General features: G+C 62.4%; 194 protein-coding genes, 2 tRNA genes, 3 rRNA genes and 1 riboswitch (2 of these 200 only partly in view). Of the genes, 87 read left to right on the forward strand and 112 right to left on the reverse strand.

Annotation, left to right across the window (positions count from 1 at the left end; genetic code table 11):
- The 5 genes from QMG46_RS06065 to QMG46_RS06085 form a co-directional block, all read left to right on the forward strand.
- Window positions 1-203, forward strand: partial view of a DUF2244 domain-containing protein gene (locus QMG46_RS06065; protein WP_345781787.1) — the 3' end only. The gene continues 283 nt to the left of window position 1, outside the view; the window shows 203 of its 486 coding nt (coding positions 284-486); its start codon lies off the left edge, out of view; its stop codon occupies window positions 201-203.
- A gap of 21 nt (window positions 204-224) precedes the next feature.
- Window positions 225-1,193, forward strand: coding sequence for a cytochrome c oxidase subunit II (coxB, locus tag QMG46_RS06070; protein WP_281851593.1), 969 nt, complete (start codon window positions 225-227; stop codon window positions 1,191-1,193).
- Between the two features lie 135 nt (window positions 1,194-1,328).
- Window positions 1,329-2,870, forward strand: coding sequence for a cytochrome c oxidase subunit I (gene ctaD / locus QMG46_RS06075; RefSeq protein WP_281852821.1), 1,542 nt, complete (start codon window positions 1,329-1,331; stop codon window positions 2,868-2,870).
- A gap of 21 nt (window positions 2,871-2,891) precedes the next feature.
- Complete coding sequence (locus QMG46_RS06080) at window positions 2,892-3,056, forward strand: hypothetical protein (RefSeq protein ID WP_281851594.1); 165 nt, start codon at window positions 2,892-2,894, stop codon at window positions 3,054-3,056.
- Window positions 3,057-3,175: 119 nt separating this feature from the next.
- Window positions 3,176-4,063, forward strand: coding sequence for a cytochrome c oxidase subunit 3 (locus QMG46_RS06085; protein ID WP_281851595.1), 888 nt, complete (start codon window positions 3,176-3,178; stop codon window positions 4,061-4,063).
- Window positions 4,064-4,183: 120 nt separating this feature from the next.
- On the opposite strand, the gene QMG46_RS06090 is transcribed toward QMG46_RS06085, so the two are convergent.
- Entirely contained in the window at window positions 4,184-4,399 is a 216-nt protein-coding gene (locus QMG46_RS06090) for a twin transmembrane helix small protein (protein ID WP_281851596.1), read from the reverse strand.
- 59 nt (window positions 4,400-4,458) lie between these two features.
- Between QMG46_RS06090 and QMG46_RS06095 the strand changes: the two genes are divergently transcribed.
- The 6 genes from QMG46_RS06095 (at window position 4,459) to mgtA (ending at window position 11,155) form a co-directional block, all read left to right on the forward strand.
- Window positions 4,459-5,199: an SURF1 family protein gene (locus tag QMG46_RS06095; protein ID WP_281851597.1), complete on the forward strand. Its 741-nt coding sequence runs from the start codon at window positions 4,459-4,461 to the stop codon at window positions 5,197-5,199.
- On the forward strand, window positions 5,196-5,780 hold the full coding sequence (locus QMG46_RS06100; RefSeq protein ID WP_281851598.1) for a redox-active disulfide-containing membrane protein: 585 nt from the start codon (window positions 5,196-5,198) through the stop codon (window positions 5,778-5,780). The genes QMG46_RS06095 and QMG46_RS06100 overlap by 4 nt, the downstream gene beginning before the upstream one ends.
- On the forward strand, window positions 5,780-6,946 hold the full coding sequence (locus tag QMG46_RS06105) for a COX15/CtaA family protein (RefSeq protein WP_281851599.1): 1,167 nt from the start codon (window positions 5,780-5,782) through the stop codon (window positions 6,944-6,946). Before QMG46_RS06100 ends, QMG46_RS06105 begins: the two co-directional genes overlap by 1 nt.
- Window positions 6,946-7,830 carry a heme o synthase gene (cyoE, locus tag QMG46_RS06110; protein ID WP_281851600.1) on the forward strand — a complete coding sequence of 295 codons (885 nt, stop codon included), beginning with the start codon at window positions 6,946-6,948 and terminating at the stop codon, window positions 7,828-7,830. The genes QMG46_RS06105 and cyoE overlap by 1 nt, the downstream gene beginning before the upstream one ends.
- 276 nt (window positions 7,831-8,106) lie before the next feature.
- Window positions 8,107-8,358, forward strand: coding sequence for a hypothetical protein (locus QMG46_RS06115; RefSeq protein ID WP_281851601.1), 252 nt, complete (start codon window positions 8,107-8,109; stop codon window positions 8,356-8,358).
- A gap of 133 nt (window positions 8,359-8,491) precedes the next feature.
- Window positions 8,492-11,155, forward strand: coding sequence for a magnesium-translocating P-type ATPase (mgtA, locus tag QMG46_RS06120; RefSeq protein ID WP_281851602.1), 2,664 nt, complete (start codon window positions 8,492-8,494; stop codon window positions 11,153-11,155).
- Window positions 11,156-11,708: 553 nt separating this feature from the next.
- On the opposite strand, the gene dgoD is transcribed toward mgtA, so the two are convergent.
- The 8 genes from dgoD to QMG46_RS06160 form a co-directional block, all read right to left on the reverse strand.
- On the reverse strand, window positions 11,709-12,857 hold the full coding sequence (gene dgoD / locus QMG46_RS06125) for a galactonate dehydratase (RefSeq protein ID WP_281851603.1): 1,149 nt from the start codon (window positions 12,855-12,857) through the stop codon (window positions 11,709-11,711).
- The gene (locus QMG46_RS06130; RefSeq protein WP_281851604.1) at window positions 12,854-13,471 is read right to left on the reverse strand and encodes a 2-dehydro-3-deoxy-6-phosphogalactonate aldolase; all 618 of its coding nucleotides are present in this window, start codon (window positions 13,469-13,471) and stop codon (window positions 12,854-12,856) included. The genes dgoD and QMG46_RS06130 overlap by 4 nt, the downstream gene beginning before the upstream one ends.
- Window positions 13,472-13,476: 5 nt before the next feature.
- The gene (locus tag QMG46_RS06135) at window positions 13,477-14,283 is read right to left on the reverse strand and encodes an SDR family oxidoreductase (protein WP_281851605.1); all 807 of its coding nucleotides are present in this window, start codon (window positions 14,281-14,283) and stop codon (window positions 13,477-13,479) included.
- 11 nt (window positions 14,284-14,294) lie between these two features.
- On the reverse strand, window positions 14,295-15,185 hold the full coding sequence (locus tag QMG46_RS06140; protein ID WP_281851606.1) for an SMP-30/gluconolactonase/LRE family protein: 891 nt from the start codon (window positions 15,183-15,185) through the stop codon (window positions 14,295-14,297).
- Window positions 15,185-16,177: an L-arabinose ABC transporter permease AraH gene (araH, locus tag QMG46_RS06145; RefSeq protein WP_281851607.1), complete on the reverse strand. Its 993-nt coding sequence runs from the start codon at window positions 16,175-16,177 to the stop codon at window positions 15,185-15,187. Before araH ends, QMG46_RS06140 begins: the two co-directional genes overlap by 1 nt.
- Window positions 16,178-16,182: 5 nt before the next feature.
- The gene (gene araG, locus QMG46_RS06150) at window positions 16,183-17,721 is read right to left on the reverse strand and encodes an L-arabinose ABC transporter ATP-binding protein AraG (protein WP_281851608.1); all 1,539 of its coding nucleotides are present in this window, start codon (window positions 17,719-17,721) and stop codon (window positions 16,183-16,185) included.
- 7 nt (window positions 17,722-17,728) lie between these two features.
- Window positions 17,729-18,718, reverse strand: a complete 990-nt coding sequence (locus QMG46_RS06155) for an arabinose ABC transporter substrate-binding protein (RefSeq protein ID WP_281851609.1) — start codon at window positions 18,716-18,718, stop codon at window positions 17,729-17,731.
- A gap of 65 nt (window positions 18,719-18,783) precedes the next feature.
- A complete protein-coding gene (locus tag QMG46_RS06160; protein WP_281851610.1) occupies window positions 18,784-19,803 on the reverse strand; it encodes a 2-dehydro-3-deoxygalactonokinase in 1,020 nt (339 codons plus the stop codon).
- 104 nt (window positions 19,804-19,907) lie between these two features.
- On the opposite strand from QMG46_RS06160, the gene QMG46_RS06165 reads away from it, so the two are divergent.
- Together QMG46_RS06165 and QMG46_RS06170 are read left to right on the forward strand one after the other, a co-directional pair.
- Window positions 19,908-20,813: a LysR substrate-binding domain-containing protein gene (locus QMG46_RS06165; protein ID WP_281851611.1), complete on the forward strand. Its 906-nt coding sequence runs from the start codon at window positions 19,908-19,910 to the stop codon at window positions 20,811-20,813.
- Window positions 20,814-20,972: 159 nt separating this feature from the next.
- A complete protein-coding gene (locus QMG46_RS06170) occupies window positions 20,973-21,428 on the forward strand; it encodes a hypothetical protein (protein ID WP_281852823.1) in 456 nt (151 codons plus the stop codon).
- Between the two features lie 4 nt (window positions 21,429-21,432).
- Here QMG46_RS06170 and QMG46_RS06175 read toward each other — a convergent pair whose 3' ends face one another.
- Together QMG46_RS06175 and dnaG are read right to left on the reverse strand one after the other, a co-directional pair.
- Complete coding sequence (locus tag QMG46_RS06175) at window positions 21,433-22,062, reverse strand: DedA family protein (protein ID WP_281851612.1); 630 nt, start codon at window positions 22,060-22,062, stop codon at window positions 21,433-21,435.
- A gap of 94 nt (window positions 22,063-22,156) precedes the next feature.
- The gene (gene dnaG / locus QMG46_RS06180; protein WP_281851613.1) at window positions 22,157-23,887 is read right to left on the reverse strand and encodes a DNA primase; all 1,731 of its coding nucleotides are present in this window, start codon (window positions 23,885-23,887) and stop codon (window positions 22,157-22,159) included.
- Window positions 23,888-23,967: 80 nt separating this feature from the next.
- Here dnaG and QMG46_RS06185 point away from each other — a divergent pair, with 80 nt between their 5' ends.
- Window positions 23,968-25,704 carry a S41 family peptidase gene (locus QMG46_RS06185; protein ID WP_281851614.1) on the forward strand — a complete coding sequence of 579 codons (1,737 nt, stop codon included), beginning with the start codon at window positions 23,968-23,970 and terminating at the stop codon, window positions 25,702-25,704.
- 49 nt (window positions 25,705-25,753) lie between these two features.
- Here QMG46_RS06185 and QMG46_RS06190 read toward each other — a convergent pair whose 3' ends face one another.
- From QMG46_RS06190 to rpsU, 3 genes are all read right to left on the reverse strand, one after another.
- Window positions 25,754-25,924: a DUF1328 domain-containing protein gene (locus QMG46_RS06190; protein ID WP_281851615.1), complete on the reverse strand. Its 171-nt coding sequence runs from the start codon at window positions 25,922-25,924 to the stop codon at window positions 25,754-25,756.
- Between the two features lie 146 nt (window positions 25,925-26,070).
- Window positions 26,071-26,517, reverse strand: coding sequence for a GatB/YqeY domain-containing protein (locus QMG46_RS06195; RefSeq protein WP_281851616.1), 447 nt, complete (start codon window positions 26,515-26,517; stop codon window positions 26,071-26,073).
- Window positions 26,518-26,705: 188 nt separating this feature from the next.
- Window positions 26,706-26,921, reverse strand: a complete 216-nt coding sequence (gene rpsU, locus QMG46_RS06200; protein WP_014404075.1) for a 30S ribosomal protein S21 — start codon at window positions 26,919-26,921, stop codon at window positions 26,706-26,708.
- 110 nt (window positions 26,922-27,031) lie between these two features.
- Here rpsU and tsaD point away from each other — a divergent pair, with 110 nt between their 5' ends.
- The 4 genes from tsaD to QMG46_RS06220 all read left to right on the forward strand — a co-directional run bounded on the left by tsaD (window position 27,032) and on the right by QMG46_RS06220 (window position 29,895).
- Window positions 27,032-28,075 carry a tRNA (adenosine(37)-N6)-threonylcarbamoyltransferase complex transferase subunit TsaD gene (gene tsaD / locus QMG46_RS06205; protein WP_281851617.1) on the forward strand — a complete coding sequence of 348 codons (1,044 nt, stop codon included), beginning with the start codon at window positions 27,032-27,034 and terminating at the stop codon, window positions 28,073-28,075.
- A gap of 46 nt (window positions 28,076-28,121) precedes the next feature.
- The gene (gene folB / locus QMG46_RS06210; RefSeq protein ID WP_281851618.1) at window positions 28,122-28,481 is read left to right on the forward strand and encodes a dihydroneopterin aldolase; all 360 of its coding nucleotides are present in this window, start codon (window positions 28,122-28,124) and stop codon (window positions 28,479-28,481) included.
- Window positions 28,482-28,485: 4 nt separating this feature from the next.
- Window positions 28,486-28,971, forward strand: coding sequence for a 2-amino-4-hydroxy-6-hydroxymethyldihydropteridine diphosphokinase (gene folK / locus QMG46_RS06215; protein ID WP_281851619.1), 486 nt, complete (start codon window positions 28,486-28,488; stop codon window positions 28,969-28,971).
- 66 nt (window positions 28,972-29,037) lie between these two features.
- Window positions 29,038-29,895: a DUF6159 family protein gene (locus tag QMG46_RS06220; RefSeq protein ID WP_281851621.1), complete on the forward strand. Its 858-nt coding sequence runs from the start codon at window positions 29,038-29,040 to the stop codon at window positions 29,893-29,895.
- Between the two features lie 261 nt (window positions 29,896-30,156).
- Here the strand turns inward: QMG46_RS06220 and QMG46_RS06225 are convergent, their stop codons facing one another.
- Both QMG46_RS06225 and QMG46_RS06230 read right to left on the reverse strand, forming a co-directional pair.
- Window positions 30,157-30,903, reverse strand: coding sequence for a pteridine reductase (locus QMG46_RS06225; protein WP_281851622.1), 747 nt, complete (start codon window positions 30,901-30,903; stop codon window positions 30,157-30,159).
- A gap of 70 nt (window positions 30,904-30,973) precedes the next feature.
- Window positions 30,974-31,804 carry a hypothetical protein gene (locus tag QMG46_RS06230; RefSeq protein WP_281851623.1) on the reverse strand — a complete coding sequence of 277 codons (831 nt, stop codon included), beginning with the start codon at window positions 31,802-31,804 and terminating at the stop codon, window positions 30,974-30,976.
- Window positions 31,805-32,033: 229 nt separating this feature from the next.
- Between QMG46_RS06230 and QMG46_RS06235 the strand changes: the two genes are divergently transcribed.
- Window positions 32,034-34,208, forward strand: coding sequence for a TonB-dependent receptor (locus tag QMG46_RS06235; protein WP_281851624.1), 2,175 nt, complete (start codon window positions 32,034-32,036; stop codon window positions 34,206-34,208).
- A gap of 105 nt (window positions 34,209-34,313) precedes the next feature.
- Window positions 34,314-35,519, forward strand: a complete 1,206-nt coding sequence (locus QMG46_RS06240) for a class I SAM-dependent methyltransferase (RefSeq protein ID WP_281851625.1) — start codon at window positions 34,314-34,316, stop codon at window positions 35,517-35,519.
- A gap of 9 nt (window positions 35,520-35,528) precedes the next feature.
- On the opposite strand, the gene QMG46_RS06245 is transcribed toward QMG46_RS06240, so the two are convergent.
- From QMG46_RS06245 to QMG46_RS06260, 4 genes are all read right to left on the reverse strand, one after another.
- Complete coding sequence (locus QMG46_RS06245) at window positions 35,529-37,745, reverse strand: YfhO family protein (protein ID WP_281851626.1); 2,217 nt, start codon at window positions 37,743-37,745, stop codon at window positions 35,529-35,531.
- 52 nt (window positions 37,746-37,797) lie between these two features.
- Entirely contained in the window at window positions 37,798-39,804 is a 2,007-nt protein-coding gene (locus QMG46_RS06250; RefSeq protein WP_281851627.1) for an LTA synthase family protein, read from the reverse strand.
- A gap of 100 nt (window positions 39,805-39,904) precedes the next feature.
- Window positions 39,905-41,137: a multifunctional CCA addition/repair protein gene (locus QMG46_RS06255; protein WP_281851628.1), complete on the reverse strand. Its 1,233-nt coding sequence runs from the start codon at window positions 41,135-41,137 to the stop codon at window positions 39,905-39,907.
- Window positions 41,138-41,161: 24 nt separating this feature from the next.
- Entirely contained in the window at window positions 41,162-43,255 is a 2,094-nt protein-coding gene (locus tag QMG46_RS06260) for a transglycosylase SLT domain-containing protein (protein WP_281851629.1), read from the reverse strand.
- Between the two features lie 453 nt (window positions 43,256-43,708).
- Here QMG46_RS06260 and QMG46_RS06265 point away from each other — a divergent pair, with 453 nt between their 5' ends.
- Window positions 43,709-45,334 carry a glycoside hydrolase family 17 protein gene (locus tag QMG46_RS06265; protein ID WP_281851630.1) on the forward strand — a complete coding sequence of 542 codons (1,626 nt, stop codon included), beginning with the start codon at window positions 43,709-43,711 and terminating at the stop codon, window positions 45,332-45,334.
- Here QMG46_RS06265 and QMG46_RS06270 read toward each other — a convergent pair.
- From QMG46_RS06270 to QMG46_RS06290, 5 genes are all read right to left on the reverse strand, one after another.
- Complete coding sequence (locus QMG46_RS06270) at window positions 45,233-45,646, reverse strand: hypothetical protein (protein ID WP_281851631.1); 414 nt, start codon at window positions 45,644-45,646, stop codon at window positions 45,233-45,235. The two genes, QMG46_RS06265 and QMG46_RS06270, sit on opposite strands and share 102 nt — an antisense overlap.
- Window positions 45,643-46,443 carry an endonuclease/exonuclease/phosphatase family protein gene (locus QMG46_RS06275; protein ID WP_281851632.1) on the reverse strand — a complete coding sequence of 267 codons (801 nt, stop codon included), beginning with the start codon at window positions 46,441-46,443 and terminating at the stop codon, window positions 45,643-45,645. The genes QMG46_RS06270 and QMG46_RS06275 overlap by 4 nt, the downstream gene beginning before the upstream one ends.
- Before the next feature lie 110 nt (window positions 46,444-46,553).
- Window positions 46,554-47,216, reverse strand: a complete 663-nt coding sequence (locus tag QMG46_RS06280) for a thiol:disulfide interchange protein DsbA/DsbL (RefSeq protein ID WP_281852824.1) — start codon at window positions 47,214-47,216, stop codon at window positions 46,554-46,556.
- A gap of 106 nt (window positions 47,217-47,322) precedes the next feature.
- A complete protein-coding gene (locus tag QMG46_RS06285; protein WP_281851633.1) occupies window positions 47,323-48,192 on the reverse strand; it encodes a thiol:disulfide interchange protein DsbA/DsbL in 870 nt (289 codons plus the stop codon).
- An 84-nt stretch (window positions 48,193-48,276) separates the two neighbouring features.
- Window positions 48,277-49,074 (reverse strand): c-type cytochrome, encoded by a 798-nt coding sequence (locus QMG46_RS06290; protein ID WP_281851634.1) that lies wholly within the window; start codon window positions 49,072-49,074, stop codon window positions 48,277-48,279.
- Between the two features lie 108 nt (window positions 49,075-49,182).
- Here QMG46_RS06290 and yihA point away from each other — a divergent pair, with 108 nt between their 5' ends.
- The gene (gene yihA / locus QMG46_RS06295; protein ID WP_281851635.1) at window positions 49,183-49,827 is read left to right on the forward strand and encodes a ribosome biogenesis GTP-binding protein YihA/YsxC; all 645 of its coding nucleotides are present in this window, start codon (window positions 49,183-49,185) and stop codon (window positions 49,825-49,827) included.
- A gap of 81 nt (window positions 49,828-49,908) precedes the next feature.
- Here the strand turns inward: yihA and QMG46_RS06300 are convergent, their stop codons facing one another.
- Window positions 49,909-50,406, reverse strand: coding sequence for a free L-methionine (R)-S-oxide reductase MsrC (locus tag QMG46_RS06300; protein WP_281851636.1), 498 nt, complete (start codon window positions 50,404-50,406; stop codon window positions 49,909-49,911).
- Window positions 50,407-50,681: 275 nt separating this feature from the next.
- Between QMG46_RS06300 and QMG46_RS06305 the strand changes: the two genes are divergently transcribed.
- The 5 genes from QMG46_RS06305 to QMG46_RS06325 all read left to right on the forward strand — a co-directional run bounded on the left by QMG46_RS06305 (window position 50,682) and on the right by QMG46_RS06325 (window position 57,126).
- A complete protein-coding gene (locus QMG46_RS06305) occupies window positions 50,682-51,389 on the forward strand; it encodes a TMEM175 family protein (protein ID WP_281851637.1) in 708 nt (235 codons plus the stop codon).
- Window positions 51,386-52,066, forward strand: a complete 681-nt coding sequence (gene bioD, locus QMG46_RS06310) for a dethiobiotin synthase (RefSeq protein WP_281851638.1) — start codon at window positions 51,386-51,388, stop codon at window positions 52,064-52,066. The genes QMG46_RS06305 and bioD overlap by 4 nt, the downstream gene beginning before the upstream one ends.
- A 55-nt stretch (window positions 52,067-52,121) precedes the next feature.
- Window positions 52,122-52,466: a hypothetical protein gene (locus tag QMG46_RS06315; RefSeq protein WP_281851639.1), complete on the forward strand. Its 345-nt coding sequence runs from the start codon at window positions 52,122-52,124 to the stop codon at window positions 52,464-52,466.
- Window positions 52,467-52,646: 180 nt separating this feature from the next.
- On the forward strand, window positions 52,647-54,833 hold the full coding sequence (gene dcp, locus QMG46_RS06320) for a peptidyl-dipeptidase Dcp (RefSeq protein ID WP_281851640.1): 2,187 nt from the start codon (window positions 52,647-52,649) through the stop codon (window positions 54,831-54,833).
- A gap of 247 nt (window positions 54,834-55,080) precedes the next feature.
- Complete coding sequence (locus tag QMG46_RS06325) at window positions 55,081-57,126, forward strand: AAA family ATPase (protein ID WP_281851641.1); 2,046 nt, start codon at window positions 55,081-55,083, stop codon at window positions 57,124-57,126.
- Between the two features lie 105 nt (window positions 57,127-57,231).
- On the opposite strand, the gene QMG46_RS06330 is transcribed toward QMG46_RS06325, so the two are convergent.
- Genes QMG46_RS06330 through QMG46_RS06345 form a run of 4 tightly spaced genes read right to left on the reverse strand, consistent with a single transcriptional unit; the run spans window position 57,232 to window position 60,758 of the window.
- Window positions 57,232-57,915: an HAD family hydrolase gene (locus QMG46_RS06330; RefSeq protein WP_281851642.1), complete on the reverse strand. Its 684-nt coding sequence runs from the start codon at window positions 57,913-57,915 to the stop codon at window positions 57,232-57,234.
- 36 nt (window positions 57,916-57,951) lie between these two features.
- A complete protein-coding gene (locus QMG46_RS06335; RefSeq protein WP_281851643.1) occupies window positions 57,952-58,326 on the reverse strand; it encodes a hypothetical protein in 375 nt (124 codons plus the stop codon).
- A 13-nt stretch (window positions 58,327-58,339) separates the two neighbouring features.
- Window positions 58,340-59,362, reverse strand: a complete 1,023-nt coding sequence (glk, locus tag QMG46_RS06340) for a glucokinase (protein WP_281851644.1) — start codon at window positions 59,360-59,362, stop codon at window positions 58,340-58,342.
- 46 nt (window positions 59,363-59,408) lie between these two features.
- On the reverse strand, window positions 59,409-60,758 hold the full coding sequence (locus QMG46_RS06345; RefSeq protein ID WP_281851645.1) for a GH1 family beta-glucosidase: 1,350 nt from the start codon (window positions 60,756-60,758) through the stop codon (window positions 59,409-59,411).
- Window positions 60,759-60,917: 159 nt separating this feature from the next.
- On the opposite strand from QMG46_RS06345, the gene ugpC reads away from it, so the two are divergent.
- The gene (gene ugpC / locus QMG46_RS06350; protein ID WP_281851646.1) at window positions 60,918-62,012 is read left to right on the forward strand and encodes an ABC transporter ATP-binding protein; all 1,095 of its coding nucleotides are present in this window, start codon (window positions 60,918-60,920) and stop codon (window positions 62,010-62,012) included.
- Window positions 62,013-62,138: 126 nt separating this feature from the next.
- Complete coding sequence (locus tag QMG46_RS06355) at window positions 62,139-62,480, forward strand: hypothetical protein (RefSeq protein WP_281851647.1); 342 nt, start codon at window positions 62,139-62,141, stop codon at window positions 62,478-62,480.
- Window positions 62,481-62,534: 54 nt separating this feature from the next.
- Here QMG46_RS06355 and QMG46_RS06360 read toward each other — a convergent pair whose 3' ends face one another.
- The gene (locus QMG46_RS06360; protein WP_281851648.1) at window positions 62,535-64,052 is read right to left on the reverse strand and encodes a S53 family peptidase; all 1,518 of its coding nucleotides are present in this window, start codon (window positions 64,050-64,052) and stop codon (window positions 62,535-62,537) included.
- A 191-nt stretch (window positions 64,053-64,243) separates the two neighbouring features.
- On the opposite strand from QMG46_RS06360, the gene hemB reads away from it, so the two are divergent.
- The gene (gene hemB, locus QMG46_RS06365; protein WP_281851649.1) at window positions 64,244-65,236 is read left to right on the forward strand and encodes a porphobilinogen synthase; all 993 of its coding nucleotides are present in this window, start codon (window positions 64,244-64,246) and stop codon (window positions 65,234-65,236) included.
- A 171-nt stretch (window positions 65,237-65,407) separates the two neighbouring features.
- On the opposite strand, the gene QMG46_RS06370 is transcribed toward hemB, so the two are convergent.
- Window positions 65,408-65,977 carry a DUF4865 family protein gene (locus QMG46_RS06370; RefSeq protein ID WP_281851650.1) on the reverse strand — a complete coding sequence of 190 codons (570 nt, stop codon included), beginning with the start codon at window positions 65,975-65,977 and terminating at the stop codon, window positions 65,408-65,410.
- On the reverse strand, window positions 65,974-66,372 hold the full coding sequence (locus QMG46_RS06375; protein ID WP_281851652.1) for a tautomerase family protein: 399 nt from the start codon (window positions 66,370-66,372) through the stop codon (window positions 65,974-65,976). Before QMG46_RS06375 ends, QMG46_RS06370 begins: the two co-directional genes overlap by 4 nt.
- A gap of 107 nt (window positions 66,373-66,479) precedes the next feature.
- Here QMG46_RS06375 and QMG46_RS06380 point away from each other — a divergent pair, with 107 nt between their 5' ends.
- Both QMG46_RS06380 and QMG46_RS06385 read left to right on the forward strand, forming a co-directional pair.
- Complete coding sequence (locus QMG46_RS06380; RefSeq protein ID WP_281851653.1) at window positions 66,480-67,364, forward strand: LysR substrate-binding domain-containing protein; 885 nt, start codon at window positions 66,480-66,482, stop codon at window positions 67,362-67,364.
- 49 nt (window positions 67,365-67,413) lie between these two features.
- The gene (locus tag QMG46_RS06385) at window positions 67,414-69,249 is read left to right on the forward strand and encodes a monovalent cation:proton antiporter-2 (CPA2) family protein (protein WP_281851654.1); all 1,836 of its coding nucleotides are present in this window, start codon (window positions 67,414-67,416) and stop codon (window positions 69,247-69,249) included.
- 291 nt (window positions 69,250-69,540) lie between these two features.
- On the opposite strand, the gene QMG46_RS06390 is transcribed toward QMG46_RS06385, so the two are convergent.
- Both QMG46_RS06390 and QMG46_RS06395 read right to left on the reverse strand, forming a co-directional pair.
- Window positions 69,541-73,014, reverse strand: a complete 3,474-nt coding sequence (locus QMG46_RS06390) for an ankyrin repeat domain-containing protein (RefSeq protein ID WP_281851655.1) — start codon at window positions 73,012-73,014, stop codon at window positions 69,541-69,543.
- Between the two features lie 68 nt (window positions 73,015-73,082).
- Window positions 73,083-73,379: a YcgL domain-containing protein gene (locus tag QMG46_RS06395; protein ID WP_281851656.1), complete on the reverse strand. Its 297-nt coding sequence runs from the start codon at window positions 73,377-73,379 to the stop codon at window positions 73,083-73,085.
- Between the two features lie 291 nt (window positions 73,380-73,670).
- Between QMG46_RS06395 and QMG46_RS06400 the strand changes: the two genes are divergently transcribed.
- A complete protein-coding gene (locus QMG46_RS06400; RefSeq protein WP_281851657.1) occupies window positions 73,671-75,107 on the forward strand; it encodes an OmpP1/FadL family transporter in 1,437 nt (478 codons plus the stop codon).
- 282 nt (window positions 75,108-75,389) lie between these two features.
- On the opposite strand, the gene QMG46_RS06405 is transcribed toward QMG46_RS06400, so the two are convergent.
- The 5 genes from QMG46_RS06405 to QMG46_RS06425 all read right to left on the reverse strand — a co-directional run bounded on the left by QMG46_RS06405 (window position 75,390) and on the right by QMG46_RS06425 (window position 82,930).
- A complete protein-coding gene (locus QMG46_RS06405) occupies window positions 75,390-76,802 on the reverse strand; it encodes a coniferyl aldehyde dehydrogenase (RefSeq protein ID WP_281851659.1) in 1,413 nt (470 codons plus the stop codon).
- A gap of 11 nt (window positions 76,803-76,813) precedes the next feature.
- Entirely contained in the window at window positions 76,814-79,273 is a 2,460-nt protein-coding gene (locus tag QMG46_RS06410; protein WP_281851660.1) for a TonB-dependent receptor, read from the reverse strand.
- A gap of 58 nt (window positions 79,274-79,331) precedes the next feature.
- The gene (locus QMG46_RS06415) at window positions 79,332-80,465 is read right to left on the reverse strand and encodes an SO2930 family diheme c-type cytochrome (RefSeq protein ID WP_281851661.1); all 1,134 of its coding nucleotides are present in this window, start codon (window positions 80,463-80,465) and stop codon (window positions 79,332-79,334) included.
- A gap of 10 nt (window positions 80,466-80,475) precedes the next feature.
- A complete protein-coding gene (locus QMG46_RS06420; protein WP_281851662.1) occupies window positions 80,476-81,714 on the reverse strand; it encodes a parallel beta-helix domain-containing protein in 1,239 nt (412 codons plus the stop codon).
- 145 nt (window positions 81,715-81,859) lie between these two features.
- Window positions 81,860-82,930: an AraC family transcriptional regulator gene (locus tag QMG46_RS06425; RefSeq protein ID WP_281851663.1), complete on the reverse strand. Its 1,071-nt coding sequence runs from the start codon at window positions 82,928-82,930 to the stop codon at window positions 81,860-81,862.
- 120 nt (window positions 82,931-83,050) lie between these two features.
- Here QMG46_RS06425 and QMG46_RS06430 point away from each other — a divergent pair, with 120 nt between their 5' ends.
- The gene (locus QMG46_RS06430) at window positions 83,051-83,866 is read left to right on the forward strand and encodes an acid phosphatase (protein WP_281851664.1); all 816 of its coding nucleotides are present in this window, start codon (window positions 83,051-83,053) and stop codon (window positions 83,864-83,866) included.
- Window positions 83,867-84,058: 192 nt separating this feature from the next.
- On the opposite strand, the gene QMG46_RS06435 is transcribed toward QMG46_RS06430, so the two are convergent.
- The 12 genes from QMG46_RS06435 to QMG46_RS06490 all read right to left on the reverse strand — a co-directional run bounded on the left by QMG46_RS06435 (window position 84,059) and on the right by QMG46_RS06490 (window position 98,431).
- Window positions 84,059-84,631 (reverse strand): HutD/Ves family protein, encoded by a 573-nt coding sequence (locus QMG46_RS06435; protein WP_281851665.1) that lies wholly within the window; start codon window positions 84,629-84,631, stop codon window positions 84,059-84,061.
- 2 nt (window positions 84,632-84,633) lie between these two features.
- The gene (gene dinG / locus QMG46_RS06440) at window positions 84,634-86,736 is read right to left on the reverse strand and encodes an ATP-dependent DNA helicase DinG (RefSeq protein WP_281851666.1); all 2,103 of its coding nucleotides are present in this window, start codon (window positions 86,734-86,736) and stop codon (window positions 84,634-84,636) included.
- 94 nt (window positions 86,737-86,830) lie between these two features.
- On the reverse strand, window positions 86,831-87,487 hold the full coding sequence (locus QMG46_RS06445; RefSeq protein WP_281851667.1) for a DsbA family oxidoreductase: 657 nt from the start codon (window positions 87,485-87,487) through the stop codon (window positions 86,831-86,833).
- A gap of 101 nt (window positions 87,488-87,588) precedes the next feature.
- A complete protein-coding gene (locus tag QMG46_RS06450; RefSeq protein WP_281851668.1) occupies window positions 87,589-90,501 on the reverse strand; it encodes a TonB-dependent receptor plug domain-containing protein in 2,913 nt (970 codons plus the stop codon).
- Window positions 90,502-90,778: 277 nt separating this feature from the next.
- Window positions 90,779-91,285: a DUF1993 domain-containing protein gene (locus QMG46_RS06455; protein ID WP_281851670.1), complete on the reverse strand. Its 507-nt coding sequence runs from the start codon at window positions 91,283-91,285 to the stop codon at window positions 90,779-90,781.
- The gene (locus QMG46_RS06460) at window positions 91,282-92,577 is read right to left on the reverse strand and encodes a TCR/Tet family MFS transporter (RefSeq protein ID WP_281852825.1); all 1,296 of its coding nucleotides are present in this window, start codon (window positions 92,575-92,577) and stop codon (window positions 91,282-91,284) included. The genes QMG46_RS06455 and QMG46_RS06460 overlap by 4 nt, the downstream gene beginning before the upstream one ends.
- Before the next feature lie 97 nt (window positions 92,578-92,674).
- The gene (locus tag QMG46_RS06465) at window positions 92,675-93,013 is read right to left on the reverse strand and encodes an EF-hand domain-containing protein (RefSeq protein ID WP_281851672.1); all 339 of its coding nucleotides are present in this window, start codon (window positions 93,011-93,013) and stop codon (window positions 92,675-92,677) included.
- Window positions 93,013-93,612 (reverse strand): GTP cyclohydrolase I FolE, encoded by a 600-nt coding sequence (gene folE, locus QMG46_RS06470; RefSeq protein WP_281851673.1) that lies wholly within the window; start codon window positions 93,610-93,612, stop codon window positions 93,013-93,015. The genes QMG46_RS06465 and folE overlap by 1 nt, the downstream gene beginning before the upstream one ends.
- Window positions 93,613-93,694: 82 nt before the next feature.
- Window positions 93,695-94,549 (reverse strand): hypothetical protein, encoded by an 855-nt coding sequence (locus tag QMG46_RS06475; protein WP_281851674.1) that lies wholly within the window; start codon window positions 94,547-94,549, stop codon window positions 93,695-93,697.
- Window positions 94,550-94,615: 66 nt separating this feature from the next.
- The gene (gene rmuC / locus QMG46_RS06480) at window positions 94,616-96,061 is read right to left on the reverse strand and encodes a DNA recombination protein RmuC (RefSeq protein ID WP_281851675.1); all 1,446 of its coding nucleotides are present in this window, start codon (window positions 96,059-96,061) and stop codon (window positions 94,616-94,618) included.
- A 75-nt stretch (window positions 96,062-96,136) separates the two neighbouring features.
- A complete protein-coding gene (locus QMG46_RS06485) occupies window positions 96,137-97,198 on the reverse strand; it encodes a DNA topoisomerase IB (RefSeq protein WP_281851676.1) in 1,062 nt (353 codons plus the stop codon).
- Between the two features lie 57 nt (window positions 97,199-97,255).
- Window positions 97,256-98,431: a class I SAM-dependent rRNA methyltransferase gene (locus tag QMG46_RS06490; protein WP_281851677.1), complete on the reverse strand. Its 1,176-nt coding sequence runs from the start codon at window positions 98,429-98,431 to the stop codon at window positions 97,256-97,258.
- Between the two features lie 209 nt (window positions 98,432-98,640).
- Here QMG46_RS06490 and QMG46_RS06495 point away from each other — a divergent pair, with 209 nt between their 5' ends.
- From QMG46_RS06495 to QMG46_RS06505, 3 genes are read left to right on the forward strand one after another with little or no spacing between them, the layout of a single operon-like run.
- On the forward strand, window positions 98,641-99,516 hold the full coding sequence (locus tag QMG46_RS06495; protein WP_281851678.1) for a hypothetical protein: 876 nt from the start codon (window positions 98,641-98,643) through the stop codon (window positions 99,514-99,516).
- Between the two features lie 37 nt (window positions 99,517-99,553).
- Window positions 99,554-101,371: a peptidoglycan-binding protein gene (locus QMG46_RS06500; RefSeq protein WP_281851679.1), complete on the forward strand. Its 1,818-nt coding sequence runs from the start codon at window positions 99,554-99,556 to the stop codon at window positions 101,369-101,371.
- The gene (locus QMG46_RS06505; protein ID WP_281851680.1) at window positions 101,371-101,958 is read left to right on the forward strand and encodes a relaxation protein; all 588 of its coding nucleotides are present in this window, start codon (window positions 101,371-101,373) and stop codon (window positions 101,956-101,958) included. The genes QMG46_RS06500 and QMG46_RS06505 overlap by 1 nt, the downstream gene beginning before the upstream one ends.
- Before the next feature lie 44 nt (window positions 101,959-102,002).
- Here QMG46_RS06505 and QMG46_RS06510 read toward each other — a convergent pair whose 3' ends face one another.
- The 5 genes from QMG46_RS06510 to QMG46_RS06530 all read right to left on the reverse strand — a co-directional run bounded on the left by QMG46_RS06510 (window position 102,003) and on the right by QMG46_RS06530 (window position 105,725).
- The gene (locus QMG46_RS06510) at window positions 102,003-102,440 is read right to left on the reverse strand and encodes a hypothetical protein (RefSeq protein WP_281851681.1); all 438 of its coding nucleotides are present in this window, start codon (window positions 102,438-102,440) and stop codon (window positions 102,003-102,005) included.
- Window positions 102,441-102,516: 76 nt separating this feature from the next.
- Window positions 102,517-103,713 carry a glutathionylspermidine synthase family protein gene (locus tag QMG46_RS06515; protein WP_281851682.1) on the reverse strand — a complete coding sequence of 399 codons (1,197 nt, stop codon included), beginning with the start codon at window positions 103,711-103,713 and terminating at the stop codon, window positions 102,517-102,519.
- Window positions 103,713-104,282 carry a DUF1190 domain-containing protein gene (locus QMG46_RS06520; RefSeq protein ID WP_281851683.1) on the reverse strand — a complete coding sequence of 190 codons (570 nt, stop codon included), beginning with the start codon at window positions 104,280-104,282 and terminating at the stop codon, window positions 103,713-103,715. The genes QMG46_RS06515 and QMG46_RS06520 overlap by 1 nt, the downstream gene beginning before the upstream one ends.
- Window positions 104,283-104,346: 64 nt before the next feature.
- On the reverse strand, window positions 104,347-105,291 hold the full coding sequence (locus QMG46_RS06525; protein ID WP_281852826.1) for a serine/threonine protein kinase: 945 nt from the start codon (window positions 105,289-105,291) through the stop codon (window positions 104,347-104,349).
- Window positions 105,288-105,725 carry a hotdog fold thioesterase gene (locus QMG46_RS06530; protein WP_281851684.1) on the reverse strand — a complete coding sequence of 146 codons (438 nt, stop codon included), beginning with the start codon at window positions 105,723-105,725 and terminating at the stop codon, window positions 105,288-105,290. Before QMG46_RS06530 ends, QMG46_RS06525 begins: the two co-directional genes overlap by 4 nt.
- Before the next feature lie 28 nt (window positions 105,726-105,753).
- On the opposite strand from QMG46_RS06530, the gene QMG46_RS06535 reads away from it, so the two are divergent.
- Window positions 105,754-106,842 carry a 2Fe-2S iron-sulfur cluster-binding protein gene (locus QMG46_RS06535; RefSeq protein WP_281851686.1) on the forward strand — a complete coding sequence of 363 codons (1,089 nt, stop codon included), beginning with the start codon at window positions 105,754-105,756 and terminating at the stop codon, window positions 106,840-106,842.
- 8 nt (window positions 106,843-106,850) lie between these two features.
- Here the strand turns inward: QMG46_RS06535 and QMG46_RS06540 are convergent, their stop codons facing one another.
- The 3 genes from QMG46_RS06540 to QMG46_RS06550 form a co-directional block, all read right to left on the reverse strand.
- On the reverse strand, window positions 106,851-107,297 hold the full coding sequence (locus QMG46_RS06540) for a rhodanese-like domain-containing protein (RefSeq protein ID WP_281851687.1): 447 nt from the start codon (window positions 107,295-107,297) through the stop codon (window positions 106,851-106,853).
- 88 nt (window positions 107,298-107,385) lie between these two features.
- On the reverse strand, window positions 107,386-107,799 hold the full coding sequence (locus tag QMG46_RS06545; RefSeq protein WP_281851688.1) for a hypothetical protein: 414 nt from the start codon (window positions 107,797-107,799) through the stop codon (window positions 107,386-107,388).
- Between the two features lie 62 nt (window positions 107,800-107,861).
- The gene (locus tag QMG46_RS06550; protein ID WP_281851689.1) at window positions 107,862-108,329 is read right to left on the reverse strand and encodes a YiiD C-terminal domain-containing protein; all 468 of its coding nucleotides are present in this window, start codon (window positions 108,327-108,329) and stop codon (window positions 107,862-107,864) included.
- A 63-nt stretch (window positions 108,330-108,392) separates the two neighbouring features.
- On the opposite strand from QMG46_RS06550, the gene QMG46_RS06555 reads away from it, so the two are divergent.
- From QMG46_RS06555 to QMG46_RS06565, 3 genes are read left to right on the forward strand one after another with little or no spacing between them, the layout of a single operon-like run.
- Window positions 108,393-109,175, forward strand: a complete 783-nt coding sequence (locus QMG46_RS06555; protein WP_281851690.1) for a uroporphyrinogen-III synthase — start codon at window positions 108,393-108,395, stop codon at window positions 109,173-109,175.
- A 60-nt stretch (window positions 109,176-109,235) separates the two neighbouring features.
- The gene (locus QMG46_RS06560) at window positions 109,236-110,351 is read left to right on the forward strand and encodes a uroporphyrinogen-III C-methyltransferase (RefSeq protein ID WP_281851691.1); all 1,116 of its coding nucleotides are present in this window, start codon (window positions 109,236-109,238) and stop codon (window positions 110,349-110,351) included.
- Entirely contained in the window at window positions 110,348-111,604 is a 1,257-nt protein-coding gene (locus QMG46_RS06565; protein WP_281851692.1) for a heme biosynthesis protein HemY, read from the forward strand. Before QMG46_RS06560 ends, QMG46_RS06565 begins: the two co-directional genes overlap by 4 nt.
- Window positions 111,605-111,606: 2 nt before the next feature.
- On the opposite strand, the gene QMG46_RS06570 is transcribed toward QMG46_RS06565, so the two are convergent.
- The 5 genes from QMG46_RS06570 to QMG46_RS06590 all read right to left on the reverse strand — a co-directional run bounded on the left by QMG46_RS06570 (window position 111,607) and on the right by QMG46_RS06590 (window position 118,719).
- On the reverse strand, window positions 111,607-112,809 hold the full coding sequence (locus QMG46_RS06570; protein WP_281851693.1) for a hypothetical protein: 1,203 nt from the start codon (window positions 112,807-112,809) through the stop codon (window positions 111,607-111,609).
- A gap of 111 nt (window positions 112,810-112,920) precedes the next feature.
- Window positions 112,921-114,114 carry an FAD-dependent oxidoreductase gene (locus tag QMG46_RS06575; protein ID WP_281851694.1) on the reverse strand — a complete coding sequence of 398 codons (1,194 nt, stop codon included), beginning with the start codon at window positions 114,112-114,114 and terminating at the stop codon, window positions 112,921-112,923.
- A 259-nt stretch (window positions 114,115-114,373) separates the two neighbouring features.
- Complete coding sequence (uvrD, locus tag QMG46_RS06580; protein WP_281851695.1) at window positions 114,374-116,581, reverse strand: DNA helicase II; 2,208 nt, start codon at window positions 116,579-116,581, stop codon at window positions 114,374-114,376.
- Between the two features lie 203 nt (window positions 116,582-116,784).
- Window positions 116,785-117,000: a hypothetical protein gene (locus tag QMG46_RS06585; protein WP_281851696.1), complete on the reverse strand. Its 216-nt coding sequence runs from the start codon at window positions 116,998-117,000 to the stop codon at window positions 116,785-116,787.
- Window positions 117,001-117,099: 99 nt separating this feature from the next.
- The gene (locus QMG46_RS06590) at window positions 117,100-118,719 is read right to left on the reverse strand and encodes an alpha-glucosidase family protein (protein WP_281851697.1); all 1,620 of its coding nucleotides are present in this window, start codon (window positions 118,717-118,719) and stop codon (window positions 117,100-117,102) included.
- A 396-nt stretch (window positions 118,720-119,115) separates the two neighbouring features.
- Here QMG46_RS06590 and QMG46_RS06595 point away from each other — a divergent pair, with 396 nt between their 5' ends.
- The 6 genes from QMG46_RS06595 to QMG46_RS06620 all read left to right on the forward strand — a co-directional run bounded on the left by QMG46_RS06595 (window position 119,116) and on the right by QMG46_RS06620 (window position 131,316).
- Window positions 119,116-122,022, forward strand: a complete 2,907-nt coding sequence (locus QMG46_RS06595) for a TonB-dependent receptor (protein WP_281851698.1) — start codon at window positions 119,116-119,118, stop codon at window positions 122,020-122,022.
- A 97-nt stretch (window positions 122,023-122,119) separates the two neighbouring features.
- Complete coding sequence (locus QMG46_RS06600; RefSeq protein ID WP_281851699.1) at window positions 122,120-123,694, forward strand: alpha-amylase family glycosyl hydrolase; 1,575 nt, start codon at window positions 122,120-122,122, stop codon at window positions 123,692-123,694.
- 146 nt (window positions 123,695-123,840) lie between these two features.
- Window positions 123,841-126,048, forward strand: coding sequence for a glycoside hydrolase family 31 protein (locus QMG46_RS06605; protein ID WP_281851700.1), 2,208 nt, complete (start codon window positions 123,841-123,843; stop codon window positions 126,046-126,048).
- Window positions 126,048-128,174 (forward strand): alpha-L-rhamnosidase-related protein, encoded by a 2,127-nt coding sequence (locus tag QMG46_RS06610; RefSeq protein ID WP_281851701.1) that lies wholly within the window; start codon window positions 126,048-126,050, stop codon window positions 128,172-128,174. Before QMG46_RS06605 ends, QMG46_RS06610 begins: the two co-directional genes overlap by 1 nt.
- Window positions 128,171-129,652 (forward strand): MFS transporter, encoded by a 1,482-nt coding sequence (locus QMG46_RS06615; RefSeq protein ID WP_281851702.1) that lies wholly within the window; start codon window positions 128,171-128,173, stop codon window positions 129,650-129,652. Before QMG46_RS06610 ends, QMG46_RS06615 begins: the two co-directional genes overlap by 4 nt.
- A complete protein-coding gene (locus QMG46_RS06620) occupies window positions 129,646-131,316 on the forward strand; it encodes an alpha-amylase family glycosyl hydrolase (protein WP_281852827.1) in 1,671 nt (556 codons plus the stop codon). The genes QMG46_RS06615 and QMG46_RS06620 overlap by 7 nt, the downstream gene beginning before the upstream one ends.
- Before the next feature lie 74 nt (window positions 131,317-131,390).
- On the opposite strand, the gene QMG46_RS06625 is transcribed toward QMG46_RS06620, so the two are convergent.
- Together QMG46_RS06625 and polA are read right to left on the reverse strand one after the other, a co-directional pair.
- Window positions 131,391-132,422 carry a LacI family DNA-binding transcriptional regulator gene (locus QMG46_RS06625; RefSeq protein WP_281851703.1) on the reverse strand — a complete coding sequence of 344 codons (1,032 nt, stop codon included), beginning with the start codon at window positions 132,420-132,422 and terminating at the stop codon, window positions 131,391-131,393.
- A gap of 419 nt (window positions 132,423-132,841) precedes the next feature.
- Complete coding sequence (polA, locus tag QMG46_RS06630; RefSeq protein ID WP_281851704.1) at window positions 132,842-135,574, reverse strand: DNA polymerase I; 2,733 nt, start codon at window positions 135,572-135,574, stop codon at window positions 132,842-132,844.
- 112 nt (window positions 135,575-135,686) lie between these two features.
- Between polA and QMG46_RS06635 the strand changes: the two genes are divergently transcribed.
- Both QMG46_RS06635 and QMG46_RS06640 read left to right on the forward strand, forming a co-directional pair.
- Window positions 135,687-136,220, forward strand: coding sequence for a DUF2782 domain-containing protein (locus QMG46_RS06635; protein ID WP_281851705.1), 534 nt, complete (start codon window positions 135,687-135,689; stop codon window positions 136,218-136,220).
- Between the two features lie 20 nt (window positions 136,221-136,240).
- On the forward strand, window positions 136,241-136,672 hold the full coding sequence (locus tag QMG46_RS06640; RefSeq protein ID WP_281851706.1) for an EamA family transporter: 432 nt from the start codon (window positions 136,241-136,243) through the stop codon (window positions 136,670-136,672).
- Window position 136,673: 1 nt separating this feature from the next.
- Here QMG46_RS06640 and QMG46_RS06645 read toward each other — a convergent pair whose 3' ends face one another.
- Both QMG46_RS06645 and QMG46_RS06650 read right to left on the reverse strand, forming a co-directional pair.
- Complete coding sequence (locus QMG46_RS06645; RefSeq protein ID WP_281851707.1) at window positions 136,674-137,381, reverse strand: glutathione S-transferase; 708 nt, start codon at window positions 137,379-137,381, stop codon at window positions 136,674-136,676.
- A gap of 64 nt (window positions 137,382-137,445) precedes the next feature.
- Window positions 137,446-138,342, reverse strand: a complete 897-nt coding sequence (locus QMG46_RS06650; protein ID WP_281851708.1) for a LysR family transcriptional regulator — start codon at window positions 138,340-138,342, stop codon at window positions 137,446-137,448.
- 88 nt (window positions 138,343-138,430) lie between these two features.
- Here QMG46_RS06650 and QMG46_RS06655 point away from each other — a divergent pair, with 88 nt between their 5' ends.
- Window positions 138,431-139,423, forward strand: a complete 993-nt coding sequence (locus QMG46_RS06655) for a bile acid:sodium symporter family protein (RefSeq protein WP_281851709.1) — start codon at window positions 138,431-138,433, stop codon at window positions 139,421-139,423.
- 161 nt (window positions 139,424-139,584) lie between these two features.
- On the opposite strand, the gene QMG46_RS06660 is transcribed toward QMG46_RS06655, so the two are convergent.
- The 15 genes from QMG46_RS06660 to QMG46_RS06730 all read right to left on the reverse strand — a co-directional run bounded on the left by QMG46_RS06660 (window position 139,585) and on the right by QMG46_RS06730 (window position 155,932).
- Window positions 139,585-140,652, reverse strand: coding sequence for a dienelactone hydrolase family protein (locus QMG46_RS06660; RefSeq protein ID WP_281851710.1), 1,068 nt, complete (start codon window positions 140,650-140,652; stop codon window positions 139,585-139,587).
- The gene (locus QMG46_RS06665; protein ID WP_281851711.1) at window positions 140,649-141,836 is read right to left on the reverse strand and encodes an SGNH/GDSL hydrolase family protein; all 1,188 of its coding nucleotides are present in this window, start codon (window positions 141,834-141,836) and stop codon (window positions 140,649-140,651) included. Before QMG46_RS06665 ends, QMG46_RS06660 begins: the two co-directional genes overlap by 4 nt.
- 3 nt (window positions 141,837-141,839) lie before the next feature.
- Window positions 141,840-143,255, reverse strand: coding sequence for an MBOAT family O-acyltransferase (locus QMG46_RS06670; RefSeq protein WP_281851712.1), 1,416 nt, complete (start codon window positions 143,253-143,255; stop codon window positions 141,840-141,842).
- Window positions 143,256-143,645: 390 nt separating this feature from the next.
- A complete protein-coding gene (gene purH, locus QMG46_RS06675) occupies window positions 143,646-145,256 on the reverse strand; it encodes a bifunctional phosphoribosylaminoimidazolecarboxamide formyltransferase/IMP cyclohydrolase (RefSeq protein WP_281851713.1) in 1,611 nt (536 codons plus the stop codon).
- Window positions 145,257-145,336: 80 nt separating this feature from the next.
- Window positions 145,337-145,624 carry a helix-turn-helix domain-containing protein gene (locus QMG46_RS06680; protein WP_281851714.1) on the reverse strand — a complete coding sequence of 96 codons (288 nt, stop codon included), beginning with the start codon at window positions 145,622-145,624 and terminating at the stop codon, window positions 145,337-145,339.
- 243 nt (window positions 145,625-145,867) lie between these two features.
- Complete coding sequence (locus QMG46_RS06685) at window positions 145,868-146,632, reverse strand: DUF3426 domain-containing protein (protein ID WP_281851715.1); 765 nt, start codon at window positions 146,630-146,632, stop codon at window positions 145,868-145,870.
- 225 nt (window positions 146,633-146,857) lie between these two features.
- The gene (gene prmA / locus QMG46_RS06690; protein ID WP_281851716.1) at window positions 146,858-147,754 is read right to left on the reverse strand and encodes a 50S ribosomal protein L11 methyltransferase; all 897 of its coding nucleotides are present in this window, start codon (window positions 147,752-147,754) and stop codon (window positions 146,858-146,860) included.
- Between the two features lie 63 nt (window positions 147,755-147,817).
- A complete protein-coding gene (locus tag QMG46_RS06695) occupies window positions 147,818-148,465 on the reverse strand; it encodes a DUF7716 domain-containing protein (RefSeq protein ID WP_281851717.1) in 648 nt (215 codons plus the stop codon).
- Window positions 148,466-148,533: 68 nt separating this feature from the next.
- Complete coding sequence (accC, locus tag QMG46_RS06700) at window positions 148,534-149,907, reverse strand: acetyl-CoA carboxylase biotin carboxylase subunit (RefSeq protein ID WP_281851718.1); 1,374 nt, start codon at window positions 149,905-149,907, stop codon at window positions 148,534-148,536.
- 1 nt (window position 149,908) lies between these two features.
- Window positions 149,909-150,364 carry an acetyl-CoA carboxylase biotin carboxyl carrier protein gene (accB, locus tag QMG46_RS06705; protein ID WP_281851719.1) on the reverse strand — a complete coding sequence of 152 codons (456 nt, stop codon included), beginning with the start codon at window positions 150,362-150,364 and terminating at the stop codon, window positions 149,909-149,911.
- A gap of 63 nt (window positions 150,365-150,427) precedes the next feature.
- Window positions 150,428-150,874 (reverse strand): type II 3-dehydroquinate dehydratase, encoded by a 447-nt coding sequence (aroQ, locus tag QMG46_RS06710; protein ID WP_281851720.1) that lies wholly within the window; start codon window positions 150,872-150,874, stop codon window positions 150,428-150,430.
- Window positions 150,875-151,029: 155 nt separating this feature from the next.
- Complete coding sequence (locus tag QMG46_RS06715; protein WP_281851721.1) at window positions 151,030-151,446, reverse strand: peroxiredoxin family protein; 417 nt, start codon at window positions 151,444-151,446, stop codon at window positions 151,030-151,032.
- Window positions 151,447-151,749: 303 nt separating this feature from the next.
- Window positions 151,750-153,936 carry a protein-disulfide reductase DsbD family protein gene (locus QMG46_RS06720; RefSeq protein WP_281851722.1) on the reverse strand — a complete coding sequence of 729 codons (2,187 nt, stop codon included), beginning with the start codon at window positions 153,934-153,936 and terminating at the stop codon, window positions 151,750-151,752.
- An 87-nt stretch (window positions 153,937-154,023) separates the two neighbouring features.
- Window positions 154,024-154,923 (reverse strand): DMT family transporter, encoded by a 900-nt coding sequence (locus QMG46_RS06725; RefSeq protein WP_281851723.1) that lies wholly within the window; start codon window positions 154,921-154,923, stop codon window positions 154,024-154,026.
- Window positions 154,924-155,236: 313 nt separating this feature from the next.
- Window positions 155,237-155,932: a glutathione binding-like protein gene (locus tag QMG46_RS06730; RefSeq protein ID WP_281851724.1), complete on the reverse strand. Its 696-nt coding sequence runs from the start codon at window positions 155,930-155,932 to the stop codon at window positions 155,237-155,239.
- A gap of 104 nt (window positions 155,933-156,036) precedes the next feature.
- Between QMG46_RS06730 and QMG46_RS06735 the strand changes: the two genes are divergently transcribed.
- Both QMG46_RS06735 and QMG46_RS06740 read left to right on the forward strand, forming a co-directional pair.
- On the forward strand, window positions 156,037-157,473 hold the full coding sequence (locus QMG46_RS06735) for a MocR-like pyridoxine biosynthesis transcription factor PdxR (protein ID WP_281851725.1): 1,437 nt from the start codon (window positions 156,037-156,039) through the stop codon (window positions 157,471-157,473).
- Between the two features lie 154 nt (window positions 157,474-157,627).
- Window positions 157,628-158,626 (forward strand): TlpA family protein disulfide reductase, encoded by a 999-nt coding sequence (locus QMG46_RS06740; RefSeq protein ID WP_281851726.1) that lies wholly within the window; start codon window positions 157,628-157,630, stop codon window positions 158,624-158,626.
- Window positions 158,627-158,638: 12 nt separating this feature from the next.
- On the opposite strand, the gene cutA is transcribed toward QMG46_RS06740, so the two are convergent.
- A complete protein-coding gene (gene cutA, locus QMG46_RS06745; protein ID WP_281851727.1) occupies window positions 158,639-158,956 on the reverse strand; it encodes a divalent-cation tolerance protein CutA in 318 nt (105 codons plus the stop codon).
- Between the two features lie 197 nt (window positions 158,957-159,153).
- Here cutA and groES point away from each other — a divergent pair, with 197 nt between their 5' ends.
- Together groES and groL are read left to right on the forward strand one after the other, a co-directional pair.
- Window positions 159,154-159,447: a co-chaperone GroES gene (gene groES, locus QMG46_RS06750; protein ID WP_281851728.1), complete on the forward strand. Its 294-nt coding sequence runs from the start codon at window positions 159,154-159,156 to the stop codon at window positions 159,445-159,447.
- Window positions 159,448-159,578: 131 nt separating this feature from the next.
- The gene (groL, locus tag QMG46_RS06755; protein ID WP_281851729.1) at window positions 159,579-161,225 is read left to right on the forward strand and encodes a chaperonin GroEL; all 1,647 of its coding nucleotides are present in this window, start codon (window positions 159,579-159,581) and stop codon (window positions 161,223-161,225) included.
- Window positions 161,226-161,842: 617 nt separating this feature from the next.
- On the opposite strand, the gene QMG46_RS06760 is transcribed toward groL, so the two are convergent.
- Window positions 161,843-163,261 carry an aldehyde dehydrogenase family protein gene (locus QMG46_RS06760; RefSeq protein ID WP_281851730.1) on the reverse strand — a complete coding sequence of 473 codons (1,419 nt, stop codon included), beginning with the start codon at window positions 163,259-163,261 and terminating at the stop codon, window positions 161,843-161,845.
- Window positions 163,262-163,357: 96 nt separating this feature from the next.
- Between QMG46_RS06760 and QMG46_RS06765 the strand changes: the two genes are divergently transcribed.
- Complete coding sequence (locus QMG46_RS06765) at window positions 163,358-164,257, forward strand: LysR family transcriptional regulator (protein ID WP_281851731.1); 900 nt, start codon at window positions 163,358-163,360, stop codon at window positions 164,255-164,257.
- Window positions 164,258-164,311: 54 nt separating this feature from the next.
- Here QMG46_RS06765 and QMG46_RS06770 read toward each other — a convergent pair whose 3' ends face one another.
- The 4 genes from QMG46_RS06770 to QMG46_RS06785 form a co-directional block, all read right to left on the reverse strand.
- A complete protein-coding gene (locus QMG46_RS06770; RefSeq protein ID WP_281851732.1) occupies window positions 164,312-164,596 on the reverse strand; it encodes a hypothetical protein in 285 nt (94 codons plus the stop codon).
- A gap of 202 nt (window positions 164,597-164,798) precedes the next feature.
- Window positions 164,799-165,992 carry an MFS transporter gene (locus QMG46_RS06775; protein WP_281851733.1) on the reverse strand — a complete coding sequence of 398 codons (1,194 nt, stop codon included), beginning with the start codon at window positions 165,990-165,992 and terminating at the stop codon, window positions 164,799-164,801.
- Window positions 165,989-167,080, reverse strand: coding sequence for a hypothetical protein (locus QMG46_RS06780; protein WP_281851734.1), 1,092 nt, complete (start codon window positions 167,078-167,080; stop codon window positions 165,989-165,991). The genes QMG46_RS06775 and QMG46_RS06780 overlap by 4 nt, the downstream gene beginning before the upstream one ends.
- A gap of 199 nt (window positions 167,081-167,279) precedes the next feature.
- Window positions 167,280-169,202, reverse strand: a complete 1,923-nt coding sequence (locus QMG46_RS06785; protein WP_281851735.1) for an LTA synthase family protein — start codon at window positions 169,200-169,202, stop codon at window positions 167,280-167,282.
- Window positions 169,203-169,392: 190 nt separating this feature from the next.
- Here QMG46_RS06785 and glnE point away from each other — a divergent pair, with 190 nt between their 5' ends.
- A complete protein-coding gene (gene glnE, locus QMG46_RS06790; RefSeq protein WP_281852828.1) occupies window positions 169,393-172,239 on the forward strand; it encodes a bifunctional [glutamate--ammonia ligase]-adenylyl-L-tyrosine phosphorylase/[glutamate--ammonia-ligase] adenylyltransferase in 2,847 nt (948 codons plus the stop codon).
- On the opposite strand, the gene QMG46_RS06795 is transcribed toward glnE, so the two are convergent.
- Window positions 172,236-173,228, reverse strand: a complete 993-nt coding sequence (locus QMG46_RS06795; RefSeq protein WP_281851736.1) for a mitochondrial fission ELM1 family protein — start codon at window positions 173,226-173,228, stop codon at window positions 172,236-172,238. The genes glnE and QMG46_RS06795 overlap by 4 nt on opposite strands.
- A 131-nt stretch (window positions 173,229-173,359) precedes the next feature.
- On the opposite strand from QMG46_RS06795, the gene QMG46_RS06800 reads away from it, so the two are divergent.
- Together QMG46_RS06800 and QMG46_RS06805 are read left to right on the forward strand one after the other, a co-directional pair.
- Window positions 173,360-173,953 (forward strand): malonic semialdehyde reductase, encoded by a 594-nt coding sequence (locus QMG46_RS06800; protein ID WP_281851737.1) that lies wholly within the window; start codon window positions 173,360-173,362, stop codon window positions 173,951-173,953.
- Between the two features lie 51 nt (window positions 173,954-174,004).
- Window positions 174,005-174,583 carry a YceI family protein gene (locus tag QMG46_RS06805; RefSeq protein WP_281851738.1) on the forward strand — a complete coding sequence of 193 codons (579 nt, stop codon included), beginning with the start codon at window positions 174,005-174,007 and terminating at the stop codon, window positions 174,581-174,583.
- Between the two features lie 66 nt (window positions 174,584-174,649).
- Here the strand turns inward: QMG46_RS06805 and QMG46_RS06810 are convergent, their stop codons facing one another.
- Window positions 174,650-175,273: a Yip1 family protein gene (locus QMG46_RS06810; protein ID WP_281851739.1), complete on the reverse strand. Its 624-nt coding sequence runs from the start codon at window positions 175,271-175,273 to the stop codon at window positions 174,650-174,652.
- A 189-nt stretch (window positions 175,274-175,462) separates the two neighbouring features.
- Between QMG46_RS06810 and QMG46_RS06815 the strand changes: the two genes are divergently transcribed.
- The 4 genes from QMG46_RS06815 to QMG46_RS06830 all read left to right on the forward strand — a co-directional run bounded on the left by QMG46_RS06815 (window position 175,463) and on the right by QMG46_RS06830 (window position 179,911).
- Complete coding sequence (locus QMG46_RS06815; protein WP_281851740.1) at window positions 175,463-175,666, forward strand: zinc-finger domain-containing protein; 204 nt, start codon at window positions 175,463-175,465, stop codon at window positions 175,664-175,666.
- A gap of 97 nt (window positions 175,667-175,763) precedes the next feature.
- Window positions 175,764-176,891 carry a glycosyltransferase gene (locus tag QMG46_RS06820; RefSeq protein WP_281851741.1) on the forward strand — a complete coding sequence of 376 codons (1,128 nt, stop codon included), beginning with the start codon at window positions 175,764-175,766 and terminating at the stop codon, window positions 176,889-176,891.
- Window positions 176,892-177,876: 985 nt separating this feature from the next.
- Window positions 177,877-179,148 (forward strand): O-antigen ligase family protein, encoded by a 1,272-nt coding sequence (locus QMG46_RS06825; RefSeq protein ID WP_281851742.1) that lies wholly within the window; start codon window positions 177,877-177,879, stop codon window positions 179,146-179,148.
- Window positions 179,138-179,911, forward strand: a complete 774-nt coding sequence (locus QMG46_RS06830) for a glycosyltransferase family 2 protein (protein WP_281851743.1) — start codon at window positions 179,138-179,140, stop codon at window positions 179,909-179,911. The genes QMG46_RS06825 and QMG46_RS06830 overlap by 11 nt, the downstream gene beginning before the upstream one ends.
- On the opposite strand, the gene QMG46_RS06835 is transcribed toward QMG46_RS06830, so the two are convergent.
- From QMG46_RS06835 to QMG46_RS06845, 3 genes are all read right to left on the reverse strand, one after another.
- A complete protein-coding gene (locus QMG46_RS06835; protein WP_281851744.1) occupies window positions 179,912-180,829 on the reverse strand; it encodes a VirK/YbjX family protein in 918 nt (305 codons plus the stop codon).
- A 101-nt stretch (window positions 180,830-180,930) separates the two neighbouring features.
- Window positions 180,931-181,857, reverse strand: coding sequence for an LpxL/LpxP family Kdo(2)-lipid IV(A) lauroyl/palmitoleoyl acyltransferase (gene lpxL / locus QMG46_RS06840; RefSeq protein ID WP_281851745.1), 927 nt, complete (start codon window positions 181,855-181,857; stop codon window positions 180,931-180,933).
- Window positions 181,858-181,912: 55 nt separating this feature from the next.
- The gene (locus tag QMG46_RS06845; RefSeq protein WP_281851746.1) at window positions 181,913-184,939 is read right to left on the reverse strand and encodes an autotransporter family protein; all 3,027 of its coding nucleotides are present in this window, start codon (window positions 184,937-184,939) and stop codon (window positions 181,913-181,915) included.
- A 292-nt stretch (window positions 184,940-185,231) separates the two neighbouring features.
- Here QMG46_RS06845 and waaA point away from each other — a divergent pair, with 292 nt between their 5' ends.
- Entirely contained in the window at window positions 185,232-186,497 is a 1,266-nt protein-coding gene (gene waaA, locus QMG46_RS06850; RefSeq protein ID WP_281851747.1) for a lipid IV(A) 3-deoxy-D-manno-octulosonic acid transferase, read from the forward strand.
- Window positions 186,498-186,549: 52 nt separating this feature from the next.
- On the opposite strand, the gene QMG46_RS06855 is transcribed toward waaA, so the two are convergent.
- The 3 genes from QMG46_RS06855 to QMG46_RS06865 form a co-directional block, all read right to left on the reverse strand.
- Complete coding sequence (locus QMG46_RS06855; RefSeq protein WP_281851748.1) at window positions 186,550-187,908, reverse strand: TolC family outer membrane protein; 1,359 nt, start codon at window positions 187,906-187,908, stop codon at window positions 186,550-186,552.
- Window positions 187,909-187,944: 36 nt separating this feature from the next.
- On the reverse strand, window positions 187,945-188,604 hold the full coding sequence (locus tag QMG46_RS06860) for a protein-L-isoaspartate O-methyltransferase family protein (RefSeq protein WP_281852829.1): 660 nt from the start codon (window positions 188,602-188,604) through the stop codon (window positions 187,945-187,947).
- 163 nt (window positions 188,605-188,767) lie between these two features.
- Entirely contained in the window at window positions 188,768-189,103 is a 336-nt protein-coding gene (locus tag QMG46_RS06865) for a hypothetical protein (protein WP_281851749.1), read from the reverse strand.
- 87 nt (window positions 189,104-189,190) lie between these two features.
- Here QMG46_RS06865 and QMG46_RS06870 point away from each other — a divergent pair, with 87 nt between their 5' ends.
- The 4 genes from QMG46_RS06870 (at window position 189,191) to QMG46_RS06885 (ending at window position 193,692) form a co-directional block, all read left to right on the forward strand.
- A complete protein-coding gene (locus QMG46_RS06870) occupies window positions 189,191-189,841 on the forward strand; it encodes a TetR/AcrR family transcriptional regulator (protein WP_281851750.1) in 651 nt (216 codons plus the stop codon).
- A 753-nt stretch (window positions 189,842-190,594) separates the two neighbouring features.
- Window positions 190,595-190,693, forward strand: a riboswitch (TPP riboswitch).
- A gap of 90 nt (window positions 190,694-190,783) precedes the next feature.
- A complete protein-coding gene (gene thiC, locus QMG46_RS06875; protein ID WP_281851751.1) occupies window positions 190,784-192,661 on the forward strand; it encodes a phosphomethylpyrimidine synthase ThiC in 1,878 nt (625 codons plus the stop codon).
- Between the two features lie 146 nt (window positions 192,662-192,807).
- Window positions 192,808-193,407: a ferritin-like domain-containing protein gene (locus QMG46_RS06880; RefSeq protein WP_281851752.1), complete on the forward strand. Its 600-nt coding sequence runs from the start codon at window positions 192,808-192,810 to the stop codon at window positions 193,405-193,407.
- 108 nt (window positions 193,408-193,515) lie between these two features.
- Window positions 193,516-193,692 (forward strand): hypothetical protein, encoded by a 177-nt coding sequence (locus QMG46_RS06885; protein ID WP_281851753.1) that lies wholly within the window; start codon window positions 193,516-193,518, stop codon window positions 193,690-193,692.
- Between the two features lie 65 nt (window positions 193,693-193,757).
- Here QMG46_RS06885 and ppa read toward each other — a convergent pair whose 3' ends face one another.
- The 9 genes from ppa to QMG46_RS06930 form a co-directional block, all read right to left on the reverse strand.
- A complete protein-coding gene (gene ppa, locus QMG46_RS06890; RefSeq protein WP_281851754.1) occupies window positions 193,758-194,294 on the reverse strand; it encodes an inorganic diphosphatase in 537 nt (178 codons plus the stop codon).
- Window positions 194,295-194,453: 159 nt separating this feature from the next.
- Entirely contained in the window at window positions 194,454-195,290 is an 837-nt protein-coding gene (locus QMG46_RS06895) for a 2OG-Fe(II) oxygenase (protein ID WP_281851755.1), read from the reverse strand.
- A gap of 64 nt (window positions 195,291-195,354) precedes the next feature.
- On the reverse strand, window positions 195,355-197,433 hold the full coding sequence (locus QMG46_RS06900) for a prolyl oligopeptidase family serine peptidase (protein WP_281852830.1): 2,079 nt from the start codon (window positions 197,431-197,433) through the stop codon (window positions 195,355-195,357).
- A 202-nt stretch (window positions 197,434-197,635) separates the two neighbouring features.
- Window positions 197,636-198,898 carry a cation:proton antiporter domain-containing protein gene (locus tag QMG46_RS06905; RefSeq protein WP_281851756.1) on the reverse strand — a complete coding sequence of 421 codons (1,263 nt, stop codon included), beginning with the start codon at window positions 198,896-198,898 and terminating at the stop codon, window positions 197,636-197,638.
- 342 nt (window positions 198,899-199,240) lie between these two features.
- A complete protein-coding gene (locus QMG46_RS06910) occupies window positions 199,241-200,800 on the reverse strand; it encodes a DUF389 domain-containing protein (protein ID WP_281851757.1) in 1,560 nt (519 codons plus the stop codon).
- Window positions 200,801-200,997: 197 nt separating this feature from the next.
- The gene (locus tag QMG46_RS06915; protein ID WP_281851758.1) at window positions 200,998-203,046 is read right to left on the reverse strand and encodes a sodium-translocating pyrophosphatase; all 2,049 of its coding nucleotides are present in this window, start codon (window positions 203,044-203,046) and stop codon (window positions 200,998-201,000) included.
- A 113-nt stretch (window positions 203,047-203,159) separates the two neighbouring features.
- Entirely contained in the window at window positions 203,160-205,397 is a 2,238-nt protein-coding gene (locus tag QMG46_RS06920; RefSeq protein ID WP_281851759.1) for a glycoside hydrolase, read from the reverse strand.
- A 114-nt stretch (window positions 205,398-205,511) separates the two neighbouring features.
- Complete coding sequence (locus QMG46_RS06925) at window positions 205,512-205,940, reverse strand: RcnB family protein (protein WP_281851760.1); 429 nt, start codon at window positions 205,938-205,940, stop codon at window positions 205,512-205,514.
- 186 nt (window positions 205,941-206,126) lie between these two features.
- Complete coding sequence (locus QMG46_RS06930) at window positions 206,127-207,398, reverse strand: 6-phosphofructokinase (protein WP_281851761.1); 1,272 nt, start codon at window positions 207,396-207,398, stop codon at window positions 206,127-206,129.
- A gap of 184 nt (window positions 207,399-207,582) precedes the next feature.
- Between QMG46_RS06930 and QMG46_RS06935 the strand changes: the two genes are divergently transcribed.
- From QMG46_RS06935 to QMG46_RS06960, 6 genes are all read left to right on the forward strand, one after another.
- Window positions 207,583-208,167, forward strand: a complete 585-nt coding sequence (locus tag QMG46_RS06935; RefSeq protein ID WP_281851762.1) for an adenylate kinase — start codon at window positions 207,583-207,585, stop codon at window positions 208,165-208,167.
- Between the two features lie 83 nt (window positions 208,168-208,250).
- Window positions 208,251-209,606: a UDP-N-acetylmuramate:L-alanyl-gamma-D-glutamyl-meso-diaminopimelate ligase gene (gene mpl, locus QMG46_RS06940; protein WP_281851763.1), complete on the forward strand. Its 1,356-nt coding sequence runs from the start codon at window positions 208,251-208,253 to the stop codon at window positions 209,604-209,606.
- A 29-nt stretch (window positions 209,607-209,635) separates the two neighbouring features.
- The gene (locus QMG46_RS06945) at window positions 209,636-210,226 is read left to right on the forward strand and encodes an LON peptidase substrate-binding domain-containing protein (RefSeq protein ID WP_281851764.1); all 591 of its coding nucleotides are present in this window, start codon (window positions 209,636-209,638) and stop codon (window positions 210,224-210,226) included.
- A gap of 32 nt (window positions 210,227-210,258) precedes the next feature.
- Window positions 210,259-211,080, forward strand: coding sequence for an SDR family oxidoreductase (locus QMG46_RS06950; RefSeq protein WP_281852831.1), 822 nt, complete (start codon window positions 210,259-210,261; stop codon window positions 211,078-211,080).
- A gap of 10 nt (window positions 211,081-211,090) precedes the next feature.
- Window positions 211,091-211,510 (forward strand): VOC family protein, encoded by a 420-nt coding sequence (locus QMG46_RS06955; protein ID WP_281851766.1) that lies wholly within the window; start codon window positions 211,091-211,093, stop codon window positions 211,508-211,510.
- A 274-nt stretch (window positions 211,511-211,784) separates the two neighbouring features.
- Window positions 211,785-213,125, forward strand: a complete 1,341-nt coding sequence (locus tag QMG46_RS06960; protein WP_281851767.1) for a sigma-54 dependent transcriptional regulator — start codon at window positions 211,785-211,787, stop codon at window positions 213,123-213,125.
- A gap of 127 nt (window positions 213,126-213,252) precedes the next feature.
- Here the strand turns inward: QMG46_RS06960 and QMG46_RS06965 are convergent, their stop codons facing one another.
- Window positions 213,253-213,462, reverse strand: coding sequence for a hypothetical protein (locus QMG46_RS06965; protein WP_281851768.1), 210 nt, complete (start codon window positions 213,460-213,462; stop codon window positions 213,253-213,255).
- Window positions 213,463-213,816: 354 nt separating this feature from the next.
- Here QMG46_RS06965 and QMG46_RS06970 point away from each other — a divergent pair, with 354 nt between their 5' ends.
- A complete protein-coding gene (locus QMG46_RS06970) occupies window positions 213,817-215,052 on the forward strand; it encodes an acetylornithine transaminase (protein WP_281851769.1) in 1,236 nt (411 codons plus the stop codon).
- 58 nt (window positions 215,053-215,110) lie between these two features.
- On the opposite strand, the gene QMG46_RS06975 is transcribed toward QMG46_RS06970, so the two are convergent.
- Genes QMG46_RS06975 through thiE form a run of 3 tightly spaced genes read right to left on the reverse strand, consistent with a single transcriptional unit; the run spans window position 215,111 to window position 217,918 of the window.
- Entirely contained in the window at window positions 215,111-215,968 is an 858-nt protein-coding gene (locus QMG46_RS06975; RefSeq protein ID WP_281851770.1) for an ion transporter, read from the reverse strand.
- 19 nt (window positions 215,969-215,987) lie between these two features.
- Window positions 215,988-217,274, reverse strand: a complete 1,287-nt coding sequence (gene hemL / locus QMG46_RS06980; RefSeq protein ID WP_281851771.1) for a glutamate-1-semialdehyde 2,1-aminomutase — start codon at window positions 217,272-217,274, stop codon at window positions 215,988-215,990.
- The gene (gene thiE, locus QMG46_RS06985; protein WP_281851772.1) at window positions 217,271-217,918 is read right to left on the reverse strand and encodes a thiamine phosphate synthase; all 648 of its coding nucleotides are present in this window, start codon (window positions 217,916-217,918) and stop codon (window positions 217,271-217,273) included. Before thiE ends, hemL begins: the two co-directional genes overlap by 4 nt.
- Before the next feature lie 105 nt (window positions 217,919-218,023).
- On the opposite strand from thiE, the gene QMG46_RS06990 reads away from it, so the two are divergent.
- Both QMG46_RS06990 and QMG46_RS06995 read left to right on the forward strand, forming a co-directional pair.
- Window positions 218,024-218,218, forward strand: coding sequence for a rubredoxin (locus QMG46_RS06990; RefSeq protein WP_281851773.1), 195 nt, complete (start codon window positions 218,024-218,026; stop codon window positions 218,216-218,218).
- Between the two features lie 158 nt (window positions 218,219-218,376).
- Window positions 218,377-218,553: a hypothetical protein gene (locus tag QMG46_RS06995; RefSeq protein WP_281851774.1), complete on the forward strand. Its 177-nt coding sequence runs from the start codon at window positions 218,377-218,379 to the stop codon at window positions 218,551-218,553.
- On the opposite strand, the gene QMG46_RS07000 is transcribed toward QMG46_RS06995, so the two are convergent.
- On the reverse strand, window positions 218,502-218,966 hold the full coding sequence (locus QMG46_RS07000; protein ID WP_281851775.1) for a DUF192 domain-containing protein: 465 nt from the start codon (window positions 218,964-218,966) through the stop codon (window positions 218,502-218,504). The two genes, QMG46_RS06995 and QMG46_RS07000, sit on opposite strands and share 52 nt — an antisense overlap.
- Window positions 218,967-219,413: 447 nt before the next feature.
- Here QMG46_RS07000 and QMG46_RS07005 point away from each other — a divergent pair.
- The 11 genes from QMG46_RS07005 to QMG46_RS07055 form a co-directional block, all read left to right on the forward strand.
- A 16S ribosomal RNA gene (locus tag QMG46_RS07005) occupies window positions 219,414-220,958 on the forward strand.
- 101 nt (window positions 220,959-221,059) lie between these two features.
- Window positions 221,060-221,136 (forward strand) — tRNA-Ile (locus QMG46_RS07010).
- A 25-nt stretch (window positions 221,137-221,161) separates the two neighbouring features.
- Window positions 221,162-221,237 (forward strand) — tRNA-Ala (locus QMG46_RS07015).
- A 205-nt stretch (window positions 221,238-221,442) separates the two neighbouring features.
- Window positions 221,443-224,322: ribosomal RNA gene (locus QMG46_RS07020) — 23S ribosomal RNA — on the forward strand.
- Between the two features lie 118 nt (window positions 224,323-224,440).
- A 5S ribosomal RNA gene (gene rrf, locus QMG46_RS07025) occupies window positions 224,441-224,555 on the forward strand.
- The 16S, 23S and 5S rRNA genes sit together here with 2 tRNA genes alongside, the layout of an rRNA operon.
- A gap of 614 nt (window positions 224,556-225,169) precedes the next feature.
- The gene (locus QMG46_RS07030; protein ID WP_281851776.1) at window positions 225,170-225,439 is read left to right on the forward strand and encodes a hypothetical protein; all 270 of its coding nucleotides are present in this window, start codon (window positions 225,170-225,172) and stop codon (window positions 225,437-225,439) included.
- A 73-nt stretch (window positions 225,440-225,512) separates the two neighbouring features.
- On the forward strand, window positions 225,513-226,718 hold the full coding sequence (fabV, locus tag QMG46_RS07035; RefSeq protein WP_281851777.1) for an enoyl-ACP reductase FabV: 1,206 nt from the start codon (window positions 225,513-225,515) through the stop codon (window positions 226,716-226,718).
- 72 nt (window positions 226,719-226,790) lie between these two features.
- Entirely contained in the window at window positions 226,791-227,384 is a 594-nt protein-coding gene (locus QMG46_RS07040; protein ID WP_281851778.1) for an HAD family hydrolase, read from the forward strand.
- Between the two features lie 56 nt (window positions 227,385-227,440).
- Complete coding sequence (locus QMG46_RS07045) at window positions 227,441-228,220, forward strand: DeoR family transcriptional regulator (protein ID WP_281851779.1); 780 nt, start codon at window positions 227,441-227,443, stop codon at window positions 228,218-228,220.
- Window positions 228,221-228,410: 190 nt separating this feature from the next.
- Entirely contained in the window at window positions 228,411-229,898 is a 1,488-nt protein-coding gene (gene glpD / locus QMG46_RS07050; protein ID WP_281852832.1) for a glycerol-3-phosphate dehydrogenase, read from the forward strand.
- 41 nt (window positions 229,899-229,939) lie between these two features.
- Window positions 229,940-230,686, forward strand: the 5' portion of a protein-coding gene (locus QMG46_RS07055; RefSeq protein ID WP_281852833.1) for an MIP/aquaporin family protein. Its footprint extends 84 nt past the window's final position; only the first 747 of its 831 coding nucleotides appear in the window; it begins with the start codon at window positions 229,940-229,942; its stop codon lies beyond the right edge, outside the window.

Consider the following 230,686-nt stretch of genomic DNA (forward strand, 5'->3'; position numbering starts at 1 on the left):
TGCCAGGCCGGCGCGGTATGCGTTTCCAGCCGTATTGGGTGCGCGTGCAGTTGAAGGCAAGTCGGGGAGGGCATCGTCTGCTGCTGACGTCGCATGGACGAGCGCTGGAAATCGGGGCTTTCCTGGCGGATGAGGAACGCATCGAGCTGTCGAAGAAACTCATGGTGCTGCTGGCGGATATCCACGGCCAGTCGCGCAGGTAGGTTCAACAAAGGTGCAAGTACATGACATCTGGCGGCATCAGGCCTGGGGTTTTCAAGCGAACGGTAACGGCATGGGCGACCCTCGCCCTGGCAGTGTTCTGCGGCATCGCCCAGGCCAACCCGAAACCCGGCCAGCTCAACATGACCCCCGGTTCCTCGGAGTGGTCCGGCGAGCCCTACTTCCTCAATAACGTCGCGCTCGGCGTCTGCGTCGTTATCGGCATCCTTGTTTTCGGCGCGATGTTCATCGCCATGTTCCGCTTCCGCAAGTCGCGCGGCGCGGTGGCCGAGAAGTGGTCGCACAACACCACGCTCGAAATCGTCTGGACCACGGTCCCGGTGATCATCCTGATCGTGCTTGCCTACCTGGCGACCAACGGTCTGAAGACCTTCGCCGACACCACCGGCTCGCAGATGACCGTCAAGGTCACCGGCTATCAGTGGAAGTGGCGCTACGACTACATCGATTACATGGGCAAGTCGATCGACAAGGTCGGCTTCATGTCCAAGCTCGATCGCGAGAGCGACGAGACCCGCCAGCTGCGCTCGGGCATGGACCCGAATGCGGTCAAGGTGGGCGACGAGAACACCTACCTGCTCAACGTGGACGAACCGCTGGTGGTCCCGGTGGGCACCAAGATCCGCTTCGTGATTACCGCCGGCGACGTGATCCACTCCTGGTGGGTGCCGGCGCTGGGTTGGAAGATGGACGCGATCCCGGGCATCGTCAACGCGGCCTGGACCAACATCAAGGAGCCTGGCGTGTACCGCGGCCAGTGCGCCGAGCTGTGCGGCCAGGACCATGGCTTCATGCCGATCGTGGTCAAGGCGCTACCGAAGGCGGAGTTCGAGCAGTGGCTGGCGCAGAAGCAGGCCGCCGCCACACCGCCGGCCCCGCCTGCCGCTCCGGCTGCGCCCGCTGCAGCGTCGACGGCCCCCGCGCCGAAGACCGCGCAGGTCGCTCCCGTCACCGGCAATTCCCAGGGCTAAGCGCTAGCGCGCTCGCTTCCATCATCAGATTCGATTCGTATTAGGTAGAGGTGCAAGGCCATGGCGCACGAAGCCACCCACGACCACCACGACGATCATCACGGCGCACCGAAGAACTTCTTCGTGCGCTGGTGCATGTCCACCAACCACAAGGACATCGGCACCCTGTACCTGGTGTTCTCGCTGCTGATGTTCTTCATCGGCGGCAGCTTCGCGATGGTGATCCGCGCGGAGCTGTTCAAGCCGGGCATGCAGCTGGTGCAGCCGTATTTCTTCAACGAAATGACCACGATGCATGCGCTGGTCATGATCTTCGGCGCGGTCATGCCGGCCTTCGTCGGCCTCGGCAACTGGATGATCCCGCTGATGGTCGGTGCGCCGGACATGGCGTTGCCGCGCATGAACAACCTGTCGTTCTGGATCCTGCCGTTCGCCTTCACGCTGCTGCTGTCCACCTTGTTCATGCCCGGCGGCGGTCCTGCCGGCGGCTGGACGATGTACCCGCCGCTGTCGCTGCAGGGTTCGTCGATCGCCTACGTGGTGTTCGCGGTGCACTTGATGGGTATCAGCTCGATCATGGGCGCGATCAACATCATCGCTACCATCCTCAACATGCGCGCGCCTGGCATGGATCTGCTCAAGATGCCGGTGTTCGTGTGGAGCTGGCTGATCACCGCCTTCCTGCTGATCGCCGTGATGCCGGTGCTCGCCGGTGCGGTGACGATGCTGCTGACCGACAAGTACTTCGGCACCAACTTCTTCAATGCCGCCGGCGGCGGTGACCCGGTCTTGTTCCAGCACATCTTCTGGTTCTTCGGTCACCCCGAGGTCTACATCATGATCCTGCCGGCCTTCGGCCTGGTCTCGGAGATCATCCCCACCTTCGCGCGCAAGCCGATCTTCGGCTACAAGGCGATGGTGTTCGCGATTGCCTCGATCGCCTTCCTGTCGTTCATCGTGTGGGCGCACCACATGTTCGCGGTGGGTCTGCCGCTGGGCGGCGAAATCTTCTTCATGTACGCCACGATGCTGATCGCTGTGCCCACCGGCGTGAAGGTGTTCAACTGGGTCAGCACCATGTGGGGCGGCTCGATGACCTTCGAAACGCCGATGCTGTTCGCGATCGCCTTCGTGATCCTGTTCACCATCGGCGGCTTCTCCGGCCTGATGCTGGCGCTGGCTCCGGCCGACTTCCAGTACCACGACACCTACTTCGTGGTGGCGCACTTCCACTACGTGCTGGTGACCGGTGCGATCTTCGCGATCATTGCTGGCGCGTACTACTGGCTGCCCAAGTGGACCGGCCACATGTACTCGGAAACCTGGGGCAAGATCCATTTCTGGAACTCGGTGATCTGGGTCAACGTGCTGTTCTTCCCACAGCACTTCCTGGGTCTGGCCGGCATGCCGCGCCGTATCCCGGATTACAACGTCGCGTTCGCCAACTTCAATATGATCAGCTCGATCGGCGGCTTCCTGTTCGGCGCCTCGCAGTTGATCTTCCTGGGCGTGCTGGTCCATGCGGTGTGGTTCTCCAAGAAGAAGGCCACCGACCGCGTATGGGAAGGCGCCAAGGGCCTGGAGTGGACGGTGCCGTCGCCGGCCCCGTATCACACCTTCGACGTGCCACCGATCGTGCACGACTCCGAGCTGGCACACGGTCACCTTGACGATTGATCGGCTATACACGCTGCGGCCATGGCGGTCGCAGCGTTGAAATCGGTGTTGGATAACTTGGAAACAGGCAAAGATCCGATGGAAGAAGCGCGTCGCAGAGGTGCCAAGCGCACCGCCCTGATTGTTGCAGTGATTGCGATCGCGATTTTCCTGTTGTCGATCCTGCAGATGGTGAAGTTCAAGTAAGACCGGTTTCGCAGGCAGTATCCCGAAACGATGCGCGGCATCGAATCGGATAGCAGTTCCTCGCCACGGTGTGTTACCGGGGTGACAAGCAACCTAAGAGATATCCACGGGGTTACACCATGGGTCAGCAGCAAGACGCTTATTTCGTACCGGCCAAGAGTTACTGGCCCTTCGTGGCCGCGATCGTGATGTTCGTGACCGTGTTCGGCGCTGCGCATTGGCTGAACGCGCCGCCCGGCGAAGCCGGCTTCGGCCGGACGGTGCTGACCGTCGGCGTCATCGGCATCCTGCTGATGTTCTTCGGCTGGTTCCGCTCGGTGATCCGCGAGTCGCTCGCCGGTAGCTACAACAACCAGGTGGACCGCTCGTTCCGCATGGGCATGATGTGGTTCATCTTCTCCGAAGTGATGTTCTTCGGCGCCTTCTTCGGCGCGCTGTTCTATGCCCGCGCAATCTCGGTGCCGTGGCTGGGCGGCGAAGGCCATGGCGTGCTGACCCACCAGTTCCTGTGGAGCAACTACTCCGCTGCCTGGGGTGCGGGCGGCGGTGGCGGTCCGGCAGGTGTCGGCGGTCGTTTCTCGACCATTGGCCCGTGGGGCCTGCCGTTGCTCAATACGCTGATCCTGCTGACCTCCAGCGTGACGATCACCATTGCTCACCACGCGCTCAATTCGGGCCACCGTGGTCGCATCCTGCTGTTCCTGGGCCTGACCGTGCTGCTTGGCGCCACGTTCCTGAACTTCCAGGCGCACGAGTACATGGAGGCCTATAAGGAGCTCAACCTGACCCTGCACAGCGGCGTCTACGGTTCGACCTTCTTCATGCTCACCGGCTTCCACGGCCTGCACGTGACCTTGGGCACGATCATGCTGGCGGTGATCTGGCTGCGCGTGCTCAAGGGCCACTTCAACAAGGAGCACCAGTTCGGCTTCGAGGCCGTGGCGTGGTACTGGCACTTCGTTGACGTGGTGTGGCTGGGCCTGTTTATGTTCGTCTACATTCTTTAATCCGCTTTTGCGGTGCACAAAAAACCCGCCGGAAGGCGGGTTTTTTTGTTGTTCCGATATGGCTGCGTCTGGCGTGCCAATTGTCGCGCCTCAGGCGTATCCGACGCCCAACCGTTACAATCACTGCCCCACGTCATGTGGATGGAGCCAGCCCATCCAGATGCCGAAAACGACCATCAAGATCAGCACGATGGACAGGCCGATGCGGCGCGTCAGCGCCCAGACGGTCCGCTTGCTGCCGTCCTTGTCGGTCATCATGAAAAACAGCGCCTGGCCGAGATTGAACAGAACCACTAACAACACGACCACCAGCGCAACTTTGTAGACGGTTTCCACGTGATTGTTCCGAACGATGTTGACATCGCGAGTATAGCCTTCACGCCCGGTGGGATCGCGTGAACTTGTGGCGTCGTCCGCGTTGGTGGGCCGTGCTGCTGACCGTGGCCGGATGTCTTGTTTTTCTGCGCCTTGGCGTATGGCAGCTGCATCGCGCCGACGAAAAGGACGAACTTCTGCGGCGGTATGCCGCATCGGCGCAGGCGTCGCTGAGCGACTTTGCCGCCGTGGCCGCCACACCGCCGCTGGATGCTTATCCGCGGGTGCGAGTGCAGGGCCATTATCTGGTCGATCGCGTCTATCTGCTCGACAACCCCAAGCACGATCAGCGTGGCGGGGTAGAGGTCTATGCGCCCTTCCAGGTGCGTGATGCGTCGTCGCTGCTGCTGGTGGACCAGGGGTTTCTGCCGGGCAATGGTACCGACCAGGCACCGCAGTTCCCGCCGCTGCCTTCGGGTGAACTGACCCTGCAAGGTCTCTATCAGCCGGCGCCCGGGGTAGGTTTCGAAATGGGTGGTAACGCGCTGGCTGCGCAGACGCACTGGCCCAAGACCACGATTTTCCTGGACCTCAAGCAGGTTCAACAGGACCTGGGTCAGTCGCTCTATCCGCGTGTGCTCGCGCTCGATGCCGATCCTGCGTCGATCTATGTGCGCGAACACACGCTCGACTTTTCATCGATGCCGCCCGCGCGGCATCGCGCCTACGCTTTTCAGTGGTTCACTTTCGCGGTCGTGGCGGTGGTGATGTTTATCGTCCTGCATCGTCGCCGCAAACCCAAGCCTTCGGACAACGCATGAATCAACCCTCCGCCTCGGGACAGACGCCGCCGAACCTGCGTGCCAGTCGCCTGAAACTGTTGCTGATCGTCGGCATTTTCATGGCGCCGATCCTGGCTGCCGGCGTACTGACCTTTTCCGGTTGGCAGCCCGAGGGCAAGGCCAACGGCGTGGCGATCACGCCGCAGCGCAACTTTGCCGACGAGCATTTGCGCGTCGCATTGAGCCAGGGTGGCGAGTGGGCCTGGCGCGCGAGCGAGCCGAAGCTCACGCTTATCGCGCTGGCCGGTCCCGGTTGTGCCGCGCAGTGTGTGGATACATTGACCAAGATGGCCGCCGCGCGCATCACGCTCAATCAAAACGCCGATCGTCTGCGGCTTCTGTATATCGGCACGCCGCCTGCAGGTGAAGCGGCTGTCGCCATGCAGCACTACTGGCAGCTCGGCAGCGATGCCGAGGACAAGCTCGCCGCATTTCGTCCGAGCACGCCCGATAGCGTGAGCGCGTTGCTGGTCGAGTCCAATGGCACGGCGCTGTCGCTGTATCCCGCCGGTTTCGATCCGACCGGTTTGCGCAAGGACCTGCAGAAGGTGATTCGCTGATGTCCAGCCGCTCCGTGAAAATCCTGCGCGGTCTGGCGTTGCTGGCCGCGGTCTTCGCGTTTGGCGTAGTGATGTTCGGTGCATTCGTGCGCCTGTCCAACGCGGGGCTGTCCTGCCCGGATTGGCCGACTTGCTATGGCCAGGTGGCATGGCCCGAGCACCAGCACGAGATTGCGCAGGCGAACCAGGCCTTTCCGGATCGCCCTTTTGAAACGCACAAGGCGTGGCGCGAGCAGGTGCATCGTTTTCTCGCCGGCTCGCTCGGCGTGCTGGTGCTGAGCATTGCGTTGATCGCCAGCTGGCGTACGCGTTGGGCGCGCATGGCGGTGATCGCTGGTGCGCTCTTCGCTGTGGTCGGCACGGTGCTGTATATTCGCGGCGAGCATGTCTGGTCGTCCGTGTTGTCGGCGTTTGCCATCGGGCTGCCCTTGATTGCCGCGATCGGTCTGCGCAGGCCGGGTGCCTGGCGCATCAGCGTGCTTGCGCTGGCGGTGATCATTTTCCAGGCGATGCTCGGCATGTGGACGGTTACCTTGCTGCTCAAGCCGATCGTCGTCATGGGGCATCTGCTGGGCGGCATCACGACGTTCGCCTTGCTCGCCTATGCCGCGCTGCGCTACGCCGGTGTGGGCGCGCGCGACGACAGTTATGCAGCGCTGCGCAAGCTGGTCGTGATCGGCATCGTGCTGCTGATTGGACAGATTGCTTTGGGCGGCTGGACCTCGGCGAACTATGCCGCACTGGCCTGTGGCACCGATTTTCCGACCTGTCTGGGCCAGTGGGCACCGCCGACCGATTTCAAGGAAGGTTTCGTGCTCTGGCGTGGCATTGGGGTGAATTACGAAGGCGGCGTGCTGGACATGGCGGCACGTAGCGCCATCCAGATCGCCCATCGCATCGGTGCGCTGATCGTGTTCTGCTATCTCGCATTTCTCGCGCACAAGGTGTCGCGCCGGGGCCTGCGCGGGCTCGGGCTGGCGATCGCCGTGGTGCTGGTGACCCAGGTGCTGCTGGGTATCAGCAATGTCCATTTCGGTTTACCGTTGCCGGTAGCCACGTTGCACAATGGTGTCGCCGCGTTGCTGCTGTTCGTACTCCTGGCCACGCTGGCACGGACACAGCAGCGGCATGACGACTCGATCTTTCTCAGTCTGGGCGCACGCTGATGAGCGGCAAGTTCGGTGAATATCTGCAATTGACCAAGCCGCGCGTCGTCGCGCTGCTGGTGTTTTGCGCGGTCATCGGCATGTTTCTCGCCGTGCCGGGCATGCCGCCGTGGCGTGCACTGGTATGGGGCACCCTGGGCATCTGGTTGGCATCGGCGTCGGCTGCGGCGTTCAATCATCTGATCGATCAACGGATCGACAAGCTGATGGCGCGCACCGCGCATCGGCCGCTGGCGACCGGGCATCTGGCGCCGACGCAGGTACTGACTTTCGCCTTGGCGCTGGGCGTGCTCTCGATGCTGGTGCTGGTATTACTGGTCAATCCGCTGACCGCACTGCTGACGTTTGGCGGCTTGATCGGCTATGCCGTGATCTACACCGCCTACCTCAAGCGCGCCACGCCGCAGAACATCGTGATCGGCGGCTTGGCCGGCGCGATTCCGCCGGTGTTGGGCTGGACGGCGGTGACCGGTTCGCTGCATCCGTTTGCGCTGCAGCTGTGCCTGATCATCTTCGTGTGGACGCCGCCGCATTTCTGGGCGCTGGCGATCTTCCGTCGCGACGACTACGCACGGGCGCAGGTGCCCATGCTGCCCGTGACGCATGGCGTGACCTACACGCGCTGGCACGTATTCTTCTACACCATCCTGCTGGTGCTGGTGACGCTGCTGCCGACGCTGACCGGCCACAGCGGCCTGGTCTACCTGGGTGGGGCCGTGGTGCTGGGCGCGGGTTTTCTCTACTACGCCGTGCGCCTGCTCAACCCGCCCGACGAGTTCTTTGCGATGAAGGTATTCAACTACTCCATCGTGTATCTGATGGCGCTGTTTGCGTTCCTGCTGGTGGACCACTATCTGTTCGAGCCGGCGGTCCTGGTCGGTTAGCCCCAGCCATGGCTTGACAGCTTCGCATCCCAGCGTCAGAATAGCCGCGCTGCCGTCGCGTGTTTACGCCCGGTAGCACTTTAGTCCTTACTAACCAAGGCATATGGACATTTACCCTAGTCGCAACGTCGACATCCGCGAGCATCGGGTGCCGGCATTGCATAACAAGCTGATCGTCTGCGGCGACCGCCAGCGGTCGGCCGGCGCTTTCCTCGACTAGGGAAGTCCGGCCCGACTCCTTCGGGCGCCACAGGCGCCACTACGAGGAGACGGGCTATGAAGCTCCTTCGCGATTTCTTTCGTCTGCGCACCGCAGGTCGGTTTTCCCTGGCCGGCCGCCGTGCGAACGCGCGCCGTACGTTTACCGTCACGGTTCCCGCGCCGCTGAACATGCCGACCACGACCCCATCGGCCGTCATCGACATGCACTGGAAGGCCGACCCCAAGCGTGGCCTGCTGGTCGCTCGCTGGCATGAACATGTACCTCCGCAAGCGCCTCGTCATCTGAATCTGGTACCTAGTCATTGACGAAGTAGTGCGCCCGTCGCCAGCGGCGGGCGCAGGCTGCCTAAGCCATCAGCGCAGGCGTTGAGCGTTAGCTGCGGGTTCTCCCGCGTATCTCGCTGATTCGCCCATATCAACGACATACCGGAAATGTGTCATGTTCAAACATTCCTCCCAGGCCGTCGCGGGCAAGACGGCAGGTAAGGGCGGGTCGACCGCCCCGGCGCGCGTCGCCGTGGCTGTCGAGGCGTTCCGTGACAACGAGGCCCTGTTCGCCGTACTCGATACCAGTGCGGCCGGTCTGGATGAAGAGCAGATCGCCGAGCGCCTGGAGCGCGACGGCATCAACGAGGTGTCCCACGAGAAGCCGCCGCACTGGTCGCGGCAACTGCTGCGTGCGTTCAAGAACCCCTTCATTGTCGTGCTGCTGGTGTTGGCCGGTGTGCAGTTGTTTACCGACGGCGACGATCTCACCGGCCCGATCATCATTGCGGTGATGGTAGGTATCAGCGTGCTGCTGAGCTTTTCGCAGGAATACCGTTCCTCGAAGGCAGCCGAAAATCTGAAGGCGATGGTGCGCAACACCGCGACGGTAACGCGCCGTGCTTCGGATGGGCATAGCGAGCGTCTGGAAGTGCCGGTCGGCGAGCTGGTAGCGGGCGATATCGTGCATCTGGCGGCCGGCGACATGGTGCCGGCGGACCTGCGCCTGTTCAGTGCGAAAGACCTGTTCATCAGCCAGGCCATCCTGACAGGCGAATCCCTGCCGGTGGAGAAGGCCGCGCCGACGCATGCGCAGATCAGCGAGGGTGACACGCAGTCCGATAGCCCGCTCGACCTGCCGTCCGTCTGCTACATGGGCACCAACGTCGTCAGCGGCACTGCCAGCGCGGTGGTCGTGGCGACCGGCTCGCGCAGCTACCTCGGTTCGCTTGCGCGCACCATCGTCGGCCAGCGCGTGCAGACCAGCTTCGATCGCGGCGTAAGCAGCGTCAGCTGGCTGCTGATCCGCTTCATGCTGGTGATGGTGCCGGTGGTCTTTGCGATCAACTGGATCGACAAGGGCAGTTTTCTGGAAGCGTTCCTGTTCGCGCTGTCGGTGGCGGTCGGCCTGACGCCGGAAATGCTGCCGCTGATCGTCACCGCCAACCTGGGCAAGGGCGCCATCGCCATGTCCAAGCGTAAGGTGGTGGTCAAGCGCCTCAACGCGATCCAGAACTTCGGCGCGATGGATGTGCTGTGCACGGACAAGACCGGCACGCTCACGCTGGACAAGATCGTCCTGGAGCGCCACCTGGATCTTTATGGCGAGGAATCGGACGAGGCGCTCGAGTACGGCTATCTCAACAGCCATTTCCAGACCGGTTTGAAGAACCTGATGGACAAGGCGGTGCTGGAGCATCGCGATCTCGAGCCGACCGCTGCGCGTTATCACGTCGTCGACGAGATTCCGTTCGACTTCCAGCGCCGCCGCATGTCGGTGGTGGTGAGTAACGGCGACGGTAACGAGCTGCTGGTGTGCAAGGGCGCGGTCGAGGAAATGCTGTCGATCTGTTCGTATGCCAAGGCGGGTGACGAGATCCTGCCGATGACGGACGAGCAACGCACTGACATCAAGGCGATGACACGTCGCTTGAATGAGGATGGCCTGCGCGTGCTGGTGGTGGCAGTCAAGCATCAAGTGCCGCTGGGCCGTACCTATGGTGTCGCCGACGAAAGCGCCCTGATTGCGGTGGGTTGCCTGGCTTTCCTCGACCCGCCCAAAGACACGGCGGCCACGGCCATTGCCGCGCTTCACCATCACGGTGTAGAGGTAAAGGTCATTACCGGCGACAACGAGGCGGTCACGCGCAAGATCTGCCGCGAGGTCGGCCTGGAAGTCGAGCATTCGACCCAAGGCAAGCATATCGAACCGCTGGACGATGCCGCTCTGGACGAGCTTGTCAAGCGCACGACTGTCTTTGCCAAGATGTCACCGCTGCAGAAGGCTCGCGTGGTGAAGTCACTGCAGCGCCAGGGCCACACGGTTGGCTTTCTCGGTGATGGCATCAATGATGCCCCGGCATTGCGCGAAGCGGACGTGGGCATCTCGGTGGACACCGCGACCGATATCGCCAAGGAATCGGCGGACATCATCCTGCTCGAAAAGAACCTGATGGTGCTCGAAGAAGGCGTGCTCGAAGGGCGCGTCACCTTCGGCAACATCATGAAGTACATCAAGATGACCGCCAGCTCGAACTTCGGCAACGTGTTCAGCGTGCTGATCGCCAGCGCGTTCCTGCCGTTCCTGCCGATGGCGCCGTTGCAGATCCTGGTGCAGAACCTGCTTTACGATCTGTCGCAGCTGTCGATTCCGTTCGATCGCATGGACGAGGAATACCTGCGCAAGCCGCGCAAATGGGACGCCAGCGATATCGGTCGTTTCATGGTGTGGATCGGCCCGGTCAGCTCAATCTTCGACATCACCACGTTCTATCTGATGTGGCACTACTTCGGTGCCAACAGCGCGGAGCATCAGTCGCTGTTCCAGTCGGGCTGGTTCATTGAAGGCTTGCTGTCGCAGACGCTGATCGTGCACATGATCCGCACACGCCGCATTCCGTTCCTGCAAAGCGTGGCCGCTGCACCGGTACTCGCACTGACCACGGCGATCATCATCATCGGCATGCTGATTCCGTTCTCGGGCATCGGCGCCAAGATCGGCATGGTGCCGCTGCCGCCGATCTACTTCGCATGGCTGGCGCTGACGCTGCTTTGCTACTGCGGTTTGACGCAGTTGATGAAGGTCATTTACATCCGACGCTATGGGCGTTGGCTGTAAGAGCGAGTTGCGAGTGATCAGGAGTGAGGAGAGAGTAAAAGCCCCCCTCACCCCAACCCTCTCCCCCGGCAAAGCCAGGGGAGAGGGAGCTAACTGAGTCAACTTCAGTATTTCGCACTTGCGTAACCTGCCCCCTCTCCCCTGGCTCTGCCGGGGGAGAGGGTTGGGGTGAGGGGGGCACGCTTTAAGTCCTCACCGCCACGACGCTTCGCGCACAGATCCGGCGTACCTCAGAAGCGCCAGAAGTGTCCCCTGACGATTCGAGTAGGCGGCACGAACGGTTTTATCTCTCAATGCTGCTCAGAGCCTTGGCTCCAAAGGCCATTCTCTCTTTGGTTACTTTCTCTTTGGGCCAGCAAAGAGAAAGTGACTCGGACGCCGGCAGGCGTTCGAAACGCCCGCTGCGTAAGCGGCCAGGTCGCCCGAACACTCAGGCAAGAACGAGACATTCATGTCAAAAGGCTTCCGGCCTACGCCGAAATGACGAAGTAGGAGGCGCCTATAGAAAGCGACAACCCCAAAAGTAAAGAGGCGGCCGAAGCCGCCTCTCAAATCACCACTCGGCAACACTTCCATCCCGATGCCGCCACAACGGATTACGCCAATCCGGCGCATCCTTGCTGCGTTCGATCACCAGAGCTTCGTCCACCTCGACACCCAACCCCGGCTTGTCGAACGGTTTGGCAAATCCGTTCTCGAGTGCGAAGGCGTCCTTATTGAGGACATAGTCGAGCAGCTCGCCACCCTTGTTGTAGTGAATGCCCATGCTCTGTTCCTGCAGCACCGCATTCCACGAAATGAAGTCGACATGCAGGCAGGCGGCCAGGGCGATCGGTCCCAGCGGGCAATGCGGCGCGAACGCCACATCGTAAGCTTCGGCCATCGCGGCGATCTTCATGCACTCGGTGATACCGCCGGCATGCGACAGGTCCGGTTGCAGGATCGAGATGCCGCCGCGCTCCAGCACGCGCTTGAATTCGAAGCGGGAGTACATGCGCTCGCCGGCGGCCAGCGGGATATGCGTGGAGGCTGCCAGGCGCGGGTAGTGCTCGGACTGCTCGGCCAGTACCGGCTCTTCGATGAACAGCGGACGGAACGGCTCCAGTTCCTTGATCAGCACCTTGGCCATCGGCGCAGCGACACGGCCATGGAAATCCAGGCCGAAGTCGATCGAGTTGCCGAAGGCTTCGCGAATCTCGGCGACATTGGCGACGGCCGCGTCGATGGCGCGCGCATTGTCGACGATAGCCAGTTCTTCGCAACCGTTGAGCTTGAAGGTGTCGAAGCCGAGTTCGAGGCGCTGGCGGATCTGCGCGATGATGTCGGCGGGTCGGTCGCCGCCGACCCAACAATAGGTCTTCATGCGATCGCGTACGCGGCCGCCGAGGAGATCATAGACCGGCACGCCGAGGGCCTTGCCCTTGATATCCCACAGCGCCTGGTCGATACCGGCGATCGCGCTCATGAAGACCGCGCCGCCGCGATAGAAGCCGCCGCGGTACATGGCCTGCCACAGGTCGTTGATACGTCCCGGGTCCTGTCCGATCAGGTATTCGCTCAGCTCGTGCACGGCCGCTTCCACCGTGCGTGCGCGGCCCTCGATGACGGGTTCGCCCCAGCCGACAACGCCCTCGTCGGTTTCGATTTTCAGGAACATCCAGCGCGGAGGAACCCGGTAGGTAGTGAGCTTGGTGATCTTCATGCGTGATGTTGACGATAGGCGTGGATAAAAGCGTCGGCTCGCTCGCGCGTCTGCGCGGGTGTCTGGCCGGGTTTGTACAGGTCGCTGCCCAGCCCGGCACCGGTACAGCCGGCGTCGAGGAAGGTCCCTAGATTATCTGGTGTAACACCACCGACGGCGAGCAAGGGCACATCCTTTGGTAGTACGGCACGGATCGCCTTGACGTAGGCCGGGCCAAACGTGGTGGACGGGAACAGCTTCAGCGACTGCGCGCCGGCACGCAGCGCGGCAAACGCCTCGCTGGGTGTGGCGAAGCCGATAGCAGTATAGAGGCCATGATCGCGGCTGCGGCGAATCACGGTCTCGTCCGTGTTGGGCGTCACGATCAGCTTGCCGCCAAGGCTGGCGACCTCGTCGACCAGACCCTCGCTCAATACGGTACCTGCGCCGATCAGGGCCTGCTTGCCGCAGGCGGCCACCGTATCGGCAATGCTGCGTTGCCAGTCGGGCGAATTGAGCGGAATCTCGATCGCGTCGAAGCCGGCGGCGACAAGTTCCTGCGTGTGCGCCACCGCTTCGTCGGGGCGAATGCCACGCAAGATGGCGACTAGTGGGAGTGCGGTGGGCCAGGTCATGCGGCTTACTCGTGATACAGCTGGGAACGGCCGCCATCGATCAGGATGTCGGTCGCATTGATGAAACGCGCCTCGTCGCTGGCCAGGAACAGGGCGGTGTAGGCCACCTCGTCCGGCTCGCCGATGCGCTTGGTCGGCAGGATCTCTGCCTGGCGGCGCTTCTCCGCCGCCGGGTCGGGTGCCGCGGCGAAGCCTGCCTCGGCAATGGCGGTAAGAATCAGGCCGGGGGAAATGGAGTTGACGCGGATGCGCTGCGCCGCGTACTGGATGCCCAGCGCGCGGGTGAGTCCGATCAGGCCATGCTTGGCCACCGGATAGGGGAAGCAGCCCGGGATGATCTTGTGGCCGTGCACGGAAGCGATATTGATGATCGAGCCATGGCCGATCTCGAGCATGTGCGGCAGCACGGCCTGCGCGCAATTCCAGGCGCCCTTGAGGTCGACCTCGAAGCAGCGCTGCCACTCATCGTCAGACAGCTTGAGCGGGTCGTTGAAGACGTTGATGCCTGCATTGTTGACCAGCACGTCCGGCGAGCCGAAGCGTTCGACGGTGGCGTCGACCATGCGATGGATAGAGGCCACATCGGTAACGTCGGCCTGGAACAGCATGGCGTTGTCTTCACCGATCTCCGCCAGCGTCTGGCGCGCCTGTGCGTTGTCTTCGAGCACATTGATCACCACGCGTGCGCCGTGCTCGGCAAACAGGCGTGCCGTCGCCGCGCCGATACCCTGGGCGGCGCCGGTCACGATGGCGACCTTGCCGGCCAGCCGGGGCAGGGGAGTGGTACGGGGATCGGGGCGGGCGGTGGTCATCGGGATATCCATCAATAAGCGAGGCCGTAGCGGCTTTCCGGTAGCCCGCGTCCACGGGGAGCGGCTACCGTAAAGACTGCGCCGTGCAAAGGTTGTTTAGCGATGTCGTCGGCGTTCAGATCGGCATAGGCGGTTGTTACCGCGAGACGATCGCGTTGCGTGCCCATGAAGCTGACGCAGCTGGGCTGGCTCACCGGCATCTCGATCACGCAATCGACGCGGCCATCCGGGGCGTAACGGACGACCCGCGAAGCGCCCCATTCGGCGTTCCACAGGAAGCCGTCGCTATCGATGGTCGATCCGTCGGGTGTGCCGAACGGTTCGGGTACTTCGGCGAATACATGGATACGGTCGACCTCGCCGGTCGCACCGTCGTAATCGCATGCCATGATCCGCCGCGTCGGCGTATCGCAGAAATACAGCGTGTCGCCGTCTGGGCTGAAGCAGATGCTGTTGGTGATCGTGGCCTTGGGCAGTGCGAGCGTCGTGAGCTGACCGCTTGCGCTATAGCGATAGAACGAGGCGATGGGTTCCTTGCCGCGTTCGTTGATCGTGCCGAAGACGAAGTTGCCGTGGCGGTCGCAACGGCCATCGTTGGAGCGCGTGCCCGCGAGTTCGGGCTCGATCGCTGCCAGCGGCTCGATCGCACTGTTGCGCAGATCGAAACGCACGAGCTGCTTCTCGAGCGCCATCAGCAATACATCGGAATCCTGCGTCAAGGCGAAGCATCCCAGGCGCGAGGGAAGATCCCAATGGCGTACATCACTGCTCACCGGGTCGTATTGCCAAAGTTTCGAGGCCAGGATATCGGTCCAGCGCAGCACGCCAAGCCGATCGTCCCACACCACGCCCTCACCCAGGGCATGCCGCGACGTGCTGATGGGTTCGATCGTATTCGTCATCAATGTGTCGCCCGGCGGTTCTTCAACTGGTCGACCAGCACTGCGGCGAGCAGGATCGCGCCACGCACGACGTACTGGTAGAAGGTATCGATATTCATCAGGTTCATCGCGTTTTGCACCGTGCCCATGATCAGCACGCCGACCAGCACGCCGCTGATCGTGGCGCGACCGCCGGCCAGCGACACGCCGCCCAGTACGCAGGCGGAAATCACGTCGAGCTCGAAGCCTTCGCCCGCATTGGGCTGGCCGCTGGTGATACGCGAGGAGAGAATCACGCCGGCGAATGCCGCGACCACGCCCTGGATCAGGAAGATCACGATACGCGTGCGATCCACCGCCACACCGGCCAGACGCACGGCTTCCGGATTGCCGCCGATAGCGAGCGTGTTACGGCCGTAGGCGGTCTTGTTGAGCATCACGCCAAACACGACGAAACAGGCGACGGTGATCCATACCGGAATCGGTAGCCCGAACAGCATGTTGGTGCCGATGACGTAGAACGCCTCATTGGATACGCCCACCGCCTGACCCTTGGAGACCAGGAAGGCGAGGCCACGCACGATTTCCATCATGGCCAGCGTGGTGATCAGGGCGTTGATCTTCAGCTTGGCGATGATCGCGCCGTTGATAAAACCGATCACCGCGCCGGCGACCAAGCTGGCGGCCATGCCCAGCATGACGCTGCCGGTAGCGTTGGCCACCATCGCGCAGGTGACACCGGCAAAGGCGACCGTCGAACCCACGGAGAGGTCGAAATCGCGCGAGGCCAGGCAGAACATCATTGTGCAGGCGACCATGCCGATCTGCGAGACCGACAAGGCCACGCTGACGATATTGTCCCAGGAGAAGAAGTACGGCACCGTGCCGCTCAGCACCGCGAACAACGCGATGAAGATAAGTGCCAGGCTGTAATCGTCGATCGCGCTGCGCAGCCACGAATGCTGCGGCGTGCTCGGGGTGGGTGAGGAAAGCGTGGGTGAAGTCTGGGACATGTCTCTCAATTCCTGCGCTGGTTCGCCTTCGGAGCGCCTTCGGGCAGCGCACAGGCAAGTACGTTTTCTTCGTTGGCCTGATCGCGTGCGAACTGGCCGGCGATACGGCCGTTGCACATCACGACGATGCGGTCGGACACGCCCAGCACCTCCGGCAGTTCGCTCGACACCATGACGATCGCGACACCGCGTTCGGCCAGGGCATACAGCACGTTGTAGATCTCGTTCTTCGCGCCGACGTCGATGCCGCGGGTGGGCTCATCGACGATCAGGACGCGCAAATCGCCCTCGGCGAGCCAGCGCGCGAGAATCGCTTTCTGCTGATTGCCGCCCGACAGCAGGCGGATTTCCTGGCGGCGGTTGGGCGTGCGGATCGAAAGGCGCTTGATGAAGTCATCGGCGGTTTTCGCTTCGATGGCGTCGTCGACGAACAAGCCGGCGCGCAGATGATTGCGCCGTGCACTGATATTGATGTTCTCCGATACCGAGCGGACGCCGACGATGCCGTCTTCCTTGCGGTCTTCCGGGCAGAACATCAGGCCGGCTCGGATAGCTGCGCGTACATCTGTGGCGGGCAGCGTCTTACCGTCGATCTCTACAGCACCACCCAGGCGCTTGTCCGCGCCATAGACGACACGCATGGTCTCGCTGCGTCCCGCGCCGACCAGGCCGAAGAACCCGACGATCTCGCCCGAGCGTACCTCGAAGTCCACTGGCGCTTTGACCTTGTGGCCGGTCACGCCGCGTACCGACATGCGTACATCTCCCAGCTCACGAGGCCGGTAACCGAAGATGTCGTTCAACTCGCGCCCGACCATGCGCTGTACCAGCGTCTCGCGCGTGACGCCTTCGAGCGTGTCGAAGTCGGCGATCTTGCGGCCGTCGCGAAACACCGTGGCAGCGTCACATAGTTCGAAGATTTCATCGAGGCGATGCGAGATATAGATCATCGCCTTGCCCTGCGCGCGCAAGTCGCGCACCAGCCGGAACAGCACTTCGGTTTCGCGATGCGAGAGCGAACTGGTCGGCTCGTCCAGCGCAAGAATCCTGGCATCGCGCAGAATCGCCTTGCAGATTTCCACCATCTGCCGCTGGCCGATGGAAATGTTGCGCATCTTGGCGCGCGGGTCGAGATCCACGCCCAGGGCATCGAGCTTTTCACGCGTCCACGCCAAGGCCTGCCGGCGCTGCACGAAACCCATGCGCGTGGGCAGACGCCCGAGCAGCAGGTTTTCCATCACTGAGAGTTCGGGGACGTACTGCAGCTCCTGGTGAATGATCGCGACACCGGCGGCGATCGCTTCGGCGCTGGAGCGAAACTGTCGCGGCTGGCCGCCGATGATCAGGCGGCCTTCGTCCGGCGTGTACTCGCCGCCGAGAATCTTCATCGTGGTCGACTTGCCGGCGCCGTTTTCGCCGAGCAGACCGTGCACGCTGCCAGCGTGCACGCCAAAGCTCACCTCGGCCAGCGCCCGTACGCCGGGGAACGATTTGCCGATCGACTCGAACTGCAGATAAGGCGTGGCGTCTTGCTGCGCGGCCATCGACATCTTACAGACCCATGGCCTTGCGCACGTCGGCGGCGTTGGTGCGGGTAATCAGGCGGCCATCGGTGAGGGTGATCATTGGCGGCGCCTTGTCGCTCTTGATCCAGTCGTACATCTGTATCGACGTGTCGTAGCCATGGCGCTTGGGACTGATCAGGATGGAGCCGTAGAAACCGGTCGCCTGGCTCTTGGCAAATTCGTTCGTTGCCGAATTGCTGCCACCGATCCCGACGCCGATCATGTTGGCGGCGTTGATGCCACGGCCTTCGGCGGCACGCACGGCGCCGAGCACGGCCTCGTCGTTCATGCCGAACGCGACCCAGTGCTTGAACTGCGGATGTTGCGTGATGGCGATGCTCGATGCGTTGAAGGCGTTTTCGGTATCGGATTTGGCTTGCGGCGCGTTGAAGATGTTCGCCTTCGGAAAGCCACTGGCGAGCAGCGCTTCCACCGCGCCGTCATCGCGGTCGCGCGCGGTCGGCAGTTGATCGAACGACACGCGAAGCGCACCGACTTCGGCTGGGTTCCAGCCGCGGGCCTTGATCTGTTCGGCGATCGCCTGGCCGACCTGCTTGCCGATATTGACCGCGGAGATACCGGTATAGGGCACGCCTTCGATCGGCTTGCCGCTGCCATCGACCAGGCGGTCGTCGACGGTGATCAATTTCAGGTGGTTGATACGCGCCTTGGCGACGATGGAAGGCCCAAGCTTCACATCGGGTGCGCAGATGATGAACCCCTGTGCATGCTGCACCTTGAGGTTATCGATCGCATTGAGGACCTTGTCGCCATTCTCGGCGCCGATCTTCACCAGCTCGAAGCCCTTTTCTTTCGCGGCTTGTTCGGCGAAGCGCCACTCGTCGCGGAACCAGGGTTCCTCGGGCTGCTTGACGACAAAGCCGATCTTGACCGGGTCGTCTGCAAAGGCGGGCGCGCTGGCCAGGGCCAGTGCAACGGCGATGCCGCGAAAGACGTGGGTGAGTTTGCGATTCATCATTCCCTCCTCAAAACTTATGACGAGCCAACTGCGATAGTGCGGTGCCTGACTGGGTGGATCGATCAGGCGCGTTTGCGTTCATTGCTGCCGAACAGGCCGCGTTCGCGCGCCACCGCGATGGCGCCGCGGCCGGCGAGATTCGCCTGCTGCTGGTCGTCCAGTACGGTGACTTCGCCGGAAAAGAAATCGTCGCCCTGCACCAGCAGCGCAATGGCTTCGCGCAGGATCGACTTGCCGCTGATCACGAAGCGCACGCCGGGCATGACCTCGATCGCGCTGGAGTTCTTCAGCGTGAGCAGGTCCGAGCCGAGCACGGCGCCGAGCAGGAAGTTGGCCCGCGCATTCGCGTCGTAGACGGTGAACTGGTCGAGGATGCGCACGCTGAAACAGGCGCGACCCAGGCCGATCTGTTTGGCCGAGCGTGCACCGGCCAGCAGCATCTCCGCGTCGATGCGTTTGGCGAAGCCTCCGTCGAGCGAGCTGGCCAGGATGGTTTCGTGCGAGATCACGTGCAGCAGCTCGCCGGCCAGGGTGGTGACGCAGCCGGTGATCTGTTGCTTGTCGTCGAGGCTGACAAATTTCGAGTGCGAACCCGGCAGGACGATCACCGCCGGTTCCTTCAGCTGCAGGCATTCGATCAGCGCGAAGGTTTCGGTCTCCTCGCCGCGCATCATGTCCATCGCCTCGCTGTTATGCAGACCGATATGGTCGACAGCGTTGCGTACGCCCGGCACGAACCAGATCGGTCGCGCCCAGACGTTTTCGATGCGGGCCTCGCGCATGGCGCCGGCCAGGGCGTGGATTGCCACCGGGGCGGCGACATGCGGGATCTCGCACAAGCCCATGTTCGAGGTGATCATGCCCGACGCTAGCACGTGGTCGACATCGTCCGCGCTCAACTCGGCGGCGCCGAGGGCTTCGTCCAGCGTTTCGCGCACGGCCGCTTCCAGGCGGGTGCGATTGCCGGTGATGGCCGTGTCGCGAACACCTACCTGTCGGGCGGCCTGCGCGATGGCGACGCCATCGCGCCAGAGACAGACGCGGGTGTTGGTGGTGCCGGTGTCGATCGTAAGAATGTTCATGCGCGATCTGGCGGTTAACTGACTTCGATTGTTGGTAGTACCGCCAGACGTGGCAAACTAGAAATTCACGGGGGTTCCCCCAAGTTTTTCTAAATGAGCTCGCAATGAAGCGCTCGCTACCCCTCAACGCACTACGTGTCTTTCAGGTTGCGGCGCAACATCTGAGCTTCACCAAGGCGTCCGAGGAGTTGTCGCTGACCGCCGCTGCCATCAGTCAGCAGGTGAAACAGCTCGAGCAATATCTCGGCACGACGTTGTTTGTGCGTAGCAACAATAAGCTGACGCTGACGCCGGCCGGTGAGCGCTATTTCCCGCGTGTTCGCGAAGCTTTTCGTGCACTGCAACATGCCACGGACCAGCTGCTCGACCAGAAACTGTCCTTGCGTGTCTCCGTGCCGGCCACCTTCGGCACCAAATGGCTGGTGCCGAGGCTGTTCCGTTTCTTCGATCGGCACCCCGATATCGATGTGGCCGTGCAGACCGAAACCCAGGTGGATGCCGGTCGCTGGGACATCGCCATCGAGGACCGCGCGATCGATGACCGGGCCAGCGAAGACCCTGCCTATAGCTTGTTGGCGACCACCGATTACACGCCCGTATGCAGCCCGTCGATCGCCACGCTCCTGACCGCTCCGGCGGCATTGAATGGCCAGACGCTGCTGCATGAGCGCGCCGGACGCCGGGCGGCGGTGGCGCCGGACTGGGAAGCCTGGTTTGCACAAGTCGGATTGAGCTTGAGCGATAACACGCGTGACATGGGTCTGGGCGACGGCACGATGATGTTGCAGGCGGCGATCGAAGGGCAGGGCATCGCGCTGGCGCAGCGCTTGCTGGTGGCCTACGACATCGCAGCGGGGCGTCTGGTCGAGCCTTTCGATCTACCGACACCATGGCGGCACTCGTATTACCTCGGCCTTGCCAACGAGGCGCGGGACCGACCCGAAACGCTGCTGTTCTGCGACTGGCTGCGCGAAGAAGTGGCGATCGGCATGAGCGCACGTCCCAGCTGAGTTCGGCGGACAGGCGCGAACGGTGCCGTCCGATCTGCCATGCGTTCACCGACGACGGCATTGGCTATGCCGTTAGCTCATCCTTGTCTTGTCTATCAGGGGCAGTCAGGGAGGGCAGTCGTGCAAGTACGCAATATCTGGATCGTCGCGTTGATCGTCATGCTGGCGATGGCTTTGTCGCCAGCGGCCTGGGCTGATGAGGAGAAATATGTCGATGCGATTCACTATCCCGACAACGAGGAGGGCTGGAGCCGCTTTTATGATTTGGCCGAGCGCCTGACGCGCGACTTTGACGCAGTCTGCGGCGATACCTTTTGTGAGAGCGATTACAGCAATATCCAGTCGCTGCGTCTTCGCTGTTCGGTCGAGCGTGCAACCGGCGTGATGGGCGAATGCATCTGGACATTTGCCGGCAGCTATGAAGATGTCGATCCGGTCAACGGCCGCGTGCAGGTGGACGCACGGGTCTGGAACTGCAAGGCGCCACTTGCGGCGGGAACATCGATCGAGCATTTCTATGCTGCGCTGGAGGGCAGTCATCTCATGGACGCCATCGATGCGCCATTGCCGGGCACCAAACTAAGCCTCTACGACGGGCTGACTGATTGCCTGTAATGGGTTAGTGCTGGTCCGTGGCGGCACGCGCCGCGCGTCGGCGATGCCGCCACCACAGCACCAGCAGAACAACGACAATAAGGCCGCCCAATACCCACAGGCTGCTCTGACCGCGGCGTATCCATTTCACCAGCCATTCGTGGTTGTCTGCGCCGAAATAGCCCAGATACACCCAGATAGGCACGCTGATCAGCGCAGCCAGGCCATCGAGCAGCAGGAAGCGTATGAACGACACGCGATGCGTGGTGCCGGCGGTGATGTAGACGGCCGTGCGCATACCCGGCAGGAAACGCGCGATAAACATCAGACGGTTGCCGTAGCGCTCGAATTTCTCTTGCACCTTGGCATAACGAGCGGGCGTCAGCAGGCGCGATACCACGCGCCATTGCAGGATATGCGCGCCGTAGTGGTGGCCCAGCAGGAACATGCCCGCATCGCCGACCAGCACGCCGATCATGGCGACGACGAACATGATATGCACGTTGGCATAACCCAGGCCGGCGATCACGCCGCCGGCTACCAGGGTGATGTCTTCGGGCAGCGGCGCGCCTGCGCCACATAGCAGCAGGGCAATGAAAACCGCGGCGTACCCGTTCTCGGCGAACAGTGTCACCAGTCGTTCGAGCAGATCCATCTACGTATTTGCCTTCATGCGCGGACCGGAATGGCTGGGCAAAAGGACATCATCCCACAGAACTATTGGCCAGGGGTTGCAGTGCAGCATCGGTTTACTCCGCTGTCGGTGCCGGCTGTACACGCAGGGCCAGCAGTTCGCGCAGCTCGGCTTTTTCTGCACTGTCGAGCGTACCTTGTCGATGCTTGGCAGTGAGTGCCTCGCGTCGGAGCACGATCGCCTGTTGCTCCATCCGCAGCAGAGCATCGAAAAACTCGATCCGCTGCATCTCCGGTTCGCCGACAACCGGTGCGGCCATGAGTTTCTGCAGGGCGGGATACTCCTCGCGTTCGGCGTAATGCTCGATCAGCATGGCCGGATTGATGCCTGGCCGTGAGCGCGCCGTATCGATCAGATCCGCGAGTAGCGAAATGCCGGGCTTGTCCAGGCGCAGGAAGCGGTAGGGACGTTCGACCTCATCGGCCATGCCCGGTTGCGCCAGCAGCAATGCGATCGCGCTGCGCACCAGGCTGCGTTGCACCGCGACCGGGCGTTGTGTCTGTCGGCGCACCGGCTCCGGTTCAAGCATGGCACGCGCGCCACTGCGCTTTTCCAGCTCCTGCGCCATCAGGTCGCGAAACGCACCATCGGGCAGGCGTGCGATCAGCGGCCGTGCACGTTCGGCCAGCCGGGCGCGACCGTCGAGGCTGGCCATGTCGACGTCGTGCGCGAGTTCGCCAAAGAAATATTCCGACAGCGGCGTGGCTTCTTTCAGCCGCTTCTCGAAACCTTCCTTGCCTTCCTTGCGGATCAAGGTATCGGGGTCTTCGCCATCGGGCAGGAACAGAAAATACGCCTGCCGCCCGTCGCGCAACCGCGGCAATGCCGATTCCAGTGCCTTCCACGCCGCCGCGCGCCCAGCGCGATCGCCGTCGAAACAGAACACGACATCCGGTGCGGCGCGAAACAGCACTTCGGTGTGGTCGGGCGTGGTTGCCGTGCCCAGCGTCGCCACCGCAATCGGCAGGCCGGCCTGATGCAGGGCGATCACATCCATGTAGCCCTCGACCACCACGATGCGCGCCAGGCTGCTATTGGCCTGCTTCACCTGCCATAGCGCGAACAGCTCACGGCCCTTGTGGAACAGCGGCGTTTCCGGCGAGTTGAGATACTTCGGGCCCTGATCGGCCTGCAGTACGCGTCCGCCAAAAGCGATCACGCGGCCGCGGCGGTCGAGGATGGGAAACATCAGCCGTTCGCGGAAACGGTCATATTTGCTGCCACGTTCGTTGCTGGCCACCATGCCTGCTTCGTTCAACAGCTGCATGCGCCGCTCACTGGTACCCAGTGACTTCATGATGCCGTCGTAGCCGGTCGGCGCCCAGCCGATGCGGAAGCGCTCGATCGTCTGCGCATCCAGCCCACGCTTCTTGCAGTAAGCCTTGGCGTCGGCGTTCTTGGGCAGCTCGCCCTGGTACCAGCGCGCGGCGCTGTCGAGCAGCGCGTAGAGATCGGTCTTGTCCTCGCGTGGCGCATCGTTGCCGCCCTCGCGTGGGACCTTCAGGCCGACGGCTTGGGCCAGTTCCTCGATGGCATCAGGAAACTCCAGCCGTTCGTAATCCATCAGGAACTTGATCGCCGTACCGTGCGCGCCGCAACCGAAGCAATGAAAGAACTGCTTGGCCGGGCTCACATAAAACGATGGACTGCGTTCGTTGTGGAACGGACAGCACGCGGTCCATTCTCGCCCGGCCTTCTTCAACGGCACGCGCCGCTCGATCACGTCGACGATATCGACGCGGGCAAGCAGTTCATCGATGAAGCTGTCGGGGATCCGGCCACGCATAGGACATTAGTTTAGTCGATGGGGGAGGTTTCCAGTGGATCGGCCGCGGTAAGCTCGGCCGATCAAAGGGGAGGGATGGTATGGGGCGAGGGCACGGGATGGTGGTGTTGGCAGGGCTGCTGGCGATCGGTATGACCAATGCGCTGGCGGCTGAGACGCAAAGCCCGGCGATGCAGGCCTACGACCGCCTGAGTGCGGCACGTGAACAGGCCGAGGCGGTGCGCAAGGATGGCAAGGACACGCCGGCGTCCAGGCAGCAAGCCGAAGCGATACTGCTCAAGGCGCTCGGCGATACCTATTCGCCGGAGATAACGTCACTTGCCGATGGTAGTGGCGCTCTGCGCTTTCGTAGTTACAACATTCGTGACGACTTGTTCCTGTTGTATGTCGACGAGGGCGAGAAAGCCAAGGCGCTCGACATGATGGCAGCCAATGTCGCGCAGGCACCGATTCCTGCCGACAACATTTTTCGTAGTGACAAGGCCAAGGCGCTGCTGAAGGATGAGTCGCGCTACAAAGACATGCTGTCGCACATGGACGCGACGGGGCGGCTATGGCACGCAAAGACGATCGCCGTGCCGTACAAGCCACAGTTGAGCGAAGCGGAGCGTATCGCCGGATTGTCATTGTTCTGGTCGGAGGCCAAGTACAACTTCGCACACTTCAACAATGTGCCGCAGCTCGATTGGGATCAGGCGTATCTGGATTTCCTGCCGCAGGTGATCGCGGCCAGCGATACGCGGTCGTACTACGAAGTGCTGATGCGTTTCGCGCCGTTATTGCACGACGGCCATACAAATATCGATCCACCCAAAGAGCTGCAAGACAGCTTCTATGCCCGCCCGCCGCTGCGCACGGCGCTGATCGGCGGCAAGGTGCTGGTGACCTTTGTTGGTAGCGCACTGCTGGACAAGCAGGGCATCCATGCCGGAGACGAAATCGCCAGCATCGACGGCGTCGAGGTCAAGCAATACGCGCACGAGCACGTGGAGCCTTATGAAAGCAGCTCCACGCCACAGGACATGGACGTGCGCAAATATACCTACAGCCTGCTTGGGGGCGACAAGGACAAGCCGGTCGAACTTGGGCTGGACGATGGCCATGGTCATCGCCGCACGGTGACGGTCGCGCGCAGCAACTATCCGGATCGGCACGGTCCGCCGCAGTTCGAGTTCCGGATGCTGCCGGGCGGAGTGGCCTATCTGGCGATCGATCACTTCGAAAGCGAGGCGTCCAGCAAGGCCTTCGAGGATCATCTACCGCAGATCATGCAGGCCAAGGCACTGATTCTCGACATGCGACAGAACGGCGGCGGTTCGGACAGCTATGGTTTCAAGATCCTTACGCATCTCACGGACGCCCCGATTCCATCCGCCGCTGCCTACGAACAATCGGTCAGCGCAGTGTCGCGCGCCAACGGCGGCCTGGGTCTGGAATGGGTGCCGCTGGATGGCAGCGGGGAAGCCTATCCGCATGAAACCAAGTCCATTTTCCGGGGCCCTGTCGCGCTGCTGATCGGTGCGCAAACCTTCTCGGCCGGCGAAGACTTCGTGATGTCGTTCGATACGCTCAAGCGCGGCATCCTGGTGGGCCAGCCGACGGGTGGCAGTACGGGCATGCCGATGTCTTTCATGCTGCCGGGCGGCGGCTGGGCGCGCATCTGCGTCAAATGGGATCGTTATCCGGATGGGCGCGAGTTCGTCGGTCGTGGCATTACGCCGACTATCGCCCTGGCGCCGAGCGTGGCGGATGTGCGCGCAGGGAAAGATCCGGTGCTGGAGCGGGCGCGGCGAGAGCTGGTGAAAAGCCTTCCGTGATCCGGTCCGTGTAGCGCTGCCCGGACTGAGTCCGGGCAGCGCTGTATCGTCAGACCAGATGGACGATGCCGATCAGGCCCAGCAGGATGACGAGGAAGATGATCACGAAGATCACGAACAGCACCTTCGCGATCGTGCCGGTGACGCCGGACAAGGTGCCAAAACCCAGCCAGCCTGAAATCAGCGAGATGATGGCGAAAATAATGGCCCACTTCAGCATGCGTATAGCCCTCGGTGATGTTGCGAGCCTCACTTTGTAGAGGCCGCAACGTGAAGGCGCCGCATCATCGGGGCATCGGCCGACTCGCTGTTTAATCGCGGTACGGCGCGGTCAGGAGCGCGTGAACGCCGCGTTCCCGGGCGAGATCAGCCGGCCAGCTTGGCCTTGATGCGTCCCGACACCACGGCCATGTCGGCCCGGCCGGCGGCCTTGTCCTTGACCACGCCCATGACCTTGCCCATGTCCTTGGCCGAGCTGGCGCCGGTGTCGGCAATAGCCGCATCGATCAATGCATCGACTTCCGCCTCGGTGAGCTTGGCCGGCAGATACGTCTCGATGATGGCCATTTCGGCGCGTTCAACGTCGGCCAGGTCGGTGCGGTTGGCGGCATCGAACTGGCTCACGGAATCGCGTCGCTGCTTGAGCATTTTCTCAAGTACGGCAAGGACCTGGATGTCATCCAGCTCGATGCGCTCGTCCACTTCGCGCTGTTTGACGGCAGCGAGGATCAGGCGCACGACGCCCAGCTTGTGCTTGTCGCCGCCGCGCATCGCGGTCTTCATGTCTTCGGTAAGTTGCTGCTTGAGGGACATGTCGTGCTCCTGGTATCCGGATTCGGGCGATAAGGAAATGCAGAAAGCCGGCGTTGCGCAAGGCAACGCCGGCTGGTGCAAGTGCTGAACGCAGCGGCGGCGGAGTTAATCGCGCCAAGCTGCCAAAGCTACCTGGGGGCGCTGGGAAGCGCCAGGGCTGGCATCACGCGGATGCCGGGCCAGGTAACTCAGTACAGGCGGGTACGACGCGAGGTGTCACGCGACAGGCGGCGCAGATGGCGCTTCACCGCGGCGGCACGCTTGCGCTTGCGCTCCTGGGTCGGCTTTTCGTAGAACTCGCGCTTACGAGTCTCGGCCAGGACGCCGGCCTTTTCGCAGGTGCGCTTGAAGCGACGCAGGGCAAGCTCGAACGGCTCGTTCTCGCGGACTTTTACGCTGGGCATGGAAACTCCGAATATGACTAGGTACTGCCCGTGGAATTGGGCGAGCCGCAAAGTATAGCCGCGCCAGGGCGGCTGCGTAAAGTCGCTCGCTCCCCGTTAGACTGTTGGGCATGTCAGCGCCCAATAAACCCATCCTAGGCATCGAGACCTCCTGCGACGAAACCGGTGTGGCCCTGCTGCGCTGGGAGCCGGAAAAGCCGGGGGAGGGCCTGCTGGCCCATACGCTGTATAGCCAGATCAAGCTGCACGCCGATTATGGCGGCGTGGTGCCCGAGCTGGCCAGCCGCGATCACGTGCGCAAGCTGTTGCCGCTGGTGCGCGAGGCGCTGGCCCAGGCCGGTTTGACCCCCCAGGACCTGGGCGGCGTGGCCTATACCGCCGGGCCGGGGCTGGTCGGCGCCTTGCTGGTCGGTGCGGCGGCTGCGCGGGCCATGGCCTGGGCGCTGGGTGTGCCGGCTATCGGCGTGCACCATATGGAAGGTCATCTGCTCGCCCCCTTGCTGGAGGACGATCCGCCCAAGCCGCCGTTCGTCGCCCTGCTGGTCTCGGGCGGGCATTCGATGCTGGTCGAGGTCAAGGGCATCGGCCAGTACCGGATCCTGGGCGACACGCTGGACGACGCGGCCGGCGAAGCGTTCGACAAGACCGCCAAGATGATGGGCCTGCCCTATCCGGGTGGCCCTGCGTTGGCGGCATTGGCGCAGCAGGGCCAGCCTGGACGGTTTCGCTTTTCGCGGCCGATGACCGATCGCCCCGGGCTGGATTTCAGCTTTTCCGGCTTGAAGACGCAGGTGCTGCTGGCCTGGCAGCAGTCGGACCAGAGCGAACAGACCCGCGCCGACATCGCGCGCGCCTTCGAAGAGGCGATTGTCGATACCTTGATCATCAAGTGCCGCCGCGCGCTCGAAGCGTCCGGCGCCAGGCGCCTGGTCATCGCTGGCGGCGTCGGCGCGAACAAGCGCCTGCGCGCCGAGCTGGCTGCCGCTGGCGAGAAGGACGGTTTTCGCACCTATTTCCCGCGCCTGGCATTCTGTACCGACAACGGCGCGATGATCGCGCTGGCCGGTGCGATCCGCCTCGCGCACGGCCAACATCAGGACGAGACCGTGCAGGTCTTTCCCCGTTGGGATCTGGAAAGCCTGCCGGCGGCCTGATCGTTACGTACTTTCCTGTTCACCATTGACGGTTGATTGTTCTCCCATGGATATCGTTTTCATCGAAGACCTGCGCATCGAAACCGTGATCGGTATCTACGATTGGGAGCGTCGCGTGCGCCAGACCTTGTCCTTCGACATCGAAATGGCCTTCGACAACACACGTCCGGCGGCGAGTGACGATATCGCCCATACGCTCAACTACAAGGACATCTCCAAGCGGTTGATCGACTATGTCGGCAGTTCCAGTTTCGGACTGGTGGAAACGCTGGCCGAACGCTGCGCGGAAATCATCCGCAACGAGTTCGGCGTGAGCTGGGTGCGATTGAAGTTGTCCAAGCCCGGCGCGGTACGTGGCGCACGTGCGGTAGGCGTGCGCATCGAGCGCGGTACGCGTCCGGTCTGAGGCGATGGCGCGCGCTTATCTGAGTTTGGGCTCCAACCAGGAGCCGCTGCGCTACCTCAATGCGGCGCTCGCCGAGCTGCGCGAGCGCTTCGGTGACATCGTGGTATCGCCGGCGTATCGCAGCCGGTCTGTGGGTTTCGATGGGGCGGACTTCGTCAATCTCGCGGTCGGAGTGGATACGGATCTGTCGCCGCAAGCCTTGAACGACTGGCTGCATGCGTTGGAGGATCGTCACGGTCGCCGCCGCGACGTGCCGCGCTATTCGGACCGCACGCTCGATATCGACATCGTGTTGTATGACGATCTCGTGATGAACGGGGATGGTCATTTGCAGCTGCCGCGCAAAGAGTTGAAACATGCCTTTGTGCTGCGGCCTATCGCCGATATCGCGCCGATGCTGCGGCACCCGCTCAGTGGCGACACCATGGCGGCGCTATGGTCGGCGTTCCTGGCCGATAGCGAGCCGCTGGAGCGCATTGAATTGAGTTGAACCTGCACTGTCGCTGCCTATGCGCCGGTGATAAAAAGCCAATCACAGACAAGGAGGAGGGGGACGATGGGCAAGTTTGCGCGTAGTTGGGCCTTGATGAAAGCGAGTGCGAGTGTATTGCGCTCGGACAAGTCGCTGATGATGTTTCCGTTGCTGTCGGGTCTTTGCAGCCTGGTGGTCGCGGCCAGTTTTCTGATCCCGATCGCGGTGACGCTGGGCATCGTGCATCACGCAACCGCCAACGAGACGCGCGGGTTCTCGCTGGCTGCCTACCTGGGCATGTTCGTGTTCTACCTGGTGCAGTACTTCATCATCATCTTTTTCAACACCGCTCTGGCCGGTACGGTGCTTGCGCGCCTTCGCGGCGAACCGGCGACGATGTCGACTGGCTTTGCCGTAGCACGCTCGCGTTGGGGCAGCATTCTTGGCTACGCCATGATCGCCGCAACCGTCGGTTTGTTTCTGCGCGCATTGCAGGAGCGCCTGGGTCTGGTCGGCAGGATGATTGCCGGCCTGTTCGGTCTGGCCTGGACGGTGGCGAGCCTCCTGGTCGTGCCGGTGCTGGCCAGTCAGCAGGTGGGGCCCATGGATGCAGTTTCCCGTAGCGTGGCCCTGCTCAAGCGTACCTGGGGCGAAAATCTGATCGGCCAGGGTGGTATCGGTGTGGTGTTTAGTGTGGTCACCGTTATCACGACATTTGCATGCGGCTTGCTGGTCGTAGCGGCAATCACATCGCAATCGATGCCGGCCATTGTCGCGGCGATTGCCCTGGCGGTCATCGGCCTGATCACGCTGGCGCTGGCGCACTCGGCGCTTCAAGGCATCTATGCGGCGGTGTTGTATCGCTATGCCGAGAGCGGTGAAGTCGGCGGCGGTTTCGAGCCGAAGCTCCTGGAGCAGGCTTTTCGCGTAAAGGCGGACTGAAAAGCGGCCTGCTTTGCAGGCTACTGCGGTTGAAGGGAGCCTCGAACAACCTCAGTTTTGATTGTCGTCATCCCGGCGTAGGCCGGGACCCAGTGGCATCGGTTTTCAGTTTTCGCAATAGGGCTGACCTACGCAGGTCCTCGCGACAACCGATCACAAAGCCACTGGGTTCCGGCCTGCGCCGGAATGACGAATAGGTAGGGTTTTCCGAATATCTCCGAAGTCGCCCATGTAGGAGCGGCTTCCACCGCGACCCACAGCCTAGACCGAAAGCGTCCGCCCACCATCGATGCGAATGATCTGCCCGGTCACAAAAGGCGCATCGCGCAGTAGCCATAACACGGCGCTGGCCACATCATCGGGACTACCCGCGCGTTTGAGCGGCGTGCGTTCGAGCATCGCCTGTTTATCGCCATAGGCCTTGCCTTCGCTCGGCCACATCACCGCGCCGGGTGCTACGCCGTTGACGCGTATCGCCGGCCCGAGATCCAGTGCGAGCGAGCGCGTCATCGCTTCCAACGCAGCCTTCGCCATGCAATACAGCGTGTGGTTGGCAAGTGGGCGTTCGGCGTAGATGTCGACCAGGTTGACGATGGCGCCACTGCGCTCACGCAACGCCGGCACCGCTGCCTGAGCGAGAAAGAAAGGCGCCTGCGCATTAGAAGCGAACAGTTCCTGCCACTGGGCCGGCGTCGCCGTGCCGATCGGTGTGGGGTAGAACGCCGACGCGTTGTTGATCAGTGCATCGAGCCGGCCATAGTGGGCGAGTACTTCGTCGACAAGCCCGGGCAGCCGGTCGAGCTCGGCCAGTTCGGCCTGGACGCAGAGTGTGCTGCCGGCGCGCGCTTGTTCCAGCGATTGAGCCAGGGCCTGAGCTTCTTCGCGCGAGCGGCGGTAATGCAGTGCGAGATCGTAACCGGCGCCGTGCAGCACGCGCGCGATCGTCGCGCCCACGCGTTTACCCGCGCCTGTGATCAGGACGACAGGGCGGTCGTGACGTGGGCTCATGCGACGGTTCCTGGCTTTTTCGATGATTGCTCCAGCTTGCCGCAAAGCGATGCGTGCGTCATCTCGCGGCTCAGGTTTTCCGGGGTGCCGGGCGCTTTTTTGCCGCGACCTTTTTCACGGCTTTCTTCGCCGCTTTCTTGGCGACACTGCTGCTCTTGGTGGCCGTCTTCCTGGCGCTGTCGATCACCTTACGGGCCGTGCGGCTCACGGCTTTGCTGGTGGCTCGGCGCGGGGACTTTTTTTTTACGGTGTCGGCAAATTCTGCGTCGTCCGCGACGCCATCGACCTCGATATCGCCACTGAACATCTCGATCGCGGTCTTAGCCACCTGTCCGGTGTCGTAATAGGCATAGGCGCCGACACCGAGCGCGCCGACGATCGGCAGCCAGCGCGAAATACCCTTGCCGACCGCGCGTTGCGTGATTGACGTGCCAATGCGTTTGGCCACGCGTTCGGCAACGGCATAGGACATGCGACGAAACAGCAGGCGGTCGCCCATGCGCACCACCAGGTCGCGAAACGCCTGCGCGGCGGTATGGCGAAACAGGCACCAAAGCATCTGTTCGCGCCCCAGCGCCGCATGCTTGCCGTAGGCGGCGGCGATATCGCTGACCATCTGCGCCTGGATTTTCCAGATCGCTATCAGCTCCGGCAGGATGGTGAGCCAGCCCAGCGGACCGGGCGGCAGGGCTAGCGAGCCTGAGGTCAGCGCCGCGCGTTGGGCGGCCCGACTGGCCAGGCGGCGCGCTTCGGTTTCCGGATCCTTGGCGCCGCCGATGCGGCTGTCGGGGATCTGGCTGACGAAATCCAGGATGGCGCGGGTGACCCGGCTCTGCTCGGCTGGTTCCACTACGGCGGGGAGCTGATCCCCGGACACATCCTTCGCTGAGCGTTTTGCCATGACAACTCCCTTGGAAACGTCGGCTGGAGAGCCCGCCGACAGAGGCTCAGTCTATGGATGACAGGTGAAGTTGGCCTGACGAGGGAGGGAGTGGCTAGCCGCAGCTACTTGCGGCGACGGGCATGACTTATGGGGCAGGCACTGGCTGCTCCGTAATGGCAATGTTATAACGTATCGAAAATAAAACATTGTCCCCCGACCGCCTACTGTCACCTTGGATCGCCTCTCGATGAAACTTTCCCTGCTTGCCTTGAGCTTGGCTGCTGCGCTGGGCGCGGCGCCGCTGTACGCCACCGATACCCCCGCTGGCGCCAATGCCCCGTCCCAGGGCGCGGACAACGACACCACCCCGCAAGGCTCGCGCAACAAGCCGGCCAACAAGGTACAGAACCTGGGCGCGATCGACGTCACGGCGGCTCTGGACCAGGCGCGCAACTCGCTGTCGCCGGACACCGGCAGCAGCCAGTACGTGATCGACCAGAAGGCCATCGCGGCTCTGCCGCTGGGCGCATCGACGCCGCTTAACCAGGTGCTGCTGCAGGCGCCGGGCGTGGTGCAGGATTCCTATGGCCAGCTGCATATCCGCGGCGATCACGCCAACCTGCAATATCGCGTCAATGGCGTGCTGATTCCCGAGTCGATCTCCGGCTTCGGCCAGACGTTGGATGCGCGCACGATCAAGGAAGTGAAGCTGATCGACGGCGCGCTGCCGGCTCAGTATGGCCTGCGCACCGCGGCGGTCGTCGACATCACCACCAAGAGCGGCCACGACCTGGGCAACGGCGGCAGCGTCGGCGTCATGGGCGGCTCGTTCGGCACCTTCAATCCGAATGCATCGATCTGGGGCAGCACCGATCGCTGGAGCTACTTCCTCACGGCGAACTATCTGGAAAACGATGTCGGCATCGAAAACCCGACCTCGAGCCGCACGCCGATCCACGACCACACCAACCAGGTGAAGGGTTTTGGCGATATCTCGTATCTGATCAACGACACGACGCGCCTGAGCTTCATGTTCGGCGTGAGCAACAGCCGCTTTCAGATTCCGAACAATCCGGACCAGACGCCGCAGTTCGGCTATCTCGACACGGTCGATTTCAATTCGGCCAATCTCAACGAACAGCAGCAGGAAAAGACGCGCTTCGGCGTGCTTGCGCTGCAGGGCAAGATCGGCGAGACCGCCTATCAGGTGTCCGCCGGCCAGCGTTACAGCAGCGTCAACTTCACTCCGGACGCGATCGGCGACCTGATGTTCAACGGCGTGGCTGCCGATATCAATCGCACCAACCGTGCCAGCACCTTGCAGGCGGATTTCTCCACGCCGCTGGGCGATAGCCATACGCTGCGCTACGGCATCTACGGTTCGTTCGAGCACGGCAACATCAACAACAATTCGCTGGTGTTTCCCGCCAACGACGATGGCAGCCAGGCCAGCACCACGCCGATCGGCATTCTCGATGACAGCCGCCTGATTGCGCGTACGTATTCGGCCTATGTGCAGGACGAGTGGAGCGTGACCGACAAGTGGACGATCAACTACGGCGTGCGCGGCGACAAGTACCATCTGTTCCGCGATGAAAGCCAGTTGAGCCCGCGCCTGGGACTGGTCTATCAGGCCACGCCCGATACCACGCTGCACGCGGGTTACTCGCGTTACTTCGTGCCGCCGGCTACCGAAATCATTTCGACCACCAATATCGCCAAGTTCGCCGGTACCACCAATCAGCTACCGAGCGATGGCAACAATACGGCGCTGTCCGAGCGTTCCGATTACTACGATGCGGGCGTGTCGCAGAACATCGGTCCGTTGACCCTGGGCCTGGATGCGTACTACCGCAAGGTCAGCCGCTTGCAGGATGAAGGTCAGTTTGGCGCGGCGCTGGTTTACTCGAACTTCAACTACGAGTTCGGTCGCATCCGCGGTGTGGAGTTCACGGCCAACTTCGACCAGGGCCCGGTCTCGGCATACTTCAACATGGCGTACAACCGCGCCATGGGCAAGCGCATCATCACCGGCCAGTACAACTTCAGCCCGGACGATCTGGCGTATATCTACAACAACTACATCCATCTCGATCACGACCAGAAGCTGACCTCGTCCGGCGGCGTCAGCTACGCGATCACTGGCGATACCAAGGTCGGCGCCGATTACATCTTCGGTAGCGGCCTTCGCTCCGACGGTGCCGTGCCGAACGGCTTGTCGCTGCCGTATTACTTCCAGCTCAACTTGAACGTCTCGCACGATTTCAACTTCGACAGCACCGGCACGTTGCACACGCAGCTGGCACTGATCAATGCGCTCGACCGTACCTACGAGCTGCGCGACGGTACCGGCGTGGGCGTGGGCGCCCCGCAGTTCGGTCCGCGCCGCGGGCTGTACCTGAGCGTGCAGAAAGACTTTTAAGCGCAGGAAAGCTTGAAAAGGCGTGAGAAGTGAGAGAGGGTCGGTACCCACTCGCTTCTCACGCCTTGTTTCTTACCCCTTCCGTGGTCGGCTATCCTTTGGCCGATGAATCCCACCGTATCTTCCCGCCTCCCTTCGCCCAGCGCCGACGAGCGTGAGCATTCCGATCGTCTGTTGAGCCTGCTGCGCGAGCAGATCGCCGCGCACGGGCCGATGCCGTTTGCGCAATACATGGAGCGCTGTCTGTATGCGCCGGGCCTGGGCTACTACAGCGCTGGCAAGACGAAGTTCGGTGAAGCCGGCGATTTCGTCACGGCGCCGGAACTGGGCGAGCTGTTCGGTCGCTGCGTCGTAGCCGCTACGCAACCGGTCCTGGCGACGTTAGGCGGCGACGCGGACTTTCTGGAACTGGGTGGCGGTAGCGGTGCGTTCGCCGAAACCGTGCTGCGTGCGTTTCATGCCAGCCAGTCGCTGCCACGTCGCTATCTGATTCTCGAGCCGAGCGCCGACCTGCGTGATCGTCAACGCGAACGTCTCGCAGCCGCGTTGCCCGCCGAGGTTTTCGAGCGCGTGCAATGGCTGGATCGGCCGCCGGAAGAAAGCTGGCGCGGCATCCTTTTTGCCAACGAAGTGATCGACGCCTTGCCGACGACACGCTTTGCGATGCGCGGCGGCGAGGTCTACGAAGAACATGTCGTGCTCGATGGCGAAGGTCGCCTGATGCGCAGCGATCGCCCTGCCGATGCGTTGGTGAGCGGCGCCGTGCGCCATGTCGAACGCGACCTGGGTGCTGAATTCACCGACGGCTATCGCTCGGAAATTCTGCCGCAACTGCCGTATTGGATTCAGGCGATCGCCGGTTCGCTGGAAGCGGGCCTCATGTTGTTCATCGATTACGGCTACGTGCGCCGCGAGTTCTATCTGCCCGAGCGTAACGATGGGACGCTGATGGCGCACTACCGGCATCGTGCGCACAACGATCCGTTCTATCTGCCAGGCCTCAACGATCTCACTGCGTCAGTCGATTTCACTGCGCTGGCCGAGGCGGGCAACAGCGCCGGGTTTGGCGTTGCCGCGTATGTGCCGCAGTCGACTTTCCTGATCGGAGCGGGGTTGCAACAGGCGTTCGAGGACGCTTATGAGCAAGCGGCCGACGAAGCCAGCCGTTATCGGCTTGCACAGGAAGTGAAGCGGCTGACGTTGCCCGATCAGATGGGCGAGCGTTTTCAGGCGATGCTGTTCGCCAAAGGCATGAACGTATTGCCGCTGCCGGCCGATCTATTGAGCGCGGACCAAGCCGGGCGCCTGTAGCGAGTCGGCTCAACGTCGCCGCAAGGCGTCGGCCACCATGTTCCAAGGGTGGAAACTGAAGGCCAGTGTGTGTTCGCCCGCGGGAACACACACCGCGCGAAACATACCGTTGGCACGATGAATGCGCAGGGGCGTAGCATCGACTTCGGCAGTCCATCCAGGGAAATCCAGCTCGCTCATGACGAGCCAGCCGGCTTGCGCCGTTCGCACGTTCAAGGCGATGTGTGTCGGTGTTGCCGTCGCGGTTTGAACCTGCACCTGACCCACGCAGCGTTCCTGATCCGTGCGTGCGAGCGCTTCATCGGCAGCGTCTCGCGGTGTGAGCAGGACAAGCTTGGTGAAATCCGCGGTGGCGAAATCATTCGGCGTCGGTGAGGTCGTCACCTGAGCCTGCAGTGGCGTCAACAGTCGCGGTAGCGCCGCCTGGTTGCGCCACACTTCGCTGTGAGAGCCTGAGAACACCCGCTCGTATCCCGTCGGAGCTGTCCATGGTGGCGCATGTTCCGATGTGTTTCGCACCAGATATTTGGTAGCGAGCAACCGGGTCAATGAGCTGCCCGAATCGAGATTGAAGGGCGTGGATGGGCGCGGCAGGTTGCCGTTGTCGCGCGCACCGTACCAGCGGTCGTACAAGGCGTAGCGCAGCGGGTTATAGCCCTGGGTCGATTGAAAATCGCGCAGCACGACCAGGTTGTCCCAGAAGACGCTGGCATCGACAGGTTCGATGCGTGCAGGCAATGCACCCGGCGTATCGTGAAGCTGTGTCGCGAGATAGTTGGCGGCATCATTGCGCAGGAAAGCACGTGCCGTGTCGTTGGTTTCGTTGAAGCTGCCATTGAGGCTGAAGCAGCGATAGTCGATCACCATGACGGCCAGCATGGCGACGAGCACATGCCGGATATCGCGCTCCGTCTTGCGCAACCACCAGCAGGCGATCGCCGCTGCGATGGCGGCTGACAAGGTGGCCGGTTGCCAGCGCGCATTGTCGGCGCGCATCGACGCGCTTGCCACCAGCAACCAGACGATGGCGATGCCGAGCATCCAGATAATCGTTTTACGGGATTTCAGGTCGACGTGGCTTGCCGCCATGCCGATAACGAAAGCGAACGCCATGTTGAGCAGGTAGGCCGCATCCGCCGGCCGGCGAAACTGTTTGATTCCCGGCAACCAGGCATACAGCCAACCGTAGAACGGGGTGTGCAGGCCGAACATGTACAAGGTCGCCAGCAACGCCACCACCGCGAAGAACAGCAGCTGACGACGTTGCTGCCGGTCGCGCCATGCAGCGCCCAGGCCGCAGAGCATCAAACTGGGGAGGGCGCCCAGATAAAAATACGCCTCGATCCCGGACGACGGGCCGTTATAGGTGCCCCGCAAGGCATGCAAGGCATTGGGAACGATCAGCGTCAGGAAGGCACGCATGTCCAGCGAGGCTACGCGTGATGCCTCGAGCGGCAGCTCGGCACGGTTGGACAGCGCCACGAAGGCGTAGCTGAGCAGCAATTGCGGCAAGGCCATCGCCAATGCGACCAGACAAGCCAGCGCGCTGCCGGCAAGCCAGTGCAGCCGGTCGCGCCCCGAGTAGCTTCGCCAATGCGCCGCGCTTGCAGCTATGGCGTAGGCCATCAGCATCAGCGCTAGCAGATAAGTCAGCTGTACCAGGTGCGTCAGCATGGCGCCGGTCGCCAGGCCCAGCAGCAGGCCGTAGCTCCAGCGAGGGCGGGCGACGAATACCTTCAGCGCGAGCAGCACGACAGGAGCATAGGCGTATGCAAGCACGATCGGCACGTGTTCGAGCCGCGATGCAGCGACGCCGCCGGCCATGAACACGATCGCGCCGATCAATGCCCCCGCCGAGGTGGCGCCCATGCGGCGCAGCACTGCCAGGCAGGCCACACCGCCCATCAGCACATGAAGAAGAACACCCCAGGCAAACCAGCTCGCGCCGGGTGATGAAGGGATCATCATCCAGGCCATCAGCAACGGCGAAAACAGCATGCCCTGCGGGTCGGCGATCTGCGGGTAACCCGCATAGATATGCGGATTCCACCAGGGCGCCATGCCATGGCGCAGGCTATGCGCGTTGAAATAGACCGTGGGATAGAACTGGTCGATCGCATCCCAGGGCAGAATACGTCCGCCGAGCAACGTGGGCAGGTTCAGCAGCAGCCACACGAGAACCAGCAGGACGCCAGCCCTGAGCAAAGGGTGTTGCCGCCACGTCACGCTAACGCCTTATCTTCCCCTGAAAGGCGTTAGCGTAAGCGATTGGCCGCAGTTAGTGCACCGTCGACGGGACTGCCGGGCTACTTTGAGACGGTGCCACCTCGGGTTTGACCGCCGTGCTGTCTTCCGGCTTGCGCACCATCTTGCCGTGTTTGAACAGATACGCGGCGACCTGGTAGAACGCCGTCGCTTCATCGACCTGCTTCTGGTCGATCGGCTGGATCGGCGTCGCATCACCGGTGTCGAAGTTCGGGTGCACCTGCTCCAGCTTGCGCTGCGGTTCGAGCACCGTCAGTACGTCGCCCTTGAGGTAGCCGAGCTTTTCGTAGGTGGCGGGGAAGGCGCGTTCCTGCCCGGCCGGCAGCTGGAAGATATCCGCACCGAAGAAGCGGCTGCGGTAGCTGAAGTTGAGCAGGCCAAGCACGGTCGGGGCGATGTCGATCTGCGCGGTCAGCTGCTTCACGTGCTGGGGCTGGATATGCTTGGGCGCATAGATCCATAGCGGGATGTGATAGCGGTTGATCGGCACGCTGCTGCGGCCCGCGCTCGATGCGCAATGATCGGCGGTGATTACGAAGATGGTGTCGTCGAAATACGGCTTGCTACGCGCGCGATTGATGAAATCGGCAATCGACCAGTCCGTATAGGCCACCGCGCCTTCGCGCGTACCGTTGCGCTCCTTCACGCGCCCGGCCGGGAAGGTGAAGGGGCGGTGGTTGGTGGTGGTCATGATGTGCAGGAAGAACGGCTTGCCGGCTGCCTGTGCCTGGTCCATTTGCTTGAGCGCGAGCGTGTAGAGATCTTCGTCGGCCACGCCCCACACGTTTTCATGGTGGATGGTCTGGTCCTTGGTGATATCACCGCGGTCGACCGTGTGGTAGCCGTTGTGGCTGAAGTAGTAGTTCATATTGTCGAAGTAGCCGTAGCCACCGTAGACAAAATCCGACTGGTAGCCGCGATCGTTGAAGATATCGGCCAGCGTGAACAGGTTTTCGTTGTTGTGCGCCTTGATCAACGAGTCGCCCGGCGCCGGCGGAATCGACAGCGACAAGGCCTCCAGGCCACGCACGGTGCGCGTGCCGTTGGCATAGAGGTTGTCGAAGAACATGCTCTGTTCGGCCAGCGCGTCGAGATTGGGCGTGATGTTGCCGTGGCTGCCGCCGAAGTGCTGCAGGAAGTCGGCCGACAGGCTTTCCACGCTGATCAACACCACGTTGAGGTGCTTCTCGGGCCCGGCGTGACGGATCTCGCGGGTGAGATCCTGCGGGTCGTCAGTGAGATAGGTGGCCTCGGGCGTCTTGATCATCTCGCGCACGTCCTTGAAGGCCTGATCGTCGGGCAGCGTGCGATAGAAACGCGCGTAGTCGAGATGGCTGCTGCGGAAGGCGGCAAAGAACTCGTAGATGCCGTTGCCCGACAGTTCGTTGACGTAGGCGTTATCGAGACGGTCCTTCAAGGTGCCCTTGACCGCGACCACCGAAAGCACGGTGAGCACGAACCACACCAGCACCACCTTGCCGCGTTGCAGGAAACGCGTGCCGCCATCGCTCGCGCGCAAGCCGCGGCGGGTCACCCAGACCACGATGATGGCGGCCAGCGCGAGCAGGGTGAGCCAGCGGCCGATCGGATAGGACTCGCGGATATTGCCGATCACCTCGGTCGTATAGACCAGGTAATCCACGGCGATAAAGTTGAAGCGCGTGCCGAATTCCGCCCAGAACGTCAGCTCGGACGCGCCGACGAACATCAGCCAGAACAGCAGCACCAGGCCAAGGATGTACAGGACCCACTGTCCTGGCCGCGACACATAGGCACGTACCGGCATCAGCCAGAGATACAGCAGCAGCGGCCAGGCGACGTAGAGCAGGGTGATCAGGTCATAGCCCAGGCCGATGCCGAACGCGTACAGGTAATACAGCGGGTTGAGCGGTACGCCGCTACCGGACATCGCCAGCAGGATGATGCGGGTAATCGCGCCGAGGACGACATAGGCGATACCCAGCCACCAGAGGGGCTTGAAACGCTGGCGCAGGGGCGATGGCGAAGGATTGATCGGCACGGGTGGCTCCGGAAAACGCCCAAAATGACAAAAAGGTGAGTGTTATAAAATAACACTTGTTGTTATACACCGGGGCGCGCGGCGTTGTCTTTCGCTTTGCTTACTGCGCGGTACTTTGTTTGACCTGGCCGATCGCGGTGCAGCGGGCTTGCTCCATGGCTTCCCCGATGGTGGGCCCACTTAGTCCACGGGCGACGAATTCGGCCGCAGTGACGCCGGCTGCGGCGGCCCTGGCCTCGCGCAGGTATGCCGCCTGCGGATAGGCATCGTTCTCATGCTCCAGCCGCCCGCGTTTGTCCGCCTCACAAGCCGTCAGAAAGACCTCCAGGCGCTCGGGGCGTCGCAGAGCGTCCAGTGAGGTGAGCAGTTTCAGGATGGTGGCCGGTCTGAGCTCGAACGCACGATGGGCGTTGAGATGCTCGCGGCATACGCTCTCGGCCAGCGCGGCATATTCGGTGGGCACTTTCAGCCGCGCGGCGAGCACCCGCAACGGCTCGATGCCGTTGTGCTCGTGCATCAGGTGGCGTGGCAACACATCGGCCGGCGTCAGCGCCTTGCCCAGGTCGTGAGTCAATGCGCAAAAGCCGACCAGGTCGTTACCCGGTGCCAGCCTTGCGGCCATGTCCAGCACCATCTCGATGTGAATGCCGGTATCGACCTCGGGATGAAACTCGGCGCGCTGCGGTACGCCGTAGAGCGCGTCGACTTCCGGAAACAGTACCTTCAGTGCACCGGTCTCACGCAGCACGCGCACAAAAGCCGAAGGCTGTGGCTCGCCGAGCGCCTTGCGAGTTTCCTGCCATACGCGCTCGGCGACGAGATGGTCGACTTCGCCCTGTTCGACCATCTGGCGCATCAACGCCATGGTTTCGTCGGCGACAGTAAAACCCAACGGTGCAAAGCGCGCGGCGAAACGCGCGACACGTAGCAGGCGTACGGGATCTTCGACGAATGCATCGGAGACGTGGCGCAGCACGCGCTGCTCGATATCGCGTGCGCCATGGAACGGATCGACCAGCGTACCGTCCTCGCCCTGTGCGATGGCGTTGATCGTCAGGTCGCGGCGCGCCAGGTCTTCTTCCAGGGTGACCGAGGCATCGGCGTGCACAGCGAAACCGTGATAGCCACGGCCCGTCTTGCGCTCGGTGCGCGCCAGCGCGTATTCCTCGCCGGTCTTGGGATGCAGAAAAACCGGGAAATCCTTACCGACGGCTTTATAGCCGAGCGCCAGCATCTCGTCCGGGCTTGCACCGACCACGACATGATCGTGATCGGCCACCGGACGTTGCAGCAGGGCATCGCGGACTGCGCCGCCGACAAGGTAAATACGCATGGCGCGAGTGTGCCAGAGATAGCGTTAGCGCACGCTCGCCGATGGCGCCGGCTGCGCCGAACTGGCACCGGCCGGTGGTTCCAGCGCTGCCGGTGCGCCGTTCGATTCGGCCTTGGCCGGAGCGACGACGGCCGGGCAGGTCACCAGCTTGCGCCGGCTTTGCTCAGTCGGCAGTTGGTAGGCGCCGCCGATTGCCGGCATGCGCTCGGCCAAGGCGATGGCCTTGCCGTTCATGCGCCAATCGTAGATAACCGCAAAGGCCATGACGCGGGCGACGTACTCGCGCGTCTCCTTGAACGGGATGCTCGCCACGAACAGATCCGGCGCCAGACTGCCGCGTGCAGCCAGCCACTGATCGACGCGTGCGGGACCGGCGTTATAGGCCGCGCTGGAGATCCAGGGCGCGCCGTTGAAACGTGCGGCCAGCTGCGCGAGATAGCGCGTGCCTAATGCGACATTGACCACCGGGTCGTACAGACTTTCGCCGCCATTCCAAGGCAGGCCGTTACGCTTGGCTACCAGCGCCGCCGTGCCAGGCAACAGCTGCATCAGTCCGCGGGCATCGGCAGCGGAGCGGGCATCGCTCATCCAGGCGCTTTCCGCGCGCAGGATGCCGTAGGCCCAAGCCGGATCGATGCCGGCCTGTTGTGCCTGCGGTACCAGGCCGTCCTGCCCGGCCAGCGGGAATCGCTGCTCGTAATAGCGCAACGCGTCGCCGCCATTGAGCGTGAACACCGCGCGGTCGTACCAGCCGCGGCGATAGGCCAGATCGACCGCCTGGCGCAACGTATCGGGGTCGGCACCGTCCAGCGCGCGGGACCACTCGCGCCGCGCCAGCTTGGGCAGTCCAACGTAATACAGCTCGAACGCGCGCTGCAGGCCGATATTGGCAAGCAGCGACTGCTCGCGCTGTGGGTTGGCCGGCAAGGTGAGCGGACAGATCGCATAGTTGGTATCGAGCTTGTCGGCCGCGAGAAAACCGAAGTAGGTCGATTCGCGCGCCAGCGGAACGAGCTCGCTTTGCGCCGCTTGGTGGCGATCGAGTCCGTCCAGCGCGCGAGCCTTGAACCAGCGCCATTCGCCGTCGTCACGCTGTGCCTGCGGCATCGCGTCGATCGCGGCGAGCACGGCCGGCCAATCCTGCTGCGACAGGGCGACGCGCACGCGCCACTCGCGACTGGAATCGGTTTGCGCGTCGGTCGGCAGTGCGGCGAGGCGTGCGAGGGCGGTCTCGTCGAAATCGGTGGCGTGAAAGACGGCCAGTGCGTTCAAGATGCGCCCACGTTGTGCGGGGCTGAAGTTGAAGTGGTGCTCCAGCTTTTGCCAACCTTGGTCGGCGCTGCCGGACTGACGTCGGGCAAGTCGCTGCAAAGCGAGCATCGCGGCCTGGCGATGGCGCGGCGTGTCGGGCCAGGTCGCCGCAGCGGCGACGGCGCCGCCGGGATCGCTCAGGGCGCTGGCCAGGCGTTGTCCGGCCTGCTTTTCGCTGTCAGGCAACCACTGCGCAAGCGTAGCGACGGTGCCGCCCTGGTTGGCATCCGCGGCACGATCGATACGGTCCCACAGGCGCGCCGAGGTCAACAGGCCTTGATCGTAGGCGGCGCCAAGCACCGGCTCGCAAGCGGCTGCAGGCAGGCTTGGCTTGGTCCACAGCGTGCCCAGGTCCTTGTCGAAGTCGAGCTTTTCGCCCTTGGACAGGCGCGCCTGTAGCGCATCGCAGCTCAGCGTGTCGTTGATGCCGGGTTGGTAGAGCGCGAGAAAAGTATCCCAATCCTTGCGGCGTGCCAGCTCAAGCAGGAAATCGCGACGCAGGTCGGCGGCGGGGATCAGGTCCGGATAGCGGCGCAGGTAATCCTCGATGGCGGCGCGATCGAGCTGGCGCAGATCGTGCGTGAGCGATGCGGCTTCGAGGTACGGGTACAAGGGATAGTCGTCCAGCCCCCTGGCTTGTTCGCGCCAGGCGTCGCCACCTTGCTGGGCCGTGGCATAGGCTTGCCGGAACGCGGCGCGTTGCGCCTCGCTCGGTTCGTCGGCGAACGCGACACCGGCGAGCAGCAGCCAGCCGGCGGTCAACAAAAGCAGGCGTCGGATTCGAAGCGGCCGTGTGGGTTCGGACATGACTATTCCTTCAGTAATGAACCGGAATGGTAGTTCACACCGGCAAATGCGCTGGAGCGGATGGCAAGCCCATGAAGATAAGCGGTCTTGCGCGACTCGGCGATGAATACGCGGGCGTTGCGAATATATGCGTGGTGAGGGCGACGTCAGTGAGCCTCCAATAACCCTTCCTACTCGTCATCCCGGCGCAGGCCGGGACCCAGTGGCTTTGTGATTGGTTGTCGCGCAAATCATCAAGCATTTGCTCCAGTGCGAAAACCGGCAACCGAAGCCACTGGGTCCCGGCCTGCGCCGGGATGACGACTCGGAGAAACTGAGATTATTCAAGTCCCCCGAAGTCACCCCATAAACTTCGACAACCGTCCAGATCCCTCAAGAAGCGACCACGACGGCAGCGCTGTTAAACTCAGGCGTTAGCCCGGCGTCGCGGTCGGCGCCCTTGATGGAAAGTGCATGCAGCCTTTGTCCCCTCCGTCCTTCCGCTCGCTGTGGCCGGCATGGCTCGCGCTGGTGCTTGCCGCCCTGGCCGGCGCATGGTGGTGGTGGGCTATCGGCCGGCCGGTCGACTTGCCCGATGCACCGACCTCGCGCATTGCCTGCGTTTCCTATGCGCCGTTTCGCATGCCGGGCGAAACACCGTTCGACTTGAACGCGACGATCAGCCCCGAGCGCATCGATGCCGATCTGAAGGCGCTGTCGCAACGCTTCGACTGCGTGCGTACGTATTCGCAAAGCCACGGTCTGGACAAGGTGCCCGAGATCGCCGGCCGCTATCACATGAAAGTGTTGATGGGCATGTGGCTGAGCCGCGAGTTGAAGGTCAACGCGCATGAAATCGAGATGGGCATCGCCACGGCAAAGGCGCATCCGGAGGTGCTGCGTGGCGTGGTCGTCGGCAACGAAGTGCTGCTCCGTGGCGAGCTTTCGCCCAAGGCGCTGGCCGCTTACGCCGCCGAGGTGCGTGCGCAGATTCCGCGTTCCGTGCCGATCACCTATGCCGACGTGTGGGAGTTCTGGCTGCGCTATCCGCAGATGGCCCGTGCGGTCGATTATCTCACCATCCATATCCTGCCTTACTGGGAAGACGAGCCCGTGCCGCCGGAGCACGCGGTACGGCACGTCGCCGACGTATATGCCAAGCTGAAAGCGTCTTTTCCAGGCCGTCAGATAATGATCGGCGAAACCGGCTGGCCGAGTGCGGGGCGCCCGCGTCGCGAGGCGAGTGCGAGCCTGGTCAACGAGGCGCGCTACATGCGCGAGTTCCTCGCCTATGCCGGCAGCGTAGACATGCCATACAACGTGATCGAGGCCTTCGACCAGCCATGGAAGCGGGCACAGGAAGGTACGGTCGGCGGTTATTGGGGCATTTTCGATGTCGACGCCCAGCCAAAGTTTCCGATGAAGGGGCCGGTGGTCGAGGAATCGCACTGGCTATGGGGTATCTACAGCGGCCTGGCCGCAGCGCTGTTGTTCGCACTGGCCGGCAGCTGGCGCAGACAGTGGCGCGGTGCGAACGGTTGGCTCGCCTTGCTGTTGGCCGGCTTTGCCAGCGGCACCGCGCTGGCCTGGCAGTATCGGCAGGCGTTCTATGCCTGCCGCGATCGGCTGGAATGGAGTATTTCGATCGGAGCCTGCGTACTGGCGCTGATCACGGCGATCACCCTGATACGTCGCATCGTCGCGCGGCTGACCGGCACGGCGTCGCCACATAGCGGGCTGCGCTTGCGCTGGTGGCGTGCGGGCTGGATGTTCGCGCTCGCCTTGCTCGGCCTGTTATTGGTGTTCGACGGCCGCTATCGCGATTTTCCGCTGGGACTGTTTGCGCTGCCGTGTATCGGCTATGCCGTGCTCGGTTGGCTCGATCGTGGCCGCAACCTGCTCGCGCCACTGGCCGAAGAGCGCTTTCTGGCGTTCTGGTTGCCGGCGCTCGCTGCCGTGGTGGTTGCGCAGGAGCTGGGGCTCGATACGTCGACCTGGTTATGGCTGGGCTTGAACCTGGCCATTGCGCTGCCCATTCTCATCGGCTGGTTCCAGGCTATTCGCCTGAAGTCGAATCAGCCGCAGGCTGCCGATCAATAGCGCCAATGCGCCGGCTTCATAGCAGTACATCACCAGCGCGATAAAGCCGAGCATGGCCGCAAGACAGGCCGACACCCGATGCTTCCACGCCAGTGCAAGCACGGTGGCGGCCAGCGCGGCATAACCGAGCCCATAGCTGTAGAAGGCGATCACGATGGCCTGGCGAATACCGCACCAGGCAGGGCCGTTGCTTTCTTCGCACAGGTGCGCAAGGTTGGCCGGCTCGATAAACAGATAGCGCACCAGGGCGGCGGCAACGCCAGCCAGCACGATGAGCAGCCACGGAAGGGAGATGCGAAAGGCGGATTTCATCGGCGCAGTTTATGCGCGCGCGGTGCGGCATGGCCAGGCAGGATGATTTCCGCGGCAACCGGCAGATGATCGGAAAACGCTTGCGGCAGTGCCCAGAGCTTGTCGAGCCGGATCGCTTCGGACGTAAGAATGTGGTCCAGCGCCTTGCGCGGTCGCCAGCTGGGGAAGGTCAAGGTGGCCTGCGGTGGCGGCTGCAGCACGGAGTGGCTGAAGAGATAACGCATCTCCGCGCTGTGCACGTCGGTATTGAGGTCGCCCATCAACACGGCGTGTCGATAATCGCGCAGCACCTCGGCAATAAAGCCGAGCTGACGCGCCCTGGCGACGGCACTCAGCGAAAGATGCGCGATCATGATCGCGAGTGCATCGTTGCCTTCACCAAAACGGGCGAGCATCGCGCCACGCCCGGGGACGCGGCTGGGCAACGCGTAATCGAGTACCTGGGTCGGTTCGAGCCGGCTGATCAAACCGTTGGCAGTGTGCGAAAGGCGCGCGATCGGCCGATTGGGCTGGTGGCTCCAGAACGGCATGCCGGCCGTTTCGGCCAGATAACGGGTCTGGTTGAGAAAGCCCGAGCGCAGGCTGCCGGCATCGGCTTCCTGCAAACCGATCACGTCGAACTGTGGCAGCACCTCGGCGAGACGGTCGAGATTGTCCAGTTTGCTGCGCCCAGGCAGCACCGCGTTGATCGAGCGAGTGAAGTACTCGCTATAACGCTGCACGCTGGCGCCGGCGAGGATGTTGCAGCTCAGCAAGCGCAGACGGCGCTCGGCGGGTGGCGGGGCAGGACGGTCCATAGCCATTTAAGTACTCGAGGACGATGACGATCGCCATCGCAAGGTGAGCGTTACGTCAATGCTCACCAACGGTGTGCGAGGCGCGGTGGACGCCTCGCACACGGTGCGGCTTATTTGCCGCCGTTCAAATCGCGCTTGGCCAGCCATTGGGTCATGGCAACCAGCTGATCCAGCGTCTTGATTTCGTTGCTGCGGTATTTGCCGTCGACAACGAGGGTCGGCGTACCGGTGACACCCCAGGACTTGATCAGGTCGAGATCTTTCTTGATCTGCGCCGTCACTTCGTCGGAGCTGGCGATCTCCATGAACTTGGCGCGGTCCACGCCCTGGTGCGCGTAGAAGTCGGCCAGCTCGTCGAGCGTGGAGATCGGGTAGTGGTCGTCGAACTTCGCCTTGAACAGGGCCAGATGCGTCTGATCGACCACGCCCAGCTTCTTGGCGGCGTAATAGGCGCGCGCGTACGGCAGCCATTCGTCGCTGAACGCGGCAGGCAGCAGTTTGAACTCGACGCCTGGCGGCAACTGCTTGCGCAGCTCTTCAGCCTTGGGCGCGAAGTGCGCGCAATGGATACAACCGTAGGAGAACACCTCGACCACTTCCACCTTGCCGCTGTCGCTATAGCGATGGTTCGGCGCGGGGAGCGTCACGTACTCGGTGCCATCCGTGTAGGGGGCTGCCGCCTGATCGCCTGAGTTCTGAGCCGTGCACGCGCTGGTAAGCAGCAGGCCGCCAAGCAGGGTGATCAGCCGCAGACGGGCAAAACGCTTCAACAACATGAAACTCTCTCCATAAGTGTGGCCGCGAGCCACCGGGAATAGTCAGGTCAGCCCGGATCGCCGGGTTTGAGACCGTATCGATGCCATTCGGTTCGATCCGGCCTTACTTGCCAGCCGCTTCCTTCGAGATCAGCCACTGGGCCAGCTCGATCGTCTGCGGATAGCCACCGGCCTGGCTCACGGTGTAACGGTACTTGCCATTGATGACGATCGTTGGCGTCTGCATCACACCGTACTTCTGCACCAGCTCGTCGGCGCGCTTCATCTTGGTGTTGATCGCGAACGAGTTGGCGACCGCGGCAAATTCCTTCGGATCGGCGCCAACCTTGGCATAGACCTTGGCGGCATCGTCGATCGTCGGCAGAGCGTCTGACGGCTTCAGGCCACGGCCGTTGGGGTTTTCCGAGCTCAGTTCCTTGGTCTTCCAGGCGGCGTCGTACATGGCATCGGCGCCCTTGTCGGCCACGCCCAGCGCCTGCGCGGTGAAATAGGCGCGCTGGAACATCGGGAAGTTCTCAGCCGGATTGAACGACACCGGCAGGAACACCAGGGTCGCGTTCGACGGCAGTTCCTTGGCCATCTGATCGACCGTGGTATGGAATGCATTGCACGCCGGGCAGCCGTAGGAGAACACCTCGACCACTTCCACCTTGTTGGTGTCGCTCACCTTGGGCTGCTGCGGTTCGATCAGGTCGTAGTTCTTGCCTTCGACCCATTTGCCGTTGTCGACAAAGGGCGTAGTCGGCTTGGCATCCGCCGCGACGGGGGCGCTGGCCGCTGGCGCCGGCGCGGCGGTGGATGCCTGCGCGGGTGCCGCAGACGTTGCCGGTGTCGGAGCAGCGCTGGCCGGAGCGGCCGGTGCGGTGCTGGCGCTCGGTGCGGGCGACTGTGGAGCACTCGCGTTATCGCTGTCATGGCTGCAAGCGGCGACCGCCAGGACGGCGGCAAACAGGAACGGCAGGCGCTTCAACATGGAAAACCTCATGGAACGAGTTACAGGGGATGGGGCTTAAAACAATATCGCCGGCGCTAGGCCGGCGATAGGTAGTCTAGAGAATTACTTGGTAGCCGGTGTATCGCTGCCGCTTTCGGCCGCATGTAGGCCTTCAACATAACTGGCCAGCGCGGCGATGTCCTTGTCGTCCAGCTTCTGCGCAATGGCCGGCATGATCTTGGCGTGGGCGTCGTCGCCCCAGTTGCCGCCGTCGTGCCAGGCTTTCAGTGTGGCCTGGATGTACTGCGCGTGCTGGCTGGTCAACTGGGCGTAGATCGCGCCCGGATTGCCGCGACCGTCGATGCTGTGACAGGCCATGCAAGCCGGGATGCCACGAGCGGTGTCGCCTTCGCGGAACAGCTTCTGGCCCTGCTCGACCAGCGCTTCGTCGGCGACGCCCGGCAGCGAGGTCTTGCTGGCGAAGTACGCACCGATATCGTGCATGTCCTGCTCGGACAGCGGCGAGGCCATGCCGACCATGATCGGGTTATTGCGCTTGCCGTTCTTGAAGTTCTCCAGCTGGCGCACGATGTACGACTCGTGCTGGCCGGCGAGCTTGGGGTATTGCGCATCGGAGGAATTGCCGTCGATGCCATGGCAGGCACCGCAGGCCGCAGCCTTGCCGGCACCGGCGGCCGCATCGCCGGGCTTCACCGCGGCGGCGGCCGTGGCGGGCGCAGCTTCGGCGGTAGCCGGGGCTTTCGTGGCGGAACTCGCTGCCGCGGCCGGTTGGGTGGCACTGGCAGCGGCGGCCGGTTTGTTGGCTTCCTGTGCAGTCACCACGCCAATGGAGAGCGCAGAGGCGAGGGTAAAGACAACTCCAAGTACAGCGGGCCGAAAACCGACAGGCCGAAAACTCATACACTTGTCTCCCGAAGAACTGCTTTGGCTGCACGGCGCGCAAGTCTTGCTGACCGCAACTGGCAGAAACCTCGGAATTATCACTGCGCCATCGAAGCCGGTCAAACCATGTCGAATCCTCTACAGGGCGCACAGTTCGTGCTGGCCGCCCATCGTGTCCATCAACTGCCGGCCGATAGCGGTGCGGAAGTCGCGTTCGCCGGCCGCTCCAATGCCGGCAAATCCAGCGCACTCAATGCGTTGACGGGGCACCGTGGCCTCGCGCGCACCTCCAAGACGCCGGGCCGCACGCAGCAGATGGTGGCTTTTTCGTTGCCCCCCGTGGCGCAGGGCGAGGGACAGCCATCGCTGGAGGCGCGCCTGATCGACCTGCCTGGCTACGGTTATGCCAAGGTGCCCGAGCCGTTGCGCGAGCACTGGAAGCAGGAAATCGACGCCTATCTGAATCAGCGCAAGAGCCTGCGGGGTGTCGTGCTGATCGCCGATATCCGCCATCCGCTGAAGGAATTCGACCGGATGATGCTGGAATTCTGCTTCGCCACCGGTTTGCCCTGCCATCTGCTGCTGACCAAGGCGGACAAGCTTTCGCGCAACCAGGCCGCGCAGGCGTTGGCGGCAATGCGCAAGAGCTTTCCGGATGGCTTGCACGCCACGGCGCAGATTTTCTCCTCACCTGCCGGCACCGGCGTGGAGGAGGCGCGGGAGGCGGTGATGCGGCTGCTTCGAGAAGGACGAGTTGCGAGCGATGAGTGAAGAGGGGAAGCAAAACCTCCCTACTCATCGCCCGGGCGAAGGCCAGGGCGATGATGAAGACTGAGGTTTTTCGCGATTCCTTTAATGGCTCGCTTTGACCGCTTCCATGAAGACCGCACAAAGCGCCTCCATGCCGGCGCGGTCTTCGTCATCGAAGCGCCCGACCGAGGGGCTGTCCACGTCCCACACGCCGAACAGGCTGCCGTCGGCATTGACCAACGGCACCACGATCTCTGAATTGGACGCCGCATCGCAGGCGATATGTCCTTCGAATTCATGTACGTCGCGAACCAGCTGGGTCTGGCGCGACTCGGCCGCGGTGCCGCAGACGCCGCGGCCCAGCGCGATGCGGATGCAGGCCGGCTTGCCCTGGAACGGGCCGACGACCAGCTCGGTGCCGTCATAGAGATAAAAGCCAGCCCAGTTGAAGTCCGGCAGGCTGTGATAGACGAGGGCGGCAAAATTCGCGGCGTTGGCGATCACATTCGGCTCGCCGGCCAGGATGCCGCGCGCCTGCTCGCACAGGTCCTGGTAGAGCTCGGGTTTGCTGGCGGCGGTGTTGGTTTGGATTTCGAACATGAGTGGGGCCTGGGGATGATGGCGGTCAGACGGTGAAGATGGGATGGGGTGGGGCGAAGTGCAAGAGTAAGAGCTGAGAGCACCCCCTCACCCCAGCCCTCTCCCCCGGCAGAGCCAGGGGAGAGGGGGCAGGTTACGCAAGAGCGAAACACCGAGGTCACCTCAGTCAAGCTCCCTCTCCCCTGGCTCTGCCGGGGGAGAGGGTTGGGGTGAGGGGGGGCTCTTGCCTCTTCGCGTAAACTCCTGCTCTTTAGGGGGGGGGCGCGAGAACCACTATGGACGAACAACAGCGCAAGCAACGAGCGGGCCTGATCGAGGCGCACCGTCTGGATGGGTTTTTCGATGCGGCGTTCGCCTTCGCGGTAAGCATCCTGGCGATCGCCGGCACCGAGGTGCCGCGCGACTTGCACGAGATGCTGCTGGCCTTGAACCGCATCCCTGCGTTCGCCTGCAGCTTCGCCACCATGCTGGTGTTCTGGTATCGCCATGTGCGCTGGCGCGAGCGTTGCCGCGTGCATGACACCACCAGCGTACAGATCAGCCTGATGCTGGTGTTCTTTGCACTGATTTTCGTCTACCCGCTCAACATGGTCTTCTCCGCCATGTTCAGCGCGGTCTACAACGGATTTACCGGCAGGCTGCTGCCCGATGCGCTGGTGATCGAGCAGGCCCACGACATGACCTTGCTCTATCTGTGCTACGGCTCGGCCTATGCGTGCATGGCCGGTTGCCTGGCTTTGCTCTACCGGCACAGCCTGCGGCATATGCACGATGCCTCGCGCGAGGAAATGATCGAGGCGCGCGAATCGTTGTATGTGCAGGTGGGTTCGATGGCCGTTGCGTTGCTTTCGGTGCTGGTGGCGTTGGTAGCACCTGATGGCCACTGGTGGAGCGCCCTTCCGGGTTGCATCTATTTCCTGCTTACGTTTGTCTATTCGTTGACCGGACGCTGGGCTCGACGCATGTTGGCTGCCGACGCATGAGCAGCGCCTGGTTTATCGCCGGTACCGATACCGGTGTCGGCAAGACGCATGCGAGCTGCACCTTGTTGCACGCATTGCAAAAAGCGCAACACCGCGCATGCGGGATGAAACCTGTTGCCAGCGGATGCGTTGAAACACCGAACGGATTGCGCAACGACGATGCGCTTGCGCTGATCGATGCGAGCAGCGTCCCGCACGCACCGTACGACACCATCAATCCGATCGCCTTGCGTGAGCCGCTGTCGCCACATCTGGCTGCGCTGCATGAGCACAAGCAGATCTCGCTGGATCCATTGCGCACGGCATTCGATCTGCTTTGCCGCGATCACGATGCCGTGGTCGTCGAGGGCGTCGGCGGCTGGCTGGTGCCCCTGGCGCCGGGGTTGTTCGCCTCGGATATCGCACGGACCTGGCAACTGCCGGTGATCCTGGTGGTGGGGCTCAGACTGGGCTGTCTCAATCATGCTTTGCTCAGCGCGCGGGCGATCGAGGCTGATGGCTGCCGGCTGGTCGGCTGGATCGGCAATCGCATCGATCCGTCGATGGCGGCAGTCGACGAAAACCTCACGACGTTGCGGGAACTATTGCCGGCACCATGCCTGGGGGTGCTGCCGTATGGCACGTCACCGGAGCAGGCGAGCGATGCGCTGGCCGACGCGATGGCTTTGCTATGCTGAGCGCCTGCCCGGACGCAGCCGCCCTATCGACTTCAACCTTTTGCAGGAGGCATTCATGTCGTCGCTCCATCATTACTTTCTTTCCATTGCCGACCTGGCTCACGCGCGTGGCAACGACCCGGATCTGAGCTACGACGGCGCAGGCCCCAACGATTTCGCTGCTGCACTGCAAGAAGCGTTGCGCAGCCCGGTCTTGTTCGAACGGTGGCGCGCCAAACAGGCCGAGCCCGATGAAGTCGACCCGAGCCTGGGTGCGACCGACGCCAATGCGAAGGTCACCGGCAAGGTGGCCGATCTCAAGACCGATGTCGAGGCGGTCACCAGCTTGCCAATGAGCATCGTGCGCCACCGCCTGAATCTTCTGATCGGACCGGCCTGGCAGCTGCGCGACATGCGCTGAGCCGCAAGCCAGGTCGATCATGTGCGGCCGCGTCCACCCGCGGCCGTTTTCATGTCGAAATGCTCGGCCATGCATGGCTTGTGGGTCTTGGAATAAGAGACCGGCTGTGGTTAGAGTCGAGAACTATCTTGTTCCAGTCGCGCCGGGCAGGCGCGGCACCTTTTCACCCGGGGAGCCCCAATGTTACGTCTTCGTTTGCTCGTCATCGCCACTTCTCTTGCGCTCGGCGCCTGCTCGCAGCAGTCCCAGGATGCCTCCAAGTCCGCACAACAGCCGGCCGCTCCGAGTTCCGCCGCGGCAGCGCCGGCGGCTGCCGCATCCATTTCAAGCAATCCTTTCTATGCCGCCAGCACGCTGCCTTATCAGGCGCCGCCGTTCGACAAGATCAAGGAATCCGATTACGAGCCGGCGATCGAAGAGGGCATGAAGCAGCATCTGGCCGAGATCGAAAAGATCGCCAATAATCCGGAACCGCCGACGTTCGACAACACGATCGTCGCGATGGAAAAGACCGGCGCGATGCTGACCCGTGTGTTGCGGGCATTCGATACCGTCACCGGTGCCAACACCAGCGATCTGCTGCAGAAAGTGCAGGAAGAGGAAGCGCCCAAGCTCTCCGAGCACCAGGACGCCATCACGCTCAACGGCAAACTGTTCGCGCGTATCGAGGCGATCTACAACCAGCGCGACGCCTTGAAGCTCGATCCCGAATCGCTGCGCCTGGTCGAAGTGACCTACAAGAACTTCGTGCGTGGCGGCGCCAAGCTGTCCGACGCCGACAAGGCCAAGCTGAAGGATCTCAATAAGGAAGAATCCTCGCTGAGCGCCCAGTTCTCCAACAAGCTGCTGGCCGCCACCAAGGACGCGGCCTTGGTGGTGGATGACAAATCCAAGCTGGCGGGCCTCTCCGACGCTGAAATCACGGCCGCCCAAAGCGCAGCCAAGGATCGCAAGCTCGACGGTAAATACGTCGTCGTGCTGCAGAACACCACGCAGCAGCCGGCGCTGCAGGATTTGAGCGATCGCGATACGCGCGAATCGTTGTTCAAGGCATCGTGGGGGCGTACGGAGAAGAACGACGCCAATGACACGCGCGACATGATCGAGCGCATCGCACAGATCCGCGCGCAGCAGGCCCAACTGCTCGGCTACCCGAACTATGCTTCGTGGAAGCTCGAAGACCAGATGGCGAAGAAACCCGAGGCGGCGATCAAGTTCATGCAGGACCTGGTGCCTGCGGCCACCGCGCGCGCGCAGACCGAGGCGAAGGACGTCCAGTCGGTCATCGATGCGCAGAAGGGTGGCTTCAAGGTCGCCGCGTGGGACTGGGAGCACTACGCCGAGCAGGTGCGCAAGGCCCGGTACGATCTGGATGAAAGCCAGATCAAGCCGTATTTCGAGCTGGATAACGTGCTGCAGAACGGCGTGTTCTATGCGGCCAACCAGCTTTACGGCCTGACCTTCAAGGAACGCAAGGACATCCCGGTGTGGCAGCCGGACGTGCGCGTATTCGAAGTGTTCGACGCCAATGGTCAGTCGATGGCGCTGTTCTATTGCGATTACTTCAAGCGCGACAACAAGGGCGGCGGCGCCTGGATGAGCAACCTGGTCGATCAGTCCAAGCTGCTGGGTAACAAGCCTGTCGTGTACAACGTGGCCAACTTCACCAAGCCCGCCGACGGCCAGCCGGCGTTGCTGTCGTTCGACGACGTGATCACCATGTTCCACGAGTTTGGTCACGCCCTGCACGGCATGTCTGCCGACTCGCAGTACCCCTCGTTGTCGGGCACCAGCACTGCGCGCGACTTTGTCGAGTTCCCGTCGCAGTTCAACGAGCATTGGGCAACCGACCCGAAGGTGTTCGCCAACTTCGCCAAGAACTACAAGACCGGCGAACCGATGCCGCAGGCGTTGGTCGACAAGATCAAGAAGGCCGGCAACTTCAACAAGGGCTACGACATGACCGAACTGGTCGCCGCTGCCCTGCTCGACATGGATTGGCATTCGCTCGGTGCCGATGCGCCGAAACAGGATGCCGACAAGTTCGAAAGCGATTCGCTGAAGAAGAACAAGATCGACCTCAGCTATGTGCCGCCGCGTTACCGTTCGAGCTACTTCCAGCACATCTGGGGCAACGGCTATGCGGCCGGTTACTACGCCTATCTGTGGACGCAGATGCTCGCCGACGACAGCTTCGAATGGTTCAAGGAGCACGGCGGCCTGACCCGCGAGAACGGCGATCGCTTCCGCAAGATGGTCTTGTCGCAAGGCAATACCCAGGACCTGAGCACGATGTACCGCACGTGGCGCGGCAAGGACCCGAGCGTGGAGCCGATGCTGATCGATCGTGGCCTGAAGCAGAAATAAGCCTTCAGCCCTGTAGCAAAAAAGCCGGCGTTGCCGGCTTTTTTGTTTTCGGTGGACACTTGCACGCGCAGCTTTGCCCCGCTAGAGTGCGCGCACTTTACTACCCAGCCTAAGGGGCTGCCGTCATGCGTGTCATCAATCACTCGAGGCTTTTCACCGCGTCCTGAGGGACGTTTGCATCGCACAGGACCGTCCTGTCGCGTTGTCGTGAACCTTTGTCTTTGGCGCTCGTTGCGCTGGTGAAATGATGAATACGTCTACACGGAATCTGCGTGCCGGATGGGCACGCCTATGGTTGCTGCGTCTGTATAGCGCTCGCCTCGATGCGAGTGCGAACGATGACGGCGCGCTCTTTACTTTGATTTACCAGGGGCTGCGTCGCCTGCGCGTGCGTCGCTGTGCGGAAGAACGCGACGCCTTGCGTGCCAAGGTGGCGGCGATGCTCGATCGAAACGATAGCCGGCCGGCTACCCGGGCAGGGCAGCACCCGTTGTTCGCCGATCTCGCCCGCGTGTTTTCGCTCGATGCGGATGCGCTGCTGGTATTTGCATTTTTCTGCGCGGTCCATGGCGACGACATGCTCGGAGCCGCTGCGCGTGACGAGAAACGCTACCCGTCCAATCGCGCGGGCATCCTGCGCCTGCTGGGCGATGCGCTGGGGTTGCCGCAGGACCGGCTGCGCCGCAGTTTGCGCGTGAAGGGTCCGCTGCTGTCCAGTGGACTCATCTCGATCTACCACGGCAACTACGGTGGGGCGGCCGACTGTGTCGAGCTCGGCGATGGCGTTCTCGCCGCCGTGAGCGACGATGCGAACGATGCGTCGGCCTATCTCGAACAGCTCTTTGAATTGGCAGGTCCTGGCGAGTTGACGCTGACCGACTATGCGCACGTTCAAGCGGACGTTGAACGGATTCGAGCCTGCCTCGATACGTTGCCTGATGATGGCAAGGCAGCGAATGTCTTGTTGTATGGGCCGCCAGGCACTGGCAAGACCCAGCTGGCGAGGACGCTTGCCGGGGCTTTGGGTCGTACGCTCTATCTCGTGCGCACCGCCGACAGCCAGGGCGATCCGATCGAAGGACGCAGTCGACTGAAGGCATACGAAGCGGCTCAGCGCGCGCTGGCGGCGAACCGGCGGGCTTTGCTGCTGTTCGATGAAATCGAGGACGTCCTGGGGTCATCGGAGAGCGGCTGGGGCGGCGCGGTCAATTACAAGAGCTGGCTCAATCGGCAGCTGGAGATGTCTCGCGTTCCCTGTATCTGGATCGGTAATGGTCTGGGAAGGATGGATGATTCCCAGCTGCGTCGTTTCGACGTGGTGCTGGAACTGACGCCACCGACGCGCAGCACCCGACGAGCGATGCTGCAACATCGATTGCAGGACTGGAATATCGCCCCTTCGCTGCTGGACGACATCGCATCGAACGATGCCTTTGCGCCCGCGCACTACGATCGTGCCGCGCGTATGCTCGATCGAATGCGACACGTGGAGGGCGTGGACGCAGAGCGCATCTTGCGCGATTCGCTCAACGAAATCCTGCAGTCGCGCGGGTTGCCAGCACTTGGACGGAGTCGTCGCTCGGTGAGGTTCGACACCGCGCTGTTACGTACCGATCAGCCGATTGCCCCCGTGCTCGATTTATTGCAACGGCAGCCGAGCGGACGACTTTGCCTGTATGGGCCGCCGGGCACCGGCAAGACGGCACTGGCTGCGCATATTGCCGAGCGTCTGGATCGGCCTTTGTTGAAGCGTCGTGCCGCGGATCTGCTCGGTCCCTATATCGGTCAGACCGAGCAGGCCATCGCACGGATGTTTCGTGAGGCCGAACGCGAGGGCGCGGTGCTTTGTCTCGACGAAGCCGATGGCTTTCTGCGTGATCGGCAAGGTGCGCAGCGCAGTTGGGAGGTCACCCAAGTCAACGAATTGCTGACCCGACTGGAAGACTTCGAGGGCATCTTCGTGGCGTCTACCAATTTGATGGACAGCTTGGACGCGGCCGCGCTGCGGCGCTTCGATTTCAAGCTGCGCTTCGAGTGGCTGGATCTGCAGCAGCGCAGGCATCTGCTTGAACACTATGTGCAGCGTTTCGATTTGAAACGGGACATGGAGGAACCCGAACGCATGCGTGAGCTCGGCCTGCTCGATTGCCTCGCGCCCGGCGACTTTGCTGCGCTCAGTCGGCGACTCGAAGCGAATGCCGGCTGTGGCGAACGCGAACTTCTGCAGTGGCTGCGCGGCGAGCAGGCGCTGAAGCCGGGCGTCAGGTCTTCGCGGATCGGTTTTGTTGCGTGAGTTTGAGAGTGTCGCGACTGAAGGGAACCTCTAAGAACCCTTCCGATTCGTCATCCCGGCCTGCGCCGGGATGACGAGCAGGAGGTTCGTCGAGATTCTCGGGCGTCAGCTACGCGCCGCTACTTCATCAATATGCTTGAGCAGATCGGCCGGGTCCTCATAGACGCGAAACGCCCCTGCGCTTTCCAACTCCTGTTGCCCGTAGCCGCCCGATAACACGCCCACGCCGAGCGCACGGCAGCGCTGCGCGGCGAGCATGTCCCAGATGCTGTCGCCGATCACCAGCGATTTCTGGATGTCGATGCCCAGACGCTCCGCCGCCGTGATGAAGAGATCGGGATCGGGCTTGGCATGGCGTACCTGATCGCGCGTCACCACCGGTACCTTGTCCGGATCGACGCCCAATATGTCGAGGTTGTGCTTTGCCGTTTCCATGCGCCCGCTGGTGGCGATCGCCCAGGGAATTTCCTGTTCGGTGAGGTATTGGAGCAGCTCGCGTGCACCGGGTAGCGGGCGCACGTCATCGTGCATGGCCTGGCGCTGGTAGGCTTCGGCGTGCCATTGGCGCAAGCGCGCGAGCCGCTCTTCGGTAATTTCCAACCCGGTCTCGCGCAGCAGGATGTTGGTGAACAGGCCGCCGCTCATGCCGATCTTGCGATGGATGCGCCATACCGAAAGTTCGACACCTTCCTTGTCCAGCGCTTCTTTCCACGCCAGTACGTGCTGATAGACGCTATCGATCAAGGTGCCGTCGAGATCGAACAGAAAGGCCGTGTTGGCGCGCGACATGCGTTTCTCCAAGAAGGAATGCGAGGGGCGGCTAGTTTACGAAAGGCCGCCGTCTTTCCATGCGTAATACATGCCCTGACTGAACAGGTGCGTGATGTTCTTGTTGTCCGCCCATGGGTAGCGCGCCTTGAACAGCGGCTCGAAATCGCGGATGTGGGTGTGGTTGCCGGCGGTCATGGCCAATTGATAGACCGTGTCGTGGCCGAACTTCATCGCCTCCTGGCAGAGGCGATTGAATTCATCGAGTTCGGCTTGCGCAAGTTGCGGGTAGCGCAGGCGCAAGCGCGGCTGGATCGGCTTCAACCAGTTCTCGCCCCATTCCATCGCCAGGGCGAGACCTGCGTTCAGTTGCTCCGCCCGAAGCATTTCCGGGTCGATCTGGACTTGCCGCTTGCGCCAGAAGCGGAGCACCTGCGTACCTCGATCAACGACGCCGTTCGGCGAGGATGGGGCGTCCTGATTCGATCACGGCCAGCGCAGCGGCACCGATCAGGCCTGGCTCGGGATTCATGATCGCCTGCGTCGGGACCTTCTCCATGATGTCGCGGAAACGGCCCTTGGCTTCGAAGCGTTCGCGGAAATGTCCACGTCCCAGCCACGGCAGCAGGATCGGGATCAGGCCGCCGGTGAGATACACGCCGTCCCATGCGCCGAGCGTCAGCACCAGGTCGCCGGCGACGCTGCCGAAGATGCCGGCAAACGTTTCGACCGTGCGCACGCAGATCGGGTCGCTGTTGTTGTTGGCACGTTCGGTGATGTCTTCGGGCAGCAGGTCGTCCGGCTTCTGGCCGGCGATGGCGCAGATCGCGTCATACAGATTGACCAGGCCCTGGCCACAGATCAGGCGTTCATTCGACACGCGGCCGAACTTGCCATTGAGATACTTGAGGATATCGATGTCTTCGGGGCTATGCGCGGCAAAGCCGGCGTGGCCGCCTTCGGTCTGCAACACACTGCAGTGACCGTCGCGCACCAACAGGCCGCCGACGCCCAGGCCGGTACCGGGGCCGACCACACAGAAGGTCTGTTCCTGATGTGCGCCGATATCGGGCAGGGCGAGCTTGCCCACTGGCACCAGGTCGTTCTGCTTGAGCAGGATCACCGCCATGCTTTGCGCGGCGAAATCGTTGACCAGATGCACCCAGTCCATCTTCAGTTCGTCGGACAACTTGTGCGCCGCGATGGACCAGGGGTTGTTGGTGATCTTGACGGTTTCGCCGTCGCTGATGCGGCCGGCCGCGGCGATGACCGCGTTTTTCGCGGTCAGGCCGGTGTCGCTGTGGTACTGGCGGATCGCTTCGGCGAGCGAGCCGAAGTCCTTCACGCGATAACGACGAACGGTATCGTGCAGCAACGGGTCCGATTGCGTGCAATCGGCCAGGCCAAAACGGACATTGGTGCCGCCGAGGTCGGCGAGAAGGGTGTGACTGCTAGCGGAAGAACTCATGAAAAATCCTGGCAGAGCGGGTCACGCAAGCCTCTTTCGGTCCGAATCAGTCATCCAGCACCGCGCCGTTGCTTTCGATCACCTTGGCATAAAGTTTCGCCGTCGCCTTGGGCGTACGTTTTTGCGTGGCGAAATCCACATGGTACAGGCCGAAGCGTTTAGAAAACCCCAACGACCATTCGAGATTATCCAGCAATGACCAGGCGTAGTAACCCTTCAGATTGACGCCGGCATCGATGGCTTTGCGCAAGGCCTTCAAATGCTTGCGTAAATAGTTTGTGCGCAGCGGGTCGTCCAGCACCTCGGCCTCGGCCACCGGCGGGTCATAGAAGGCCGAACCGTTCTCGGTGATGTACATCGGGATATCGCCGTAGCGGCTCTTGAACCAGGTCAACGTATCGGTCAGGCCCTGCTCGAATACTTCCCAGCCGGTCTCGGTGTAGGTCTTGTTGGGCTGGCGTACCGGCGTCGCCTTGAGCGGGTACTGGTTCGGGTCGTGCTTAACCACGGCGCGGGTGTAGTAATTGATGCCGACGAAATCGACCTTCTGCTGGGTCAGCTTGAAATCGTCCTCCGGGAAATCCGGCCAAGCCTCGCCGAAGATTTCCTTGAGCTCGGGCGGGTAGCTGCCCAGCAGCGCCGGGTCGGCGAACTGCTCATTCATATAGGCGTGCGCGCGTCGCGTGGCGGCCAGATCTTCGGCGCTCTGCGAATGCGGGTACTTTGGCTCAATGTTGAACACCACGCCGATCTCGTGCTTGCCGTGTGCGCGATAGGCCTGGATGCCGGCACCGCTGGCGCGCATCAGATTGTGCGCTGCAATAGGCGCTTCGTATTTGCTGCGATGACCCGGTGCGAGCGCGCCGTGCAGGTAGCCGCCATCGGTGACCACCCAGGGTTCGTTGAGCGTGGACCAGCGCTGCACGCGGCCGTCCAGCGCCTTGAACATCACTTCGGCGTACTCGGCAAACCAGTGCGCGACATCGCGGTTGAGCCAGCCGCCGCGGTCATCGAGCGCCGCCGGCAGGTCCCAGTGGAACAGGGTGACATTCGGTGCGATGCCGTTGGCGAGCAGCTCGTCGACCAGGCGTGAATAGAAATCCAGGCCCTTCTGATTGATGCGGCCGGTGCCTTCGGGCAGCACGCGCGCCCAGTTAACGCTCAGGCGGTAGCCCTTCAGGCCCAGCGCCTTCATCAACTGCACGTCGTCCTTGTAGCGGTTGTAGTGGTCGCAAGCGATGTCGCCGGTGTCGCCGCCGACCATCATCCCGGGGGTATGGGCGAAGCGCTCCCAGATGCTCGGGCCGGCGCCATCGGCCAGCGGCGAGCCTTCGATCTGATAGGCGGACGTGGCGGCGCCCCAAAGGAAGCCGTCGGGAAAGCGGTAGCTGCTCATGACGTTAAGGCTCTCGATGCCGCATCGCGGCTTGATGTAAACGATTACATTGCGAGAATATCCGAATATTCCCCACTTGTGCAGCCATTTGGCGCATCGTGGGCCGGTTTTATCCCATCCCGCAGGCTTAGGCGCCCGGCCAGGCCAGGAGATACATGCATGGCCAGTGTTCGTCTCGACAAGCTGCGCAAGGTCTATCCCAACGGCCATGTCGGGGTAGCCGATGCCAGCTTCGAGATTGCCGACGGCGAGTTGCTGGTGCTGGTGGGTCCCTCCGGCTGCGGCAAGACTACCTTGCTACGGATGATTGCGGGCCTGGAAACCATCAGTGGCGGTACGCTGAGTATCGGCGACCGTGTCGTGAACGAGGTGGCACCGAAGGATCGGGACATCGCGATGGTGTTTCAGAACTACGCGCTCTATCCGCATATGACCGTGGCCGAGAACCTCGGCTTTGGCCTCAAGCTGCGCAAGCAGGATCCGGCCGAGATCGATCGCCGTGTACGCGAGGCGGCCGCGATTCTGGAGCTGGAGCAGCGGCTCGACTCGCGCCCGGCCGCCTTGTCGGGTGGACAGCGTCAGCGCGTGGCGCTGGGCCGTGCCTTGGTGCGCAATCCGAAAGTCTTCTTGCTCGACGAGCCGTTGTCGAACCTGGATGCCAAGCTGCGTTTGTCGATGCGGGTGGAGATCGCCCGCCTGCATCGCCAGCTCAAGGCAACCATGATCTACGTGACGCACGACCAGATCGAAGCCATGACCCTGGGCCAGCGCATCGTGGTGTTGAACGGCGGCGTGATCCAGCAGATCGATACGCCGATGAACCTCTACGACCGCCCGGCCAATCTGTTCGTGGCCGGCTTCCTTGGCAGCCCGGCGATGAATCTGTTGCACGGCACGTTGCGCCGTGAAAACGGCTGGACGTTGCAGGCCGCGCAAGGCGTGTTGGCGCTTGGCGAACTGGCGCAAGGCGCGGCGCTCGACGCCTGGCAGGGACGGGAGGTCGTGCTCGGCCTGCGCCCCGAAGACCTGATACCGCAGAAAGACGCCGCCGGCGCCCTGTTCAGTGCGCAGCTGGAAGTGGTCGAGCCGGTGGGCAATGAGATGTTCCTCAACCTGCGTTACGGCGACCAGGCGGTGGTCTCGCGCACGCCGTCGCGCGAGCTGCCCGAGCGCGGCAGCACGCTGCATTTCGGGTTTCATCCGGAACGGTTGCATTTCTTCGATGCCGGCAACGGCGAGCGCATCAAAAGCTGACTCCCTGCCTGAACGAATCCCGGAGTCTCTCGATGGCGCAGTCAACGCCCTTGGTGACGCCACGTTCTTGCGATGGAACGGCACGCGCGGGGTGCGCTGCCGTCCATCCACCTTTGGAGAACTCTCATGAAGTCGATTCGTCGTCTTATTGCGGCTGCGTTCGTCGTGTCCACGGCTGTCGCTTCCGTTGCGATGGCGCAGACCGCCGATGTTCCCGGGCATCCGCGCGTCAACGAGGTCAATCAGCGCATTGACAACCAGCAGAATCGCATCAGCAACGGTGTCGCCAACGGCACGATGAATGGCAAGCAGGCGGCCCGCGATGAAACGCGCGATGCGAACATCGCCCAGCGTGCGAGTGCCGACGAGGCCAAGCACAACGGTCATTTGACCAAGAAGGAAACGCGCAACCTCAATCGCGCGGAAAACCGGAACAGCCGCGATATCCGTCGCCAGAAAGCGCACTGATCGCGTAACGAACCGATGGCCGCGGCGGGGCGCCGCGGCCGTCGTGTTGCGTGCTCAGGCTTGCTTCTGCAGGCCCTGCAATGCCGTCAACAGTTTCGTGCCGTTGGGGCTGCCCCAACCGGTGCAGGCATCCCAGCCTTTGGACGCCTTGAAGTCGCCATTGTTGCCCGACGTGATGTCATGAAACGCGGCAGTACCGATCTGATAGATCGCCGCATGCACATCACCGAGCGGGCTTCCCAGCGATTGGTTGCAACGCGCAATCAGCGCCGCCCATAGCGGCGCTACCGCGCTGGTGCCACCGATCACGGTGTCCTGGCCATCGACGCGTACCGCATAGCCGCTGGCTGGATCGGCATCGCCTGCTACATCGGGAACGCCACGGCCATTCGTGCCGGCGGGCAGGGTGATGCCGCTCTGCCAATCGGGCTTGGCGACCTGTGCGCTGACGCCACCGCCGGTAGCGCCGTTGTTCGAGGCGGTTTCGTTCCAGACTGTTTCGCTCTTGATCGTCGTGCCGCTGGCTTGCAGACGCGTGCCGCCGCAGGCGAGCACATACTGGCTGGATGCGGGGAAATCGACATGCGGCTGATTGTCGGTCACGCCGTCGCTGGAACCGTCGTCGCCTGCGGCGGCGATGACGGTAACGCCCAATGCCACGGCGTCTTCGAGCGCGCTCTGCATCGCATCGAACGACTGCGTGCTCCAGTTATTTTCGGGACCGCCCCAGCTGATCGACATGACCGAGGGCTGGTTAGTCGTGTCGTGCGCGGCCTGCGAAATGGCTTCGTAGAAACCCTGGTCGGTATTGGGCGCAAAGTAGACGGCGATCTTTGCACTGTTCGCCAAGGCGCCGGCCACTTCGATATCGAGCAATACCTCCGCATCCGCGTCGCCGCCTGGTTGATTGCTCCCGCCGGAGACCGCCACATCGACGACGGTCGGAGTCGTCAACTGCAACGACGAAAAATACGTACTGAGATCGTCGCTCTGATAACCGCCGCCGAGCTCGATCAAGGCAATCGTCTGGCCGCTGCCGTCCGTGCCATCGGGGTACTGATAGAGCTGACCGACTTGCAGCGGCGTGAACGACTGCGACGCCGGCTGTTTGGCCCGGCGAAAATGAGGTTTGGCGACCGGGCGCTGATCGAGGCCGAGCACCGCGATGACATGCGGCCCCAATGCCTGGCTCGGCTGCGGCGCATGCTGGCAACCGGTAAATTGCCGGCCGTCGGGGGTTTCATAACGTCCCAGTTCCACGCCGAAGGCTTTCTGCAGCGCGGATATGCTGCCACGCAGGCGCATCGAGCGGCGATGCATCTGGCAATCGGTTTCCTGCAGACCGTGGTCGCGCGCAAAACCGCGCAGATGCTCGACATCCGCAGGGTCCGCGCCGAAACGTTCGCCAAAGCTGGTGCGCGATGGGGCATGTCTGGTTGGCCACTGCGCGGGCTCCGGCGGCGTACCGCGGCGTCGCAGCACGACGGTGACTTCCATCGTGTCGTCCGTGCCATGCGGGCCGAGGTAGCGGGCGGTTTGTGGGAAGGTCGAAGAGGTGGGCGAGGCAGACATGAAGCAACACTCCGTGGGGGCGGGTTCTTGAGGTTGCGCCCGCTCGTGTTGCATGGACGTGTTAGCCGGATCGGGCGTTTAGGCGGATGTCATTTTCTGCGTGAAAACCTGCGATGCGACGCGATGTCCTGCGCCAGTCCTTACGGCCCAGGCGTAGAATGGCCCGCTTGTGTATCGCTGAGGCCGTTGCCATGACTTTCCCCGCTGTCCGCATGCGCCGTATGCGCCGCGATGCGTTCTCCCGTGCCTTGATGCGCGAAACGACATTGACGAGCGCCGACCTGATCATGGTCGCGTTCGTGATCGAGGGCGAAGGGCAGCGCGAGGCGGTGCCGTCGATGCCGGGTGTGGACCGCCTGTCGATCGACGAGTTATTGAAACTCGCCGGTGAATGCGTGCGGCTGGGCATTCCGGCGCTGGCCCTGTTTCCGTCGCCCGGCGCGTCGGTAAAGAGCGAGGATGCGAGCGAGGCCTGGAACCCCGATGGCCTGATGCAGCGTGCAACGCGTGCACTGAAGGCGACGTACCCCGAGCTCGGCCTGATCGGTGATGTCGCGCTTGATCCGTATACGACACACGGTCAGGACGGTCTGATCGACGAGGACGGCTATGTGATGAACGAGCCGACCGTCGAAGCTTTGATCAAGATGTCGCTGGCGCAGGCCGAGGCCGGCATGGATTTCGTCGCGCCGTCGGACATGATGGACGGCCGGATCGGCTCGATTCGCGATGCGCTGGAAGACGCCGGTCATATCCATACGCGCATTCTCGCGTACTCGGCCAAGTACGCATCCGCGTTCTATGGTCCGTTTCGCGATGCGGTCGGCTCGGCCGCGAATCTGGGCAAGGGCAACAAGCACACTTACCAGATGGATATCGGCAACAGCGATGAAGCCTTGCGCGAAGTCGAGCTCGATATCAGCGAAGGCGCCGACGCGGTGATGGTGAAGCCGGGCCTGCCGTATCTGGACATTCTACGCCGTGTGAAAGATACCTTCGGCGTACCGACCTTCGTCTACCAGGTGAGCGGCGAATACGCGATGCTCAAGGCAGCCATACAGAATGGGTGGCTGGAAGAGCGTGCGGTGGTGCTCGAGTCGCTGACGGCGATGAAGCGTGCCGGTGCCGATGCGATTCTTACTTATTTTGCGATCGATGCTGCGCGGTGGTTGCGCGGCGAGTAAAGGCCTCTCCTGCTCGTCATTCCGGCGAAGGCCGGAATCCACTCCTCAGCGCACATGCTTATCGAATGTTGCCTGACAAGCGATAACTGAGGAATGGATCCCGGCCTTCGCCGGGATGACGATAGGAGGGACTGAGGTTATTCGAGTTTCCCTTTCGTTACCCACAGGTGTTCATACTTGCGCAGCGGCCGCCGGCACCGACATATGCCCCACCGCATACACCTGTTGAGCCGGATTCGGCGGCAACTCGTTCCACAAGCGAAACCGGACCATCGTCCAGCTCCCCGGCTCATAAGCACTCACCGCAGCCAAGGCACCATGCGCCGTGTCGTGCAATGCACGGTCCCGCTCAATCTGGCGCAATGCCTCAAGATCGGCGTATGGCGCAATCGGCAGCAGTTCGCGCGTTGCGCACACAGCATCGCGCATCTCCGGCTTGAGGCTCGCCTGCCACACCGGCCACAACCGAATCGACGGACGCCCAAACGCATCGCATAGCGCGGCAAATCCAGGCCCGGCGAGGAACGCGTTCATGCCTTTCTCGTTACGCCACAGGTAGAACGGCGCATAGAGGTTCTCCTGCGAGGGCAAACGTTCGTCCCCGCGCGTCGCACTCAGATACGCTTTGAATGCCAGATGGGGGAAGTCGTCGGTCATCCCACCTTTCTCGGCGATTCGACGGCGGATGATTGCCATGTCGTAGTCGGCCGGAAAGGTGAAGCTGTATTGCATGGCGATCATTGCATCGCTTCCGCCGCGGTGATCCCGGCCCGACCGCCGCCAAAGGACCAGTCTTCCGACGCGGTCGTATGCACGACCACCATCACGTCCTCCGGATCGATGCCCGGACCCTCCGCCAGCAATTGAGTCAGGCGGCGATAGAACTGGCGCTTGGTGTCGGCATCGCGCGGACGGCCGACGGTAATCGCGATATGCACGAAATCGTCCGAGCGCGGTCCGCCGAGATAATCGCGGTCGTAGAAGAACTCGCCCGGTTCCAACTGGTGAATCATCTGGAAGCGATCGTTGGCCGGGGTGTTGAACGCCTCGTTCATAGCGCGGTAGAGATTGTCAGCGAGCGAGCGCAAATAGTCGGGGGACTTGCCCTTGTGAAGCGTGATGCGTGCGTACGGCATGACATGAACTCCTTAAGGTGACTTGACGAAATGCAGGCTACAGCGGCAGGATGGTCCTGAAAATCGGGAAATTTAGAAGTAATAATCCACTTTTTTGGTATTAATCCATGCGCCGCATCCATTTCGACCTCGATGTGCTGCGCACCTTCGTTGCCGGCGTGGAGCTCAACAGCTTCGCCAAGGCAGCGGACCGCCTGGGTCGCTCGACCTCGGCGGTCAGTGCGCAGTTGAAGAAGCTGGAGGATCAGGTCGGCACGCCCATATTGCGCCGCCAGGGCCGCGGCATGGCGCTGACCGAGACCGGGGAGACGATGCTGGCCTATGCGCGGCGCCTGCTCGAGCTCAACGACGAGGCGGCCACGGCTTTGCATGGCGCCGAGCTCGAAGGCTGGGTGCGCCTTGGGTTGCAGGAGGATTTCGGCGAATCGCTGCTGGCGGACGTGCTGGGCCGGTTTGCACGGGCGCATCCGAAGGTGCGGATCGAGGCGCGTATCGCGCGCAATCGCGAACTGCTCGAGCGCATCGACAAAGGCCAGCTCGATCTGGCGCTGGCCTGGGACGCGAACTCCAGCACGCCTTACCAGGAACGCATCACCGAGCTGCCGATGCGCTGGATTGGGCCGGCCCATGGCGCGTTCCATTGGCAACCCGGCGAGCCGGTGCCTCTGGTGTCTCTGGATGCGCCCTGCCTGATGCGTACGGCGGCGACCACGGCGCTGGACCGTGCCGGCATACCCTGGCGTATCGCCTTCACCAGCGCGAGCCTTGCCGGCATCTGGGCCGCAGTCGCTGCGGGCCTGGGTATTGGCATGCGTACCGAAGCGGGCTTGCCGGGACTGGTCGGCGTGATGACACATACCGCATTGCCGGATTTACCCATGCTCGGCCTGTTTCTGCATCGCGCCAACGCCGAGCCATCACCGGCAGTAGCACGACTGGATGACATCTTGCGGCAGGCCTTGGCGCCGCTGTCGCGCATCGCAAAGACGTAGGCGGATCCATGCGCTGCGTGGAATAATCGCGAGAACTTAAGGAGCGCGCTTGGACAGTCATCATTTCCTGCAAACCGCGCTGGTCTTCCTGCTGGCGACGGTCATTGCGGTACCGCTGACGAAGCGGTTTCGGCTCGGTTCCGTGCTCGGCTATCTGGTCGCCGGCGTGGTCATCGGTCCGCAATTGCTCGGCTTGATATCCGATACCGGCGGCGTCGCGACGATCTCCGAGTTCGGCGTGGTGCTGATGCTGTTCGTGATCGGCCTGGAGTTGTCGCCGCAGCGCTTGTGGGTGATGCGTCGTTCGGTCTTCGGCACCGGCATGCTGCAGGTGCTGGCGACCAGCCTGGTGATCTCCCTGATCGGCTATTACTTCTTTGGCCTGACGACGAAGGGCGCAGCCATCATCGGCGGCAGCCTTGCGCTGTCGTCGACCGCGTTCGGACTGCAGATTCTCGCCGAGCGCAAGGAAGCCGGCTCGGCCTATGGGCGCCAGGCGTTCGCGATCCTGTTGTTCCAGGATCTGGCCGCGATTCCGCTGATTGCCGCCATCCCGTTGCTTGCGAGCGCGAAGCATGGCTTTGACATAGCGGCCAGTGCGCGCACGGTGTTCGGCATTCTGGCGGTGGTGGTAGGTGGGCGCTATCTGTTGCGGCCAGTGTTCCGTTTCGTTGCGCGCGCCAACGCCGTGGAAGTATCGACCGCGACGGCGCTGCTGGTCGTGATGGGCACGGCATGGCTGATGGAACTGGTCGGCGTGTCGTCGACGCTTGGCGCTTTCCTTGCCGGTGTGCTGCTGGCCGACTCGGAATACCGCCACGAGCTCGAATCGCATATCGAACCCTTCAAGGGTCTGCTGCTGGGCCTGTTCTTTATCAGCGTAGGCATGTCGATGGACGTGGCCGTGCTGCTGAGCAAGCCGTACACCGTCGCCGCGTTGGTGGTGGCATTGCTGGTGCTCAAAGGTGCGCTGCTGTGGCCGCTGGGCCGCATTGTTGGCGGGCTCAACCGCGCCGATGCCCTGCGTCTGGCGGTGCTGCTGGCCTGCGGCGGCGAATTCGCCTTCGTGGTGCTCAAGCAAGCCCAGGAGGCGATGCTGATCACCGCGCAGCAGCAAAGCATGCTGGTGCTGGTGATCACCCTGTCGATGGCGCTGACGCCGATCCTGGTAGTCGTGGCAGCCAAGTTGCTCGGCGCAGTGGCGGAAAAGAAACCCACGCGCGAATACGACGAGATCACCGCCGATGCGCCGCGCGTGATCATTGCCGGCTTTGGCCGCGTCGGCCAGATCGTCGGCCGCGTCCTGCGCGCGCAGCGCATTCCGTTCGTGGCGCTGGAGTCGTCGGTCGAACAGATGGATACGCTGAGCCGCTTCAACAACACCTCGTTGTTCTTCGGCGACCCCGGCCGCGCCGACCTGCTGCGCGCGGCGCAGGCGGACAAAGCCGAAGTGTTCGTACTGGCTACCGACGATCCGGACGCAAACCTGCGCATCGCGCGCCTCGTGCGCCGGCAATATCCGCATCTGAAAATCATCGCGCGCGCCCGCAACCGCCAGCATGCCTTCCGCCTGATGGATCTGGGCGTGGAGATGCCGGTACGCGAGACGTTCTATTCCAGCCTCAAGATGACACGCATGACCCTGGAAAGCCTGGGGCTTTCCAGTGAGCTGGCGACCGACCGCGTCGATCGCTTCCGCGAACACGATATCCGCTTGCTGAAAGCCCAATACCTCGTCTACGACGACGATGTACGCCTGACGCAGACCTCGCGCGAAGCGTTGAACGATCTGATGCACATCTTCGACGCCGACGACGACCCCGTCGCCGAGCAGGAGCGCGAGACCTCGACGCCGTCGACGGAGTTGAGTGAGGAAGAGGAGTAGCTCAAGAGCGGGGAGTGAGTGAAGAGGAGTGAGGAGTGAGTAAGAGCGCACGTCCCCACATTTCACACCACCCCACCTATTTGTCATTCCGGCCTACGCCGGAATGACAAAGTAGGAGAGGCTGCGTAAGCGGCCAGATCGCCCGAACACCCAGGCAAGAACCAAACACTGGCGCCACTGGGTTCCGGCCTACGCCGGAATGACGAAGTAGGTGGGGCTGCGTAAGCGGCTAGGTCGCCGAAGCACACAGGCAAGAACCAAGCCGCCACGAAACAAACTTCAAATCGAGCGTTACTCAGGCTGCGCCGGCTGCCTCAACGTCTGCCGCACACTAGGAATCACCCCGCCCGCGCGCACCGCCAACTCATGCGCAATATCCACATACCCCAACTGCCGAGCCACATCGGCCGACGTCCGCCCAAACGCATCAGCCGCAGCACGATCCGCACCACGCGCCAGCAACACTCGAGCAGGCGGCAACAACGCATGCATCGCACAAGCATGCAGCGCAGTAACACCACGCTGGTCAGCATGTTCGAGGTTGGCGCCGGCATCGAGCAACACCGGCACCAAAGCACCAATATGCGTCGCATCGTAATCGCTACCCGGCCGCATATGCGCACCAAGCAACAGCAGTAGCGGCGTCTTGCCCTCGCCATCCGCGCGATCGATTTGTGCGCCACGCTTCAACAGCGCATCGAACAAACGACGCGCTCGCAAGCTGTCGTTATGCTCAAACCCGAACTGCGCCGCAGCATGCAGTGCGCTATGTCCGCGCGAGTCGACCGCATTGACGTCGGCTCCGCCATCGAGCAACTGCTCGACGATATCCGGATAACCCATCGCGGCGGCCACCATCAACGCCGTCGCATCGCCGGGCAGGCGCTGATCGACTGCAACACCACGCTCCAGCAACAGACTGATCAGAGCTTCACGACGCGCACCCACGGCAGCGGCAAGCGGCGTCATACCGTTGTTGGCCGTCGCGGAAATATCGGCACCCGCATCGAGCAGGCGCGCCGCGACATCGCGATATCCCGCACCACACGCATGCAACAAGGCGCTCGCACCCTGGCGGTCGCGCGTATCGGCGGCAAAGCCGAGTTCGAGCAGGCGTTCAACCGCGGCCAGCGCACCGATCGCAGCAGCCGCAGGGAGATCGTCGGCGCGTAGTGGACGGCGAGGACGCGACCACTCGCCCCAGTTCAACCAACGCTCGATTTCGCCGTGATCCAGCGCAAGCCCGAGCGGCGTTTCGCCGTTGGCGTCGGCAATTTCAGGGTCGGCACCATGGGCGACCAATGCGCGCACCAGTGGCAGCGCGTTCTCGCCGTTTTCCAGCGCGGCAAACAGTGGCGTGCGGCCGGACTGATCGCGCGGATTGGGGTTGCAGCCGCGATCGAGCAGCGTCTGCAGAATGGCAAGCTGACCGTTTGCGGCAGCCAGATGCATCGGCGTGCGATCGCGCACGTCCGAGCCAAACGGATCGGCGCCGCCTGACAACATCGACTGCAACAGTGCGATGCCCTGCGGATGGTTGTCGGTGATGCGTTGCAAAGCCTGACCGAACAGGCCGGTGCCGGCAGGGCTGGCTCCGGCTTGCATCAGGTCTTCGACGGCTTCGATCGATCCGGGCAACTGCTGCAGCAAGGCATCGAACAGCCGTCGCCCCAGCGTCGGCAACGTGCCTTGCTGGCCTTCGGCAGTTTCGGCGTCGTCGATCAGCTGCGGTTGCAGGCGTGCTTCGGCCTGCAACGCATGCTCGAGCAGCCAGCGTCGTGCCGAGCTCAGACCCGGTGCGGAAAGATCCAGGTAGAGCTGCGCCAACTGACCTTGCGGCCATTCGCGCACGCGCTGGTTAAAGGTGGACACGATGGCCCAATGCCCGAAGCGCAGGGCATCGAGCAGGTGAGCGGGAGTGTCGGCGCCTTCGGGCAGCACGTCGACGCTGAGGCTGGCAGGCAGCGGTGTATCCGGGTCGAGCAGGGCGACCAGGTCCCAGCGGCCGGCAGCGGCTGCATGATCGAGTGCACTGCGCCCGTCGCTGCCCGGGGCCTTCGCTTCCGCGCCAAGCGCAAGCAGGGCGCGAACGGTTTCGGCCTGGGCATGCGGCGACTGACAGGCGAGCGTGAGCGCATCGCGGCCGTGGTTGTCGCGGACGCGTGCGTCAGGCTGTGCTTCGGCAATGACCTGCACAATGTCGACCGAGCCGGCGCGCGCGGCTTCCATCAACGCGGTACTGCCATGGCGGTCGGCCAGCGAGACATCCGCATTGGCCGTGCGCAGGACGCGTACGATCTGTTCGTGGCCTTCCGCGGCGGCGGTCATCAGTGCGCTGCGATGGCGTGCGTCGACGGCGTTGATGGCGGCACGATGCTTGAGCAGCAGCTTGACGCCTTCCACGTCGTCATCGGCGATGCCTGCGGCAGCGACCAGCGCGGGCTCGCCATCGGCCGGCGTGGGCTTGGCGCCGCGTTCAAGCAGAAATTTCGCCAGCGGCCAGTTCGCTGCGCGGCATGCTGCAGCCAATGGGCTGATGCCGCTGCGATTGAGCGCGTTGATCGGCGCCTCGGCGTCGAGCAGCATCGCGGCGACCATGGGTTCTTCGCTCAGCACGGCGCCATGCAGCGGCGTGTTGCCGTCCGTATCGGTGGCTAGCGGGTTGGCGCCGTTGGCGAGCAGGGTCATCACCGCCTCGGAGCGGCCATGCCAGCTGTCGCGCGTCGCGGCCAGCAAGGGCGTCAGGCCGCCGCTGCTGCGATTGACGTCGGCACCCTTGCTGATCAGTGCGCGCAGCAGGCGCGTATCGGGCAATAGCGCCGCAAGCATCAGCACGGGGCGTTGATCGCGGTCGCCTGGCAGCGGCGCGGTGTTCGGATCGGCGCCGGCCTCGACCAGGGCAATGGCGCGTTCGATATCGCCGTCACGGGTGGCGGCAAGCAAGGCCCGTTGTTGTTCGGGTGTGCCGGCCGTGCGTTCCTGCTCGCTCAGCTGCGGCGGTGCCGTCGGTTTGGCCGGTGCCGTGCGGACACGTGGCGCTTCCACGTCTTCGGTCGGTCGGCGCACTGGCTTGCGCCCTTCGCACAGCAACGCGCGCAAGGTGCGGTTGGCGATGATCAGACAGCACAGCGGCAGCAGCACCACGCCATACAGCGCCAACGCGCTGATGCGCAGCTCCGCCGGCAGGATGCCGTAGAGACCGGTGAGAGTGATGGCAACGAATGCCGAGGCCAGCAGGGCCAGCGCGGCGGGGAGGTAGTGGGTGAAGAAGCGTTCTTCGCGCGACAGGTGACGACCAAAGGCAATGCTGCGTGCGGTGGCGGTGAAAATCCACGAACCGTCGCTCTTGGCGGGATAAGCGTCATCCCAGACGAAGACCAGGCCAAACGCCGGCCACATACGCCAAAGCGCCCCCAGCGCCACCACCAGCGCTGCGGCCAGCATCAATGCGGCCCCCAGGCCGTGTCCCTGGCTCAGCTGCAGCATCGGCCAGGCGATCAGCAGGAATACCAGCGCCACGTAGCCGGTAAACATCACCAGGTGGGCCGCGCCGCGACGTATCACCGTGCGCAGGAAGCGCGGTTCCGGGTCGAAGCCGATGGCATGGCAGACAGCTGCCATGGTCAGCGCATTGGCGGCCAGTAACGGGATCAACGCCAGCGGATGCGCGCCGATGGCGGCGATGGCGACGAAGATCAGGCCGGGAATGAACCAGGCGAGCGACTGGAGTAATGGAGGTGGGCGACGCGTTTTGGGTTGTGGCATGAGGTCGGCAGTATAGGAATCGTCGAAGCAGCAGGCGGTAATCCTGTGTTAACAGGGCGAAGACGAGGTCATTCCTCGCTATCGTCCTGACGAGGCGTGCTTCGATAGGCAAGATGGTTGGAAGTGGCCAGGGTTTCCTTGGGCGGCAATTGCAGATGCCAGCCCTGGTCACGTAGATGCGCGAGGATTTGCTGCGCGTCTTCCTGCGGCAGCTGCCGCTCGCCGCTCAGTTCCACTTCGAGTACCAGGCGCAGATCGCCCAGCAGCAGGATGAGCGACTCGGGGAGCGACGAGAAATCGTCGCGTCGCGGCAGCCACAGATAGGAGTCGGCCTTGCGCTGGCTGGCGTAGACGAAACAGTGCATGGCAACCACCTGAGTCAGCGGCAATCGATGACGCGAAGCGTCGCGCGGACAATCAAGCGTAACAGTCTGCGAACGCGATGGACACCGCAAGTCCCAACTTCGGTCATCGACCATCAATCCACGGGAAGTACCGGCTACAGGCCCCCATTTGCTGCGCCCGCACTTGCAAGGCCGGGGTTGAGCCGGCAGAGTGCGCGCGAGGGGTCTCAAACGCGCGTATGAAAATAGATGACGCGGCCAGCCCCCTTACTGTGTCCCGAGCCGGATCAACAATAAGCAGGAGCAATGCAGATGTCTTTCCAATCGTTCTCACGGGCGTCGCGCCCGTTTGCGCTGGCCGCGCTGAGTTTGGCCATTATTGGCGCCCTCGCCGCGCCAGGCGGCGCCCACGCTAGCGCTTTCCAGTTGAAGGAAGACAGCGCCAAATCGATGGGACGCGCCTATGCCGGTTCGGCCACCGCCGGCGGCGACGCCTCGGTGATCGCCAATGCCCCGGCCGCCATGGCCGACCTCAAGGGTACCTATTTCCAGGCCGACATCACGGCGGTCAATTTCAGCGCCAAGTTCTCCGGTTCGGCCCATGATGCGCTGGGTCGTCCAATCAGCGGCGGCAACGGCGGCGACGCCGGTACCACGCTGCCGATCCCGGCGTTCTTTGCCTCCACCCAGCTGGGTGATCGTTGGCACATCGGCCTGGCCGGCACCGTGCCGTTCGGCTTCCAGACCGAGTACGACAACAACTGGATCGGTCGCTACAACGCGCTCAAGTCCAAGTTCGCCTCGTACGACGTGACGCTGTCGGCGTCGTATAGCGTTACCGACGACTTCTCGATCGGTGCCAGCGCCATTGCGCAGAAGACCACCGCCGAACTGACCTCCGCGGTCAACTACAACGCCGTGGGCCTGGGCCTGGTGCAGCAGGCCGCTCAGGCCGGTGCCATCAGTCCGCAGCAGGCGGCCGCGCTGGGTCAACAGGTGGGTTTGATCGTGCCTCCGGGTTCGGATGGCACCGCACGCATCAAGGGTGACGACTGGGCCTATGGCTGGCAGCTGGGCGCTTATTGGAAGCTCACCCCGAATGACCGCTTCAGCCTGAACTACCGTTCGAAGATCTCGCACACCCTGGAAGGCACCGGCAACTTCACCGTGCCGACCAATGTGCAGGCGCTGCTGAGCAGCCCGACCGTGGCACCGCTGCTGGCGGGCCTGGGCGGCGTGCCGTTCACGCACACCGACGGTACCGCACCGTTCACTACGCCGGCCGTGGCGTCCTTCAGCTACTGGCACCAGGAAGGGAAGTTCGGCCTGGGTATGGATCTGGCTTGGACCAAGTGGGACGTGTTCAAGAACCTGACGGTGACCTACTCGAACCCGGCGCAGCCGCCGACAGTCGAGCCGTTCAACTGGCGCAACACGTGGTACGCATCGATCGGTGGCGAGTACTACGTCAACGATCGCCTGACCCTGCGTGCCGGTATCGGCCTCGACACCACGCCGACCTACAACGAAACCCGCGACGCACGCGTGCCCGATTCGACCCGCAAGCTGCTGTCGTTCGGTATCGGCTACAAGGCGACCGAGAACTTCGAGATCAACGCCTCGTACATGCACATCTTCGTCAACAATGCGCATATCGACGGCGCGCCGAGCTCGACCGGCGACACGCTGACCGGCAATTTCGACGACTACGGCAACACGCTGGGTCTGTCGGCGCAGTACCACTTCTAATCGGCCTGCGCGTCGATCGGAACAGAAACCTCCTCGCGAAAGCGAGGAGGTTTTTTTATGCCCGGATGTTGCGGTCGCGACGGGAGGAAGCCTCGAATAACCTCAGATTTTTCTATCGTCATCCCGGCGCAGGCCGGGACCCAGTGGCATCAGTTTTTAGTTTTCGCGATATAGCTGACTTTTGCAGAATTTCGCGATAAGCGATCACAAAGCCACTGGGTTCCGGCCTGCGCCGGAATGACGAGTAGGAGAGGTTCCCGGAAGTCGCGATCGCCCACATGGTCACCCATGCTTGAACAACAACCCCAGCATCCGCTTGAACATCGCCCCATACGGCGGGTTCAACATGCCCACGCCATTGAAGCGTGCCTGACGAAACACCGGCTTCATATGCGAGAACGTGCGAAAGCCCGCTTCGCCGTGATATCCGCCCATGCCCGATTTGCCGACGCCACCGAAAGGCAGGCCGTGCTGCGCGATGTGATAAAGCGTGTCGTTGACGGTAACGCCACCGGCTTGCGTGCGCGACAACACACGATCGACCGTGGCGCGCTGGTCGTCGAACAGGTAGAGCGCTAGCGGATGCGCATGGCTGCCGATGTAGGCAATCACCTGATCGATCGAATCGTAGGGGAGTACGGGTAGCAGCGGCCCGAAGATTTCTTCCTTCATCACCGTCATGTTGTCATCGACGCCGGTGATCAACGTAGGTGGCAGAAAGCGTCGAGAAGCATCGCCAGTGGTATCCGCCAGACTTTGTGCCTTGGCCCCGGCGGCCACCGCATCGTCGCGAAGCCTGGCTAGCCGCTCGTAGTGCCGGTCGGTGGCGACACTCGCGTATTGGCCGCTGGCAGTGATATCCGGATACAGGCGGGCGACGGCGCGTTTGGCCGTGTCGACGAATTCGCCCATGCGCTCGCGCGGCACGAACACGTAATCGGGCGCAATGCAGGTCTGGCCGGCGTTGACCATCTTGCCGTACAGGATGCGCTCCACCGCATGCTCGAAGCGTGCGCCGGGGCCGATGATGGCTGGCGACTTGCCGCCCAGCTCCAGCGTTACCGGCGTCAGGTGCTGCGACGCTGCGCGCATCACGTGATGGCCGACCGCCGTGGAGCCGGTGAACAGCAGGTGGTCGAACGGAAGCGCGGAGAAGGCCTGCGCAACGTCCGCGTCGCCGGTAATCACGCTGACTTCGTCAGGCTGGAAATAGCTCGCCACTTTCTGTGCGAACAGCGCCGAGAAACGTGGCGTGAATTCGCTCATCTTGACCATCACGCGATTGCCCGCGGCGAGCGCATCGATCATCGGCCCGACGGCCAGATACAGCGGATAGTTCCACGGCACGATAATGCCTACGACGCCTTTGGGCTGCGGCATCAACGTCGTGCTGGCGGGCAGGAAGACCAGATCCGCCAGCCCTTTGCGAGATTTCATCCAGCGGCGACCATGACGCAGCGCGTGACGCAGGCCCGAGAGGCTGGGAAAGAGCTCCAGCAGATCGGTCTCTTCTTTTGGCCGGCAACCGAAGTCCTCCGAAATGGCGGCGGCGAACGCGTCGCGCTGTTCGCGCAGCAGCGCTTCGAGTTTGCGCAGGCGTGCGGCGCGCACCGACCATGCCGGGTTGGGATCCTTGACCTGTGCGTTACGCAACAGAAGCAGGGTTTGCTGCAAGTCGTTGGTCGGTGCGTTCATGGCTTAGGGCCCTAAAACTTTGCGCGTAGCTCGAGACCATACATGCGCGGCGGTGTGATGGATGCGAAGGGCGTGCCGAACACGGTGGTGCTGATGTTGTTCACGCCGGTGACGTAGCGATTATTGAACAGGTTGTTGGCGTACAGCGCCACACCCCAGCGGTCGCCAGGTGCATGCCAGTCCAGGCGGGCGTCCGTGCGCTGTTGCGACTGCCCGACCTGGAAATTCGGGCTGACCACGCATTCGCCTTGCAGCTGGGAGTCGGCGTTGCAGCGCTCGCGCCCACGATAGGCGTAATTGAGGTCGAATTCGAGTGCGCCGTGGGCGACGTGATCCCAGGTGTATGAAACGCCGGCGGTATAGGAAAAACGCGGCTCGCCGGTCGGCTGGCCATCCAGGTCGACGCCTGAAGGCGCGATCGCCTTGCGGTAGGTCGAGTCGATATAGGCGCCGGTGAAGTTGAAGCGTAGGGCATCGAGCGGCTGCCACTGGCCTTCGAGCTCCAGGCCCTTGGCTTCCTGGTTGGTGCTGCTGACCAGATAGCGCGGTACGCCCGAGCCGGCACTGTTCGGGTCGAGCGTGAGTGACTGCTCGTTGTCGTAGCGGTAGTAATACACCGAGGCGTTGAACAGCAGATTCTGCTCGGGAAAGATCGTCTTGATGCCGGCTTCGAAGTTGGTGACCTTTTCCGGTGCGAAGCGCGAACCGACCTGCACGCTGTTGAAGCCGCCGGCCTTGTAGCCCTTGGTCACCGAGAAATAGCCCATTGCATCGGGCGTGAACTTATAGTCGAACACCACGCGCGGGCTCCAGTTGTTCCACGTATTGCGGAACGTCACCGGCACACCGACCGCGTCGGTAAAGATCAGGTTGTTGTTGAAGGCGGCCAGGGCGCCCTGCGCTTCGGGCGGCAGCAGGTCGAGAATGCCCGCCTGTGCGAGCGCCTGCACGGTGGCATCGAACTCCGGCGCCTGGCGCGGCATGTTGTACCAGGAGAAGGTCTTCTGATCGCGCGTGTAGCGAATACCGGTGGTGATATCGAGCCGGTCGTCGATGTGCCAGATCACGTCGCCAAAGGCGGCATAGGCCTTGAAGTGGCCGACGTTGCTGATCGCTTCGTGCCACGGATCGCCGAGCAAGGTGTAGGGAAGACCAAACGATGCCAACGCATTGCTGATATCGGTCAACGGCGTGCCTACACCCATCACATTGTTAGCCAAGGTATCGATGCTGTCCGTATTGATATTGGTCTGGCTGGTCTGTCGCGCCTGCTCCTGGTAATAGCTGATGCCACCGACCCAATCGGCGATGCCGGTATTGCCGGAAAGCTTGAACTCCTGATACCAGCTGTTGTTGTGCTCGATATTGGTGGTGTCGAGATAACTGACGACGTGATTGGTGCCGTCGTAGTCGCCGCGGTTGAAGGTATTGAAACCGCGCCAGGCCGTGGTCGAAGTCAGGCTGCCCCAGGCAAAGGAATGGTCGATACTGAGCGTGACGCCATCGAAGCGCCGCGTCTCCGCGCCGCCGATGGCATCGTTGTAGAGCGGTGCATGCAGCGGATTGAGATAGGTCGCCGGATTCGGCGGGAACGGCGCACGCTCGTTGGTATCGTTCGACAGCGGCACCAGGCCGATCGCCGGTGCCGGCGGCTGATTGAGTTTTTCGTGATCCCAGGTGACCAGCACGCGCGTATCGGGCGTGACATTCCAGCGCCATGCCGCGCGTGTGCCCCAGTCGTCGTCCTTGCCGTAATGCTTGCCGGTGGCGGCATCCTTGATCCAGCCGTTGCTCTGGTTGTCGAGCACGCTGAAGCGCAACGCCATATCCTTGTTGATCGGGATATTGAGCAACGCATCGGCATAGCGCTTGCCGTAGTCACCGATACGCACACGCGCCTTACCCTCGAACTGATCGGTAGGCTCGTTGGTGATGATCGAGATCGCGCCGGCAGCGGCGTTGCGGCCAAATAGCGTGCCTTGCGGTCCTTTCAACACCTCGACGCGCTTGACGTCGTTAAAGGCGAGCAGGGCGCCACCGGAGCGTGCGGCATAGACGCCATCGACATAGACACCCACGGCCGATTCCGTGCCCACGCCGAAGTCGCTGGTCGAAATGCCGCGTAGCTGATAGCGCGCTTGCGTCGGCTGGTCCGCGTCGATCACCAGTCCGGGCACGAACAGCGCCATCTTGCTCAGGTCGGTCGCGGCCAGCGTATCGATCTGCTTGGACGTGATGATCTGCAGCGGGATCGGCACCGACTGCACTTCCTGCGAACGGCTTTGCGCGGTGACGGTGATATTGCCCAGCAGTTTCGCCTTGGCCGGATCGGCGTTGTCGTTCTGGCTGGTCGCTTGCGCATTCTGCGGTGCGGCCTCATCGGCAAGCGCGGGCTCGATACCGCAAAGCAGCACCGCGCCGCCAAGCAATTGGACCAGGCTGGTAGACAAAAGCGTCGGACGGATCGACATCACCGTTTCTCCCCTCGATGGTGAACCGCGTGGACGCGGCCCTGGTTGTTTTTGCCTTTCAGTGAATCGCCACGCATTCCCCTGGCTGCGCTGCGATCCACGCCCTGATCAGATTCACGCCTTCCTGGTGCACGGTGCTGCGTCCGATTTCCGGCATCATCTCGCCGGGATCCTTCGAGGCCATGCGATAGGCCAGGATGGAGTCGTCGGGCTTGCCAGGCACGATGTCGAACATGTGGTCGCCGGTGCCGCGACCGGCGGCGACCGGTGGCTTGCACAAGCCGATATGACGATCTTCGGCGGCGCTTACGTCCAGCGTCAGCGCGGTGGTATTGGCCGCACCTTTCGGGTTGTGGCAATGGCCGCAGTTGATATCGAGATAGGCGCGTGCACGTGCATCGAGCGGTGCGTGCGGGTCCATCCAGTTCGCATTGCGCGGCGCGTCGGCTGGCTTGGGCGCGCCGGTGAGATAACCCACCTTCACCAGGTGTTCCAGCTCGTTCTCGTCACCGTCGGCGTAGCGATAGTCACGATTGAGATGGCGGGCCTTCGGGCCGATCGGATGAATCTTGCGGGTCACCCAATCCTGCGCGTGGCAGCTCGAGCATTGGCTTTCGTCCGGCACGACGTAGTTGAAGTCTTCACGCGCCTGATCGCTCGCCACCAGCGTCAATGGAATCACCGCCCCAGTACGGGCGAGCTGCGCGTCGGTCTGCGCATCGTTCCATACATAGGGAATGGCAGCCCAACCCGATTCGCGTCGCACCAGGATGCGTGTTTCGATCAGGTGCACGCGCGCCATGTCGAGGCCTTCGCCGGCAAAGTCCTTGCTGCTGTCGTAGGTACGCGCTACTTCGCCGGGCTTGGCGCCTTTGGGGTAGTAGAAGGTCTTGCTGATGATCGTGCCGACCGGAAAGTCGAAAGTGTCGTTGGGGTCGTATGTTGCTGCCACGCCTTTGGGCATCCAGATCGTACGCAGCTTGTGCGCGTAATCGGTGAACAGCGGTGTGTTGAGGTCGTACGGCACCACGTCCTGGTTGAGCATCAGCTTGCCGTCACGCACCTCCACGACATGCCAGTCGCTCAAGTGTGGCGGACGGCCATCCGCCTGGAAGGCCACCGGGTCCATGCCCTGGTGGCAGCCGGCGACACACAGCACAAGCAACAACAGCACACAACGAACTACCGTCATCGACTCGACCTCACGCCTTCGGTGCCGGATCGAGCGCGACCGGCGGCAGCTTCGGCAGCGTGCACTGATAGGCTTTCGTATCGGTGATCGGATTCTTGTAGTCGTTCGGGCCGTCGGCATTGAGCACACCGTTGGCGCCCTGGATGCAGATGCGATCGCCATCGGGTGGCAGGCCGTTGACCAGCGTCTTGCTGTCGACGTAGCCATCCCACAACACGTCGGGGAACCGGCCGTTCATGCCGTAGACGGCGGTCTTGAGCACCTTCAGCTTCATGCCGTCGGGCGCGTCGCCGCCGTTCTTGAAGCGGTTGTCGTAGACGTAGATGCCCTTGGGATAGGGGTTGTAGTCGGCCGCCACGCCGCGTGTGTTGTAGTAATTGGTCGAAAAATAACTGGAGATGATCACGTTGGCGGTCTTGTGGTCGCCGATGTCGTTGTCGAAGATCTCGACCTTGTCGTTCGAATTGATTACCACGCCCGAGCCGCGCGGCACGCTGGCGACCGCCGCGCCCTTGGCGGCGAAGTTATCGGTGTTGTTGTCGAGCACCGTGTTCTTGTAGACGCGCGTACTGTGCCCTGCTTGCGACAGGTTGGGCATATTGAAGACCAGGATGCCGCCGGTATTCTTCGTCGCGGTATTGCCATAGACATCGGCATTGACCGAGTTTTCGATCTCGATACCGGCGACGTTCTGTTCGGCGCGGTTGTTGCGCACGACAATGTTGTTGGACTGCCCGACGTAGATGCCGGCGTCGGATGCGCCGATCACGGTGGAGTTTTCGATCAGCACGTTCTGCGTCTTGACCGGGTACAGGCCGTACGCACCGTTGGTGGTCTGCGGTCCGCCGGTCCATTCCACGCGCACACCGCGGATGGTGATGTTCTTGCCCTGGTTGATCTTCAGCGCATCGCCCTTGGTGTCTTCCAGGGCGAGATTCTCGATGGTGAAATCGTTGGCATTCACCAGCAGGCCTTCGGGACCGACCACCTGTCCCTTGAACGACAGCACGGTCTTGTCCATGCCGGCACCGCGAATGGTGATGCCATCGGTGCGCAGGCTGAGGCCGCGGTTCAAGTGATAGTGCCCGGCCGGGATATCGATCACGCTCCCAGGCTTGGCGTCGAGCAGCTGTTGCTGCAGCTTGGCCTGGAAGTCCTCGCTGGCCGAATCGGCCGTGCCCGAGGGCTGATTGCCGCCACACGCGGCCAGCGCCGCGGCAACCGCGACGGTCAATGTCCACTTGCGCATCGATGTACCTCCCCGTGCATCGCTGATGCGAATGCCGCGGCTTTCAGTGCGCGGCTCGAGCCATCACTGTTGCGCAATGCGCGTGCGTAGGGGAGGGCAAAACGGCCACCTCACGGGGGGCAAAGCGGCCAGCCTGCGGTACGCTTTACGCCACCGTGCGCTTGGCCTGCTGCGGCGACATGCCGGTCCAGCGCTTGAACGCGCGGCGGAACTCGCGCGGATCGCTGAAGCCGATCTCGGTGCCGATTTCCGCCACGCTCAATGCACCGCCCTGGAGCAATTCCAGGGCCCGTTCGGCACGCACGCGGTCGTGGATCTCGCGGAAGATGCGTCCACTTTCGGCCAGGCGCCGGCGCAGCGATCGCTCGCTCAGGTGCAAGGTCTGCGCGACTTCGATCAGGCGCGGATGCTGGTTCAGGCGGCTGCGCAACAGGCGCTCGACCGAGGTCACGATCTCGTCGTTGGCATCGCGGTTACGCAACTGCTGCGTGCACAGCGCCAACGATTGGCGCGCGGTCAGCGGGTTGTAGCCCGGCAGCGGAAACTCGAGCCACTTGGCGTCGACCAGGATGCGGTTGTGGGCACAGCCGAAGCGGACTTCGCACTGGAACACACGCTCATAGTCGGCGGCATTGGCCGGAGCGGCGTAGCTCAACTCCAGTCCCAGCGGCAGCAATTGCGGGCCGACCAGCTCGCGGGCAAACATCAGCGAACTGGAAAACAGCTCCTCGCTGAGGAATGGCAACAATTCGATTTCGCCGAAACGCGGCCACGCGCAAACCGCCACGGTATGGGCATCGACCACGGTAAAGTCCACATCCATCAGGCTGCCGCATAGCCGATGGTTTTCGATGCCTACGCGCATTGCATCGCCGAAGCTGCGCGAGGTCATCATCGCCAGTCCCAGCAAGCCGAAACTGCCGACGGTTTCTTCGCAGCCGATCACCAGTCCTAAACTGGGTTCGTTGAAAGCGGCTATTGCGCGCCGGACCAGCGTGCGTGCCTGCCGATAGGAAATGCGCAGGGAGGGATCGAACAGCTGCGTGCGCTGCAAGCCGAGACCGGCGAACCAGCTGTTGCAGTCGATGCCGAGACGACGCGCACGCTCGACCAGGTACACCGGCACGTTGGGCGAGATATCGGCAACGAGATAGCGCGGGTCGCTTTCGTCCAGCGCCCGATGCGACGGCGTGATGCTACGAATGGCCTGAGCCATACCTTCCTCCCGGCCAGTCCCCACTGGCGCGGCCATGTTCTATCACGCGCCGGTCGCCGGCGGTTGGCACGGCGCACCATCGGGTTATGCTTGGGCGCTTCGATCGATGGCGGCTGACGTATGCAAATCCAATCTTTTTCGCGGCATATCACGGTGTTGGCTGCTTTGCTGGCCTTGAGTGGCTGCGCGACTACGCCAACCCCGGCACCGATGGATGCCAAGGGCAAGCCGGTGGGATATCTCGCGCCCAGCGAGCTCCCGGACACCACCCGGATTCTCCCGGCTGCGCCGGTCAAGGGTTCGGCCCGGTACGAGGCGGACCGCCAGGTTTTCCTCGAAACCCGCAAGCTCGAGGGCACGCCGCGCTGGGTGCTGGCGACTGACGACGTCGATCTGTCGGTGCCGGCCATGCTCAAGCATTTCAGCTGTGCCATGGATGCCGATCTGCAGGCCGAGAAACTGCCGCGCCTGACTGCACTGCTGGAGCGTGCCGATCGCGATGCCGACGAAAGTACGCGTGCGCCGAAACAGGCCAACAAGCGGCTGCGTCCGTTTCTGATCGACGAAGGCAATATCTGCCAGCCGAAGGAACGCCTGGCCAAGAGCTATGACTATCCGTCGGGCCACACGACCTGGGGTTGGACCGCTGGTTTGATCATGGCGCAGCTGGCGCCCGACCGCGCCAGCGAGCTGGATCTGCGTGCACGCGCGTTTGCCGACAGCCGTGTGGTCTGCGGTGCACACAATCTCAGTGCGACGCAGGCGGGCGCAATCAACGGTGCGGTGGTGTTCAACGCGTTGCAGGCCGTGCCCGCGTATCGAGCAGACCTGGCTGCGGCACGGAGCGAGCTGGATGCGTATCGCAAGAGTGGGCCGAAGCCGGATGGGCAGAAGTGTGAGGCGGAGCGGGCGTTGATTGTGGCTGCGCCGTATTGAGAGGCCCTAAAACCCCTCACTCACCCTCTCGTCATTCCGGTGAAGGCCGGAATCCATTCCTCAACGTGATCGCTTGCCAAAGGTTGCCTGATGAGCATGGCCTGGGGGATAGATGACCAGCTCCGCTGTTGAAAAGCTCCTCCGGCCTTCGCCGGAATGACGGATAGGTGGGACAGGCGCGCGGCGCCCTCTTCACTTATCTTCGGGGACGCTTGTGGAGGCTGCAGTGACGGCAAGCACTACGTCGTCACTTGATAAGATCAGCACGGTATTACCGCTTGGAACCAACCAACTGTCGCCGATCGACAGAACACCATCAGGCGTAGCGCATTGACCTGCCGCGCAATAAAGCAAGACCACGTCGCGTTCGACAACATGCGAACCGCCACGCAGCACATCGATCCGCCCAGTCACCTTCCCCCGCCGCAACATCAGGTTGAAATCCCGCGTCGCGCCGTCGACCAGTTCCACCTCGACATCTGCCTCGCCAGGAAACGCGAAGGGTTCGAACGGCCCCGTCAGCGCATGACGCTGCTGCTTGTCGAGCGTCATGATGAAGCCTGCACCGCGCAGCAGCGCAATCTGCCGATCGATACCGGGAAAGCTCGAAAACGGCGCCGCGCTATCCACCTCGGCCACGCTGACGCGCCACAGAAACGCATCGCTACCAGCATCGGCCGGATAAACCGCCAACTGTCGCGTACGACCTTGGCCATTCTTCCAGGCCACACTCGGACAATCACGCTCGCGCAGAATGGACGACATCGCTACACGCGCTCGATCACGCGCTCGAACGGCGGCAACGCACGCAGCATGCGCTCGCCATAACGCTTCACCACCACGCGCCGATCCAGCAGCACGATGCGGCCGCGATCGGTTTCGGTGCGGATGAGGCGGCCGCAATACTGGGTCAGCAAACGCGTCGCTTCCGGTACCGTCACTTCGATAAACGGATTGCGTCCACGCGACTCCAGCCATTCGGCATAAGTGGCACCCACCGGGTCGGTGGGCACGGCGAAGGGCAACTGAGTAATGACGACCGTCTCGCAAAGCTTGCCGGGGAGATCGAGGCCTTCGCCAAACGAGGCCAGCCCAAACAAGGTGCTGCCCTTGCCGGCCTCGATATCGGCGATATGTTCGGCAACCAGCTGTGCCTTGCCGAGCGAGCCTTGCGCACGCACCTTGCGCACATATTCGATTGGCAGTTTCTGCAGCACCCGATCCAGTTTCACGCGCGAGGTGAAAAGCACCAGGTTGCCGGCATCCCAATCCAGGTTGTCGGCCAGCCAGTCGGTGATTTCCTGGGTATGTTCTTCGCGCGCATCCGGCAGCGAGCGCAATGCCGGTACTTCCAAACGCGCTTGCGCCGCCAGGTCGAACGGCGAGGGCAGGCTCAAGGTGACCGCATCGTTGGGCAGTCCCACCGCATCGGCAAAGCCACGGAAATTGCCGCCAGCGCTCAGCGTGGCCGAGGTCATGACCACGGCGCTGGCGTTGTCCCACAGAATGCTGCGCAGCAGCCCGCCGGCGGAGACCGACGAGGCATGGCAGATCAGCTGTTGGTCGACACTCATGGTGACCCAGCGCGCGAGCGGCGGCGAGCCTTCGCGATCGTCGCTCGACCACGCGCCCCAGGTACGCGCTTGGCGTTCGATGCGTTCCAGCGCCATGCCCAGCTCGCGCGAGATCGCTTCGTGCGTCGGGCCGCCTTCGGTCATTTCCAGGATCGTGCGGCGAACCGCGCCGATCCAGCGCTGCACTTCGCCGGTCAATAGCGACAGCATGCCTGCATGCGCCACCCACGACTCCGGGAGTTGCCCGAGCGAGCCGCGATACATCGGTTCGTCGTCGTCCGGCGATGGCAGCCAGGCGAGGCGGATGTCTTTCTCCAGCTCTTCCAGCGCGTCGCTCAGCGCCTGCAATTTTTCATCGCCGGCATCGAGCGACAGCTTGCCGATGACTTCCTTGTCCGCCAGCGAATAGGCCGCATGGATCTGCCGACCCAGCCGGCTCAACTGGCGTACGGCGATCTGCAGGTGCACATCGGCCGCACCGCGGTCGATCGCCTTGGCCGGCACATGATGGCCTTCGTCGAAGATATACAGCGTGTCGTCCGGCTTGGGCAGGATCACGCCGCCAAAGCCGTCTTCCTCGCGCGGCATGGTCAGGTCGGCCAGCACCAGATCCTGGTTCGCGACGATGATCTCGGCATCGGCCACCGCGCGGCGCGCAGCAAAAAACGGGCACACCATGAATTGTCCGCAGCGCCGGCCGGTGCAACCGCCGGCGCTGGTGGTGATCATCGGGCGGATAAAGTCACTGACCGGTTGCGGCGCGGTATCGATATCGCCGTTCCAGCTACCGTCGTCGTAAGCCGTACGCAGCTTGCTCAATGCCTGCTTGTCGCGTTCCTGCGGCGGCTTGGACCACAGCGCAAGATCGGCGTCGAAACCGGCCAGGCCCATCTGGCCGCTGTCGTTGACGCTGTTGGCGGCCATCAGCAGGTTGCGCGGACACAGGTAGCGTCCACGACCCTTGGCCAGCGCCACCTTGGATTCGATGCCGAGCAATTTCAGATACAGCGGGATATCGCGCTGTACCAACTGCTCCTGCAACGCGACCGTAGCCGTGGCGATCAGCAGCTTCTTTTTCTGCGCCCTGGCCACTTCCACGCCGGCAATCAGATAAGCCATCGATTTGCCGGTACCGGTCGGGGCCTCGATCACGGCGGCGCCCCCGGCTTCGGCCAGGGCCTTGGCGACCTCGGCGATCATCTTTCCCTGCGAAGCGCGCGCACGAAAGCCCGGCAACCCCTCTTTCAGGCGGGTATAGGCGGCGCGGATGGCTTCCTTGGTGTCGTCGGTCAGCATGGGGTCGGGCAGTGGGGCAGGTCGCGCGCCCCGTAAACCGACGCGCCGACCGGTCATTGTAGCCGGTCGGCGGTCCTGACCCGACAGAGATGGCTCAGGCGGTTTCCGCGGCGATCTTGCGCAGAGTCTGCTCGAACACTTCCGGCGGCTGGCCGCCCTGGATCAGATAGCGCTCGTTGATGATGATCGAGGGCACCGAATGGATGCCCTGCGACTGGTAGAACCGTTCCTTCTCGCGGACTTCGTCGGCATAGCGATTCTCGTCGAGCACCTGCCTGGCCTCTGCTTCGTCCAGGCCCACCGACGCGGCCGTACGCGCCAGCACATCACGCGCGCTCACATTCTCGCCCTGCGTGAAATACGCTTCGAGCAGCGCCTGCTTCAGGGCGGCCTGCTTGCCTTCCAGTTCGGCCCAGTGCAGCAACCGATGCGCATCGAAGGTGTTGTAGATGCGATCGCGCTTGTCCAGGTTGAAGGTAAAGCCCACCGCTGCACCGCGCTCGCGCAGCGCTTCCTGGTTCTGGGCGACCTGCGCCGGCGTGCTGCCGTACTTGTGCGCGATATGTTCAACGACGTTTTCGCCTTCGGGAACCATCTGCGGGTTCAGCTCGAACGGCTGGAAATGGATATCCGCGGTTATCTCACCGCCGAGCTTGTCCAGCGCAAGCTTTAACGAATTCAGGCCCACGGCGCACCAGGGGCAGACGACGTCGGAGACGTAGTCGATTTTGAGGGATTTGGCTTCGGACATGGCAGTGCTCGCACGATGGGCTCTGCCGAAAATATGGGCGAAATGATGGGTATCAATAGCGAGGAAGGCCGATGAACCGGCCCTCCTCGCCTGTGTACAACTTAAAACTTGTAGTTAAAGCCTGCGTAGTAAGCGCGGCCAATGGAGTCGTAAAGAGCGGACCCAAACCCTGTGCCAAACAGATTCACCGGTGGGTTGCGATCGAATACGTTCGTAATGCCGCCGTAGAGCTGCCAGCCGCCTTTGAAATCGTAGCTGGCACGAACGTCATTGAAGAATCCGGCGCCGGCGCGGATAGGCGTGGTTTGCGTCGGGTTGGAGCGGTAGCTTTCGTTGTCCACGCGAAGCATCGAGGTGAAATAACGCATGTTCCAGTTGAACACCCAGTCATGGACGCTGTAATTGGCGCTCAGTACGGCCTTCCATTTCGGATAGCCCAGTACGCCATTGTTCTGGTACACGATGTCCGGATTGTCCTGGAATGGACGCTGCGCATAGGAAATGACACGAGTGGCATCCAGGCGCCAGCGCATGCTGCCTGGCCCTATGCCGTGCGTGTAGTACGCGCCAAAATCGATGCCTGACGTGCTCAGCGACGAAATATTCTGATTCGTGGAACTGATGTACGTAAGTTCGTTGGTCGCCGGATCGCGCAATGCATTGCCGCAATAAACATTGCCGATGCCCCCTGGCGCATCCACGCATTGCTCGGCGGTTGCCTGGCCGCTGGGGGCGGAAATAGCGTTGTTGAGCCTGATGTTCCAGTAGTCGGCGGAAAAGCCGAGGCGGTCGATGAATGAAGGCGTCAGCACGATGCCGGCGGTCCAGGTGCGTCCGACTTCCGGCTTGAGATCCGGGTTGCTTCCCGATACGCCGTTGATCGTGGCGGAATTGGAAGAAACCCAGCCCGCCGGTATGCCAAGCGCCTGGCAGTTGGCTGCGCGCACGGCGGGGTTCGGACCATTCCTAAGCTGTGGCGCGGAGCAGGGATCGGTGATGCTGAAGAAGTTCTGCGTTTGTCCGCTGTAAAGCTCTCCGATGTTGGGCGCGCGCACCGCGCTGGACATGGTGCCACGCAAACGTACCGAATCGCTGATCGACCAATCCAGGCCCCAGCGCCAGGCTTTCGTGTGCCCGACGGTGCTGTAATCAGAGAAGCGCACGGCAGCGTCGAATGTCAGGTTCTGGGCAAACGGACGACCGGCAAGCAACGGCAGCGCGGTTTCGATGTAGCCTTCCTTGACGTCATAAGCGCCACCGGATGACGGAATCGCATTGAGAAAAGTCAGGCCCTGAACGTCAAGCGGGTCCGTATTCTGGCGGCTCGTCTCGCGGCGAAATTCCACGCCGGCCGCGATGCTTGCGGAGCCGGCATCTCCAGGCATCTGGAACAGGTTGTTGTTGACGATGCTGCCGCCACCGACAAACTGGGTCAGCTTCGACTTCGTGGTGGTAGTGGTGTTGAACCACTGGGCCGCTTGCGGGTTGATCGCGCCTGCACCGAAGATGCTGGTAGGCACGCAGCCTCCGCCGAGCGCAATGGGATTGAGCACGTCACCGGTATTGGGGTTGATGGAGTTGGGGTCGAGCGATGATCGGCAAACGATACTTCCGTTGGCGTCCCTGACCGCATCGATGGACGCGTAGAAGCGATCGTTGATGCGATTGTTGAGGTTATAGCGTGTTTCGCGCGTTTCGCCGTAATTGAGCGAAGCGTCGTACTGCCAGTCACCGGTGATGGTTCCGTTCGCGCCGATGACGGTACGGAAAGTATCGCGGGTCGTATCTTCCCCGCGGCGGCCGGCGTCGGTGTCGAATCGCGACACATTGATGCTGTCCAGGCCGTTGGCATCCATGAGTGCGGCAAGACTCGGTGAGATGAATGCATTGTCGCGGGTAATGACATATGCGCTACCGCCGCTGCCGAACGCCGGCTGGCGGTATGCCTTGACGTTCGCGTGGTTGTAGGTGCCCTCGAAATAGAGGTGTTGTTCGGGCGTGATGTCGAAGCCGCCAACGGCGCTTACCGTCGTGCGACCGAACTGCGGCTGCAGCAGTTGAACTTGATTGACATCCAGGCGGTCGCAGTCGGTGCATCGTCCGCTGGTGTCGTAAAGACCACCGAATCGCTGTTGGCGCACGCTTCCATCAGGGTTGAACACATAACGCTGATGGATGTCGGTGGCCCTGCCCAAAGAGAATGTGCCGCCTTCGGTAATACTGTAGCTGCCAGCGTTGGGATAAAGCACCGAATCGGTCGGGCCACCGGGTGTCTGTATCGTCGAATACGATTTATTGCCAAAACGGTCGCCGAATTCGAGCGAGCTTTGCTCACTATGTTCGACCGAAAAGGCAATATTGCCGCGGTTCTGAGCGAAGTTCATGCCGCCGGTCAGGGACACCAGGCCTTTGTTGAAGCCGCCATGCTCGGAGGTGCCGTACTGCACGTTGAGCTGGGCGCCGGTGTAGTCCTTCTTGAGGATGAAGTTCACCACGCCGGTGACCGCGTCGGCGCCATAGACCGCCGATGCGCCACCCGTGATGATTTCCACGCGTTCGATCCAGTTCGCGGGAATCATGTTCACGTCGACAGCCGTGCTGCCGGCGCTTCCTCCAATGAAGCGACGTCCATTGACCAGCACCAGGGTGCGGTCCGGTCCGAGGTTACGCAAATCTTGCAAGCTCAGTCCGGCCGTCCCGATGTATTGGGTCGAGTTGCCCATGGTGAAAGACGTAGCCAACTGCGGCAGCGTCGTGAGCACATCGCCGACATTCACTGCGCCAGTAGCTTTGATATCGGCTGCGGAAATGACGCTGACCGGCGTGGGCGACACGATATTCGGATTGGAGATGCGCGAGCCGGTGACGGTGATTGCCTGCAGCTCGGTCGTCTTCTTCGAATTTTCGCCATCACCTGCTGCCTCTTGCGCAAAGCCGGCGGTATTGCCCAGGGCTGCCATGCACGCGAAGGCCAGGACATTGCGGGTCTGGATACAGGCTCCAATGAGTTTCAACTTGTTCTCCCTAGAAAATGACACCAGACGCCAGATCTGGCTGACTGCATCGTCGATGTGCAGATGCTTGGCATTCGGATGCCAACGAAAACGATCGGGTGGTCAGTAGGCTGCTAACAGATCGTTAACGGAGAAATAGCTGAGAAATAGCGCAGGGAGCAATCGAATAAATCCGAAAAACCAGGCGGTACATTTATCGCGGGGAACTTACGGCGCCGTGCATAAAAAAACGCTGCCCAAGGGCAGCGTTCGTCTGTAGCTGAATTGTCGGTAAGGCTTACGCCTTGCCGATGAAATCACTCTTGCCAAGATCCGCGCCTGCTACACGCAAGATCGCATACGCGGTCGTACAGTGGAAAAACAGATTCGGCAACACGAAGTGCAGCAGGTAGGCGTCGCCCTCGAAAGTCTGGTCGCCATTGCGCGTCTTGATAGTGACCTGGCGGGTTTCGCTGCCGTCGACCTGTTCGGGCTTGAACGTCTTGATGTAATCGATGGCGCGCTCGATGCGTGCCTGCAGCTGTTCGAAGGTGGTTTCGTTGTCTTCGAATTTCAGCAGCTCGGCGCCGGCAAGGCGGGCGACGCCATTCTTGGCCATGTCGGTGGCGATCTGAACCTGGCGGGCCAGCGGCAACATGTCGGGGATCAGGCGCGTCTGCAGGATCACGTCTTCGCTCACGCTGCGCGCACTCGTGTGTGCCTCACCCTTTTTCAACACATGGCTGAGGTTGGTGAGCGCGCGCAGGAAGACGGGAACGGACGCTTGGTACATCGATAAGGTCATGGGTGTGGCTCCGAAGGAGGCAGGGGTGGAATAGGTAAGGGCAGTGGGGCAACGTGGTCGTGATGGCGTGTGGCACGCAGTGCGATGAAGGTACCGATCACCAGCAGCACCGCGGCGAATACAAAAGCCAGCCCAGGCAGGTGCAGCGGCGTGCTCGGGCCGATCGAGAAGGCGAAGACCTGGGCGAACAGATAGGGGCCGAAGATGCCGGCGAAGCTGCCCAGGCTGGTAACGGCGCCTTGCAGGCGGCCTTGCTCGGTGGGGTCGACCTGGCGCGTCATGATTGCCTGTACCGGCGGCCCGGAAAGGCTCCACAGCGCAAGCAGCGGAATGCCGATCAGAAAGACCCAGCCGTGGGTCGCAAAACCCATGAAGGCAAAGGCGACGATGCCGCAAAGCATGCCAGCCACCAGCACGCGCCGTTCGCCGAAGCGCGCGGTCAGGCGGCCGGTCAGCATGGTCTGCACGGTGCCGTCGCAGAGGCCGACCAGCATCAGCACATAGCCGACGGCCTTCGGGCCCCAGTCGTAGCGATACTGCGCATACAGCACGAAGGTGGTCTGCAGGACGTAGTGCGCCAGATACACCAGGAACATCACGATCGCCATGCGCAGCAGCAGCGGATGGCGGGCGAGAAATTTCATCGCGCCGATCGGGTGCGCGCTATGCACCTCGAAGCGCGCGGTACGGCGTTCCTTGGGCAGCGATTCGGGCAGCACAAAAAAGCCGTAGAGGAAATTGCACATGGCCAGCCCGCCAGCGACCCAGAACGGCAGGCGCAGCGATACTTCGCCCAACCAGCCGCCCAGGACGGGGCCCAGGATAAAGCCCAGGCCGAAGGCGCCGCCGAGCATGCCGTAAGCCTTCGCGCGATTTTCCGGCGGGGTGATGTCGGCGATATAGGCGTTGGCGGTCGTAAAGCTGGCCGCCGTCATGCCGAGCAGGATGCGTGCGGCAAACAGCAGCCACAGGGTGGGCGCGAGCGCCAGCACGAGAAAATCGAGAGCCAGGCCCAGGTTGGAGATCAGGATGACCGGGCGACGCCCGAAGCGGTCGCTGAGCGCACCCTGGATCGGCGAGGAGCCGAACTGCACCAGGGCGAACACCGCGCCGAAGACGCCGACCCACCAGGCGGCGTCGGCAATCCCGCCGCCGGCCAGTTGCTCGATCAGGTGCGGCAGCACCGGAATGATGATGCCGAACGCCAGCATGTCCAGCACGACCGTGACGAAAATAAATGCGACGGCGGCGTGGCGGCGTGATCCAGCGAGATGAGGTGTGGGGTGTTCCATGAAGCCGGCGAAAGTGGGCAATGGATGCGCACGATAGCGCAAACCACGCGTCGGGATGACGACACAGACCCGGCCGGCCTCATCGGCAGCAGGCAAGTCAGCCCTGTGGCGGGGCCGCCAGCTCCTTGGCGTTCAAGTAGCCATCGTGATTGCGATCGAGCTTGTGGAACTGGCGACGCAGATTGTCCTGGTAACTTTGCAAGGTCACGGGCTTGCCGTGGCCACCGGGTAGTTCGTCAACCTCCAGTACGCCGTCGCCATTGCTGTCCATGCGGCGAAAGCCCGCGCTCATATAGTCGACGTATTCGGCTTCGCTGATCTTGCCGTCGCCGTTGCTGTCCATCATGCGCAGATAGTCGGCGGGCGTGCGGGGGAAATCCTGCGCCATCGCAAACAGCGGCAGGCAAGCCGCGGCGATAGCGACAAGGCGGCGCATCAGCGGCCGCCGTGGATGCCGATGAATTGCAGAAACTCCGCGCGCGTACGCGCATCGTCGCGGAACGCGCCGAGCATCTGGCTGGTCACCATCGATACGCCGCGCTTGTGGACGCCACGGGTGGTCATGCATTCGTGGCTGGCGTCGACTACCACCGCCACGCCGGCAGGGTGCAGGTTTTCCTGGATGCACTGGGCGATCTGTGCGGTGAGCTTCTCCTGCACCTGGAAACGGCGTGCGAAGGCATCGACCACGCGTGCCAGCTTGCTGATGCCGACCACGCGGTTGGTCGGCAGGTAACCGACGTGTGCACGGCCGATGATCGGCGCCATGTGATGCTCGCAATGGCTCTCGAACTCGATGTCGCGCAGCACCACCATTTCGTCGTAACCGGCCACTTCTTCGAAGGTGCGGCGCAGGTACTCGCCCGGATCCACCTGGTAACCGCTGAACCAGTCGCGATAGGCCTTGACGACACGCTTGGGCGTGTCGAGCAGGCCTTCGCGGGCAGGGTCTTCGCCGGACCAGCGCAGCAGGATACGAACAGCCTCTTCGGCTTGTTCGCGGGTGACGTCGTTGGGTCCGGGGGAGTCGCTCATGCGTGGGGTCCGATACGTGCAAATTCAGCCAAGTGTAGCGCCGCTGCGCCGTCGGGACACGCTGGAGGCGACTCCACGGTTTTCAAGGATCGGGCGCGTAGTGGCCCGGGAATGCCTGTGGTGTATGCACCGGCGCTGGCGGCAGGATGCCTCTTGCCACCAGGCGTGCTCGCGTGTCGTAGTAGATCGTGACCACTTCGTCCGGGCTATCGGAGGCGCGTTGGAAGTCCACCGTACGTACCACCGAGTCTTCGCGCTCGCCATGGCCCGTACCCAGCGGGCCGCCGGCATCTGCGCCGGCGCGTTGCCGCATCGGAGCGTCCTGGGCCTGGGCGACTTGGGACTCGACGATCGACGGTGCGGGCATCGCCTGGCTCATGGGTGCCGCCTCGGGCATGGCTTGCGCCACCTTGGGCGCCGGCTGCAGGCGTTCGCGCACGATCGCCTGCGGCTGGGGCTCGGCTCTATACGCGTCCTCCTGCTCGACCGCTATCCGCTCGCGAAACACCGCTACGCCGATCACGCCGACATTGTCGGGCCGCCCGGTCAGCGCGGCGTAGCTGTGTCCGAGGTCGGTGAACAGAAAGTCGGCGACCTGCTGCTCGCTCTTGCGCCAGCCCAGCACGGAAAAGTGGCGATACGCATCCAGCGCATAACCTGGCTGTGACCACTGCGCGGTATCGCCGGAGATCGCATTGACGCCATCGACCGAGACGACACCCAGCAAGCGCGTGTTCCGTTGATTCTGCAGATCGACACGATAGCGATGGCCGGGTTCGCCCACCACGTAATACTGGCCATGAAAACGAATGACCGGCAGTTGCATGCCGGTATCGCGATCGATCACGTTCACGTCGATCAGACGCCCTACGGCATGCGCATCGACAGCCCATCCCAGGCCGGCCAGGACGGCCAGCGCCAACCACATCGGTTTCATAAGACGACTCCGCCAGGCATCCGGCTTGGATGCGGGGGATGGAACGTGGGCGTTATCGTCGTGGGGTTAAGCCTCCGGCGTACCTTCCTCGTCGTCGCTATCGAGCAGGCTTTCGCCCAGCAGTTGCTGGGTTGCGCCATCGGAAAGCGTTTCGACCCCGCGCAGCTTGCGCTCGATCGCACGCGTACGCTGCCCCGCGCTGCTGATGCTGTTGCGCACGGTATCGAGCTGTTTGCCGGTGCGTTCCAGCACGGTAGCGAACTTGCCGAATTCGCTCTTGACCGCGCCGAGCAAGGTCCAGACCTCGCTGCTGCGCTTGGCGATGGCCAGGGTACGAAAACCCATCTGCAGGCTGTTGAGCAGGGCGGTCAGGGTGGTTGGGCCGGCAATCGTGACGTGGTGATCGCGCTGCAGTATCTCGAACAGGCCCGGGCGGCGAATGACCTCCGCATAGAGCCCTTCGGTCGGCAGAAACAGTACGGCGAAGTCGGTCGTGTGCGGTGGCGCGACGTATTTGCTGCGGATCCGTTTGGCTTCCTCGCGGATGCGCAGCTCCAGTGCACGTCCGGCCTGTTCCGCAGCCACCGCGTCGACGGCTTCCTGTGCGTCGAGCAGGCGCTGGTAATCCTCGATCGGAAACTTGGCGTCGATCGGCAGATACAACGGCTCTTCGTCGTTCGGGCCGGGCATGCGCACGGCAAATTCCACGCGCTCGCCGCTGCCGGGCACGGTGGCCACGTTCGACTCGTATTGTTCGGGCGCTAGCATCTGTTCCAGCAAGGCGCCCAGTTGGACTTCGCCCAGCATGCCGCGGGTTTTTACATTGGTAAGCACGCGCTTGAGGTCGCCTACGCCGCTGGCAAGGCTCTGCATTTCGCCAAGGCCGCGCTGCACCGCTTCAAGTCGTTCGGACACCAGTTTGAAGGATTGGCCCAGGCGGGCTTCCAGCGTGCTTTGCAGTTTCTCGTCGACCGTCGCGCGCATCTGCTCAAGCTTGACGGCGTTGTCGTCCTGCATTGCCTTGAGCTTGGTTTCGAGGGTCTGGCGAATTTCGCCGAGACGTTTCTCGTTGTCGCCCGTCAGTGCGCTCAATCGCTGCTGCAGCAACTCGCCGAAACGGTTCAGGGCGAGCGAGGATTCTTCGCGACCGCGGCGTGCGTCTTCGGTCAGGCGTTGCGCGAGGGTCTGCAGGCCAAGATCGGTGCGCTCGGTTAAAACGTCCATGCGTTGACCAAAGGCGCTGATGCGCTCGTGCTGCTGCTCGCCCATCGCGCTGAGTTGTTCCTGCACCAGTCCGCGGAACTGACCCATGGTCTGGGCCAGTTCGCCGCGTCCTGCGCGCTGCTCCTGTGCCAGCACATCGCGCAGGTGCCGGTTGTCGTCCTTGAGCGCATCCAGGCGAGCCGCTAGCCCCGCATCGCCGCGGCCACGCAACAGCAATACGACCTGCAAAACCAGGACGATCACGGCGACGACGACCAAGGCGGCCAGAAGAAGATCGGTAAGCGGCATCAGGAACATCCAGGGAGCATGGGGGCCAGTCTAAGCGACGCCGTCTCAGCTTGTGCGATTGGGCGGCTGGCGGCGCTATTTTAGCCGTTGCTGTCGGCGCAGGAAGCGTAGCGTCAGCTGTTCAAGCCGACGTGGGTAGTTCACATCGGCGGCTGCCACTGCCCGGTGCAGACTGCCGTTGCCCCAGCCAGCCAATACCGCCGGATGGATATACGAAGCCCGGCAAACGGCCGGTGTGTTGCCCAGGACGCCCGCCACCTCCTTGATGGCAGTCAGGAGCAGGCTGCGCCGTGCGCGCTCGCCGCCTTTTTCCGGTAGCGGCACTCGTGCCAGCTGACGCACCGCCTGCACGGTGCCGCCCCAGGTGCGAAAGTCCTTGGCGGTGAAGTCGTCGCCACAGGCCTCGCGCAGGTAGTCGTTCACCATGCCCGAGTCGATCGGTTGGGGATGGCCCTGGTCGTCCAGGTATTGGAACAGGCGCTGGCCGGGCAGTTGTTGTACACGTCGTATCACCCGCAGCAGGCGGCGATCGTCCAGCTCGATATCGCGTTCCAAGCCGCCCTTGCCGCGAAAATGCAGTCGCAAACGGCCGCGTTCGCGGCGAACATGACGCGAGCGCAAGGTGGTCAGGCCGTAGCTGTGATTGTCGCGTGCATAGCCTTCATTGCCGACGCGAATCATGGTGTCGTAGAGCAGTCGTACGACCAGTGCCAGCACCTTCTCTCTGGGCAGGCCTGGGCGCGCCAGATCGCGACTGACGTGTCGCCGCAGACGCGGCAGGCTGGCGCCAAAAGCGATCACGCGATCGAATTTGCCGCCATCGCGTACCGTGCGCCAGTGCGGGTGATAACGATACTGCTTGCGTTTGCGGGCATCGCGCCCGGTAGCTTGCAGATGGCCGCGTGGGTTTGTGCAGATCCATACGTCGATATAAGCCGGTGGGACGGCCAGCGCACGAATACGGGTCAGCTCTGCCTTATTGGCGATGCGGCGGCCCTTGGTATCCACATAGCTGAAACCGTTGCCTGCGCGCCGTCGCCGGATGCCGGGCTGCTCGTCGGAGACATAGACCAGCCCGGCATCGCGCGCCTGCCGGCGCGCTTCCTGGTCGGTCGTGCTGAGCTTGGCCTGAGGCATGCCCAGCCAGTGTGACCGGTGACGATCAAGCCGATGTGTAGGAACCCTGATGCTGCTTTAGAGCACGCGGCAGAATACGGCTTTCAGATAGCGCCCCTCGGGCACATCGGTGCGTACAGGGTGGTCGGTACCGGCGCCGGCAACATGCAATACCTGGATTTCACGCCCGGCATTGAGCGCCACGCGACGCAGCGTTTCAAGGAAATCCGCCTCGCTGACCAAGCCGGTGCACGAGCAGGTGAGCAACAGTCCGCCGGGCGGAATGACATCGAGCGCAAGGCGGTTCATCGCGAAGTATTTCTTCAGCGCGTCGATGATCTTGGTGCGATCGCGGGTCAGCTTGGCCGGGTCGAGGATGACCGCATCGTAGGTTTCGCCGCGCGAAACGGCCTGGCGCAGCCAATCGAAAATATCCGCCTGCTCGAAACGTACCTCGACGTTGTTGGCCTGCGCGTTGGCGCGTGCGACATCGAGGATGCCGTTGTCCATGTCCACGCCGATCGCCTCTTTCGCGCCCGCGGCCATCGCATGCACCGCGAAGCCGCCGGCGTTGCAGCAAAGGTCGAGCACACGGCGTCCCTTCGCCAGTTCGGCAAAGCGCTTGCGATTGTCGCGCTGATCGGCAAAGAAGCCGGTCTTGTGGCCCGAGCCCGGGGCGGCGTGAAAGCGCAAACCGTGTTCATGCACCTGGACCGCGTCCGGCGCGTCCATCGCGCGGCAATCGAACGACTCCTGCTTCTGCACATGGGTCTCGGCGAACCAGTAAAGCCGTGCATTCGGAAAATGTCGCAGCAGCGCCTGATGGATCGTCTCGCGGAAACGCCACATGCCGGCGGCGAAATATTCGATCACCAGGATATCGTCGTAGCGGTCGACGATCAGGCCGGACAGGCCATCGCCCTCGCTGTGCACGACACGCCAGGCGTCGCTGTCGCGATCGAGTTGCAGCACCTGCCGGCGCAGCGTCACGGCCTGCTCGATCCGCTTCTCGATCCAGCCGGCGTCGATCACTTCGTTCGCGTCCGTGGTCAACAGCCGTAAGGCGATGCGCGCGTGACCGTTCCAGAAGCCGCGCCCGACAAACCTTCCCTTGGCATCCACGACGTCCACCAGGCTCCCGGGCGGCAACCGATCGGCCGGTTTTTGCACCTGGGCGGACCAGATCCAGGGATGACCGGGCATGCGGTCGGTTTTGAGCGAGATGGTGGGGAGCGTGCTGGCAACGGTATTCATCGGTGAATGATACCGCCCATTCGTGTTTTCGCATGCTTTCGGCCGCTGGGGCCTCGGATGACCGCCTGGCGGTTGTGCCGGCTTTTTGTGCACGAAGGCGCGTATTGCGCGTCGGTAACTGGCCCAGAGTGCCATCACTCGATAAGATCCCTGGCCGGATGGCCTTGCCATCCCCGGGGGATCTGCCACTCGATTGATCAGGGAATGAGATGAAGTCGTTTAAAACGCCATTGAAAGCGCGTCGCTCCTTTGTGCCGCTTATTTTCGTGCTCGCGCTATCGCCGCTTTCGTTCACCGCCATGGCGGCAAGCCCGGCCCCGGTGGCCAAGGACGTCGTTGCCGGCGACGCCCCACCGGTAGCGCCAGGAAAATTCATCGATGCCATTTATGACAAGGAAGGTGATGGCTCGTCAGCCTATGCCGTTGCCAATGGCGCCTGGGCGCATTATTGGTACGGCCACGCCTTTCAGTTGAATGGAAAGCAATACTTCACCGGGTTTGTCTATAAAACGGCAAACCACTATGGCAAAGATACCGCTAACGCGCTCCCCAATCCGGAGACCAAGGCGACGATTGCCCAGGCCACGTTTGAGAAATCCTCCTCCGCGTGGACGATGGTGACCGCAGACCGCTATATCGGTGAGTTTGGCGGTTCAGAAAAAGGCGATCCGATCAGCAAGAACGGTAGCGCTCAGACATTTCAGCTTTCCGATGGAAATGCGCTGCTGGCTGTGCCCACTCAAGCGAGTATGGGCGAGGGTCAGAATCAGCAAGGCGCGGAACTGTTTCTACTCGACGCCAAGAAACGCAGTTGGGCCTATGTCGGCCGCGTTGCCGTCGGCGAAGACAATGCCGATAACTGCGCGGATTCGGCGAAAAACGCCGACCTTCCGCCCTGCTGGAAATACAGTGGCAAAGTCGAATTCGTCGCGCAGGCCGGCAGCCCGATGCCTTCGATTCATGTGGCCATGCAAGGGACGACCTATGGCGCTGCGGGTAGTCAGGTGCGCAAGCTGACCGATGCGGATAGCGCGGACTATCGTTTCGATGCCAAGGCCAATGTCTACCAGCAGGTCAAACACTAACGCGTCATTGTTGTCATCGTCGAACAAGGAGAGTGCCGTGTCGCAAGAATATTCCCGTTCCCAGGTGCTGGACATCATCGAGGCCGAGGCGCTCAAACGGCACATCCCCAAGGATGATTTTCTTCGCTTTGCCGATATCGAGACGGGTGGCACCTTCAATGCTCATGCGCAATCGACGCATAGCAGCGCGAAGGGACTGTTTCAGTTCACAAACGCAACGGCGGCAGCCTATGGCCTTACCGGGCGCGAGCTGGATCCCGTCGCCAATACCGCCGCCGCCGCGCAGCTTTATCTGGATAACCGCGACGCGATCGTTCGTGGCCATGCCGCGACCGGCAATCCCTACCTCTCCGGCAAGGCGGCGCCCGACGGTCTGGACATGTATCTGGCGCACCAGCAGGGAGGCGCCGGCTATCGTTCGATCCAGGACGCCATTGCGACGGGGAAGTTCGACAAGGAAAGCACGCGAACCAATATCACCAACAATGTGGGCGATGATTTCAAGAAGCTCACCGGGCACACCACAAGCGAGCTTTCCGGCATGTCCGACCGCGACATGGCGAAAACCTTCGTGGGATATTGGAACGCCAAGTTCGAGCATGTGCAGATTCCGGAGAAGGGGATCGGTCCAACGCATGCGCAGACTCCCGCCGCTCCACACATCGCACCGCATATAACGCCGCCGCATGCGTCGACCCCGTCGCCGCAGGCAGCATCCGCGCAGACCCAGGCCCCGGCATCTGGCGGTCCGCATGACATCACGATCGGTCAGGCCTATGCGCTGACCGAGAAATACCAGAACGTCACCCACTACGGTCTGGGAAAGAAAGATCCGGACAAGGGCTCGGTGGATTGCTCGGGCTGGGTGGTGAAGATGCAGAACGCCACCATGGAAGAGATCAACCAGAAAGCCGGACGTGATGTCTTCAGCGAAAAGGAGATGTTTTCCAAGGGCAACGACGCCGCCGCAACGATTGTCGAGAAGTCGGCGCAACGCTCAGGGCAGCTGCTGGAAGGCAAGCAGATTACGGCCGGCGCGCTCAAGGAAGGCATGATCATCGGCGAGGACAACGGGCCGCAGAGTTTCGACAAAGGTCGTTACAAGGGTATCGATCACATCACCATGGTGGTGCGCGACCCCAAGACCAACGAGCTGATGATCAGTCAGTCCAGCAGCCATAAAGGCGTGCATTTGCAGCCAGTAGCCGATTACCTGGCCTACAAGCAGTCGCACGGTGTGCAGCTTTACGCCACCGACCCGCTCGCGAAAGCGCGTAACCTCATGCATGACTCGCACCCGACGGTCGCGCCGGCCTCCGCACAGGCGACGCGCGCGGGGCATGTCGCACCGCATGCCGCGCATGGCGTACTGAAAGAGGGCAATAAGAGCGAGGACGTCCAGAAACTGCAAGAGCAGTTGATCAAGTTGGGTGTCAAGGATGCACAAGGTCATCCATTGACGCCGGACAAGGAGTTTGGCCCGCGTACGACCGAGGCCGTGAAAGCCTTTCAGGCGACACACAACCTCAAGCCGGACGGAGAGGTCGGCCCGCAGACGATGAAGCAGCTGCAAGAGGCGTTGAAGCAGCACGCGCCGGCGGGACCGGCCGTAAAGGCGCCCTCTCCAGCGGAAGGCATGATCGATCGCATGATGTCCGCCATGAAGACCGGCGATTACCAATCCGTACTGAATGCCGCCGGTGACGCGGCACGTACGGCGACGGGCCTGGAGTTCCGTGGCAACGTTACGGCGCAGGTCAACGCGCAGGAGCATCACACCGCTACACAGCAGCAACAGCAAAGCCAGCAGCCCGAGCATGCTGCGCACGGTGGACAGAAGCTGGGAGGGCACTGATGTCCGCCGAGGAGGGGATGCAGAAGGAGGACATCGAGGCGCTGGCCTTCAAGACCGGCGCCTTGCTGGAGCAGTTTGTCCGCTACTGCGAGCAGCAGGGCCAACATCAGACGGCCATGGCCGAGCGCCTGCAGTACGCCATCGGCAGCGTGCCGGAGCAGATGAAGCAGTCGGCGGACAAGCTTTTCTCGACACTTCCGCAAACGGTGATGGTGCAGCTCGACAGTGGCTTGAGCGCGCCGATAAAAAACTACGAACGGAAACTGCAGCAATCGAGCGAGCAGCTGCAGGAGCGTGTCGGGCAGCTGACCAGGCAGTTGGCGCAGTTGGAATCGTTCAGTCGGCGCCTGGTGTGGAAAGTTGCCGCGCTGGTTATCGCGGCGCTTCTGGTGGCGGTAGTCGGTGGTGCGACGGCGGTTTCGTACTACCGCGACCAGATCAAGCAGAGTCAGCTGTCCGCCGACCTGCTGCATGCGTACAACCAGGCTGACGTGACCTTATGCGATGGGCAGCTGTGCGCGAATATCGACAAGGCCAGGCAAAAATACGGCGAACACGGCCAGTATCAACCCGTGCGGCTGCGTTGATGGCGTGATCGGCAGGCGACAGTACTGCTGACCGATCATGCTGTTCAGCGCAGGCGCAACACCAGCCAGGAGAGCAGCGCGAGCAAATTCAGGCCGATGCGCGAGACGGCCGGGCCGGCCAAGGCAAGCACGAAGCCCTGGCTGCCGAAGTGCCAGTCGATGCTCAGGCGCGGCGACGACTGCACGGTGGCGAAGACATTGATAAAGGCCGTCGCGTGCAGCGCGTAGCTGAATACCGGTGTGGCGATCAGCGGGATCTGCAGGACCTGTGCCCAGCTGGAAAACGAAACCCCACGGCCATCGCCTTCGAGCAGCAGCACGCCGGCGATCAGGATGAACGCATACAGCAGCAGGCCGATCAGGGCGAGGATGGTGTCGTTGGTATTACCCAGCGGCAACAGGCGGTGCAGCATCTGGGCGACCCCATAGAGGCCGCCGGCGATTTCGAAGATGCCGATCACACGGAACAGAATGGAGCGCACGAGCTTCGCCTCGTCCAAAAGCGGCAAGCTTAGCCTAACCGTGCCGGCTTGTTCCGCGCGCTCCCGTTCTCCGCTACTACGCGATTAATGTGGCCTTCGGTGCAGCGGCGGAGCCATCGTCGATGATGGCGTGTGGCACAAAATGCGCGCTGTCCCGGGTGATCGGCGAGTGGTCTTCGCGCAGTCCCATGCCGCAGGCGCGGTCGCCAACCACCCAGCTGCCGATCAGCATATGGCGTCCATCGAAGCTGGGCAGGGGATGATAGGCCTGGCGGATGCAGGGGCCGTCGGTATATGGGCCGCTGGAATCGAGCGCGCTGCCATCGGGCAGGCGCATGGCGATATTGGCCCCTTCGCGCGAGTACAAGGGCTTGCGTACCCAGCCCGGCGCAAGCGCGGTGGCATCGTCGAATACTGCCGGCAGCAGGTTGGGATGGCCGGGATGCTTTTGCCACAGCAACGGCAGGATGCCCTTGTTGCTCAGTACCGCCTTCCATGGCGGTTCGATCAGCTGCATGCCCGAGCGCGGCAGATAACTACCGAACTCCTCGCGCATCATGTCTTCCAGCGGATACAGCTTGAACAGGCAGCCGATCACCCGGTCGCTGAGGTCGGTAAAGCGTCCGTCGCGTGAGATGCCGATGTCTTCGATGGCGATCTCGCCGCAATCGATGCCCGCCTGGATTGCGCAATCGCGCAGATAAGCCACCGTGCCCTGGTCTTCGTTGGAGCCGCGCACGGCCGAGGCATAGAACGGCCGAGCGATGCGTGTGGCGATCGTGCCGAAGGCCTCGACCAGCGATTCGTAGATCGAGTTGAACTGATCGGCACCGGCCGGCAGCGCACCGCGCATCAGCTGCTGTTCCAGCCATTGCCACTGGAAAAACGCTGCTTCGAACAGCGAGGTGGGCGTGTCGTAGTTGAATTCGTAGAGCTTGGCCGGGCCGTTGCCGTCGTAGGCCAGGTCCATGCGGCCATACAGATGCGGATCGCGCTTGCGCCAGCTTTCGGCAATCCAGTCCCAGTGCGTAGCGGGAATGTCGAGCTGCCGCATCGTCTGTTCGTTGCGCACGATGTCGTCGACCAGATCGAGCGCCATATCGTGCAGCTCGGTGGTCGGCGCTTCGATATCGTCTTCGATCTCACGCAGCGTGAAGGCGTAATAGGCCGATTCGTCCCAGTACGGTTGCCCGGCTATGGTGTGGAAATCGAAACCGCTTTCGGCAGCAAGCTCGCGCCAGTTCGGGCGCTCGACAATCGGGACGCGTCGCATTATTCGCCCGATCCGCCGCGCGCGCCGCCGCGCGAACCGAAACCGCCGCGGCTGCTGGTGACTGCGGTGTCCGGTGCGCTGGTAATGGTCGTCATGCTGCGGCTGCCGCCTGCATAGACACCGCCGCCACTGCCACCGCCAGCGCTGCGATAGACCGAATTATTGCGATCGTCCGGTCGTTGCCATTGACCGCCGGATGTGCGGAACGCCGGCGCGCTGCTGAAGCCGGCCATCGGCGAGCCGCCGCGCAACATCTGCGAGATGAAAAATCCGGTCATCAACGGGCCGAAGAACGAGTGACCGCTGCTGTCGGTGCGTTGCTCGCACTTGCCGGTGCCGTAATCGACCTCGCAGGTCTCGCGGGAGGCGAATTGCGGGCTGTTTTCTGCGGCGTCCTTCTTGGCCTTGTCGAAGGCCTGCTGGCAGGTGGCGGCATCGTGCGTCTGCGCGGTGCAGCTTTCCACTGAGGTGTAGACGCCTTCGCGCGTGCTTTCGTCGTCGCCACAGGCGGTGAGCAGCAAGGGCGTTGCGCTCATCAGCAGCAGGGCAGCAGTCCGTGATCGCTTCATCGTGCAGGTTCCTTTTCGCGAGACGACCAAGCATGCCTGTTCGCGCTTTCTTGCGAAAGTGCGGCTAAAGATCCTCGGCCAGCTCGTGCAGGTCGGCGATGTGCTGCTCCCACCAGCGTGGCTCGGCGGCAAAAGGGAAGGCCGTGGGGAAAGCGGGATCGTGCCAGCGCGCGGCTATCCAGCCCGCGTGATGCAGCTGGCGCATGGCGCGCAGCGCGGGAATCAGCGCGAGTTCGGCATAGTCGAACTCGCGCATCTGCTGATAACCCTCCAGCAGGACGTCCATGGCGCGCTGATCGTTGGCGAGCATCCACAGGTCCTGTACCGCAGGTCCGGTGCGCGCATCGTCCAGGTCGACGAAATGCGGGCCGGCATCGGTCCACAGCACGTTGCCGGGATGGCAGTCGCCGTGCAAGCGGATGCGGCGTACCGGGCCGACGGCTTCGAAGCGTGCGGCCACGGCCTGGTCGACCCGCTCGGCGGCGGTGCGATAGGCGGCCATCAGGTTCGATGGCAATAACGTGGATGCCAGCACCGCGCGCATCGGGGTGTCGATCAGATTGGCGCGATCGAGCTGGCCGCGCTGCGCAAACGGCTGGCGCGCGCCGACGGTATGGATGCGTGCGATCAGACGACCCAGCCATTCGAGCTGTTCTTCCGACTCCAGCGAGGGTGCGCGACCACCGTGGCGTGGGGTCAGGGCGTAGCGATACCCCTCGCGATCCAGCAGGGTCTGGCCATCAAAGGCCAATGGCGCGACCACCGGAATTTCCGCATCGGCCAGTTCGCGCGCGAAGGCATGTTCCTCGAGAATGGCCGCGTCGCTCCAGCGGCCGGGCCGGTAGAACTTGGCGATCACCGGAGCGGCATCTTCGATACCCACCTGCCATACGCGGTTCTCGTAACTGTTGAGCGCGAGCAGTCGCCCGTCGGTCCACAGATCGCACGCCTCGACGGCACGCAGCACGCGTTCGGGATCGAGGTCGGTATACGGTGCGTCCAGGCTCAACTGGCGGCCTTCGCTGCCGGGATCACCGCCATGGTGATGCGCGACATGCACACCAGCTGTCCCGTTTCGTTTTCGATGCGAATCTCCCAGACCTGCGTGCTGCGGCCCAGATGCAGTGCCTTGGCCGTGCCGGTGACGGTGCCGCTGCGCACGCCGCGGATGTGATTGGCATTGATGTCCAGCCCGACCGTGAGCTCCTTGCTCGGGTCGAGCGTGAGCATGGCGGCGGTGCTGCCCAGCGTTTCGGCCAGCGCCACCGAGGCGCCGCCGTGCAGCAGGCCATAGGGTTGATGCGTGCGGTGGTCGACCGGCATGGTGCCGCGCAGCCAGTCCTCGCCGATCTCGGTGACCTGGATGCCCAGGGTTTCGAGCATGGTGTTGGCCGCCCAGCCGTTGATACGCGCCAGGTCCGTGTCCTGCTTCCAGATCGCCATGAGTTGAATCCCGGTCAATAAGACCGCATTGTCGACCGACTGCCGTCGCCGCGACAATGCGCCTGTGTTTACCGTTACCTTGAAAAATTCAGGCCGCCAGTTTCCGGTCGCCCCTGGCGAAACCGTGCTGGAGGCCGCGCAGCGCGCCGGTATTGCCTTGCCGTACTCCTGTCGTGCCGGTGTGTGCGGCAGCTGCCGGGCCGTCCTGGTGTCAGGTCAGGTCGATTATCCGCGCAACCCGCCACAGGCCTTGAGCGGTGAAAACCGGGCGAATCAGGCGATTCTGCTCTGCCAGGCCGCCCCCTTGAGCGACTTGTCGATCGAGGCACGTGAGGTCACCTCGGTGAAGGACGTCGCCAAGCGCCAGCTCGACGTCGTCGTGACCGAAAAACGCCAGCTTGCCTCCGACGTGGTGGGGCTGCACCTGCAGCCGGCGCCCGGCGAGACGGCACTCAATTGGTTGCCGGGGCAATATCTGGACATCGTGTTGCCCGATGGCAAGCATCGCCCGTTTTCGATTGCCGGCAATCCGCGCGCGGATGGCACGATCGAACTGCACGTGCGTCATGTGGCGGGCGGCGGCTTTACCTCATGGGTGGCCGACGGCCTGAAAGTCGGCGATGTGTTGCGCATCGAGGGGCCGCTGGGCACTTTTGTGCCGCGCGAGGACTCGGAGCGGCCAATCATCTTCATGGCGGGCGGTACCGGTTTTGCGCCGGTAAAAGCCGTGGTCGAGCATTTTATCGAGCTGGGCAGCCGCCGCTCGATCGACGTGTACTGGGGTGCGCGTAGCGCCGCGGATCTCTATCAGTGCGAACTGGCCAAAAGCTGGGAGGCGCAGGCAGCAGACCTGCGCTTCCACGCGGTGGTCTCCGATCCGGAACGCGCACACGGTTTGCGCGAGGGGCTGGTCCACGAAGCGGTGCTGGAAGATCACCCTGACCTTGCCGGCTTCGACGTCTATATGGGCGGCCCGCCGGCGATGATCGATGCCGGACGCAAACTGTTCGCCGATGCCGGATTACCGGCATCGCGCCTTTATTTCGATTCGTTCGAATACGCCCCCGACATACTGGCGCAGATTCTGGGCGGTCGCGCCGGCATAGCCGACGACTGAGGCGCTGTTTACTTCTTGCCCTTGGCGACCGGCAACTGGGCCTGCTGCCATGCGGCTACGCCGCCACCGAGCACCGAGACCTTGGTAAAGCCGGCCTTGACCAGCCGCTGTGCCGCCTTGAGCGCCGCGCCGCGGCCGTCCTTGTCCATCACCACGACCGGCAGTTCCTTGGCGTTGGCCAGGTCCTTGCTCTCGGGGTCGAACTGGCTCATCGCCACGTGCTTGGCGCCGGGGACATGGGCTTTCTCGAAATCCGCATAGGCGGACAGGTCGATCATCAACGGGCTTTCGCGGTTGATCAGCAGGGTGAGACCGGCTGGCGACAGCTCTTTGTACTTGCGGAACAGGCTGGCGATTTCCATCACGATCAGCGCGATCAGCACCACCACGAATCCCGCCACCAGGGCGATATGGTTGTGGATGAATTCGGGCAGTTTTTGAAGAATGTCGCTCATCGATCTCAGGTTTCCGCGTGCGCGCCACGAGGCTGCGCTGGAGTGGGCAAAACGTCGATTATACCGCCCCGGGAGGTCAGCCGGGCATTCAGTCCTTCGGGGACAGGTCCGGCAGCCCGCTGGTCAGCCACCAATGGCCCTTGCCGTCGTAATGCCAGGTCTGGCGGTCGATCACCGTGCGCTCGGCCTGGCTGTGTATGTTGATCAGGTTGATCGTTACCACCTGGCGCACTTCGTTTTCGCCCGCCGGGGTGGCACCCGCGCCTTCGTCGTAATCGGTCACCCGGTACTGGTCGAAGCGGGAGATCTCGATGGGCGTCAGCGGATGCGCTTCGAGCACTTTCGGGTCGATGAACTTCGATGCGTCGGCGAAACCGTCCCAGCGCACCGCGTGCTGATAGGCGTTGAGCGTCGTGGTCAGCACATCCGAGCGCTTGTCGGTAGCGCAGCCCGTGAGCATCAGTGCACAGAGCGGGACGAGAACGGTCAGGACACGGCGCATACGGCATTCCCCAGGCTGCATGAAGGCAAGGCCACCATTCTGCCATCAACCGCCGGCCGGCTTCAGCGACGTTTGGCCACAAAACGCCCGGTCATCGCGGCGGCGGGGCGACCGGCCTCGCCCGGGACCTCGGCGACGATCTCGATGCGCGCGCGGCCGCGCGCCTGCAGAGTGCCGAAGAAGGTCTCCCAGTCAGATTCGGAGGCCAGCCACGCCTCGCTGCGGAAATCCGACCACACCGGCGACAGATAGCGCACAGTGGATTCGGCGACGAATACGTCGCAATCCAGTCCACGGCGGCGTAGCGCCAGCTCCACCAGGCTCCAGCCGGCGAGCGTCATCGCGCTGGCCAGACTGCCGCCGAACGCGCAGCCCTTGTCGTTGATATTGGGTTTGAGCGGAGCGTCGATCGCGATGCGGTCACCATCGTAGGAACCCAGGCGCAGGTCCATGACGTCGGCCTGCGGAATATGACTTCGGGTGAAGTCGATCAGGTCCTGGGCCATCGGAATCAGTTCGGTGGTGCTCATCGGGCGACATCGTTTTAAACGGGAGGGAGTCGCCTAGTGTATAGGTCGCTACACTGCGAACCCATGTCAGCCCATCACACCCGCCCGGTTGCACCGGCCGCAGCCTTGCTTGGCCGTACCGTGGTCATTACGCGTCCCGCCGGTACCGGCTCGTCGATGGCCCGGCAAGTGCGGGCTCTGGGTGGGCGAGCGCTGCTGCTGCCGGGCCTGTCGCTACGGGGCATGGACGATGCCACGACACGGGCCGCGCTGGCCGACGCGTTGCGCGATGACGTGCTGGTTTTCAGCAGTCCGGCGGCGGTGCGTTTTGCCGCACGCCTGCAGGTGCTGCGAACCGGTGCCACGGTTCTGGCGGTGGGTCAGGGCACGGCGCGCGCCCTGCATCGCCAGGGCGTTCGCGTCGTGGCCGCACCATCGAAACGTCAGGACAGCGAGGGGCTGCTCGATCTGCCGATCTGGGCCGCGCTGGGTCCATGCCGTATCGCATTGATCGGCGCGCCGGGCGGGCGCGGTGTATTGCGCGACCAGTTGGCGACACGCGGCAGCCTGCGTGAAGTACAGGTTTATCGCCGTGCGCCGCCGCGCTTGCGTGCCAGCCACTGGGGTGGCCTGCATGCACTGGAGCGCGACGCCTGCGTGCTGTTGTCCAGCGCCGAGGCCATGGAAAACCTGCGCGAACTCGCGCCAACGGCGGCATGGCAACAGCTCACATCGATCACCGCCGTCGTCAGCAGCGAACGCCTGTCATTGGCAGCCAGGACTGCAGGCTTCTCTCATATCCATGTCGCGACATCGGCCAACGCGGCCGACATGCTTGCCGCCGCGGCCGATGTGCAGGAAGTGTGAATAGATGTTCAGGCGTTTTTTGATGGGTGACGCGACGCATGGGCTGCTAGCATGTGTCGCATGAGCCAAGACGACACCGCATCGACCGGCGCCGCCTCCTCGGGTGAGCGCCCCCAAACACCACTTTCTGCCGGCCGTAAAAAGCCCGGGCCACAGCGTGGCGGCAGCGTGGCTTTTGCCTTGTTGCTTTCCATCGTCGCCGTTGGCGGCGCCGGCTATATCGGCTGGCGGCAATGGCAACAGGAACGCATGGCCGGGCAAGACAACCAGACATTGGTCAACGTGCAGCAACGCGTCGGCGGCATGCAGCAGTCGCTCACTGCCCTGGACAGCGACCGCACTGCATTGCGCCAGCGCCTGAGCGACGCCGACCAGGTCAATCGCGGCTTGCGCGAGGAATTGCTCGGCCAGGCCGAACGCGTACGCAATCTTGAAGACGCGGTCGCGAAGCTGTCGGAAAAGACGCTGTCGGGTCACGACGCGATGCTGCTGGATGAAACCGAGTCGCTGCTGCGCCTGGGCAAGGAACGCTACGACCTGTTCCATGATGCGCAGGGCGCCGCAACGGCCTACGCCGCGGCCGATCAATCGCTGGCCGCCGTCAACGACGGTGCGTTCTCCGGGCTGCGCCAGAGTGTTGCGGCCGAACACGAAGCCCTGGTGAAGAGCCAGCCGGCAAGTCGTACGGCGGCGCTCGATACCTTGACGCAATTGCGTGCCGACGTCGCCAATCTGCCTCTGAAGGCGCTCGATGCGCCGACCGATGCCGACACCGGCACCTGGGCGCGGGTGCGCCGTGCGTTGTCGAGCGTGATCAGCATCCGTCGCGACAACGGTGCGCCGCTAGCAGTCGCCGACGCGCGCTTTGCGCGCGAGTTGGCCTCGCTCGATCTCGCCCAGGCGCAATTGTCGTTGATGGCCTACGATCGCGACGCTTATCAGGCGGCGCTGCAACGTGTCACCGCCACGCTGGGTGCGCAGTTCGATACCGGTACGCCGAGCGTGCAGCAGGCGCAGGCACAACTGGCCGCGCTGTCCTCGCAGATGCCACCGACGTCCACCGTGCAATTAGGCGCCGCCTTGACCGAGCTGCGCAATCTGCGTTCGGTGCACGCGCTCAAGCCGGCCAATGACAACGCTACGCCGGCGCATGCAGCGAGCGGAGCCAAGCCATGAAATTGTGGCGCTGGATACTGCTGCTGGTGATTGTTGCCGCGCTGGCGGCATTCGGCTGGCATTGGGTGGCCGAAGATCCCGGCTACGTCCTTATCAAGGTGCGCGGCTACACCGCCGAGCTGACTCTGGTTGCCGCGGTTGTCGCCGTGGTCGTCATCGCAGCAGTCATTAGTGTGATCTGGCGCCTTGTGCGCTGGCCGTTCGGTGCGATCTCGCGCCGTCATCGTCGCACCAGCCGCGAGCGCATGAGCGCCGGTCTGGTTGCCTTGATGGAAGGCCGCAACGGCGATGCCGAACGCGATCTGCAGCGCGCCTCGCGCCTGGACAGCCTGCGTGGCCCTGCATTGTTGGCATCGGCCGAAGCGGCCTCGCGGCGTGGCGAGCACGCTCGTGCGCTGGAAACACTCGGCGAAGCGGCGCAAAGCGCGCCGCAGGCGGCGCGCGTCTTGCGCGCACGTTTTCTGCGTCGTGAGGGGCGTTCCGCCGAAGCGCTTGCGTTGCTCGCTCCGGAAGCCGACAGCGGTAGCCTGACACCTGGTGGCTGGCGCGAACTGGCGTTGGCTGCGGTTGCGGCGGGTGATATGCGTCGTGCACGGCAGGCATTGGAACCGTTGCAGAAGAGCAGTGCGATCGGTCAGCGCGCCTACGCTTCGCTGGAAACACTGGTCCTCACCGGTGCCATCCTTGCCGCGCCCGATGGTGCCGCGCTCAATACCTTGTGGTCGCAATTGCCCAAGCCGCAACGTCGCATTTCCGCGGTCGTCGATGCTTATGCGCGTCGTGCTGCCAGCTTCGGGATGATGTTGCCCGCAATGGACGAGGTGGAATCCGCGCTTCGCCGCGAGTGGTCGTCGCCGCTGATTACCACCTACGGCAGCCTCACGGGTGACGATGGCGAGGGGCGCCTTCGTCGCGCCGAAGGCTGGCTCGACGCCCATCCCAACGATGCGCAGCTGTTGCTGACCCTGGGTCGCATGTGCGTACGCGTCAAGCTATGGGGCAAGGCTCGTCAGTATCTCGAGCGTGCGCTCGCGCTCGATCCGAGCAGTGCGATCTGGGAAGCCTTGGGCGATGTCTACGCCGGCGAAGGCGACAACGCGCAAGCACAGCGCTGCTATCGCAATGCGCTGGCAATGGCGCGTGGTGAAGCGGTACAGCTCGCGCCCAACGAGCAGCGCGGTGGGCGTCTGGATACACGACCCGTGGCGATCGAAGAGCGCACCGAGCATGGCGTGCCGCGGCTACGCGAGTAGTTCTAGAGGCCCAGTTTTTGTACCGCGTCGTCGCCGCTCAGATTGGCGGGCCAGTAGCCGAGCCTCAGGCATGAACGCACGGCGTTTTTCAAATACGTGCGTTCATCATCCTGAAAAGGCGCGGTCCGATCGACTATCGGAATCAGCGATTCGCAGCTCTGCGTCGTCGGTGCAAAGCGCTGCAGGTTCAGACCGAGCAAGGTCGATGCCGGTGGCGTTGCCGGTTCGTGACTTTCGTGCGCAGTCATACTGTTTGCGATCGCACCGATCAGCCTGATCGCAAAAATCACCACGACGAGCACCAGGCCGATAGGGCGCCCCGATCTGGACCTTGGTTTGACGGTTTGTACATTGCCCTGTTGAAAGGCGAGCGGTGATGTATCGAGCGCCCAGTTCTTTTCGTTATCGGGCAGTGCCTCGAAGGCCCGCTGCAGCGCATTGACGCGGTCCTGATCGAGCTGCAGCGAAAGAAAGTGGGGATAGCGTTGGATGATGCTTTGAATTTTCGGCCACTGGTTTGCCGATGGCAGTCCACTCGTGCTGCCGAGCATCAACGCATCCAGCAGCAACACGCCAGGCAGCTGTTGTGATTGCTCCGACCAGGCGTGCGACTCCTTTTTCACCGAGTTGACCCATCCGCCGTGCCTGCCCAGTGCCTGGAGATGGCCAATGTCCTTCCAGGAAAAATATTTCTGCGCCGCGTTGAACAACTCAAAACGTTGCGAGATGCTGCCATCGGCAAGGCTTTCGATCAGGCGCAGTTCGAACAGGAAGGGTGCACGCAGGTGGCCGAGACGGAGCACATCGAGTTGTTCGCGCAACGCCGGATCGGCCGAGCTGCCATGGGATATCTGCTCGACCAATCGGGCATGTGCAAGGCGGGCCACTTCTTCGGGGCCGACAATGTTGTCGTTGCTCTCCTGCGCGCTCCCGGTATGACGCTCCGGAGACGTTTCGTGGTCGACCAGGGCGCCCGGCGATGACTCGGTACGAGCTTCGATGCCGACAGTCGGGCTAATCATTTGTGGCGCACGGCTGGCGTGCCAGGCAAGAGCGGCTTGATAGGTCCGGTGCAGCTCGCTGAAGCCGTCGATATCGGCGGCCTGATCGATCTTTTTCAGCCGCAAGGCATAGGCGCGCTTGATCGCTCGCTCATCCGCGCTTTCGTCCAGACCAAGGCGTTCAAGAAACCACGGTGTCGACACGGTGTTGCTCCGTTACCGGTTGCGACACCGGCCCCCCGTGTGTCTACACCCGAAATCATGACCGGCCAGCCGTGCGCTGTCACCTGGTTCGAGCCCGCTCGCTGGTGTGCTTCAGACTTTGCGCATACTTGCGACCAGCGCCGCCAGATCATTGACCGCCGCCTCGGATACGGCGCGATTCGGAGTGGTATCGGCATTGTTGAAGTTGCCGGTATCGCCCAATACCTGGACCAGCAAACCGTCACTGCGCGGCACCATGCTCAGGTGTGCGGTGCTTAGTCCGTACCTGACCTCGGGCTGCGGAATCAAGCGGGCGGTCTGGCCACGCACGGGGATGATCGAGTTATCGCCGAACAGGGCGCGGGCGCCGTAGCCGGTGGCGTTGATCAGTGTGTGCTCCGGTAACTGCTGCAGATCGTTGGGCTGGTGGAACTCGCGCACTTCGATCTTGCCGCCCGCAGCCAGAAAGTCGGACATGAGCATCCGCGCATACGTGCTGATGTTGAACATCAGCGTGGTGTAGCAGCGCACATAAGCCTGCGGAAACGGTGTGCTGCCGGCGGGAAGGGCGACCGAGCGCGGGGTGAGGTCGCGGACGTGGTCGTAGAGCTCGCCGTACTCGGGTTCGTCGGACGGCTCGACGCTTTGCTGGTCCGGTGGCGTGTCGGAAAGGTGATAGCCCTCGATCCATTCGATCGGGTTGCCGGGCAGGCCGAGCATGCTCTGATACTGGGCGAACGAGGTCCGTGTCATTGCTTCCCAACGCGCGGCCAGTGCCGGCGCGTGGTCGGCATCGCAGATGCGCGAGTCGGGTGTCCACAAACCGGATGCGCGCATCGAATAGACATTCGGCGGCAGATCCTTGGCGTAGATGCGTACCGACAGGCCGGCACGTTGCGCTAGCAGCGCCGAGGTGAGGCCGAGGGCGCCGCAACCGATCACGCCGAGCTCGCGCACTCCGGTGGCTTGTGCCATGCGCACGGCCAGCGTGCTCGATCCCCAGGAAAGCGACCAGCCGCTGCCGCCGTGTCCGTAGTTGTGCACGACAGCCCTGTTGCCCAACTGCTCCATCTCGATGCGTGGTCCCGCGGCGCGGAAGGGGCGGGTGCATACGTAGACGCCGGTGATGCGGTCCGGACGTGCTTTCACCGGGGCTAGTTCGGGGATGCCCGAACCGAGTCGGGCTACCGGCATGTCTGGGTTGCCGCTACGTGCGCTGGGGATCTGCGCACAGGCAGTAAGAGCGCCTGTGGATGCCAGGGCGAGCGTGGTGCCGGCGTGGCGGAGGAACTGACGGCGTTGCATGGATCCTCTTTCCCTTGTGTTGTGGCAGGACGGTCGCGACTGACGGGAACTTGGAAAACCTTTCCTACTCGTCATTCCGGCGCAGGCCGGAACCCAGTAGCTTTGAGATAGTTCGTCGCGAGAGCCTGCAAAAGTCGGCTCTATCGCGAAAACCGAAAACCGGTGCCACTAGGTCCCGGCCTACGCCGGGATGACGACAATCAAAACTGAGATCATCCGAGATTTCCTGAAGTCTCTCCTGCAAGATGCCGAAGCCTTGCTAAAGCGGCGTCAGATTCGCATATGCCGCCACCAGCCATTTGCTGCCAGCGTCTTCGAAATTCACCTGCAGACGCGTATGTGCACCGCTCCCTTCCGCACTCACCACCACGCCTTCGCCAAAGCTCGGATGGCTGACGCGCTGGCCGAGCTTGACCGGCAAGTCTTCCTGCAGGCTGCCGCTGGGCTCGGCAAAACGCCCGGCGTACATCGGCCGGCTGACCTGTACACGCGGACGTACTTCGTCCAGCAGCTCCGCCGGTATTTCGCCGAGGAAGCGCGACGGGCGTGCGAGCATTTCCACGCCGTGCATGCGCCGTGATTCGGCGTGCGTGATGAACAGGCGTTCGCGCGCGCGGGTGATGCCGACGTAGGCAAGGCGACGCTCTTCTTCCAGGCGGCCTTCGTCTTCGACCGAGCGCTGGCTGGGGAACAGGCCTTCTTCCATGCCGACCAGGAACACTACCGGGAACTCCAGGCCCTTGGCCGAATGCAGCGTCATCAGCTGCACGCAGTCGTCCCAGGATTCGCCCTGGCCTTCGCCTGCTTCAAGCGCAGCGTGCGACAGGAACGCGGCAAGCTCGCTCAAGCCGGCATCGATATCGTCCTGGGTCAGTTCGAAACGACTGGCGACGTTGACCAGTTCGTCCAGGTTCTCCACGCGCGACTCGGCGCTGCCGCGTGAATCCTTTTCGTAGAAGTCGCGCAGCCCGGTGTGGTTGATCGCGTGCTCGATCTGTTCGGCAAGGTTCAGGGCCTGGCTTTCCTCGCCTTCGGCGACCGGCGGCACGAAGGTGTGGGCCATGTCGTTGATCAAGTTCACGAACGCCTTGATCGCATTCTTCGCGCGGCCGGCCAGTTCGCTGCCGCTGGCCAGTTCGCCGAGCAGGGCTTCCCACAGCGAGGTGTTTTCACCTCGTGCCCGACGGCGCAGCACGTCGAGCGTGCGGTCGCCGATGCCGCGCGGCGGCGTGTTGACGGCGCGTTCGAAGGCCGCGTCGTCATGACGGTTGGCGGACAGGCGAAGATAGGCGAGTGCGTCCTTGATTTCCGCGCGCTCGAAGAAGCGCAGACCGCCGTATACGCGATAGGGGATGCTGCGCTGGGTCAGCTGCTCTTCGAAGTTGCGCGATTGCGCGTTCGAGCGATAGAGGATGGCGCAGTCGCGGGCATTGCCGTGTTCGGCGACGTATTCGCGGATGCGCTCGATCACGAAGCGCGCTTCGTCCTGTTCGTTATAAGCGGCGTAGACGGCGATGCGCTCGCCGTCGCCGCCATCCGTCCACAGCTGCTTGCCCAGGCGGCCGCCATTACGCGCGATCACACTGTTGGCGGCTTTGAGAATGGTCGCGGTGGAGCGGTAGTTCTGCTCCAGGCGGATCGTGCGCGCGCCGGGGAAATCGCGCAGGAACTGCTGTACGTTCTCGACCTTGGCGCCGCGCCAGCCATAGATCGCCTGGTCGTCATCGCCGACCACGAAGACCTTGCCGGTATCGCCGGCCAGCACGCGAATCCACGCATATTGCAGCGTGTTGGTGTCCTGGAATTCGTCGATCAACAGATGGCGCCAGCGCTGCTGGTAGTGCTCCAGCACGGCCGGGTTCTTCAGCCAGAGCTCGTGCGCGCGCAGCAGCAGTTCGGCGAAGTCGACCAGGCCGGCGCGTCGGCAGGCATCTTCGTAGGCCTGGTAGATCTGCACGGAGGTACGCGTGACCGGATGGTCGCGATGTTCGATATTTTCCGGGCGCTTGCCTTCGTCTTTCCAGTTGTTGATCTGCCAGGTTGCCTGGCGCGGCGGAAAGCGTGCTTCGTCCAGGCCCAGCCCTGCCACGACACGTTTGACGATGCGTTGCTGGTCGTCGGAATCGAGGATCTGGAAGCCTTCGGGCAAGCCGGCCTCGCGCCAATGGCGGCGCAGCAGACGGTGGGCGATGCCGTGGAAGGTGCCGACGGTAAGGCCTTGCGTGCCACCCGGAATCAGCTGCTCGAGGCGAGCGCGCATCTCGCCAGCCGCCTTGTTGGTGAAGGTCACCGCCAGCACAGCCCATGGCGGCACGCCGTCGACCTGGGTCAGCCAGCCGATGCGGTGGGTGAGCACGCGCGTCTTGCCGGAGCCGGCACCGGCCAGCACCAGGTAGTGGCCGGGCGGGGCGCAGACGGCCTCGCGTTGTGCGTCGTTGAGCTTGTCGATCAGATACGAGACATCCATCTCGTCAATTGTAGCGGAGAGGGGGCTTGGTTCCTTCCTTGGGCGTGAGGATCTGGAGCCCCCCCTCACCCCAGCCCTCTCCCCCGGCAGAGCCAGGGGAGAGGGGGCACATTGAGGCAAGATTGAATCGTGCGCTCTTGGCTCCCTCTCCCCTGGCTCTGCCGGGGGAGAGGGTTGGGGTGAGGGGGCGCTCTTGCTCGCCGTTATCGCTTGATAAAACCGCCAACCGCCAGCAACCCACCCACCACGATGGCCGCCACCCCTGCCCACGAGGGCAGCGCCTTCTCATGCGTTGCGGTCACTTTGGCCGAGCCGACCTGCAGCAGGGTGTCAGTCTGTTTGTAGCTCCCGTTTCCCAGCATGATCCAGATGCCCGCACCAAGCAGTAGGATGCCGACGATGATGAGTCCTGCGCGCATAGCGTGTTCCTTGAACAGTCCGGGAGCACCGATCATAGGGGGCAAGCAGCCGCAACGAAAACCGCCGGGCGGTTCTCGATAAGCGGCGGTACAGCGGCGTCAGGGAGCCAGGCGCGCGAACAGCAGGCCGTGGGGCGGCAATTGAGCGTGACCTTCGCCGAGCGCGCCCTCCTGCAAGCCGTGACCTTCGACGACCGTGGCGTTGTGCAACATAGGTAGCGCAACGTCGACCGGATTGGCGCCCAGATTGAACATCGCCAGCACCGTTTCGCCCTGATAGCTGCGCGTGAACGCGAGCACGGGTTCGGGCGCGTCGATAAAGCGGATATCGCCCCAACGCAGTGCCGGTTGCTGGCGTCGCCATTGCATGAAGCTGCGAAAGCCATGCAGGGCAGACTGCGGATCGCGCTCCTGCTGTGATACCGCCAACACACGATGATCGTCGGGCACGGGCAGCCAGGGCTTGCCGCTGCTGAAGCCGGCGTTGACGCTGTCGTTCCAGGGCAACGGTGTGCGGCACCCGTCGCGGCCCTTGAAGTTGGGCCAGAAAGCGATGCCGTAGGGATCCTGCAGCGATTCGAACGGAACCTCGGCTTCGGTCAAGGCAAGCTCTTCACCCTGATAGACGCACACCGAGCCGCGCAGCGAACAGACCATCGCGGTGAGCAGGCCGGCCATGCGTACGGATTTGTCGCCGTTGCCCCAGCGGCTCAACACGCGCTCGACGTCGTGGTTGGAGATGGCCCAGCACGGCCAACCCTCGCGCATCTGTGCTTCGAGGTTCTCCACCGTGCCACGAATGTACGCCGCACTGAAATCGTCGGTGAGCAACTCGAAGCTGTAGCCCATGTGCAGGCGTTTGCCGCGGGTGTACTCGGCGGTAGTGGCAAGCGAATCTTCGGATGAAATTTCACCCAGCGCGACCGCGCCATCGTAGCCATCCATCAAGCCGCGCAACGCTTCGAGAAAGGGAACGTTCTCCGGTTGCGTGTTGTTGAAATAGTGGTACTGGAAGGCGTACGGATTGTCCGGGCTGAAACCGCGGCCGACACGCTTGTCCGCTGGCTTGGGTGGGTTATCGCGCAGCAATTTGTCGTGAAAGCAGAAGTTGATTGCGTCCAGGCGCAGGCCGTCCACGCCCTTGTCGAGCCAGAACTTCACGTTGTCCAACGTCGCCTGTTGCACCTGGACGTTATGGAAATTGAGATCGGGCTGCGAGGTGAGAAAGTTGTGCAGGTAGTACTGGCCACGGCGCGGTTCCCATTGCCAGGCCACGCCGCCGAACAGCGACAGCCAGTTATTGGGCGGCGTACCGTCTTCGCGCGCATCGGCCCAGACGTACCAGTCGGCCTTGGGGTTGTCGCGGCTGCTGCGGCTTTCCTTGAACCAGGCATGCTGGTCGGAGGTATGGCTTAACACCTGGTCGATCATCACTTTCAGGCCCAGCGCATGCGCCTTGGCCAGCAGGCGGTCGAAGTCCTCGATCGTGCCGAACAGGGGATCGACCGCGCGGTAATCGGCGATGTCATAGCCGAAGTCGGCCATCGGCGAGCGAAAGAACGGCGCGATCCAGATCGCGTCCACACCGAGTCCGGCGACATAGTCGAGTTTTTCGATGATGCCCGGCAGATCGCCCACGCCATCGCCGTTGGTATCCAGAAAGCTGCGTGGATAGATCTGATAGATGACGGCTCCGCGCCACCACGGTGCATCGTTCATTCGCCCAACCCCTTGCCTGTCCCGCCCGTCGCTACCGATCCGAAGGGGAGGCAGCTTCAATGTGCGGCGCAGCTTAAACGCTAGGCCCGGTTTCGTTGCGCTCTATGCATACGTATTCAAAAAAGCGGGTTATTGCGTCGCAGCAGTGGCAATAGGGCGCGAGATTCGTGATCAAGTCTGGACTGGTGCGCAATAAGCCGCTGCGAGCAGGCGTATTTTTTGTCAAAGGTGCACAAAAAAAAGCCCGTATGAATACGTATGCATGAAACTGTTCGGCCCTATGGCGCCGCCCTACCATGCGCCGCACGCCGTCCTGGCGAATAGACACATGTCTCGCGGTACGGGTTGCCGACGAAGACAGCCGACAAGTGAAAACCTCTGGGGAGGGGAACTAAGGTGATACTGAAACGTAACGTGATGGCCCTGGCGCTGGCATCGGCTGGCCTTTGCTTCACCGCCGGCATCCATGCAGCACCCGCCGATAACGGCAATGGCAGCGCAGCCCCGGGCGCCGCCCAGGATGCGCCGGCGGCGCAGAACGCGCCCACCAAGAAAGATGACAAGAAGACCGACGACACCACGGCGCCGAAACAGTCGGCCGAGCTGGCCAAGAGTCTCGAAGGCATCACCGTCACCGGCTATAACGCGGCGATCGAGAAGTCGATCGACTATCAGCGTTATGCCGACACGATTCAGAACGTGATCACCGCGGCCGATATCGGCGGCCTGCCGGATCAGTCGATCGCCGATGCATTGACCCGCTTGCCGGGCGTATCGGCCGAACGCATTGCCGGCCAGGCTTCGCAGGTCAATATCCGCGGTCTCTCGGGCAACTTCATCCAGACCACGCTGGACGGTCGCGAACAGCCCTCGACCAGCGGCAGTAACTACATCCAGTTCGATCAGTACCCGTCCGAGCTGATCAACATGGCCACGGTGTACAAGTCCTCGCAGGCATCGCTGATCGAAGGCGGCGTGGGCGGCACCATTGCGATGCAGACGGCCAATCCGCTGGACAACAAGAAAGACCAGTCGTTGAATGTGGATGCGCGCGGCAGCTACACCGGTCTGGCTCACAACGTCGCCGGCGCCAATGCGCTGGGCTATCGCCTGAGTGCGGCGTATCAGGGCAAGTTCCTCGACAACACCCTGGGCGTCGGCCTGGGCGTGGCGCAGATGTATCAGCCGCACGTGTCCGAGCAGTTCGTCGGCGAGGCCTATAGCTCCACGCAGCAGCAGCTCAATGTGAACTCGCCGCAGCAGGGTTATCTGCCCGAGGGCGTCCAGTTGCAGCAGAACGGTGGCCAGGAGCGTCGCACCGGTTACCTCGGTACGGTGGTGTGGAAGCCCAGCGACGAGTTGCAGATCACCGCCGACAGCTTCTTCTCCAAGTTCAAGAACGAATCGTTCGGCTACGGCTTCCGCTCGCAGAATTTCTATAACAACAGCGCGCAGATCACCAACCCGGTGTTCGGCCCGAATGGTTCGGTCATCGGCGGCACCGTCAGCACCAATCCTGCGGGCGTGGGTAACGCCCAGTTCTCCAACGAGACCACCGCGGACAACTACAGCACCACCACCAACGTGTTCTCCGGTGGCTTGAACCTGAAGTGGAACAGCGGCCCGTGGCATATCGACGGCGATCTGTCGCTGTCGCGTGCGCAGAGCCATGAAGTCAACGTCGACACGACGGCCGACCCGTACACCGGCCTGGGCACGGCCAATCCGCAGCTCGCCTCGCAGTCGATGACCTATCTGCTGACCGGTCGCAGCATCGGTCAGGTCTCGCTGGCCAATCCGGGCATGTACACCGACCTGAGCCAGATGGCGCTGTCCCGTTATGGCGTCTATCCGTACGTCTATCACGACCGCACCAAGGCGTTCCGTACCAGCGTCAAGTACGACTTGCCGAACAACTCGATCTTCTCGGCGCTGGAAGCGGGTGTCTACGCCAACAACCACACCTACAACGCCGACCGCAGCGCCTATGTCTACGGTTCGGAATGGAACAGCGATCCCTCGCTGGGCCAGCCGCCGCTGACCATCAACAGCAGCAATGCCACCACCGAATGCTGGAAGGGCACCTTCGGCGGCTTCCCGTGCTTCCTCAAGCTCAATGGTCCGGGCATCCTCGCCTCGCATGACATTACTGCCAATCCGGTCAAGGACATCATCAACAACAACTGGACGTATGTGCAAAGCGGCCAGGTGGATCAGAAGATCCGCGACCTGTTCCTGATGGCCGATATCGACGCGCAGGTGTTCGGTCATGAGTTGACCGGTAACGTGGGCATGCGCGTGTCGCACGACTCGCAGTTCAGTTATGGCCTGCAGCAGGTCGGCAACGGTGCGGGCATTCCGATCACCGACGGCAACGGCAAGACCAGCAGCGATTTCGCGCCGCTCAATGTCGGCAAGAAGTACACCGATTACCTGCCGTCGTTGAACCTGATCTATCACCTGACCGACAACGACCAGGTTCGCTTCTCGGCCGCCAAGGTGCTGTCGCGTCCGCCGATCAACTCCATGCTGGCCGGCTCGGGTTCGTATATCACCAACGGCAACACGTACAACATCTACGGCGGTACCAGCCCGTTGCTGAATCCTCTGCGCGCGCAGCAGTACGACGCGACGTACGAGCACTACTTCGACGATTCGTCGGGCGCGATCACCGCCGGTGTGTTCTTCAAGCACATCAAGTCGTTCATCCAGCAGGTGACGTACAACAACTTCGACTTCTCCACCGTGGGCATCACGGTGCCGATCAATCCGGCCACCAATGCGCCTTACCTCAACGGCGACTATCAGACCGCATACAACGCCAAGGGCGGCGATCTGCGCGGCCTGGAAGTGGCCTTCACCAAGACCCACTTCCTGCCCGGCATCTGGTCCGGCATCGGTGTGGACGCCAACCTGGCGCTGACCTCCAGCTCGGTGAAGAACCCGTCCAACCTGGGTGGCCCGACGCAGATGATCGGCTTGCCGGGCCTGTCGCAGCGCGTCGCCAGCGCGGCGGTGTTCTACGACCAGGGGCCGTTCTCGGCACGTGTGTCGGCCAACTACCGCTCACACTTCGTCTCCGACACGCAGATCGCGGTGGACAACCAGCTGGTGGTGTTCGCCTCCGAGCTGGTCTACGACTTCCAGGCGTCGTACAACATCAACGACAAGCTGACGGTGGTCTATCAGTTGCTCAACGCCAGCAACCAGCCGACCCGTACGTATTTCACCAACCAGCAGCAGACCGGCACGATCCAGTACTTCGGTCGCACCAACTACCTGGGTCTGCAGTTGAAGCTGTGAGTTATGCTCGTCTCGGCGTTCGACCGAACGCCGAGACGGGGCTCGGGATACTCGCCGTAAGGCGGCGACGCTCCTGAAACATACAAAGGGGCGAAGCATGATGCGTTATCGGTTACTCGCAGTTCTGGCGTTTGTTTTCTCCCTGGCGCTTGGCCCGGATGTCCGCGCACTCCCCTCGACATCCGTGGCCGATGCGCCATTTTTATCGAACGAAGCCACGCACACCGGCGTGTGGTACGAGATCTTCGTCCGCGCCTGGTACGACACCAACGGCGACGGTATTGGCGACCTCAATGGCGTCACCGCCAAGCTGGACTATCTGCAATCGCTCGGCGTCAACGGCATCTGGCTGATGCCGATCAACGCCTCGCCCAGTTACCACGGCTACGACGTTACCGACTACAAGGCGATCAACCCGCAATACGGGACGATGCAGGATTTCGAGCGCCTGGTCGCCGAGGCGCACAAGCGCGGCATCAAGGTGATCATCGACCTGGTGATCAACCACACCAGCGACAAGCACCCCTGGTTCGTCTCCGCGCTCGATCCGCATAGCTCATATCGTGGCTGGTACACCTGGGCCGGTCCCACCACCGACACCAAGGCATTGAGCGCGACCGATAGCCCGGCCTGGCATACGCGCGATGGGCAGACGTTTCTCGGCGACTTCAGCGCCGGCATGCCCGATCTGAATTACGACGATCCGGACGTTCGCCACGAGATGGTCAAGATCGGCCAGTTCTGGCTGGCCAAGGGCGTCGATGGTTTCCGGCTGGACGCGGCACGGCACATCTATGACGACCTGAAGACCGATACCGGCAAACCCGAGACCACACGCAAGAACGTTGTATGGTGGAGCGAATTTCGCCAGGGCTTGCAAACGGTCAATCCGGATGTCTATCTGGTGGGCGAGGTGACCATGCCGTCGCCTGACCTGTTGGCGCCCTATCTGAAGCCGCTCGGCTCGGTGTTCAATTTCCCGCTGGCCGAACAGATGATCCAGAGCGCGCAGAGCGAACAGGCCACGCCACTGAACGCATTGCTGACCAGCACGTATGCCGCGTTTCACAAAGCCGCGGGTAGCGACTTTATCGATGCTCCGTTCCTGTCCAATCACGACCAGGAACGCGTGTTCAGTCGCCTGGATGGCAATGTCGATCACATGCGCGTGGCGGCGGCGATGTTGCTGACTCTGCCAGGGCGGCCCTTCCTCTACTACGGTGAAGAGCTCGGCGTGCTCGGTCGCAAGCCCGACCAGAACCTTCGCGAGCCGATGCGCTGGGAACGCGACCCGGACGTCATTACCGAAAGCCGCTGGAAGCCCATCACCAGCGGGCAGGGTGGCGAGGTCTCGGTGCAGGCCGAGCAGCCTGACCCGCATTCCCTGCTTAACACCTACCGCGCGCTGATTCACTGGCGCAGCCAGGAACCGCTGCTTCGCGATGGCGATATCCGCGTGGTCTCGCTGCAGAATGCGCACGTCGTCGCGTACGAGCGATTCATCGGCGAGCACCGCGTGCTCGTGCTGCATAACCTTTCGGGTCAGCCGCAGTCGGTGAAATTGAAGCGCAAGGACGGCTACCAGCGGGTCGAGCTGCAAACGGGCAATGACGCCACCTACGTCGATGGCGAGTTGGACCTGCCGCCTTATGTGTCGGTGGTCATGCAATGAAGGCCTGGCCAGTTGCCGGGAGTCTTTTTGCCACCTGTCTGATGTTGATGAGTATCCCGGAGGCGGGCGCGAGGAGTGAGGCGTTGCAGGTGCCGGTGACGGGTGCGAGCGTTCCCTTGCCTACGGGAACGATGGAACTCAGGGAGATGCCCGAAGGTGTCCTGCGGATCCGCTATCTGCCGGCGGGGAAAAAGCCGTCGGAACCAACGCTGGTCGTCGATGCGACGAGTTCTCCTTTGGCAGGCGAGGTGGAATCCTGGGGAAAAGGGCGGCCGGGCACGTTTTCGACCCGCGACATGCGGACGGATTGGGACCCCTCATCACAGCAATTGGTCATCGAAGACCAGGCGCGCAATACATTGCTGCGCATCGATATACCTGCGCTCGTGGACGGCAAGTTGGCGGTGGGCCATGCGGCGGATGATGCGATGTACGGCATTGGCGGCACCACAGCCTTCGATCGTCACCCGGGAGGGCTGCTGCGGACGGGCTCGCAGGATGCCAAGGCAGGTGCGCAGGGAAATGCCGGTGCCCCATTCGTGTGGAGCACGGCTGGCTACGGTGTCCTGGTGGATGCCATCGGTGCGCATTTCGACCTTGGGGCCGATCGAGTCACCGCCCAGGCTACGTCGGCGCCCATACGCACCGTCTATGTATTCGTAGGCCCGCCACCGGAGATTTTCTCCGGTCTCGCGCAGGTCAGCGGTCACAGCGCCATGTTTCCCAAATGGGCCATGGGCTTTACCAACAGCCAATGGGGTATCGACCAGAAAGAGCTGTTGTCGATCGTCAAGACCTATCGCGCCAAGCACATCCCGATCGACAACGTGACATTGGATTTCGACTGGAAGGCCTGGGGTGACGATCACTACGGCGAGTTTCGCTGGAACGAAACCAAGTTTCCCGACGGTCCCAACGGCAAGCTCAAGCAGCAACTCGACGCGCAAGGCGTGCATTTGACCGGCATCATGAAGCCGCGGGTGCATATCGACACCGAAGAAGGCCGCTATGCCACCGAGCATGGCTTGTGGGTGGCCTCGAGCGTGCCGAAGGCCGATTACTTTTCGCTCAAGACCATCCGTGAGATCGATTTTGGCAATCCCGCGGCGCGGGCATGGTTTTTCAACGACACGCTCAAGCATTCGTTCGATACCGGCATCGTCGGCTGGTGGAACGACGAAGCGGATGAAATCAACGATACGCAGTTCATGAACATGCAGCGTGCACTGTATGAAGGCCAGCGCGCATATAGCAATCAGCGCGTGTGGTCGATCAATCGAAACTTCTATCTCGGCTCGCAACGTTATGCCTATGGCCTGTGGTCCGGCGATATCTACACCGGCTTCGAAAGCATTCGGGCGCAACGTGCGCGCATGTTGGCGGCGATCGACGTGGGCGCCATGCAGTGGGGCATGGACGGCGGTGGTTTCCAGGGCGACGAGCCCAGTCCGGAAAACTACGCGCGCTGGATTCAGTTTGGCGCTTTCACGCCGATATTTCGGGTGCATGGTTCGTTCGGTCAGAAGCGTCAGCCCTGGGTGTACGGCGAAGTGGCGGAGAAAGCGGCGGGTGACGCCATTCGTTTGCGCTATACGTTGATCCCATACATCTACGCCTACGAATTCAGCCGTCACAAAACGGGTGTAGGTCTGGTTCGCCCGCTGACCTTCGACTGGCCAGACGATCCCAAGGTACGCGACGACGTCGATGCCTGGATGTTCGGCGACTACCTGTTGGTGTCTCCCGTCGTCGAGCAAGGCCAAACCGCAAAGGATGTCTATCTGCCTGCGGGAACCTGGATCGATTTCGCCACTGGTAAGGTGTATCGAGGCGGGCAGGTCGCGCATCTGGTTGTCGACAGCAAGCGCTGGTCGGATATCCCGATGTTTATCCGCGCCGGTGCGATCATCCCTATGCAGCCTGTAATGAACTATGTGGGTGAAAAGGCAGTGACGCAGCTCGACGTCGAGATGTTTCCATCCGCAACGCCGACCAGTTTCGATATCTACGACGACGATGGCCTCACCTATGCTTATGAGAAGAGTGCCTATTCGCTGCATCGGCTGACCCTGCAACGCGAGGATGCGAGTGTTCGTGTGACGTTGAGCAAGAACAACGGCTCCTTCAACTCGCCGGTGGCTTCGCTGATCCTGAAAGTTCACGGCGTGAAAGCATCCAAGGTGGAACAGGGCGGAAGGCCGTTGCAGCCCGCTCCCGGCCTGGATGCCCTGCGAAAGGATACGGACGAGGGCTGGGTAAGCGGTGCCGATCGTTACGGCGACGTAACCTACGTACGCATCGCGACCGACGCGGCCAAGGACGTCCGTATCTTCGATAGCGGAGCACGCCATTGATGCACATGGTTGTACGTTGTCTTCTCGCCGCGTCGATGTTTGCCGCCAGCGCGGCTGCTCAAGCCGAGGTTGCCCCAAACGACTTCAAGACGGTTATCGCGTTCGACGGTCGTAGCGCATCGGTGACGCGTTCGAATGATGGCTTCCTGCTGCGCTCGACATCCGGTGAACGACATATACCGATCTCGCGCCTGTCGGTGCAGTCGGCCAGCCCGCTGTTCGATGCCTTGTTCGCGATGGCGCAGGACGATCTGGCCAAGGATTCGGTCTCTGCCATTACCGATGGAGCGTTCGATCACGGTCAGTCCATTGCGTGCCCTTGTTTCGAAACGGGCGAGAAATGGCATTACGTCTGGACGCGCGACCTGTCGTACTCGGTCGATCTGGCGCTATGGCGGCTGGATCCGGAGCGTGCAAAAGCATCGCTGCGTTTCAAGCTATCGGATGTACGCGAGCCGTCCGCGCCGCAGGGCTTGTACGTCATGCAGGACACCGGTTCCGGCGGTAGCTGGCCGATCAGCACCGATCGCATTGTCTGGTTTCTCGCCGCGCGGCATCTGCTGGACGATCCCGTGTTTGCCGATGAAGTCTATCGGGCCCTGAACGACACGCTGGCACAGGACCGTTTGTACACCTTCGACAGCACGCTTGGCCTGTATCGCGGCGAGACCTCGTTCCTCGACTGGCGCCAGCAGACGTATCCGATGTGGGCGGCCAAGGATGTGACGTTTATCGGACAGTCGTTCGCATTGTCTACCAATGTTCTGCATTACCAGGCGTTGCGTCTGGCGGCTGAGATGGCGGCAAACCGCAATCCGGCACAGGCAGCCGTTTACCAGGCCCAGGCAAAAACATTGAAGGACGCGATCAACCGCCATTTCTGGCGCAACGATCGCGGCATGTACATGAGCTACATCGGCGGCGCGGATCATCCGCAACCGTTCGATACCTACGATCTGTTGGGCATCTCCATGGCGATTACCAGCGGTGTGGCCGATCCGGAGCGTGCGCGACAGACCCTGGCCCACTATCCGACGTGGCCAGCGGGAAGCCCGGTGATCTGGCCCGAGCGCGACGATGTGCCGATCTACCACAATCGTGCGATCTGGCCGTTTGTCAGTGCCTACGCCTTGCGTGCGGCACGCCAGGTAAACGAACCGGCACGCATTGCGCACGAGCTGCGATCGCTGATGCGCGGTGCGGCATTGGCTGGTTCGAATATGGAGAACTTCGAGCTGGTTACTCAGGCCACGCATGTGGACGATGGCGACAAGAGTGGGCCGGTGGTGGATTCGCCGCGTCAGCTGTGGTCGGTGGCGGCGTACCTGAACATGGTGATCGAGGGTGTGTTCGGCCTTGGTCCGGATGGGAAGATCGAGCCGAAGCTGCCGACGTCGCTGGTGCCGATGCTGTTTGGCGATAAGGATCGTATTCGGCTTGAGTTGAGCGATCGGGATATCACGCTGGTGCGGCCGGCGAAGTTGGATGGGAATCTGCTGGTTTCCGATACGCAAAAGGTCGATGGCAAGCATGTTGTCGTTACGCTGAAATCCACGCAGGTGGCATCAGCGCCGCTGCCTACCAATGCTTCCCTCTACGCCCCCAACTCGTCATTCCGGCGCAGGCTGGAACCCAGTGGCGTGGCGTCAGGGTCGTCGCGAAAAGCCGAACGCTTGTCACCGGGCCACGAAAACCCGCCACCGAAGCCACTGGGTTCCGGCCTGCGCCGGAATGACGAAGTAGGGGAGGGGGCAGTGTGGGGTTGGACGGCTCCTTCGGCCGGACGCTTCAGGATCAGCGCCGATTACACCAACACCAACGGCACCATCGAAACCGGCGTCACGGCTGCGGTCTACCTGACCTCGGCCAATTGCGACGGCGTCGCGCCACAAATCATGGTGCTGGTCATGCCGCACAGCGAAGGCCGGCAGCAATCGACCTACGGCGTATTCGGCGCGCGCGCAGGACAACATTGCACCTTCACACTGAAACCGGGCTTCAACATGAGCTACCTCAGCCACTTTGCCCATTACACCGGTGGCAAGGGCGGTATCGACGGACCGATGAACAAGGCAGATATCGGTGACCTATGGATAACACCGGTGGCGACAAAGGAAAGCCAGTGAACCAGCGTAAACCCGCATTGTCGTTCTGGCAGATCTGGAACATGTGCTTCGGCTTTCTGGGCATCCAGTTCGGCTTTGCGTTGCAGAACGCCAACGTCAGTCGCATCTTCCAGACATTGGGCGCGGACGTTGGCGATATTCCCATGCTGTGGGTGGCGGCGCCGTTGTCGGGGCTGATCGTGCAACCGATCATCGGCCACTATTCCGATCGCACCTGGACGCGACTGGGTCGACGCCGACCCTATTTCCTGGTGGGCGCCGTGCTCACGACGCTGGCTTTGCTGTTCATGCCGAACGCACCGACGCTGTGGGTGGCGGCGGGCTTGCTGTGGATCATGGATGCGTCGATCAATGTATCGATGGAGCCGTTCCGTGCCTTCGTCGGCGACCAGTTGCCTACGCAGCAACGTGCATCCGGTTACGCGATGCAGAGTTTCTTTATCGGTCTCGGCGCCGTGGTCGCATCGGCGTTGCCCTGGATACTGGCCAAGCTCGGCGTGAGCAACGCGGCAGGCACAAGCGGCATTCCCGATACGGTGAAGTACGCCTTCTACGCGGGTGCCGTGGTTCTGTTCGGCTCGGTGTTGTGGACGATTGTCTCGACGCGAGAGTATCCACCCGATGCGCTGAAAGCATTCGATATCGAGCATCCGGCCGATGACATCGACATCGATCGGCATGTGGCGCGACGCTCGGGTTTGGTGTGGTTGTTTGCCGGCATCCTGGCGACCGTGCTGGTGGCGGTGTGTCATGTGGAGCGCGAGCTTTATCTGCTTACCGCAGGCATTACGATCTACGGCATCGCCTTGTTGTGGTTGGCATCGACTACCAGCCGCGGTATGGCCGCACAGGTGCTGACCGATCTCTTTGCGATGCCCGACGCGATGCGTCGCCTCGCCTGGGTACAGTTCTTTTCGTGGTTCGCATTGTTCGCCATGTGGATCTACACCACGGCCGGCGTCACGGCAGTGCATTTCGGCAGCAGCGATACGCACTCGGCGGCTTATAACGAAGGCGCCAACTGGGTCGGCGTATTATTTGCAGCCTATAACGGCTTTGCCGCGGTGGCGGCCATCGTCATACCGTGGATGGTCAAGCGTTGGGGTTTGCGCATCAGCCACTTGATCAACGTGTGGCTAGGTGCTGCCGGATTGCTCTCGTTCCTGCTGATCCGCGATCCGAACTGGCTGATGCTGTCGATGGTGGGCGTGGGCTTTGCCTGGGCGTCGATTCTTTCGCTGCCCTATGCCTTGCTGTCGGACAACCTGCCGGCGACGAAAATGGGTGTCTACATGGGCATCTTCAATTTCTTTATCGTGATACCGCAGCTGCTCGCCGCCAGCGTGCTGGGCATGCTGTTGCATGTGTTCTTTCGCGGCCAGCCGATCTACGCGCTGGTGCTTGGCGGCATCAGCCTGTTTATCGCCGGCCTGTGCGTGCTGCGCGTGCGCGAGCCCACCAACCAGGTCGCATCATGAAAAAGCTTTTATTGAGCCTTGTGCTGACGCTCGCCGCCGGCCAGGCCGCCGCGCAGCAAGTTGAATATGTCGGAACGGACGCGCCGTTCGCGTCGAATGCGATCTACTTCGTCATGACCGATCGTTTCGTCAATGGCGACACCAGCAACGATCATCGCGACCAGGGTGGTATGCATCACACCTTCGATATCCCCGTACCCGGCCCGAACGGCGAGAGCGATAACATCGGTTATCTCGGTGGCGACTTCAAAGGGATCTTGAATAACGCGGGCTATATCCGTGGCATGGGTTTTGGCGCGGTGTGGATTACCCCGATCGTCGAGAATCCGGATGAAGCGTTTACCGGTGGCGATCCCGTCACCTGGGGCGCGTCGCTGGCCGACCGTGGCAAGGCGGGCTATCACGGTTACTGGGGCGTCAACTTCTACAAGCTCGACGAACATCTGCCGAGCAAGGATCTCGACTTCGCCCGGTTCACCGATAAGATGCGTGCGCAGGGTCTGAAGACCGTGCTCGACATCGTCGCCAACCATGGCTCGCCGTCTTTCAGCATGCCCAAGGCGCAGCCACAGTTCGGGCAGATATTCGACAAGGATGGCAAGCTGATTGCCGATCACCAGAATCTGCGGCCCGACCAGCTCGATCCGGTGCATAATCCGTTGCACCGCTTCTATCACGCCTACGACGATCTGGCGCAGTTGTCGAACAACGACGACGAGAATCCCGCGGTACTGGATTATTTTGTCGGTGCCTACCTGCAATGGGCCGACCAGGGTGCGGATGCGTTCCGCATCGATACGATCAGTCATATGTCGACGACTTTCTGGCGGCAGTTTGCCGAGCGGATTCGTGCAAAGCATCCAGGCTTCTTCATGTTCGGCGAAGCGTTCGACTACAGCCCGGACGATATCGGCCAATACACCTGGGCGCGCAATGGTGGCATCAGCGTGCTCGATTTTCCGCTGCGCCAGCGCATTGCCGAAGTGTTCGAGCATTCGCATAGCGACTACGCGCGTGTTGCCGAACGCCTCTACCTGCGTAATGGGCCATATCAGAACCCTTACGAGCTGGTGACGTTCTACGACAACCACGATATGGCGCGTTTGAATGCGACCGACGATGGATTTGTCGATGCGAACAACTGGCTGTTCACCGCACGTGGCATTCCGGCCGTGTATTACGGTTCGGAAATCGGCTTCGAGCGTGGCCGCGCCGAGCACCAGGGCAACCGCAATTATTTCGGCCAGGAGCGCATCGACGCCGCGCCACGCAGTCGTATCTATCAACAGCTGGCACGCATCGCTCGATTGCGCGAGAAGATACCGGCGCTGCAACGCGGCCTGATGCTGCCGGTAAGGATCGAGGGTGACCAGGCGGTGTTCTACCGCGTGTATCAGAAGGGCGAGGTGCATCAGATCGCGCTGGTGTTGCTCAACAAGGGCGATACGGCAGCGGATATGGTCGTGACGCCTTATCTGCAGCCGGGGACGTGGAAGCCGGCGCTGGGTGGTGATGCGGTGACGGTGAACGAAGGAGGCGCGTTGAAGGCACGGGTCGCCGCGCACGATGTGCAGGTGTTCGTGCTGGACGCTGTGGTGCAGCGTCGCGATCTGGCGGCGCAATTGGGGTTGTTGATGGAGGAGCGTGGGCATCCGATGCACTGAGGCCAGTCTGGCCCCCTCACCCCAGCCCTCTCCCCCGGCAGAGCCAGGGGAGAGGGAGCACGGTGAGGGGGCTCTTACCCCCGCAAACTCGATTTCCGCACCACCAACCGCACCGGCAACATATCGCTCCCGGCCGGCTCGTTCTGGATCAGCTGAAGCAGCGTGTTGACCAGGGCCTGTCCCGCCTGCCCGGTATCCTGGCGCACGGTCGTCAGCGGCGGGTTCACGAAACTCGCGGTCGGGATATCGTCGAAACCCGCAACAGCCACATCGCCCGGGACGCTCTTGCCATGGTCGGCCAAGGCCCGCATGGCCCCGATCGCGATCAGGTCGCTGGCGGCAAACAGCGCATCGAACGGTTTGTCGCGGCCGAGCAAGGCCTCCATTGCCGCGTAGCCGGACTGCTCCGAGCTCTCGGCATTGACCTGTAATCCCGGGTCGACCTCCAGGCCGGCCTCGTGCAGCACCTGGGCGTAGCCTCGATAGCGGGCGAAGAATTCCGGGTAATGGCTGGACGCGTCCCCGAGGTAGGCCACCCGGCGGCAGCCTTGTTCAAGCAGGTGCCGGGTGACGTCCTGGCCGCCCAGGAAGTTGTCGCAGCCGATGGAGATGTCCGGCTGGTCGGGCAATACCGCGCCCCAGCGCACCGAACGGGTGCCCTGCGCGACCAGCATGGCCAGCTTGTCGCGATAGGCCAGGTAGTCGCCATAGCCAAGCAGGATGATGCCGTCGGCCTTGCGGGTGTCGGCGTAGTCGGCATGCCAGTCGTGCGACAGCTGCTGGAACGACACCAGCAGGTCGTAGCCCCGCTGGGCACAGGCCCGGGTGATCGAGCCCAGCATGGACAGGAAAAACGGGTTGATATGCGACTCGTCTGCGGTCGGGTCCTCGAACAGCAGCAAGGCCAGGGTGCCCGAATGGCGGGTGCGCAGGTTGGAGGCGTTCTTGTCGACCTTGTACTTGAGTTCGGTCGCCGCCTGCTGGATCCGCTGGCGGGTCTCCTCGCTGACCAGCGGGCTACCCCGCAAGGCGCGCGACACCGTGGACTGGGAAACCCCGGCCCGGTGGGCGATATCGAAGGAGGTGGCTTTGTCTTTCTTTTGCACCGTGTCGCTGGAACGTCGGAGTTGTCTGGAGACAGTGGCGAGATGCTAGCCGGTTTTGCGCAGGGAGTGAGGCCGGGCCCGCTTTGGGCTCGCGGGGTGCCATAAGGCCTCGGATTCAAGGCAAAAAAAGCCCCGAAGGTTAGGGGGGAACCTTCGGGGCCGGGAGGCCGCGAAACCCAGGGGAGAGGTTCGCTGGCCGGTGGGACACGCCATAGGGAGGTGACGGGGCCCGTAGGATGCCGTTGCGTGCATCCTGATACTTAGTACGTACGGGAGCCCCAGAAGTTTCACTTTGGGCCAAATAAATTTACGGATGATTCATTCTGGCGGCTCCCGTGGACGGAGAGCGCCTTGGTTTTGGACGTCTAAATGTTAGTGAGGCGTAAAGCCGAACGCTTGGCGGTCGGCTCGATCCCTGCTCAATGCGCCTCGTCCCAGTTGGCTCCTACACCCGCCTCGACCAGCAAGGGCACACGCAACTCGGCGGCGCCGGACATGCGTGCAACGACTTCGCGCCGCACGTCTTCCACGGAATCCTTACGCACTTCAAAGACCAATTCATCGTGCACCTGCATCAGCATGTGCGCATCGTCACGTGTCTTGAGCCAGCCGGCGACTGAAATCATCGCGCGCTTGATGATGTCCGCGGCACTGCCTTGCATGGGCGCGTTGACGGCGGCGCGCTCGGCACCGGCACGCAAGGCCTGATTGCGCGCGGTGAGATTTTCCAGATACAGGCGGCGGCCGAAAATGGTTTCGACATAACCGTCGCGATGCGCCTGTTCGCGCGTGGCTTCCATAAACGCATGCACGCCGGGATAACGCGTGAAATAGCGCGCCATATAGTCGCTGGCTTCGCCGCGATCCACGCCGAGCTGACGCGCGAGACCGAACGCGCTCATGCCGTACATCAAGCCGAAATTGATCGCCTTGGCCGCGCGGCGTTGATTGGTGCTGACTTCCGCGGGCGTCACACCGAACACTTCCGCCGCGGTGGCGCGATGCACGTCGCCGCCTTCCTGGAACGCACGCAGCAGGCCTTCGTCACCCGATAGATGCGCCATGATGCGCAGCTCGATCTGCGAGTAGTCCGCCGCCAGGATCGACCAACCCTCCGGTGCGACAAAGGCCTGACGGATACGCCGACCTTCCTCGGTGCGTACCGGGATGTTCTGCAGGTTCGGATCGGACGAGGACACGCGGCCGGTGGCCACCGCGCCCTGGTGGTAGCTGGTATGCACGCGGCCGGTATGCGGATTGACGTTGCCAGCGAGCTTGTCGGTATAGGTGGAGCGAAGCTTTGCCAGGCCGCGATAGTCCAGAATGATGCGCGGCAGTTCGTGCGCATCGGCAATCGCGTCCAGTGCCTCTTCGTTGGTGGAAGGCTGGCCGGTCGGCGTCTTTACCTTGACCGGCAGCTTGAGTTCGTCGAACAACACGGCCTGCAACTGCTTGGGCGAGTCGAGGCTGAACTCGTGGCCGGCCACCTGGTACGCCTGCTGTTGCAGTTCGACCATACGCTTACCCAGTTGTTGGCTTTGCAGGCGCAGCTGATTGACGTCGATCAGCACGCCGCGCTGTTCCATCTCGGCAAGCACGGGCACCAGCGGTATCTCGATTTCCTCGTAGACCTTGCGCAGCGACGGCGCACTTTCGAGCTTGGGCCACAAGGCATGGTGCAGGCGTAGCGTAATGTCGGCGTCTTCGGCGGCGTAGCGGCAGGCGGTATCGAGATCGACCTGCGAGAACGAAATCTGCTTGGCGCCCTTGCCGGCGACCTCCTCGTACTTGACGGTGTCGTAGCCGAGGTATTTCTTCGCCAGCGAATCCATGTCATGACGCGTCGCGGTGGCGTTCCACACATAGGACTCGAGCATCGAATCGTGCTTGAGCCCCTGCACCACGATGCCGTAGCGCGACAGGATGTTCATGTCGTACTTGGCGTGCTGGCCGAGCTTGGGGCGCGAGGCATCTTCGAAGATGGGCTTGAGCGCGGCCAATACCGTGTCGCGAGCAAGCTGCGCGGGGGCACCGGGATAGTCATGTGCCAGTGGCACATAACAGGCCTTGCCGGGTTCGATGGAAAGGCTCAGACCGACGATATCGGCCAGCATCGCATCGAGGCCGGTGGTCTCGGTGTCGAACGCGATCAACGGCGCATCTTTCAGGCTGGCAAGCCAGCGGTCGAACGCCTCCAGTGTGACGACCAGCTCATAACTGCCTGGCTCGGAGAGTGCCGTGTCCTGCACCTGCGCGGGCACGATGGCATCGGCGACCGTGGCGGGCGCGGCGGTTTCGCCGGCTTTGGTCTGCGCGTCCAGATCCTTCAGCGCAGCCTTGAAATCGTAACGCGTGAACAGCTCACGTAGCTGCTCGATATGGCGCTCGCGCTGCGTCAATCCGGTGACCCCGACATCCAGCGGCACATCGGTCTTGATCGTTACCAGCGACCGCGACAGCGGCAAATTGGGCAGCGCTTCGCGCAGGTTCTCGCCGATCTTGCCGCCGATCTTGTCGGCGTTGGCGATCACGTTGTCCAGCGTGCCGTATTCGGCCAGCCACTTGGCGGCCGTCTTGGGGCCGCATTTGGTGACGCCGGGCACGTTGTCGACGCTGTCACCGGTAAGCGACAGAAAGTCGACGATCTGTTCGGGCTTGACGCCGAATTTGTCAAACACACCGCCCACATCCATCGTGGTGTTGGTCATGGTGTTGATCAGCGTGACACCTGGGCGCACCAGCTGCGCCAGATCCTTGTCGCCGGTAGAGATGAGCACGTCGATGCCCTGCGCATGCGCCTGTTCGGCCAGGGTGCCGATCACGTCGTCCGCTTCGACGCCCGGTACGCACAGCACGGGGAAGCCGAGCGCGGCGACGATCGCCAGCATCGGTTGCACCTGGGCGCGCAGATCGTCGGGCATCGGCGGCCGGTTGGCCTTGTACTGGTCGTACAGCTCGTCGCGGAAGGTGGGTCCAGGCGCGTCGCTGACGAAGGCCAGATATTCGGGCTGCGCCTTCAAGGTGGAGCGCAGCATATTGACCACGCCGAACAGGGCGCCGGTGGGTTCGCCTTGCGCATTGCTCAACGGCGGCAATGCGTGGAAGGCACGATAGAGGTAGGAGGAACCGTCGATCAGGATGAGCTTGGCCATTCACCTATTCTCTCATGCGCAAGGCTTTTCGATGCTAAGGCGGGTTCTACGTTCACGCTACTCATGGTGTCGGCGCTGGTAAACTCCAACACCCGTCTGGAGGCTGTCCATCATGAAAACCGTTGCCTTGCTTGTCGTACTGGGCGCCGCGCTGGCCTCATCGGCCTTCGCACAGGACAGCAAGCCTGCCTTCCAGCCGGCGCCGCCACCGCCGGGCATGTCCGATCCTGGCGTCAAAACCAGCGCGCCTTCGGCCAGGCTGGCGCCGCAGTCTGCGTCCACCCCGGCCGAGACCGGCAGCACGGTGTTGCCGGGCAAGCCGATCCCGCTGCCGGACATGAAAGACAATAGTCCGCGCGACGCGCGCGGCGAGCCGCCGCCGAAGGTCAACGTGTACAAGCGTGGCGAGGACACCGTGCAGGAATATAGCCGCAACGGCCAGGTCTACATGGTGGTGGTGACGCCCAAGTCGGGCATTTCGCAGACCTACGATGTCGATCCGAACGGCAAATACCGCAGCGGTGCGCACGAGCAGATCAAGCCGGTGATGTACAAGGTCGCCGAGTGGGGCACACCCAAGAAGCAGGGCGACGATAGCGACAACACGCCCGCCGCGCCGCCCGCCGCGAACGACAGCGGTCACTGAAAAGCACCGGCATAGACGCCGTGAATCTGCGCGAAAGCTGGCTGCTGTTTGCCATCGGCTCGGCGTTCTTCGCCGCGCTGACGGCGATATTCGGCAAGCTGGGCGTGGCCGGGGTCAATTCGAATCTCGCCACCTTCATTCGCACGGTGGTGATCCTTGCCGTCATCGCCGCGATCGTCAGCTTACGTCACGAATGGGCGCGCCCATCGGGTCTGCCCTGGCATAGCTGGCTGTTTCTGGTGCTTTCGGCCATAGCGACGGGCTTGTCCTGGCTTTGCTACTACCGTGCCTTGCAACTGGGTCCTGTGAGCAAGGTGGCGCCGATCGACAAGCTCAGCGTGGCGATGGCGATTGTGCTGGGCCTGATCTTTCTGGGTGAAAAACCCAGCCTGCCATTATTGATCGGCGGCGTGCTGATCGTGGCCGGCGCGATCGTGATTGCCGTCTTTTGAGCTACGAGTCGTCCAGTTCCGCGTAATGCCGGAAGATGCCGCTCTCGTTGAATGCGAGGCGACGCTCGGAGGCCAGATAGGTCGCGATAGAGGGACGGTCCGCGACGCGTTTCTGCAGATCGCGCAGCAACGGCATCCGTCGGTTGAGGCGTTTCATCGCCTTGGGGAAGGCATAGTCCAGGCCAGACATCAGCTGAAACAGCGACAAGTCGACGTAGGAGTGCGAGCGCAACGCGTACTTCTTGCCGCCGCGTTCGAGTACGTGTTCGAAATAGCCGAGAAATTTCGGCAATCGGCATTCGCGAAAATCTTCCGCGCGCTTTTTTGCGGCGTCGCGTTGGTTTTCGTAGTAGTCGCCGCTGGCGATCGGATGATGCGTATCGTGGATCTCCACCACGAAGTCGGCCACCGTCTGCTGCAACTGCAGGGCATGGAACTGGGCGGACTCGGTGGCCGGCACCAGTTTCAATTTGGGTCCGAGATAAAACAGGATCGCGGCAGTCTGGGCGATGACCAGCCGACCCGCCTTGAGAAACGGTGGTGCGAAAGGGAGAGGGCCGGACTGGGCTCCCTGCAGGAATGGCATCATGACCTCATCGCCTTCTTCGCGCGCCACATCGATGTAGTTGGCACCTGCGTCTTCAAGCGCGAGCCGTACATATTCGCCGCGGCCCTGAATGCCGGTCCAGTAATACAGTTCGTAACGCATCATGATCTCCGAGCGATCGGATCGCACTCGTCATTCGCAACGTCGAAGGCTAACGCGTGGCGGCTCAAGTTTGCGTGAGAGACGTCGCTGTCGCACGAATCTGCGACCACACCAGCTCCGCCACCGGTGACAGCGAGCGATGACGCCGACGTATCAGCGTGATGGCACGGCGTGCCACCGGGGTAAGCGGCAGCGCTACCAGCGAAGGCGGCAACTGCGTGGTGGAAAGGCTAGGCGTGATCGTGATGCCAAGGCCTGCATCGACCATGCTGAATGCCGTTTGCGTGTGACCGGTTTGCTGCACCACCTGGGCATCGACGGCGTACTGGCCCAGATGACGATCGATCAGGCGACGACTGCCCGATGCGTAGTCGAGCAGAACCAATGGCTGACCCTTGAGTTTTTTCCACGACACTTGCGCACGCGTCGCAAGAACATGGTCACGGCGACATACCAGTACGAAGGCGTCATGCATGATGATTTCGCTATCGAATGCCTCTGTATCGGCCGGTTCGACGGTGACGCCGAAATCCACTTCGCCGCCACGGACGCTTTCCAGCACGAGGGCCTGCACCTGGTCATGCAGTTGCACGGTGAGCTCGGGATAGCGTTGCGCACAGGCGGCGATACACGCTGGCATCAGGTTGGCCGACAAGGTCGGGACGGATGCAACGCGTACCTTGCCGTGCCGGCGTTCGCTTTCCGAGTGGACATGGGCGAGTACGCCTTCGAGCTCGTCCAGTACGCGCTCGATCGCGCTGTGCAGATAGCGTCCCGCTTCGGTCGGTACGACCTCGCGCGTATTGCGGTCGAAGAGCTTTACCTCGAGCTCGCTTTCGAGCTCGGCGATATGACGGCTGACAGCCGGCTGGGTCAGGTGCAGGCTGTCGGCGGCACGACGGAAATGCCGCAGTTTGGCGACTGCCAGAAAGGCCCTGAGCTGGCGCAGACTGATATTCATACCAAAAGTGTATCAATAAATAAGATAAAACGATTTGAATTATCAGTCGTAAGCGGCTGCAATAGGCCATCCACCGGGCCATTACGCCATGAACTTGCGCCGCTTCCTCCCTGATCGCTTTACCTGTTGCCTAGTACTGACAGTGCTCCTGGCCAGCTTTCTGCCGTGTCGCGGCGGTACGGCGCAGGTGTTCGGATGGCTGACCGACGCCGCCATCGCGCTGCTGTTCTTCCTGCATGGCGCCAAGCTGTCACGCGAGGCGGTCATCGCCGGCATGACCCATTGGCGGTTGCATCTGACCGTGCTGGGCAGCACCTTCGTGCTGTTTCCGCTCCTGGGACTGCTGCTCAAGCCGTTGCTGGCGCCGTTGGTGACGCCCAGTCTTTATCTTGGCGTGTTGTTCCTGTGCACCCTGCCGTCGACGGTGCAATCGTCGATTGCCTTCACCTCGATGGCCCGCGGGAATATTCCGGCGGCGATCTGCGCGGCATCGGCATCGAGCCTGTTGGGTATTGTGATCACGCCGCTGCTGGTCGGGTTGATCCTGCAGTCGCATGGCCAGGGCGCGATGACCTGGGATGCGGTGGGTGAGATCGTCCTGCAGTTGCTGGTGCCCTTTGTGGCCGGTCAGGTGGCGCAGCGCTGGATTGGCGACTGGGTGGGCCGGCATCGTGCCATGCTCGGCTTTGTCGACCAAGGCTCGATTCTGCTGGTGGTCTATACCGCCTTCAGTGCCGCCGTGTTGCAGGGGCTATGGAAACAGACGCCGCTGCCGGTACTTGGTGGCCTGGTGATCGTCGATGCCGTGCTGCTGGCGGCCGCCTTGTTGATTACCCGCTATGGCTCACGTGCGATGGGCTTCGATCGCGAGGATGAAATCACTATCGTGTTCTGCGGTTCGAAGAAAAGCCTGGCCAGCGGCGTGCCGATGGCCAAGGTGTTGTTTGCGAGCCAGCCGTTGGGAGCGATCGTGCTGCCATTGATGCTGTTTCATCAGGTGCAGTTGATGACGTGTGCGGTGTTGGCGCGTCGGTATGCGCAACGGCAGCAGGGGAACGCGAAGGTTGCGTTGCAGGATTGAAGTCTAGAGCTTCCCCCTCACCCCAACCCTCTCCCCCGGCAGAGCCAGGGGAGAGGGAGCAAAAGCGCGCAGTGTTGAAAGCTTGCCTCAATGTGCTCCCTCTCCCCTGGCTTTGCCGGGGGAGAGGGCTGGGGTGAGGGGGCGGGGTGCTCGCGAGAGCATCACGGACAAAGCGTTTCCACGCTAGCCGCCGCATACGGCGTCCCATCCGGCCACACGCCTAGATACCGCTGTGCCGCCGTGCCATTGCCAAATACCGCATCCGGCAGACTCCGTTCGGGAAGGCTGTCGACCATCGCATCGATGACTTTCCAGTAGCCGTAGAAATCCAGCTGGTTGAGCGACGCCGACGGTTCGAAGCCGTCGCGTGCAGGAATCTGCGTCGGGATGTCATTGCGCTTCAGGGCAAAGTCGTAGCGCGAATCCGGCGCGCCGGGCGAGCCGTGCGCAGCATGCACCGTCTTGCCGGCATGCTCGTCGCTGGGCAGCACCATCAGGACACGGCGGTCGGCGCGAATCTGGCATAGCCGCGCGGCGAGCTTGCGCGCCGTGGGCAGGCCGATCGAGGTATCCGCCGAGCCGGTGAGAATCGCTACCGGCAAATCGGCAGGCAGTTTCTCTACCTCGCCGATAATGCTGCGGGCATCGTCGCCGTGCGCCACGTGATACGCATCGCCCGGTGCTTCGAGCACCAGTGCACGGGGCGCGGGCAACGCGTAGCGCACGGGATCCAGCGCCAGGTTCAGCGAGATCGCCGCGCCCATCGAGTAACCCACATACAGCACGCGCTGCGGATCCGGCCGCAAGCTGCGTTGCCGTTCAAGCGCATCGATGCCGCGACGATCGGCCTGGGCTGCGTTCTGCGTGACCACCTGTGGCGAGGTATCGGCCGAAAGCTGATACACCGGATAGATCACCACTTGTCCGCTGCGTGCGAGGTGATCGATCAAGGCGCCGAAGTTCAGCGGATTCATGCCCTGCCAGCCATGATGCAGCAGCACCAGCGGAACCTTGCCATGCAACGCGGGTTGCGTCGGCACGAATACGTAGACCCGCTCGGCACCATTACCCACGGTCAGCACGTCGACTGCGGCATGGTGCTGCCGCGCCAGCAGGGCTTGCGGGCCAAAACGTGCTTCCAGATCGTCGTTGGCGTGCAGGGGCGTAGACGACAAGAGCGCTGCCAGCGCCGAAGCACAAAGCACCTTGTATAGGGTATGGCGGATCATAGTGATACGTGGACCTCTGCCATGGCGGTAGGAGCGGCCGCCGCCGGCGCGGGAGCCGGCGGATCGAGCCATGCCAGCAACGGTGGTGCAAGCAAGCCGGCGCCGTCTTCGGACAGATGAATGCCATCGCCGGCACGCAAACGTATGCTGCTGCCATCGGCGCGTTGCGCGTACTCGCGAAACTGGCCTTGCGGATCGGCGATCAGCGTCCCCGCATTCCACCAGGTCACGTGCTCGCGCTGGCTGACCGTGTCATAGGCAAGCCGGTTGATCAGGCTCATGCGCGCATCGTATTTGGCGATGCGCATCGGCGGGAGCCCGATCCAGATGACCTGCGCGCCGTCCTTGGTCAGCAGGTCGACGAAATGATTCAAGCGATCGCGATACGCAGCGATCCAGGCCTCGCTGCCGAACTCCAGCACCTTGCCGTCCTGTACAAAGCTCTGCCCGTCGTTGGCACCGATCGCGACGATGATGGCGTCGGGTTTGCCGTCGCCGAGCATCTGCGGATATTGCTGCATCCAGTCGAACGTGTCGGGACGGCTAAGGCCCGTGCCGGCGCGGAATGCGCGTATGGCGCGCAGCTCCTTATGGCGGGCGATGCCGCGCAACAGGTTATCGCTCAAACCCACTGCCATCATCGAATCGCCAACCAGGGCCACGGTGCGTGTCTGGCCGGACGGAACGGGAGGAAGCGCGTCCAGGGTGGCGGCAGCCGGCAAGCTGGTGGCGATTGTTGTGGGCGCACCATCGTGCTGGCTGGTGGTTTTGGCGACGATCGGCGCAGACCATCCCGTCAGCAACGGCGGCTGCACCGTTGGCCGTCCAAGCATCCATAGATTCGAAACCAGAGCGCTGTCGTGCGCGACCGGCGCATCGCAACGCGCGGGTGTCGGGCTGTCCGCGATGAGCTTGGGTGTCGTGGCGGTAGGCTCGTTGCGTTGCAGTCGCGCTAGACCGGCCAACATGCGGGTGCGCAGCTCGCCGATACCCCATGAGCGTAGCCGTTCGCTCAGTGCGGCTGTCGTAGGTTGCGCAACGCTGCGCAAGGGGCCGATATCGAGCCGTTCCGCCCAGGTTGCCAGGCCGCCCGATTCAAGCAGGACAACGAACGCGACAAAGCTTGCCAGCAGCCAGGCCAGGCTGCGTGTCGAATCGACCGAAGGAGTGCGTGATGTCGACATGGCTCAGAACTGGAAATAGATAAAAGGAGCCACGCCGCTGGGCCCGAGCACTTCGATGGCAAAGATCGACACCGCCAGCGCCGCGCCACGGGCCGGTGCCGCCCAGCGTGCGAGTTCGTTTTCCAAGGCATCGCCCCAGCGCGGCGGCACGTATTGCCCGGCCAGTCCCAACGCAATCAACAGGACGGTGCCAGTCTGGGCCAGGGTCAGCGGGCCGGCGACGGCGAAGCGGGCGAAAACGTCGCCGACCTGGTCCAGCGACGGTGCGCGGAAAAAGATCCATGCCGCGCAAACCGCATGAAACAGCAGCACGCGCGCGATCCAGCGCCAGGCGGTGGATGCGCGCAGGCGCGCATGCCACGATTGTGCGGCCCAGAGGCGATGCACGATCAGGTAGCCGCCATGGAGTGCGCCCCAGATGACGAACGTCCATGATGCGCCGTGCCACAGGCCGCCCAGCAGCATGGTGATCAGCAGATTGCGCGCGGTGAACCAGTTGCCGCCGCGCGAACCGCCCAGGGGGATATAGAGATAGTCGCGCAACCAGCTCGACAACGAGATATGCCAGCGACGCCAGAAGTCCTGCGGGTCGGTGGCGGTATAGGGGCGGTCGAAGTTGTCCGGGAAGCGATAACCGAACAGCAGCGCGCAGCCGATGGCGATATCCGTATAGCCGGAAAAGTCGCAGTAGATCTGGACGGCATAGCCATACACCGCCAGCAGCATGTCGGGGCCCGACAACGACTGGGGCGCGGCGAACGCCGGGTCGACCAGGTTGACCGCCAGCTGGTTGGAGATGATCACCTTCTTGAACAGGCCGGCCACGATCAGCATCAGGCCCCGATTGACGTGCACCGCCTGCGGGTCGCGCGGCGTCGCCAGTTGGGGCATGAAGTCCGAGGCACGCAGGATCGGCCCGGCGATCAGCTGCGGAAAGAACGCGACATAGAGCAATGCATCGGGCAGGTTCACCGCCTGCTTGAGCTTGCCGCGATAGACGTCGCCGAGCAGCGAAATCGCGTGGAAGACGAAGAACGAAATACCCAGCGGCAACATCGGACCGTCGAGCGACAACGCCGGCGGTTTGCCGACCAGCGCCCATAGATCCAGCAGGTTCTGCAGCAGGAAACCGGTGTACTTGTAGTAGACCAGGGCGCTCAGGCAAACCACCACGCCGCCGATCAACCAGCGCTTGCGCTTCTTGGCGTCTTCAGTCTGCTGGATGCGCTGCGCCACCAGGCCGGCAACGAGAGAGATACCGAACAGCAGGGGTACGTATGCCCAGTTCCAGCAGCCGTAGAACACGTAGCTGGCGAGCAACAGAAAATGCTTGTGCCAGGCCGGTCGTCGGACCAGAGCCCAAGCAACGGCGAGCGTAAACAGAAAGAAGGCGGCGAATTCGACCGTCGGAAATAGCATCGCCTTCAACCCTCCGCGTGGGCGGTGGGGTGGGGCGGTATCGGGTACGTCCAGTCGTGCAGTGCAGGGAAAATCCGTTCCATGCGAGGCTTCCGGCCTTTTCGATTGTGAAGTGTTTGTGGAGGGCGTGCGCAGTGTAGCGACGTCGCCCACAAGACATCAGCAATTTTTTTACGCCGAAGCCGGGTTTTTTAGCGATGCCCGATTTTTGCCTCAATTCGGGCCGACCGCCGCCCATGGCCCAGGGTTTTACCGTGCTCTAAAGCTTTTCCTGCTTGTCATCCCGGCGAAGGCCGGGACCCATTCCTCAGGGTGCATGCTCGCCAAATGCTTTCTGACAAGCGAAGACTGAGGAATGGGTCCCGGCCTTCGCCGGGACGACGATGTAGCTCAGTGGCGGAAGTGGCGCATGCCGGTAAACACCATCGCCATGTCGTTCTCGTCGGCCGCGGCGATGACTTCCGCGTCGCGCATCGAGCCGCCCGGCTGGATCACCGCGCGGATGCCCGCAGCGGCGGCGGCATCAATACCGTCGCGGAAGGGGAAGAACGCATCGGAGGCCATGACGGAGCCGGCGACTTCCAGCTTCTCATCGGCGGCCTTGATGCCGGCGATGCGGGCGCTGTAGACGCGGCTCATCTGGCCGGCGCCGATGCCGATGGTCTGGCGGTCGCGGGCGTAGACGATGGCGTTGCTCTTGACGTACTTGGCCACCTTCCAGGCAAAGATCAGGTCGTTGATCTCGGCCTCGGTCGGCGCGCGGCGGGTGACGATCTTGAGATCGTCCGGGCCGACCATGCCGCGGTCGGCGGTCTGGATCAGCAGACCCGAGCCGACACGGCGTACATCGTTGCCAGGGTGCGCGTTGTACAGGTCGCCATCGGCCGGTAGCGGGATTTCCAGCACGCGGACGTTGGCCTTCTTGGCGAACGCCTTCAGCGCGTCGTCGGCATAGCCGGGGGCCAGCACCACTTCGACGAACTGACGCTCCACGATCGCGCGCGCGGTGGCGCCGTCCACATTGCGGTTGAAGGCGATGATGCCGCCGAAGGCGGAGGTGGGATCGGTCTGGTAGGCGCGGTCATAGGCCTGGGCGATGCCCTCGACATTCACCGCCACACCACAGGGGTTGGCATGCTTGACGATCACGCAAGCCGGTTTCTTGAAACTGCGCACGCATTCCCACGCGGCATCGGAATCGGCGATGTTGTTGAACGACAGTTCCTTGCCTTGCAGCTGGCGGAACGTGGCAAGCGTGCCGGGCGCCGGATACAGGTCGCGATAGAACGCTGCCTGCTGGTGCGGGTTTTCGCCGTAGCGCAGATCCATCAGCTTGACGAAGCGGCCGTTGGCTTGCGCGGGGAAGGTATCGTGCCCGGTGACAGCATCTTGCGTATCGTTGAGCTGAACACCGGAAAGATAGTCGCTGATTGCGGCGTCGTAGTTCGATACGCGATTGAACGCGGCCACCGACAGCTTAAAGCGCGTTGCCCGGCTCAGACCGCCGTGCTGTTCGATTTCGGCCAGCGCATCATCGTATTGGTCGGGCGAGGTGAGTACGCCGACATCGTTCCAGTTTTTCGCCGCCGAGCGCAGCATCGCCGGGCCGCCGATATCGATGTTCTCGATCGCCTCGTCCAGCGTGCAATCGGCGCGCGCCACGGTCCGTTCGAACGGATAGAGATTGAGCACCAGCAGGTCGATTGGCGCGATGCCGAGTTCGGTCATGACCTGGTCGTCGGTGCCGCGGCGGCCAAGCAGCCCGCCATGCACTTTCGGATGCAGCGTTTTTACGCGGCCATCCATGATTTCCGGAAAGCCGGTGACATTGCTGACGTCCTTGACCGCAATGCCCGCCTCGCGCAGTGCCTTGGCACTGCCACCGGTGGAGAGCAGCTCGACGCCTGCTGCAGCGAGGCGCTTACCCAGCGCGATCAGTCCAGTCTTGTCCGACACGCTGAGCAGCGCGCTGCGGATGGGCGTGATGGCGGGGTGGGACATGGCGGCTTCCTGGAATACGAAAGCCAGCGATTATAGCCCGCGGGGGGCGAAGGCGGCGCTAGCGCGCCGGCCTGGATGTCTTACAGCAGCCCGTGTTGGGCCAGCTTCTTGCGCAAGGTGGCGCGATTGATGCCCAGCACCGCGGCAGCGCGGCTCTGGTTGCCGTCGTGGAATGCCAATACTTCGCGCAGCAGGGGGCCTTCGACTTCGCGGATCACCAATGCGTGCAGACCCTCGTCGCACTCGGTATCACCGATGTCCGCGAGATAACGGCGAACGGTGCGGCTGACGCACTCGCTCAGCGCGCTCTGCGACGAGGACTCCTTTACGGCCTCAGTAGCAGGCAATCGGACCACGTTCAATGGCAATCCCTCTCACATTCGCTATAGCGGCGGCTACTTAGGCTACCGCAGATGGTTATGGCAAACACCGCGGGCGGCGGCTCGCATGGAACGCCGGTTGCAGCATGGGACGAAGGGACCGAGTGTACCTGCGACGGCGAAGAATTTTAAGAGCCCTGGGCCATGTTGTGGACGGTTCGCGAGCTTATGCGATCGGCTTATGGACAAGCCGGTCACTGTCATGTACGGCGTCATTGGTGGTCGCGGGTCTCATTCGAAACCGAGTTCGAACGCCACCGCTTTGTCGCCCGGGTCTTCCACTTCCAGCACCAGCGCAGTGTTGGCGCCGGCCGGCAAGCCATGCTGCAAGGCATAGCTGTCCGCCAGGTATTCGGATGGCCGCAGGCGACGCATGGCGATGCGTTTGCCATTGACGTCGGACAATGTGACAGAAACCACGGGATACGGTTGCGCGAACGACGCATCGTTGCGAACCGTTGCGCTGATCAGCAGTGCGCCGGGCACCGACGGGTGCGCTTGCACGTCACGTGCCAGCAGCTTCAATTGCTTCACGTCCTGCACCAGCGGCAGCTGGCAGCCGATCGCATCGCAACCCTGGCGCAGCCACGGGCCGACCATCGAGTCGGCGATCAGTTGATCGCGCAGCGCCCAGCCCAGCTGTGCCGCGAGCAGCAACAGCAAGAGGAGGATGATCACGACCCACGGCCAGCGACGTGGTCTTGGCTCATGCTGACGCGCAAACCGTGGCGTAAAATCGCTTGGCAGCAAGTCGTCGAAGGTCGTGCGCGCCGGTTCCGTCGCTGCCGGCGGCTCGGCCGCTCTCGGGCGATAGACCGCCAGTTCTAGATGCGGCGGTTCGATGCCCGCTTCGTTGACTGGCAGCTCGGTGAACGGCTCGGGCGGCAGCACATCCGCCAGCGTGGCGATGCTATCGAAGCCCTCGCCGCAATGTCCGCACATGACAAAGCCGTGCGCCTGCGCGAGCGTGCGCGCATCGAGCGAAAACACGGACATGCATTTGGGACATTGCGTGTACATGGGTCAAGAGTGGTCGAGCGGCGCGGATGAGTAAAGAGGTTTGCGGTGGTGCTGTGACACTGTCTCGAAAAGCCACCTATCTTGTAGGAGCGACTTCAGTCGCGACAAGCGTCGCGTCGGCCGTTGACGCTTGGTCTTGCGTACAGGTTTATCGCGACTGAAGTCGCTCCTACAAGCTAGGGAGGGTCGCGCAAGATGGGATCAGCGGCGGAAGCCGCTGATGCGAACCCAGTCCTCGCGCGTATCGACCTGCAAGCCTTCGAACCATTCGCCATAACGCGCCAATAGCTCCTCTTGCTGACCCTGCAGGATGCCGGAGATGGCGAACGGTGCGCCAGGCTTGGCCGCGGCGGCAAACTGCGGTGCCAGCTCGCCGAGCGGGCCGGCAAGAATGTTGGCAATGAAGACATCCGCCGGTTCCGCGTCGAGATCTTCAGGCAGGAACAGTGCGAGACGCTCGGCCACACCGTTGCGCTCGGCATTATCGGCCGAGGCGATCAGTGCCTGGGGATCGTTGTCCACACCGACCGCGCTCAACGCGCCGAGCTTCAATGCTGCGATGGCGAGAATCCCCGAGCCACAGCCGAAATCCGTGACGGTCTTTCCGGCCAGCTGCAGGCCATCGAGCCATTCCAGGCAAAGGGCAGTGGTCGGATGCGTGCCGCTGCCGAACGCCAGGCCCGGATCGAGCCGGACCACGACAATATCGCCGTCGGTCGGCGGCTCGATGTTCCATGGATAGATCCACAGGCGGCGGCCGAATGGCATCGGCTTGAACTGGTCCATCCAGGCCCGCTCCCAGTCCTCGTCGGCGACGTCGCGAAACAGCATCTGGTCCGGCTCCAGCCAGGGCAGCAGATCGCCGAGCGCTTCGCTCAGGCCGCGACGGTCGGTGTCGACGTCGAACAAGGCATTCAAGGTGATTGTCGGCCACAGCGGCAGCTCGCCGACGCCCGGCTCGAAGATCGCCTGTTCGTCGGGCGTTTCCGCGTCGGCATCCTGCAAGGTAATCGACAGCGCACCCAGGTCGTCGAGCGCTTCTTCCACGCGCGGTTGTTGCTCTGCGCGGACGGTGAGGGAGAGTTCGAGCCAGGGCATGGGATAAGGAGTGAGTGAAGAGGAGTGAGTGAAGAGTAAGAGCAAAGCTCGCAGCCTGCATCCCTACTGCCAGGGCAGCGCTTTATGCGTAACTTTTTGCAACGGCAGCGAGAGCGCGGCGAAACGCCGTTCGATCTGACCGCATTCCAATGCATTGACGCGCCGTCCCAGGCTCAAGGGAAGCTGGCGGCAAAGAGAAAGTGACTCGGCGATGGATAGCGAAAACAGTGCCGAAACGGCACGCGCCGCTTCGCCGACTTTGCTGACCGGACACTCGGCCAGGACCAGGTCGTATTCGGTGTACAGGCCAGTGGCGAGATTGGCCTGCAGGGCTGCGTCGACATCGGCATCTGATGCCTCGCCCAGCTCCAGAAAGGCGTCCACGCGCACGTAGTGATCGAGTGCGCGAGCGTAGTCCTCCAGGCTCGACAACGGGCGTTGCCGCTTCTGCACGATGAGCACGTCGGCGAATGTCACCGCTTCGAGGTAATGCGACAGCGCATGTTCGGCGGCCAGCAGCGGCAAACCTTCGCCGTCTTCGTCGATCAGCAGATCGGTTTCTTCGTCGCTGGACGACAGATAGAAACGGCAGCTCATCAGCGGACCGTCGCGATCAGTGTAGACCCAGGCGTAGCGGTCCCACACGTCGCCATCGTCAAAGCAGGCGACGATGGTTTCGATGGTTTCGCGCAGGGTGAGCAGTTCGGGCATGTGTATTCCGTCGACCTTCCTGTTCGTCATTCCGGCCTACGCCGGAATGACGATAGGGCAGGTTCGCATCAACCGCCGCTGGCGGCCTTTTCCTTCTGCTCGGCCATGCGCTTTTCCAGATAGTGGATGTTCTGTCCACCGTGCTGGAAACCGACGTCGGCCATGATGCGTTGCTGCAGCGGGATATTGCACTTCACGCCTTCGATCACCGTTTCGGCAAGCGCCAGACGCATGCGCGCGATCGCCGTTTCGCGATCGGGGCCGTGTACGATCAGCTTGCCGATCATCGAGTCGTAGTTTGGCGGAATGCGATAGCCGTCGTACAGATGCGTGTCGACGCGCACGCCCGGGCCGCCCGGTGCTTCGAAGCGTTTCACTTCGCCGGGGCTGGGCATGAAAGTGTCGGGATCTTCGGCGTTGATGCGGCACTCGATCGCATGGCCGTTGATCTTGATGTCTTCCTGGCGAATCGACAGTTTCTCGCCCGCGGCAATCAGCAACTGCTCGCGTACCAGGTCGACGCCGGTAATCAGCTCGGTCACCGGATGCTCGACCTGGATGCGCGTGTTCATCTCGATGAAGTAGAAGCGGCCGTCTTCGAACAGGAACTCGAAGGTGCCGGCACCGCGGTAGCCGATGCGCAGGCAGGCGTCGACGCAGACCTTGCCGATCTGTGCGCGCAGCTCGGGCGTGATGCCTGGTGCCGGAGCTTCCTCGACCACTTTCTGGTGGCGACGCTGCATCGAGCAGTCGCGCTCGCCCAGGTGAATGGCATGGCCCTGGCCGTCAGCGAGTACCTGGATTTCCACGTGACGCGGGTTTTCCAGGAACTTCTCCATGTACACCTGATCGTTGCCGAAAGCGGCTTTCGCTTCCTGCTTGGTCATGGTCACGGCGTTGCCCAGATGCGCCTCGGTGCGCACCACGCGCATGCCGCGGCCACCACCGCCACCGGCGGCCTTGATGATCACGGGGTAGCCGATCTCGCGGGCGATGCGGATGTTTTCATCCACATTGTCGCCGAGCGGGCCGCCGGAACCGGGCACGCAGGGAACGCCAGCCGCCTTCATCGCACGGATCGCCTCGACCTTGTCGCCCATCAGGCGGATCACGTCGGCGGTCGGGCCAATAAAGATAAAGCCGGACTTCTCGACCTGCTCGGCAAAATCCGCGCGCTCGGAAAGAAACCCGTAGCCCGGATGGATCGCCTGCGCGTCGGTGATTTCCGCCGCGGCGATGATGCGTGGGATATTGAGATAGCTTTCGGCCGACGGCGCCGGGCCGATGCAGATCGCCTCGTCGGCCAGGCCGACGTGCTTGAGGTTGCGATCGGCGGTCGAATGCACGGCGACGGTCTTGATGCCTAAGCTGTTGCAGGCACGCAAGACGCGCAGGGCGATTTCGCCGCGGTTCGCGATAAGGACTTTCTCGAGCTTATGCATATCAGGCGATCACGAACATCGGCTGGTCGAATTCCACCGGCTGGCCGTTGTCGATCAGGATGGCCTGCACGGTGCCGCCGACGTCGGCTTCGATCTGGTTGAACATCTTCATCGCTTCGATGATGCCCAGCGTTTCGCCGGCCTTGACCTGCTGGCCGACCTTGACGAATGCCGGTGCGCCCGGGCTAGCCGAGGCGTAGTAGGTGCCGACCATCGGCGCCTTGACCACATGGCCTTCGGGCACGGCCGGTGCAGCGGCCACAGGGGCGGCGACGGGCGCTGCGGCCACGGGAGCGGCTACCGGCGCGGCAACGGCGACGGGCGCTGCGGCGATGGCAACGCCGCCCTTGGGCACGCGCGACAGGCGGACGACTTCCTCGCCCTCCTTGATTTCCAGTTCGGCGAGGTTGGATTCCTCAAGCAGGTCGATCAGCTTTTTGATCTTGCGCAAGTCCATGGGTCAAGCCTTTTCGTTGCTGCCGCTTGGGGCGGCTGGAATGGAAGGGAAACGTTGTTCGGGTCAGGCGGCGCGGCCCAGCCGCGCGATGGCGGCGTCCAGCGCCAGCCGATAACTGTCCGGTCCGAAACCGCAGACCTGACCAATGGCCACGTCGGCCAGGTAGGAGTGGTGACGGAACGGCTCGCGGGCATGCACGTTGGAAAGGTGCAGCTCGATAAACGGTATGGCCACGCCCAATAGGGCGTCACGCAGGGCGATGCTGGTATGCGTGAAGGCGCCGGGATTGATCAGGATCAGCGCCACCTGGTCCTTGCGTGCCTCGTGCACGCGTTCGATCAGCGCGTGCTCGGCATTCGACTGGAAGCCGGTCAGCATGTGCCCCGCAGCTTTGGCCTGCTCAACCAGTGCGGCGTCGATATCGGCCAGCGTCTGGTGGCCATAGATCTCCGGCTCGCGCGTACCCAGCAGATTGAGGTTGGGTCCGTGCAGGACCAGGATGTTCGCCACGCTGTGATCCTGAAACGGCACCTGGGCAGGTGCGGACCGGGCGGAGTGTGCGCGCACTCGGCAATGTTGTCCAGTTCGGCGTAGATCGACGATGTTTGGTGCAGAACTGTGAAGAAGTCCGTGCGGCGGCGTATCGAGTCGCCCGAAAGCGGCTCCTAGGGCCGTTTCATCCACTCGTCGAGGGTTTCCATGGGCAATGCGCCTCGCTGCGCTTCCAAGATGTGCCCATCGGTATCTAAAAGCACGCTAAACGGCAGAACTTGCGCCTCATCGCCGAACTGCAGCGAGGTGCTGGGGCTGTCCATCCGGCCGATCAGAATCGGGTACGGCACAGGGTGCACGGCAAGAAACGGCCGGATCCGTTCGGGGTCGTCCATGGCGATGCCGACGACGATCAGTTCTTTTTCGCCGAACTTTGCCTGTGCCTCGGCCAGCGCGGGCATCTCTTTCAGGCATGGCACGCACCAGGTCGCCCAGAAATTGAGCAGCACGCGCCGAGCGTGGAATTCCGATAACCGGTGTGGCTTGCCGTCGACATCCATCAGCGTGAGATCGGGGCGTACGTCGCCCACTGCCGCCACCTGCACACCGTCCGGGACGTGCGCCTGCCGGCTGGCATGCTGCAGCCAGCCGCCGACGCCGGCCGCGACAACGGCCAGGACAAGGATGAGGGTGTTGCTTCGGCTTAGCATCGAGAGCGAGGAGTGAGTTAAGAGGAGTGAGAAGTGAGCGATGGTACTGGTATACCCACTCGTTTCTCACTCCCGGTCCCCCGCTAACTTAGCTTTTGGCTGTTTCGATGAGGAGCGAGGAGTGAGAGAAAGCAGGTTCCGGCTCTTCTTGGCTCTCTCTTACTCCTCACTCCTCTTAACTCACTACTCGCTCTTGGCCGCCTCGGCCAGCGCCTGTTCGACCAGCGATGCGGTCAACACCGTCGGTAGTTGCCGACCCGCGCCGCCGCTCTTGGGGAACACCACGTAAAGCGGCACGCCCGGCGTGTGGTATTGCTGCAGAAAGGCAGTGATGTCCGGATCCTCGTTGGTCCAGTCACCCTTCATATAGACCGTGCCGGTCTGCTTGAGCTGGGCGCGGAATGCGTCGGTGTCCAGCACGGTGTGCTCGTTGGCCTTGCAGGTGATGCACCAGTCGGCGGTCATGTCGACGAAGACCGGCGTGCCGGCCTTGCGCAGCTCGGCCAGCTTGGCCGGCGTGAAGGCAACCACACCCTCGGCCGTGGCAGCCCGATTCGTGCCGGCCGGCAGTTTGGCCAGCATGTAGACCGGCGCGATCGCCAGCACCAGCAGCACGGCGACGAAGACACGGCTGATTACCCCACGCGAACGACTGCGCTCGAACCACCATAGCGTCATGGCCAGCAGCACCGCAGCCACCAGCAGCAGGCCGACGGCATCGGAGCCACGCTGGTTGGCCAGCACCCAGGCCAGCCACACCGCAGCGAGATACATCGGGAAGGCCAGCACCTGCTTGAGCGTTTCCATCCAGGCACCGGGGCGCGGCAGCAAGCGCGCCACGGCCGGTACGAAGCCGACCGCGAGGAAGGGCAGGGCCAGGCCAACGCCGAGGGCGACAAAGACCAGCAAGGCATTCACGGTGGGCGCGGCAAAGGCGTAGGCGAGCGCGGTGCCCATGAACGGCGCCGTACACGGGCTGGCAACCACCACGGCGAGTACGCCGGTGAAGAAATCACCGATCGGGCCCGAGCGGTTCGCCAGCGAGCTGCCGGTATTGCCCAGCGAGGTGCCGAACTGCACCACGCCGGACATCGACAGCGCGACCGCCAGCATGATCAACGCGAGCACGGCGACCACGATGGGGTTCTGCATCTGCGAACCCCAGGCCTGCTTCAAGGAGATGATGATCAGGCCGAGCGCGATAAAACTCGCCAGCACGCCGGCGGTGTACATCAAGGCATGCACGCGGCGGCGGGCGGGGTTCTCGCCGCTTTCGATCAGGCCGACCGCCTTGATGGAAAGCACCGGCAACACGCACGGCATCAGGTTCAGCACCAGGCCGCCGCCCAGCGCGAGCAACAACGCATACCAGAGACTGACATCGAGCGAGTTTTGCGTGGCCGGTGGCATTTCCGGCGCAGGACCGGCGGTGGTCTGTCCGGTCGAGACGCTGCCGCCAGAAAGATCGACCGACACGGCGCGCGTCATCAGCGGATAGCACAGGCCGCCGTCCTGGCAACCCTGGAAGCTGGCCTCGACATCGAGTTGTTTGCGTCCGGCCAGGTCGCCATCGATGGTGACCGGCAATTCGAGCTGATCGAAATACACGGTGACCTTGCCGAAATGCGGATCGTCCTTGCTGGTGCCTTCAGGCCATTGCGGGTTGAGCTTCACGCCATCGATGTTCTTGGCGTGCAGCACGGTCTGGTCGCGATACAGGTAGTAGCCCCTGGGCATCGTCCAGCGCAGCAGCAATTCGTTCGGCTTGCGTGCCAGTGCTTCGAAGCGAAAGGCCTGTTCGGCAGGCAGCGGTGCCGCATCCATGCCCGGGCTCGCGGCCGACTTGCCACCTAGCTGGCTCAGCGCACTGCCGAGGGTTTGTGTTGGCGCGCCCGGAGCGGCTTGTGCGGCGCCCGCCGGCAAGGGCAGATCGAGTTTTTCGGTATGCGGCGGGTAGCAGATCTTCGGTTCGACTTCGTGGCAACCCTGGTACTGGACGCTGACCGTCAAGCGCGTGGTGCCGGGTGCCACCGTATAGGGAATGCTGGCATCGACATTGTGGTGATAGGTTTCTACATCGCCCAGGTATTCGTCGTGATGCTTTTCGCCATCGGGCAGTGTCGCTTCGCCGAGCGTGATGCCATCACCGCCCTTGAACTTCATGCGACCACGATAGAGGTAGTAGTCCTGCGCGATCGTCCAATGCAGCTTCAGCACGCCGGGCGTGTTGGTATCGGTGCTGAGCTTGTAGGCCTCGGTCACCGGTAGCAGGTTGTCGGTGTCTTGCGCAAATACCTGCGCCGCACCGAGCAGTAGCGCCAAGGGAACCAGGAGGCGGGCGGCCAGACGGCCAAAAGAACGGAAACGCATTGCAACTCCAACCGTGGGGACCACGCCAGGCAGCGTGGAGCGGTGATTATGACCTATTCGCTGGATACGTCTTTTCAGTTACCCGGTTCAGGCTTTGTCAGCGATGGGCGCCGGCAACGGCTCGCTGGAGCGTCCTGTCGTCAGTGCCACGCCCAGCAGGATCACCACGCAGGCAATGATCATGTTGGCCGTGACCGTTTCTTTCAGGAACAACCAGCCCCATAGCACGCCGAACACAGGAATCAGATAGAGCACCGTCATCGTCCGCGCCGTGCCGGTGCGGGCAAGCAGCCTGAAAAACAGCAGCATGGCAAAACCGGTACAAGCCACGCCCAATGCCGCGATGGCAAGCCAGGCCGACATCGGCGGATTCCGTGCCGGCCACGCCCAGAACGTTGTCGGCGCGAGCAGGATGGCGGCGACGATCTGGCTGCCGGCGGTGGATGTCATTGGTGAGACATGGTGCAAGCGGCGACGACTGTAGTGCACGGCAAAGGCGTAGCAGACCGTCGCGCCGACACAGGCGGCCATCGCCCATAGCGAACTGTGATCGACTGCGGCGCCACCGATATTGCCGCCAACCAGCCACAGCACGCCGATCAGGCCGACGACCAGGCCGAGCGTACGCCATGCATCGAGTTTCTCGTTCAGCCACAGCCAGCCCGATGCGGCCACCAACAGGGGTGTGATGGCATCGAAGATCGACGAGAGGCCGGCGGGCAGGTGGCGTGCGGCCCATGCAAACAGCAGAAACGGCAGCGCCGAATTGGCAATACCTGTGATCGCGATCGGTCGCCAATGCGCGCGCCATTCCGCCAGCAGCGTGCGCGACGCCATCATGGGCACGAAGCACAATCCCGCAACGATGGCGCGCATGCCGCCCATCGCCACCGCGCCGAACGGGTCGGCGGCCATGCGCATGAACAGAAACGAGCCACCCCAAAGGGCGCCGAGCAGAAGCAGGCTGGTCAGGTCGCGTGGTTTCATCGCGTTCTCGATTCGATGGGTGCTTGGTCGGTTGCCATCTTTTCTGTTGGGGCGGCTTCAGCCGCGACAGGCGGTGACACAACCTGGTGCCGCGATTGAAGGGACCTCTAATAACCTCGGTTTTTCACCGTCATCCCGGCGCAGGCCGGGACCCAGTGGCGTCAGTTCTCGGTTTTTGCGAGCGTGTCCAGTGGTTTTCGCGAGAACCTAATCATGTCGCCACTGGATTCCGGCCTACGCCGGAATGACGAGTAGGAGGTCATTCGAGGTTCCTTGAAGTCGCTAACGCAAAAATTCGATTCTTTGGGTCCGATTAGCCCTGCTTGGCTCCGTGCCCAAACAAATGCTTCCGCTCTTCCTCGCTGATGTGCTTGCGCACATAGGCACTCTCTACACCTTCATACGTGCGTATCGTGGCCGGTCGCGCAGCGATAGCCTGGAACCAGCGCTCCAGATGCGGGAAGTCGGCGAGCGACTGGCCATGTGCCTGATGCGGCACGATCCACGGATAAGCCGCGATATCGGCGATGGTGTAGTCGTCGCCGGCAATGAAGGGACGATCCGCCAGGCGACGATCCAGCACGCCATAAAGACGCGCCACTTCACGCGTATAGCGATCGATCGCATACGGCACCGGCTCGGGCGCATACACATTGAAATGTCCGATCTGCCCCGCCATCGGCCCCAGCCCGCCGACCTGCCAGAACAGCCACTGCAGCACCTCGATACGGCCACGTGCATCCTGCGGCATGAAGCGGCCGGATTTTTCCGCCAGATAAAGCAGGATCGCTCCGGACTCGAACACGCTGATCGGTGCACCGCCACCCAGGGGCGCGTTGTCGACGATGGCGGGGATCTTGTTGTTCGGGGAGATGAGCAGGAAATCGGGCTGGAACTGCTCGCCCTTACCCAGGCTGACCGGCTTGATGCGATAAGGCAGCCCGGTTTCCTCGAAAAACAGCTTGATCTTGAGACCGTTGGGCGTGGCGGCGAAATACAGGTCGATCATGACGGAGCGCTCCAGGCGGGATGGGTGCACTGTAAGGAAATGGGTGGACTTGCAAAAGAACCACAATGGGTCAAATCTTGTGGTCCACTTGTAGGCGTCTTCGCATGAGTCACCTGTTCGAGTTTCCCCTGGAACTGCCGGCGCCCGGATCGCGCCAGCGCCAGGCGGCGCTGCACACCCAGTTGCGCGCGGCCATTCTGGACGGGCGGCTCAAGCCCGGCCTGCGCCTGCCGGCCACGCGCGAGCTGGCGCAATCGCTGGGCATATCGCGCAATACGGTAGTGGCTGCGTACGACCTGTTGCTCAGCGAGGGCTATGTCGTGGCGCGCCATGGCGCGGGCAATTTCGTGGCCGACATGGCTTCGCGCTCCGCGTCGCGTGCTGCGGCGTTGCCGGACGACCAGCGGCTCGCGTCTTATTGGCGCCAGCCGGTGACCTTGCCGGTGCGGCCGCCGCGCGACGATGGCGATGACTTCCGCGTCGGCACGCCGGACGTGCTGCGTTTTCCCTACGACGAATGGCGGCGCTTGTCGGCGCGGGCGATGCGCGCCCTGTCCAGATCGCGCATCTTGCATGTCGATCCGCAAGGGCAGGCGTCCTTGCGCGAGGCGATCGCGCGGCATGTTTCGTTCGCACGCGCTGTCGCCTGCGAGGCGGCCGATGTACTGGTCACTTGCGGCGCACAACAGGCGTTCAACTTGCTTGCGCGTGTATTGGTGACGCCAGGGCGCACGGTGCTGGCCGTGGAGAACCCCGGCTACCCGCCGTTGCGCGCGGTATTCGAAGCGGCCGGCGCGGAGATCGTGCCGGTACCGGTGGATGAGCAGGGCTTGGTGGTTGCGGCGATTCCGGCTCGCGCGAACATCGTGTACGTCACGCCGTCGCACCAGTTTCCACTCGGCATGCCGTTGTCGCCCGCGCGCCGCACTGCCTTGCTTGCCTTCGCACGAGCGCGTGGCGCGACCATTATCGAAGACGACTACGATGGCGAATTCCGCTACGGCGGTCGCCCGCTCGATGCCTTGCAGACGCTCGACCGCAACGGCAGCGTCTGTTACGTCGGCACCTTTTCCAAGTGTCTGTTCCCGGCACTGCGACTGGGCTATGTGGTGCTGCCGCCTTGGCTGCATGAAGCGATGGCGCATGCCAAGTGGCTCAGCGACGGCCATGGCGATGTGCTGTCGCAGGAGACGCTGGCTGCATTCATTGCCGAGGGGCACCTGGTGCGACATATCCGCAAGATGCGCAAGATTTATGCGGATCGACGCGAACAACTGTTGCTGGCGCTGGACCGTCATGCCGGCGGCCTGCTCGAAGCCATGCCGGTCGATGCGGGTCTGCACATGGCGGCACGCGCGGCGCCCGATATCGACGTGACAGCGTGGACGCGCAGGGCGGCGGCGGAAGGTATTCGCGTTGAGGATCTGGCGAGGTATGGCGTGGGCGATCACGGCTGGCACGGCATGCCGTTGGGCTTTGGCCTGATCGACGCCACGCGCATCGATAGCGCCATTCATCGGGCTGTGGCGTTGTTGCGTTGAAACATGCTCAAAAAATCCGGCCTCAAAAAATCAAGCTCCGAAAAGCCGGCTCCAAAAATCCAAAAGTGGTCCGGTAGTTTTTCCAACAAGTGGCGCTTATCCGGATGGCCGCGTGGCCCGAGCATTCGCGCTAACCCTCCCGCGATGCCTTCCCATGCGTTATTTCCTGACTCTTATCCTGTCGCTGTGTTGCCTGACTACCCATGCCGCCGATAGCGGCCAGCAACGCGCCGAAGCAGCCGGTCAAAGCCTGATCGGTACGCCGGCGCCGCCGGTGGTGCTCAAGACCATCGACGGGCAGACCATCGATCTGGGCAAGCTCTACGGCAAAAAAGCCGTCTATCTGAAATTCTGGGCGACCTGGTGCGTACCCTGCCGCGAACAGATGCCGCATCTGCAACGCACCTATGAAGAAGCCGGACCGGACATGGCAGTGATCGCCATCGATGTCGGTTTCGATGACAGTGTCGAGGAGGTACGCAAGTACCGACAGCAAGTGGGCCTGACCATGCCGATCGTGTTCGATGACGGTTCGCTGGGCGAGGCTTTCCATTTGCGTGTCACGCCGCAACACGTGGTGATCGGTCGTGATGGGCGCATTCTCTATGTCGGCCACGAGGCCAATGCCCGGCTCGACGCCGCCTTGCTTGCTGCCCGAACGTCCACGCCTTTACCTGTGGCGCCGCCGAAGACGGCCACCGTGGCCGAGAAACCTATCGGTATTGGCGATAGCGTGCCCGATACGAGCGTGACCACCCTGGCCGGGAAATCCTTTCCGTTGCGCGATGCCGGCAAGCCTACCGTGCTGGTTTTTCTCTCGCCCTGGTGCGAAAGCTATCTGGCCAAGAGCCGCCCGCAACTGTCGCAAAGCTGCCGCAGCATGCGCGAGCAGGTCGAGGTGCTGGCGCATAAGCGGTCGGACCTGCGCTGGCTGGGCGTGGCGTCCGGCTTGTGGGCGGCCAGGGACGATCTGGCCGAGTACAAGAAAAACTACAAGGTGGAGATCCCGCTGATGCTCGACGCATCCGGCACGCTTTTCCGTAGCTTTCGTGTGATGCACGTGCCGACCGTGCTGCTGGTCGATGCCCAGGGCCGTGTGACCCGACGCATCGAGGCCACCGACGGCGACCTGGCCGCCGCTCTGCCGCGCTGACCTGACTGGCATTCAGCAAGCATTTGCGGCCACCCAGGCCAGATAGGCCTCGTGGGCGCGCTCGACCGGGACGGCGATCAGCTCGGGCAGATCGTAGGGATGCAGTTCCAATAGCCGCGCCCTGAGCGCCTCAAAGCGGTCGGCCGGGGTCTTGATGAGCAGCAGGGTTTCGCTGTCCCTGGTCACTTTGCCCTCCCAGCGGTAGACCGAGGTGACCCCGGGCAGGCAGTTGACGCAGGCGGCCAGGGACTCCCCGACCAACCGCTCAGCCAGCTGCAGAGCGGTTTCCGGGTCGGGGCAGGTGCAGTAGCAAAGCAGGATCGGGCGCATCCCGTCAGCCTAGCCGGCCTTGAAAGGGCCAGCCAGCTTCCCCATTAGAAGTGCAGGTTCGAGGGACGCGACCTCTTGCGAGGGGCTTCTGCATCGTTAGAATTGGCACTCACCGACGGCGAGTGCTAACAATGCGGTCCCCCGCATCGCGCCCCGTCCCGACTTTTCCCAACCCAATCCATTAGCTGGAGCCATCCATGAGCAAACTGCGTCCGCTGCACGATCGCGTCATCGTCAAGCGCCTGGAAGAGGAGCGTGTCTCCGCCGGCGGCATCGTCATCCCCGACAGCGCCACCGAAAAGCCGACCCGCGGCAAGGTCATCGCTGCCGGTACCGGTCGCATCCTGGAAGACGGCAATGTCCGTCCGATGTCGCTGAAGGAAGGCGACGTGGTGCTGTTCGGCAAGTACGCCGGCCAGGAAATCAAGATCGACGGCGAAGAGCTGGTCTTCCTGAAGGAAGACGACGTTGTTGCGGTGATCGAGGGCTGAGTTCCGTTGGGAGCTGCGGCTTGCCGAGCGCGAACTTAAGAGCGCGCACGCCAGTCGCCTTTGGCTCCTTCTGGTACCGCCTTTGGAACGACAGAACCATTCCTATTCAAAATTTTTGAGGCAAAAATTTTATGGCAGCTAAAGAAGTACGCTTCGGCGAAGACGTCCGCGCGCGCATGCTCAAGGGTGTCAACACCCTGGCCAACGCGGTCAAGGTCACCCTGGGTCCGAAGGGCCGCAACGTCGTGCTCGAGAAGAGCTTCGGCGCACCGACGGTGACCAAGGACGGCGTGTCCGTCGCCAAGGAAATCGAACTGGCCGACAAGTACGAGAACATCGGCGCGCAGATCGTCAAGGAAGCCGCTTCCAAGACGTCCGACGTGGCCGGTGACGGCACCACGACCGCGACCGTGCTGGCGCAGGCGTTCATCCAGGAAGGCCTGAAGGCTGTGGCCGCCGGCATGAACCCGATGGATCTCAAGCGCGGTATCGACCAGGCGGTGACCGCCGCCGTCGCCGAGCTGAAGAAGCTCTCCAACCCGACCGCCGACGACAAGGCGATCGCCCAGGTCGGCACCATCTCGGCCAACTCCGACGCCAACGTCGGCGACATCATCGCCACCGCGATGAAGAAGGTCGGCAAGGAAGGCGTGATTACGGTCGAGGAAGGTTCGGGCCTCGAGAACGAACTCGACGTCGTCGAAGGCATGCAGTTCGACCGCGGCTACCTGTCGCCGTACTTCATCAACAACCAGCAGAGCCAGCAGGTCGAGCTGGACGACCCCTTCATCCTGATCCACGACAAGAAGGTGTCGAACGTTCGCGAACTGCTGCCGGTGCTCGAAGCCGTCGCCAAGGCCGGCAAGCCGCTGCTGATCGTCGCCGAGGAAGTCGAGGGCGAAGCCCTGGCGACCCTCGTCGTCAACACCATCCGCGGTATCGTCAAGGTCGCCGCCGTCAAGGCGCCGGGCTTCGGCGATCGTCGCAAGGCCATCCTGGAAGACATCGCCATCCTGACCAACGGCCAGGTGATCTCCGAGGAAGTCGGCCTGCAGCTTGAGAAGGCCACGATCAACGATCTGGGCCGCGCCAAGCGCGTCGTCATCACCAAGGAAAACACCACCATCATCGACGGTGCCGGCGAAGCCGAGCGCATCCAGTCGCGCATCGGCCAGATCAAGGCGCAGATCGAAGAGACCTCTTCGGACTACGACCGCGAGAAGCTGCAGGAGCGCGTGGCCAAGCTGGCTGGCGGCGTGGCCGTCATCAAGGTGGGCGCGGCAACCGAAGTCGAAATGAAGGAAAAGAAGGCTCGCGTCGAAGACGCCCTGCACGCTACCCGCGCTGCAGTGGAAGAAGGCGTGGTGCCGGGCGGTGGCGTGGCGCTGATCCGCTCGCTCAAGTCGCTCGATGGCCTGAAGGGCGCCAACGCCGATCAGGATCTGGGCATCGCCATCACCCGTCGCGCACTGGAAGCTCCGCTGCGCGCGATCGTGTCGAACGCCGGCGAAGAGCCGTCGGTCGTGCTGAACAAGGTGAAGGAAGGCAACGGTAACTTCGGTTACAACGCTGCCACGGGCGAGTTCGGCGACATGATCGCCTTCGGCATCCTGGACCCGACCAAGGTCACCCGTTCGGCTCTGCAGTTCGCGGCTTCGGTCGCCGGTTCGATCATCACGACCGAAGCGGCCGTGACCGAAGTGCCGAAGAAGGACGAAGGTCATTCGCACGGTGCGCCGGGCGGTGGCATGGGCGGCATGGGTGGTATGGACTTCTAAGTCCTGCGCTTGTGTTGCAGTTGTTTGGAGAAAACCCCGCCTTGTGCGGGGTTTTCTTTTGGATGGCTATTGCTGCACTAGTCAAGCGAGAACGGATGCTTTGGGCGGTTTTCCGCAGCCTCTCCAACTTCGTCATTCCGGCGTAGGCCGGAACCCAGTGGCGTCAGTGTTTGGCTCTTGCCTGTGTGTTCGGGCGACCTGGCCGCTTACGCAGCGGGCGTTTCACTCGCCTGCCGGCGAGCGAGTCACTTTTTCTTTGCTGGCCCACGCTTGCGCGTAGCGCATGCGAACGGCGAAGCCGGCCCGGAGGGCGGAGGACCTTTAGGTCCGGAGTAAAGCAAAAGTAACCAAAAAGAAATGGCCTTTAGAGCCAAGGCTCTGAGCAGCATTGAGAGATAAAACCGTTCGGACCGTCTACTCGAACCGAGTGGGGACGCTTCTGGCGCTTCTGAGGTGCGCCGAATTTGTGCGCGAGGCGTCGTGGCGGAGAGGACTTAAGGCGTTCCCCCTCGCCCTCGCCTACCCCTCTCGTCATTCCGGCGAAGGCCGGAATCTACTCTTCAGTGTTTCCATTCGAGAAATCCTGACTGACAAACGAAGGCCAATCACCTCACTCCTCACTCTCCAACGACTGCCTTCGCCTCAAGAAACGACTCCAGTCCGAACACGCCACCTTCGCGACCAAGCCCCGATGCCTTGTACCCACCAAATGGCGCACGCGGTTCATGCTGGAGACTATTGATCTTCACCCCGCCAACAAGCAGCCGCGAAGCGACGGCGTGTGCGCGTTCGCTGTTCGTCGAGAATACATACGCCTGCAACCCATACGGCGAATCGTTGGCGATCTCAATGGCTTCCTCGTCGTCGCGATAGGTGATGATGCTGAGTACAGGCCCAAAAATTTCTTCTTGAGCGATCGTCATATCGTTGCTTACGCCGGCAAAGACGGTCGGTCGAACGAAGTAGCCACGCTCGATGCCCTCCGGTCGGCCTTCGCCGCCCGCAATCAATGTGGCACCTTCGTCGTTGCCGATGCGGATGTATCGCTGCACGCGCTCGTATTGCGCGGCGCTGATCATTGGGCCGATCGTTGTCTGCGGATCGCGTGGGTTGCCGACCTTGATGCCGGCGATGGCCTGTTGAGTCAAAGCAATCACTTCATCCAGTCGCGAAGCCGGAACAAGAATGCGCGTTCCCGCCACGCAAGCCTGCCCACTGTTTTGCAGCCCGGCCTGGATGGCCAGCGGTACGGCATGGGGAAAATCGGCGTCGTCGAGAATGATCGACGGCGATTTGCCGGTCAGCGCCAGGCTGACACGCTTCATGCTGTTGACGGCGGCGCGTGCGATCGCCTTGCCGGTCTGTGTTGAACCGGTGAAGGAAATCTTGGCGACACCCGGGTGCGTGCTGAGTGTCGTGCCTACCGGGTCGCCCCGGCCGATCACGATATTGACGATGCCGGGCGGAAGGTCGGCAGCGTGGACTGCTTCGGCAACCACCTGTGCCTGGATCGCACCCAGCTCGCTGGGCTTGATCACCACTGCGCAGCCGGCGGCGATAGCGTAGGCGAGCTTGCTGCAGATCGAGCCGGCGACGCTGTTCCACGGCGTGATCAGTGCCGACACGCCGACGGATTCCATCGTCACACTGGCTGCGCCCATCTGCCGAGTCAATGGATACGCCGCCAGCGTTTCGGCGGCATGGCCGAAGCAGGCCGCAGCGTATTCGCTGGCCCATGTGGCGCGCTGCGGTGGCGCGCCGTATTCGTCGATCGTGGCTTCGCGGATCGCCGGCACATGTTTACGTACGGCTTCTTCCAGCCGACGAAGCATGGCGATGCGTTCCTGTTTGCTGCTGCGCGAGAAAGCGTGCTGTGCCTTGTTCGCCGCCTCGATAGCCAACCGTACGTCGTCCTGGCCGGCGAGCCGCAAGCGACCGATGATCGCCTCGGTACTTGGATTGACGATGTCCATCGTCTCGACGCCAAGCGTTTGCACGAAGCGGCCGTCGATATAGGAATGTTGCAACATGCGCATAGAGCCTCCAGGGCTGTGGTTGCCCTGAAGTATGGTGGCGCACATTGGCCTGAAAAATAGCTAGAATCGGGACAAGTCATCCCGGAAATCGAATCAATGTACAAGTCGGGGCTCACCGAACTGGACGCGATTCTTGCGGTAGCGCGTCGGGGCAGCTTCAAGGCAGCCGCCGATGAGTTGGAGATGTCGACCACCGCACTGAGTAATGCGGTGGCAGGCATGGAAAAGCGCCTTGGCGTGAGGCTGTTCCACCGCACGACGCGCAGCGTGGCATTGACCGAGACGGGCGAGCAATTCGTTGCACAGGTCGCGCCCGCGTTGTCGGATATCCATCAAGCCATGGCCAACGCGAGCAGCCGGCAGCAGAGCATGTCGGGCAGCTTGCGCATCAATACTTCGCTTGGCGCCGCACGACGCATATTTCAGCCGATTCTGGGTGAGTACGTGCGGCGCTATCCGGCTGTCAGTGTCGATGTGGTAACCAATGGGCGGTTGGTCGACGTGGTCGGCGAGGGTTTCGATGCGGGCATTCGCGTGGCTGACCTGGTGCCGCGCGACATGATTGCGGTGCCGATAGGTCTGCCGTTCCGCATGAAGGTGGTCGGCTCGAAGGCTTACTTCGCACGGCGTAAACGGCCGCAGACGCCGACAGATCTGGCGGACCATCTTTGTATTCGTGCGCGAATGCCAACGGGCGCACCCGTTGGCTGGGATTTCGCGCGACGCGGCGCGTCATTTACCGTGGACGTGGCCGGTCCACTGGTACTGGACGAAGCCTTGCTGATGTACGAAGCCGCTCGCGACGGACTGGGACTGGCCATGCTTGCGGATTGGTACGTCAAGGACGATCTAAAGAAAGGCCGATTGATCAGCGTGCTGGACGACTGGGTGCCGACGTATCCGGCCTTGAGCCTCTACTACTCCGGCCGTCGCAATGTTCCGGCACCCCTGCGCGCGTTGATCGAGCTGATTCGCGAACTCGGCTTGCCGGCATAGAAAAACCCCGGGGTCGCCCCCGGGGTTTTGACTGTCGTACTCGAACCGTTTGGCTTATTCGCCGCTGGCGGGAGCTTCGGCCGCACCGCTGGCGCTGCTGTCCTTCGGAGCGGCGGCCTTCTTGGCCTTGTGATGCTTCGCAGCCTTGTGGGTGGCCGGCTTGGCGGCGGCGTCACTGGCTTGCGGTGCGGAACTCTTCATGGCGTCTTGCTTCATCGCGTCCTGCTGCTGCACGGCCGCGCCGGAATTCGCGCTGGCATCAGCCGGAGCGTTCTGCGCAAAGGCGGAAGCGGACAGGACGGAAGCAGCGATGAAAGCGGCGAGCATGGTCTTGCGCATGGATGAACCTCCGAAAGTGGGAAACCAGGACAAGATGTCCTTGGTTGGATGGCACGTTAGACGCATCGATCCGACTGTTTGCTGAACCGAACTGGCGTGCGTCAGCAAGCAGACAGCTCACTGAATGAACAGAAACGTCCTTCTTAAAAAAGCGATAACAGCCGCTTGATTTATCGCAGCTGCAGTCAGTTCGCGGCGTGCATCAGCCCGGACCCTGACAAACGCGAGGTCGGTGGAACACAAGGCCGCAGGACAAAACAGCAGCCGCGACAAGCAGAGCCGCATCGCAACCGCGCAACTCGGCAAGCCATCCCCACAGCAAGCCACCGGCCGCCATGCCGCCGAACGCGCTTGTCATATAGGTCGCCAGCGCGCGTCCCCGATACGATGACTCGGAATGGCTGTGCACCGCGACGTTCAGTGTCGAAAACAGGATCAGCCATGTGGCGCCCGCAAGCGCGACGGGGCCAAGGAGATGCCCGTTTGGTCGCCATGCTACAAACAGCAGGCACGTGGCAAAGATTACGCAGCAAATATCCAGGAGATGATCCGGGCTGAGTACCCTGATCAGGCGTGGTCGAATCACGGCCGCGACTAGCCCGCCACCGCCAAATGCTCCCAGCAAAGCCACATACGCATGGGGGTCTTTGTGCTCAGTAGATGCAACGGTGGGCAATAGCGCAAGAAGCGCACTGGTAGGGAAGCCGATGCCCGCCGCGCGTAGGCAAAGACAGCCGAGCCACGCTCGGCTGCGCGGGCTGATCGGTGCAAGTGCGCACGCAGCTTTAGGGCGTGTCTCAGCGTGCTGCACGCGAGGCCATTGCAGGGTCACGAAAAGAATGCAAGTCGTGATTGCGTTGTAGAGGAAGGCGGACCAGACGCCCCACACCGAAATAAACAGTCCTGCAATCAGCGGCCCCAAAGTGCGAGCCAGATTGAACGCGACACTGCTCAGCACGATGGCCGCCGAAAGATGCCGTAATGAGACTATCTGTCCGATGCCAGCCTGCCAGGCAGGATTGCGCAGAGCCACACCCGCACCCATCAGGCCCGTCAGCAGCAACAGTCCGTGAGGGCTGGGCGAATGCACGCACATCAACGCCAACAGCGCCACACTGGTAAGCAGGACCCAGCCTTGTGCGGCGCGTTGGACCCGCAGGTAATCAAAACGATCGATCAACCAGCCGCTGCCATAGGACAGCAACAGCACGGGCAACGACGATGAGACGTGTGCCAATGCGACAACTTGTGGCCCATACTCCCGCTCCACAAGCCACCAGGCGACGGCAACCGATTGCGCCCAATAGCCTGTATGCGCGGTCGCCGTTGCCAGCCAGAGTCTGCGGAATGCGGGCGTGCCCAGCGGGGCCAACGCTCGGTCAGCCTGCGAATTCATGAGGGTGGCGTCACCTGCTTCGTGTTGCTGCAGATGTCATGGATGCGTTCGGCCAGTTGCAGATCCAGTGCGGGCAATCCGACACAGGTGATGAGACAACGTGACGTTTCGGCATGCGCAGGCAGGGCCATGTGCGGGTGGAAATTGGAGATGCCGTACCTCTCCTTTTCCTCGTTCAACGAAAGGCCTTGTCGAGAAAAATACAAGGCCAGGCTTTGCGAGCCGCGCGAGGACACCGATGCGACATCGTCACAGATAGCAGTTCCCAATGAGAGCGTCTGGTGGATAAGCGCTGCCGGTGTTTCGTCACCACCAAGATGCAGCACGACAGCGTCCTCGGCGATGTCTTCGCCTTGAAACAACGGAGACGCCGTATTGGTCGCTGTGATGATGAGATGACAGCTTGCAAGATCATCCAGGTGGCCTGCGACCACCGGGCGGGGCGCTTCGGAAAAAGCGTCAACCAGCGCTATCACACTTTGATCGGTGAATGCCTTTACATAGACGCGGTCGAGTCGATCGCCACAATGCGCCATGAGATCGGCAATCGCCCTGGTAGCCACCGCGCCGGTGCCGAACACGAATACGCGCAGACCGTCGATATTCGCGCGAAAGGTCTCGGACACAATCGATGCGTACGCGCCGGTGCGGGCCGCTGAGATGTCGGTGCCATCCATGATGCATAGCGGCTTCATGCTCAGCTTGTCGAACAGCAGAATGGTCGACTGCGAGCGGGGTTGCCCAGTGCGTCGGTTATAGGCGTTCGAACCCACGATTTTCACCGCGCCGTATTTCCGATTTACGGCAATGAGCGTGCTCAATTTCCAGTTGAGCCGTTCGTTTGACGTTGACCGTAATCTCGTCTGGTTGCCGATAAGAGACGTTAGCTCGTCCGGATGCGGCGTCAAAACAGATTTACGGCCGTAGGAGACGCCACTACAGAAAGAAAGGAGCGCTTCGCGTACCAGCCGGCCGATATCCCGACACGATAGTGACGCCGGGCTGTGAGAGGGCCGGACCTCCCAAGGGTCAGCATGAAAGTAGCGAGGCGACGCGGTGATGGAACTACCCGGAAACTCATAAGGCATAGGGCCCTCCATGGCGACCAGCCGAAATGAATACACCTGGTTTGCAGACTATTTCCCCACCGATGGCTGCATGTGACGCAGCATTGTGGTCTGCCAACTGAGTCGATAGTTTTGCTCATGCGCGCGGCATGAGAAAGAGCGATGAAGGTGATGTGCTGTCGTCGATCAGCACTCGTGATCGTAGTTCGGCTGGTGTGAGTTACTGATGGGCTCCGGCAGCAGCACTTGCCGACGGTTCGGAATCTCCGCTGGCCATGCCCGTCTCGCCCGCCGGCCACTGGGCCTGCGGCAGCAACGGGTCGAGCTTGCCCTTCATGCGTAAAAGGGCGACGTTGGCCATGCCGTGGTCGAGCGATTGCTCAGCCTCGTCTTCAGCCTGTCGCGGTGCATTCGGTGCCCGGGTCAGTGTCGCCAGTTGCGGCGCCAGTACCTGTGTCAGCGCAAAATAGGCGTCGTCATGGATCCCCGCATGCTCCAGCAATTTGCCCGGCAGCATCCATGACGCCAGGTCTTCGCGCTCGGCCTTGCCCGGGTTGCGAGGATTGACCAGCAACCACGTGCCCGCCTGGCTCAGCATGTCCTTGCCATCGACGAATCCGGCGGTGTTGTACATGTCGGTCAGCCCGGGCAGATGATCGCCATAGAACAAGAGAAGCGTCGGGCGTTCGCGTTTGGCCAGCATGTCGGCGAGGCGGCCGAGCTCTTCGTCCGCATGGCGTATGTGATAGAGGTAGTTCTGCGTTTCGAGCTTGGCCTTGCCCTCGACGCCTTCGGGGATGGGAATCGCATTGCGCTCCTCGACGTTGATGCCGGGGCTGTCGTCGTAAGGACCATGCGCCTCGATGCTGATGGCGAACAGGAACTGCGGCGGCCCGGCATCCTTTAGCTGGGCCATGATTTCATCGGTCATGGCGCGATCGGACATGTACTTGCCATCCACCGCGGCGTTCTTCGGAAACGACGACTGCGAGACGAATCGATCGAAGCCGATGGCCTTGAATGCGCTGTTGCGATTCCAGAAAGTCGGATCGTTACCGTGGATCGCGACGGTTTCGTAGCCGTGCGCGCGGAGTGAACGCACCATGCTCGGAACCACTTTCGAGTTCATCTGCAGGTACGGAAACTGCATGCTGCCGAAGTAGCGCAGCGACAGGCCGGTCAATACTTCGAACTCGGTTCGAATGGTGCCGCCGCCGAACGTCGGCACGTGCAATGGGCCGCTGCTGCCTTGAGCGGCGAGCCTGCGTAGATTCGGCGTCAGGTCGGCTTGTTCATAACCCTTGACAATACTGGGGTCGAAAAACGACTCGCTCTGAATCACTACGATATCCGGCGCTTCGCCTTGCGCTTGTGGATCGATCTGCATGCGCTGGCGAAGCTGCTGGCCGGCTTGCCCGATAACTTGCATCGCGGCATTCGGGTCGCCTTTCTTGTGTTGCTGGCGCGCCTGATCGAGATGGAACATCACTAATGAGCTGACCAGGCCCGAATGTTCGGCGGTGCCCGAGACCGACCAGGGCTCCATCCACAGGCGCTGGCCGTTGTACATGTGTGCCCAGCCCGGGACGCCTGCCAGCAAGGTGCCGAACACGACAAACAGCAGCGCGCCGGCGGCGACGCGCTTGCCTTGCGTGTGGCGACGGAACAGCGTCGGCTCCCACTTCCAGATCGCGATGATGATCGCGACACCGAGGACGATGGCCAGATAAGGCCAGGGGCTCGAGGGCAGATAGCCGCCAAGCAGGTGCAGGCCACCTTTATGCAGCTGGCTGACCATGCCGAAGTCCTGCGGCATCAACGGCACATTGAGGTTGGCAATCTTCAGCTTGTTGACGGCATAGATCACCGTCTGCAGCAGGAAAGATACGCCGAACGACAACATCGCTCGCCGGGTCAGCACAAGCAACAGCAAGGCAAGCAGCAGGCCGGGCAGGGCGTTGGCGAGCAGGAACACGGGTTGTTGAAACAGCTGCGCCGGTGCCACGCCGACACCGCCGTCGACCAGGCCGGTCAGCAGGACGAACGCACAAGCGAGCAGCAGCGGCCAGACGACGCGCCAGGCGGCCGTATCGCGCCAGTCGCGATGTGCGGAAGTCTCGGATTTTTCGATGTTTTGAGGCATCGCAGGCCGGGCTGTCATGAGGTGGGAACAAAACTGTAATCACCCGGATATGAACCAAATGTAGGCGCGAGAGGACACGGTACTACGATGTTCAGCCGCTAAAAATCGCGATCTAACGTCAAAAGCACAAGAAAGTATGCGCGCCTTCACAGGCGAGACCTCCACGGCAACTCTGCGGCACAATGGCGCGATGGCCGTTTCTTCCGAATCCATGGCGCTGCGCGCGCTGATCCATGACCGCTATGGCGAGTTGATCGCACGTTGCCGCGCGGTTGGCGTGCCGTTGCACGACGATGCGGGCGTGGCCGAACGCATTCGCAGAACCTTGCTGGCGAGCGATTTTGCGTTCGATGCGTGGCTGCGGCAACCGCAACTATTGGCGCCGCAGGGCTTGGAGCGCCTGCGTGCCGGCGGCGACGCGGGTACGCGTATCGACAGCCTCAAGCTCAGTGCCGACGAAGGCGAGTGCATGTCGGCGCTACGGCGCTTTCGCCATGCCGAGGCCTTGCGTCTGGTTTTTCGCGACGTCAACGGCCTGGACGAACTCTCGGACACGTTATCGGCGACCAGCGTGCTTTATGAGGCCTTGCTGGGTGCGGCGCTCGGTTGGGGCGAGCAGGCCCTGGCTGCTCGTTACGGCCATAGCCGCAGCCACGAGGGTGTCTTGCAGCGAATGGTCGTGCTGGGATTCGGCAAGCTCGGTGGCAGCGAGCTGAATTTTTCTTCGGATATCGATCTGGTCCTGGCCTATCCGCATAGCGGCCAGAGCGATGGCGCGCGTGCGCTGGACAACAGCGAGTACTTCGTACGTCTGGGCCGCCAGCTGGTGCGCCTGCTTAATGAGCCGACTGTCGACGGCATTTGCGCGCGTGTCGACCTGCGCTTGCGTCCCTTTGGCAATGCCGGGCGGCTGGCATTGCCGTTCAGTGCGATGGAGCAGTACTACCAGAGCGAAGGGCGTGACTGGGAGCGCTACGCCTGGATCAAGGCGCGCCCGGTGGCAGGGGACCGCAATGCCGGCAAGCAGCTGCAGGAACAGTTGCGCCCCTTCGTCTATCGCAAGTATCTCGACTACACGGCCTTTGCCGGGCTGCGCGAAATGAAATCGCTGATCGATGCGGAAGTCGCGCGCAAGGATCTGGCCGACAACCTCAAGCTCGGCCCGGGCGGTATTCGCGAAATCGAATTTATCGTCCAGCTGACCCAGCTGATTCGTGGCGGCCGCGAACCGAGCCTGCGCGTACGCGGCCTGCTTCCCGCGCTGACCGCGTGTGAGGCGCGCGGGCATATCGCCGCGGTGCGCGCCAAGGCTTTGCGCGAGGCATATGTGGTTCTGCGACGGGTGGAAAATCGCGTGCAGATGCTGCGCGATGCGCAGACCCACGATATTCCCGAGGACGATCTCAGTCGCGAGCGTATTGCACGCGGGCTGGGGCATGAGCACTGGCAGGAGCTGGAACAGGTGCTGGCTTACCATCGCGGCATCGTCAGCGAGGAGTTCGCGGCGGTGTTGATGCCGCAAGGCGGCCGCACGGCGAGCGCGCCGGTCGAGGATGTCGCACTATGGCAGCGCGCCTGCGCTGGCGACGTCGACGCGGGTGCCGCCGAAGGCGCCGGTTTCGTGCCGGGTGCCGATGTGGCCGATGCGCTGATGAAATTGCCGCAGGCGGCTGCTGTGCGTGCGATGGCGCAGCCTTCGCGCGAGCGGCTGGATCGTCTGATGCCGCAGTTGTTTATCGCCGCGCGGGCCAGCGCGGCGCCGGCAGCATGTCTGTTGCGGCTATGCCGGCTGGTGCAGGCCGTGGCGCGGCGTTCGTCGTATCTCGCCTTGCTCGAAGAGCAGCCAGCGGCACGCAAACGTCTGGCCGGACTATTTGCCGAAAGCGCTTTTCTTGCCGAACGCGTGATCGCGCAACCGCTATTGCTCGACGACGTACTCGATCCGCGCATCGACCAATTGCCGCTGAAGCGCGCGGACATCAGTGCGGAAATCGCCCGTGTGCTGACCACGCTCGACGAGCGTGAGGCCGAGGCGGAGCTCGAGCGCATCAACGAATTCAAGTCCAGCATCGCCTTCCGTCTCGGGCTGGCGCTCAACGACGGTCGTGCCGACGCCGTGGCGACCGCCCGACGTCTGGCGGCACTGGCTGAGTCGGTCGTGCTTGCAGTGACATCGCTGGCCGAACGCGAGCTGATCGTCCAGCACGGTCGTTTGCCTGGCGAAGGCTCCGGCTTTGCGGTGTTGGGTTATGGCAGCCTTGGCGGTGAGGAACTCGGTTTCGCATCCGATCTCGATCTGGTTTTTGTATTTGACGGCAAACGTGCGCAGGCGATGAGCGACGGCGCGCGTCCGTTGGAAGGGGCACGTTGGTTTCAGCGCCTGACTCAACGCATCGTCAATTGGCTGACTGTGCTTACCCGGGCGGGCCGCTTGTACGAAGTCGATACCCGGCTGCGTCCGGATGGCTCCAAAGGTCTCCTGGTCGGCAGCCTCGATGCGTTTGTTGCCTATCAGCGCAGCCGAGCATGGACCTGGGAGCATCAGGCCCTGTTGCGGGCACGAACCGTGGCTGGCGATGCGGCGCTGTGTGCGGAACTTGCCGATGTGCGGCGCGAGATTCTCGCGGTGCCGCGCGAGCGCGCTGCGGTGTTGCAAGAGGTCAGCGGCATGCGCGAGCGCTGGCGTGCCGAGCGCGATCGATCCAGCGCCACGCAACTGGATCTCAAGCAGGGGCGCGGTGGGTTGCTGGACATCGAATTTGCGCTGCAAGGACTGGTGCTGGCGGGTGCCGCACAACAACCGAACGTTCTGAACGTGACGGCCAACGCGGCCTTGATCGAGGCGTGCCGCAGCGCGGGTTGGCTCGATACGCAACAGGCCGCGACGTTGACGCAAGCGCATGCGGACCTGCTGCAGCGATCGCTGGCATGCACGCTGGATCTACGCTCGCGTATCGCCCCGCGTGACGAGGCGCTGGAGAATCTTTGTGTACAGGTGGCAAAGGTGACCCAGGAACTGGGTTTCGCTTTTTCCTAAAGCGCCGCCGTATTTGCATCGCGTTCGTGCGCATGCATGCGGACAACCACCTCTTTAGCCACGGCAGGAAGTTCGCGCAACGGTGCTTGCGGTGTCGTGACGACGGTATCCAGATCGTGGAGCAGGCCGGCCTCGCGCAGTACACGGTGAAAGCGCGCGATCTTCGCCGGCAGTGGTGCCGTCACCAGGGTATGTACCGGACAACCCACCGCGCAGGCTTCGGACAACATATTGACCGAATCGGGCGTCACCACCAGCCGGTCCGCCCAGCCCAGCACGCCGGGGTAAGGATTGTTGCCATCCTCGCTGCTGCCCCAGACCAGGCCGGGTACCCCGCGCAACGCTTCACGCAATAGGCGCGCCGCTTCGTCGGGCGTGCGCCGCGATGCGACAACCATCACACTGCCGCCTTCGGAGCGTTGTCGCGCGAGCAGTTGTTCGGCCAGCGTTCGGGCGTAGGTTGCGTCCAACGGCCAGTGCTTGCGCGGGCCGCCGAGCAACACTCCCACGCGCGGTTGCGGCAGATCGGCCAGGACGGGGCTGGCATCGCGGCCATCGTCCAGCCATGTCGCGTCGATCGGATTGAGCGAACCCAGTGTGGTAATCACGTTGCTGCCATGAACGCCATCGTGGCGGGGAGCGATCACCATGTCCCAGTGCTCAGGGTCGATGCGCGGATCGAGAATCTGCACCACGAACGAGCGCCGGCGCGATAACTTGCGCAACATGCGCGTAAACAGGGACGAAGCGCGGCCGCAGCCGATCACTACCCGGGGCCATGGTGGGGTCAGCCGTTGGCGTTGGTTGGGCGCCAATGCCCGCTTGTAACCGGGCAACATAAGCGGTGCGAACCAGGACCAGGGCGCGCGCGGTTCCCAGACCAGGTGATGCACGCGAAGACCCAGGCGGCTGGCCAAAGCCAGTGCCTGGCGCTGGTTGCCCGCCGCCTGATCGGTAATCACCCAGCATTCGCCCTGCAATGCGCTCACGTCCGGCACCCCATTGTTTCTCGAATCAGCACAGTACGTTCCTTAAATGGGTGTCCTGTCGATCCCGCTGCGCGTTTACACTGCTCGTTCTTGGCGCCCGCGGGCGCGCTATGACGTCATAAAGGATAACCATGAGCGAGATGCTTTCCGAGACCGCCCTCGACCAATTGTTCCGCACGGCGCGTACCTACAACGCGTTCCTGCCCAAGGAAGTGAGCGACGAACAGCTGCACAAGATCTACGAGCTGACCAAGTTCGGCCCGACCAGTGCGAACAGCTCGCCGATGCGCGTGGTGTTCATCAAGTCCAAGGAAGCGAAGGAAAAGCTCTCGCCCTTCATGTCCGAAGGCAACCGTGCCAAGACCCTGGCCGCGCCGGTGACGGCCATCGTCGGTACCGACCACGAGTTCTACGAGAAGCTGCCGCACCTGTTCCCGCATGCGGACGCGCGCAGCTGGTTTGTCGGCAACCAGCCGGCGATCGACATTACCGCGTTTCGCAATGCCAGCCTGCAAGGCGCCTATCTGATCCTGGCCGCCCGCGCGGTGGGCCTGGATTGTGGCCCGATGTCCGGCTTCGACGCCGACGGTGTCAATGCCGCCTTTTTCGCCGGTACGGCGGTCAAGGCCAACTTCATCGTCAATATCGGCTATGGCGATGCCAGCCGTGACCTGTTCCCGCGCAGCCCGCGCCTGACGTTCGACGAAGCCTGCAAGATCGTCTAATTTGACCGGACTGAGCTACGCGCAGTCCCCACCCCTTACGGAGAAATACCCATGCGTGCTGTTCGCTATCTGCTCCTCGCCGGCCTGATCGGTGCTGCTGTGTCCGCCCATGCCGACCCGGTGACCTACAAGCTCGACCCGGGCCATACCATGGTCCTGTTCAGCTGGAACCACTTCGGCTTCTCCAACCCGACCGCCAACCTGGGCCTGGGCGACGGCACCCTGGTGTTCGACGAAAAGAACCCCGCCAAGTCATCGGTCGAAGTGACCCTGCCGCTGGCCAACCTGGACACCCACGTCAGCGCGCTCGACGAGCACCTGAAGAAGCCTGATTTCCTGGACGCCGACAAGTTCGCGACCATCACCTTCAAGAGCACCAAGGTGCAGGCCGAGGGCGCCGGCAAGTACAAGGTCACCGGTGACCTGACCGCGCACGGCGTGACCAAGTCGGTCGTGCTTGACGCCAAGCTCAACAAGAGCGGCGAGCATCCGATGTTGAAGGTGCAGGCGATCGGCTTCGACGCCACCGCCACGATCAAGCGTTCGGACTTCGGCGTCGGCGCCTATGTGCCGAACGTCAGCGACGAGATCAAGATCCACATCACCACCGAAGGCGCAGTCGCCAAGTAAGCGATTCACCTGGTTCTAATAAAAAAGCCCGCGCCGTCATGGCGCGGGCTTTTTTTCTGGACGACGTTAAAGCCCGTGTGCACCGGACGAGTGATAGGCGTCGGCAAAGCTCTTGAGGAAAATCCCGCTGATGATCGCGCCGGCGATCCAGCTGACCACGATGCCGATGATCACGGCGACCGCGGTATAGCCGCCCGCACGGTCGGTCGGCGACTTCATCGTATGCGGCAAGCCCAGGTACATCAGGTAGATCGCGTAGACCAGGCCCGCGAGCGCGACCAGCCAGCCGATCCACGGCAGGATCAGCGCGATGCTGGCGACCCAGTAGGCGGTCCAGGAGTACGCAATCGTTTTCAGTGCCTGCACCATGTCCTTCTGCCCGCCGAAGGACGATGCGAGCGCATTGACGATCCATGCCATCAGGTACACCACGCCCAGGGCGACCAGGTAGCCTGCTATCAGTGAGCCGATGCCGGCGCCGATGGGAAAGCGGATGTCCACGCCCATGATCGAGGTGCCGATCAGGGTGTTCTTGATGAAGCCCGCCAAGGGCGGGAGCGCCGCCAGAATGACGATGTAGTTGAGATAAAGCCCCTTGACGGTATCCGGTTCGGCCGCGATGACCGGCCATTCGGTCTTGGGCGTGGTCAGGATGGCCTTCACGCGTGCAACGATCTTTGCAAAATCCATGGTTTTCCCTCTGCATGGTGTCCTGGCGGGAGTGTGAATCCGCCCCATGACAATCGATATGGACCGTAAGGGCTATGCCCTCCAGCGGTCTCCCCAACTACCCCAAATCCTTAAGATCCCGGACAGCGTCCGGCCCCTTGAGCCTGCTACCATTCCCTGCTTGATGTCCAGTTTGCGGAGCAAAGCCCCATGTCGCGTTCATCTGCTGCGGCGCCCATCCCGGCAAATGCCGAAAATCGTTATGAAGTGACGCGCGCCGACCTACCGTTGTCGTGCCCGATGCCCGGCATGGCCCTTTGGAACTCCCACCCGAAGGTCTATCTGCCGGTTGTCGACGACGGTGGCGAGTCTACTTGTCCTTACTGTGGCGCACGTTACGTGCTCAAGGACTGACCCCGCCGTCGTGCGGGCAGGCGCCCCTATGCCCTAAAGCCCGGTCCGGCATGATTGCTGCTTGTCTGGTGTGATGAAGGCTCTCAACGAAGAATTCATGTCCGCCGTCGTCACCCCTATCAGGTCCTTGACCGTCGTCCAGCTGATCCCGTCGATGCATTCGGGCGGAGCCGAGCGCTCCGCGCTGGAGATCGCCCGGGCGCTGGTGCAGGCGGGTCATCGCTCGGTGGTGATCTCAGCCGGTGGCCGCATGGTCGAGCGGCTCGAAGCCGAGGGCAGCGAGCACATCACGCTGGATATCGGCAAAAAGTCGCTGAGCACGCTGGGCCGCCTGGTCGCGCTCCGGCGAGCCCTGCGCCGGATCAAGCCCGATATCGTGCATGCACGGTCGCGGCTGCCTGCCTGGATGGGCTGGTGGGCGATCAAGGGCATGCAGCCCCAACCGCATTTCGTCACCACCGTGCACGGGCTCAATTCGCCCGGCCGCTACAGCTCCATCCTGCTGCGCGGTGAGCGCATCGTGGCGGTATCGCAGACCCTGCGCGATTACGTGCTGAGCCACTACCGCTGGCTGGAGCCGAGCCGCGTGCGGGTGATTCCGCGGGGCATCGATCCGGATGCCTTTCCGTATGGCCATCGCCCGGATGATGTCTGGACGCGTAGTTTCTTTGCTGAATTTCCCAACCTGGCCGGCGCGCCGCTGTTGACCTTGCCGGGTCGCGGTACTCGCTTGAAGGGGCATCATGACGCGATTCATCTCGTTGCCGACCTGAAGCGACGCGGGATCGATGTGCGCCTGCTGTTGCTCGGTGCGGTCGAGCCGGGGCGCGAGGCGTATGCCGAAGAGTTGCGCGAGTTGATTCGCTCGCTCGGTCTCGAGCAGCAGATCGAAATGACGCCGCCGCGCGATGACGTGCGCGACATCTATGCGATATCGGCGTTGATCCTGCAGCTCTCGAACAAGCCGGAATCCTTCGGGCGCACGGTGGTTGAAGCCTTGTCGCTATGCCGGCCTGTTCTGGGTTACGCGCATGGCGGTGTCGGTGAGTTGCTTGCCGAACTCTATCCTGCCGGACGTGTGGCGCCTGGCGATCGCGAGCGGCTGGTGGAGCGGGCAGCGGAATTGCTGCGCGTGGCGCCAGCGATTTCGATGCTGCATAACTATCGGTTGGGGGATATGCAGCAGGCTACGTTGGCGTTGTATGACGAGGTGATGGCGGGCTGAGGGTTACGGTCTCAATCAATCCCGCTATCTCGTCATACCCGCGTAGGCGGGGACCCAGTGGCTTCGGTGGTAGGTTGGCGCTGGAGCGTGCATCGCTCTGGTTTAGCGCTCTCGTGTTGAAGTCGCCTTTGGCGTGTTTCGCCGACCTGCCGGTCGCCGAGTTACTTTCTTTGCTTGTCCAAAGAAAGCTAACCAAAGAAAGGACACCCCTAGTCCGCCGCCGCTGCGCGACCGTAAGGTTTGGCCGGGCTTTTCGACAGGACGTCCCTGTCCTGTCGAAAAGGACTCGGCATCCCTGCCGAGTCGCCCTTCGGGGCCTGATCGTCCAAACCTCACTCGGCTCCCGAGGGGGGCCGAAGAGCTGACTGCTCGCTGCGCATCGCTTGCCAAGAGCAAAGCTCACCCCCCACCTCGCTCTCATCCCCCCCCCTATCCGTCATTCCGGCGCAGGCCGGAATCCATGCCTCAGCGCATCGGCTTGCGAAACGTTGTCTGACGAGCGAGAGCTCGAGGAATAGATTCCGGCCTGCGCCGGAATGACGAGAGGGGTAGGCGAGGGTGAGGCAACACCTTAAGTCCTCAGCACCACGACGCCTCGCGCACAGATTCGGCGTACCTCAGAAGCGCCCGAAGTGTCCCCTGACGATTCGAGTAGGCGGTACGAACGGTTTTATCCCTCAATGCTGCTCAGAGCTCTTGATCCACAGGCCATTTCTCTTGGGTTACTTTCTCTTTGGGCCAGCAAAGAGAAAGTGACTCGCTCGTCGGCAGGCGAGTGAAACGCCCGCTGCGTAAGCGGCCAGGTCGCCCGAACACACAGGCAAGAACGAGGCCTCCCCGTAAAAGGCTTCCGGCCTACGCCGAAATGACGATAGTAGGTTAGGAAGAAAAGCTTCAACGCCAGAGCACGCACCCCAATGCCACGCCAACAAGCGCCACCCCCCGCCGCCCCCTACAATGCCCCATCGCAATCCAACCCAACCTCATGCCGTCCAACGCCCCCTCCCTCCGCGCCGCCCTCCGCTCACCACTACTTCCTTTCTGGCTGGTGATCGCACTGCTGCCGCTGGGGCGCAGTGCGGAGCTCGGCACGGCACTCTGCCTGGTTGGCGTGCTGATGCTTTTCGCCCGCCACCCACGCGCGCTGACCGAGCATCAAGGCGCGCAGTTGTTGCTCTGGTTGCTGGGCGCCTATATCGCCGCCGCACTGATTTCAGCCGTCGATTCAGTCGCACCAGGCAAGAGCTGGTCGACGGTCGCCGCGTTGCTTCGCTACGTTCCCCTCGGCCTGTACGCCTGCTTCGCTATTCGCCGCCTCGAGAAGCTGCGTGCCTTGTATGTCGCGGTCGCTGTCGTCGTGGCGATCTGGACGATCGACGCCTGGGTGCAGGCGCTGACCGGCTGGAGTCTTGGGGGGCATGCGGAGGCGGAGCGAATCTCGGGCATCTTCGGTGCGCATAACCTGAAGCTCGGCCCTGCGTTGGCGGTGCTGTCGCCCTTCGTATTGTGGGCGGCGCGTGAGCGTTGGAAGGTGTGGGGGCTGTTGGCCGCATTCGTGCTGATGCTCGGTCCCGTGCTTCTGGCGGGCTCGCGCGCGGCCTGGGTTTGCTATGGCCTGGTGGCATTGGCGTTTGCGTGGCGAGAGGCTCGTTCGCCGCTGCGTTTCCTCGGCTGGTGCGCCGGCGGTGCCGTGTTGCTGGCGCTGGCCGGTGGCGTCGCCTGGAAGACGTCCGAGCGCTTCCAGACGCGCATGGATCGTACGCTGATGGTCCTGCAGGGATCGGATAAGGCGTTGGATGTCGCGTTGACTGGGCGGCTGGATATCTGGCGTACCAGCGTAAAGATGATCGAAGCACATCCCATCAATGGTGTCGGTGTGCGGGCCTATCGCTACGCCTACGCCCAGTTCGCGCCGCCGACCGATCATTTCCTGACGGCTGAAACCTGCGGCGATGGCGAAGGCGCATGTCATGCGCATCAGCTTGTCCTTGAGGTGCTCACCGAAACCGGGGCGATCGGCCTGTTGCTCTGGCTTGCCGGTGTGGTGCTAGCCTGGCGCTTCTGGTGGCGTGCGGGTGCGGGACGCGATGCCGCATTTCCGGTAACCGTCGCGTTGGCGGCGATGCTGTTTCCGCTCAATACGCACCTGGCTTTCTATTCGGCGTGGTGGGGCTTGTTGTTTGCCTGGCTGCTTGGGTTATGGTGCGCGGCCCTGGCCGTGAACTGGCCTGCCAAGGAGCCCGATCATGCCGCGTGAGCCGCTGTCGGTTGTCGTCATCACCTTCAATAACGCCGATACGCTCGATGCCTGCCTGAGCCAGGTCGATTGGGCCGAAGAAATCGTTGTGCTCGATTCGGGTTCGACCGATGAGACGGTGGCCATCGCCAGGCGTCACGGTGCGCGCATCGACGTCCATCCTTTTGACGACTACGGTCCGCAAAAACAGCGCGCCTATGCGATGGCCAGCCACGACTGGATTCTCAACCTGGATGCCGACGAAATACTGTCGCCCGGCACGCGAGAGGAAATCGAACGCGCGTTGACGGCACCCCGTTATGCCGGGTTTCGATTGCCGCGGCGCGAGCGCATGTTCTGGACCGTCCAGCACCGCTGGAGCTGGCGTAACGGACATCTGCGTTTGTTCGATCGACGCCGCGGCGGCATGAACGATGTCGAAGTGCATGCGGCGGTGGAGGTCGAAGGCCCGGTCAAGACGCTCTGGCGGGCCGACTTCGTCAATGACGGCGATGGCGATATCGCCACGCGGGTGGAAAAGATCAATCGCTACACCACTGGCATGGTGGCGTACAAACTGCGCAAGCAGCAGCGCTTTACCGGTTTTCGCATGGTTTTATATCCGCCGGTGTTTTTCCTGCGGCAATACATCGGCAAACGCTATTTTCTCAACGGCTGGGCCGGCTTTATCGCCAGCGTCACCGGCGCGTTTTACGCATTTCTAAAGTACGCCAAGCTGCACGAGGCGCGCCAGCAAGCACGATCCAGGAGCAAGGGGCCGTAATCAGGCCGCCTTGCGAGTGGTCTGTTCCGCATAGCCGCGCAACGCATCGACGAACAAATGCGTGACCTCCCAACGCAAGGCTTCGCGTTTGCGAAAGGCCGAGCGATGCTTGCTTTCGACCTGCATCTCGTCGCGGACCGGCTCACGCGCAGGCAGGTCGTAGAAGCCGTCCTTGTTCAACTGGCCGTCGCATTCGATCCAGAAGCTGTCGTAGTCGGCCTTGATCTTGCCGCGTGTCAACGAGAACGGATGGGCTGCCTGGCTGATGCCGCGCACGCGTGTCATGTGGCGATCCTCGGCGAAGCCGAGCAGCATCGAAAACAGCAGATTCTTGGGTCGCAGGCCGTGGCATTGCTTGGTCAGTGCGCGCACTGCATCGCGGCCGAGCTGCGTGTTTGCGCCTTGCAGGCAGCCGATCAGCAACGCATGTCCTTCATCGCCGACGGTAAAGATCACCGAAGACAGAACCTCACCCTGCACATTGGTCAGCTGCAGGCACAACTCGCCTTCGCGGCCACGACCGGCGGGGATGGCAAGCCTTACCAGCAAGCGGCTGTTGTCCTTGAGCGAAACCTCGCCCAGCGTGACATGGCCGTCACGGTACATCGTGTCGATCAGCGCTTCGGGCAGGTGCGAACTCACGAAACGATAGTGACTGAGCATCGTGGCGTAGCGCTGGGTCACGCTGAAGCCTCGGTTGATATAGCGATGCAGCGGACGATCGAAAAGATAAGGGTCGCGCGTGTGAATCGCGTTCATGCGCGGGCTGTCGTAGATAAAGCTCAACCAGTTTGCCTGCGCGCGCACATGCGTCAGGCAGCGCGCGGCGTACTTGATGGCGTAGGAAAAGCGCTTGCCACGCGAACCGTGCCAGTCACGGCGTTCGCGCATGGAGCGCAGGATCAACTTGAAAGACATGGCGCGTCATGGCCCGATAAATATCCTGAGCGGATTTCTACCGGGTATCGCCGTCTTAAAACTGTCGCTTGCTGTCTTGAGGCTTTCGTTTAAGGCAAGCGTTAATAAATGGGCGGAAATCCCTCGGGGCGCGTCTTAAAACGTTTGTGCACCCACAGGTATTGTTCAGGCGCTTCACGCACCATCGCCTCGATGCAGTGGTTGATACGCGCCGTATCCGCGCTGGCATCGTCGCTGGGGAAATCGGTCAACGGTGCGCCCAGGCGCAGCGCATAGCCGCGGCCGTCGGGCAGGCGGCGATGAAAGAACGGTATGACCACGGCCTTGGAAAGACGCGCGAGGTGATGCGTTGCCGTGATGGTGGCCGCCGGCACGCCGAAGAACGGTACGAAGGCATTGTCCTTGCTGCGCATGTCCTGGTCCGGTGCATACCACAGCGTGCCGCCACCGCGCAGATACTTCACCGTGCCGCGGATATCGTCCTTGTCGAACATCGCGTCGGCGTAGTCCAGGCGAGAGCGCAGCACCTCGTATTCGAAGACGGCCGAATCCATCTGCCGATACATGCCGGCGATGCGCATGTGCTGCGATACCAGTCGCGCGCACAGTTCGAGGTGGGAGAAGTGGCCGCCGACCAGCAGCACGCCCTTGCCCTGCATGCGAGCCGCTTGGAGGTGCTCCATGCCTTCAATGGTGACCGGCACGCGTTTGAGCGCCTGGTCGCTGCCCATCCAGCCCAGCGCGAACTCCATCATCATCAGGCCGATATCGTGCAGGTTCGCGTCCACCAGCCGCTTCTGCTCGTCGGCGGACAGCTCCGGAAAGCACAGTGCGACATTGGTCGCGGCCACTTTGCGCCGCGGCGAGCGCACGCGCTGCACGATGACGCCGAGCCCATGGCCCAACTGCATCAGCGTGCGATAGGGCAGGCGGGCAATCAGCCAGATGACGCCAATGCCCAGCCATGCCGGCCATTGCCTGGGCGAGAGTAGCGCGCGTGTGAAAGTGGGGCGTGGTGTACCGGGCATCCCCGTTATTGTAACGGTCCGGGTGAGATGCGTCCCACCCGGACTCTGGGCGCCGTCAGAAATTCAAGCGAAGTCCGATGCTCCCCGCCCAGCCGGCGAAGCCGTGGCCGGCCGTGCCGTGCCGGTAGTCGGCCTGCCCAAAGGCGGACAGGTTGGGTGTCAGTGCCGCCGTGGCACCGGCGCCGAGCCGATAGCTGGTTCCCACACGTCCGGCGGCGAACGCATCGCCCATGTTCCAGGCGGCGCTGTAGGTATCGATGCGACTGGCTCCGCCGATCGTGCGCAGGACGTCGGCCCTGAGATAGGGGGTGACGCGCGAAATATCGGTCTTGACCAGGCGTGCACCGGCACGCGCGACGGTCTGGGTCGACGGGCGCAGGGTGATGGCAAGCCCATCGTTGTCCTCGAAAGCATTGAAGCTCAATCGCTGAATGCTCCACTGGGCCTGCGGCTCCAGCTCCCAACCGTTGCCGATCGCGAATGGATAACCCGTTTCCACGGAGAACGTCGAGTTTCGCGCGCGCAGCCTGGCGACGTTGCCGCCACGGGCCGCGGTCGCCACATCGCCATGGAAGCGTTCCCCGCCGACCACAGCATCCACGTAAAAGCCGCCGTCCTGCAGCCAGGTTAGCCAGGCATGGCTGCCGTAGGCGCGATACCGGGCAAAGCTGGCGCCGTCTACGGCATGTGGCGTGACGCGGGTGCTGCCTTTGTCCAGAGCCCAGCCGGCGCGTAGTGCCGAATGGTTGCCGGTCCAGGCGATCAGGCTGCCGCCGAGCTGCAGCGCGTTGACCTGCTGATCGAAGTTGTAGCCGAAGTCGGTGAAATGCCGGCTGCTGCCATAGCGTTGTTGGCTGTTGATGTATCGCGCGAAGAGTTCGCCGCCTTGTCCTTCGGGCCGGGACGCCACTTGGCGGATCTCGCCCAGCCGTTCGTGCAGCGTGCTCACGATCTGGCTGCCGTAGTTGAACAAGGCTGTTGGCGCAGACAGGTACGAAGGCAACTGCGGCACCACCTTCACACGCTGTATCGGCTCCGGTTGTATCAGCTCCTGCGGATCGAGCCTGTCTTCGACGTAGGTGTTGCCGAGCCGGTAATCCCATTGGAGTAACTCGCTGCCGAGTGCGTTCTGGTCCGGGTCGGCCTGGCCCGGGCCAAACGCATGCAGCGTGTATTGGTATGGACCGGCGGCGACATAGCCGCCGCGCAGCGCGAACGCATCGGCGCGCGATTGGCCTGCGACCTGTACCACCGAAATGCCCTCGTCGGCATCCAGGGCGCCATTGCGATTGTGGTCGGTCAGCTGCCCATCGGCCTGGCTTGTCGGCACGATGTCCAGCAAGGTCGACGCCGTCGTTCGGATGTCGCCGTATACCAGCAGGCGATCGGTTTGCTGCCGGTCGAGCGTCCCGCCTTCGTTGAGCAGGGTATGCATGCGCACGACACCGCCGGTACCGGTGACGTCCCCGGCGACGGTCAAGGTTGTGTGGTTGCCGGCGTCGTGGGTGCCGTAGTCGATAGTGCCGCCATCGAGGTCGAGCGCGCCAACCGTCGAGCTGCGCGTCAGTGTCCACGTGCTGCCGCCGGCCACTGTCATGTCGGTGACGACATCGGTAGCGCCTGTCCATGTCGAAACATCGCGCAAGGCGACTTGTATCGGCGATCCGGTTGGGCTCTCTGGTGCCCGAACGATGTCGCCCTCGGCGTGGGATTGGGACAGTGCCAGATCGACTACCGCCTTCTTGTCGCCGGCCTCGACGAGCAGAAGATCGCCGTTACCCCCGATAACCTGGTTGACGCCATTCAACTGGATACTGCCGTCTGCTGCGTACAGCGCACTTGCCTGTGTGCTGCGCAATGCGCCGCCGTTGATCGTGACATGTCCACCGCCCACGGCGACGGCCGATGCATCCACACCGCTGGCCACCACGGTAGTATCGGTGGCGTCGACACCCCCGTCACCGATGGCGGCCAGTCCGAAGGCGCGTTCGCCCGTCGTTTCGATCTGACTGCCGGCAAGCTGGATGCTTGCGCTCCCAGCGGCGAACGCCGCGATGGCGTCCACGCCGAAAGTACGGATGTTCAGTCGGGTGGCATCGATCCTGGCCGCGTTCGTGTTCGAGGCGTGCAGGGCATGAGAGGCCGCGCCGTGCGTGGTGACGTTGCCGGTATCGACCTCCACACGTGCATCGAGCGTCTCGATGCCCGGCGCGCTGCGGCCGGTGGTCTGGAAGTCGATGTTGCTTGCTTTCACTTCGTTGGCAGCAAGCGGCGCCCACAATGCGGCGGCACCCGCTCCCGAGGTGCGGATGGCGACCCGGTCGAACGAGGCCCGATCGACTTGATTGAGATTGACGCCATAGGCGAACTGGCCCGCGGTCTGGATTCTCGTATTGCTCAGCGCGAGGTTGGTTTGCGCCCCGAGCGTCGTCACGCCATGCGCTTCGCGGCCGATCGTGACGATCTGCGTATCGGTGATATGGAGGCTGCTGTTGTCGTTGCGAGCGAGCGCGCCATAGGCGGAGTCGCCCGCGGTATTGATGCGTCCACCGGTGAATGTGATCGAACCCCCGGACTCGGCGAATGCACCGACACCATGTTGCGTGACGAGCGCCGCGCCGGTCAGGCTGGCCCTCGCGCCGCGGCCCTCGGCGCGTACCGCGGCGGCGTCCACGTCGCTGGTGCGGATCAGCGTGCCGAAGCCCTGGGTATCGCGGCCGAACGTGGCGGAGGAGTCGCCGCCCACGAATACCCCGTCGGCGATGCTGGCATTCGTGACGATGCTGCCGCCATTCATGACGATGCTGCCACCGGTCTCCACGCGCACGCCCGAGGCGCTGGTGCCCAGCGTGTTGACGAAGACATCGTCGGCGACCCGAAGCAGGCCGCCGTGGCGCGCATACAAGGCATGTTCGCCGATCTGGTGGGTTTCGTATTCGCCGGTGGTGACATCGAGGGTCGTCCCATCGGCTACTTGCTGGCCGGCCGACTGGGCGACGACAGGGCCGGCCAGTACCCCGGCGATGGCCAGCGCCAGGCCATGCCATGGCAAGGCGGCGTGCATGCTACGAGTCTTGCGCATAAAAACTCCAAACGAGGGCGACAGACGTCGTCTCTCGATATCCGTGGAAGTGGGACCTAAGCAGAAGCGACAAGACAATCAGCCAGTGACTACATGCCGTGACGTCTCATGCCGCTTTCAAGAATGTGTTTTTTGTGAGCCATGAAATGGCCAACAGAGAGTAGAAAGCGGGGCTGCAGCCGCCTATCGGAATAGTTAGAAAAACGCAGCTTCAACCAAGGTTTTTTCTCTTGGTAATCATGAGCTTTTTGAGAGCCGCTATACTCACGGGAACCGAGCCTGGGATATCGCGTTGCGCTACCTCTATACACTCGCCATGTATCTGGCGACGCCCTTCATCGTGTTGCGCCTGCTGTTTCGCGGCGTGCGCTATCGCGACTATCACCGACGCTGGCGCGAACGTTTCGGCTTTGCCCTGGCGCCGGCGGTACGCGGCAGCCTGTGGGTGCATGCGGTATCGGTCGGCGAAGTGAATGCCGCCGAGCCCTTGCTCAAGGCGCTGCGCAACAGCTATCCCAATGCCCCACTGGTGGTGACGACGGTGACCCCGACCGGATCGGAGCGCGTGCGTCAGCTGTTTGGTGACAGCGTGGTACACGTCTACCTGCCCTACGACCTGCCATTTGCCGTCTCACGTTTCCTCAAGCGTGTACGACCGCGGCTGGCAGTGATCGTCGAAACGGAAATCTGGCCCAACCTGTATTTCGCCTGCGGTAAACGCGGCATCCCGATGCTGATCGTCAATGCGCGTCTGTCCGAACGCTCGTTGCGCGGCTATCGCCCGCTCAACGGCATCGTGCGTCAGGCCTTGCGCAGCGTGCGAGTGATCGCGGCCCAATCGCAGACCGATGCAGCGCGTTATCGTCTGCTTGGCGCCGACCCGGCAACGATCCTGGTCAGCGGCAATATGAAATTCGACATGCCGGTGCCATTCGACGCCGTCAACGCAGGTTCACACCTGCGCGAACAATGGGGCCGCCTGCGTCCCGTGTGGATTGCCGGCAGCACGCACGAAGGCGAGGAGATGTCGGTACTGGAAGCACACCTGGATGTGTTGAAGCGCCTGCCCGATGCTTTGCTGCTGATCGCGCCGCGCCATCCCGAACGTTTCAAGATGGTGGAAAACTCGGTGCGCAGCCTGGGCTTTACGTTGGCCACGCGCAGCGCCGAGCGCGTGCCATCGGCGGCGCACCAGGTATTCGTGATCGATTCGATGGGCGAGCTGATGCCTTTCTACGCGGCGTCGGACCTGGCTTTCGTCGGCGGCAGCCTGGTGCCGATCGGTGGCCACAATGTGCTGGAGCCGGCGGCGATGTCGCGGCCAGTGCTAGTTGGTCCGTACACCTTCAATTTCGAAGAGATCACCTTGACGTTGATCAAGGAAGGCGGTGCCGAGCGCATCAATGGCAAGGAAGATCTGGGCTCCAAGACGCTGCGACTGCTGCTCGATCATGCCCGTCGCAAACGCATGGGCGAGCAGGCGCGCCACGTGTTCGACAGCGAACGCGGTGCGGTCAAGCGCGTGATGGAATTGATCGACCAGCAGTTGCAGGAATAAAAAAAAGCCGGACGCATGGCGCCCGGCTCTGTCGATCGCATCTGCGGCAGCGTTACTGCAGTAGCGTATTGATCTCTTCGATGTCCTTCATGTCCACCGTGCCGGCGGTCTGCTTCAACTGCAGCTTGTTCAGCACGAAGTTGTGGCGCGACTGCGAATAGGTGCTCTGCGCCTGGGTCAGGGTCTGAATGGCGGTCAGCACGTTCAACATGGTCTGCGTACCGACGTCGAAGCCCGCGCGGGTAGCTTCGAGCGCCTTCTGGCCCGAATCCACACCGGCCTTGGCCGCTTCCACCTGGCTGATGCCGGCGACCGAGGTGCGATAGAAGTTCAGCGTGTCGCGGGTGACCTGGCGACGCTGGATTTCCAGCGCGTCCTGGGCGGAGTCGCGGTTGTAGATCGACTGACGGACCTGCGACTGCGTGGCGCCGCCGGCGAAGATCGGCACAGTCAGCGTGAGACCCACAGTGGTGCCGTAGGAGCCGTTACCGGAAATATTGCCGGCGCTGGCGTGCTCGAACCACTGCGTGTCCTTGCCGCGCGTCACCTGCGCGTTGAGCGTCGGCAGATGGCCGGCGCGCGCGGAGTTGATCGTGTGCTCGGCCGATTCCACGTTGTACTGCTGGGCGAGAATGGTCGGGTTGTTCTTCAGCGCTTCCTGCACCCAGGCGTTCGGGTCGGCCGGCGAGGGCGGATCCATCGGCAGGTCTTCGCGCAGTTTCTTCAGGTCGCCGGTCGGCTTGCCGGTGATCTGGGTCAGCGCTTCCTTGGCATCGTTGAGCGTGCTTTCGGCCTGGATGGTCTGTGCCTTGGCCTGCTCGTATTCCGACTTGGCCTGGTAGACGTCAGTGATGGCCGAGAGACCGACCTTGAACCGCTGGTCCGCCTGTTCATACGCCTGGCGCAGTGCTTCTTCGTTCGCCTTGGCAAAGGTCAGCTGATCGGCGCTGGTCAGCACGCCGAAGTAGGCCGTGGTGGTGCGCACGTACAGGGCCTGCAGGGCAGCCTGATAGGTTTCATCCTGAGAGCGCGACTGCGACTTGGCCGCCGACACATTGGCCCACTTGCTCAAGTCGACGACCGACTGATTCAAGGTGGCCGAGATGCTGCGGTCGCGAATGTGCCCGACGTCGCCACCGAGGTCGCTGGTGCCCGTGCCGGAGCCCGTGCCGCGGCCACCCGAACTGCTACCGCTGCTCTGGCTCAGCCCGTAGCTGCCGTTGATCTGAGGCAGCAACAATGCGCGAGCCTGGGTCACACCCTCGGCGGTCGACAACCGGGTCGCGTCGGACTGCGACAGCACCGGGTCATTCGCGCGGGCTTCTCGATATGCATCCAGCAGGTCCTCGCTGCGGCCAGTGAGCGGGAGTGCCGCCAGGGCCAGGGCAAGGGTCAGAAGCTTCAAGCGCATGGGTTGCCTCATTGAAAAAGGGTCAAAAGGTTCGAATCAAAAAACAAATCGACGCGGTGGCGCGGCATGTGCGAGGTAGGGCAGGTCGGTTTCGAACAAGCCTTCTTCGCGGTAACGACCATTGCCTTCATGCGTCAACAGCAGCACGTGCTGCACCGGCGACTCGCCACGCACGACCAGCAGACGGCCGCCCGGACGCAGCCAGCTCAGAAAGCGCTGCGGAATCTGGAATACCGCACCGGTCACCACCAGTGCGTCGAACAGGCCTTTGGGCTGCCAGGCGTTCACCGCTTCGCCGACTTCCAGCGTGACGTTGGCGATGCCCGCCTGCGCCAGGCGCTGGCCCGCCGTCGCAACGAAATCCTCGTGGATGTCGATGCTGGTGACCTGGGCGGCAAGACTGGCCATGCAGGCGGTGAGAAAACCCGAACCCGTGCCGATTTCCAGCACATGGTCATTCGGCTGCAGATCGAGTGCCTGCAGGACGCGGCCTTCGATCACCGGCTTCATCATCACCTCGCCATGTCCCAGCGGCAGGCTGAGGTCGGCAAAGGCGAGATTGCGATGCTCGGCCGCGACGAAATCTTCGCGATGCAGCCTGCCCAGTACCTCGAGCACGCGTGCATCGAGCACCTCCCAGGGGCGAACCTGGTTTTCCACCATGTTTTGCCGCGCCTGATCGAAGTTCATCGCCATCTTGCTCACATCTCTGTTTAGTCGAAAAAGGGCTGAAAGGATAAGTGCTTAGGCCGTTTCCGACAATGACCAAAGCCTGCGGCCTGACGTGCTTGCTACGAAGTGCCGGAAGTCATCGCATACGGTTGACGGAAGTCATGCGCCAAGCCATGTCCGCGGACACTCATGCGCTCATACGGTGATCTTGCTTGAGCATAGTGACCGATTTCATCGGTAGCCGCGCAAGTGCATCTTCCATGGCAAGATGCAGCCCGCTGTCGAGCCGCCTGACCCGGGCAGCAAGGCTCGCCTCGCCCCGGTAGCTTGCCGCCACCGACAGCCAGGCCAGCCATCGCGCCAGCCGGCTGCGCTCGGTGGAATCCAGGGCTGCCAGCGCGGTTCGCGCGGCAAACGCGCTCTGCCGTGCGGCGCGCACGCCTTGATCCAGCCAGGCGGCCAGGGCGCGTTGCGCCTGGCGATAGCCGGCGCTGAGGGTGAGTTCGACAGTCGTTGAGGGCATAGAGAGGGCCATTCAGGATGCCCGTGGAAAATAATTGAACCGCGGCGTATACTAAACCCGCGTCAGCCATTTGTGAAGGTGTATGCAATGACCATCCTCCCGCAAGCCAAGCCGCAGGGACCAGGCCGTCCCAAGGACATGGAGAAGCGTGCGGCGATTCTAGAAGCAGCCAAGGCCCTGTTTATCCGCAACGCATTTGCGGGTACCAGCATGGATGCCGTCGCGGCAGAGGCCGGCGTGTCCAAACTGACCGTGTACAGCCACTTCGGTGACAAGGACAACCTGTTCCGCGAGGTGATTCGCGCGCGCATCCAGGACCTGGTTCCGGAAGATATTTTTCGCTACGAGCCGCAGACCGAAGTCCGCGAGATGCTGCTCAAGATCGCCCTCCACCACGCGCACCTGGAATGTGACGTGCAGAACGTGGGCACCTTCCGCGCCATCCTCAGCGATTGCCGCCAGGGCAATCCCCGCTACGGCAAGCTGATGTGGGAGGAAGGCCCCGACCGCACGCACGGGCTGATGGAGCGCCTGCTGCAACACGCGGTTGACGGCGGCAAGCTGGATATCCCCAATACCAAGCGCGCCAGTGCGCAGTTTTTCTCGCTGATCAAGGGTGAGTTGCTGCTGCGTCGCATGTTTGGTTGTGAGGACTGTGCGCAGTCGTATGCGGCTGAGATTGAGCAGACCGCGCGTGATGGTGTGGATATGTTCTTGCGCGCGTATTTGCCGCGCTGATCGGATTGGCCGGCGATCGGGCCGGCCATGGATGACTCTTCCTTTTTTCGTCATCCCGGCGCAGTTCGGGATGGTTTACCGCTGCCTCACGACTTCGTCATCCCCGCGTAGGCGGGGATCCAGTGGCTTCGGTGTTGGGTTGCCGCTTGAGCGTTGATGCGCTCTAGCTAGAAAGTCGCCTCTGGCGTGTTTCGCCGACCTGCCGGTCGCCGAGTTACTTTCTTTGCTTGTCCAAAGAAAGATAACCAAAGAAAGGACACCCCTAGTCCGCCGTCCTTCGGACCGTGAGGTCTGGCCGGGCTTTTCGACAGGACATCCGTGTCCTGTCGAAAAGGACTCGGCGTCCCTGCCGAGCCCCCCCTTCGGGGGCCTGATCGTCCAAACCTCACTCGGCTCCCGAGGGGGCCCGAAGAGCTGACGACTCGCTGCGCATCGCTTGTCGAGAGCAGAGCTGCACTGTGGGTGATGTTCCCGCGAGCACCCGGCCCCCTCACCCCAACCCTCTCCCCCGGCAAAGCCAGGAGAGAGGGGGCACGCTTTAAGTCCTCGCCGCTACGACGCCTCACGCATCAATCCGGCGTCCAGCAGAAGCTAAAAGTGTCCCTTGACGATTCGAGTAGGCGGTACGAACGTTCTATCCCCAATGCAGCTCAGAAGCGGTCAGGTCGCCCAAGCGCCCAGGCAAGAGCCCGACGCATGCGCTCCCAACCCACATTCACTCGCGACTAACCCCACTTTCTGTTCAAATAGATCCCTTGGAAGCGGGGGTGCCGGCAAACATGGCCGGCTGAGAGAGTCCCTTCGAACCTGATCCGGTTAGCACCGGTGTAGGGAAGCTTCGTGGCACAGATCGGCCTGTGCCTCCGGCGCCATCGCTTTCGTCCGCGATTTCTCGCGAAGCCCCTCATCCGGGTGCTTAACTTCTGTAAGGACGTATTGCCGATGAATGCCCTGTCCTCCGAGCTCGTGCGCGCCGCGCAGGAACTGTCCGAAGCCGTGACGCGCCCGATTCCCGGGTCGCGCAAGATCCACGTCCAAGGCTCGCGCGATGATCTGCGCGTGCCGATGCGTGAAATCGAACAGGCGCAGACGCCGACGCTGTTCGGCGGCGAAACGAATCCGCCGATCACCGTCTACGACACCTCCGGCCCGTACACCGATCCGGACTATCGGGTCGATCTGGCCGCCGGCCTGCCCGAATTGCGTGCGGCCTGGATCGCCGAGCGTGGCGACGTCGAGCAGCTTGGCGACCTGACTTCCAGCTTCGGCCGCCAGCGTGCGAACGATCCCAAGCTGGCGCCGCTGCGCTTCACCGGTACGCGCGCGCCGCTGCGCGCCAAGGCCGGCGCGAACGTCACGCAGATGCATTACGCGCGCAAGGGCATCATCACGCCGGAGATGGAATACATCGCGATCCGCGAGAACCAGCGGATCGAGGCGTTGGCGCAAAGCGCCTTGCGCAACCAGCATCCGGGTCAGGCCTTCGGCGCTTCGCTGCCGAAACTGATTACGCCCGAATTCGTGCGCGACGAAGTGGCGCGCGGGCGCGCGATCATTCCGGCCAACATCAATCACCCGGAAAGCGAGCCGATGATCATCGGCCGTAATTTCCTCACCAAGATCAATGCCAACATCGGCAACAGCGCCGTGTCCTCGAGCATCGCCGAGGAAGTGGAAAAGCTGGTGTGGTCGATCCGCTGGGGCGGCGATACGGTGATGGATCTTTCCACTGGCAAGAACATCCACGAGACGCGCGAGTGGATTATCCGCAATTCGCCGGTGCCGATCGGCACCGTGCCGATCTACCAGGCGCTTGAAAAGGTCGGCGGCGTGGCCGAGGACCTGACCTGGGAGTTGTTCCGCGACACGCTGATCGAACAGGCCGAGCAGGGCGTGGATTACTTCACCATCCATGCGGGCGTGCTGCTGCGCTTCGTGCCGCTGACCGCCAAGCGCGTTACCGGCATCGTGTCGCGTGGCGGTTCGATCATGGCCAAGTGGTGCCTGGCGCATCACAAGGAAAATTTCCTCTACACGCACTTCGAAGACATCTGCGAGATCATGAAGGCGTACGACGTCTCCTTCAGTCTCGGCGATGGCCTGCGTCCGGGTTGCGTGGCCGACGCCAATGACGCGGCGCAGTTCGGCGAACTCGACACGCTCGGCGAACTCACCCAGATCGCCTGGAAGCACGACGTGCAGGTGATGATCGAAGGCCCCGGCCACGTGCCGATGCAGTTGATCAAGGAGAACATGGAGCGCCAGCTGGAGAAGTGCCACGAGGCGCCGTTCTACACGTTGGGGCCGTTGACCACCGATATCGCACCGGGTTACGACCACATCACGTCCGCCATCGGCGCGGCGATGATCGGCTGGTTCGGTACCGCGATGCTCTGCTACGTGACGCCGAAGGAACATCTCGGTCTGCCGAACAAGCAGGACGTGCGCGACGGCATCATCGCGTACAAGATTGCCGCGCATGCGGCCGATCTGGCCAAGGGCCATCCGGGTGCGCAGGTACGCGATAACGCACTCAGCAAGGCGCGTTTCGAATTCCGTTGGGACGACCAGTTCAATCTCGGTCTCGATCCGGAAAAGGCCAAGGAATTCCACGACGAGACCTTGCCCAAGGACGCACACAAGTCGGCGCATTTCTGCTCGATGTGTGGGCCGAAGTTCTGCTCGATGAAGATCACCCAGGACGTGCGCGACTACGCCGCCGAACATGGCGTAGACGAGATCGTGGCGCTGGACGAAGGCATGGCCGAAAAAGCAGCTGAATTTCGCTCGCAAGGCGCCGAGGTCTATCGCAAGGCGTAAAGCGGTGAGTCGATGAACCGAAACATGCCGCGCGTTGCAAAACGCGCGGCATTTTCACTTGTGCTTCGCGGGCGTGAATCCAGGATGGGCATCGTTGCGCGGTGATTTCGTCACCGATCCCATCCACTCGTCACGAGGAGGCAGGTATGGCCGCCAAGAAGCCGTTTCTCAGCGATATCGAGACCATTCGCAAACGTGCCCGCGCGCACATCGACAAGGGCGCCATCACCGATGGCTACAGCGCCGACCGCGACACGGTGATCAAGATATTGAACGAAGCCCTGGCGACCGAGATCGTCTGTGTCTTGCGCTACAAGTATCACTACTACATGGCCAAGGGCATTCACGCCAAGAGCGTGGCGGCGGAGTTCCTGGAGCACGCCACCGAGGAGCAGGGCCACGCCGACCGCATCGCCCAACGCATCACCCAGCTCGACGGCACGCCCAACCTCAACCCCGAAGGCCTGCTCAGCCGCAGTCATTCCGATTACGCCGAGGGCGAGGATGTGGCCGATATGCTCAAGGAGGATCTGGTAGCCGAGCGCATCGCGATCGATAGCTATCGCGAGATCATCCAGTACCTGGGCAACGACGATCCGACCACGCGCCGCATGATGGAAGACATCCTGGCGAACGAGGAAGAGCACGCCGAGGATCTCTCCACTCTGCTGGACCAGCTCGGTCGCAAGGGCGAGCCGGCCAAGCCGGCCAAGGATCGCCGGGCGTCGTCCTCGACCCATCATTAGATTGGGCCAGATTGAGTTGGCCAGTTGCCAATGGATGTTGCCCGCGTGTCCTCCAATTCGGGTATCGAGGCGTTATCCATGGCATACCGTGTCCATGGAGCCGCTGCCATGCCCGAATCAAGCCAGCCGATACGCCCCAGCCACCGCTGGTTGCGTGGCGTTCTGACGGTGATTTCAGCCCTGGTGCTGGGGCTGTGCCTGCTGATGTGGTGCTGGAACGAAGCACCGGGTACCGCTCCGGTAGCGGTCAGCCAGGCCGACGGGCAGGTCAGCAGCGGTGAGTAGCCGGGGCCGTGCCGGATATGAAAACGGCGCCTGAGGGCGCCGTTTTTTATGCAGGACAGGGCTGATTACTTCTTGTCCGCCTGGTAACGCTTCATGCCGGCCTCGATCTCGGCCTTGGCCTCTTCGGCGCCGACCCAGCCATCGATCTTGACCCACTTGCCCTTCTCCAGGTCCTTGTAGTGCTCGAAGAAGTGGCCGATGCGCTCCAGCCAATGGCCGGAGACCGCCTTGATGTCCTTGATGTGCGCATAACCGGCGAAAATCTTCTCGACCGGCACCACCACCAGCTTCTCGTCCGCGCCCGCTTCGTCGGTCATCTTGAGCATGCCGACCGGATGGCAACGGATCACCGAGCCCGGCACCAGCGGCAGCGGCAGGATCACCAGCGCGTCCAGCGGATCGCCGTCGCCGCCCAGCGTGCCCGGCACATAGCCGTAGTTGCAGGGATAGCGCATCGGGGTCGAAAGGATGCGATCGACGAAGATCGCGCCGCTTTCCTTCTCCACTTCGTATTTGACCGGCTCGGCATCCTTGGGGATTTCGATAATGACGTTGATTTCGTTCGGCACGTCACGGCCGGCGGAGACGAGGTGCAGACCCATGGGAGATGATCCTTGGAGGGGAAAGGGGAAACCCGAAAGGATACGGGAAAGGCCGCTGCGCTGCAGCATGGGAGTGAGTGAAGAGAAGTGAGGAGTAAGAGACGAGTCAGCTCAAGTTTGTGCTCGTATCTCTCACTCCTCACTCCTCTCCACTCACTTCTAGGGCCTGAAAGGCCTCTCCCGCAGCCATTTTGTGGCAATCCACTTCTCCCCCCGCGTCACCGGCAGCCCGGCATGCAGCGAAGCCTGCTCGCCGGTCTCATAGGCGAAGTAGACGGCCGAGCCGCGCTGGGCGGTCACGGTCAGGCCGACCGCGGGAAAGCCCGTGCCGCCACCTTCCTCGGGGGTGTTCAGATACATCACCACGCTGGCGACGCGCTGGCCGCCCTTGGCGGTGATGGTCGAATAGCCCGGTTGCGAAGGGTCGAACCAGTCGTGATGCGCTTCGTATTCCTGGCCGGGGAGGTAGTGCAGTACCTGCAGGCCCTCGCCAAATTCCACCGGCATGTCCAGCAGCTTGGCCAGGCGGGCTTCGAGTGTGGCGATCAGCGGCGTTTCGCCGAGCGAAAAGAACATGCCCCGGCTGGTGCGTGCTGCGTCGACCTGTTGCTTGCCCTGGTTGTCCACGGTCATCGCGCGATTCAGGCGGGGGCGTGCCGCATCGATCAAAGCCTCGCATTCCTCCGTCGAAAGCAGGCCGTCGAGAACGCGCAGGGCGGGTGCCTCGACGCTGATGGTGACGCGAATGGGCTGATCGTCGACCAGGACCTGGGGCGCTTCGGGGTGCTTCGGGCGCCGGCCGCTTGGGCGCGGCGCGACCGCGTTGAGCGAGGTCAAAGGGATATCCAGCACTTCGGAGACGGCACGCCGGCTTTGCGCGGCGTCGTAGCCGGCTTCCTTGAGCAGGCGTAGTACCTCGGGCACGCCATGCCCGGCGCGGGCGGTAGCGAGGATCCATTCGCGCAATTCGGGGCGGACTTTGTGAAAGCTTTTCATTCGCTCTGTATGAGATGGTCGCGCACCCGGGGAGGTGCGCGACCAAACGTGTCGTAAGGGACGTCTACTTTACGTGCTCCCAGAGATAGGTGTACCCCAGCGCGTTCATAAAGGCCGATTGTTTGTTGTCCGCCGCCGCACCATGGCCGCCCTCGACGTTCTCGTAGAAGCTTGCGTCGTAGCCCATCGATTCGAGCTTGGCGTACATCTTGCGCGCATGCACCGGGCCGACGCGGTCGTCGCGCGTGGAGGCGGTGAACAGCACGGGCGGGTATTTCTGGTCCGGCTTGGCGTTGTAGTACGGCGAGAAGGTCTTGATCCAGGCCCATTCGTTCGGCTTGTCCGGATCGCCGTACTCGGCCATCCACGAGGCGCCGGCCGACAGATGGGTATAGCGCTGCATGTCGAGCAGGGCGACCTGGCTCACCACCGCGCCAAACAACTGCGGATACAGGGTGAGCATATTGCCCATCAGCAGGCCGCCGTTGCTGCCGCCCATCGTGCCCAGGTGCTGCGGCGAGGTGATCTTGCGGTCGATCAGATCCTGTGCCACCGCGGCAAAGTCTTCATACGCGCGCAGTCGGTTGGCCTTCAGGGCCGCCTTGTGCCAGCGCGGACCGTATTCGCCGCCGCCGCGGATATTGGCGATGACATAGACGCCGCCCTTTTCCAGCCATGCGCGACCCACACCGCCGCTGTAAGCGGGCTGCAGCGAGATTTCGAAGCCGCCGTAGCCATAGAGGAGTGTCGGGTTCTTGCCGTTGGCGGCCAGGTTCTTCGGCGCGATCTCGAAATAAGGCACGCGGGTGCCGTCTTTGGAGGTGGCGAAATGCTGGCTGACCTCGAACTTCGATGCGTCGAAGAAGCTCGGGCTGTTCTTCAGTACCGTCGGCTCGCCCTGTCCGACCACGCCGTAATACAGCGTCGTCGGCTGCAGGAAGCCGCTGACAGTCAGGAAATAATCATCGCTGGTGTCGTCGTCGATACCGCCTGCAGCGATCGTCGACAGCTTCGGCGCACCGCCCAGGCTCTCGCGCTTCCACGCTCCTTCTTGTGGCGTCAGCACCTCGATCCGGTTCACCACGTTGTCCATCACGTTGAGGATCAGGTGATGGCGCGTCCACGAATAGCCGTCGAGTGCGGTGGTGTCGGTGGGCTCGAACAGCACGGTGATCTCGCGCTTGCCGGCCATGTAGTCGTCGAACTTGGCGGCCAGCAGCGAGCCCGATTTATAGGTCTTGCCGCCGACGTTCCAGTCGCTACGCGGTTCGATCAGCAGCCATTCGCGTTCTGTCGACGTGTTGGCGTCGTTGGGTACGTCGATCTTGGTGAGCTTGCCGTCCTTGCCGCGCAGATAGGTTTCGCTGTCGTAGAAGGCGAGCTGGCGGGTGACGAAGTCGCGTTGGAAGCCGGGCGTGTTGTCGCGATACGCGCCGACCGCCATATCCTCGTGCTTGCCTTCGTACACGGTGGTGGCGCTGGACAGCGGGGTGCCGCGCTTCCATTCCTTGACGATGCGCGGATAACTCGATGTCGTCATCGAGCCGGTGCCGAAGTCGGTACCGACGTAGATGTGGTCGTCGTCGATCCAGGCCACGTTGCTCTTGGCCTCCGGCAGGACAAAGCCGTCCTTGACGAACTGCTTGGTGGTGAGATCGAACTCACGCACGACGTCGGCATCGGCGCCGCCGCGCGACAGCGAGACCAGGCAGCGGCGATAGTCCGGCTTCAGACATTGCGCGCCATGCCATACCCAGTTTTCGTTTTCGGCCTTGGACAGCGCGTCCAGGTCGATCACGGTTTCCCAGGTCGGCTGCGCCTTGCGGTATTCAGCCAGCGACGTGCGACGGAACAGGCCTTTCGGATGTTCCTTGTCGCGCCAGAGGTTGTAGAAGGCGTCGCCGATCTTGTTGACCATCGGAATGCGCTCGTTCGAATCGAGCACCTCCAGCAGGCGCGCATCGAGCTGCTTGAACTCGGGTGTCTGCGCATACGTGTCGACGGTCTTGGCGTTTTGCTGATGGACCCAGTCCAACTGCTTGGCGCCGTCGATATCTTCCAGCCACAGGTTCGCATCCGGCGATGCGGCGTTGGCCGACGCGGGGTGTGCGGCGGGTTGGGGTGGTGTGCTTGCTTGACTCATGCCTGCAACGATCGTGGTGACCAAAAACGCGATGGCGCGCTTATTCACGGCTGTCCTCCATGGTGCGAAAACCCAAGCGTGCCAACCGGCCCGCCCGCTCTTGTCTGAATCAGTCTTGTCTGGATCAAGCCCTGATTGGATCAGGCTTCGAGCGGGTCGTCATATGTATAAAGGCACTCCCGCCCCGATCAAGCCCAATCTTTCAGTGGGGGCCGCGCTCAAGAGGCCTTGGGTGTGCCGGCGCCGGCTGCGCGGCAGGGCCGGCGAACAGGCGGATCAGCGGGCTGGTCATGAACGTCGTCACCAGGGCCATGATCAGCAGCATCGTGAAAAGCGGGGGCGCGATCACGCCGGCGTCCAGGCCCACTTTCATGACGATCAGCTCCATCAGGCCGCGGGCATTCATCAGCGAACCGGTGGCAAAACTGTCGCGCCACCCGAACCCTGCCAGCCGCGCGCCGGCAGCCCCGCCCAGCATCTTGCCCGCAATGCCGGCGAGCAGAATGATCGCCAGCGCACCCAGACCGGCCCCGACGAAGGCATCGCCGGTGGTGTTCAAGCCGGCAAGCGCGAAAAAGATCGGCATCAGTGCCGCGACGGACACGTATTCCAGACGTTGCACCATCGCCTTGAGCAGCCGGTCGTCGCGGGGCAGGCAGGCACCGAACAGGAAGGCGCCGAAGACTTCATGCAGGCCGAGCCACTGGGTCACCGCCGCGCAGCTGAAAACCCCGATCAGGATCGCCGCCAGCACGGTCACCGAAACCTGGCCTTCCGGCGCCCGCGTACGCAGCAGCCACGCGTAGAGCGGGCGCAGCATCAGGAAAACGACGGCGCTGAACACGATCAGGCCAAGTACGGTCTTGAAGAACCCTGTGTATCCCGTATGCGTGCCAAGCATGGCGACCACCAGGGCCAGCATGATCCACGCGAACACATCGGCCATCGCCGCGCTGCTCAGCGCGAGTTGCCCGAGCGGTGTCTGGGTCAGTCCACGGTCCTTGAGGATGCGCGCCAACACCGGAAAGGCGGTGATCGACATGGCTACGGCCATGAACAGCGCGAATGGCCAGAACGCGACACCTTGCGGTGCCAGCGAATACAGCAGCGGCGAGATGCCGATGCCCAACGCAAAAGGCAGCAACAGGCTCAGCGCACCCACCATGCCCGCCGAACGAATCTGCTGGCCGATGCCGTTCGGTGCACGCAGCTCCGCGCCGACGATAAACATGAAAAGCACCAGGCCGAGCGTCGATAGCGATGTCAGCCCAGGCAACGCGGCAGGGGCGAATAGATAGGCATGGATGTCCGGGAACCATGCGCCGAAAACGATCGGCCCAAGCAGAAAGCCCGCCGTCATCTCGCCGATGATCGGAGGCTGACCCACATAGCGCAGCAGCAGGCCGCAAAGACGTGCGACGCCGATGATGACGATGAGCTGCAGAAACAACGGACTGTGCGGCATGCGGCCTCCCTGACCGACTTGCGACGATGGCCATCCGGCGGCCAAGTGACGGAGCATGCCATGGACAGGTGCGGTTTTGACGCTGAGAGGTTTATCCGGCGGCTGTCATTTGGAGGGGGCGACCTCAGGGAAACTCTAAAAAACCTTTCCTATTCGTCATCCCGGCGAAGGCCGGGATCCATTCCTCGACCTCCACTTGTCAGACAACGTGTGGCAAGCATCTGCGCTGAGGAATAGATCCCGGCCTTCGCCGGGATGACGAATAGGGGAGCCCAAGGCAATTCGAGCTCCCTTTCAGCTGAAGCCGCTCCTACAAACGCAGGAGGCTTTTCGAGATTTGGATCAATCCGCCCCAGGATCCACCACATAAACAAAAACACTCCGAAACGGATCGACACCTTCCTCGGCTTCGCGACGCTGCTGGTCGGGCAAGGGATAACTCGCGCCAGTGACGACATGCAGACCGGCGGCTTCGAGCGATTGACGAACTTGCGCCGCACGCTGTTCGGCCAGATCGGCCGGGCCGTGCCCATCGGTGCTTGCGCGTCCTTCCACGGCGACATCATGTACACCCCAGCGCTGCAAGGCCCAGATGGTATTTTCCAGGGCGGCCTGTTGCGCCGGTCCGATCTGAGCAGAGCCACGCTCGAACAGCACAGGCGGTAAGGGGCGCGGCGGCGGCACGATCTGGATCGTCCAGCCCGGCAATTGCGTTCCGAGCTGATCTTCCATCTGCCGCAATGTCGCGTTGGACGCCGCCGATGTGGGCGCCAGCATCAGCGTGAGCGTCTTTGTCTGCGCGTTGCTGCCCGAACTCAACAGTGGCAGCGGGAAGTGCTTGATGACGACGCTGGTTTCGTCATCCAGTGTGGCGACGGTTGCAGGTATCGATGCACCTGGAATGTTGGCGCTCAAGGCGGAACGTCCCAGTTCGGTCTGCGTCGGATCGGAAGTGATCATCGGATTCAAACGCAAGGTCAGCCCGCTGGGCAGTGCCGACTTGAGCGCTTGATGCAGTGCCGTGTCTTCGTCCATCCCGTAATGCTGTGCCGCGAACGTCACATCGAGCACCTTGCGGCTGTCGTCGAGCTGCATGTCCAGCACACGCACCGATTGATTCGACAGGGTGCTGGTCAAGGTGCTGCGCACGGTACCGAGCAAACGCGTCTGTTGTGCGATATCGCCCAGAGCATGTGCCAGCGGCCAGCCCAAAGGCAGCAGCACCGCAAAGCCCACCACGATCTGCCAGGCCACCGCGTGCCGTGTGGCGCGACCGCTGAAGCCGTACCAGGTGCACATGAGGGTGGTACTCAAGGCGATCGTTGCCAGGTTGGTGGTAAACAGCAGCAACGCGCCTTTGGAAATCCCCCACTGGGCCACTGCGATACCGAAGCCCACCGTTGCCATCGGTGGCATCAGTGCGGTCGCGATCGCCACGCCCACGATCGTGCCGCCGCGGTTGCGGATCATCGCGTAACCGCCAGCGAGGCCCGACAGCGTGGCGGCGATCATATCGAACAGATTCGGCGTGGTGCGCGCCAGAATTTCCGGCGTGGGCGTGCGTAGCGGCGACAGCCAAACGATCAGGATGGCGACGCCGAGCGCCAGGCTCATGCCCGCCAGCAAGGTGCCGAGTGAGCGGAATACCCGGTTGAGATCGAGCGTGGCGATGCCCAGGCCAAGCCGCACGATCGGGCCCATCAACGGGGACACCAGCATCGCGCCAATGATTACCGACACCGAATTGCACAGCAGGCCGATGGTGGCGATGCCCGAGGCCATCGTGCACATGAACAGATAACTGCCGCGCAGCTCACCTTCGCTGTCGATCGACTCGGAGACTTCCGCGCGGTCGGACATGGCCACCTGCAACTGCAACCATTCACGAATCGTCTTGAACATGAGAAACGCCTCAACAATGCATAAGAAACCTGAAAGCCAGGCATGACGTGCATTGCCGGCATCCTTGCCTCCGCGCAGCGACGCTGCGGGGTCGTTCGCGCCGGAATCTCCTTTGGCGCGGCCGCATTATGTCCCAAGCGCGTAAAAGAAAAAGCCCCGGCGAACCGGGGCTTCTCAGGTCACGTTTCCGTAGTGGCTCAGAGCAGCGGAATCAGCAGCAGCGCCACGATATTGATGATCTTGATCAGCGGATTGACCGCCGGACCAGCGGTGTCCTTGTACGGATCGCCCACGGTGTCACCCGTGACGGCGGCCTTGTGCGCATCCGAACCCTTGCCGCCGTGATGACCGTCTTCGATGTATTTTTTGGCGTTATCCCAGGCGCCGCCGCCGGTAGTCATCGAAATGGCTACGAACAGGCCGGTGACGATCGTGCCGATCAGCACGCCGCCCAGCGCCTGCGCGCCGGCTTCGGCACCGCCGAGCCATTTGAAGCCGAATACCACCACCACCGGAACCAGCACGGGCAGCAGCGAAGGCACCAGCATTTCCTTGATCGCCGAGCGGGTAAGCATGTCGACCGCACGCGAGTAGTCGGGCTTGGTCGTGCCTTCCATGATGCCGCTGATCTCGCGGAACTGGCGGCGTACTTCTTCCACCACCGAGCCTGCCGCGCGACCCACCGCTTCCATCGCCATGGCGCCGAACAGATACGGAATCAGGCCGCCGATCAGCAGGCCGATGATCACGTAGTGATTGGACAGGTCGAAGCGGACCTCAGGGAGATTCAGGTGCTGGGTCAGGTTATGCGTGTAGTCGGCAAACAACACCAGCGCAGCCAGGCCGGCCGAACCGATCGCATAACCCTTGGTGACCGCCTTGGTGGTGTTACCGACCGCATCGAGCGGGTCGGTGACGCCACGAACTTCCGGCGGCAGTTCGGCCATCTCGGCAATGCCGCCGGCGTTGTCGGTGATCGGGCCGTAAGCGTCCAGCGCCACCACCATGCCGGTCATGCTGAGCATGGCCGTGGCTGCGATGGCGATGCCGTAAAGCCCGCACAGCGCAAACGAACCCCAGATCGCGGCGCACACGGCCAGTACCGGCAGCGCGGTCGACTTCATCGACACGCCCAGGCCGGCAATGATGTTGGTCGCGTGGCCGGTCGTGGATGATTTCGCCACGTGCTGCACCGGACCGTATTCGGTAGCGGTGTAGTACTCGGTAATCACCACCATCGCGCCGGTCAACGCAAGTCCGATCAGTGCGCAACCGTAGAGATGGCCGACACCGTAGGAAGAGGCACCCATCAACTGGCTGGTGATCGGCCAGAACGCGATGGCGGCGAGGATCGCCGAGACCGCGACGCCGGCATACAGCGCGTTCATGATCTTCGGGCCGCGCGCCTTGACGAAGAAAGTGCCGATCACCGAAGCGATGATCGAGGCGCCGCCCAGCAGCAGCGGATACATCACGCCCCATTCGCCGGTCTGCTCGGCCAGCACGCCGCCCAGCAGCATGGTGGCAATCAGCGTGACCGCATAGGTTTCGAACAGGTCGGCGGCCATGCCGGCGCAGTCGCCGACGTTGTCGCCCACGTTATCGGCGATCACCGCCGGGTTGCGCGGATCGTCTTCCGGGATGCCGGCTTCGACCTTGCCGACCAGGTCCGCGCCGACGTCCGCACCTTTGGTGAAGATGCCGCCGCCAAGACGCGCAAAGATCGAGATTAGCGAGGCGCCGAAGGCCAAGCCAACCAGTGCATGCAACGCACGCATGCCTTCATAGCCCATATGACGCAGGATGCCGTAGTAACCGGCGACGCCAAGCAAGCCCAGGCCGACCACGAGCATGCCGGTAATCGCACCGCCTCGAAAGGCCACCTTCAGCGCGGCAGCCAGACCGGAGCGGGCAGCTTCAGCGGTACGCACGTTGGCGCGCACTGAAACATTCATACCGATATAACCGGTGGCGCCGGAAAGAATCGCGCCGACCGCAAAACCGATCGCCGTGCCCCAGTCCAGCGCAAAACCGATCACCAGGAACAACACCACACCGACGCCGCCGATCGTGGCGTACTGGCGATTGAGGTAAGCGCGGGCTCCTTCCTGGATCGCTGCCGCGATCTCCTGCATGCGCTCGTTACCTGGCGATTGGGCCAGAATCCAGCGCACCGAGAGCGCGCCATACAGAATCGCTACTACCGCACACGCCAGCACGATCCACAAGCCATACTGCTGCAGCATCGGAGCCTCCCACTCGTGTTGTGAACCGCCCCGGCTGGGGCGGTTACACGGAGTATAGGCAGACGTTAGCTCGCAAAGTGTTGTGCGCCGCAACGCGCGGCACTATCGGGCGATCAATTGACCGGATCGTTCGCGCGGTAATCGGACACGCCACCCTGGTTGTCGGTGGCGACAACGGTGTACGGCGAGATACGCATGTTGCCGACCTTGCGTTCGGTTGCGGAGAAATTCGCGCGCAGGAAGCTGCCGTCGGCAAAACGGGTTTCCTGCAGCAGGCGGTCGTCGGAAAGCCAGCGAAACTTGGTCAGGGCCTGGGTAGCGAGGCGTTGATGCAATGGACGGAAAAACGTATCCATGCGCCGGATCAGCGGCAATCGCTGTTTCAGCGTACCGGCGCTCAGGTGGTACAGCGGCGGGACGTTGTAGAGCAACTGGGCCAGTTCGTTCTCGCGCCTTACGTTACCCAGCTTGAGATTGTCGGTATGCCAGTGGTGCGTGGTGATGATCGAATCGTGAAATACAGCCTGGTAAAGGGGCAAGCGGGTCTGCGGCGCGAAGTGAATGTGTTGATAGAGCGGTTTGGTGGGCACTGTCTTGAAGAAGACAGTCGGTTGTTCGGGCGGATAATAAGAGCCCATGAAATAACGCGAGTTCGGGTTTTTCTTCTGGCTTTGCCCGACATCCGGATCGCTCCAGCCGATCACAGGCGTTTGCATGCCGTGAGCGAACGCCAGGCCGCCCGCGGTGGTGGCATTGCCTCCCTCGGAGCCGACGGGCAAGTGCATCTGCCGGGCAATCCAGGCCATCGCATCGACATTGTCGCGCGCGTGTTGCGCGAGGCTCAGCGTGGCGCCGGGGCGATAGCTCTCGAACACCATGCCGGTTGCATAGGCATCGAGGAACCAGCTGTTGAAGCCGGCACGCTCCTTGATGGCCACTACTCGTCGTTTGAGTTCGGGTGTGATGCAGCGAGTGTCGGTGTAGCGCCCTTGGCCGAGAAATCCAGACCTTGCGCTGCCATCCTCGCGGATGATTCCACATCGTATATAGGCATCGTTACTCAAGTGCGCTGTCGCCCAATCAGGATTGCTGTCGGACTTGAGCGCGGTTTCGTAAGAGTCGTACGGCGCCACCAGATAGCCTGCATCGACGCTGGCCCGGACCGCCTCAGGGTGCCACAAGCCCGGTTCCCAGCCCTCACCCAGGCCAATCCATAGCCGGGACAGCCCGGCGGCATGCAGCTGCTTCATCGTCGCTATCGAAAGCCCGTCTCCCCATTGTGCCGGGTCGTCCGTCAAGACATGCCCAAAAGCTGCCGCTACCTCGTCACGCAATGGGCCATAGCGCGTGGCCAGCTGCGTCGCATCGGGCCGTCCGGTCTGCCAGGCCGAGCGCGCCTGTGCCAGCAGGGCGTCGTTCAATGCCCGTACAAGCACGTTCTTGCGATAGCCGTCGAGCGGGCCGGTGAGCGTCGAGCGCGCTTCTTTGTCGAAGTGTTTCAGCAGCACGTTGGCAAGCTTGTCCTGGCCCGACAGCGTATGCCGCAGCGCCTCCCAATCGGCCACATCCTTGACGGCAAGCAGGCCGCCGCTCCACAGATAGATATGGCTGGCGCCCAGAAGTTTCTTTGTATCCGGGGTGGCGGCGATCTTCGCGGCCATCGATTCGAACCTGCCCTGGTCCTGCAGCCATTGCCGATAGCGTTGCGCGCCGTCCAGCAAGCTGTCGCCAAGATGCAGCATGAAGACCAGCGGACGCCCGGAATCGAGCCGGCTGAAGCGATGGCTGGCATCGAGTCCGAGTGCGCCATGTTCGTCCTGCCACTGCATGCGATTGCCGAAGGGTTCGAGCAACAGCCAGTGCAGCGAAAATGCTCGGTAGTCCATGCCCCATAAGGGCAGGCTAAGCGCTTCGCTGCTGTCGAAGTCGCTCATTTGTTCAAGTAGAAAGACTCGCCACAACGGATCATTTGCGGGCACGTAATGACCCTCGGCAAGCGGCAGTATCAGGCCGCGACCAAATGCGTCCCCCGGTTGCCGGAGGAATGTCAGCTCACCTGCTGCGCGCGCCTTGATCGTGAAAGTGAGATCGCGACCCGAGAGGGCGACCGAGAACCGATAGGTTCCCTTATCCCATTGCCATTGGGCGTGCGCGTCATCGGAGGCGAGTGCGTTGACATCGTGCTTTTCGACGCCTTGCGACACGCGCATGCTGCGCTGATTTGCGGGCGCGACGTCGATAGCCAGCGTGGTCGGCTCGATCTGTATCTTCCATTGTGCGTTTTGCAGCGTAACCGGTATGGCATTGGCCAGCATCGGTAGCAGCGCGATAAGAAACGCACACTTGCGCATGGTTCGCTTCCTTGAACTTGAAACTTCCGTGATGAAGCTTGTGTACACCAGACCGAGCCGAAAGAAAACGGCGCGATCCGCGCCGTTTTCCTGTGACATGAAACCTGTCCGCGTCTAGCGTATAGCCATGTCGAGAATGACGCCCGTGGCTACGGCAACGAGAAGAAAATCGCTGTCGGAGCGCACCCAGCGATAGCCATAGGGCGGGCGGCGCAGATGGTAGTAGTCCCAATTGTCTACGTAGTAGCGCGGGCCGCCATAATAATGGCCGCGTGCCCAACGACCGTGGCCGTAGTACGGGCCGGGGCGACCGTAGTAGCGCGGTGCCGGGCGGTAATAGCCGTGATCGCGATAGCCGTAGCCGTGGTCGTAACCGCGGCGGTCGCCACGGTCATAGCCGCGATGGTCGCCGCGATAGCCATCATGGCGATCGTAGCCATGCCGGCCCCGGTCATGATCGTGATGATCGTCAGGTCCCGCCACGGCGGCACCTGCGGCAAACAGCATGGCAACAGCAAGAAGCAGGCGCTGGACGGTCTTCATGGGTGTCTCCTGAACGTCGCCGCGAAAGGTTGGCGACAGGCAGGGTCATCGTAGAAACGTGCGCCTGAACGCAGCGCGCAATGATTCGGGGGCCCGCCTTGGCGGTTTGGCTTTCGGTCATGTAATCGTTTCAGGGGACCTCGCTCCTGGCGGAGCGAGGTCATGCATGCGCCAACCTCAATAACCTCAGATAGCAAACGCAGGCAGTTTCTTCTCGATCAATTGGTTGCGCAGCGTCGCATAGCGCGGCAAGCCGTCCTTGCCGTATGGCGGTGGCATTTCGCCCTGAATGAGCGGCGAGAGGTAACGCCGCGCGGCCGCGGTAATGCCGAAACCGTCGCGCGTGATAAAGCCTTTGGGCATCTTCTTTTCGTGATTGGCCACCTTGCTCAGCGGCGCCGGCTCGATCTTCCAACGGTAGGGCGCGTCACTGGTGCGCACGATCACCGGCATCACCGCGTTCTGGCCGGCCAACGCGTATTCCACGGCAGCCTTGCCCACCGCATAGGCCTGTTCGGCATCCGTCTTCGACGCGAGATGACGCGCCGAGCGCTGCAGGTAATCGGGCAGCGCCCAGTGGTATTTGTAGCCGAGCTTTTCTTTCACCAGGCTGGCGAGTACCGGTGCGACACCACCGAGTTGAGCATGCCCGAAGGCATCGCGCGTGCCGGCTTCGGCCAGGAACTGGCCTGCCGCATTGCGGATCCCTTCGGACGCAACCACGGTGCACCAGCCGACCCGTTCCACCGTCGCCTTTACCTTGGCAAGGAAGGCGGTTTCGTCGAACACGTTTTCCGGAAACAGGATGACATGGGGCGGCGCATCGGCGCCCTCGCCGGCCAAGCCCGCGGCGGCGGCGATCCAGCCGGCGTGGCGGCCCATCACCTCCAGAATGAACACCTTGGTCGAGGTGTCGGCCATGGAGGCGACGTCCAGGCTGGCTTCCAGCGTCGAGACGGCGGTGTACTTGGCCACCGAGCCGAAACCCGGGCAGCAATCGGTCACGGCCAGGTCGTTGTCCACCGTCTTGGGCACGCCGATACAGCGGATGTCGTAGCCCATCGCCTTGCCGAGCTGGGAAATTTTCAGTGCGGTATCGGCCGAATCGTTGCCGCCGTTATAGAGGAACCAGCGGATGTCATGGGCGCGCAGTACGTCGATCAGGCGCTCGTACTCGGCCCGGTGGGTTTCCAGCGATTTCAGCTTGTAGCGGCAGGAGCCGAACGCCCCGCCCGGGGTGTGGCGCAGCGCGGTGATGCTCGCCTTGGACTCCTTGGACGTGTCGATCAGCTCTTCGCGCAAGGCACCCAGGATGCCGTTATGTGCTGCGAAAACCTTTACGCCATGCGCACGGGCCGTTTCGATCACGCCGGCCGCGCTGGCATTGATCACCGAGGTGACCCCGCCCGACTGGGCGTAGAGAAGGCGGCCGGTGGGGGATCGGGGGGATGACTTCATGGGGCTGGGCTCCTGCTTGGCGAATGGGGTCGGGCTAGCTAAGTCTTTTACAACAACTAGTTGGCAAAAAACGCGGCCACTATCCGTTTGACGTTACCGGTTGCAGAAGTTAACGTGACCGCTGGTTTTCTTTCTATTCCACCCGCGTGCGCGATGCGCGCGTCTATGGATCTCGTGGAGCACTATGCGACTCGTCCTACTCGGCCCGCCCGGCTCGGGCAAAGGTACCCAGGCCGCCCGGCTGAAGGTTGAACTCGGCGTACCGCACATTTCGACCGGCGACATGTTGCGCGCGGCGGTAGCGGCCGGCACGCCGACAGGCCTCAAGGCCAAGGCGGTGATGGACGCCGGCAAACTCGTTTCCGACGACATCCTGCTGGCCATGCTCGAAGAGCGTCTGTCGCAGGACGACGTCAAGAATGGCTTTATCCTCGATGGCTATCCGCGCAACCTCGCGCAGGCCGATGCGCTGGATCATCTGCTGGCCAAGATCGGCCAGCCGCTGGACGCCGTCGTCAAGCTCGATGTGCCGAGCGAGGCGATCATCGATCGCGTCAAGATTCGTTTCGAAGCCGAGCACCGCAAGGACGACAACCCGGAGGTGGTGCGTGACCGTCTCCAGGTCTACGCGAAGGAAACCGCCCCAGTGGCCGATTTCTTCGATCGTCGCGGCAAGCTGCAGGTGATCAACGGTGTTGGCCATCTGGACGAGGTGACTGCGCGCGTCAGGAGCGCGCTTTCGAACGACTCGGTCGCAGCCAACGGTTGAGCGTTGCACGGGCCGCCGCAAGGCGGCCCGATCGTTTTGGACGTCCAGACGTCCTCCCTCTTTGAAGTTGATACGAGTCGAGCATGCGTCTGCACATCCTGGGCATCTGCGGCACCTTCATGGGCGGCGTCGCCGCGCTGGCACGCGAGCTGGGCGAGCAGGTCGAAGGCTCCGATGCCAACGTCTACCCGCCAATGAGCACGCAGCTCGAATCGCTGGGTATCGAGCTGATGCAGGGCTACAGCGCGGCGCATCTGCAACCGACGCCTGACCTGGTTGTCGTCGGCAATGCGATGACCCGCGGCAATCCCGCTATCGAATACATGCTCGACGAGCAGTTGCGCTACGTCTCGGGCCCGCAGTGGCTGGGCGAAACCGTACTGACCGGTCGCGAAGTGCTGGCGGTGGCCGGCACGCATGGCAAGACCACCACCACCAGCCTGCTGGCGCATTTGCTCGAAAGCGCCGGACTGGCGCCGGGTTTCCTGATTGGCGGTGTGCCCGGCAATTTCGACGTGTCGGCGCGGCTGGGGCAGGGCAAGCCGTTCGTGATCGAGGCGGACGAGTACGACTCGGCCTTTTTCGACAAGCGCTCTAAGTTCGTGCACTACCGCCCGCGCATCGCCATTCTCAACAATCTCGAATACGACCACGCCGACATCTTCCCCGACGTGGCGGCGATCCAGCGCCAGTTCCACCATCTGGTGCGCACGGTGCCCGGCAACGGCCGCCTGATCGTCAACGCGCATGACCATTACCTTGCCGAAGTCCTGACGATGGGCTGCTGGACGCCCGTGGAAACCTTCGGCATCGGTGCCGGCGACTGGCGCGCCGAGCTGATCGAAGCGGATGGTTCCGCGTTTCGCGTGCATCGCGGCGACGCATTGATTGGCGAGGTGCATTGGTCTTTGCTGGGCCAGCACAGCGTGATGAACGCGCTGGCTGCCCTGGCGGCAGCCAACGCGGCAGGCGCCGACCCACGGGCATTGCTGCCGTTCTTCGCGACGTTCCAAAGCGCGAAGCGCCGGATGGAGCTGGTGGGCGACGTCAACGGCGTGCGTGTGTACGACGACTTTGCGCATCACCCCACCGCGATCGCCACCACGTTGGCCGGCCTGCGCGCGAATGTCGGCAAGGCGCGGATTCTGGTAGCGCTGGAGCCGCGTTCGAACTCCATGCGCCTGGGCGCGCATGCCGATGGGCTCGCGCCGTCGCTGGCCGACGCGGATGCCGTGGTCTTTCTGCAGCGCCCCGAACTTCCCTGGGACGCACAACGTGTCACCGACGCCTTGCATGGCCGCGGCGCCACCGCGCCGACGGTCGATGCACTGATCGCCGCGCTGCGGGCACAGGCCCGTCCGGGCGACCACGTGGTGTTCATGTCCAACGGCGGTTTCGAGGCGGCGCCGCGGCGTTTCGTGCAGGCATTGTCGGGCTGATTCCGTACACTGCGCCCATGGCCGCTTCCATGCCCACCTTGGACTTGCCGCTGTTCCCGCTGGGTACCGTGCTGTACCCGGGCGGACAGTTGCAGCTGCGCATTTTCGAGCGGCGTTATCTGGACATGGTGCGCGAGTGCGCCCGCACCGGCAGCCCGTTCGGTGTCTGCATGATTCTCGAGGGCCAGGAGGCGGGCTTGCCGGCGATCCCGGCGGCCGTGGGCACCCTGGCGCGCATCGCCGATTTTCATAATCGCGAAGACGGTCTGCTCGGTATCGTCACCGAGGGTGGCGAGCGCTTTCGCGCGCGCCGTACGCGCATCCGCGACGATGGACTGGTGCGTGGCGAAGTCGAGCTGTGGCCGGAGGAGCCCAAGGTATCGGTGCCGGTCGAGTTCGCGCTGCTGGCGACTATCCTCGAACGCCTGATCGACAACATGGCACCGCAGTGGCGGCACGCGCCCCGTAGCGCCTATGACGATGCGGGCTGGGTGGGTTTTCGCCTGGCCGAGTTGCTGCCGTTGCATGCGGACGAACAGCAGCACATGCTCGAGCTCAACGATCCGGTACGCCGCCTGGCCGAACTGCGTGACATCCTGCCGAGATTCCAGAAGGACTAAACTGCATGCCTTCTCTTTATGGCGAGGCGCGCATGAGTTCATTGGCCGGCAAGACCCTGTTCATCACTGGCGCATCACGTGGCATCGGGCTGGCGATAGCGCTACGTGCCGCGCGCGACGGTGCCAATATCGCCATTGCCGCCAAGAGCAGCGTGGCGAACCCGAAGCTGCCTGGTACCATCTACAGCGCCGCTGAGCAGATCGTCGCGGCGGGCGGCAAGGCCTTGCCGATCAAATGCGATATCCGCGAAGAAGCCGAAGTACAGGCCGCGGTCGCGGCGACGGTGGAAGCGTTCGGTGGCATCGACATCCTGGTCAACAACGCCAGTGCGATCTGGCTGGCCGGTGCGCTGGATACGCCGATGAAACGCTTCGACCTCATGCAGCAGGTGAACGCACGCGGCAGTTTCCTTTGCGCGCAGGCCTGCCTGCCGCATCTGCTCCGCTCGGACAATCCGCACATCCTCACGCTCGCGCCGCCGCCTTCGCTCGATCCGAAATGGTGGGCGCCGCATACCGGTTACACCCTGGCAAAGATGGGCATGAGTTTCGTCACGCTGGGTCTGGCTGGCGAGTTCGGTCCGCAGGGTGTCGCCGTCAACGCTTTGTGGCCGCGTACGATCGTCGCCACCGATGCGTTGAACATGATTGCGGGTGTCGCCATCGACCGCTGCCGCAAGCCCGAGATCGTTGCCGATGCGGCACATGCGGTGCTGAGCCGAAGCGCGAAGGGTTTCGCCGGCAACTTCCTTATCGACGAAGAGGTATTGCGCGAAGACGGCGTTCATGACTTCTCGGCCTACGCCGTCGATGCCACGCAGCCTCTTTTGCCCGACCTATTCCTGGAAGCCTAGAAGACCTCTTATGAAGTACCTGCACACCATGATCCGCGTCCGCGACGTCGATGCCAGCTTGCGCTTTTTCTGTGAAGGCCTCGGTTTGAAGGAAAACCGTCGCATGGACAACGCGGCCGGCAAGTTCACGCTGATCTTTCTGGCCGCGCCGGAAACGCCGGACGCGGAAATCGAACTGACGCACAACTGGGACTCGCAAGAGGACTATGGCAGCGCGCGCAACTTCGGCCACCTGGCGTTCCAGGTCGAGGACATCTACAAGACCTGCGCACACCTTCAATCGATGGGTTACACCATCAACCGCCCACCGCGCGACGGCCACATGGCTTTCGTGCGCTCGCCGGACCTGATTTCGGTGGAGTTGCTGCAGAACGGGCATCTGCCGCCGCAGGAACCCTGGGCGTCGATGCCCAACACCGGCGTTTGGTAACGCTGGGCGCCAGGGCACGAGGGGCGTTCAGCTCCCTCGTGCCGCTAGGCCATTCGTTCTACCGAACGCCCCCGTATTCGGGCTTCCGTTCGAGTGCAATGCCCCGTTTTGACCAGTAGCTGTCATCCACGCCGGTGTATATTGTGTGATGCATATCACGCTTTAGTAACAGTCGCACCCGGTTAATAACCGGCGCCGTACCGGCCAGGTGTTGAAGGGAAGGGGGCCTCGACCTGGTCGCGACTTTTGACCCGATTTGGGTTTGGGAGGAGCGATGGCTGCAATGGGGGATGACGCCAAGCGCTGCGTTGTCTGGTTCGGCCGTCCAGCCGAACAGGAACGACAACAGCTGGCGAATGCGGGATGGATCACCCGCGTAGCCGAAGCCGACGGGCAAGGCGGAGTAGGACGTCGTAATGGCGACATCGTGGTGGCGTTGGCGGATCTGCGCGACACGAGCGCGCAGTCCGTGCAGGCCATGGAGCGGTTGATGGCAGAACATCCTCGCCTGCCGTGGCTGGCGCTGGTGTCGCCGGATATGCCGACGCTGGAGTCGCCGTTCGAACGTATACTTCAAGCGAGCATGGATTTCTTTACCGACCCGCTGGATGTCGAGCGCCTGCTCGACGCACTGCGACGTCTCAGTGGCGAGCTGCGCTTGCAGTCGCAGCATGACGCGCTCGGTATCACCGGCGACAGCGAAGCTACCTGCGCGGTGATCGCCAGCGTACGCAAGTACGCGCCGGTCGAACTGCCGGTACTGATTACCGGCGAAACCGGTACCGGCAAGGAAGTGGCCGCGCGCGCCTTGCATGCGTTGTCGGTGCGTTCCGATCGGCCGTTCGCCGCGATCAACTGCGGTGCCCTGCCGCCCAACCTGGTGCATTCGGAACTGTTCGGGCACGAACGCGGTGCCTTCACCGGCGCCAATGCGCGCCGTATCGGGCATTTTGAAACAGCAGCGGGCGGCACGGTGTTTCTCGACGAAATCGGCGATCTGCCGCTGGATGCGCAAACCAATCTGCTGCGCTTTTTGCAGGAAGGTACGGTCGAACGCGTCGGGTCCAGTCAATCGATCAAATTGGACGTGCGCGTGCTGGCAGCCACGCATGTCGACCTGGAAAAGGCCGTCGCACAGGGCCGTTTCCGTGAGGATCTCTATTACCGCTTGAACGTATTGCGCCTGCGCATGCCGGCCTTGCGCGAGCGAGGCGATGATGTCGAATTGCTGGCACAGCAATTTCTCGATGCATTCCGTGAGCAGCACAGCAGTCACGCCCGTGCATTCAGTCGGTCGGCGCGCCAGGCGATGCGCAACTTCGCCTGGCCGGGCAATGTGCGTGAGTTGCTCAATCGTGTGCAGCGCGCGGCGGTGGTGGCCGAGGATGCATTGATCAGCGTGGCGGATCTGGATTTATCCGATGTGTCGGCATCCACGGCAGCACGTTCCAGTCTGGGCCATACGCGGGTGGCCGCCGAGCGCGACGCGATCATCGCGTGCCTGCGCGAAAGCCATTTCAATATCAGCGAGTGTGCGCGTCGCCTGAAGGTCTCGCGGGTGACGATCTATCGGCTGTGCAAGAAGCATCAGCTTGCGCTCGACGAACTGCGCTGAAAGAGCCCGACCCCAAAAAGAGGAAGGCCCCCGACCCGCAGGGGACGGGTCGGGGGCTTCCATTGGTGCCCCGGCTACAGGGGTTGCCGGGTTACCGCCCACGTTGCCACCGGCATAGCTCGATGGCTTAACTCATAAGCCGACGCATCAGCAGCGGCTGCTCGCCATCTGCGTCGACGCTCGAATCGTCCTGGTCTGAACCTTCTTCAGAGGAGGTCTGCGCGCCCTCGTGCACATCACCCGCATGTGCACGAATCGCTGCCAGTGTGGCAGCGAGGCTCGCCAGTGATGCCGCCGCGATCTCGCGATGCGCGTTGGATTTGTGCGGGCTCTCCATCGTCGCTCCCCTATCCGTGTTGCACAGGAGTGATGGCAATCGGCATGCCAAGCGAGAAAATGGCTCAACTGCGCCATTTTTCGGCAAATCGCGTCGAATTTCGAAGGGGTGTCGTATTGCGCGCGTTACAGCTGAGCGGCCGGCGGCGCGCGTGTCGACCCCTGAAAAATGGCGTGGTTGTCGCGTTTTTCGGTGGGTGTAACAGGGTTGATACAGCTTGCCAGCTTGTTACAGTGTCGACGTGCAAAGCAGGGTCGCTAGCCGTACGATGTATGTCCGATGCGGGCGCCCCAGGGCCGCATTCATCCCCTTTGACCGATGTGGCGTCGCCCTGGCGATGCCTGGAGCACTTTCATGCAATCGCAAGACGGTTCGGCACAGTCACTCATCGATCTCGGCAAGCGCTATTGGCTGCCGGTGTATCGACCGCGCGACCTGGTGCTCGACCACGGCAAGGGCGCGCGCGTGTGGGACACCACCGGCCGCGACTACGTCGACCTGGGTGGCGGCATTGCGGTCAACGCGCTCGGCCACCAGGACCCCGATTTGCTGGAGGCGCTGACCACCCAGGCGCAGAAGCTCTGGCACGCCAGCAACGTGTTCTACACCGAGCCGCCGCTACGGCTGGCCGAGGAACTGGTCGAGGCCTCCGGCTTTGCCGAGCGCGTCTTCTTGTGCAACTCCGGTGCGGAAGCCAACGAGGCGGCGATCAAGCTGGTGCGCAAGTGGGCAACGGCGCAGGGTCGTCCTGCGGACAAGCGCGTCATCATCACGTTCCGCGGCTCGTTCCATGGCCGTACGCTGGCCACGGTAACAGCCACCGCGCAGCCGAAGTACCAGGAAGGCTACGAGCCTCTGCCCGGTGGCTTCCGCTATCTCGATTTCAACGATGCCGCCGCGCTGGAAGCCGCCTTTGCCCAGGGCGATGTGGCAGCCGTCATGCTCGAACCGGTGCAGGGCGAAGGCGGCGTGCTGCCGGCCACATCCGGTTTCATCCGGCGCGCGCGCGAATTGTGCGACCAGTACAACGCCTTGCTGGTGCTGGACGAAATCCAGTGCGGCATGGGGCGCACCGGCACCTTGTTCGCGCATACACAGGATGATGTCACCCCCGATATCGTCACCCTGGCCAAGGCGCTGGGTTGCGGCTTCCCGATCGGCGCCATGCTCGCTGGTCCGAAGGTGGCCGAGGTAATGCAGTTTGGTGCGCATGGCACCACCTTCGGCGGCAATCCGATGGCGGCAGCGGTGGCGCGTGTCGCGCTGCGCAAGCTTTCCTCGCCGGAAATCCAGGCCAATGTGGACAACCAGGCGCAGGTGCTGCGCGACAAGCTGGCCGTGCTCAACAGCGAGCTGAATATCTTTTCGGAAGTTCGCGGTCGCGGGCTGATGATCGGCGCCGTGCTGGCCGATGCGTACAAGGGCAAGGCCGGCGACATCCTCAACTACGCTGCTGCGCATGGTTTGCTGGTGCTTCAGGCCGGACCCGATGTATTGCGTTTCGTGCCGCCGCTCAATATCGGTGAGGAAGACATGGCCGAAGGTGTGAAGCGTTTGGGCGATGCGTTACGGGCGTTCGTCGCTGGCTGATGGCTGCGGTCGCGATTGAGGTCGCGACCGTCCCCCTGTAATACATGGCAGAAGAGAATCAAAACTTCTCTAGCCGCGCCCCACACCCCCGGCAAAACTTCGCATCCGCCGCATGATCGGCAAGATCATAAGCCGCGCAATGCGCCCCGTGTTTCGAACGCATCTCCGCCGCCAGCTCCGCTGCAAAGATCCCCGTAGGCACGGCGATAATGCTGTAACCCACCAGCATGATCACCGATGTCACCATCTGCCCCAACGTGGTGTGCGGCGTGATGTCGCCGAAGCCCACCGTCGTCATCGTCACGATGGCCCAGTACATCGAGCGTGGGATGCTGTCGAACCCGTTCTCCGGCCCTTCGATCAGATACATCAGTGCGCCGAAGATCACCACGAGCGTCATGATCGTGCTGATGAAGATAAGAATCTTGCGTCGAGCGCGTATGAGCGTCGACCACAACAGATCGGCCTCGCCCATGTACTGGGTCAACTTCAGAATGCGGAAGATGCGCAGGATGCGTAGCGCGCGGATCACCACCAGATACTGGCTGCCGATGAAGAACAGGCTCAGATAGGTCGGCAATACGGCCAGCAGGTCGACGATCCCGAAGAAGCTGAAGATGTAGCGCCATGGCCGGTTGACCACGGCGATGCGCATGCCGAACTCGATCGTGAAGGCGATCGTGAACAGCCATTCCAGTGCGTAGAAAACGCGACTCCAGCCGATGTGCAGATTGGCCACAGTGTCGAGTATCGACACGAGGATGCTACCTACGATCATGACGATCAGCGCCAGGTCGAAAGCGCGCCCGGCGCGGTCGTCATGGCCGAAGATGATATGGAACCAATGCGCGCGCCACGGTGCGCCTTTTGCTGGACTGAATCGCGTCAGTGCCGACTGCGTCGCGCGCTGGTTCATGGGAAAAATCCTTCTGTCGTTATCCTTTGTCGAGCGATTGCAACACGTCGCGCGATGCCTGCAAAGTCGCGGCGATGTCCTCATCGCTGTGCGCGCTGGATAGAAACCCGGCTTCGAAGGCCGAGGGTGCGAGGTAGATCCCGCGCTCCAGCATGCCGTGGAAATAGCGGTTGAATCGTGTCGTATCCGCTTTGGTCGCCTGTGCGTAGCTGGTGACCGTTTCGCCGGTAAAGAACAGGCCGAACATGCCGCCCACGCGGTTCACACTGAACGGCACGCCCGCACCATCGGCGACCGCCTGCAGGCCATCGGTGAGCACTCGAGTGCGCGCAGCCAGCGTGTCGTAGAAGCCCGGTGCCTGGATCAGCTCCAGCATCGCCAGACCTGCCGCCATGGCGACCGGGTTACCGGAAAGCGTGCCGGCCTGGTAGATCGGGCCCGCCGGTGCTACCTGCTCCATCAGGTCGCGACGGCCGCCATAGGCACCCACCGGCATACCGCCGCCGATGATCTTGCCGAAGGTGGTGAGATCCGGCGTGATGCCGTAATGCGCCTGCGCGCCGCCCAGCGCCACACGGAAACCGGTCATCACTTCGTCGAAGATCAGCAGTGCGCCCGATTGCGTGCACAGCTCGCGCAGACCTTGCAAATAGCCGTCTACCGGCAGGATGCAGTTCATATTGCCCGCAACCGGTTCGATGATCAGTCCGGCGATCTCATGGCCGTGTTCGGCAAACAGTGCTTTGGCTGCCTGCAGATCGTTATAGGGCAGGGTGAGCGTGAGATCGGCATTTTCCTTGGGCACGCCAGGCGAGGTAGGCACACCGAACGTGAGCGCGCCCGAGCCGGCTTTCACCAGAAAGCTATCGCCATGGCCGTGGTAGCAACCCTCGAATTTGACGATCTTCGAGCGTCCCGTGGCGCCGCGCGCCAGGCGGATCGCCGACATCGTCGCCTCGGTACCCGAATTGACCATGCGCACCATATCCACCGAGGGGATCAGTTTGACGATGGTTTCGGCCATAGTGACTTCGGCCGGGCACGGTGTGCCGAACGAAAGGCCATCGCGTATAGCGCGTTCTACCGCTTCGCGCACATGCGGATGATTGTGGCCGACGATCATCGGCCCCCACGAGCCCACGTAGTCAATATAGCGCTTGCCTTCGACGTCCCACAGGTAGGCGCCGTCCGCGCGCGCCGTGAAGAACGGTTCGCCGCCGACCGATTTGAAGGCGCGTACCGGCGAATTCACGCCGCCGGGCATCAGCTGTTGCGCGCGCTGGAAAAGTTCGTGGTTGCTGCTCATCGGGTCGGTCCGTTAGGCGTTGAATGGGGAAAGAGATCGGCAAATCGGCGCGCGGCGGCGCGTACGTCGTCGGCGCCGAATACGGCGGAGATCACGGCCAGGTAATCGGCGCCCGCGTCGATCAGATCGCCGCCATTGTCCGGTGTGATGCCGCCGATCGCTACCCGCGGCACGCCCAGCGCGGCGCTCTGCCGCAACAGCTCAGGTGGAGCGCGGCGGGCATCCGGCTTAGTGGGCGAGGAGAAAAACGCGCCGAAGGCGACGTAATCGGCACCCGCCGCCGCCATGGCCCGAGCCCGATCGATGCTGTCGTAACAGGACACGCCAATGATCGCCTGTGCGCCCAGGGTTGCTCGCGCGGCAGCAATATCGCCATCGTCTTCGCCCAGATGGACGCCGTCGGCATCTGCGGCATGTGCCAGTGCGACATCGTCATTGACGATCATCGGCACGCCGAATTCGGCGCAAAGGGCTTTCAGCGCCAGGGCTTCCTCGCGCCGCCGGGCATGATCCGGGGTCTTGTCGCGGTATTGCAGTACCCGGGCGCCGCCTTCCAGCGCCTGGCGCGTCACGGCAAGCAGGTCGAGGCGGGGGCCGTCGGTGATGATGTAGAGGCCGCGGCCGGAAAATCGAACAGGGTGCATGTCTCTTCCCATGTAAATCTGAGGTGCCGTGACGAAAAAGCGCTTTCGCAACGGCGAGCGAGTTGCGAGAATGGCGCTTTCCCTAAGCCATTCAAGCCTTTTCTGATGAGTCCTAGCTCCGATACCACCACCCTGCGCAAATGGATGTGCGTCGTTTGCGGTTTCATTTACGACGAAGCCGAGGGTCTGCCTGACGAAGGCATTGCGCCCGGAACGCGCTGGGCCGATGTGCCGGACACCTGGACCTGCCCGGATTGCGGTGCGACCAAGGAAGATTTCGAGATGATCGAAATCGACTGATCGCGCTCGCGCATCGTCGTCCAAGTCGTATCAGGGCCCGGCCTTGCCGGGCTTTGCCCGTAAAAGGCCCGATTTCTTCACCTCTGAATCCCTAAGCATCTGTTCTTATGCTCCTGCGCCCCGCCTTTGGGGGCGTGCACTACCAGGAGCCAAACACCATGCAGCAGTTCATCCCCTTCGAAGACGAGTGGGACATGTTGGAAAAACTGCTTCCCGAGTCGTTGATTCCCTATCGTGTCGGCGTGCCATGCACGCACGGCCTTGCCGATACACCGGCGGCCAATCAGCGTGCGCCGCTCACGTCGCCATTGATCGTCAACTCGTCGCCGACCTGAATCCCGGCCTGTTTGGCCACGCTACCGGCCAGCTCCAGTACGTACTGGGCCGATCCGTAACTCGAATAGACCTTGCACGGATCGGCCTTGCACGGCTGTGCCTCCGCAGCGATCGCGATCAGCTTGCGATCCTTATCGAAATACAGGATGTCCAGCGGGATGAGCGTGTTCTTCATCCAGAAGTAGCGCGTTTCGGCATTGGGAAACACGAACAGCATGCTGTGATCGGCTGCCAGCCGGGTGCGATCCATCAGGCCGTGCTCGCGGCCGGCGTCATCGAGCGCCAGTTCGGTCGAAAAGGTCTTCCCGTGCAGGGCGACGCTGGGTGTCTTCGCCGCGTTGGCGGCCAGAGCAGAGCCCGCCATAAGAGCCAGGGCAAGGATGGGCACGGAAAGCGGCAGGCGTTTCATCATGGGCACTCTCTATAGTGGGAAGGGCGCGGGCGAGTGTAACGTCGGCCTCGACCGTCATCGAATGGAAAAAAATCGTCATTCCCCCCTTCACAGGCATGACGGCCGGCGCTATGATTCACACCCCTTCGACGAGACGTCCTCCGCGAAGGTTTCCTGCTCCACCCTCCGCTGAAAATTGATCTTCACGAAGGTGTTGACGGACAGGAAAAACGATGTAATATGGGCGGCTCACTCGGGACGAAATGTTCCGAAGCGGATCGAGAAATCGGACGCAAGTGGTTGAGATCTTTGACAGTGTGCGCAGGTGACTTGTGTGGGCGTCTTGCGTTGGGCGGAAAATCTGTCCAACAAATGCAAGCGTCTAACCTAAGAGTCAATTCAAAAGCTTGACGTTTATGGTTAGGACTAACGCTTCAGAAAGATAGATGGTTTCGGCCATCGAAAACTTAAGTGAAGAGTTTGATCCTGGCTCAGATTGAACGCTGGCGGCATGCCTAACACATGCAAGTCGAACGGCAGCACAGCAGTAGCAATACTGTGGGTGGCGAGTGGCGGACGGGTGAGTAATGCATCGGGACCTGCCCAGACGTGGGGGATAACGTAGGGAAACTTACGCTAATACCGCATACGTCCTACGGGAGAAAGCGGGGGATCGAAAGACCTCGCGCGGTTGGATGGACCGATGTTCGATTAGCTAGTTGGTGAGGTAATGGCTCACCAAGGCGACGATCGATAGCTGGTCTGAGAGGATGATCAGCCACACTGGGACTGAGACACGGCCCAGACTCCTACGGGAGGCAGCAGTGGGGAATATTGGACAATGGGCGCAAGCCTGATCCAGCAATGCCGCGTGTGTGAAGAAGGCCTTCGGGTTGTAAAGCACTTTTATCAGGAGCGAAATACCACGGGTTAATACCCTATGGGGCTGACGGTACCTGAGGAATAAGCACCGGCTAACTTCGTGCCAGCAGCCGCGGTAATACGAAGGGTGCAAGCGTTAATCGGAATTACTGGGCGTAAAGGGTGCGTAGGCGGTTCGTTAAGTCTGTTGTGAAATCCCCGGGCTCAACCTGGGAATGGCAATGGATACTGGCGAGCTAGAGTGTGATAGAGGATGGTGGAATTCCCGGTGTAGCGGTGAAATGCGTAGAGATCGGGAGGAACATCAGTGGCGAAGGCGGCCATCTGGATCAACACTGACGCTGAAGCACGAAAGCGTGGGGAGCAAACAGGATTAGATACCCTGGTAGTCCACGCCCTAAACGATGCGAACTGGATGTTGGTCTCAACTCGGAGATCAGTGTCGAAGCTAACGCGTTAAGTTCGCCGCCTGGGGAGTACGGTCGCAAGACTGAAACTCAAAGGAATTGACGGGGGCCCGCACAAGCGGTGGAGTATGTGGTTTAATTCGATGCAACGCGAAGAACCTTACCTGGCCTTGACATGTCTGGAATCCTGCAGAGATGCGGGAGTGCCTTCGGGAATCAGAACACAGGTGCTGCATGGCTGTCGTCAGCTCGTGTCGTGAGATGTTGGGTTAAGTCCCGCAACGAGCGCAACCCTTGTCCTTAGTTGCCAGCACGTAATGGTGGGAACTCTAAGGAGACTGCCGGTGACAAACCGGAGGAAGGTGGGGATGACGTCAAGTCATCATGGCCCTTACGGCCAGGGCTACACACGTACTACAATGGTCGGTACAGAGGGTTGCAATACCGCGAGGTGGAGCTAATCCCAGAAAGCCGATCCCAGTCCGGATTGGAGTCTGCAACTCGACTCCATGAAGTCGGAATCGCTAGTAATCGCAGATCAGCTATGCTGCGGTGAATACGTTCCCGGGCCTTGTACACACCGCCCGTCACACCATGGGAGTGAGTTGCTCCAGAAGCCGTTAGTCTAACCGCAAGGGGGACGACGACCACGGAGTGGTTCATGACTGGGGTGAAGTCGTAACAAGGTAGCCGTATCGGAAGGTGCGGCTGGATCACCTCCTTTCAAGAAACGACAGACGTCCAACGTCAAGACGTCCACACAAGACACCTGCACATCCAAACCGCGCGATAGAGCGCGAGGCCTATAAGGCCGAGAAGCTTTATGGGTCTGTAGCTCAGGTGGTTAGAGCGCACCCCTGATAAGGGTGAGGCCGGTGGTTCGAGTCCACCTAGACCCACCATTATTGGGAAGGACCCTTAGTTCATGGGGCCATAGCTCAGCTGGGAGAGCACCTGCTTTGCAAGCAGGGGGTCGTCAGTTCGATCCTGACTGGCTCCACCAGTTCGAAAGCGATCTGAAGCGATTTGGATGTGTAGCGCACACAAAAGATTTATTGAAACGTATCGGCGTTGAGGCCGATGTCGTGTTCTTTGAAAATGTAAACGAGTGACAAGCGTCTTGGTTCGAAACCGAATCGAGATGTGTCGTTGAGGCAAGTAAAGCGAAATGCGATTGGCATTAATCCTGAGGCGACTTGGGGTTATATGGTCAAGCGAATTAAGCGTATACGGTGGATGCCTTGGCGGTCAGAGGCGATGAAGGACGTGGCAGCCTGCGAAAAGTATCGGGGAGCTGGCAACAAGCTTTGATCCGGTAATGTCCGAATGGGGAAACCCACTCCGTAAGGAGTATCCATGAGTGAATACATAGCTCATGGAAGCGAACTCAGGGAACTGAAATATCTAAGTACCTGAAGGAAAAGAAATCAACCGAGATTCCGTCAGTAGCGACGAGCGAACGCGGACTAGCCCAAAAGTGCACAGTGTTTTAGTCGAATGGTGTGGAAAAGCCAGCCGTAGCGGGTGATAGCCCCGTAGGCGAAAGGGCACCGTGCATGAAATTGAGTAAGGCGAGGCACGTGAAACCTTGTCTGAACATGGGGGGACCATCCTCCAAGGCTAAATACTCCTGACCGACCGATAGCGAACAAGTACCGTGAGGGAAAGGCGAAAAGAACCCCGGAGAGGGGAGTGAAATAGACCCTGAAACCGTATACGTACAAGCAGTGGAAGCCCGCAAGGGTGACTGCGTACCTTTTGTATAATGGGTCAGCGACTTACTGTCAGTGGCAAGCTTAACCGTATAGGGGAGGCGAAGGGAAACCGAGTCTGAATAGGGCGCATAGTCTCTGGCAGTAGACCCGAAACCGAGTGATCTATCCTTGGCCAGGTTGAAGGTGCGGTAACACGCACTGGAGGACCGAACCCACATCTGTTGCAATAGATGGGGATGAGCTGAGGATAGGAGTGAAAGGCTAAACAAACTCGGAGATAGCTGGTTCTCCTCGAAAGCTATTTAGGTAGCGCCTCGTATGAATCTTCCTGGGGGTAGAGCACTGTTATGGCTAGCGGGCCATCGCGGCTTAGTAAACCATGGCAAACTCCGAATACCAGGACAGAATGTACGGGAGACACACGGCGGGTGCTAACGTCCGTCGTGAAAAGGGAAACAACCCAGACCCGCAGCTAAGGTCCCAAAGTTATAGCTAAGTGGAAAACGATGTGGAAAGGCATAGACAGCCAGGAGGTTGGCTTAGAAGCAGCCACCCTTTAAAGAAAGCGTAATAGCTCACTGGTCGAGTCGGTCTGCGCGGAAGATTTAACGGGGCTAAGCTATACACCGAAGCTCGGGGTGCACACTATGTGTGCGCGGTAGAGGAGCGTTCCGTAAGCCTGTGAAGGTGGATTGTAAAGTCTGCTGGAGGTATCGGAAGTGCGAATGCTGACATGAGTAACGATAATGGGGGTGAAAAGCCCCCACGCCGAAAGCCCAAGGTTTCCTCGCGCAACGTTCATCGGCGCAGGGTGAGTCGGCCCCTAAGGCGAGGCAGAAATGCGTAGTCGATGGGAAGCTGGTTAATATTCCAGCACTTGTCTGTAGTGCGATGTGGGGACGGAGAAAGTTAGGTCTACCAGGCGTTGGTTGTCCTGGGGAAAGGCGGTAGGCATGCATCTTAGGCAAATCCGGGATGCTTTATGCCGAGCACCGAGACGAGTCCATTAGGACGAAGTGACTGATACTACGCTTCCAGGAAAAGCCACTAAGCTTCAGCTACAGAGAAACCGTACCGTAAACCGACACTGGTAGGCAGGGTGAGAATCCCAAGGCGCTTGAGAGAACTCGGGTGAAGGAACTAGGCAAAATGGCACCGTAACTTCGGGAGAAGGTGCGCCCTTTTTGGTGGCTACATGCGTAGCTGAGCTGAGAAGGGTCGCAGTAACCTGGCCGCTGCGACTGTTTATCAAAAACACAGCACTCTGCAAACACGAAAGTGGACGTATAGGGTGTGACGCCTGCCCGGTGCTGGAAGGTTAATTGATGGGGTCAGCCGCAAGGCGAAGCTCTTGATCGAAGCCCCAGTAAACGGCGGCCGTAACTATAACGGTCCTAAGGTAGCGAAATTCCTTGTCGGGTAAGTTCCGACCTGCACGAATGGCGTAACGACAGCGGCGCTGTCTCCACCCGAGACTCAGTGAAATTGAAATCGCTGTGAAGATGCAGCGTTCCCGCGGCAAGACGGAAAGACCCCGTGAACCTTTACTATAGCTTTACACTGAACGTTGAGTTCTTCTGTGTAGGATAGGTGGGAGGCTACGAAACCGAGACGCCAGTTTCGGTGGAGCCATCCTTGAAATACCACCCTGAAGTGCTTGACGTTCTAACCTAGGTCCGTAATCCGGATCAGGGACCGTGTATGGTGGGTAGTTTGACTGGGGCGGTCTCCTCCTAAAGAGTAACGGAGGAGCACGAAGGTACGCTCAGCGCGGTCGGACATCGCGCACTGTGTGCAAAGGCATAAGCGTGCTTGACTGCGAGATCGACGGATCAAGCAGGTACGAAAGTAGGTCTTAGTGATCCGGTGGTTCTGTATGGAAGGGCCATCGCTCAACGGATAAAAGGTACTCCGGGGATAACAGGCTGATACCGCCCAAGAGTTCATATCGACGGCGGTGTTTGGCACCTCGATGTCGGCTCATCACATCCTGGGGCTGTAGCCGGTCCCAAGGGTATGGCTGTTCGCCATTTAAAGTGGTACGCGAGCTGGGTTCAGAACGTCGTGAGACAGTTCGGTCCCTATCTGTCGTGGGCGTTGGAGATTTGAGGGGGGCTGCTCCTAGTACGAGAGGACCGGAGTGGACGTTCCGCTGGTGTTCGGGTTGTCATGCCCATGGCATTGCCCGGTAGCTACGAACGGAAGTGATAACCGCTGAAAGCATCTAAGCGGGAAGCACGCCCCAAGATGAGATCTCCCGAGAGCTCGACTCTCCTTAAGGCACCATCAAGACTAGGTGGTTGATAGGCACGGTGTGGAAGTGCAGCAATGCATTGAGCTTACGTGTACTAATGAGCCGTGAGGCTTGACCATATAACCCCAAGACGCTTCGTAACACGAAGCCTCAACGAAACATCTCAATTCACCAGACGCTTGTCACTCGTTTACACCTCATTGGATCTGGCGCTTAAAGCGCTGATCCAACCCTTTCCCTGGCGGCTATAGCGCTGTGGTCCCACCCGATCCCATCCCGAACTCGGAAGTGAAACGCAGCTGCGCCGATGGTAGTGTGGCATTGCCCATGCAAGAGTAGGTCACCGCCAGGGGCTTTATACTGAGAAACCCGCATCAATCGATGCGGGTTTTTCTTTTGTTGCGGTTCGGGTCGCAGACCCGCACTGCAACAGGTCACCGCCAGGGGCTTTATTTAAAAACCCGTCTCGTTATCGAGGCGGGTTTTTCTTTGTTGCTGTGCAAGTCGAAGACCTGCATCGCAACATCGACCTTCCCCACTCGTCATCCCGGCGAAGGCCGGGACCCAGTGACTTTGTGATCGGTTATCGCAAGAGCCAACACGCATCGGCTCGATCGCGACAACCAGAAACCGACGTCACTGGATCCCGGCCTGCGCCGGGATGACGACTCGGGGAGGCTGAGGCTACTCGGGGTTCCCTTCCCGACCACGCGCTCCCGTCGCGACTGAAGTCGCTCCTACAAACTCAGGCAGGCACGGCTAGCTTGTAGGAGCGACTTCAGTCGCGACCGCACCCTCCCAACATCAATGTGCATCCGGCCATCGCCTAACCCACCCCTTGGAATACGATAAGCCACCAGATCACAAGGACGCCCAATGCTGGATCTCGTCGGAGGTTGGCTAGTCGGCCTTCTACTGCAGGGCCTATACGAACTAGGCTTCCGTTCAGTAGCCCAGCTCCGCCCCATGGAACAGCTTCGCCGCAAACCCAGGCATTGGGCGGCGATCATCTGGTGGGCCATCTTCGGAGCGGCGGCCGGCGATATCAGCGTGTTTATCTTGCCCACGCGGCTCACCACCGGAGCATGGAGCATCGCTATTGTCTTGTTTGTCCCCTTGCTCGCCGGACTGGCCGCGTTCCTGCTGAGTGGCTGGCATAGAAGTCGCTTCGCCTGCGGCTATGTCTTCGCACTGGCCTTCATTCTGTTGCGATACTGGCTTGTAACCCAGGGCTGAAACATACCCTACGGAAGCGCATGTCCCGCTCCCCTATTAGAATGGCCGTCTTGTTGAATCATCGAGGTCCTCCGTGATCATCCATCCCAAGGTTCGTGGCTTTATCTGCATCACTGCGCATCCGGTCGGCTGCGAGAAAAACGTGCTCGAGCAAATCGAGATCACCAAGGCTGCCGGCGTTTCCGCGTCGGGCCCCAAGCGTGTGCTGGTGATTGGTGCATCCACGGGCTATGGACTGGCATCGCGTATCACCGCGGCGTTCGGTTACGGCGCGGCAACCCTCGGTGTGTTCTTCGAGAAGCCGTCCAGCGATACCAAGACCGGTACCGCCGGTTGGTACAACTCCGCCGCATTCGACAAGCTCGCCAAGCAGGCTGGCCTGTACAGCAAGTCGATCAATGGCGACGCGTTCTCTGACGAAACTCGCGCGCGTGCGATCGAGTTGATCAAACAGGAGATGGGCGGCCAGATCGACCTGGTGGTTTATTCGCTGGCATCGCCCGTGCGCAAGCTACCGGCTACCGGTGAACTCGTTCGCTCTTCGCTCAAGACCATCGGTGAAACATTTACGGCATCGTCGGTCGACACCAATCGCGACACCGTCGTGCAGGTATCGGTGGAACCCGCGACCGAGCAGGAGATCAAGGACACCGTCACCGTCATGGGTGGCGAAGACTGGGCGCTGTGGATCGAAGCGTTGAGCAAGGCGGGCGTGCTCGCCGATCACGCCAAAACCGTGGCCTATAGCTACGTCGGCACGGAAATCACCTGGCCGATCTATTGGCACGGCACGCTGGGCCAAGCCAAGCAGCATCTGGACAACACCGCGCGCAACCTGCGCAGCCAGTACGCCGCGCAGCATCTCGACGCCTATGTCGGCGTGATGAAGTCTGTCGTCACTCAAGCCAGCGCCGCCATTCCGGTGATCCCGCTGTACGTCTCCATGGTGTTCCGCATCATGAAGGAGAAGGGCATCCACGAAGGCACGATCGAGCAGATCAACCGTCTGTTCCATGATCGCCTGTACCGTCAGGACGCCAAGACGCCGGACACCGATAGCGAAGGCCGCCTGCGCCTGGACGACTGGGAGCTGCGCGACGATGTGCAGCAGGCCTGCAAGGACATGTGGCCGACCGTGACCACCGATAATCTGTGGGAACAGACCGACTACGCAGGCTACAGGCAGGATTTTCTGCGCCTGTTCGGTTTCAAGCGCAAGGACGTCGACTACGATGCCGACGTCGATCCGAACGTGACCTTCGACGTCGTCGAGCTGTAACTCCAAGTCACCGATGACCCCATGTTGTGCCGGACCGCGCAGGTCCGGCGCAGTCGATGAAGGACGCATCGCATGAATCTCGCACTGTTTGATTTCGACGGAACGATCACGACTCGCGAGATGTATCGCGACTTCATCCAGGTCGCCGTGCCACGGCATCGTCGTGCGTTCGGAGCCTTCCTGTTCGCCCCCATGGTGGTGGGCTACAAGCTCGGCTGGATCTCCGGCTCGGTGATTCGCGCGGCAGTGGTCGCCTATGGGCTGCGCGGTGTTACCGAAGTGGCGATCGATGAAGCCGGCAGGAGCTTCGCGCGCAATGCCTTGCCTGGCGTCCTGCGCGTCAACGCCATGGAACGGATCCAATGGCACAAATCCCAGGGTGACCGCATCGTGGTCGTCTCCGGTGCGCTGGATGTCTACCTCTCGCATTGGTGCCGTGAGCATGAGCTCGAGCTGATATGCACTTCGCTCGAAGCAAAAGATGGTCGCTTGACCGGTCGCCACCGCGGTAAACAATGCGTGGGCAAGGAAAAAGCGCAACGCATCCTGCAGGCGCTCGACCTTCAGACATTCCCCACGATCTACGCCTACGGCGACACCAAGGAAGACCTGGATATGCTGGGCCTGGCGCACAAGAAGTTCTATCGTTGGTGCGAAATGGGTTGATGGCTCCCGGACACTGGCGCCATGATGACCATGTAATACGCCGTGCCGGAGGAACGATGGATCCACGACTCAACCGACGCCAGGAAGAACTGGTGGCGATCGTGCAGCGCGAAGGCTTCGCCGCGGTGGACCAGCTCGCCGCGCATTTCGACGTCGCACCGCAGACGATCCGTCGCGATCTGAACCTGCTGGCCGATTGCGGCCTGCTCCGTCGCTATCACGGTGGCGTGGGTGCACCGTCGAGCGTGGAGAACGTGGCCTATGCTGCGCGCCAAGGCCTGCAACAGGCGGAAAAGCAGCGTATCGCGGCATCGATCGCCAGCCAGATCCCGGATGGCGCGTCCCTTTTCATCAATCTGGGCACGACCAACGAAGTGGTCGGCCGCGCCCTGCTCGAACATCGCGGCCTGCGCGTCATTACCAACAACCTCAATATCGCGATCGCGCTCAGCGACAACCCGACCTTCGAGGTCATCGTCGCCGGCGGGGTAGTGCGCGGCCGCGACCATGGCGTTACCGGCGAAGCGACGATCGAGCTGGTCCGTCAGTTCAAGGTGGACTACGGCATCATCGGTATTTCCGGTATCGAGCTCGACGGTACGCTGCTCGACTTCGATTTCCATGAAGTGCGCGTCGCCCAGGCCATCATCGAACACTCGCGCCAGGTGTTCCTCGGCGCGGACCACAGCAAGATCGGCCGTAACGCGATGGTGCGGCTCGGCGACTTCTCGCACGTCGACGCGTGGTTTACCGATCGTCAGCCGCCGGAGGCACTCTTGCCCGTACTCGAAGCGGCCGGCACCCAGCTGCATATCGCCGAGGGCGACCCCGAGTAGCGCCTTTCCCAGGGTTCGCTGCGGTGCAGCGTGCCATGTTCGTTATTGTTCGAATATGCTCGTTTATACGCAGGCGACCGGCCTGCTGATCGTGAAATGTTCGTATACGAGCATTCAGGCCTGCATGAGGCCTCACCCTCAGCGCCGTTCGCCCTCCCGCAGGCGAATGGAGTGGGTGATGGTCGAGCACGTGGTCGAGCAGGTCGATGTACTGGTGGTCGGCGGTGGCGTGAACGGCGTAGGCATCGCCCGCGATGCCGTGGGCCGAGGACTCTCCGTCTGGCTGTGCGAGCGTGACGACCTGGCGGCGCACACCTCCAGTGCCAGCACCAAGCTGATTCATGGTGGCCTGCGCTATCTCGAGCAGTTCGAGTTCGCCCTGGTCGGCAAGGCCCTGGCCGAGCGTGAGGTGCTGCTACGTGCGGCGCCGCACATCATCTGGCCGTTGCGCTTCGTCCTGCCCCATCAGCCGCATCTGCGGCCGGCCTGGATGATTCGCATCGGCCTGTTCCTCTACGACCATCTGGGTCGCGGTCGTCGCACCTTGCCCGGCTCGCGCCGGGTCCGCTTCGGCAAGCATGTCACCGGCGAACCGTTGCGCGACGAATTCACTCAAGGCTTCGTCTATTCCGACGCCTGGGTGCAGGACGCACGCCTGGTCGTGCTCAACGCCATGGATGCCGCGCGTCGCGGTGCGACGATCGAAACACATACGCGCTGTGTCAGCGCGACACGCGAAAGCGATGGTTGGGTGGCCGAGTTGGAATCGCGCGACGGGCGTCGCTACACCGTGCGCGCAAAAGCGCTGGTGAATGCGGCAGGACCATGGGCTGCTTCGTTTCTCGACAACGTTGCGCACATCAAGCACGAGCACTCGCTGCGCCTGATCAAAGGCAGCCACATCGTCGTGCCGAAGCTGTACGACCATCGCTACGCCTATATCTTCCAGCAACCGGATCGCCGCATCGTCTTTGCCATTCCCTACGAGCGCGATTTCACGCTGATCGGTACGACCGACATCGAGTACAAGGACGATCCCTCGCATCCGGTCATCAGCGACGAAGAGACGCACTATCTCTGCGATGCGGCCAATCGTTATTTCAAGAAGCAGCTGACCATCGCCGATGTTGTGTGGAGCTACAGTGGCGTGCGTCCGCTGTTGCAGGACGAAGCGGGCAGCGCGTCGGAAGTCACACGCGACTATCAGCTCGATCTCGATACGAATGGTCCTCCGCTGCTCAATGTCTTCGGCGGAAAGCTCACCACCTTCCGCAAGCTGTCCGAAGAAGCTGTCGATCGGCTCGCTCCGTTGCTTGGTAACAACAAGCCGGCATGGACGGCCGATGCGAAACCGCTGCCGGGTGGCGGTGAACGCGATATCGACGGCTTGCTCGAAGACATCCGTTCGAGTCGTCCTTGGCTGTCCGAAGCCTTTGCATGGCGACTCGTGCACAGCTACGGCACACGTGCGCGTGACCTGCTTGGCGAAGCCGGCAGCCTCGCTGCGCTGGGCGAGCATTTCGGCGCCGATCTGTATCAGGCGGAAGTCGATTACCTGGTGCGTCACGAATGGGTGACAGAGGTCGAGGATATTCTGTGGCGTCGTAGCAAGTTAGGTTTGCGCATCGAAAAAGAAGGCGTCGCACGCCTCGCGGCCTACCTGGAAAAGCGTGCATAAAACCCCTGGCGGGGCCATTCCGTGAACCGATGGAGAGAGGGATCATGCGGCAGCAAATCGGCGAGTTGATATCTGAAGCCTTGGCCATGTTCATCATCATTGCCTTTGGCGATTCGGTGGCATGCATGTACGTGCTCTACGACCCGAGCCCTTACCAGAACGCCTATTGGGGCGTCTGCATCGCCTGGGGCCTGGCGGTGACGATCGCGATCTACGCCACCGGTTCGGTGTCGGGGACGCATGCCAATCCGGCAGTGACGCTCGCGCTGGCCTTGTTCCGCGACTTCTCATGGTCGAAGGTCGTGCCGTACTGGATCGCGCAGGTGATCGGTGCCTTCCTCGGAGCAAGCGTCGTCTACGTGTTGTTTGGCCCCGTGATCGACCATTACAACGAGGTGCATCAGCTCACCCGCGAGGCCGGAGGGGCCGCCGGGGTGTTCTTCACACACCCGGGCCTGGCGATTACGCCGATGCATGCATTGCTGGATCAGATCATCCTTACCGCGTTTCTGCTGTTCGGCATCTTTGCGATCACCGAGCAGTACAACGAGATGGCGCCGGGCGCCAACTCCGGTGCGTTGATGATCGGCCTGCTGGTAGCGACGATCGGTGCGTCGATGGGTTATCTCGAAGCCTGGGCGATCAATCCGGCGCGTGATTTCGGCCCGCGTCTTTTCGCGTATTTCGCCGGCTGGGGACGCTCGGCGCTGCCCAGTCCGGACAATTACTGGTGGGTGCCGATCGTCGGTCCGCTGATCGGCGGTGTCGTCGGTGGCGCGGCCTATCAG

The sequence above is a fragment of the Dyella sp. GSA-30 genome, assembly GCF_027924605.1.
Lineage (GTDB): Bacteria > Pseudomonadota > Gammaproteobacteria > Xanthomonadales > Rhodanobacteraceae > GSA-30.

What these genes read in the sequence shown, in the direction of transcription:
- ugpC (WP_281851646.1), top strand. Translation starts at nt 60,918, where the DNA reads ATGGCCAGTGTTCGTCTCGACAAGCTGCGCAAGGTCTATCCCAACGGC.
- QMG46_RS06140 (WP_281851606.1), bottom strand. Translation starts at nt 15,185, where the DNA reads ATGACGAATACGATCGAACCCATCAGCACGTCGCGGCATGCCCTGGGT.
- QMG46_RS06545 (WP_281851688.1), bottom strand. Translation starts at nt 107,799, where the DNA reads ATGCGCCGTGTCCTGACCGTTCTCGTCCCGCTCTGTGCACTGATGCTC.
- accC (WP_281851718.1), bottom strand. Translation starts at nt 149,907, where the DNA reads ATGCATAAGCTCGAGAAAGTCCTTATCGCGAACCGCGGCGAAATCGCC.
- QMG46_RS06395 (WP_281851656.1), bottom strand. Translation starts at nt 73,379, where the DNA reads ATGCACTGTTTCGTCTACGCCAGCCAGCGCAAGGCCGACTCCTATCTG.
- QMG46_RS06925 (WP_281851760.1), bottom strand. Translation starts at nt 205,940, where the DNA reads ATGAAGACCGTCCAGCGCCTGCTTCTTGCTGTTGCCATGCTGTTTGCC.
- dcp (WP_281851640.1), top strand. Translation starts at nt 52,647, where the DNA reads ATGTTACGTCTTCGTTTGCTCGTCATCGCCACTTCTCTTGCGCTCGGC.
- QMG46_RS06725 (WP_281851723.1), bottom strand. Translation starts at nt 154,923, where the DNA reads ATGAAACCACGCGACCTGACCAGCCTGCTTCTGCTCGGCGCCCTTTGG.
- groES (WP_281851728.1), top strand. Translation starts at nt 159,154, where the DNA reads ATGAGCAAACTGCGTCCGCTGCACGATCGCGTCATCGTCAAGCGCCTG.
- QMG46_RS06930 (WP_281851761.1), bottom strand. Translation starts at nt 207,398, where the DNA reads ATGAAGTCATCCCCCCGATCCCCCACCGGCCGCCTTCTCTACGCCCAG.
- QMG46_RS06230 (WP_281851623.1), bottom strand. Translation starts at nt 31,804, where the DNA reads ATGGCAAAACGCTCAGCGAAGGATGTGTCCGGGGATCAGCTCCCCGCC.
- QMG46_RS07040 (WP_281851778.1), top strand. Translation starts at nt 226,791, where the DNA reads ATGAATCTCGCACTGTTTGATTTCGACGGAACGATCACGACTCGCGAG.
- QMG46_RS06605 (WP_281851700.1), top strand. Translation starts at nt 123,841, where the DNA reads ATGCCCGAAGGTGTCCTGCGGATCCGCTATCTGCCGGCGGGGAAAAAG.
- QMG46_RS06655 (WP_281851709.1), top strand. Translation starts at nt 138,431, where the DNA reads ATGAACTTGCGCCGCTTCCTCCCTGATCGCTTTACCTGTTGCCTAGTA.
- QMG46_RS06810 (WP_281851739.1), bottom strand. Translation starts at nt 175,273, where the DNA reads ATGGATTTTGCAAAGATCGTTGCACGCGTGAAGGCCATCCTGACCACG.
- QMG46_RS06485 (WP_281851676.1), bottom strand. Translation starts at nt 97,198, where the DNA reads ATGCCTCAGGCCAAGCTCAGCACGACCGACCAGGAAGCGCGCCGGCAG.
- QMG46_RS06860 (WP_281852829.1), bottom strand. Translation starts at nt 188,604, where the DNA reads ATGGCGATGAACTTCGATCAGGCGCGGCAAAACATGGTGGAAAACCAG.
- lpxL (WP_281851745.1), bottom strand. Translation starts at nt 181,857, where the DNA reads ATGCCCGGTACACCACGCCCCACTTTCACACGCGCGCTACTCTCGCCC.
- yihA (WP_281851635.1), top strand. Translation starts at nt 49,183, where the DNA reads ATGTCGAATCCTCTACAGGGCGCACAGTTCGTGCTGGCCGCCCATCGT.
- QMG46_RS06870 (WP_281851750.1), top strand. Translation starts at nt 189,191, where the DNA reads ATGACCATCCTCCCGCAAGCCAAGCCGCAGGGACCAGGCCGTCCCAAG.
- QMG46_RS06195 (WP_281851616.1), bottom strand. Translation starts at nt 26,517, where the DNA reads ATGTCCCTCAAGCAGCAACTTACCGAAGACATGAAGACCGCGATGCGC.
- prmA (WP_281851716.1), bottom strand. Translation starts at nt 147,754, where the DNA reads ATGCCCTGGCTCGAACTCTCCCTCACCGTCCGCGCAGAGCAACAACCG.
- QMG46_RS06830 (WP_281851743.1), top strand. Translation starts at nt 179,138, where the DNA reads ATGCCGCGTGAGCCGCTGTCGGTTGTCGTCATCACCTTCAATAACGCC.
- thiE (WP_281851772.1), bottom strand. Translation starts at nt 217,918, where the DNA reads ATGCACCCTGTTCGATTTTCCGGCCGCGGCCTCTACATCATCACCGAC.
- QMG46_RS06460 (WP_281852825.1), bottom strand. Translation starts at nt 92,577, where the DNA reads ATGGAACACCCCACACCTCATCTCGCTGGATCACGCCGCCACGCCGCC.
- glnE (WP_281852828.1), top strand. Translation starts at nt 169,393, where the DNA reads ATGGCCGTTTCTTCCGAATCCATGGCGCTGCGCGCGCTGATCCATGAC.
- QMG46_RS06805 (WP_281851738.1), top strand. Translation starts at nt 174,005, where the DNA reads ATGCGTGCTGTTCGCTATCTGCTCCTCGCCGGCCTGATCGGTGCTGCT.
- QMG46_RS06225 (WP_281851622.1), bottom strand. Translation starts at nt 30,903, where the DNA reads ATGAGCCCACGTCACGACCGCCCTGTCGTCCTGATCACAGGCGCGGGT.
- QMG46_RS06270 (WP_281851631.1), bottom strand. Translation starts at nt 45,646, where the DNA reads ATGAAATCCGCCTTTCGCATCTCCCTTCCGTGGCTGCTCATCGTGCTG.
- QMG46_RS06360 (WP_281851648.1), bottom strand. Translation starts at nt 64,052, where the DNA reads ATGTCTGCCTCGCCCACCTCTTCGACCTTCCCACAAACCGCCCGCTAC.
- tsaD (WP_281851617.1), top strand. Translation starts at nt 27,032, where the DNA reads ATGTCAGCGCCCAATAAACCCATCCTAGGCATCGAGACCTCCTGCGAC.
- QMG46_RS06415 (WP_281851661.1), bottom strand. Translation starts at nt 80,465, where the DNA reads ATGACGGTAGTTCGTTGTGTGCTGTTGTTGCTTGTGCTGTGTGTCGCC.
- QMG46_RS06780 (WP_281851734.1), bottom strand. Translation starts at nt 167,080, where the DNA reads ATGCCTTATGAGTTTCCGGGTAGTTCCATCACCGCGTCGCCTCGCTAC.
- QMG46_RS06775 (WP_281851733.1), bottom strand. Translation starts at nt 165,992, where the DNA reads ATGAATTCGCAGGCTGACCGAGCGTTGGCCCCGCTGGGCACGCCCGCA.
- QMG46_RS06820 (WP_281851741.1), top strand. Translation starts at nt 175,764, where the DNA reads ATGTCCGCCGTCGTCACCCCTATCAGGTCCTTGACCGTCGTCCAGCTG.
- thiC (WP_281851751.1), top strand. Translation starts at nt 190,784, where the DNA reads ATGAATGCCCTGTCCTCCGAGCTCGTGCGCGCCGCGCAGGAACTGTCC.
- QMG46_RS06645 (WP_281851707.1), bottom strand. Translation starts at nt 137,381, where the DNA reads ATGCGTTACGAACTGTATTACTGGACCGGCATTCAGGGCCGCGGCGAA.
- bioD (WP_281851638.1), top strand. Translation starts at nt 51,386, where the DNA reads ATGAGCAGCGCCTGGTTTATCGCCGGTACCGATACCGGTGTCGGCAAG.
- groL (WP_281851729.1), top strand. Translation starts at nt 159,579, where the DNA reads ATGGCAGCTAAAGAAGTACGCTTCGGCGAAGACGTCCGCGCGCGCATG.
- QMG46_RS06420 (WP_281851662.1), bottom strand. Translation starts at nt 81,714, where the DNA reads ATGCGCAAGTGGACATTGACCGTCGCGGTTGCCGCGGCGCTGGCCGCG.
- QMG46_RS06315 (WP_281851639.1), top strand. Translation starts at nt 52,122, where the DNA reads ATGTCGTCGCTCCATCATTACTTTCTTTCCATTGCCGACCTGGCTCAC.
- QMG46_RS06380 (WP_281851653.1), top strand. Translation starts at nt 66,480, where the DNA reads ATGCGCCGCATCCATTTCGACCTCGATGTGCTGCGCACCTTCGTTGCC.
- QMG46_RS06275 (WP_281851632.1), bottom strand. Translation starts at nt 46,443, where the DNA reads ATGGACCGTCCTGCCCCGCCACCCGCCGAGCGCCGTCTGCGCTTGCTG.
- QMG46_RS06845 (WP_281851746.1), bottom strand. Translation starts at nt 184,939, where the DNA reads ATGCGCAAGACTCGTAGCATGCACGCCGCCTTGCCATGGCATGGCCTG.
- hemL (WP_281851771.1), bottom strand. Translation starts at nt 217,274, where the DNA reads ATGAGCAGCAACCACGAACTTTTCCAGCGCGCGCAACAGCTGATGCCC.
- QMG46_RS06550 (WP_281851689.1), bottom strand. Translation starts at nt 108,329, where the DNA reads ATGAGCACCACCGAACTGATTCCGATGGCCCAGGACCTGATCGACTTC.
- QMG46_RS06880 (WP_281851752.1), top strand. Translation starts at nt 192,808, where the DNA reads ATGGCCGCCAAGAAGCCGTTTCTCAGCGATATCGAGACCATTCGCAAA.
- QMG46_RS06555 (WP_281851690.1), top strand. Translation starts at nt 108,393, where the DNA reads ATGTCAGCCCATCACACCCGCCCGGTTGCACCGGCCGCAGCCTTGCTT.
- QMG46_RS06825 (WP_281851742.1), top strand. Translation starts at nt 177,877, where the DNA reads ATGCCGTCCAACGCCCCCTCCCTCCGCGCCGCCCTCCGCTCACCACTA.
- QMG46_RS06080 (WP_281851594.1), top strand. Translation starts at nt 2,892, where the DNA reads ATGGCGGTCGCAGCGTTGAAATCGGTGTTGGATAACTTGGAAACAGGC.
- QMG46_RS06885 (WP_281851753.1), top strand. Translation starts at nt 193,516, where the DNA reads ATGCCCGAATCAAGCCAGCCGATACGCCCCAGCCACCGCTGGTTGCGT.
- dgoD (WP_281851603.1), bottom strand. Translation starts at nt 12,857, where the DNA reads ATGAAGATCACCAAGCTCACTACCTACCGGGTTCCTCCGCGCTGGATG.
- QMG46_RS06170 (WP_281852823.1), top strand. Translation starts at nt 20,973, where the DNA reads ATGCTGGCGATGGCTTTGTCGCCAGCGGCCTGGGCTGATGAGGAGAAA.
- QMG46_RS06900 (WP_281852830.1), bottom strand. Translation starts at nt 197,433, where the DNA reads ATGAGTCAAGCAAGCACACCACCCCAACCCGCCGCACACCCCGCGTCG.
- ppa (WP_281851754.1), bottom strand. Translation starts at nt 194,294, where the DNA reads ATGGGTCTGCACCTCGTCTCCGCCGGCCGTGACGTGCCGAACGAAATC.
- QMG46_RS06285 (WP_281851633.1), bottom strand. Translation starts at nt 48,192, where the DNA reads ATGTTGAAGCGCCTGCCGTTCCTGTTTGCCGCCGTCCTGGCGGTCGCC.
- QMG46_RS06920 (WP_281851759.1), bottom strand. Translation starts at nt 205,397, where the DNA reads ATGCGCAAGTGTGCGTTTCTTATCGCGCTGCTACCGATGCTGGCCAAT.
- QMG46_RS06135 (WP_281851605.1), bottom strand. Translation starts at nt 14,283, where the DNA reads ATGACCACCGCCCGCCCCGATCCCCGTACCACTCCCCTGCCCCGGCTG.
- QMG46_RS06430 (WP_281851664.1), top strand. Translation starts at nt 83,051, where the DNA reads ATGCAAATCCAATCTTTTTCGCGGCATATCACGGTGTTGGCTGCTTTG.
- QMG46_RS06650 (WP_281851708.1), bottom strand. Translation starts at nt 138,342, where the DNA reads ATGAATATCAGTCTGCGCCAGCTCAGGGCCTTTCTGGCAGTCGCCAAA.
- QMG46_RS06190 (WP_281851615.1), bottom strand. Translation starts at nt 25,924, where the DNA reads ATGCTGAAGTGGGCCATTATTTTCGCCATCATCTCGCTGATTTCAGGC.
- dnaG (WP_281851613.1), bottom strand. Translation starts at nt 23,887, where the DNA reads ATGCGTGGCCGGATCCCCGACAGCTTCATCGATGAACTGCTTGCCCGC.
- araG (WP_281851608.1), bottom strand. Translation starts at nt 17,721, where the DNA reads ATGGCCGCGCAGCAAGACGCCACGCCTTATCTGCAGTTCGAGTCGATC.
- QMG46_RS06425 (WP_281851663.1), bottom strand. Translation starts at nt 82,930, where the DNA reads ATGGCTCAGGCCATTCGTAGCATCACGCCGTCGCATCGGGCGCTGGAC.
- QMG46_RS06435 (WP_281851665.1), bottom strand. Translation starts at nt 84,631, where the DNA reads ATGTCGTCCATTCTGCGCGAGCGTGATTGTCCGAGTGTGGCCTGGAAG.
- mgtA (WP_281851602.1), top strand. Translation starts at nt 8,492, where the DNA reads ATGTTCAAACATTCCTCCCAGGCCGTCGCGGGCAAGACGGCAGGTAAG.
- QMG46_RS06100 (WP_281851598.1), top strand. Translation starts at nt 5,196, where the DNA reads ATGAATCAACCCTCCGCCTCGGGACAGACGCCGCCGAACCTGCGTGCC.
- QMG46_RS06610 (WP_281851701.1), top strand. Translation starts at nt 126,048, where the DNA reads ATGCACATGGTTGTACGTTGTCTTCTCGCCGCGTCGATGTTTGCCGCC.
- QMG46_RS07045 (WP_281851779.1), top strand. Translation starts at nt 227,441, where the DNA reads ATGGATCCACGACTCAACCGACGCCAGGAAGAACTGGTGGCGATCGTG.
- glk (WP_281851644.1), bottom strand. Translation starts at nt 59,362, where the DNA reads ATGAGTTCTTCCGCTAGCAGTCACACCCTTCTCGCCGACCTCGGCGGC.
- QMG46_RS06730 (WP_281851724.1), bottom strand. Translation starts at nt 155,932, where the DNA reads ATGATCGACCTGTATTTCGCCGCCACGCCCAACGGTCTCAAGATCAAG.
- QMG46_RS06255 (WP_281851628.1), bottom strand. Translation starts at nt 41,137, where the DNA reads ATGCGTATTTACCTTGTCGGCGGCGCAGTCCGCGATGCCCTGCTGCAA.
- QMG46_RS06325 (WP_281851641.1), top strand. Translation starts at nt 55,081, where the DNA reads ATGAATACGTCTACACGGAATCTGCGTGCCGGATGGGCACGCCTATGG.
- QMG46_RS06995 (WP_281851774.1), top strand. Translation starts at nt 218,377, where the DNA reads ATGCAGCAGTTCATCCCCTTCGAAGACGAGTGGGACATGTTGGAAAAA.
- QMG46_RS06855 (WP_281851748.1), bottom strand. Translation starts at nt 187,908, where the DNA reads ATGCGCTTGAAGCTTCTGACCCTTGCCCTGGCCCTGGCGGCACTCCCG.
- hemB (WP_281851649.1), top strand. Translation starts at nt 64,244, where the DNA reads ATGACTTTCCCCGCTGTCCGCATGCGCCGTATGCGCCGCGATGCGTTC.
- QMG46_RS06105 (WP_281851599.1), top strand. Translation starts at nt 5,780, where the DNA reads ATGTCCAGCCGCTCCGTGAAAATCCTGCGCGGTCTGGCGTTGCTGGCC.
- QMG46_RS06660 (WP_281851710.1), bottom strand. Translation starts at nt 140,652, where the DNA reads ATGATCCGCCATACCCTATACAAGGTGCTTTGTGCTTCGGCGCTGGCA.
- ctaD (WP_281852821.1), top strand. Translation starts at nt 1,329, where the DNA reads ATGTCCACCAACCACAAGGACATCGGCACCCTGTACCTGGTGTTCTCG.
- QMG46_RS07030 (WP_281851776.1), top strand. Translation starts at nt 225,170, where the DNA reads ATGGAACAGCTTCGCCGCAAACCCAGGCATTGGGCGGCGATCATCTGG.
- QMG46_RS06130 (WP_281851604.1), bottom strand. Translation starts at nt 13,471, where the DNA reads ATGACCTGGCCCACCGCACTCCCACTAGTCGCCATCTTGCGTGGCATT.
- QMG46_RS06375 (WP_281851652.1), bottom strand. Translation starts at nt 66,372, where the DNA reads ATGCCGTACGCACGCATCACGCTTCACAAGGGCAAGTCCCCCGACTAT.
- QMG46_RS06530 (WP_281851684.1), bottom strand. Translation starts at nt 105,725, where the DNA reads ATGGCGATCTGGAAGCAGGACACGGACCTGGCGCGTATCAACGGCTGG.
- QMG46_RS06495 (WP_281851678.1), top strand. Translation starts at nt 98,641, where the DNA reads ATGAAGTCGTTTAAAACGCCATTGAAAGCGCGTCGCTCCTTTGTGCCG.
- QMG46_RS06990 (WP_281851773.1), top strand. Translation starts at nt 218,024, where the DNA reads ATGAGTCCTAGCTCCGATACCACCACCCTGCGCAAATGGATGTGCGTC.
- QMG46_RS06445 (WP_281851667.1), bottom strand. Translation starts at nt 87,487, where the DNA reads ATGTCCGAAGCCAAATCCCTCAAAATCGACTACGTCTCCGACGTCGTC.
- QMG46_RS06965 (WP_281851768.1), bottom strand. Translation starts at nt 213,462, where the DNA reads ATGGAGAGCCCGCACAAATCCAACGCGCATCGCGAGATCGCGGCGGCA.
- QMG46_RS06865 (WP_281851749.1), bottom strand. Translation starts at nt 189,103, where the DNA reads ATGCCCTCAACGACTGTCGAACTCACCCTCAGCGCCGGCTATCGCCAG.
- QMG46_RS06475 (WP_281851674.1), bottom strand. Translation starts at nt 94,549, where the DNA reads ATGAAACCGATGTGGTTGGCGCTGGCCGTCCTGGCCGGCCTGGGATGG.
- QMG46_RS06520 (WP_281851683.1), bottom strand. Translation starts at nt 104,282, where the DNA reads ATGAAGCGATCACGGACTGCTGCCCTGCTGCTGATGAGCGCAACGCCC.
- QMG46_RS06175 (WP_281851612.1), bottom strand. Translation starts at nt 22,062, where the DNA reads ATGGATCTGCTCGAACGACTGGTGACACTGTTCGCCGAGAACGGGTAC.
- QMG46_RS06955 (WP_281851766.1), top strand. Translation starts at nt 211,091, where the DNA reads ATGAAGTACCTGCACACCATGATCCGCGTCCGCGACGTCGATGCCAGC.
- araH (WP_281851607.1), bottom strand. Translation starts at nt 16,177, where the DNA reads ATGTCCCAGACTTCACCCACGCTTTCCTCACCCACCCCGAGCACGCCG.
- cyoE (WP_281851600.1), top strand. Translation starts at nt 6,946, where the DNA reads ATGAGCGGCAAGTTCGGTGAATATCTGCAATTGACCAAGCCGCGCGTC.
- QMG46_RS06220 (WP_281851621.1), top strand. Translation starts at nt 29,038, where the DNA reads ATGGGCAAGTTTGCGCGTAGTTGGGCCTTGATGAAAGCGAGTGCGAGT.
- QMG46_RS06915 (WP_281851758.1), bottom strand. Translation starts at nt 203,046, where the DNA reads ATGCTGCAGCAGTATGGCTTGTGGATCGTGCTGGCGTGTGCGGTAGTA.
- QMG46_RS06665 (WP_281851711.1), bottom strand. Translation starts at nt 141,836, where the DNA reads ATGTCGACATCACGCACTCCTTCGGTCGATTCGACACGCAGCCTGGCC.
- QMG46_RS06975 (WP_281851770.1), bottom strand. Translation starts at nt 215,968, where the DNA reads ATGAACCAGCGCGCGACGCAGTCGGCACTGACGCGATTCAGTCCAGCA.
- coxB (WP_281851593.1), top strand. Translation starts at nt 225, where the DNA reads ATGACATCTGGCGGCATCAGGCCTGGGGTTTTCAAGCGAACGGTAACG.
- QMG46_RS06800 (WP_281851737.1), top strand. Translation starts at nt 173,360, where the DNA reads ATGAGCGAGATGCTTTCCGAGACCGCCCTCGACCAATTGTTCCGCACG.
- QMG46_RS06155 (WP_281851609.1), bottom strand. Translation starts at nt 18,718, where the DNA reads ATGAATCGCAAACTCACCCACGTCTTTCGCGGCATCGCCGTTGCACTG.
- QMG46_RS06815 (WP_281851740.1), top strand. Translation starts at nt 175,463, where the DNA reads ATGTCGCGTTCATCTGCTGCGGCGCCCATCCCGGCAAATGCCGAAAAT.
- QMG46_RS06185 (WP_281851614.1), top strand. Translation starts at nt 23,968, where the DNA reads ATGGGGCGAGGGCACGGGATGGTGGTGTTGGCAGGGCTGCTGGCGATC.
- QMG46_RS06600 (WP_281851699.1), top strand. Translation starts at nt 122,120, where the DNA reads ATGATGCGTTATCGGTTACTCGCAGTTCTGGCGTTTGTTTTCTCCCTG.
- QMG46_RS06720 (WP_281851722.1), bottom strand. Translation starts at nt 153,936, where the DNA reads ATGCGTTTCCGTTCTTTTGGCCGTCTGGCCGCCCGCCTCCTGGTTCCC.
- mpl (WP_281851763.1), top strand. Translation starts at nt 208,251, where the DNA reads ATGCGTCTGCACATCCTGGGCATCTGCGGCACCTTCATGGGCGGCGTC.
- QMG46_RS06165 (WP_281851611.1), top strand. Translation starts at nt 19,908, where the DNA reads ATGAAGCGCTCGCTACCCCTCAACGCACTACGTGTCTTTCAGGTTGCG.
- QMG46_RS06265 (WP_281851630.1), top strand. Translation starts at nt 43,709, where the DNA reads ATGCAGCCTTTGTCCCCTCCGTCCTTCCGCTCGCTGTGGCCGGCATGG.
- QMG46_RS06355 (WP_281851647.1), top strand. Translation starts at nt 62,139, where the DNA reads ATGAAGTCGATTCGTCGTCTTATTGCGGCTGCGTTCGTCGTGTCCACG.
- cutA (WP_281851727.1), bottom strand. Translation starts at nt 158,956, where the DNA reads ATGCGCCCGATCCTGCTTTGCTACTGCACCTGCCCCGACCCGGAAACC.
- QMG46_RS06515 (WP_281851682.1), bottom strand. Translation starts at nt 103,713, where the DNA reads ATGCGACGCGTCCCGATTGTCGAGCGCCCGAACTGGCGCGAGCTTGCT.
- folB (WP_281851618.1), top strand. Translation starts at nt 28,122, where the DNA reads ATGGATATCGTTTTCATCGAAGACCTGCGCATCGAAACCGTGATCGGT.
- QMG46_RS06740 (WP_281851726.1), top strand. Translation starts at nt 157,628, where the DNA reads ATGCGTTATTTCCTGACTCTTATCCTGTCGCTGTGTTGCCTGACTACC.
- QMG46_RS06585 (WP_281851696.1), bottom strand. Translation starts at nt 117,000, where the DNA reads ATGCGCGCAGGACTCATCATCGTCGGCATCCTACTGCTTGGTGCGGGC.
- QMG46_RS06565 (WP_281851692.1), top strand. Translation starts at nt 110,348, where the DNA reads ATGAAATTGTGGCGCTGGATACTGCTGCTGGTGATTGTTGCCGCGCTG.
- QMG46_RS06765 (WP_281851731.1), top strand. Translation starts at nt 163,358, where the DNA reads ATGTACAAGTCGGGGCTCACCGAACTGGACGCGATTCTTGCGGTAGCG.
- QMG46_RS06305 (WP_281851637.1), top strand. Translation starts at nt 50,682, where the DNA reads ATGGACGAACAACAGCGCAAGCAACGAGCGGGCCTGATCGAGGCGCAC.
- QMG46_RS06260 (WP_281851629.1), bottom strand. Translation starts at nt 43,255, where the DNA reads ATGTCCGAACCCACACGGCCGCTTCGAATCCGACGCCTGCTTTTGTTG.
- QMG46_RS06405 (WP_281851659.1), bottom strand. Translation starts at nt 76,802, where the DNA reads ATGAACGCACCGACCAACGACTTGCAGCAAACCCTGCTTCTGTTGCGT.
- QMG46_RS06575 (WP_281851694.1), bottom strand. Translation starts at nt 114,114, where the DNA reads ATGCAACGCCGTCAGTTCCTCCGCCACGCCGGCACCACGCTCGCCCTG.
- QMG46_RS06635 (WP_281851705.1), top strand. Translation starts at nt 135,687, where the DNA reads ATGAAAACCGTTGCCTTGCTTGTCGTACTGGGCGCCGCGCTGGCCTCA.
- rmuC (WP_281851675.1), bottom strand. Translation starts at nt 96,061, where the DNA reads ATGCCGCTTACCGATCTTCTTCTGGCCGCCTTGGTCGTCGTCGCCGTG.
- QMG46_RS06670 (WP_281851712.1), bottom strand. Translation starts at nt 143,255, where the DNA reads ATGCTATTTCCGACGGTCGAATTCGCCGCCTTCTTTCTGTTTACGCTC.
- QMG46_RS06695 (WP_281851717.1), bottom strand. Translation starts at nt 148,465, where the DNA reads ATGCCCGAACTGCTCACCCTGCGCGAAACCATCGAAACCATCGTCGCC.
- QMG46_RS06085 (WP_281851595.1), top strand. Translation starts at nt 3,176, where the DNA reads ATGGGTCAGCAGCAAGACGCTTATTTCGTACCGGCCAAGAGTTACTGG.
- QMG46_RS06590 (WP_281851697.1), bottom strand. Translation starts at nt 118,719, where the DNA reads ATGAACGATGCACCGTGGTGGCGCGGAGCCGTCATCTATCAGATCTAT.
- QMG46_RS06240 (WP_281851625.1), top strand. Translation starts at nt 34,314, where the DNA reads ATGAATCCCACCGTATCTTCCCGCCTCCCTTCGCCCAGCGCCGACGAG.
- QMG46_RS06935 (WP_281851762.1), top strand. Translation starts at nt 207,583, where the DNA reads ATGCGACTCGTCCTACTCGGCCCGCCCGGCTCGGGCAAAGGTACCCAG.
- QMG46_RS06235 (WP_281851624.1), top strand. Translation starts at nt 32,034, where the DNA reads ATGAAACTTTCCCTGCTTGCCTTGAGCTTGGCTGCTGCGCTGGGCGCG.
- purH (WP_281851713.1), bottom strand. Translation starts at nt 145,256, where the DNA reads ATGTCCCACCCCGCCATCACGCCCATCCGCAGCGCGCTGCTCAGCGTG.
- QMG46_RS06770 (WP_281851732.1), bottom strand. Translation starts at nt 164,596, where the DNA reads ATGCGCAAGACCATGCTCGCCGCTTTCATCGCTGCTTCCGTCCTGTCC.
- rpsU (WP_014404075.1), bottom strand. Translation starts at nt 26,921, where the DNA reads ATGCCCAGCGTAAAAGTCCGCGAGAACGAGCCGTTCGAGCTTGCCCTG.
- QMG46_RS06540 (WP_281851687.1), bottom strand. Translation starts at nt 107,297, where the DNA reads ATGAGCGACATTCTTCAAAAACTGCCCGAATTCATCCACAACCATATC.
- QMG46_RS06115 (WP_281851601.1), top strand. Translation starts at nt 8,107, where the DNA reads ATGAAGCTCCTTCGCGATTTCTTTCGTCTGCGCACCGCAGGTCGGTTT.
- dinG (WP_281851666.1), bottom strand. Translation starts at nt 86,736, where the DNA reads ATGCTGACCGACGACACCAAGGAAGCCATCCGCGCCGCCTATACCCGC.
- uvrD (WP_281851695.1), bottom strand. Translation starts at nt 116,581, where the DNA reads ATGGATGTCTCGTATCTGATCGACAAGCTCAACGACGCACAACGCGAG.
- QMG46_RS06970 (WP_281851769.1), top strand. Translation starts at nt 213,817, where the DNA reads ATGCAATCGCAAGACGGTTCGGCACAGTCACTCATCGATCTCGGCAAG.
- QMG46_RS06905 (WP_281851756.1), bottom strand. Translation starts at nt 198,898, where the DNA reads ATGCCGCACAGTCCGTTGTTTCTGCAGCTCATCGTCATCATCGGCGTC.
- QMG46_RS06390 (WP_281851655.1), bottom strand. Translation starts at nt 73,014, where the DNA reads ATGCCACAACCCAAAACGCGTCGCCCACCTCCATTACTCCAGTCGCTC.
- QMG46_RS06560 (WP_281851691.1), top strand. Translation starts at nt 109,236, where the DNA reads ATGAGCCAAGACGACACCGCATCGACCGGCGCCGCCTCCTCGGGTGAG.
- QMG46_RS06490 (WP_281851677.1), bottom strand. Translation starts at nt 98,431, where the DNA reads ATGAATACCGTTGCCAGCACGCTCCCCACCATCTCGCTCAAAACCGAC.
- QMG46_RS06895 (WP_281851755.1), bottom strand. Translation starts at nt 195,290, where the DNA reads ATGAAAAGCTTTCACAAAGTCCGCCCCGAATTGCGCGAATGGATCCTC.
- QMG46_RS06785 (WP_281851735.1), bottom strand. Translation starts at nt 169,202, where the DNA reads ATGCCTCAAAACATCGAAAAATCCGAGACTTCCGCACATCGCGACTGG.
- QMG46_RS06960 (WP_281851767.1), top strand. Translation starts at nt 211,785, where the DNA reads ATGGCTGCAATGGGGGATGACGCCAAGCGCTGCGTTGTCTGGTTCGGC.
- folE (WP_281851673.1), bottom strand. Translation starts at nt 93,612, where the DNA reads ATGAGCGACTCCCCCGGACCCAACGACGTCACCCGCGAACAAGCCGAA.
- QMG46_RS07000 (WP_281851775.1), bottom strand. Translation starts at nt 218,966, where the DNA reads ATGATGAAACGCCTGCCGCTTTCCGTGCCCATCCTTGCCCTGGCTCTT.
- QMG46_RS06945 (WP_281851764.1), top strand. Translation starts at nt 209,636, where the DNA reads ATGCCCACCTTGGACTTGCCGCTGTTCCCGCTGGGTACCGTGCTGTAC.
- QMG46_RS06760 (WP_281851730.1), bottom strand. Translation starts at nt 163,261, where the DNA reads ATGCGCATGTTGCAACATTCCTATATCGACGGCCGCTTCGTGCAAACG.
- polA (WP_281851704.1), bottom strand. Translation starts at nt 135,574, where the DNA reads ATGGCCAAGCTCATCCTGATCGACGGTTCCTCCTACCTCTATCGTGCC.
- QMG46_RS06505 (WP_281851680.1), top strand. Translation starts at nt 101,371, where the DNA reads ATGTCCGCCGAGGAGGGGATGCAGAAGGAGGACATCGAGGCGCTGGCC.
- QMG46_RS06345 (WP_281851645.1), bottom strand. Translation starts at nt 60,758, where the DNA reads ATGAGCAGCTACCGCTTTCCCGACGGCTTCCTTTGGGGCGCCGCCACG.
- QMG46_RS06835 (WP_281851744.1), bottom strand. Translation starts at nt 180,829, where the DNA reads ATGTCTTTCAAGTTGATCCTGCGCTCCATGCGCGAACGCCGTGACTGG.
- QMG46_RS06290 (WP_281851634.1), bottom strand. Translation starts at nt 49,074, where the DNA reads ATGAGTTTTCGGCCTGTCGGTTTTCGGCCCGCTGTACTTGGAGTTGTC.
- QMG46_RS06950 (WP_281852831.1), top strand. Translation starts at nt 210,259, where the DNA reads ATGAGTTCATTGGCCGGCAAGACCCTGTTCATCACTGGCGCATCACGT.
- folK (WP_281851619.1), top strand. Translation starts at nt 28,486, where the DNA reads ATGGCGCGCGCTTATCTGAGTTTGGGCTCCAACCAGGAGCCGCTGCGC.
- QMG46_RS06910 (WP_281851757.1), bottom strand. Translation starts at nt 200,800, where the DNA reads ATGTTCAAGACGATTCGTGAATGGTTGCAGTTGCAGGTGGCCATGTCC.
- accB (WP_281851719.1), bottom strand. Translation starts at nt 150,364, where the DNA reads ATGGACTTGCGCAAGATCAAAAAGCTGATCGACCTGCTTGAGGAATCC.
- QMG46_RS06455 (WP_281851670.1), bottom strand. Translation starts at nt 91,285, where the DNA reads ATGACCTTATCGATGTACCAAGCGTCCGTTCCCGTCTTCCTGCGCGCG.
- QMG46_RS06465 (WP_281851672.1), bottom strand. Translation starts at nt 93,013, where the DNA reads ATGCGCCGCCTTGTCGCTATCGCCGCGGCTTGCCTGCCGCTGTTTGCG.
- QMG46_RS06735 (WP_281851725.1), top strand. Translation starts at nt 156,037, where the DNA reads ATGAGTCACCTGTTCGAGTTTCCCCTGGAACTGCCGGCGCCCGGATCG.
- QMG46_RS06685 (WP_281851715.1), bottom strand. Translation starts at nt 146,632, where the DNA reads ATGTCCGTGTTTTCGCTCGATGCGCGCACGCTCGCGCAGGCGCACGGC.
- QMG46_RS06400 (WP_281851657.1), top strand. Translation starts at nt 73,671, where the DNA reads ATGTCTTTCCAATCGTTCTCACGGGCGTCGCGCCCGTTTGCGCTGGCC.
- QMG46_RS06330 (WP_281851642.1), bottom strand. Translation starts at nt 57,915, where the DNA reads ATGTCGCGCGCCAACACGGCCTTTCTGTTCGATCTCGACGGCACCTTG.
- QMG46_RS06160 (WP_281851610.1), bottom strand. Translation starts at nt 19,803, where the DNA reads ATGAACATTCTTACGATCGACACCGGCACCACCAACACCCGCGTCTGT.
- QMG46_RS06410 (WP_281851660.1), bottom strand. Translation starts at nt 79,273, where the DNA reads ATGTCGATCCGTCCGACGCTTTTGTCTACCAGCCTGGTCCAATTGCTT.
- QMG46_RS06300 (WP_281851636.1), bottom strand. Translation starts at nt 50,406, where the DNA reads ATGTTCGAAATCCAAACCAACACCGCCGCCAGCAAACCCGAGCTCTAC.
- QMG46_RS06370 (WP_281851650.1), bottom strand. Translation starts at nt 65,977, where the DNA reads ATGATCGCCATGCAATACAGCTTCACCTTTCCGGCCGACTACGACATG.